Raw genomic sequence first — 230,686 nt, 5'->3', positions numbered from 1 at the left:
CCGGCGCGGACCGCGTACAGCCGGGCCCAGGGGTCGGGTTCGGTGACGGGGAGGTCGAGCAGATACGCGGACAGCTTGTTCGCGGAGCCGGGCGGGCCGCCGGGGCGGCGCCTCGACACCGGGACGAGGGCGCAGGGGTCGGCGGCCGGCAGGGCGTCGCCCCGCTCGGCCATCCAGCGGCGCAGCGCCCCGGCGACGGTGGCGAGGAGGACGTCGTTCGCGGTGCCGCCGGCGACCCTGCGGACCTCGTGGACGTCGTCGAGGTCGAGCACCGATGTGGCGAGCCTGCGGGTGCCGCTGGAGCTGGCGCTGAGCGCCGCGCTGCCTCGCGGGTCGAGCCGGCCGGCCCGGGCGAGCGAGGCGCCCACCAGGGAGGCGCCGACGCCGACGGCCCGGCCCAGCTCCTCGATGCGGCCGCGGGCCATCCCGGCGACCTGCCAGGGACCGGGCAGCCAGGAGCGGGGCGGTACGGCCGCGGGGCTCCGGCCGGCCCGGCGGCCGTGCCTGCAGGCGCGTGCGGCGAGCGGCCCGGCGATCTCGTCGAAGATCCCGGCCCCGATGGCGACGGCCCGCATGCCGTCGGCGAGGGCGTGATGCAGCTTGACCAGGACGGCGAACGGGTCTCCCGGGCCTCCGGTGAGCAGGTACATCTCCCAGGGCGGCAGCCCCCGTTCGAGCGGGCGTTCCATCAGCTCCCCGGCGAGGGTGGCCGCGGACGCCGCGAAGTCACCCGCCGGCAGCCTGATCCGGCGCAGATGACGCCGTACGTCGAAGTCCTTGTCCGCGGTCCAGGCGGCACCGCCCACGGGCAGCAGCACGTCGCGGACGCGCATGCGCAGCCGGGGAATCGCCGAGGCGCGGGCCGCCAGCAGGGCGAGGATCTCCTCGCTGCCGGACGTGCCGGTACCGGCGTCCCCGGACTCGGGCGGGGCGAAGTACGCGAGCGCGCCGAGGTGCATCGGGTGGTCGGCGGACTCGAGGTGCCAGAAGGCCAGATCCAGGGGTGCCAGCAGCTTGGTGCTCAAGGGGGTCCTCATGTCCTAGGAGGGCCGGAACACAGGAATCAGCAGTCAATCGCCTGCGGTCGGTTACGGTCAAGTACAATCACGTTACATACGGTTACCGTCAGGTAGTCTTCAGGTTGCCGACCGGTCCGGGACGGTGAACTCGCACCACACGCACTTGCCGGTGCCGCGCGACTCCACGCCCCAGACGTCCGCCAGCCGGTCCACCAGCATCAGCCCCCGGCCGGAGACCCCGGCGTCCCCGGCCTCCCGCCGCCTGGGCAGGGCGCTGGAGGAGTCCTCGACCTCGGCCCGCAGCCGTCGTTCGGTGCCCGTCAGCACGCGTACGGTCACGATCGCCCCGCCGTCGGTGTGCATCAGGGCATTGGTGATCAGCTCGTCCGCGGCCAGCTCGATCTCGTCCGACCGGTCCGCGGCGCCCCAGGCCCGCACGGCGGCCCGGATCATGTGCCGGGCGGAGCTGAGCGCCTCGGGGTCGTTCTGGGCGACGTGCTGCTGCAACCGCCCCCCGGCGTGCGGGGCGTACGCGCCGCGGCGCTGGAGCAGCAGCAGGGCGACGTCGTCGTCGCCGCCCCGCTCGCCGACCTCCTCGCAGAGCTGGTCCGCGAGCATCTGGAGGTTCTTGGAACCGCCCCGGATCATGGTGGTGAGCTGCCGCATGCCGTCGTCGAGGTCGGCACCCGGCTGCTCGACGAGCCCGTCGGTGTAGAGCAACAGGGTCTGCCCGGGGTCGAGTTCCACGGTGGCGACGGGGTACTCGAGCCGGCCGAACTCGGCGGACAGCCCGAGCGGCAGCCCGCCCTCCACCGAGATCCGGCGGGCCTCGCCGCCGGAGTCGAGGAGCAGCGGGTCGACATGGCCCGCGCGGACCATCTGCACGACTCCGGTGGTGAGGTCGGCCTCCGCGTAGATGCAGGTCGCGAAGCGGTCGGTGTCGAGCTCGTGGAGGAAGACCGAGGCGCGGGCCATCACGGTCGCGGGGGTGTGCCCTTCGGCCGCGTACGCGCGCAGCACGATCCGCAACTGGCCCATGACCGCGGCGGCGTGGGTGTCGTGGCCCTGGACGTCGCCGATGATCGCGCCGACCCGGCCGCCGGGCAGCGGGATGACGTCGTACCAGTCGCCGCCGATGTCCCGGCCGAGGCGGGCCGAGCGGTAGCGCACCGCGATCCTCGCCCCGGGGACGGAGGGGATACGGCGGGGCAGCATGGCCTGCTGGAGTCCCTCGGCCAGGTCGTGCTCCTGCTCGAAGAGCATGGCCCGCTGCAGGCTCTGCGCGATGCTGCTGCTCAGCGCCACGAGCAGATTCCGCTCCTCGGTGGTGAAGCCGGTCTTCTCCCGGTAGAGCAGACCGAGCGCGCCGATCGGCCGGGCCTGGGCGATCAGCGGCATGTAGGCCGCCGAGGTGATGCCGAGTCCGCTGATGTGCGGCCAGAGCCGGGGGTAGGAGCCGGCGAAGTCCTCCTTGGACTCGATGAACCGGGGCACCAGGGTGCGGATGACCTCGCTCATCGGGTACTGCTCGTCGACCCGGGTGAAGCGGGTGCCGGGGACGAAGGAGCCCTCCGGTCCCTCCGCGACGAGGTGGATGCGGCCTGACTCCAGCAGCCCCATCACCAGGCTGGTGGCGCCGAGGTGCTCCAGCCCGTGCGAGTCCTTGAGCACGTCGATGACGTCGCTGACGGTCCTGGCGTGGGCGAGGGCGGCCGTGGTGCTCTCCACGACGCTGGTCTGGCGGCGGCGTTCGGCGTCGAGCTCGACCCGGGCGGAGGATTCCGCGAGCTCCCGGGTGGCGTCGCGGACGATGCCGATGATGCGGTGCGCCCGGCCGCCGGCATCGCGGAGCACCGACCCCTGGGTGTGCGTCCAGCGCAGGGTCCCGTTGCGGCAGCGGATGCGGAAGTACGCGCCGTAGTGGGAGCTGCCGTTCTTCAGCGCCTGCGAGACCAGCTCGTCCAGCCTGGCCGCCTCGCCGCGCGGGAAGCGCCGGGCGAGGCTCTCGGGGCGGCCGTCGTACTGGTCGGCGGGCGTGTCGAACACGTCGAGAGCGGGCTGATCGAGGTGCATCAGCCCGCTGTCGAGGTCCCAGTCGAAGCTGCCCATACGGTTGAGGGCCAGGCTCAGATCCGGGTTGGCGGGCCAGTCGTCGGGAAGCGACAGGGCCCCCGCTGCCCGATCAGCCATGGTGACACTCTGCCATCATTTGTCCGATTTATCGAGCGAGCGGGGGCGGTCTCAGCCCTGCACGCTCCCACCGCCGCCGGCGGCGGGCAGCCCGGCACCGGTCGCGCCGCCGGTGCCGGTCCCGGCACCGCCCGGAAGCGGCGCGTCGGGAAGCGGCGCGTCCGGCAGGATGACGTCGGGCGCGCCGTCGGGGTTGCCGCCACCGGCGGTACCCGCGCCCTGGCCCGCGCCACCGCCGGAGTCCGGCGAGATCAGGATGTCGCTGTCGCTCTGGCCGGCGCCCTGGCGGTCGAACGCGCCGGGGACGCCGGCGTCCGGTCCGCCGGTGCCCTGGCCGACCCCGTCGGGCAGCGGCGCGTCCGGAAGGATGGGCGGCGGGCCGTCGGGGCCGCGGGGCGGCGCGCTCGGGGTGCCGGGGCGGACCGCCTCCGGGGACGCCGGCTGGGGGGCCGGCGCGTCGGGGCTCGGCGGCGGGGGCTCGCTCGGCGAGCCGGGCGCGGCCGGCAGCGGCACCTGGGGGGCGTCGACGACATGGAGGCCCGGGTCGTACGCGGGCGGCACCTGCGGGTTCTGGTCCGCCTCGCCGTCCGATCCGCTCCTGCGCTCCATCCAGGTACCGGCGGCCATGTCCACGAGCACCAGGTTGTCGATCACGTGCGCGGCCCTGGTGATCACGACCACGCGGTCACGGTCGTACCCCTGCCAGGGCTTGCCCTGCTCGTTCACGGGCCCGGCGGTCACCACGGGCGAGGCGAGCGGACTGCCGGAGGCGCAGCGGACCCGGGGCGAGCCGTGCTCGTCGACCAGCACGGCGGTCCCGGCCTGCAGGACCACCTGATGGCGCTGGGCGATCCCGTCGCGGTAGCCGTGGTTGGTGAGCCGTGCGTCGGCGCGCAGCATCACGGGGGTCAGGCCCCGCAGGAAGCCCGGCATGTCGTGCTGGCCGACGCCGACGCCCTCGGTGAACGCCTGCGCCTTGCCCTGGTCGGCGACCAGAAGGCGGATCTGCTGCTCCACGTCGCAGCTGGCGACGGACCGGGTGCCGCCGTACAGCCCGGGGGCGGAGCCCAGCACGGTGCGGATGGACCGCACCGAGGTGTCCTTCCCCCCGGATGCGGAAGCGGAGGCGGAGGTGGAGACACGGGGCGCCGGGAGCTGCCGGGACACGGCCGTCGCGGTGGCCGTGGAGGGGGTGAACGGATCAGGGCCCGGCTCCGCGGCCGACAGCAGGCGGACCTCCTGTGAGGGGGTCGATCCCGACTGCCCCTGATCCGTCAGACTGCCGCAGCCAGTGACCAGCAGTGCGGCCGACAGGCCGGCCGACAACGCGGCCAGCCCGGCGTGCCGGCGATACATCGGTGAGCGCACGAACATGCCCCGCCATCTCCCGCCTGTTGTGAGGGTGTACCCGGAGTGATCACTCCCTGTCTTGCCCCATGGCTCCCGATACCGCGACTTGAACGCGTTCAAGAGTCACCCTTATGCTCGACCACGGAACTGAACGCGTTCAATCCCGGGGGTGACACGATGACCGCGCTGGTCAACGTGATCGTGATGCTCGGCATGCTGGTGATCGTGCCGCTGGGGCTGCGGCTGGTGCCGGGCCCTGAGCCGGGTGCCGTCCGCCGGCTCTGGCCCCTGCTCGCCCTGCCCGGCGCCGTCAGCCTGTGGCTGCCCCGGGGCGCGCTCGCCACGGCTCTGGCCGCGGTCTACGCCCTCGCCACCGCCGCCCTCGCCCTGCACGCCCCCGCCCGGCTGCGCCGCACCCGTTCGCTGGCGCCACCGGAGATCGCCGTGCTCACGGCGCTGGTCGCGCCGGCCGTCGCCGGGGTCGCCCTGGTGGCCGAACGCTCCGGCCGTGAACTGCTGGGATTCGACCTGGAGATCCTGGCCCTGACCGTGCCGCACTTCCACTTCGCGGGCTTCGCCGCGGCGCTGGTCGCGGGCCTGGTCTGCCGTTCCGCCCGGGGCGCCACCGGACGGTTCGCGGCGCTCAGCGTGCCGGCGGGCACCCTGCTGGTACTCGCCGGCTACTTCACGGGCGACTGGGTCGAGCTGGCCGGGGCGGTGCTACTGACCGCCGGGATGTGGGCCGTCGCGCTGCTGACCTGGCGCGATGTCCGCACCGGCAGGGCCGAACGGCTGATTCGCAGGCTTCTGGGGGTCTCGGCGGCCGTTCTGGTGGCGACCATGCTCCTCGCCCTCAGCTGGGCCCTCGGCGAGGCCACCGGCCTGCCGCACCCCAGCCTCACCTGGATGGCCGCCACCCATGGCCTCGGCAACGCCCTGGGCTTCGCCCTCTGCTCGCTGGCGGCCCTGCTGCGACTGGCGGAGAAGACCACATGAGCGGGCCGCGCCGGGAGCGCCGCGCGCCGAGCCCACCCCGGCGCGGGGACCACCGCGCCGGCCCGACCAACCCACCGACCCGACCGACCGGCCCGACCGGCACAACCGACCCCGCCGACCCCGCCGACTCGACCGGCACGAGCGGCACGAGCAACCACACCAGCTCCTCCGACCCCACCGACCCCACCGACCCCACCGACCGCACCGACCGCACCGACCGCACCGACCGCACCGGGGAGAGCGACCGCATGACCTTCCCTCATGGACTCAACTACGCCGAGACCGGCGCGACCCGCCGCCTCCCCCTCCCCGGCGGCTACCACCACCTGCACATCCGCATGCGGGTGGGCAGCGGCCGCGCGGCACTCGAGACCGCGGGAGCCGCCATCACCGGCTGGCGGATGCACCGCGCGTCCGGCGCGCGGGTGACCGCCTCCACCGCACGCGCCGAACCGGGCACCTCGGTCGAGGTCTCCCTCGGCGTCGGGCCGCTGCGCTTCCGGGCCCCCTGCCGGGTGATCTGGACCGCGTACGGGCCGCACCGCGTCGGATTCGCCTACGGCACCCTGGCCGGCCACCCCGAGTGCGGTGAGGAGAGCTTCCTCGCGGAGCTGGCGGAGGACGGCACCGTGTGGTTCACGGTGACGGCCTTCAGCAGACCCGCCCGCTGGTACACCCGGCTCGCCGGGCCCCTCGTACCGGTGGCCCAGCGGATGTACGCGCGGCGGCTCGGTGCCGGGCTGCGGCGCCTGGTGGACCGGGCGGACACTGGGGGTACGGGAGGTCCGCGATGGAGTGGTTCTCGGCACCCGACTACTGGCTGAGCAGACTCGTCTTCCAGCGGGCCCTCGCCGCGCTGTACCTGGTGGCCTTCGTCGGGGCGGCCCTCCAGTTCCGCGCCCTGATCGGCGAGCGCGGCATGCTTCCGGTGCCCGAGTACCTGCGGCACGCCCCGATGCGGCGGGCACCGAGCATCTTCCAACTGCACTACTCGGACCGGTTCTTCGCCTGCTGCGCCTGGACGGGGGCGGCACTCTCGGCCGCGCTGCTCGGGGGCGCGGCCGACCGTCTGCCGCTGTGGACGGCGATGCTGTGGTGGGCCGTGCTGTGGGCGCTGTACCTGTCGATCGTCAACGTCGGGCAGACCTGGTACGCCTTCGGCTGGGAGTCGCTCCTGCTGGAGGCGGGGTTCCTGGCGGTCTTCCTCGGCAACGAGCGGACCGCGCCCCCGGTGCTGGTGCTGTGGCTGCTGCGCTGGCTGCTGTTCCGGGTGGAGTTCGGCGCCGGGCTCATCAAGATCCGGGGTGACGAGTGCTGGCGCCGGCTGACGTGCCTCTACCACCACCATGAGACCCAGCCGATGCCGGGACCGCTCAGCCGGTACTTCCACCGCCTGCCGAAACCGCTGCACCGGGTCGAGGCAGCCGCCAACCATGTGACCCAACTGCTGGTGCCGGTACTTCTGTTCACGCCCCAGCCCATCGCCTCGGCGGCGGCGGGGCTGATCGTCGCCACCCAGCTGTGGCTGGTCCTGTCCGGCAACTTCGCCTGGCTCAACTGGCTGACGATCGCGCTCGCGCTCCCGGCCGTCGACCTCTCCGCGCTCGCCGCTCCGCCCCCGCTGCCGGCCCCGCCACTCTGGTACGAGGTCCTGGTGATCGCGGTGACCGCTCTCGTCCTCGCGCTGAGCTACCACCCGGTGCGCAACATGGTCTCCCGGCGGCAGGCGATGAACCGGTCCTTCGACCCGCTCCACCTGGTCAACACCTACGGCGCGTTCGGCACGGTGGGGAGGGTCCGCTACGAGGTCGTGGTCGAGGGCACGGACGAGCGGGTGCCGCGACCGGGCACCGTGTGGCGGGAGTACGCGTTCAAGGGCAAGCCGGGGGACGTCCGCCGGGTCCCCCGGCAGTACGCCCCGTACCATCTGCGCCTGGACTGGCTGATGTGGTTCGCCGCCCTGTCCCCCGCGTACGCCCGTCCCTGGTTCGGCGGCTTCGTGCAGCGGCTGCTGGAGAACGACCGGGACACCCTGAGGCTGCTGCGGGGCAATCCGTTCCCGGACGCACCGCCGTCGTACGTCAGGGCCCGGCTGTACCACTACACGTTCACGGACCGGCGGCAGCGGCGCGCCACGGGTGCGTGGTGGCAGCGGCGCTTCGTGCGCGAGTACCTGCCGCCCACCCGGCTGAGGGCCGGGGACGTCCCCGCGGGGCAGGCCTGACGTGCCCGGCCGGCCGGGACGCAGTCACCCCCGGTCCGAGGGGACCGGGGGTGTGACAGCCGTGGGGCGCGAGATCAGTCGATGCCCTGCAGGATGTGCGGCTCGGCGAGGTCGTCCTCGTAGCCGGCCAGCCTGATCGGCGCGGATCGCGCCCAGACCTCGAGGCTTCCGAGCTCGTCCGGCCGCCCGGGTCGTTCGCCGGGTTCCGCCGAGGGCTTGGTCTTCTTCTTCGTTTCAGTCGTCACCGCGCACTCCTTAGTGTCGCGTTCACAGGGACAAAGTCGGTCCGGTCGCGGTGGCGCCGTTCTTCGGGCGGGATCGCGGCCGAGGTTGCGGACCTGTCCCGGGGCGGTCTCGGGGGGTTTCGTGGGCCCCTTGCCGACCGTCCGTGGGTTCCAGACTAACCAAATGAGCGCGGCTGCGCTCGATGGATTACGTCACATCGGGCGCTTCTTTGCCGGAAACCATCCCAAGGTGACGGCCCATCGGGTACAGGAAACCCCCGGGGAGTCTTGCTCGCCCGGGGGAATCCGCCGTTCGGGTTACCTCGCGACTCGGGTACGGGGCCCGCGCGACTCACCTGCGGGGTGCCTCGCGGCTCACGTACGAGGTGCTCGCGGTACGCCTGCGGGGTGCCCGCGGCTCATGTGCCGTTCGCCCGGCTACTCACCAGTTCGCGCGGTCGTAGTCCTTCAGGAAGCAGCCGAAGAGGTCCTCGCCGGCCTCACCGCGCACGATCGGGTCGTACACCCGGGCCGCGCCGTCGACCAGGTCGAGCGGCGCGTGGAAGCCCTCGGCCGCGAGGCGCACCTTGTCCGGGTGGGGGCGCTCGTCGGTGATCCAGCCGGTGTCGACGGCGGTCATCAGGATGCGGTCGGCCTCGAACATCTCCTGGGCGCTGGTACGCGTGAGCATGTTGAGCGCCGCCTTGGCCATGTTGGTGTGCGGATGGCCAGCGCCCTTGTAGCCGCGGCTGAAGACGCCCTCCATGGCGGAGACGTTCACGACGTACTTGCGCCTGGCCGGGGAGGCGGCCATCGCCGCACGCAGCCGGCTGATCAGGATGAACGGCGCCGTGGAGTTGCACAGCTGCACTTCGAGCAGCTCGACCGGGTCGACCTCGGAGACGGTCTGGATCCAGCTGTTGCTGTCGTGCAGATCGGGCACCAGCCCGCCGGCGTCGATCGCGGTACCGGCCTCGATCCGGGCCGGTGACGCCGACCCGGAGACGAGGGCGAGAGCGGTGACGTCCTGGGCGGTCAGGCTCTCCGACCGGGGCCCGGGCAGCGCCGCGACCCGGTCCACCCCACCGCTGCCGAACGTGCCGATCACCTCGGCGGCGGGCAGCTCGCCGGCGGGCAGCGGGGCCCCCTCGGCCGTGACGAGCTCGCGGTACGCCTGCGGGGACCGGCGGACGGTCTGCGCGGCGTTGTTGACCAGGATGTCCAGCGGCCCCTCGGCGGCGACCGAGTCGGCGAGGGCGACGACCTGCGCCGGATCGCGGAGGTCGATGCCGACGATCTTGAGGCGGTGGATCCACTCGTCGCTGTCCGGCATCGCCTTGAAGCGGCGGATCGCGTCGTTGGGGAAACGGGTGGTGACGGTCGTGTGGGCGCCGTCCCTGAGCAGCCGCAGTGCGATGTACATGCCGATCTTGGCCCGGCCGCCGGTGAGCAGCGCACGCCGGCCGGTCAGATCGGTACGGGCGTCACGGCGGGCCCGGTTCTCGGCCGCGCACTTCTGGCACAGCTGGTGGTAGAAGGCGTCGACCTCGACGTAGCGGGTCTTGCAGATGTAGCAGGACCGGGGGCGCCGGAGTATGCCCGCGATCTCCCCCGTCACCGAGGAGGAGGGCAGCAGGCCCTGGGTCTCGTCGTCGATCCGCTCCGCGGAACCGGTCGCCGTGGCCTCGGTGACGGCCTTGTCGTGGGCGGTCTTGGCGGCCCGGCGCTCCTGGCGGCGGCGCTGCTTCACGGTGCGGTAGATCCCGGCGGTGGCCCGGCGCACCGTGATGGCGTCGGGGTGGTCGACCTCCAGGCGGTCGAGCTCCTCGAGAACGCTCAGGCAGACGGCCAGTCGCTCGGGGTCGATGCCGGGGCCGAAGTCCGGGCTGTCGTCTGTCACCGTCATCGCCGCTGCCGTTCCCTGTGTTCTCGGTGTCCGCTTGGGGGATCCCAAAAGCGGAACTTTACGTCAGAGGCGGGTGTGCGGACCAAACCGCTGCCCGGAGGGTAGCGGGCGGTCACTCTCCGCGATCAGGCGCGCCCGGTCGGGCACAGGGCCGGGCGCCCGACGGCTGACGACGCCGGTGCAGTGGACGTCGAGGACGCCGGTGGCGTGCCGGGGACGGCCGAAGGCACCGCTGCCGTGCCGGGGACAGCCGAGGACACCGCCGCCGTGGACGGCTGACGTCACCGCCGCCGGGGCGCACGGTCGAAGACGCCGGTGCTACCCACCCTGCCGCCGGGGCGGACGGTCGAAGACGCAGTCCCCGCACAGCCCGCCGCCCGGGCACCGGTAGTAGAGACAGCAACTGGTGCGGCGCAGCACCGGCCCGGCCACGGTGCCGGACAGGTCCGGATGGTCCAGCAGCCCGGACGCGAGTGCGGTGGCGCGCTCCGCCGCGGCGGGCCGGTCGTGTTCCCGCGCCCAACGGTGGATCTCCCGCAGGGCGCCGGCGAGCGCGGAGCCGGCATTGCCCCACAGCAACCGGTGGGAGACGCGGGCGTCGCTCCGCAGGGCCTCGGCGAGCGGGACGAGGTGCCCGTACTGGACGGCCTCCCGGATGCCGTCGACGGTGCCGGGGAGCGTCCCGGGACGTGTCCAGCGGAGGTCGTCGGGCGAGGTGAGCTCCGGGTCCCAGTACAGCCCGTCGGCGGCCGGGTCGGGGAACGTTCCGTGGAGCGCGGCCGGGCCGAGCGCCGTGGACCAGAGGCGGGCGGCGAGACCGAGGTGGGCGATGGAGGCGGCGACCCGGCGTTCGGAGGCGCCCAGCCGCGCCGCGACCCGGTCGACGCGGGCGGTGAGCGGCGCGAGCTCGCCCGCGTAGAGCCTCGACAGCGGCAGATGACCAGGACCGGGCTCTCCGTACCGGGTCGCGAAGAAGCCGCCGATCGACTCCACCCGGGTCCGCTCCACGCGCCCCTCCCGGCTCGCTCCGTCGTCCTGCGTGCCCCGGGCCCGATGTCCGCGGGGCCCCGGCTTCGCCGCGGGTGCAGCATACGGCGGCGGCCGCGCGGCGCCGCACGAGGGGAGTCAGATGCTGACGCCGCCCGAACGGAGGTACCTGAGCGGATCGATGTCCGAACCGTACCCCGGCCCGGTGCGCACCTCGAAGTGGAGGTGCGGTCCGGTGCTGTTGCCGGTCGATCCCGAACGGGCGATCCGCTGGCCGCTGTTGACCCGCTGCCCTTCGCGCACGGTGAGCGCCGACAGGTGGGCGTACTGGCTGTACTTGCCGTCGTCGTGCCGGAGGACGATCTGGTAGCCGTACGCCCCCGCCCAGCCCGCCGAGACCACCCGGCCCGGGGCCACGGCCTTCACCGACGTGCCGGTCGGCACGGGGAAGTCCACGCCCGTGTGGTAGCCGCTGGACCAGGCCGAGCCGGCCTTGCCGTACGCGGTGCCGGTGCCGGCGGCGACCGGTGCGCTGAGACCGCCGCCGCGCTGGTCGCGGTCCGCGCGCTTCTCCTGCGAGGGTTCCGGTTGAGGCGTCGCCCGCTGCTTCTGCCGCGGCGGGGCGGCGGGCTGCGCCGCGGCCTTCGGCGGCTGCGACTTCGGCGGCTGCGTCTTCGGCGGGGACGCGGGCCGGGACTCCGGACGGCTCTTCGACGGTGCGGGGGCGGAGCCCCGCAGCACCAGCCGCTGGCCGGGGTGGATGAGATCGGGGTCGTCGCCGACGACCTTCCGGTTGGTCTCGTAGAGCGCCCGCCAGCCGCCGCCGACCCGCTCGGTCGCGGCGATCCCGGAGAGCGAGTCGCCGGGCGTCACCGTGTAGCTCTCGCGCTGTGCGGGGATCGCCGTCGGCGTCGCCTGCCCGGTGGTCGGCCGGGACGACGAGGACTGCGGGCGGACCTGCCGTTCGGGTGGGACGTCCGGTGTGCCGCCGTCGCGGGTCAGTCCCGCGCGGGAGGAGCAGACCGGCCAGGCTCCCGGCCCCTGGCCGTCCAGCACCTTCTCGGCGACGGCTATCTGCTGCTCCCGGGTGGCGAGGTCGGCGCGCGCGGCGTAGGCCGTCCCGCCGTACTCCTCCCAGGTGGACTGGCTGAACTGGAGGCCGCCGAAGTAGCCGTTGCCCGTGTTGATCCGCCAGTTGCCGGTGGACTCGCAGGCCGCGACCTTCTCCCAGACGTCCTCGGGCGCGGCGTCGGCCGTGCCCGCCGCGACCAGCGGCAGCGCCATGCCCGCGCCACCGGCGGTCACGGTGAGCGATAACCGGTTGATACGGCTCGGCTGGTACCGGCGGTGTCGTCCACGAACGGTCATGGGTCCCCCCTCGAACGCCTCAGCAGCCGCCAAAGCTATTGGCCCGCCACAAGACATGACAAGGGGGTGCGTGCGGCGCCCCGGCGCAGGGCGCACCACCGTCCCGCGGGGAACGCCGGACGATGCGCCCCCTCGCGCGACTCCCCGCCCTATGAACACCGCACACCGGTGACGCGTATTCATACTGGTCACGGGGAGGCGCACTTCCGCATGACCGCACGCAGTCGACGGACTCCAGGAGCACACGTATGAGTGGTACCGCCCAGATCGGCGTCACCGGCCTCGCGGTGATGGGCCGCAATCTCGCCCGCAACTTCGCGCGCAACGGCTACACGGTCGCCCTGCACAACCGGACCACCGCCCGCACCCGGGAACTCGTCGAGTCCTTCGGCGACGAGGGGGCCTTCGTCCCCACCGAGTCGGCGGAGGAGTTCGTCGCCGCGCTGGAGCGCCCCCGCCGCCTGGTGATCATGGTCAAGGCGGGTTCCCCGACGGACGCGGTGATCGAGGAGTTCGCCCCGCTGCTGGAACCCGGCGACCAGATCATCGACGGCGGTAACGCCCACTTCGAGGACACCCGGCGGCGTGAACGCGAACTCCGCGAGCGCGGCATCCACTTCGTGGGGGTGGGCGTGTCCGGCGGTGAGGAGGGTGCGCTGCACGGGCCGAGCATCATGCCCGGCGGTTCCACCGAGTCGTACGACACGCTGGGCCCGATGCTGGAGAAGATCGCCGCGAAGGCGGCGGACGGCACGCCCTGCACCACGCACGTCGGCCCCGACGGCGCGGGCCACTTCGTGAAGATGGTCCACAACGGCATCGAGTACGCCGACATGCAGCTGATCGCCGAGGCGTACCACCTGCTGCGCTCAGTCGCCGGATACTCGCCCGGGAAGATCGCGGAGACGTTCCGGGAGTGGAACAGGGGGCGGCTCGACTCGTATCTGATCGAGATCACCGCCGAGGTGCTGGCGCACACGGACCCGGACACCGGGAAGCCGTTCGTCGACGTGGTCGCCGACCGGGCCGAGCAGAAGGGCACCGGCCGCTGGACGGTGCAGATCGCCCTCGATCTGGGCGTGCCGGTGTCCGGCATCGCGGAGGCCGTCTTCGCCCGCTCGCTGTCCGGGCACGTCGAGCTGCGCGAGGCCTCGCACGCGCTGCCGGGCCCGGCGCCGCAGCCGCTCGGTGAGAAGGACGCCGCCCGCTTCGCCGCGCAGGTGGAACAGGCCCTCTACGCGTCGAAGATCGTGTCGTACACCCAGGGCTTCCACCAGATCCGGGCCGGCGGCGAGACCTACGGCTGGAACATCGACCTGGGCGCGGTGGCCGCGATCTGGCGGGCCGGGTGCATCATCCGCGCGGCCTTCCTGGACCGGATCAGGACGGCGTTCGACACGCGGCCCGATCTGCCGAGCCTGCTGTCCGACAAGCAGTTCGCCGAGGAGATCGGCGCGGCCCAGGACGACTGGCGCGCCGTGGTGGCCACCGCGGTACGCCAGGGCGTGCCGACGCCGGGGTTCTCGGCGGCGCTCGCGTACTACGACGCGCTGCGCGCACGCCGGCTCCCGGCGGCGCTCACCCAGGCCCAGCGGGACTTCTTCGGCGCGCACACCTATCGGCGCACGGACCGGAAGGGGTCGTTCCACACGCTCTGGGGCGGCGACCGGTCGGAGGTGGGCACGGACTGAGTCGTGGGCGCGGCGTGCCGCGGCGTGTCCGGTACGGCACGCCGCGGCACGCCGCGCCCGGCGTCGTGGCGCCGCCTCGCGCCACGCCGTGCGCACGCCGTGCCCGCGGCGCGTCCGTGGGGCGACCGTGCGGCGTCCGTGGGGCGGCGTCGACTCCTCCGGCGTCAGCTGAGTGGGCCGGGCTGGGGGTCCGGCCCGGGTACCGGATCCGGTCCCGGCGGTTTCGGAATCGGATCCGGCGCGGGACCGGGCGGCGGTTGCGGCGGGGGCACGGGTCCGGGCGGAGGCCCGGGTGCCGGTCCAGGGCCGGGCTCCGGAGGCGGCGTGGGAGCCGGCGGCACCGGGTCGGGTGGCGGCGTCGGTGGTACGGGGTCCGGGGGCACCGGCGTGGGGGGTGCGGGGTCGGGCGGCGGCTGGGTCATGGCTGGCTCCCGGGGATTCGGTCGTGCCGGGCGTCGCCGGGTCGGCCGACGGCGCGTCGGGGTTACATGCCTGCGGCTTCCCCGACATGCCCGGTCCAGTCATCGGCACGGGTGCGCCGTCGTCCCTGCCGCCACCGCCCGTGCCGCTGCCGCGAGGCCGGGGCGGGGACTGGAGAGCACGGGGACGGGGGTCGTGGCGCGGGCCGCCGCGTCCGCCATGGACGCCTGGGCCAGGACGATCACATCGGCTTCCCGAACCGCGTCGACGGCGGCGGCGACCGCGTCCAGATAGCCGTCGAGGTCGCCGGACTCGAAGCGCTCCCAAGCTCCCTCGACGAGGTGGGCGCGCACCCTTCCGGAGCCGTCCGGCTCGGCGCGGTCCGCCCCCTCCGCGCCGTCCGCCGGGCCGCGGACTCCCCGCGCCCGCCCCGCGCGCACCGTGGCTCCTCGATCCGGTTGCGGGCGCGGCCCGGCCGATCGGCCTGACTCCCGTAGCTCCGGCTCCCGGCACACTTCCAGTCGGCCTGCCACCCGGCCCGGTCCGCCTTGACCTCCCCGGCCCCGTTCGCCGCGACGGAGTTCCTCCCCGATCAGCGCGACCGTGGGCGCCACGGTACTCGCGACCGTCGCGACGACCACGATCCGCCGGTGGGCGGCCGCGGCCGCGGCCATGGGCCGGTCGACCCGCAGGACGGGCACGCCGACGTCCGCCGCACACCGCTCCGCCACCGCCCCGATGGTGGAACAGGTGCACAGGACCGCGGCCGCTCCCCCGGCGACCGCACCGGCCAGAGCCGCGCGCACGGCGTCCGCGACCGTCCGCGGACCGTATGCCCCGGCCCCGGCCAGCAGCTCCTCCTCGACGGTGTGCCGCAGCCGCAGCCCCGGGTGGTGGCGGTCCCGCAGCGCGTCGAAGACGGGCACATGGACCGGGGAGGTGTGCAGCAGCGCCAGCACGAGCCCCGCCGGCCGCTCAGTGTGGGGCCGCGGGCGCGGGCACGGCGTGCGGGCTGCTCTCCGTGTCGCTCCCGGGGACCGGCGCTGAGGGGTCCGAGCCGAGTTCGACGATGCGGTTCCGACCGTCGACGTGGACGACGCGGGGCACCAGCGCCCGCGCCTCGGCGTCGTCGACCTGCGCGTAGCTGATGAGGATGACCAGGTCGCCGGGGTGCACGAGATGGGCGGCGGCACCGTTGATGCCGATGACACCGGATCCCCGCTCCCCCTCGATGACGTACGTCTCGAGTCGGGCACCGTTGTCGATGTCGACGATGTGCACGAGCTCACCGGGAAGGAGGTCGGCCGCTTCCATCAGCTCGGCGTCGACGGTGACGGAACCGACGTAGTGCAGATCGGCCTGGGTCACGGTGGCCCGGTGGATCTTGGACTTGATCAAAGTTCGCAGCACTTTGGACTCCTAGAAGACGGCTCCCCGCCAGCTTTCTGCAGGTCAGGGGCGTCCCTCACTGTACATCGACATGTCTTCGACTCGAAGACCTCCAGGAAAATCGTGCGTTGTTGTGACCAGGTCTCCCGCCTGCGCATTTCTGCGCCAGCCAGGTGTCGCGAAGCCACCGACCAGGCGCACGCGCGAGGAACCGTTCGGGACTGATGCTGAGTGGGTGCTGACTTACCTGACGTCTCATCAGGCAAGTCGGCGGCATTGAGCCTGCTCGGGGGTAATCGGATCACGGCTCGCAGGCGAGTGCGAGAACGGGAAGGGAGAGCCGACCAGCACGCTTCCCCACCACACGATCGAACACTTCCTCGTCATTTCCCCTCTACGTCATGCCCAAGGCGCATCACCGTGTCGGAGGACAACGGTTAGGGGCGCGAATGATGTTCACATGTTTTCCGTGGCCCATCGGCCTCCAACTCGTCCATGAAGTGCCGAACTCATCGTCGTGGGGCTGGCTGCCACCGCCGTCCTGCACGGCCGCGTGCACGGTCACTGCTTCCGGCTCACGGCGACCTCAACCCGACCGCCCACCGCCTCCGCATCAACGTCAGAACGCCTGCTTGGACCTCCACCCGCGCCCCCCCTCCTAGCAAACACCGAACCCGACGACTCCAGACCGGGGACCGTGGCCTGGCGCTTCTTGCCGCCCTCGCCGACCACTGGGACTGCGTCCCCCACCCGCCGGGCGGCAAGGCTGTCCGGGCCGTGCTGACGACGCCGGTCGAAGCGTGACGCACACGGCTTGGCTCTGGGAGGGCGATTACAAGTCCTCCTTGCCCGGATGCCGGAACACCGAGCTGGTCTGGACCGGAAGGACGTTCCCGTTGGATCGGCGGGATGCGAGTCGCCGAGCACGCTCCACGGCCCGTGATTTGTCTGCGCCACCGCGACTTCCGATCGGTTGGGGAAGCACGCCGTGGTCAAGCACACGGGTTCCCCGGGGTGCGTTCGGTCAGGGTCTGCGCGCGACGCATCGGCACCCGGTGTTTCCCGGCGGCCACGCGGTGGCTCCGGCCGGTGGGGTCGACGAAGTGGACCGGGACCGGACTGGACACCACAGCCTGCTCGCCGGAGATCTCGACCTCAACCAGTCCGTACGGAGTCGGCGCCACGCCGGCCACCTCGCCCAGTGGGCCCGGCCGCGGGGCGATCCGCACCCGCTCGAACCCGGGCAGATCCGGCGAGATGCCCAGCACGTGCACGATCAGGTCGCGGGACGGAGTGCTGGACCAACCGTGCACGGGCGTGCCCCAACCCCAGCGCTCGCCGAAGGTGTCGTAGCCCTCACGCAGGAACACTGACCAGTCGCGGACCAGGTCGACGAACCGGATGCCGTGGCCCGCGCGGGCCACGGCGTCGTGCACGACGTAGCTGAAGAAGGGCTGGGCACGTACGATCTCGTGGTCGACGTCCCAGTCGATGCGCTGGATGCCGCGCCGCTGGTCCTCCTCCTTCTGGATGTCGTAGCCGCCGTCGCCGCCGATCCAGGAGCGGGTGACGACGGCAGAGCGGTCGATCATCGCCGCCGCGATCGCCCGCCACCGCTCACGCGGCGCGAGGCCCGCGACGATCGCGGCGGCGTTCGCGGCCTGCGAGGCGGCCGCCGGCGCTTTCCGTCGACGATGTGGTCGACGTACAAGCCCCGGCGCGGATCCCAGAAATCCTCGAACGAGACCGCCACACCCGCGTGCCGTTCCCGGGCCGCCGACCCGGCGTTGCCGACTCAGTCGCACAGGTCCGCGTACTCGGCGAGGCCACGGGCACACAGCGCGGACACTATGGAGGTGCGGGCGGTGGTGAAGGCGCTCGACCAGTCCACCAGATTCCACTCCGGCAGGTCGCTCAGCGTCCCGTGCTCGTCGAGGTGGAGCTCGTACCAGCGCAGCACCCGCTCCACGGTCGGCAGACATGGGGCGAGGCGGGTGCGGTCGCCGGTGTAGCGGTAGAGGTTGTGCACGCCGTGGACCCAGTGCAGGCACCAGTCGGGGATGGTGAACCCGCCGAACTGCTCAAAGTCACCGGCCACGCTCAGCGGCAGGATGCCGTCCGGACGCGGCGAGTTAGCCAGCTCGACGTAGTGCTCCGCCAGCCGCCAGTCGTCTTTCATCGCCAGATGCACCGTCTGGTGGACGACTCCATCACCGGTCCAGGCGCGCTGTTCGCGGCTCGGGCAATCGGTGTACGCGTCGGTGGAGTTGAGCTGAACGGTGCGGACACCCGCGCGGTAGATGCGGTCCAGCTCCTGGTCACCGCTGGTGAAGTGGGCCCCGCCCGACTGCGGGTACACGTGCTCGTGAACGGCCGCGTCCACCAGGGTCACCTCAGCGCCGTCGGGGGCGTGCGCCGTCAGGTGGAGGTAGCGCAGGCCGGCCGGTTCCAGGGCGGAGTAGGTCGCCCGGCCGCCCGAGCAGATGTAGCGGGCGCCGGCCTCGTAGTCGGAGGTGGTCTCTGTGACACCGATGCGTTTGGGCTCCTCGCGGTGGCCGAGCTCGAGGACGGTGCCGGGCGAGGCGTCGACGGTCAGTTCCACGAAACCCGTGGTCAGCGCGCCGAAGTCGAGAATGGCGTCGAGCCTCTGGTCGCGGTCGATCGAGGCGGACAGTGGCAGACCGGCACGGACCGACGTACCCGGGTCCTCAAGATACTGCACCACGCGGGCCGCCGGATGCGGGCTCGCCCAGTGCGGCTTCGGCCGGACTCGGGCGTCCAGGACCGCCGTCGGCCGTACGGTCGGGCCGCCGAGCACGATCGGCCGGGGGAGCAGCTTCCCCCGTACGGACTGACCGGTGGCCGACTGCGCCCGAGCCCGCCCCAGTGCCTGGCCTTCAAGATGGTTGCGGTCGGCCAACCGCTGTCGTCAAGGCCAGGGCCGGTCCAGCCGGTTGGCAACGCTCGGGCGTCCAGCACCTCGCAGGGGACGCCGAAGGAGCCCAGCATGCTCCACGCGGTGGAGCGGTGCACGCGCCACGAGACGTCGCTGGAAAGGTCGCAGGCTCCGTCCCACCGCGCATCGAGTACGAGACAGGCGTCACCGTTGATGCCGCCCTCGGGCGGCGCCAACTGCCACCACGACGTGGCCCGGCCGTAATAGGAGACCAGCACCGCGATCACGTTCGGGCCGCGGCACAGATGCCGGACCACATCGAACGCCACCCCCGGATCAACGACGCCGCTCAAGTGGACGCTGTCCCGGCTGCGCGTCGAGCCCGTTACCCAGGCCCTCGCCCAGTCCGCCGCCCTGCTGCGCACGGCCGGCCTCCACGGCCACAAGTACGCCATCGACGCCATGCTCTGCGCCACCGCCCTCGCCCAACCGGGCCGGGTCACCATCCCTGACGTCCGACGTCGAGGACATTACGATACTCACCACCGACCACCGACCACCGGCGCGTGACCGCCGAGAAGGTCTGACCACACCGGCGTGTCCCAGCCGAACTCCGGACTTCCTGACCGACGTGGCCTTGTCAATGGCCGGAACTACAGCTCGGCCCCCAAGAAGTGCCGCCGCTCGGCGCACCCATGCTTCTACAGCGCGCGCAAAGGGGCCGGAGGCGTCAACCCCGGCCCTTCCTGATCAGGCCCACTGAGACGATCTCCCGGAACTGGACGGACTGCTGCTCCTGGAGACGCCATGGAAGCGACGGACATGCCAGCCGGTTCGTCACGTGCCGTCGCGCCGACCGAGAATTCCCAGCCTTGCCATCTTGACCCGCTGGTAGCCCTTGGCGACGATCTCTTGGTGCAGGACGGCGCGATGTGCTCGCCTTCCTCCCATTTACTGCCGCAGGGATTCCAGGGAGGGATCGAGGCTGGTGGGGCTGGCCCCCGTCTGCTTCCTGCAGGTAAAGGGCGGCCTCCGGAGCCTACAACGATTCGCATCTGCGGTCAGATGTCCCAGAGTGTTTCAGGACTCACACTGGCCCATTGTTGACTCTCCCAGCACGCCATCAGGCATCGGCAAGCGCCGCGTCCGGGACACTCCACCTCCTCCCACCCTGCCGACCGGCTGAGCCCATGGACGCACATCGGGGCTGATGCGTCCCCAGGTCCTCCGGCTACAGCGAGACCGCCGCCAGCACGAGACCACGGCACACCAGCCACCGGCCGCCGACCGCCATGGGCGCCTTGCCGGCCCAGCCGGGCCGCTGGCGCAGGACCCTGGCGCGGAAGAACGGTATCTCGGCTTCGAACTCCACCTCGGCGTCGTCGAAGCCGAGGCGGTCCCCCGTCATGGAGAACCAGCTCTTGAAGACCGACTCCTTGGCGCTGAACAGCAGACGGTCCCAGTGCACCGAAGGGTACGAGTCCGCCAGCACAGCCAGCGCGGCACGCTCCGGGGCGATCGTCACTGCCTCCAACACCCCTTGTGGAAGCGGGCGGTGTGGCTCGGCATCGATGCCGAGCGACATGACATCCTCGCGGCCGGCCACCGCGGCAGCGCGATAACCATGGCAGTGGGTCAGGGATCCCACCACTCCATCAGGCCACGACGGCACACCGTGCTCGTCCGGCGGCAGGGGAACGGCCGGTCGGCCCAGCGCTGACAGTGCCGCACGGGCGCAGTGGCGTCCCGTGGCGAACTCCCGCCTCCGCGCGTCCACCGCACTTGCGATCGCAATCTCTTCCTCCGGGAACAGTGAGACGTCCGCCACATCACCGAACACCTCCGCAGTACGCACCCCCGCCGGCACCAGACCGGCGATCAGGCCCGCGACCAACCGTCCCTACTTTTCGGAGCGCTCCAAAACCTTTGCGTGACAGGTGAATTAGGATCCGACGGCAACAGTACAGCTTGACTTCCGTGTCGAAGGCAGGAGAACCAGCATGAAGCACATCGATTCCGTGGCCCCCGGCGATATCAGGTACGAGGACTTACGCCGGGGCGAGAACCTCCGCTTCGTCGGCGATCCGGAAGAGATACATCTGGTGGGATCCGCCGCTGAGATCGAGCAGGTTCTTTCGCGTGCCGTGCGGTCGGGCAAGCGGGTGGCCGTGCGCAGTGGAGGGCACTGCTACGAGGACTTCGTAGCCAATTCAGACGTCCGTGTGGTGATGGACATGTCGCGGCTGTCGGCGGTCGGATTCGATGAGGAGCGCGGCGCGTTCGCCGTCGAGGCCGGTGCCACTCTGGGCGCGGTCTACAAGACGCTGTTCCGGGTGTGGGGCGTGACGCTGCCCGGCGGGGCGTGCCCCGATGTGGGGGCGGGCGGGCACATCCTCGGTGGGGGCTACGGCCCGCTGTCCCGGATGCACGGCTCGATCGTCGACTATCTGCACGCGGTCGAGGTCGTCGTGGTCGACGCGTCGGGCGACGCGCGGACCGTGATCGCGACGCGCGAGCCGAGCGATCCGAACCATGATCTGTGGTGGGCGCACACCGGGGGCGGCGGCGGGAACTTCGGCGTGGTCGTCAGGTACTGGCTGCGGACCGCCGAGGCCGACGTACCGCCGGAGCCCGGCCGGCTGCTGCCGCGGCCGCCGGCCGAGGTGCTGCTCAACACGACGGTGTGGCCGTGGGAGGGGCTGGACGAAGCGGCCTTCGCGCGGCTCGTACGGAACCACGGCAGGTGGTTCGAGCAGAACAGCGGCCCCGACTCCCCCTGGTGCGACCTCTACAGCGTGCTGGCCCTCACCCGCAGCCAGTCCGGTGCCCTCGCGATGACCACGCAGCTCGACGCGACCGGCCCGGACGCGGAGAAGCGGCTGGAGACATATCTCGCAGCGGTCTCCGAGGGTGTGGGCGTGCAGCCGCACAGCGACACGCGGCGGCTGCCGTGGCTGCACTCGACGCGCTGGCCCGGGATCGCCGGGGACGGCGACATGACCGGACGGGCCAAGATCAAGGCGGCGTATGCGCGCCGGAGCTTCGACGACCGGCAGATCGGCACCCTGTACACGCGCCTGACCAGCACCGACTACGACAATCCGGCCGGGGTCGTCGCGCTCATCGCCTACGGCGGCAAGGTCAACGCCGTCCCGGCGGACCGGACCGCGGTGGCGCAGCGCGACTCCATCCTCAAGATCGTGTACGTCACGACCTGGGAGGACCCCGCGCAGGACCCGGTCCACGTGCGGTGGATCCGCGAGCTGTACCGGGACGTGTACGCGGACACCGGCGGCGTACCGGTACCCGGTGGCGCCGCCGACGGCGCGTACGTCAACTACCCGGACGTCGACCTCGCGGACGAGGAGTGGAACACCTCCGGGGTGCCGTGGTCCGAGCTGTACTACAAGGACGCCTACCCGCGCCTCCAGGCGGTCAAGGCGCGCTGGGATCCGCGGAACGTGTTCCGGCACGCACTCTCCGTGCGGGTTCCGCCGGCCTGAGACGGCACCGAGGGGTACGGATTCCCGCGCGGGGACCCGTACCCCTCGGCGCTTCCGCCCCTGCCCGCCCGCGAGTTCAGCGGTCACTAGGGGATCGATAGGGGTGTAGGGGCCAACGATCGTTTGATTACAGTCGGCAATTGCCTTTGCGTGTGCCGCAGGGGGCGTTTCTCATGCATTTCACTTACTGGGGGATCACGGTCGCATGTCTCAATTCCGCGACGGCTTCACCGAGGTCGGGATACCGGACGACGCAATCGCCATAGTGGGGCTCTCCTGCAGACTCCCCGAGGCCCCCGACAAGAGCGCGTTCTGGGAGCTGCTCCGCGACGCGCGGCATGCGATCGGGGAAGTGCCGCAGGACCGGTGGAACGCCGAGGAACTTCCCCCCGCCGCACGGCACGGCGCCTTTCTCGACCGGGTGGACACATTCGATCCCGCATTCTTCGGCATATCGCCGCGCGAAGCCTCGATGATGGACCCCCAGCAGCGGCTCATGCTGGAACTCTCCTGGGAGGCTTTCGAGGACGCCAGCATCCCCCTGCGGCAGGTGCGCGGCAGCCGTACCGGGGTCTTCGTCGGTGCGATCGCGAACGACTACGCGGTGCTGCTGAACCGGCAGGGGCTGTCCGCCGTCACCCAGCACTCGCTGACCGGGACCCAGCGCGCCATCATCGCGAACCGGGTGTCGTACACCCTCGGGCTGCGCGGTCCCAGTCTCACCGTGGACACCGCGCAGTCCTCCGGCCTCGTCGCCGTCCACCAGGCCTGCGAGACCCTGCGCTCGGGCGGTTGCGAACTCGCCGTGGCGGGTGGCGTGAACCTCAACATCGTGCCGGAGAGCGCCCTCGCCGCCGACCGGTTCGGCGGGCTGTCGCCGGACGGCCGCTGCTACACCTTCGACGCCCGCGCCAACGGCTATGTCCGCGGTGAGGGCGGCGGGGCCGTCCTCCTCAAGCCCCTCGCCCGGGCCCTGGCCGACGGTGACTCGGTCTACTGCGTGATCCGCGGCGGCGCGGTCAACAACGACGGCGCCACGGACGGACTCACGGTGCCGAGCACGGCCGCGCAGAGCGAGGTGCTGCGCCTGGCCTACGACCGGGCGGGCGTCGACCCGGCGGACGTCCACTACGTGGAGCTGCACGGCACGGGCACCGCCCTCGGCGACCCCATCGAGGCCTCGGCCCTGGGCGCCGTCCTGGGCACGGCCCCCGGCCGCCGACTGCCCCTCACGGTCGGCTCGGCCAAGACGAACGTGGGACACCTGGAGGGTGCCGCCGGAATGGTCGGTCTCCTCAAGACCGCCCTGTCCCTCCATAGGCGCCAGATCCCGGCCAGCCTCCACTACGAGACACCGAACCCGCGGATCCCGCTGGACGAACTCAACCTGCGCGTGCAGCAGTCGCTGACGGACTGGCCGGAGCCGGAGTCCCGGCCGGCGCTCGCGGGCGTCAGCTCCTTCGGGATGGGCGGCACCAATTGCCACCTGGTCCTGCAAGGGGTGCCGGCGGCCGAGCCCGCGACCCGTGACGGCGGCCGGGCTGAGCGTCGGGCCGGTGTGGTGCCGTGGGTCCTCTCCGGCCGGGGGGAGGACGCCCTGCGGGCGCAGGCCGAGCGGCTGCGGTCGTTCGTCGCGGACCGGCCCGAACTGGGTGTGGACGCCGTGGCGCAGTCCCTGGTGACCTCCCGCGACGCCCACGAGAACCGGGCAGTCGTCCTCGGCTCGGACCGGGAGAGCCTGCTGAACGGGCTCGCGGCACTGGCCGCGGGAGAGCCTGCGTCGCGGGTCGTACGGAGCCGGGGGTCCGTGGACCCTGCGCAGGGGCGGTTGGCGTTCCTGTTCTCGGGGCAGGGCAGTCAGCGGGCCGGGATGGGACGCGAACTGTACGAGGCCTTCCCCGTGTTCGCCGCCGCGCTGGACGAGATCTGTGCGCACTTCGACCGGGAGTTGGACCGGCCTCTGCGTGAGGTGATGTTCGTCGAGACCGGTGAGCAGGCTCTGCTGGACCACACCGCGTATACGCAACCCGCCCTGTTCGCCCTCGAAGTCGCCCTCTTCCGGCTGCTGGAGTCCTGGGGCATCCACCCCGACCTCGTCACCGGACACTCCATCGGCGAACTCGCCGCCGCCCACACCGCAGGCCTGTGGACCCTCACCGACGCCTGCACCGTCGTCGCCGCCCGCGGCCGACTCATGCAACAACTCCCCCCCGGCGGCACCATGATCGCCATCGAAGCACCCGAGACCGACGTCCTGCCCCTGCTCGCCGGACACGAAGAGCACGTGGCGATCGCCGCCGTCAACGGACCCCGCGCCACCGTCATCAGCGGCACCGAGCACATCGTCGAGGACATCGCCGCCCAGCTCTCCGCAGGCGGCCACCGCACCCGGCGTCTGAAGGTCAGCCACGCCTTCCACTCCCCCCACATGGACCCCATGCTCGACCAGTTCCGGCAGGCCCTGGACAGTGTGGAGTTCCACCCGACGCGGCTGGTGCTGCCCGCCGGACAGGCGGTGCGCGACCCCGAGTACTGGGTCCGCCACATCCGCGACGCCGTCCGCTTCGCCGACCAGATCACCTGGCTCGAACAGCACGACACCACCCGCTACCTGGAAATAGGACCCGGCGGCGTCCTCACCGCCCTCGCCCAGGACACCGTCACCCGCACCGACACCCTCCTCCTGCCCAGCCTGGTCAAGAACCTCGACGAGACCCACGCCCTCACCCGCGCCGCAGCCGAACTCCACGTCTCGGGGGCGGAGATCGCCTGGCAGGCCTTCTTCACCGGCCGGGGGAACGCGCCGCGCCGGGTCGACCTGCCGATGTACGCCTTCCAGCGCCGCCGGTACTGGCTCAAGGAGACGGTCGGCGTGTCGGCTGGGCTCCCTGGGGACGTAGCCGATGCGGAAGCGGACGAGGAGTCCGTTACGCAGGCGGCCGGTCCTGCGGCCTCCTTCGCCTGGATGTCGGAGGAGGAGACGGACCGGGAGCTGCTGGATCTCGTACGGCGGCACATCGCAGCCGTGCTCGAACACGACAGCCCCGAACAGGTCCCGGTGGACGCGCCGTTCAAGCAGCTCGGCTTCGACTCGCTGATGTCGGTGGAGTTCTGTGCCGCGCTCGGCCGCGCGGTCGGCGTACGGCTGCCGTCGTCCACGCTCTACGACCACCCCACCCCGGAGCTGCTGGCACGACACGTACGCGGCGAACTCGTGGGCACGCGGGGCGAGGAGGCGGAGGCAATGGCTGCCCCGGACTCCGGCGCCGCCTCCGACCCGATCGTCATCGTCGGCATGAGCTGCCGGCTCCCGGGCGGGATCCGGACGCCCGAGCAGCTGTGGGCGCTGCTGGCGGCGGGCGGTGACGCGGTGTCGCCGTTCCCCGCCGACCGCGGCTGGGACCTGGAGGCGCTCTACGACGCCGACCCGGAGCGCTCCGGCACGTCGCATGCGCGGGAGGGCGGGTTCCTCCATGACGCCGCCGACTTCGACCCGGCGTTCTTCGGGATCTCGCCGCGTGAGGCCCTGGCCATGGACCCGCAGCAGCGGCTGCTGCTGGAGACCTCCTGGGAGGCCCTCGAACGCGCCGGGATCAACCCGAAGTCGCTGCGTGGCAGCAAGGCCGGCGTCTTCGTCGGTGCCACGGCTCAGGACTACGGCCCCCGGCTACACGAGGCGCCCGAGGAGATCGAAGGCTATGTGCTGACCGGGACGACGCCCAGCGTGGCGTCGGGCCGCGTGGCGTACACCCTGGGTCTGGAGGGCCCGGCCGTCACCGTTGACACGGCCTGCTCGTCCTCGCTGGTCGCCCTGCACATGGCCGCCCAGTCCCTGCGCTCCGGCGAATGCTCGCTCGCCCTCGCGGGCGGGGCGACCGTCATGTCCACCCCCGGCATGTTCGTGGAGTTCAGCCGGCAGCGGGGACTCGCCCCCGACGCCCGGGTCAAGGCCTTCGCCGAGGCCGCCGACGGCACCGGCTGGGGCGAGGGCGTCGGCATGCTGCTGCTGGAGCGGCTCTCCGATGCCGAACGGCATGGACACCCGGTTCTGGGCATCGTGCGGGGCACGGCCGTCAACCAGGACGGCGCCAGCAATGGGCTGACCGCGCCGAACGGCCCCTCGCAGCAGCGGGTGATCCGGCAGGCCCTCGCCAACGCCGGTCTCACCCCTGACCAGGTCGACGCGGTCGAGGCACACGGCACGGGTACGATCCTGGGTGACCCGATCGAGGCGCAGGCGCTCCTCGCCACGTACGGCCAGGACCGCCCGACCGACCGGCCCCTGTGGCTGGGCTCGGTCAAGTCCAACATCGGGCACACGCAGGCCGCCGCCGGTGTCGCCGGTGTCATCAAGATGGTCATGGCCATGCGTCACGGCGTCCTGCCGATGACACTGCATGTCGACCAGCCGACCAGCCATGTCGACTGGGACGCCGGAGCCGTCACCCTCCTCACCGAGGAACAGCCCTGGCCCGGGACCAACCGGCCCCGCCGGGCCGGCGTCTCCTCCTTCGGCGTCAGCGGCACCAACGCGCACGCCATCATCGAAGAGCCCCCCATCGCCCTCGACCAGGGCCGGCCCGCCGACTCGGGCGTCGTGCCGTGGGTGATCTCCGCCCGGACCGCCGACGCGCTGCGCGACCATGCACGGCAGCTCCGCGAATACGTCGAGCAGCGGCCCGAGTTGGACACCGCAGCCGTCGCCGACACGCTCATCAACGGGCGCGCCCTGTTCGAGCACCGCGCGGTCGTCCTCGCCGAAGCTCCTGATGCCGTCGCCGCCGCGCTCGATGCGCTGGCCGCTGGGCAGCCTCACACCCATCTCGTTCAGGGCCAGGCCAAGGCCGTCGGCAAGACCGTGTTCGTGTTCCCGGGGCAGGGGACGCAGTGGGCCGGTATGGGTGCCGACCTCCTCGACTCCATGCCTGTGTTCGCGGAGTCCATCGCCCGCTGTGAGGAAGCGCTCGCGCCTTACGTCGACTGGTCGCTGACCGAGGTGCTGCGCTCCGGCGCCGACTTGGACCGGGTCGACGTCATCCAGCCCGTCACCTGGGCCGTCATGGTCTCCCTTGCCGCCACCTGGCAGCACCTGGGCGTCCGTCCTGACGCCGTGGTGGGCCACTCCCAGGGCGAGATCGCCGCCGCCGCTGTGGCAGGCGCCCTCACCCTGGAGGACGCGGCCAAGGTCGTCGCCGTACGCGCACGGATCATCGGTGAACACCTTGCCGGGCTGGGCGCCATGGCCTCCATCCCGCAGTCCGTCCAGGCGGTCGAGGAAATCCTGACCAGCGGTGTCAGCATCGCCGCCGTCAACGGCCCCAACACCACCGTGGTTTCAGGCGACAAGGACGCCGTGGAAACCCTGGTCGCGGACCTTCAGGGCCAGGACATCCGGGCCCGGCTCATCCCCGTCGACTACGCCTCACACTCGGCCCACGTCGAGACCATCCAGGACGAGATCGCCACCGCCCTCGCTGGAATCGAGCCCCGTCGGTCAGACGTCCCGTTCTTCTCCACCGTAGAGCGCGGCTTCCTGAACACCGAGGCGCTCGACGTCGGCTACTGGTACCGAAACCTGCGCCAGACCGTCCACTTCCACACCGCCATCCAGCAGCTCACCGAGTCCGGCCACACCACCTACATCGAGTCCAGCGCCCACCCCGTCCTCACCTACAGCATCGAAGAAGCCTCAACCGACGCCCTCACCACCGGCACCCTCCGCCGAGGCGAAGGCACCCTCACCCGCCTCCTCACCTCAGCAGCACACCTCCACACCCACGGCCGGCCCATCAACTGGCCCACCCCGCGCACCAACCGCGTCACCGACCTCCCGACCTACCCGTTCCAGCACCAGCGCTACTGGATCAACCCGACCACGACCGGTTCCCCGGACACCGCCGACACCCGCTTCTGGGAGGCGGTCGAGAACGAGGACTGGGAGTCGCTCGGCCGCACGCTCTCGGTGGAGGGCGATGCCCCGCTGAGTACGGTGCTCGCGGCGCTGGCGTCCTGGCGGAAGAGCCTGGATCGTGTGTCGGCGGTGGACAACTGGCGCTACCGGGCGGCATGGAGGCCGATCGCCGATCCGCAGGCCGGACCGGTCGGTACCTGGCTGGTCGTGGTTCCCGTCGGCCAGGAGGACGACGCGCTGGTGGGTGCTGTCACCCGCGCTGTACGGGGGCGGCAGGTCGTGCTGGACCCGTCCGAGGCGGACCGCGCGCGCTACGCCGAGCAAGCCTCCGACGCTTTGGGCTCGGGTGATGACAACGCTGCCGTGACCGGCGTGCTGTCCCTTCTCGCGCTGGGCGGCGACCACGTGGCCCCGGCGGCGCCGGCGCTCGCTCTCTTCCAGGCGCTGGGGGACGCCGGTGTGCAGGCCCCCCTCTGGTGTGTCACCCAGGGCGCGGTCAGCACGGGCAGCTCCGATCCGCTCACCCGGCCCGCCCAGGCGCAGGTCTGGGGCCTGGGCCGGGTCGCCGCGCTGGAGCACCCCGACCGCTGGGGTGGGCTCGTCGACCTGCCCGAACAGCTCGACGAGCGCGGCGCCGCACGCCTGCGTGCCGTACTGGCCGCTCCGTCCGGCGCTGAGGACCAGGTGGCCATCCGCGCGGCCGGTGTCCTCGCGCGCCGACTGACCCGGGCGGCAGCCGGCAGCGGTAGGTCCTGGCAGCCGCGCGGCACCGTCCTGATCACCGGCGGTACCGGCGCGCTCGGCGCACACGTGGCGCGCTGGGCCGCCGAGAACGGCGCCGAGCACCTCGTCCTCGCCAGCCGGCGCGGCGGCGAGGCCCCCGGGGCCACCGCCCTGCACGACGACCTCACCGCGCTGGGCGTCACCGTGACCCTCACCGCCTGCGACGTCACCGATCCGGACGCCGTACGTGCCCTCGTCTCCGCGCACCCCGGCTTGACCGCCGTGGTCCACACCGCGGGTGTTCTCGCCGACGCGGTGCTCGACCGGCTCACCACCGAGCGCCTCGACGACGTCCTGCGTCCGAAGGCCACCGCCGCCGCGCTTCTCGACCGGTGCACGCGTCACCTCGACCTCGACGCGTTCGTCCTGTTCTCGTCGGTGGTCGGCACGCTGGGCCGGGCCGGGCAGGGGAACTTCGGTGCGGCCAACGCCCACTTGGACGCGCTCGCCGAGCAGCGGCACGCGCTCGGGCTGCCCGCCACCTCCGTGGCATGGGGCCCCTGGGACGCGGACGGCATGGCGGCAGGCGAGGTCGCCGAGCAACTGCGGCGGCGCGGGCTGCCGGCCCTGGCGCCCGACCTGGCGCTCACCGCGCTGGGAGAGGCCGTCGGGCGCGGCGAGGCGACGGTGACCGTCGCCGACATCGACTGGGCGCGGTTCGTGCCGGCGTACACCGCCGCCCGTCCCAGCGCGCTGATCTCCGACCTGGCGGACGTACGGGAGCTGCGGGCCGAGTCCGGCGCCCAGCGAGTCGGCGACGACGCCACGTGGACGGCGCAGAATCTGTCGGGCCTCTCCGACGCCGAGGCCGAGCGGCTGCTGCTGGACCTGGTGCGGACGCAGGCGGCAGCCGTGCTCGGGCACGCCTCCGCGGACGCGGTGAACGCCTCGCACGCATTCAAGGACATCGGTGTCGACTCGCTGACCGCGGTCGAGCTGCGCAACCGGCTCGTCGCCGTCACCGGCCTGAAGCTGCCGCCGACGCTGGTGTTCAACCATCCGACGCCGCAGGCGCTGGCCCGCTTCCTGCACACGCAGGCGACCGGCACGCCGGAGTCCGCCTCCGTGCGCCCGGAACCGGTCCCGGTGGGTGCCGCGGCCGAGGACGACCCGATCGCGATCGTGTCCATGGCCTGCCGCTATCCCGGCGGGGTGCGCTCGCCGGAGGACCTCTGGCAGCTGCTCGCCGACGGCCGGGACGCGGTGTCCGTGTTCCCCACGGACCGCGGCTGGGACATCGACGCGCTCTACCACCCCGACCCGGAGCGTACGGGCACGTCGTACGTCCACGAGGGCGGATTCCTGTACGACGCCGCCGAGTTCGACGCCGAGTTCTTCGGGATCTCGCCGCGTGAGGCGCAGGCGATGGACCCGCAGCAGCGCCTTCTGCTGGAGACGTCCTGGGAGGTGTTCGAGCGGGCCGGGATGGATCCGCGGTCGGTGGCCGGCAGCCAGGCGGGCGTCTTCGTCGGTGTGGCGTCGCAGGACGGGTACGGGCCGCGCATGAGCGAGGCACCCGAAGGGTTCGAGGGGTACCTGCTCACCGGCACCGCGGCGAGCGTGATCTCCGGCCGGGTGGCGTACACCCTCGGTCTGGAGGGCCCGGCCGTCACGGTCGACACGGCCTGCTCGTCCTCGCTGGTCGTCCTGCACATGGCCGTCCAGGCGCTGCGCGACGGCGAGTGCACGCTCGCGCTCGCGGGCGGCGTCACCGTGATGGCCTCGCCGGGGACGTTCGTGGAGTTCAGCCGGCAGCGGGGGCTCGCTCCCGACGGCCGCAGCAAGTCGTTCTCCGCGGCGGCCGACGGCACCAGCTGGGGCGAGGGCGCCGGTGTCCTGCTCCTGGAGCGGCTGTCGGACGCCCGGCGCAACGGGCATCCGGTCCTGGGCCTGGTGCGCGGTACGGCGGTCAACCAGGACGGCGCCAGCAACGGCCTCACCGCCCCCAACGGCCCCTCGCAGGAGCGGGTCATGCGCCAGGCGCTCGGCCGGGCCCGGCTGACCGCCGCCGAGGTCGACGCCGTCGAGGCGCACGGCACCGGCACCCGGCTCGGCGACCCGATCGAGGCGCAGGCGCTGATCGCCACGTACGGCCAGGACCGGCCGGACGGACAGCCGCTGCTGCTCGGCTCCCTGAAGTCGAACATCGGGCACACGCAGGCTGCGGCGGGCGTGGGCGGGGTCATCAAGATGGTGATGGCGATGCGCCACGGTGTGCTGCCGAGGACGCTGCATGTGGACGAGCCGACGCCGCACGTCGACTGGTCCGCCGGTGCGGTGACGCTGCTGCGGGACGCGGTCGAGTGGCCGGAGACCGGACGGCCCCGCCGAGCCGGCGTGTCGTCGTTCGGTGTGAGCGGCACCAACGCCCACGCGATCATCGAGCAGTTCGAGGAGGAGCCGGCCGTCGCCGACGCGTCCGACGCCGTGTCGGGGCCGCTGCCGTGGGTCCTCTCCGGCCAGGGCACGGACGCTCTGCGGGCGCAGGCCGAGCGGCTGCGGTCGTTCGTCGCGGACCGGCCCGAACTCCCCATGGCCAACCTGGCGTTCTCGCTCGGCACCACACGGGCCGCGCTGGACGACCGGGCCGCCGTGGTCGCGGAGGACCGGTCCGACTTCCTCGACGCGCTGGGCGCGCTCGCGCGCGGCGAGGTGGACAGCCGGGTCCTGACCGGGTCCGTGGACCCTGCGCAGGGGCGGTTGGCGTTCCTGTTCTCGGGGCAGGGCAGTCAGCGGGCCGGCATGGGACGCGAACTGTACAAGACTTTCCCCGTGTTCGCCGCCGCGCTCGACGAGATCTGCGCGCACTTCGACCCACTGCTGAAGCAGCCCCTACGCGAGGTGATGTTCGCCGAGCCCGGTGAACAGACCCTGCTCGACCACACCGCCTACACCCAGCCCGCCCTGTTCGCCCTCGAAGTCGCCCTCTTCCGGCTCCTGCAGTCCTGGGACATCCACCCCGACCTCGTCACCGGACACTCCATCGGCGAACTCGCCGCCGCCCACACCGCAGGCCTGTGGACCCTCACCGACGCCTGCACCGTCGTCGCCGCCCGCGGCCGACTCATGCAACAACTCCCCCCCGGCGGCACCATGATCGCCATCGAAGCACCCGAAACCGACGTCCTGCCCCTGCTCGCCGGACACGAACACCACGCGGCGATCGCCGCCGTCAACGGACCCCGCGCCACCGTCATCAGCGGCACCGAGCACATCGTCGAGGACATCGCCGCCCAGCTCTCCGCAGGCGGCCACCGCACCCGGCGTCTGAAGGTCAGCCACGCCTTCCACTCCCCCCACATGAACCCCATGCTCGACCAGTTCCGACAGGTCCTGCACAGTGTCGAGTTCCACCCGACACGCCTGGCACTGCCCGCCGGAAACGCCGTCCACGACCCCGAGTACTGGGTCCGCCACATCCGCGACGCCGTCCGCTTCACCGACCAGATCACCTGGCTCGACCAACACGACACCACCCGCTACCTGGAAATAGGACCCGGCGGCGTCCTCACCGCCCTCGCCCAGGACACCCTCACCCGCACCGACACCCTCCTCGTCCCCACCCTGGTCAAGAACCTCGACGAGACCCACGCCCTCACCCGCGCCGCAGCCGAACTCCACGTCAACGGGACACCCGTCGACTGGCAGTCCTTCTTCACCGGCCGGGGGAACACGCCGCGCCGGGTCGACCTGCCGACGTACGCCTTCCAGCGCCGCCGGTACTGGCTCGACGCGAGGTCCGGGCGCAGGGAGCAGACCGGTGGTTTACCGGTGGACGGCTGGCGCTACCGGGTGGTGTGGCGGCCGATGCCGGATGAGTCCGACACGGCTGAACTCAGCGGCGACTGGCTGCTGTTGCTGCCTGCCGGTCACGAGAGCCGGCCTCTCGTACGTGACGCCGTCCGGGCTCTGGAGAGCGGGCACGGTACCGTACGGCAGGTCGCGCTCGACACCGCCGTGGCCGACCGGGGGCGTTTCGCCGAGCAACTGCGGGATGCGCGCGCGGAGTTCGACGCCCCGGTGACCGGCGTGCTGTCGCTACTCGCGCTCGCGGACGTCGACAGCGAGGAGGAGGCCGGTACGGTCGCCCCGACCCTGGCGCTCGTCCAGGCTCTCGGCGACGCGGGCGTCGAGGCTCCCCTCTGGTGCGCCACCCAGGGTGCGGTCACCACCGGCGGCTCCGACCCGCTCGCCCACCCCGCCCAGGCGCAGGTCTGGGGCCTGGGGCAGGTCGCGGCTCTCGAACACCCCGACCGTTGGGGCGGGCTCGTCGACCTGCCCGAACAGCTCGACGAACGCGGCGCCGCACACCTGCGTGCCGTACTGGCCGCGGCGCCCGGCGGCGAGGACCAGGTGGCCATCCGCGCGGCCGGTGTCCTCGCGCGTCGACTGACCCGGGCGGCAGGCAGCAGCGGTACGGGCTGGCAGCCGCGCGGCACGGTCCTGATCACCGGCGGCACCGGCGCGCTCGGCGCACACGTCGCGCGCTGGGCCGCCGAGAACGGCGCCGACCACCTCGTCCTCGCCAGCAGGCGGGGCGGCGAGGCCGCCCCCGGGGCCGCCGCCCTGGGCGACGAACTCGCCGCACTCGGCGTCACAGCGACCTTCGCGGCCTGTGATGTGAGCGACCCCGAGTCGGTGCGCTCCCTGGTCGCCGAGCACCCGCGCCTCACGGCGGTCGTGCACACCGCCGGCAGCCTCGACGACGGCGTACTGGACCACCTCACCGCCGACCGCCTCGACCATGTCCTGCGTCCGAAGGTCACCGCCGCGGCGCTGCTCGACCGGTACACGCGTCACCTCGACCTCGACGCGTTCGTCCTGTTCTCCTCGGCGGCCGCCACCTTCGGCAACGAGGGCCAGGCCAACTACGCTGCCGCGAACGCCCACTTGGACGCACTCGCACAGCAGCGGCAGGCGCTGGGGCTACCCGCCACCTCCGTGGCGTGGGGGGCCTGGGCGGACTCCGGTATGGCGACGGGGCACGCGGCGGCGGAGCAGTTGCACCGCAGCGGGTTCCCCCCGATGTCCCCGGACCTCGCGCTCACCGCGCTGGCCCAGGCCGTCGGCCACGGCACTCCGGCCGTGACGGTCGCCGACATCGACTGGGGCCGCTTCGTACCGGCGTACACCGCCGCCCGTCCCAGCCCGCTGATCTCCGACCTGGCTGACGTACGGGAGCTGCGGGCGACGGCCGGGCCGGCCGGGTCCGGCGGAGCGCAACGCGCCGAGGAGTCGTCGCCGGCCGGGCAGCTGGCCGCGCTGACGGTGCCGCAGCGGGAGGAGCTGGTGCTGGAACTGGTGCGCACCCAGGCGGCGTTGGTGCTCGGACACGCCGGGCCGCAGTCGGTGGCTCCGAACCGCGCGTTCAAGGAGCTCGGCTTCGACTCGCTCGGCGCGGTCCAGCTGCGCAACCGGCTCAACGCGGCCACCGGGCTGCGGCTGACCACCAGCGTGATCTTCGACTACCCGACGGCGACCGAGCTCGCCCGCCATGTGCTGGGCGAGTTCCCCGGCCTCGGAGGCGACACCGCCGCGGCCGCGCAGGTGGCCGCTCCCGGTGCGCCGGTGGCCGACGACGACCCGATCGCGATCGTGGCCATGAGCTGCCGCTTCCCGGGCGGGATCCGGACGCCCGAGCAGCTGTGGGCGCTGCTGGCGGCGGGTGGTGACGCGGTCGCGCCCTTCCCCGCCGACCGCGGCTGGGACCTGGAGGCGCTCTACGACGCCGACCCGGAGCGCTCCGGCACGTCGTATGTGCGCGAAGGGGCCTTCCTCCAGGGCGTGAGCGAGTTCGACGCGGCCTTCTTCGGCATCAACCCGCGCGAGGCCCTGGCCATGGACCCGCAGCAGCGGCTGCTCCTTGAGACCTCCTGGGAGGCCTTCGAGCGGGCCGGCATCGACCCGAAGTCCCTGCGCGGCAGCAAGGCCGGCGTCTTCGTCGGCAGCAACGGGCAGGACTACGCCACCCTGCTCCGGCAGGTGCCGGAAACCGTCGAGGGCTACCTCGGTACGGGTATCGCGGGCAGCGTCGCGTCGGGCCGCGTGGCATACACCCTGGGCCTGGAGGGCCCGGCCGTCACCGTCGACACCGCCTGCTCGTCGTCCCTGGTCGCCCTGCACATGGCCGCGCAGTCACTGCGCTCCGGCGAATGCTCGCTCGCCCTCGCGGGCGGTGTGACGGTCATGTCGACTCCCGAGGTCTTCGTGGAGTTCAGCCGTCAGCGGGGGCTCGCCCCCGACGCCCGGGTCAAGGCCTTCGCCGAGGCCGCCGACGGCACCGGCTGGGGCGAGGGCGTCGGCATGCTGCTGCTGGAGCGGCTCTCCGATGCCGAACGGCATGGACACCCGGTTCTGGGCATCGTGCGGGGCACGGCCGTCAACCAGGACGGCGCCAGCAATGGGCTGACCGCGCCGAACGGCCCCTCGCAGCAGCGGGTGATCCGGCAGGCCCTCGCCAACGCCGGTCTCACCCCTGACCAGGTCGACGCGGTCGAGGCACACGGCACGGGTACGATCCTGGGTGACCCGATCGAGGCGCAGGCGCTGATCGCCACCTACGGCCAGGACCGGCCTGCCGACCGGCCCCTGTGGCTGGGCTCGGTCAAGTCCAACATCGGGCACACGCAGGCAGCCGCCGGTGTCGCAGGTGTCATCAAGATGGTCATGGCCATGCGCCACGGCCTGCTACCTCGCACCCTCCACGTCGATGAGCCCACCACCCATGTCGACTGGGACGCCGGAGCCGTCACCCTCCTCACCGAGGAACAGGCCTGGCCCGGGACCGACCGGCCTCGCCGGGCCGGCGTCTCCTCCTTCGGCGTCAGCGGCACCAACGCGCACGCCATCATCGAAGAGTCCCCCATCGCCCTCGACCAGGGCCGGCCCGCCCACTCGGGCGACGTGCCGTGGGTGATCTCGGCGCGGACCGCAGAGGCGTTGCGCGCTCAGGCACGGCAGCTCCGCGAATACGTCGAGCAGCGGCCCGAGTTGGACACCGCGGCCGTCGCCGACACGCTCGTCAACGGCCGCGCCCTGTTCGAGCACCGCGCCGTGGTGGTCGCCGAGACCCCCGACGCTCTCACCGCCGCGCTCGACGCCCTCGCTCAGGGGGAGCCCTCACCCCACCTCGTGCAGGGCGTCGCGCCGGACGAGACCGGGAGGACCGTGTTGGTGTTCCCGGGGCAGGGGACGCAGTGGGCCGGTATGGGTGCCGAACTCCTCGACGCCGTTCCGGTGTTCGCGGAGTCCATCGCCCGCTGCGAGGAGGCACTCGCGCCTTACGTCGACTGGTCGCTGACCGAGGTACTGCGCTCCGGCGCCGACTTGGACCGGGTCGACGTCATCCAGCCCGTCACCTGGGCCGTCATGGTGTCCCTCGCCGCCGCCTGGCAGGAACTCGGTGTCCGTCCTGACGCGGTCGTCGGCCACTCCCAGGGCGAGATCGCCGCCGCCGCTGTGGCAGGCGCCCTCACCCTGGAGGACGCGGCCAAGGTCGTCGCCGTACGCGCACGGATCATCGGCGAACACCTCGCCGGCCGGGGCGCCATGGCCTCCATCCCCCAGCCTGTCCAGGCGGTCGAAGAACACCTGACCACCGGTGTGGGCATCGCCGCCGCCAACGGCCCCAACACCACCGTCGTCTCCGGCGACAAGGACGCCGTCGAAGCCCTCGTAGCCCAACTCCAGGAGCAGGACGTACGGGCCCGGCTCATCCCCGTCGACTACGCCTCACACTCCGCACACGTCGAAACCATCAAAGCCCAACTGGCCGATGCGCTCGCGGGAATCCAGCCCCACCCGGCCGACATCCCCTTCTTCTCCACCGTCGACCCCGGCTTCCTGAACACCGAGACGCTCGACGCCGGCTACTGGTACCGAAACCTCCGCCAGACCGTCCACTTCCACACCGCCATCCAGCAGCTCACCGAGTCCGGCCACACCACCTACATCGAGTCCAGCGCCCACCCCGTCCTCACCTACAGCATCGAGGAAACCGAAGGCGCCCAGACGATCACCGGCACCCTCCGCCGAGGCGAAGGCACCCTCACCCGCCTCCTCACCTCAGCAGCACACCTCCACACCCACGGCCACCCCGTCAACTGGCCCATCACCGGCGGCAACCACGCCACCGACCTCCCCACCTATCCCTTCCAGCACCAGCGTTACTGGCCCGCGTCGGCCGCCGCGCGGTCCGTCGACGCCGAATCCATCGGGCTCGGCATCGCCGGACACCCGCTGCTCGGCGCGGCGGTTGAGCTGGCGGGCACGGACACGCACCTGTTCACCGGGCTGCTGTCGTTGCAGAGCCACCCCTGGCTGGCCGACCACGCCGTGTCCGGCACCGTCCTGCTGCCCGGCACCGGCTTCCTCGAACTCGCCCTCCAGGCCGGCCACCACGTCGGCTGCGGCACCGTGGAGGAACTCACCCTGGAGGCATCCCTGGTACTGCCCGAGAAGGGTGGCGTACGGATCCAGCTCGGGCTCGGGGAGACCGACGACTCGGGTCGGCGGGAGCTGAACCTGCACTCGCGGGCGCAGGACGCCGGGGACGACGAGCCGTGGACGCTGCATGCCACCGGCACGGTGGCTCCCACCGGTGCGCAGCAGTCGCCGGAGCCCGATGCCGATCTGGCCGCCTGGCCGCCCGCCGGGGCGGAGGCGATCACGGTGGCGGACGCCTACGACCGGCTGGCCGCGCAGGGTGTCGAGTACGGCCCTGCCTTCCAGGGGCTGCGGGCCGCCTGGCGGCGCGGTGACGAGGTCTTCGCCGAGGTCGCCCTGCCGGACGAGGAGTCCCCCGAGGCTAAGGAGTACGGCCTTCACCCGGCGCTGCTCGACGCGGCGCTCCAGCCGCTGGGGCTGGGTGTGCTGCTGGCCGAGCCCGGCGAGGGACTCACCCGGCGCCCGTTCGCATGGAGTGGGGTGACCCTCCACGCCCAGGGCGCTAACGCGGTCCGGGTACGGATCGCCCTGGCCGGTGAGGACGCCGTGTCCGTCGCGGTGGCCGATTCGGTGGGCCGTCCTGTCGCCTCGGTCGACGTACTGACGCTGCGGCAGGTCGGCACCGAGCAGCTGGCTGGAGCGCGGGAGGCGCGGGGCGACTCGCTGTTCCGGGTGGAGTGGGCGCCGGTCGCGGTGTCGCGGTCCGGCGCGTCGGCCGGACGCTGGGCCGTCGTCGGCAGCGGCAGTGGTGACAGCACCATGGATGTGTACGACGACCTCGGCAGCCTCGCCGCCGCAGCCGCGCCCGTCCCCGAGCTGGTCTTCGCCCCCTTCCCGGACACCACCGACGGCACCACGGCGGACGCCGGCACCGCAGACGCCGTACGCCAGGTCACGCACCGCGCCCTGGACCTCGTACAGGCGTGGCTGGCCGACGACCGGTTCGCCGCGTCGCGGCTGGTGATCCTGGCCGGGCAGGGCCTGACCGGTGCACCGGTCTGGGGTCTGGTCAGGTCGGCGCAGGTGGAGAATCCGGGCCGGTTCGTGCTGGTGGAGACGGACGGCGGCGGCGAGCCTGACTGGGAGACGCTGGCGGCCGCTGCGGCCGGCGACGAGCCGCAGCTGCGGCTGCACGGCACCGAGGTCGGCGCACCGCGGCTGGCTCGTGCCGAGCGCCCCGAGGAGGTGGAGTCCGGGTTCGCGCCCGAGGGCACGGTCCTGCTGACCGGTGCCTCTGGTGGGCTCGCCCGGCTGCTCGCCCGGCATCTGGTGGCCGAGCGCGGGGTGCGGAACCTGCTGCTCACCAGCCGCCGCGGGGCCGCCGCCGACGGGATGCCGGAGCTGGTGGCCGAGCTGACCGGGCTCGGTGCCACGGTCGAGGTGGCCGCCTGCGACGTCGCCGACCGGGAGGCGCTGGCCGGGCTGCTGGCCTCCGTACCGCCGGAGCGTCCGCTCACCGCCGTGGTGCACACCGCGGCCGTCCTGGACGACGGGGTGGCCGAGGCGCTGACGCCGGAGCGGGTCGACCGGGTGCTGCGGCCGAAGGTCGACGGCGCGCTGAACCTCCATGCGCTGACGGAGGATCTGGACCTGTCGGCGTTCGTGCTCTTCTCCTCCCTGTCGGGCACCCTCGGCGGGGCGGGGCTGGCCAACTACTCGGCGGCCAACGCCTTCCTCGACGCCCTCGCTCGCCACCGGCACGAGCGCGGACTGCCCACCGTGTCGCTGGCCTGGGGACTGTGGGAGCAGCGCAGCGGTATGGCCGGGCGGCTGAGCGACGTGGACCTGGCCCGGATGTCCCGGGTCGGTGCGGCGCCGATGTCCGCGGACGAGGGCCTGGCCCTGTTCGACGCCGCCACCGCGCTGGGCGACGCCGTGGTCGTGCCGGCCCGGCTGGATGTGGCGGAGCTGCGCGCGCAGGCGGCGGCCGGTGTCATGGCGCCCCTGTTCCGCGGTGTCGTCCGCACCTCGGCCGTCCGGCGTACGGCGGCCGCGTCCGGGGGCCGTACCGAGGAAGCCGCGTCCGGGATCGCCGGCCGGCTGGCCGGGCTGGCCCGGGCCGATCAGGAGCGGATGCTGCTGGATCTCGTACGGGAGCAGGTCACGGCCGTGCTCGGGCATGCCTCGCCCGAGGAGGTACGGGCGAACCGGGCCTTCAAGGATCTCGGGTTCGATTCGCTGACCTCCGTCGAGCTGCGCAACCGGCTCCGGTCGGCGACCGGGCTGCGGCTGACGCCGACCCTGGTCTTCGACTATCCGAACCCGGCCGCCCTCGCACAGCGGCTGCTGGACGATCTCGTACCGCAGGCGCAGGAGGACGGACCGCCTCTCTCGGCGGAGTTGGAGCGGCTGGAGGCCGCGTTCCTCGAATCCGCCCTGGACGACCACGCGCGAGGCAAGATCGCGGCGCGGCTGCAGGCCCTGCTCTGGAAGTGGGACGACACCCGCGGCACCGCGATCGAAGCCGAAGGGCCCGCGGAGGACGGGGAGTTCGACCCCGTCAGCGACGACGAGATGTTCGACCTCATCGACAAGGAGCTGGGCCAGCTCTGATCCCGTCTCCGCTCCGCCCCTCGCCGGCGGCGCCGCCCTCTCTCTCCCCACCGTGCCACCTGACCACTGGCCCTTCCCGGCCGTTCTAGGACGTGACCTGATGTCAAAGCCCGCCCGTTCCTCCGACGCTGCCCAGAACATGACCGAGGACAAGCTCCGCGACTACCTGAAGCGGGTCGTCAACGACCTGCGCCAGACCCGCCGTCGGCTGGGCGAGGCCGAGGCCAAGGACCACGAGCCGATCGCCATCATCGGTATGAGCTGCCGTTTCCCGGGTGACGTCCGTTCCCCGGAGGACCTCTGGCAGGTCGTCGCCGAGGGCCGCGACGCGATCTCCGCGTTCCCCGACAACCGCGGCTGGGACCTGGAGGCGCTCTACGACGCCGACCCGGACCGCTCCGGCACGTCCTATGTGCGGGAGGGGGGGTTCCTGTACGACGCCGCCGACTTCGACCCGGCGTTCTTCGGCATCTCGCCGCGCGAGGCCCTCGCCATGGACCCGCAGCAGCGCCTGCTGCTTGAGACCTCCTGGGAGGCCTTCGAACGGGCCGGCATCGACCCGCAGTCCCTGCGCGGCAGCAAGGCCGGCGTCTTCGTCGGCAGCAACTACCAGGACTACGCGAACCGGTTGCCCGAGGTGCCCGCCGAGCTGGAGGGGCACCTCGGTATCGGCAACACGCCGAGCGTGGTGTCCGGCCGGGTGGCGTACACCCTCGGTCTGGAGGGCCCGGCCGTCACCGTCGACACGGCCTGCTCCTCGTCGCTGGTCGCCCTGCATCTGGCCTGCCACGCGCTGCGGCAGGGCGACTGCTCGATGGCGCTGGCCGGGGGCATCTCCGTGATGTCCTCGCCGGCCTCGTTCATCGAGTTCAGCCGGCAGCGGGGGCTGGCGCCGGACGCCCGCGTCAAGGCCTTCGCGTCGGGCGCGGACGGCACGGCGCTGTCCGAGGGCATCGGCATGCTGCTGGTGGAGCGGCTGTCGGACGCGCGCCACAACGGGCACCGGGTGCTCTCCGTGATCCGCGGCAGCGCCATCAACCAGGACGGCGCCAGCAACGGCCTCACCGCCCCCAACGGCCCCTCCCAGGAGCGGGTCATCCGCCAGGCGCTGGCCGCCGCCCGTCTGACGCCCGACCAGGTCGACGCGGTCGAGGCGCACGGCACGGGCACCAAGCTGGGCGACCCCATCGAGGCCCAGGCGCTGATCGCCACGTACGGCCAGGACCGCCCGGCCGACCGGCCGCTGTGGCTGGGCTCGGTGAAGTCCAACATCGGCCACACCCAGGCCGCCGCCGGCGCCGCCTCGATCATCAAGATGGTCATGGCCCTCGACCAGGGCCTGCTGCCCCGCACCCTGCACGTGGACGAGCCGTCCTCCCGTATCGACTGGGAGGCCGGGGCCGTCTCGCTGCTCACGGAGGACGTGCGGTGGCCGGCGCTCGACCGGCCGCGCCGTGTCGGCATCTCCTCCTTCGGCATCAGCGGCACCAACGCCCATGCCGTACTGGAGGAGGCTCCGCCCGTCGAGGCGGACGAGGAGAACGAGGACCGGGACGACGCCACACCGGCGGGCGTCGTCCCGTGGGTGATCTCCGCCCGGACCGCGGAGGCGTTGCGCGCTCAGGCACGACAGCTGCGTGAATACGTCGAGCAGCGGCCGGACCTGGACACCGCGGCGGTCGCCCACGCGCTGGCCACGACCCGCTCCGCGTTCGAGCACCGCGCGGTCGCCCTGGGCGGCAGCACCGGCGAACTCCTCAAGGCCCTCGACGCCCTCGCCCATGGCGAACCCTCGCCGCACGTCGTCCAGGGCGTCGCGCCGGACGAGACCGGGAGGACCGTGTTGGTGTTCCCGGGGCAGGGGACGCAGTGGGCCGGTATGGGTGCCGACCTCCTCGACTCCATGCCTGTGTTCGCGGAGTCCATCGCCCGCTGCGAGGAGGCACTCGCGCCTTACGTCGACTGGTCGCTGACCGAGGTACTGCGCTCCGGCACCGACTTGGACCGGGTCAACGTCATCCAGCCCGTCACCTGGGCCGTCATGGTGTCCCTCGCCGCCGCCTGGCAGGAACTCGGTGTCCGTCCTGACGCGGTCGTCGGCCACTCCCAGGGCGAGATCGCCGCCGCCGCTGTGGCAGGCGCCCTCACCCTGGAGGACGCGGCCAAGGTCGTCGCCGTACGCGCACGGATCATCGGCGAACACCTCGCCGGCCGGGGCGCCATGGCCTCCATCCCCCAGCCTGTCCAGGCGGTCGAGGAAATCCTGACCACCGGTGTGGGCATCGCCGCCGCCAACGGCCCCACCACCACCGTCATTTCGGGCGACAAGGACGCCGTCGAAGCCCTCGTAGCCCAACTCCAGGAGCAGGACGTACGGGCCCGGCTCATCCCCGTCGACTACGCCTCACACTCCGCACACGTCGAAACCATCAAAGCCCAACTGGCCGATGCGCTCGCGGGAATCCAGCCCCACCCGGCCGACATCCCCTTCTTCTCCACCGTCGACCCCGGCTTCCTGAACACCGAGACGCTCGACGCCGGCTACTGGTACCGAAACCTCCGCCAGACCGTCCACTTCCACACCGCCATCCAGCAGCTCACCGAGTCCGGCCACACCACCTACATCGAGTCCAGCGCCCACCCCGTCCTCACCTACAGCATCGAGGAAACCGAAGGCGCCCAGACGATCACCGGCACCCTCCGCCGAGGCGAAGGCACCCTCACCCGCCTCCTCACCTCAGCAGCACACCTCCACACCCACGGCCACCCCGTCAACTGGCCCATCACCGGCGGCAACCACGCCACCGACCTCCCCACCTATCCCTTCCAGCACCAGCGCTACTGGATCGACGTACCGGACACCACGGCGGCGCCCGCCCCGGTCCCGGCGACCGACATCGTCGACACGCGTTTCTGGGAGGCCGTGGAGAACGAGGACTGGGAGTCGCTCGCCGACACGCTCGCCGTTCCCGACGACGCCTCGCTCAGCACGGTGCTGCCCGCGCTCGCGTCCTGGCGGCAGGAGCGCAGGCGCGAGGCCACGGTGAACGACTGGCGGTACGGGATCAGCTGGAAGCCGGTGGCCGACGGGGGTGCCACGACCAGGCTCGGGGGGACCTGGCTCGTGGTGTTCCCGGAGGGGCGGGCCACCGACGACGTCGTCCGTACGGCGGCGGAGGGGCTCGCCCGGCACGGCGCGCAGGTCGTGCCGCTGGAGCTGAACGCCTCCGAGGCCGCCCGGGGGACGTACGTCGATCTCATCGGCGAGAAGCTGTCCGCGCAGGACTCTCCGCCGGCCGGCGTGCTCTCCTTCCTGGCGCTCGACGAGAGCCCTCACCCCATGCATCCCGCCATGACGGCCGGTGTGGCAGGGACGCTCGCTCTTGTGCAGGCGCTCGGTGACGCGCGCCTTGAGGTCCCGGTGTGGTTCGGCACGTGCGGGGCGGTGGCGGTCGGGGCGTCCGACGCCGTGACCAGTCCGGCGCAGGCGCAGGTCTGGGGTCTGGGCCGGGTCGTCGCGCTGGAGCAGCCCGAGCGCTGGGGCGGCCTCGTCGATCTGCCGCGCGAGCTGGACGACCGGGCCCGGGCGCGCCTGTGCGCGGTGCTGGCCGGGCTGGCGGGCGAGGAGCAGGTGGCGGTCCGCAGCTCGGGCGTCTTCGCCCGGCGCCTGGTGCGCAACCCGCTGGACGTGCGGACGCCCGAGCAGGCGGCGCCCGGCTGGCGCACCAGTGGCACGGCGCTGGTGACCGGCGGGACGGGAGCGCTCGGCCCGCACATCGCGCGGTGGCTCGCCTCGAACGGCGCCGAGCATGTGGTGCTGACCAGCAGGCGCGGCCCGTCCGCTCCGGGCATGGCCGAGCTGGCGACGGAACTGGCCGCCGAGGGGGTCCGCCTCACGGTGGCCGCGTGCGACGCCGCCGACCGCGAGGCCCTCGCGGGCGTGCTGGAGCAGCTGAAGGCCGACGGGGAGTCCCTGCGTACGGTCGTACACGCGGCGGCGTTCATCGAGTTGGCATCGCTGGCGGAGTCGGGGCTCGACGAGTTCGCGGACGTGCTGGCCGCGAAGGTGGCGGGCGCCGCTCACCTGGACGAGCTGCTGGGCGGCGACGACCTTGACGCGTTCGTGCTGTTCTCCTCCATCGCCGGTGTCTGGGGCAGCGGTGACCACGGTGCCTACGCCGCCGCCAACGCCTATCTGGACGCGCTCGCGGAGCAGCGCCGTGCCCGCGGTCTGAAGGCCAGTTCCATCGCATGGGGCGTGTGGAACGTCTGGGACCCGGAGCGGCTGCCGGAGGGCGTCAAGCCGGAGCAGCTGCAGGCGCGGGGACTGCCGTTCCTCGACCCGGACACGGCCTTCGCCGCGATGCGCCAGATCCTCGCGCACGACGAGACCTTCGTGGCCGTGGCCGAGGTGGACTGGGAGCGCTTCGTCCCTGTCTTCACCTCGGCGGGACCTCGCCCGCTGCTCGCGGGTGTTCCCGAGGCGCAGCGCGAGATCGAGGCGGCCACGTCGTCCCCCGGAACCGCGTCGGGCGCGGACGCGCCGAGCGCTCCGTCGTCGCCGCTGCGCGACCGGCTGGAGGGTCTCGCGGCCGAGGAGCGGGACCGGGTGCTGCTGGAGCTGGTGCGCGACCAGGCGGCCTCGGTCCTCGGTCATGCCTCCGGTGAGGCGGTCGAGCCGGGGCGGGCGTTCCGTGATCTGGGCTTCGACTCGCTGACCGCGGTTGAGCTGCGCAACCGGCTCAACACGGCCACCGGGCTGCGGCTGCCGGCGACCCTCGTCTTCGACTACCCCTCCCCCGATGTGCTCGCCGCCCATCTGCGGGACGAGTTCTTCGGAGCGCTGCCGGACACCGCGCCGGCCGGGACCGCCGCGGCGCCGCCGACCCTGCCGGCCGCCGACGACGACCCGATCGTCATCATCGGCATGGGGTGCCGCTTCCCGGGCGGCGTGCGCTCGCCCGAGGAGCTGTGGGAACTCCTGCTGCGCGGCGGCGACGTGATCTCGGGCCTGCCGACCGACCGCGGCTGGGACCTCGACGCGCTCTATGACCCGGACCCGGAGCAGCGCGGCAAGTCCTACACCCGGCACGGCGGATTCCTGTACGACGCCGCCGACTTCGACCCCGCGTTCTTCGGCATCTCGCCGCGTGAGGCCCTGGCGATGGACCCGCAGCAGCGCCTGCTGCTTGAGACCTCCTGGGAGGCCTTCGAGCGGGCCGGCATCAACCCCCAGTCCCTGCGGGGCAGTCGTACGTCCGTGTTCGCGGGCGTCAGCTACCACGACTACGGCTCGCGCCTCGGCGAGACCCCGGAGGAGATCGAGGGCTACCTCGGTACGGGCAACACGGCGAGCATCGCCTCGGGCCGCGTCTCGTACGTCCTCGGCCTGGAGGGCGCCGCGGTCACCCTGGACACGGGCTGCTCGTCGTCGCTGGTCGCCCTCCATCTCGCGGCGCAGTCGCTGCGGCAGGGCGAGTCCACGCTGGCGCTGGCCGGCGGTGTGTCCGTGATGGCGGTGCCCACCTCCTTCACCGAGTTCAGCCGGCAGCGCGGCCTGTCCGTGGACGGCCGGTGCCGGGCCTTCTCGGTCGACGCCGACGGCATGGGCATGTCCGAGGGCGTGGGCATGCTGCTTCTGGAGCGGCTGTCGGACGCACGCCGCAACGGCCATCGAGTCCTTGCCGTCGTCCGCGGTACGGCGATGAACCAGGACGGCGCCAGCAACGGCCTCACCGCCCCCAACGGCCCCTCGCAGCAGCGGGTCATCCGGCAGGCCCTCGCCAACGCGGGTCTCGCCCCCGACCAGGTCGACGCCGTCGAGGCGCACGGCACCGGCACCAAGCTGGGCGACCCCATCGAGGCCCAGGCACTGATCGCCACGTACGGCCAGGACCGCCCGGCCGACCGGCCCCTGTGGCTGGGCTCGGTGAAGTCCAACATCGGCCACACCCAGGCCGCTTCGGGTGTCGCGGGCCTCATCAAGATGGTCATGGCACTGCAACACGGCGTGCTGCCGAAGACGCTGCACGTCGGCGAGCCCACGCCGAAGGTCGACTGGTCGGCCGGAGCCGTCGACCTGCTGACCGAGGAGACGGCCTGGCCCAGCACGGGACAGCCGCGCCGGGCCGGTGTCTCGTCGTTCGGCATCAGCGGCACCAATACGCACGCTGTGCTGGAGCAGGCTCCCGATGACGAGCCGGTGTCGGTGTCGGAGTCTCCGGGCGTCGTGCCGTGGGTGATCTCGGCCCGGACCGCCGACGCGCTGCGCGCTCAGGCACGGCAGCTCCGCGAATACGTCGAGCAGCGGCCCGAGTTGGACACCGCAGCCGTCGCCGACACGCTCATCAACGGGCGCGCCCTGTTCGAGCACCGCGCGGTCGTCCTCGCCGAAGCTCCTGATGCCGTCGCCGCCGCGCTCGATGCGCTGGCCGCTGGGCAGCCTCACACCCATCTCGTTCAGGGCCAGGCCAAGGCCGTCGGCAAGACCGTGTTGGTGTTCCCGGGGCAGGGGACGCAGTGGGCCGGTATGGGTGCCGAACTCCTCGACGCCGTTCCGGTGTTCGCGGAGTCCATCGCCCGCTGCGAGGAAGCGCTCGCGCCTTACGTCGACTGGTCGCTGACCGAGGTACTGCGCTCCGGCACCGACTTGGACCGGGTCAACGTCATCCAGCCCGTCACCTGGGCCGTCATGGTGTCCCTCGCCGCGACCTGGCAGGAACTCGGTGTCCGTCCTGACGCGGTCGTCGGCCACTCCCAGGGCGAGATCGCCGCCGCCGCTGTGGCAGGCGCCCTCACCCTGGAGGACGCGGCCAAGGTCGTCGCCGTACGCGCACGGATCATCGGCGAACACCTCGCCGGCCGGGGCGCCATGGCCTCCATCCCCCAGCCTGTCCAGGCGGTCGAGGAAATCCTGACCACCGGTGTGGGCATCGCCGCCGCCAACGGCCCCACCACCACCGTCATTTCGGGCGACAAGGACGCCGTCGAAGCCCTCGTAGCCCAACTCCAGGAGCAGGACGTACGGGCCCGGCTCATCCCCGTCGACTACGCCTCACACTCCGCACACGTCGAAACCATCAAAGCCCAACTGGCCGATGCGCTCGCGGGAATCCAGCCCCACCCGGCCGACATCCCCTTCTTCTCCACCGTCGACCCCGGCTTCCTGAACACCGAGACGCTCGACGCCGGCTACTGGTACCGAAACCTCCGCCAGACCGTCCACTTCCACACCGCCATCCAGCAGCTCACCGAGTCCGGCCACACCACCTACATCGAGTCCAGCGCCCACCCCGTCCTCACCTACAGCATCGAGGAAACCGAAGGCGCCCAGACGATCACCGGCACCCTCCGCCGAGGCGAAGGCACCCTCACCCGCCTCCTCACCTCAGCAGCACACCTCCACACCCACGGCCACCCCGTCAACTGGCCCATCACCGGCGGCAACCACGCCACCGACCTCCCCACCTATCCCTTCCAGCACCAGCGCTACTGGATCGACGTACCGGACACCACGGCGGCGCCCGCCCCGGTCCCGGCGACCGACATCGTCGACACGCGTTTCTGGGAGGCCGTGGAGAACGAGGACTGGGAGTCGCTCGCCGACACGCTCGCCGTTCCCGACGACGCCTCGCTCAGCACGGTGCTGCCCGCGCTCGCGTCCTGGCGGCAGGAGCGCAGGCGCGAGGCCACGGTGAACGACTGGCGGTACGGGATCAGCTGGAAGCCGGTGGCCGACGGGGGTGCCACGACCAGGCTCGGGGGGACCTGGCTCGTGGTGTTCCCGGAGGGGCGGGCCACCGACGACGTCGTCCGTACGGCGGCGGAGGGGCTCGCCCGGCACGGCGCGCAGGTCGTGCCGCTGGAGCTGAACGCCTCCGAGGCCGCCCGGGGGACGTACGTCGATCTCATCGGCGAGAAGCTGTCCGCGCAGGACTCTCCGCCGGCCGGCGTGCTCTCCTTCCTGGCGCTCGACGAGAGCCCTCACCCCATGCATCCCGCCATGACGGCCGGTGTGGCAGGGACGCTCGCTCTTGTGCAGGCGCTCGGTGACGCGCGCCTTGAGGTCCCGGTGTGGTTCGGCACGTGCGGGGCGGTGGCGGTCGGGGCGTCCGACGCCGTGACCAGTCCGGCGCAGGCGCAGGTCTGGGGTCTGGGCCGGGTCGTCGCGCTGGAGCAGCCCGAGCGCTGGGGCGGCCTCGTCGATCTGCCGCGCGAGCTGGACGACCGGGCCCGGGCGCGCCTGTGCGCGGTGCTGGCCGGGCTGGCGGGCGAGGAGCAGGTGGCGGTCCGCAGCTCGGGCGTCTTCGCCCGGCGCCTGGTGCGCAACCCGCTGGACGTGCGGACGCCCGAGCAGGCGGCGCCCGGCTGGCGCACCAGTGGCACGGCGCTGGTGACCGGCGGGACGGGAGCGCTCGGCCCGCACATCGCGCGGTGGCTCGCCTCGAACGGCGCCGAGCATGTGGTGCTGACCAGCAGGCGCGGCCCGTCCGCTCCGGGCATGGCCGAGCTGGCGACGGAACTGGCCGCCGAGGGGGTCCGCCTCACGGTGGCCGCGTGCGACGCCGCCGACCGCGAGGCCCTCGCGGGCGTGCTGGAGCAGCTGAAGGCCGACGGGGAGTCCCTGCGTACGGTCGTACACGCGGCGGCGTTCATCGAGTTGGCATCGCTGGCGGAGTCGGGGCTCGACGAGTTCGCGGACGTGCTGGCCGCGAAGGTGGCGGGCGCCGCTCACCTGGACGAGCTGCTGGGCGGCGACGACCTTGACGCGTTCGTGCTGTTCTCCTCCATCGCCGGTGTCTGGGGCAGCGGTGACCACGGTGCCTACGCCGCCGCCAACGCCTATCTGGACGCGCTCGCGGAGCAGCGCCGTGCCCGCGGTCTGAAGGCCAGTTCCATCGCATGGGGCGTGTGGAACGTCTGGGACCCGGAGCGGCTGCCGGAGGGCGTCAAGCCGGAGCAGCTGCAGGCGCGGGGACTGCCGTTCCTCGACCCGGACACGGCCTTCGCCGCGATGCGCCAGATCCTCGCGCACGACGAGACCTTCGTGGCCGTGGCCGAGGTGGACTGGGAGCGCTTCGTCCCTGTCTTCACCTCGGCGGGACCTCGCCCGCTGCTCGCGGGTGTTCCCGAGGCGCAGCGCGAGATCGAGGCGGCCACGTCGTCCCCCGGAACCGCGTCGGGCGCGGACGCGCCGAGCGCTCCGTCGTCGCCGCTGCGCGACCGGCTGGAGGGTCTCGCGGCCGAGGAGCGGGACCGGGTGCTGCTGGAGCTGGTGCGCGACCAGGCGGCCTCGGTCCTCGGTCATGCCTCCGGTGAGGCGGTCGAGCCGGGGCGGGCGTTCCGTGATCTGGGCTTCGACTCGCTGACCGCGGTTGAGCTGCGCAACCGGCTCAACACGGCCACCGGGCTGCGGCTGCCGGCGACCCTCGTCTTCGACTACCCCTCCCCCGATGTGCTCGCCGCCCATCTGCGGGACGAGTTCTTCGGAGCGCTGCCGGACACCGCGCCGGCCGGGACCGCCGCGGCGCCGCCGACCCTGCCGGCCGCCGACGACGACCCGATCGTCATCATCGGCATGGGGTGCCGCTTCCCGGGCGGCGTGCGCTCGCCCGAGGAGCTGTGGGAACTCCTGCTGCGCGGCGGCGACGTGATCTCGGGCCTGCCGACCGACCGCGGCTGGGACCTCGACGCGCTCTATGACCCGGACCCGGAGCAGCGCGGCAAGTCCTACACCCGGCACGGCGGATTCCTGTACGACGCCGCCGACTTCGACCCCGCGTTCTTCGGCATCTCGCCGCGTGAGGCCCTGGCGATGGACCCGCAGCAGCGCCTGCTGCTTGAGACCTCCTGGGAGGCCTTCGAGCGGGCCGGCATCAACCCCCAGTCCCTGCGGGGCAGTCGTACGTCCGTGTTCGCGGGCGTCAGCTACCACGACTACGGCTCGCGCCTCGGCGAGACCCCGGAGGAGATCGAGGGCTACCTCGGTACGGGCAACACGGCGAGCATCGCCTCGGGCCGCGTCTCGTACGTCCTCGGCCTGGAGGGCGCCGCGGTCACCCTGGACACGGGCTGCTCGTCGTCGCTGGTCGCCCTCCATCTCGCGGCGCAGTCGCTGCGGCAGGGCGAGTCCACGCTGGCGCTGGCCGGCGGTGTGTCCGTGATGGCGGTGCCCACCTCCTTCACCGAGTTCAGCCGGCAGCGCGGCCTGTCCGTGGACGGCCGGTGCCGGGCCTTCTCGGTCGACGCCGACGGCATGGGCATGTCCGAGGGCGTGGGCATGCTGCTTCTGGAGCGGCTGTCGGACGCACGCCGCAACGGCCATCGAGTCCTTGCCGTCGTCCGCGGTACGGCGATGAACCAGGACGGCGCCAGCAACGGCCTCACCGCCCCCAACGGCCCCTCGCAGCAGCGGGTCATCCGGCAGGCCCTCGCCAACGCGGGTCTCGCCCCCGACCAGGTCGACGCCGTCGAGGCGCACGGCACCGGCACCAAGCTGGGCGACCCCATCGAGGCCCAGGCACTGATCGCCACGTACGGCCAGGACCGCCCGGCCGACCGGCCCCTGTGGCTGGGCTCGGTGAAGTCCAACATCGGCCACACCCAGGCCGCTTCGGGTGTCGCGGGCCTCATCAAGATGGTCATGGCACTGCAACACGGCGTGCTGCCGAAGACGCTGCACGTCGGCGAGCCCACGCCGAAGGTCGACTGGTCGGCCGGAGCCGTCGACCTGCTGACCGAGGAGACGGCCTGGCCCAGCACGGGACAGCCGCGCCGGGCCGGTGTCTCGTCGTTCGGCATCAGCGGCACCAATACGCACGCTGTGCTGGAGCAGGCTCCCGATGACGAGCCGGTGTCGGTGTCGGAGTCTCCGGGCGTCGTGCCGTGGGTGATCTCGGCCCGGACCGCCGACGCGCTGCGCGCTCAGGCACGGCAGCTCCGCGAATACGTCGAGCAGCGGCCCGAGTTGGACACCGCAGCCGTCGCCGACACGCTCATCAACGGGCGCGCCCTGTTCGAGCACCGCGCGGTCGTCCTCGCCGAAGCTCCTGATGCCGTCGCCGCCGCGCTCGATGCGCTGGCCGCTGGGCAGCCTCACACCCATCTCGTTCAGGGCCAGGCCAAGGCCGTCGGCAAGACCGTGTTGGTGTTCCCGGGGCAGGGGACGCAGTGGGCCGGTATGGGTGCCGAACTCCTCGACGCCGTTCCGGTGTTCGCGGAGTCCATCGCCCGCTGCGAGGAAGCGCTCGCGCCTTACGTCGACTGGTCGCTGACCGAGGTACTGCGCTCCGGCACCGACTTGGACCGGGTCAACGTCATCCAGCCCGTCACCTGGGCCGTCATGGTGTCCCTCGCCGCGACCTGGCAGGAACTCGGTGTCCGTCCTGACGCGGTCGTCGGCCACTCCCAGGGCGAGATCGCCGCCGCCGCTGTGGCAGGCGCCCTCACCCTGGAGGACGCGGCCAAGGTCGTCGCCGTACGCGCACGGATCATCGGCGAACACCTCGCCGGCCGGGGCGCCATGGCCTCCATCCCCCAGCCTGTCCAGGCGGTCGAGGAAATCCTGACCACCGGTGTGGGCATCGCCGCCGCCAACGGCCCCACCACCACCGCCATTTCGGGCGACAACGACGCCGTCGAAGCCCTCGTAGCCCAACTCCAGGAGCAGGACGTACGGGCCCGGCTCATCCCCGTCGACTACGCCTCACACTCCGCACACGTCGAAACCATCAAAGCCCAACTGGCCGATGCGCTCGCGGGAATCCAGCCGCGCCCGGCCGACATCCCCTTCTTCTCCACCGTCGACCCCGGCTTCCTGAACACCGAGACGCTCGACGCCGGCTACTGGTACCGAAACCTCCGCCAGACCGTCCACTTCCACACCGCCATCCAGCAGCTCACCGAGTCCGGCCACACCACCTACATCGAGTCCAGCGCCCACCCCGTCCTCACCTACAGCATCGAGGAAACCGAAGGCGCCCAGACGATCACCGGCACCCTCCGCCGAGGCGAAGGCACCCTCACCCGCCTCCTCACCTCAGCAGCACACCTCCACACCCACGGCCACCCCGTCAACTGGCCCATCGGCAAGGGCGGTCGGCACGTCGACCTGCCCACCTACCCCTTCCAGCACCAGCGCTACTGGATCAACCCCACCCCCGACAGCCGGACGAACCTCTCCGGCGCGGGCCTGGCAGCCGCCGGCCACCCGCTGCTGGGGGCTGCCGTGGAGCTGGCCGGCACGGACGCGCACCTGTTCACCGGGCGGCTGTCGTTGCAGAGCCACCCCTGGCTGGCCGACCACGCCGTGTCCGGAACCGTGCTGCTCCCCGGCACCGGGTTCCTGGAACTCGCCCTCCAGGCCGGCCACCACGTCGGCTGCGGCACCGTGGAGGAACTCACCCTCGAAGCACCCCTGATCCTTCCCGAACGGGGCGGGTTGGACGTGCAGTTGAACGTGGGCGCACCTGACGACTCGGGGCGGCGCGAGATGACTCTCCACTCACGCGCGCAGGAGGCCGGCAGCGACGAGCCGTGGACCCGGCACGCCACCGGTACCCTGACTCCCGCAGCGGAGTCCCCGAGGCCGGACGCCGACCTGACCGCATGGCCGCCCGCCGGGGCCGAGCCGGTGGAGACCGAGGGCTACTACGACAGGCTGGCCGAGCAGGGCTACGGGTACGGCCCTGCCTTCCACGGCCTGCGGGCCGCGTGGCGGCGCGGTGACGAGGTCTTCGCCGAGGTCGCCCTGCCGGAGGAGGAGTCCGCCGAGGCCACGGGGTACGGCATCCACCCGGCGCTGATGGACGCGGCCCTGCACGCGCTGGGTCTGGGCGTGCTGGCCGCGGCGGGCGAGGGCCGGGCGCGGCTGCCGTTCTCGTGGAGCGGGGTGACCCTGCACGCGGCGGGCGCCGCCGCGCTGCGGGTGCGCGTGGCTCCGCTCGGGGACGCCGAGGACACTGTGTCGGTCACCGTGGCCGACCCGGCCGGCATGCCGGTCGCCACGGCCGAGTCGCTGGTCGTACGGCCGGTGGTCACCGCGCAGTTGGAGGCGGCCGGTTCCTCCGTGAACGACAGCCTGTTCCGCATGGACTGGGTGCCGGCCTCCGCGGGGCTCTCCCCCGTCGCGGCGCGGCGCTGGGCGGTCGTCGGGCCGGACCCGCTGCGGGTGGGACGGACGCTGGAGGAGACCGGTGCGACGGTCTTCGCAGCCGACGACCTGGACTCCGTGGCCACACTGGACGTCGTCCCGGACGTGGTGGTCGTGCCGTACGCGCCTCAGCAGGACGGCACCGACAAGCTCGCCGCGCGGGTCCATGAGGTGCTGTACGGGGTGCTGGACCTGGTCAAGCGCTGGTTGGCGGAGGAGCGGTTCGCCGACTCCCGACTGGTCCTGCTCACCCGCAACGCCGTCGTCACCTCACCCGACGACACACCCGACCTCGAACACGCCGCCATCTGGGGCCTGATCCGCTCCGCCCAGTCCGAACACCCCGACCGACTCGTCCTCATCGACACCGACCACCACACCCCCGACCTACCCACCGCCCTCACCACCGGCGAACCCCAAATCGCCATCCGCGACGGCAAGTACCTCGTACCGCGCCTCGCCCGCACCACCCTCCAACCCGCCCCGGAGTCGACCCCCGCCTTCCACCCCGACAGCACCGTCCTGATCACCGGCGCCACCGGCACCCTCGCCGGACTCCTCGCCCACCACCTCGTCACCCACCACCACGTCCAAAACCTCATCCTCCTCTCCCGACGCCCCGCCCACACCCTCGCCACCACACTCGACGAACTCGGCGCCCACACCACCATCGTCACCGGCGACGTCACCGACCCCGACACCCTCACCCACACCCTCACCCACCACCCCATCACCGCCGTCATCCACACCGCCGCCACCCTCCACGACGCCACCCTCGACACCCTCACCACCCACCACCTCGACACCGTCCTCAACCCCAAACTCGACGGCGCCCTCCTCCTGCACGAACTCACCACCCAACACACCCCCCACCTCGAAGCCTTCATCCTCTTCTCCTCCGCCGCCGCCACCTTCGGCGGACCCGGACAAGCCGCCTACGCCGCCGCCAACACCTTCCTCGACACCCTCGCCCACCACCGTCACACCCACGGCCAACCCGCCCTCTCCCTCGGCTGGGGCCTGTGGGAAGACCGCTCCACCATGACCGGCAACCTCACCCACACCGACCTCCACCGCATGACCCGCCACGGAGTGTCCGGGCTCTCCGCGGCCGAGGGGCTGGCGCTGTTCGACACCGCGTGTGCGTCGGGCGAGCCGCACCTGCTGCCGATCCGGCTCGACGTCGGGGCGCTGCGGCGGCGGGCCGACGACGACAGTCTTCCGGCGCTGCTGCGGGGTCTGGCCCAGCGTCGGGTGCGTCGTCACACCGCGGAGGCCGGCATGCGACGGCCCGCGGAGTTGTCGCTCGCCGAGCGGCTCGCCCGGGTGTCCGGGGAGCAGCGGGCGCAGGCGCTGGAGGACCTGGTCGTCGCGCAGGTGGCTGCCGTGCTGGGCTACGCGTCGACGGCCGCGGTCGAACCGGACCGCGCCTTCAAGGACATCGGCTTCGACTCGCTGACGGCGGTCGAGCTGCGCAACCGGCTCAACACGGCCACCGGGCTGCGGCTGCCCGCCACGCTGGTCTTCGACCAGCCGACTCCGCAGGCGATCGCCCGCTTCGTGGAGCGGAAGCTGTTCCCGCAGGAGACCGCGCAGACCGCACCGGCGCCCGCGGCCGCGCCGGACTCCGGCCACGAGACCGGAGCCATCGACGCCATCGACGAGATGGACGTCGACCTCCTCATCAACCTTGCTTTCGACGGCGACAGCGCCGGATCCGACGCGGAGCGTGAGTGACCCCATGAGCAACCCCAACGACAAGGTCGTCGCCGCCCTGCGGGCGTCCCTGAAGGAGACCGAGCGGCTGCGGCAGCACAACCGTGAGCTCACCGAGCGCGGCCGGGAGCCGATCGCGATCGTCGCGATGAGCTGCCGCTACCCGGGCGGCGTACGCACGCCGCAGGACCTGTGGCGGCTGGTGGCCGCGGGCGAGGACGCGGTGTCCGAGTTCCCGACCGATCGCGGCTGGGAGCTGGACGGGCTCTACGACCACGGCGGATTCCTGTACGACGCCGCCGACTTCGACCCGGCGTTCTTCGGGATCTCGCCCCGTGAGGCGCTCGCCATGGACCCGCAGCAGCGCCTGCTCCTGGAGACCTCCTGGGAGGCCTTCGAGCGGGCCGGCATCAACCCCCAGTCCCTGCGGGGCAGCCGTACGGGCGTCTTCGCCGGTGTGATGTACCACGACTACGGCACGCTGGTCGACGCGTCGCCGGACGCCGTCGAGGGCTATGTCTACAACGGCAGCGCGGGCAGCGTCGCCTCCGGCCGGGTGGCCTACACGCTCGGCCTGGAGGGGCCCGCGGTGACGGTCGACACCGCCTGCTCGTCCTCGTTGATCGCGCTGCATCTGGCGGTGCAGTCGCTGCGCAACGGGGAGTGCTCGCTGGCGCTCGCCGGGGGCGTGGCGGTGATGTCGACGCCGACGCTGTTCGACGAGTTCAGCCGGGGGCAGGGGCACGGACTGGCCCCGGACGGACGCTGCAAGGCGTTCGCGGACAGCGCCGACGGGACCAGCCTGTCGGAGGGCGTGGGTCTGCTGCTGCTGGAGCGGCTGTCGGACGCGCGCCGCAACGGCCACCCGGTGCTCGCGGTGGTCCGCTCCACGGCGGCCAACCAGGACGGCGCCAGCAACGGCCTGACCGCACCCAACGGTCCCGCCCAGGAGCGGGTGATCCGCCAGGCGCTGTCCAGTGCGGGGCTGACCGGAGCGGACGTCGACGTCGTCGAGGCCCACGGCACCGGCACCAGCCTCGGCGACCCCATCGAGGCCCAGGCCCTCCTTGCCACCTACGGCCAGGACCACACCGACGAACAGCCGCTGTGGCTGGGCTCGTTGAAGTCCAACATCGGCCACACCCAGGCCGCCGCCGGCGTCGGCGGCGTCATCAAGATGGTCATGGCCATGCGCCATGGTGTGCTCCCCCGGACCCTCCATGTCGACACCCCCTCCAGCCACGTCGACTGGGACTCCGGAGCCGTCTCGCTGCTGACCGAGGAGCGGCCCTGGCCGGCCGCCGACCGGCCGCGCCGTGCGGCCGTGTCGTCCTTCGGCGTGAGCGGCACGAACACGCACGCCGTCCTGGAAGAGGCCCCGGAGAACGTGTCCACCGAGGGCGTGCCGGAGCGCGGGGCCGGGATGCCGGTCGTGCCGTGGGTGCTGTCCGCGCGGTCGGCGGACGCGTTGCGCGAACAGGCCGCACGGCTGAGGGAGTTCGTCCAGACGGATCCCGCCGATGTCGGCTTCTCGCTGGCCACGGGGCGTTCGGTCTTCGAGCACCGCGCGGTGCTGCACAACAGCGGTCCCGGCGGGCTCGACACGGCGCTGGCCGCGCTCGCCGAGGGCAGGGACGCGGCTCCGGGGCTGGTGACGGGCGCGGGTCACCGCGCGGCCCGGACGGCCTTCCTCTTCACCGGGCAGGGCAGCCAGTACCCGGGCATGGGACGTGAACTCCACGCCGCCTACCCGGTGTTCGCCGCCGCCTTCGACGAGGTCTGCGCCGCCCTGGACCCGCACCTGGACCGTCCGCTGCGTGAGGTGGTGTTCGCCGAGCCGGGCACGGCCGAGGCGGAGCTCCTGGACCGGACGCGGTACACCCAGGCAGGGCTGTTCGCCGTCGAGGTCGCGCTGTTCCGGCTGGTCGAGGCATGGGGCCTGCGTCCCGCCGCGCTGCTGGGCCACTCCGTCGGCGAGCTGGCGGCGGCCCATGTGGCGGGGGTGCTGAGCCTGCCGGACGCCTGCGCGCTGGTGGCCGCGCGCGGCCGGCTGATGCAGGAGCTGCCGACGGGCGGGGCGATGGTGTCCGTACGCGCGACCGAGGACGAGGTCATGGAGGTGCTGGCCGGACGCACGGACCGGGTGTCCGTCGCCGCCGTCAACGGGCCGCGGTCCGTCGTCGTGTCGGGCGACGAAGAGACGGTGCTCGCGGTGGCCGCCGAACTCGCCGAGCGCGGCCGACGCACCAAGCGGCTCAACGTCAGCCATGCCTTCCACTCGCCCCGCATGGACGCCATGCTCGACGACTTCCGGACCGTCGCGCGCTCGCTGCGGTACAGCGATCCGCTGATCCCGGTCGTCTCCGATGTGACCGGCCGTACGGCGACCGCGGAGGAGCTGACCGACCCGGACTACTGGGTGCGCCATGTGCGGCAGGCCGTGCGGTTCGCCGACGGCGTGCGGACGCTGGGCGAACTGGGCGTCGGCAGCTGCCTGGAACTCGGTCCCGGCGGGGTGCTCTCCGGCATGGGCCAGGACTGCCTGCCCGGCGAAGCCGTGGCGTTCGCCGCCGCGCTGCGGCGGGACCGCGCCGAGCCGGAGTCGGTGGTGGAGGCGGTGGCGACGGTGTTCGCCCGCGGCGCCCGGGTCGACTGGGCGGCGTTGTTCGCCGGCAGCGGTGCCCGGCGGGTGGATCTGCCGACCTACCCCTTCCAGCGGCAGCGCTACTGGCCGAAGGCCTCCTCCGGTGCGGCCGGGGACGTACGCTCGTTCGGCCTGGAGTCGGTGGACCATCCGCTGCTGGGTGCCGTACTGGAGAGCGCCGACGGCGACGAGCTGCTGTTCACCAGCTGGGTCTCGCTCGCCGCCCAGCCGTGGATCCGCGGTCACCGGGTCGAGGGCGCGGCCCTGCTGCCCGGCACCGCGCTGGCCGAGCTGGCCGTACGGGCCGGGGACAGGGCGGGTTGCCCGCTGCTGGAGGAACTGACTCTGGAGGCGCCGCTGGTGCTGCCCGAGGACGGTGGCCTACGACTCCGGGTACGGGTCGGTGCCGCCGACGCGTCGGGTCGGCGCACGCTGACCGTGCACGCGCGGCCCGACGGGGACACGGCGCAGGACGGCCTGCCGTGGAAGCGCCACGCGAGCGGCACCCTGAGCCCGGACCGCGCCGACGCCGGGCAGGACCTCAGCGGGGCCTGGCCGCCGGCCGGGGCCGAGCCGCTGGACATCGAGGGCCGCTACGAGCGGTTCCGGGAGAGCGGCTTCGAGTACGGCCCGGAGTTCCAGGGCCTGCGGGCGGCGTGGCGGCGCGGTGACGAGGTGTTCGCCGAGGTCACCCTGCCGGCGGACCTGGCGGAGAACGCGGCGGACTTCGAGCTGCACCCCGCCCTGTTCGACGCGGCGCTGCAGACGGTCGGCCTCGGCAGCCTGGCCGAGGACGGCGCTCCGGCACTGATGCCGTTCTCCTGGCGGGGCGTACGCCTGCACGCCACGGGCGCGACCGTACTGCGGGTTCGGCTGACCGTGACCGGTCAGGAGGAGGTACGGCTCGACGCGGCGGACGCCCTGGGCAGTCCGGTCCTGACCGTCGACTCGCTCGCGCTGCGGCCGCTGTCCGGCCGAGCGGCGGAGGCCGCAGCCGCGGCGACCCTGCGCGACGCGCTGTTCCGCGTGGAGTGGGTACCCGTCGAGGCCGCGCGGGCGGAGGGGCCGGAACCGGTCTGGCTGTCCGCCGGTGAGGGCCTCGACGGCCTGTCGGCTCCCGAGGTCGTGGTCGCTCCTTGCCCACCAGGTGAACGGGCGTCACTGCATTGGGCGTTGGACCTGGTCAGGCGCTGGTTGGCGGAGGAGCGGTTCGCCGACTCCCGACTGGTCCTGCTCACCCGCAACGCCGTCGTCACCTCACCCGACGACACACCCGACCTCGAACACGCCGCCATCTGGGGCCTGATCCGCTCCGCCCAGTCCGAACACCCCGACCGACTCGTCCTCATCGACACCGACCACCACACCCCCGACCTACCCACCGCCCTCACCACCGGCGAACCCCAAATCGCCATCCGCGACGGCAAGTACCTCGTACCGCGCCTCGCCCGCACCACCCTCCACCCCGCCCCGGAGTCGACCCCCGCCTTCCACCCCGACAGCACCGTCCTGATCACCGGCGCCACCGGCACCCTCGCCGGACTCCTCGCCCACCACCTCGTCACCCACCACCACGTCCAAAACCTCATCCTCCTCTCCCGACGCCCCGCCCACACCCTCGCCACCACACTCGACGAACTCGGCGCCCACACCACCATCGTCACCGGCGACGTCACCGACCCCGACACCCTCACCCACACCCTCACCCACCACCCCATCACCGCCGTCATCCACACCGCCGCCACCCTCCACGACGCCACCCTCGACACCCTCACCACCCACCACCTCGACACCGTCCTCAACCCCAAACTCGACGGCGCCCTCCTCCTGCACGAACTCACCACCCAACACACCCCCCACCTCGAAGCCTTCATCCTCTTCTCCTCCGCCGCCGCCACCTTCGGCGGACCCGGACAAGCCGCCTACGCCGCCGCCAACACCTTCCTCGACACCCTCGCCCACCACCGTCACACCCACGGCCAACCCGCCCTCTCCCTCGGCTGGGGCCTGTGGGAAGACCGCTCCACCATGACCGGCAACCTCACCCACACCGACCTCCACCGCATGACCCGCCACGGAGTGTCCGGGCTCTCCGCGGCCGAGGGGCTGGCGCTGTTCGACACCGCGTGTGCGTCGGGCGAGCCGCACCTGCTGCCGATCCGGCTCGACGTGGCGGCGCTGCGGCGTTCCCTCGGCGCGGAGGAGCCCGTGCCGGCGTTGCTGCGCGGGCTGGTCCGCCGCCAGGTGCGCCGCGCCGCCGCCCGGGAGGGAGCCGAACCGCAGGGCCGTTCCCTGGCCGCCCGGCTGATCGAGTTGGAGCCTGCCGAGCGGATGGCGTTCGTGCTCGGCCTGGTGCGGGAGCACACCGCAGGGATCCTGGGGTATGCCGGCGCCGGGGGTGTCGAGGCGGAACTCAGCTTCAGGGACCTGGGGTTCGACTCGCTGACGGGCATCGAGCTGCGCAACCGGCTGGCCTCGGCCACGGGGCTGCGGCTGCCCGCCACGCTGGTGTTCGACCACCCGAGCCCGGTCGAACTGGCCCGGTATCTGCTCACCGAGGCCCTCGGTGACGAGCCCGGCACCGCGGCCGGCCCGGCTCGGCGCAGCGACCAGGACCCGGACAAGGACGCGGTGGCCGTCGTGGCCATGGCCTGCCGTTATCCGGGCGGGGTGCGCACTCCGGAGGACCTGTGGCGGCTGGTGCGCTCCGGTGGCGACGCGATCTCCGGGTTCCCGGCCGGCCGCGGCTGGGACACGGAGGCGTTGTACCACCCGAACCCCGACCACCCCGGCACGACGTACGCGGTGGAAGGCGGATTCCTGTACGACGCCGCCGAGTTCGACGCGGGGTTCTTCGGGATCTCGCCCCGCGAGGCGCTCGCCATGGACCCGCAGCAGCGCCTGCTCCTTGAGACCTCCTGGGAGGCCGTGGAGCGGGCCGGCATCGACCCGCGGACCCTGCGGGGCAGCCGTACGGGCGTCTTCGCCGGCGTCATGTACCACGACTACGGCACGCAGGTCACCGAGGTGCCGGAGGGGCTGGAGGCGTTCCTCGGCAACGGCAGTTCCGGCAGCATCGCCTCGGGCCGGGTGGCGTACCACCTGGGTCTGGAGGGCCCGGCCATCACGGTCGACACGGCCTGTTCCTCCTCGCTGGTGGCCCTTCATCTGGCCGCGCAGTCGCTGCGCAACGGCGAGTGCTCGCTGGCGCTCGCGGGCGGCGTGACCGTGATGACCACGCCCGGTACGTTCATCGGGTTCAGCCGGCAGCGGGGGCTGGCCCGCGACGGGCGGTGCAAGGCGTTCGCGGACTCCGCGGACGGCACGGGCTGGGGCGAGGGCGCGGGTGTCGTGCTGCTGGAGCGGCTGTCGGACGCGCGCCGCAACGGCCACCCGGTGCTGGCGGTGGTGCGGGGCAGCGCGGTGAACCAGGACGGCGCGAGCAACGGTCTCACCGCCCCCAACGGTCCCGCGCAGCAGCGGGTGATCCGCCAGGCGCTGTCCAGTGCGGGGCTGACCGGAGCGGACGTCGACGCGGTCGAGGCCCACGGCACCGGCACCAGCCTCGGCGACCCCATCGAGGCCCAGGCGCTGCTGGCGACGTACGGGCAGGAGCACACCGACGAACAGCCGCTGTGGCTGGGCTCGTTGAAGTCCAACATCGGTCACACCCAGGCCGCCGCCGGTGTCGGCGGCGTCATCAAGATGGTCATGGCCATGCGCCACGGTCTCCTCCCCCGGACTCTCCACGTCGACACCCCCTCCACCCACGTCGACTGGGACTGCGGAGCCGTCTCGCTGCTGTCGGAGACCACCGAGTGGCCGGAGACCGGCCGTGCCCGGCGGGCGGCCGTGTCGTCGTTCGGGATCAGCGGGACCAACGCCCATGTCGTCCTGGAGCAGGCCGCGCCGGACGAGACCGGGACCGAGGAGGGCGAGCCGGGCAAGGTCGTCGCTCTGCCGTGGGTGCTGTCCGGCAGAAGTCCGCAGGCCCTTCGCGCCCAGGCCGCCCGGCTGCGGGACTTCGTACAGGAGCGGCCGGAGCTGACTGCCGCGCAGGTCGGGCTGTCGCTGGCCACGACCCGGTCCGCGTTCGCGTACCGGGGTGCGGTGCTCGGCGACGACCCGGCGGAGCGGCTCGCGGCGCTTGAGGCGCTGGCCCAGGGCGAGGGTTCGCCGTCCGTGGTGACGGGTGCCGCCGCGGGCGGTCACAAGGTCGCCTTCCTGTTCTCGGGGCAGGGCACCCAGCGACCCGGGATGTGCCGGGAGCTGTACGCCTCGTCCGAGGTGTTCGCGGCGGCGTTCGACGAGGTCTGCGCGCAGTTCGGACCGCTGCTGGAACGGCCCCTGGCCAAGGTGGTGTTCGCGGACACCGGCTCCCCGGAGGCGGAGCTGCTGGACCGCACCGAGTACGCACAGCCCGCCCTGTTCGCCGTCGAGGTGGCGCTGTTCCGGCTGCTTGAGGCGTGGGGGCTGCGACCCGAGCTGCTGGCGGGGCACTCGATCGGTGAGCTGGCGGCGGCCCATGTCGCCGGGGTCTTCGACCTGCCCGACGCGGCTCGGCTCGTGGCGGCCCGTGGCCGGCTGATGCAGTCGCTGCCCGCGAACGGGGCCATGGCCTCGCTGCAGGCGGCCGAGGGTGAGGTGCTGCCGCTGCTGTCCGGGCGGACGCACGAGGTGGAGGTGGCCGCGGTCAACGGGCCGTCGGCCGTGGTCGTGTCGGGCCGTGAGGGCGCGGTCGAGGAGATCGCCGCGCACTTCAAGGGTCTGGGCCGCAGGACCCGGCGGCTGCGGGTCAGTCACGCCTTCCACTCGCCGCTGCTTAATCCGGTGCTCGACGAGTTCGCGGCGGTCGCGCGCGAGGTGTCGTACCGGGCGCCGCGTATCCCGGTCGTCTCCGACGTCACCGGGGAGACGGCGTCGGACGGGCTGCTCCAGGATCCCGGCTACTGGGTGCGGCACGCGCGGGAGGCGGTGCGTTTCGCCGATCAGCTGACGCATCTGGAGAAGGAGGGCGTCACCGCGTACGTCGAGGTCGGCCCGGACGCGGTGCTGGCCGCGATGGCCCGGGAGTGCCTCGGCGGTCAGGCGCTGGTGGTGCCCGTCCAGCGGCGCGACCGCGCCGACGCCCGGGCGCTGGCCACGGCCGTCGCCGAACTGCACGTCCACGGTGTGTCCCCGGACTGGGCGGCGGTGTTCGCCCCGACCGGCGCCCGTACGGTGGAGCTGCCGACGTACGCCTTCCAGCGCACGGCGTACTGGCTGCCGTCGGGGCCGCAGCAGGCGCCGGCCGGCGGCAGCGACCTGGAGCGGCGGTTCTGGCGCGCTGTCGACAGCCGGGACGTCGGTGCTCTGGCCGCGCTGCTCGACGTCGACTCCGCCCGTGAGGCCGACTCCCTGAACACGGTGCTGTCGCTGCTGTCGGCGTGGGACCACAGCCGCGCCCCCGCCGCCACGCAGGCGCCGGAGGACACCCAGCCGTCCGGGGAAGACGGGGACCTGGCGCGGGCCCTGGCCGAGGCGTCCGAGGACGAGCGGCCGGCGCTGCTGCTGGAGGCGGTGCGGTCGGCCGCGTCCGCGGTGCTCGGGCACGCCGACCCGCACGCTCTGCCGACCGAACAGGACTTCCTGGACGCCGGGTTCGCCTCACTGACGGCCGTCGAGCTGAGCGCCCGGCTCACCAAGGTCACGGGCCTCGACCTGCCGCCCACGCTGATCTACGACCACCCCACGCCGGCGGAGCTCGCCGCGCACCTGCACGAGGAAACGAAGAGGACCGCGTCATGACCCCCACACGTACCGCACCCGTCGAGAGCCCCTGGATCCGCCGCTACCAGCCGGCGCCCGCCGACGGTGTCACCCTGGTGTGCTTCCCGCACGCCGGCGGCTCGGCCACGTCCTTCCACGCGCTGTCCCGGGCGCTCGCCGGGCGGCTGGACGTGGTGGCCGTGCAGTATCCTGGCCGTCAGGACCGGCACCGGGAGCCCGCCTTCGAGGATCTGGACGAACTGGCCGACGCCGCGTTCAACGCGGTCGTCGAGGCCGTCGGCACCGACCGCCCGCTCGCCCTGTTCGGGCACAGCATGGGCGCGTCCGTCGCCTTCGAGGTGGCCGCGCGGCTGGAGCAGCGGGCGGGCGTGACGCCCGTGTCCCTGTTCGTGTCGGGGCGCCGGGCCCCCTCCCGGCATCGCAGCGAGGACCTGCACCGCAAGGGCGACGACGCGCTGCTGCGGGAGATCCGCGCCCTGGACGGCACCGCGCAGGCGGCGCTGGACGACGAGGACATCGTCCGGATGTTCCTGCCGTCCCTGCGGGCCGACTACAAGGCGATCGAGCGCTACCGCAGCGCGCCGGGCGCGGCCGTCGGCTGCCCCGTCGTCGCGCTGACCGGCGACAACGACCCGAAGACCACCGTGGAGGAGGCCCGGGCCTGGCAGGAGCACACCACCGGACCGTTCGACCTGCGGGTCTTCGGCGGCGGTCACTTCTACGTCTCGGAGCAGACCGACGCGGTCGCCGAGGTGCTGGCCACGCGGCTGGGGGTCGCAGGGGTCGGCTAGGGGTTATCCGAGCCAGGAGGCGAAGTTAGCGTGACCGCGCATTCTCCGTATTCCACGGACGCGAATTCACCGTCCCCGAACACGAATCCACCGTCCTCGGACGTGCATTCACCGTTCTCCACGAACGCGAGTCCACCGTTTTCCACCGAACCGAACGCAGTGTTTTCCACAGACCATGGGGGATCCCGAACCATGACCGATCCGCAGACGTGGCGGGTTCTCGGCAACGCGGACGCGCAGGAGCTCGTGCTCGCCGTGGACTTCGACGCCACCGGCCGGGCCGAGGGCCGCTTCACCGATCTGGCCTCGGGTCTGGGTGACCTGCTGCCCTGCTCGATCTGGGAGACGATTCCCCAGGAGGCCGGGACCGGTGCCGGCGATGCCGATCCCGTCGAGCGGTGGCTGGAGGAGGTGGCGGCCGACGGCCGCCCGGTCCGCGCGGTGTTCGGCTTCTGTGTCGGCGGCGTCTACGCGGGCGCGATCGCGCAGCGCCTCGCCGCCCGGCAGGAACAGGCGCCCGCGCTGGTGCTGTTCGACCCCGAGCAGTCCGGCCCGCTGACCCTGTACTCACAGTTCCACAAGGTCCTCGACTCCATGTCCGCCCTGCTGAGTGCCGAGGAGACCGCGCAGGCGGCGGACGAGGCGCGGCGGGCGCACGAGCAGCACACGACGATGGCCGCGCTGGGCGCCGAACTCCTCGACGTGTACCGGCGTACCGCCAAGCCCGCCTTCGACCGGCTGGAGCTGGACGACAGGCGGACGGAGGAGATCACCGCGGTCTTCGCGTCGTTCGTCGGCTATCTGATCGCGGCCGCGGACATCGACCCGCTGCCCGCGTGGCGGGAGGCCGTCGTCGTCACGTCCTCGTCGCCCACGAGCGGTCTGAACGGCTCCCGGGCGGCCGGCCAGGACATCGCCGTGGGCCGGGAACTGCGCGTCGACGTCCCGCACGTCGACCTGCTGCGCGACCCGGGTGTCACCCGCACGGTGACCGAGCTGCTGGGCGCGGACAGGCCCGCCTGAGAAGTCCCGTACGCGCAAGTCCCGTACGCACAAGTCCCGTACGCACAAGTCTCGTACGCGCGATTCCCGTACGCGCGTATCCCGTACGTACGCCCCACCGCGAATTCCCGCGACCCCACGGAACGGTTGGAATGCCAGAAGCAACGGAAGTCCGGTCCCGCCCGGCCGACAGCAAGGAGCACGCCCTCTGGCTCCTGGACGAGCTCGTGCCCGTCAAGGGGGTCAACAACCTCTCCGTCGCCCTTCAGGCCGACGGGCCGCTGCTCGGCCCGGCGCTCCAGGGCACGGTCGATCTGCTGCTGCGCCGGCACGAGGCGCTGCGCACGGTGTTCCGGCAGGAGCAGGCGGGCCTCGTCAAGGAGGTGCTCGACCCCGCCGCCCTGCGGATCGAGGTCGAGCAGCTGGCGGCGGAGCCGGGTGAAGTGGCCGCTGTCGTCGGTGAGTTCATCGCGCGTCCCTTCGACATCGACGGGCGGCCGCTGGTGCGGGCCGCGCGGGTGAGGTGCGCGGACGGCGACGCGTTCTGTCTCGCCGTCCACCACCTGGTCTTCGACACGGTCTCCGGCGCGGTCCTGCTGGAGGAGTTCACCGCCGGGTACACGGCGCTCGCGGCCGGTGCCGCGCCACCCGCGGAGCTGCTGGCCGCGCAGCCGCCGTACCGGGAGCCCTCTCCCCGCGCGGCTGCCGTGGAGTACTGGCGCGGGCAGCTGGCCGGGGCCGACGCCGCGGGCCTCGCCCTGTGGTGTGGCAGCGAGGATCTTCCCGAGCCGACCCTCACCGGTGACCAGATCACGGCCGACCTGTCCCCGCGGGCGACCGAGGTGCTGCGCCGGCTGCAGCAGGAGCTGCGCGCGCCGGAGGCGGTGGTGCTGCTGGCCGCGTATGGCCTGCTGCTGGCCCGGCACGGCGCGGGTCCCGACCTGGTGGTGGGCACCCCGGTCAACGTCCGGGCGCGCGAGGCGTCCAGGGCCGTCGGCTATCACGTCAACACCCTGCCGCTGCGCATACCCGTCGACCTCGGCGGCGGCTTCCGTGACCTGGTGCGGACCGCCCGCGTCGCGTTCCTCGGGGCGGTCGCCCACGCCGATGTGCCGGTCGACATCCTGCTGCCGGAACTGCGCAGGGACGGCGGCGCCTCCTGGCGCAACACCGTCTTCCGCCATCTGTTCAACTACGTTCCGGACGACGGCCGTACGAGCTTCCCCCTCGGCGACACCACGGCCCGCAGGCTCCCGGTGGAGAACGGCTTCAGCAAGTTCGACCTGGAGTTCTTCTTCCTGTCCTCGGCGGACAAGGTGACCGTCCGGGCCGCGTACTACACGCAGGTGCTGGACCGGGCCGACGTACAGGGGCTGCTCGAACGCTTCGAGGCGCTGCTGCTCGCGGCCGCGGAAGGGCCGGACCGGCCGATGGGCGAACTGCCGCTGTCCGGGCCTTCCGACCTCGCGGTGCTGGCCGCGAGCAACGACACCGCGCGCCCGGTGGATCCGCCCAGCGTGCTCGCGGCGGTGCGGGAGCGGGTGGCGCTGACGCCGTCCGCGCCGGCCGTCGTGGGCGACGGTCGCAGCACGACGTACGCCGAGCTGTGGCGGGCCGCCGAGGACACCAGGGACGTCCTGGCCGACGCCGGGGTGAGGGCCGGTGACATCGTCGCGCTGGCCGCGCCCCGGGGTCCCGAACTCGCGGCCGCGGCCCTCGGGGTGTGGCTGGCCGGAGCGGTGTATCTGCCCGTCGATCCGGAGCACCCCGTGCAGCGCCTGGCGTACGTCCTGGAGGACTCCGGCGCGCAGGCCGTGCTCACGGCGCCGGGCGTGGAGCTGCCCGAGGGGGTCCGGGCGCGTGTGCTTGCGCTGGAACCGCTCGCGCCGGACGGCTCCGGCCCGCTGCCGGACCCCGGTGCGGGCGGCCCGGATCCGGACTCCTGCGCCTACCTGATCTACACGTCCGGATCGACGGGGAAGCCGAAGGGCACCCTGGTCGGCCACCGCAGCCTCGCCAACGTGGTCCAGCACTTCGCCGAGGAGCTGAAGGTCACGGCGGACGACGCCGTGCTGTGGCTGACGACCTTCGCCTTCGACATCTCCGCCCTGGAGCTGTTCCTGCCGCTGGTGTGCGGCGGACGGCTGGTCGTGGCCTCCGACGAGGCCCGCACCGACGGCCGCGCCCTGCTCGCCGAGGTCGTCGCGCACGACGTCGGCGTCGTGCAGGCCACCCCGACGACCTGGCGGGTCGTCGCCGACGCGGCGGACGGGCAGCTCGCCGGCCGGCGCCTGGTCTGCGGCGGGGAGCCGCTGCCACCGGCGCTGGCCCGCACGCTGGCCGCCTCGGGCGGCTCACTGCTCAATGTGTACGGCCCCTCCGAGACGACCATCTGGTCCACCTCGGGGCCGGTGCCGGACGAGGTGGTCCGCGTGGACGTGGGCCGTCCGATCGCCAACACCCAGGTGTTCGTCGTCGACCCGGACGGCCGGGAGCTGCCGGTCGGTGTGCAGGGCGAGCTGTGCATCGCCGGGTCGGGCGTCGCGCTGGGCTACCACAACCGCCCCGAACTGACGGCGGACCGCTTCCGCGACCATCCCGCGTACGGGCGCCACTACCGCACCGGCGACCTGGCCCGGCTGCGGCCCGACGGCAGCGTCGAGCTGCTGGGCCGCACCGACCGCCAGATCAAGCTGCGCGGCCACCGGATCGAACTGGGCGAGGTGGAGGCGGTGCTGCTCGACCGTCCGGACGTACGGGACGTCGCCGTCGTCGTGGTGGGGCGCGGCGGGCCGGACGCCGCCCTGGTCGCGTTCGTGGAACCGGCACACGGCGCGGAAGAAGGGGAGGGAGGGGACGGTGCGGCCGAGGTGGACACCGCCGGGCTGACGGCCCATGCCCGGTCCCTGCTGCCCTCCGCCGCCGTACCCCAGGAGATCGTCGTGCTGGAGTCACTGCCGACCACCGCCAACGAGAAGCGGGACCATCTCGCGCTGACCCGCCTCGCCGAGCAGCGCCGCTCCGAGCGCAGTGCGGCCGCGGAATCGGCGCAGGCCTCGCCCGAGGCGCAGTCGGGGACGGCCGGGCGGCTGCTCGCCCTGTGGCAGAGCACGCTCGGCCGGACCGACCTCGGCCCGCACGCCAACTTCTTCGACAGCGGCGGGCATTCGCTGCTCGGCGCGCAGCTCGTGCAGCGCATCGAGAAGACGCTGGGTGTGCCTGTGCGCCTGGCCGACCTGTTCGCCCATCCCACCCCGCTCGCCATGGCCGAGCATCTCGATCCGGACGCCGCCGCACCGTCGGCCCCGGGCAACTGAGGAAGACGGAGCCCGAGAAAGACATGGAGACCGTGAACCAGAAGCACGCCACCGCCCCGGCCGCCGCGACCGCGCCGCCATCGTGGAAGGTCCTGTGGCAGGACACGTTCGAGGGCCCGGCCGGGTCCCCGCCCCACCCCGCCCTGTGGCAGGTCGTCACCGGGCAGCCGTTCGGCGCCGGCATCGAGTTCCACACGGACGACCCCGCGAACGTCGGCCTCGACGGCGCCGGGCACCTGCGGATCACCGCCACGCACGAGGACGGGGAGTACCGGGCGGCGTGGCTGGAGACCCGGCGCGAGGACTTCGTGCCGCGGCCCGGCGGCGCGCTGCGCCTGGACGCCCGGGTGAAGACCGCAGCGGGTCCGGGCCTGGACTGCGCGCTGTGGGCCTGGGGCACGCAGTTGCGGCACCGGGGCGACGAGGACCCGGTGCAGGCGTGGTACCGGGCCGGGGAGATCGACGTCCTGGAGGCGCTCGGCTCCGAGCCGGACTCGGTGTGGGGTGCCGTCCACTCCCCCGAGTGCCACCAGATCCCGTCCCTGGGCATGGGCGCCCGTACGACCACGGAGGACGGCAGCCCGCTCAGCGCGGACTTCCACACCTACTCGGCGGTCTGGCGGCGCGGCCCCGACTCGATCACCTGGTACCTGGACGGCCGCGAGTACCTGAAGCTGACCCCGCAGGACACCACTCCGAAGGGCTGGCTGTTCGACCAGCCGGTGTACTTCTGTCTGGCGATCATTATCGGCAGCCCCGGCGGCCCGGTCCTGCCGGGCGACCCCGACCCGGCGACGCTGCCGTCGTCGCTGCTCGTCGACAGCATCACCGTCTCCGAAGAGCTCCCCGCGTGAGCGCGCCCACGGACGTGGACTTCGACAGGCTCGTCGCCGAGCTGGTCGAGCGGGTGCTGGACGACCCGACCGGCGCGCTGGGTCCCTCGGTGTACGAGACGGCCCGGCTGGTGTCGCTGGCCCCGTGGCTGGACGGGGACGCCGCCCGGGTCCGGTATCTCCTCGACGAGCAGCGGTCCGACGGCAGTTGGGGCGGCCCCGGCGGGTACGCCCTCGTGCCGACGCTGAGCGCGACGGAGGCGCTGCTGGCCGTGCTGGGCCGGGAGGGCGGCGAGTTGCCGCTGCCGCCCGCGGCGCTCGTCGAGGCCGCGCGGCGGGGGCTCGCGGCGGCGGCCGCGCTGGTGGCGTGCAGCGCCGAGGAGCCGGTGCCGTCGACGGTCGTGTTCTTCATGGTCATCCCCGCTCTGGTGGAGGGGATCAACGCCCGGCTCGCCGTCCTCGGGGGCGGACCGGTGCAGCCGCTGGCGCTGCCGCACGGGCTGACCGACGAGGCGCTGCGTGGGCTGCGCGGGGGTGCCTGGCGCAACCCGCTCGCCGGTCACTACCTGGAGATCGTGGGCCCGGCGGCCGTCGGCGCCGCCGAGATGGAGCCGGTCGACGGGGTCGTCGGCTGTTCCGCTGCCGCGACCGCCGCCTGGCTCGGCCCGCGGGAGCCGGCCGACCCCGCGCACCCCTCGGTGCGCTTCCTGCGGCAGGCCCAGGAGCGGGGATCCGGCGCGGTCGCCGCGATGACCTCGATCGTGTACTACGAGCGGGCGTGGATCGCCGGAAACCTGGCGACGGCGGGGGTGGAGCGCGAGGTGCTCGCTCCGCTGCTGAAGGAGCTGCCGGGTGACGTCGGCCGGTCCGGGGCGCCGACCGCGCCGGGGTTCGCGTACGAGGCGGAGACCAGCGCGATCGTCCTGACGGCCCTGGCCCGCCTGGGGGCGCCGCAGGAGCCGGAGTACCTGTGGCAGTACGACGCGCGCAGCCACTTCATGTCCACCATCCCGGAGCACGAGCCGTCCACGACCACCAACGCGCACATCCTGGAGGCGCTGGGCTGCCACCTGGCCGACGGTCCTGCTGAGGGGGACCGGTACCGGGACGCCGTCGCCCGGATCGCGTCGTGGCTGCGCGACCGCCAGGGGCCGGACGGCAGCTGGTCCGACAAGTGGCACGCCTCGCCCTACTTCGCGACGATGCGCTGCGCCCTGGCCCTGCACCGGTACGCCGGCCCGGCGTCGGCCGAAGCCCTCGGCAGGTCCGTCGACTGGCTCCTGCACCGGCAGCACGAGGACGGCTCCTGGGGCCGCTGGGACGGCACACCGGAGGAGACCGCCTACGCGATACGCACCCTGCTGGAACTCACCGCCGACGGCGACGCCCGCTCCGAGGAGGCGACCCAGGCCGTGCACCGAGGCTGCGCCTTCCTCCTGAAGCAGGGCCTGGACGCCGAACACCACCCCCCACTGTGGATCGGCAAGGAGCTGTACGCCCCCGGCCATCTGGTCCACGCGGCGGTGCTGGGCGCACTGATCGCGGCCAGGCGGTAACGGGCCACCGAAGCGCTGTCGGCGGCCGGCGGTCACCAGCCGCCGGCTGCGCCGGCATCGCTGGTCCCACCCGGCGGTGCCCGGCCTCTCGAAGCACTAGGCACGCCCGGCGGCTACCGGCCGCCAGAAACGCGTGGCCCCGGGCCGCGACACCGGCGCCGCGAAGCGTTGGTTGCGGCCGACGGCAAACAGCCCCCGGAGCACTGGGCACGCCCGGCGACAACCGGCCGCTCGGAACGTGACCGCGACCCGGCGGCAGCAGACCCACGGCATCTCCGGCCGCAGCCCGGTCCACACCGGCCGCGCGGAGCGCTGGTCGCGCCCAGCCGTACGCACCCGCTCCGAGCACTGCGCGTAGGCCGTCTTTATCCGGCCAGCAATAACACAACTCAGCCAGTCTATTAACCGGGTTCAGTTATGCTGGGACCCGGAATTCGCCGTTCGGCCTCGTCGGGCGGCGCGCAAGGCCGTCGCTTCGGAAAGGTCGATCGATGACGTCACACGTCCAGGACACGTACGGCACCCAGGAGGCCGTCGGACTCGACGACGAGCTGGCCCTGGAGCGTGCGTACGTCGCGGTGTGCCGCGAGGCGATGACCCGGCAGGTGGACGATGCCCAGTACCAGGTCGTCGCGGGCGAGGACGTGTCAGGTGACGGCGCGAGTGCCGAGGCGCTCGGCCGCTACCTGCGCACCCGCGCACGGCAGATGGCGGAGGAGCCCGACAGCCCGCTGTTCTTCGGCCGGCTCGACTTCGAGGACTCCGAGGAGGCGGGGGACCACCGGCGGCAGCGGTACTACATCGGCCGCAGGCGGGTCTCGGAACACCCGGCCGCACCGCCCCTGGTGATCGACTGGCGTGCGCCGGTCTCCCGCACCTACTACCAGGCGAGCGCCCTGGAGCCGCGCGGCGTCGCGGTGCGGCGGCGCTTCGGGTGGGCGCCGTGGAGCCACGGCGCTCCCGAGGACCTCACCGGATTTGAGGACGAGCACCTCGACCACGCCCGCGGCGACGACGGCGGCGACGCGGCGAGCGCGATCGTCGCCGCCGAGATCGAGCGGCCCCGCCTCGGCCCGATGCGCGACATCGTCGCCACCATCCAGCCGGAACAGGACAACCTGGTCCGCAGCGAGCTGAACGAGTCGGTCTGTGTGCAGGGCGCCCCGGGCAGCGGCAAGACCGCCGTCGGCCTGCACCGCGCCGCATATCTCCTCTACACGTTCCCCGAGCGGTTGCAGCGCAGCGGTCTGCTGATCATCGGCCCGAACCGCACCTTCCTGCGCTACATCTCCGAGGTGCTGCCGTCGCTGGGCGAGATCGACATCGCACAGCTGACGGTGGAGGACGTCGTCGCACGGCACCCAGTGCGGCGGGCGGACTCCGAGGACGTCAGCGTCCTGAAGCACAGCGACCGTATGGCCACCGTCCTTGAGCGCGCGCTGTACGCCCGGGTGAGGCACCCGGAGGAGTCCATCGCGGTCACCGACGGCTCGTACCGCTGGCGGGTGGACTCGTACGACCTGGCACGGGTCATCGACGAGGTGCGGGGCATGGGGGTGCCGTACGGGATCGGCCGCGAGCATGTGCGTTCGCGGGTGGTCACGCTGATCCAGCAGCAGGCCGAGCGGCGGGCCGGCCCGAAAAGCGTGACCTGGGCGCGCAAGATCGGCCGTTCGAAGCCGGTCGCCGCGCTGCTGGAGGCGGCGTGGCCGGTCGCGCGGCCGGAGGAGGTCGTGGCCACGCTGCTGAGCGATCCGGCGGTGATGGAGGCTGCGGCGGACGGGGTGTTCGACGCCGCCGAGCAGCGGGCCCTGCTGTGGGCGAAGCCTCCGCGGTCGGAGAAGAGCGCCACCTGGTCGGTCGAGGACATGCTGCTGCTCGACGAGGTCGCGGGGCTCATCGAACGCCCCGAGGGCTACGGCCATGTGGTCGTGGACGAGGCCCAGGACCTGTCGCCGATGCAGTGCCGGGCGATCGCCCGGCGCAGCGCGTTCGGCTCCATCACGGTGCTGGGCGACCTGGCCCAGGCGACGGCGCCGTGGTCGGCGCGGACCTGGCAGGAGCAGCTGACGCACCTGGGCAAGGCGCAGGCCACGGTCGTCCCGCTGACCACCGGCTTCCGTGTGCCCGCCGCGGTGATGGAGCTGGCCAACCGGCTGGTGGGCGCCCTGGGCGTGGACGTGCCGCCGGCCCGCTCCCTGCGCCACGACGGCGAGTTGACGGTCAGCGCCGTCGACGACCTGGCGTCCGCCACCGTGTCCGCCGTCCGCGCGGCCCTCGACCGCGAGGGGTCGGTCGCCGTCATCGCCGCCGACGACGCGGTCGCCGCCACCTCGGCGGCGCTGCGCCGGGCGGGCATCGAGACGGCGACGGCCGAGGAGGTCGGCACGGCCGCCCGGGTGACCGTGCTGCCCGCGACGGTCGTCAAGGGCCTGGAGTACGACCATGTCGTCGTGGTGGAGCCGGCCGCGATCGTCGAGTCCGAGCCGCGCGGACTGCACCGGCTGTACGTCGTGGTGACGCGTGCGGTGTCCCGTCTCGACGTCCTGCACGCCCGGCCGCTGCCGGAGCCGCTCGCCGCCTGAGGCGCGCACCGTCCGAGAACGGTCGAGACCTGTCCGAGAGGTGCGGCCCGGGGACTCCCCCGGGCCGCATTTTCTTTACGCCTCTTTGAAGAACCCGAAGGCGGAAAATTGCCCTGCCTTTCGAAGTTGGCCGAATTGCCGTTGCCGACGGTCGCACTTGCGCCAAATCCCTGTGGCGATGATCACTGAAGGCCCCGCAGACTGTCTGAAGTTGCAGGATGGCTGAAGACATACCGAAGCCTCGGCACCATAGGAGCACCTGCGGATGTCCATCGTCGGACGGGACATACAACTCACCCAATTGCATGACCTGCTGACCGCACGCGACCGCGGAGCGGGTCCGATCGCCCTGGTCAGTGGCCCTGTGGGGATCGGTAAGACCGCCCTCCTCCACGAATTCACCCAGAGCGCGGCGAAATCCGGTTCCCTCGTCCTGAGAGCGGCCTGTTCCCCGCGAGAGCGCGCCAACTCCTGGGGCGTGGTCCATCAACTCCTGTGGCGTACAGGGCGATTCAAAGGAGCTTCACAGCGTACGAGTGACACGCTCGCAGCCGTCAGCCGCAGCCTTGCGGCGGTCACCCGGGCGCCGGAAGGTGAACGCGACAAGGCCATGGACGAATTCTGCGCGGCCGTCATGGAATTGGCCGACGACCATCCCCTCGTCCTCGCCGTCGACGACATCCACGAGGCCGACCCCGAGTCGCTGGGCTGCCTCGGGCACCTCGCCCGCCGTATGGTCGCCTCCCGGGTCCTGGCGGTGTTCACCGACCGGCCGCAGGCCCTGCCCCCGTACGCCGCCGCCCGGGCCGAGTTCGCCCGGCAGCCCGGGTTCCATCAGCTGCGGGTCGGCCCGCTGACCGTCGGCGACATCCGGCTGCTGCTCACCGAGCGGCTGGGCGTGCCCGTCGACGAGGCTGGCGCCGCGGAGTTCCACGCGGCGAGCGGGGGCAGCCCGCTGCTGACGCGGGCGCTGGTCGAGGACACCTGCAACGCCCTGCAGGGCACGTACACGAGCGCGGCCGCGTTACGGCCGGTCGCCGGGGAGATGTTCGACTCCGCGGTGGTCGACTGCGTCCACCGGGTCAGCGCGCCCGCGGCCGATCTCGCCCGGCACCTGGCGGTGCTGGGGCCGGACGCGCTGTCGGTGCTGCTCGACCGCGACAGCACGAACCCGCCCACCCGGCACCTTCAGGAGCTGACCCAGGCCGGCCTGCTGGCGGGACCGGACTTCCGTCACCCGAGGATGCACACCGTGCTGGGAGGTGAGGTCTCCGCCGAGGAGCGGGCGCGGCTTCACGGGCGGGTCGCCGTACTGCTGCACGACAACGGCGCCCATCCGGCCACGGTGGCCGAACACATCGTGGCGGCGGGAGGTATCGCGGAATCCTGGGCTCCCCCACTGCTCCGGGAAGCCGCGATCGAGGCGCTCGCGCAGGACGAGTTCCCCAAGGCGATGCGGCTGTTCGATCTGGCCCACGCCATCTGCCCGGACGGGCCTCTGCGGGCGTCCATCCTGTTCCAGCACACCCTGTCCGCCTGGCAGGTCGACCCGGCCAAGGCCATGCGCCGGCTCCCGGAGCTGAAGGAGGCCCTCCAAGCCGGGCACCTCACGGCCCTGTCCGGCGCGATGTCCCTGATCAAGAATCTGGTCTGGCACGGCTACGTCGACGAGGCGGCGGAGATGCTGCAGCTGGTCGACCGGCAACTGGCCGACGAGCCGGACGAGCAGGGCCTTGCCGAGGCCCGCGCGCTGCAGCAGTGGCTGTCCGTGCTGTGCCCGCCGTTCCACCGGCGCATGTTCGGTGAGGTGACCCCCGACATCACCGAGGAGCTCACTCCTGCGGCCATCGCAGCGCAGCCGCGCCTTCAAGCAGCCGCCGCTCTGTCCGTCGTACTACGGGGCGGTGAGGCGGAGGAGGCAGTGGTCGGCGCCGCCCACGTATTGGAGATGTCCAGTCTGACGCCGACCCTGGAAACCATCCCGCTGGCGCTGATGACCCTGTTCTATGCCGACCGCACGGAACAGGTCGACGCGTGGTGCACCACGCTGCTGGACGCGGCCCGCGAGCGGAACATCGCACTGCTGTCCTCCCTACGGGCTGCGAACCTCATCCGGCAGGGCCGGCTGCTGGAGGCGGAGACCCACAGCGACCTGGCCCTGTCGCGGATGTCGTCGCAGGGCTGGGGGCTGAGCATCGCCCTACCGCTGGCGAGTTCGGTGTACGCGCTGACCGCCATGGGCCGGTATGACGAGGCGCGGGCCCGGCTCTGCCGCCCGGTGCCCAAGGCGGTCTTCCAGACCGTTTTCGGCCAGCACTACCTGTACTCCCGAGGCCAGTTCCATCTGGCTACCGGGCGTCTTCAGGCCGCCCTCGGAGATCTCCTGGCATGCGGCAAGGCCCTGGAGAGCTGGGGAGTGGGCGACACCACGCTTATCCCGTGGCGCACCGGGGTGGCTGAAGCCCGGCTGCGCCTGGGCGAGCCGGACCAGGCCGTCACTTACCTGCAGGAGGAACTGGCCCGGCACAAGAGCAGTCCCCGGGTGCACGGCAACGCCCTGCGCCTGCTGGCCTCGACGATGAAGCCCCGGCAGCGGCTGCAGGCGCTGCAGGAGGCCGTGGACGAACTCCAGGCCTCCGGCAGCGACTGGCTGCTGGCGCACGCCCTGGGTGATCTGGGCCGTGTCTACCATCTGCTCGGGCAGTCCAACCGGGCCCGGGTGATCGTCCGGCGTGCCTACCGGATGGCGAAGAAGTGCCATGCCGAGCCGCTCAGCCAGAACCTGCTGCCGGACGCGGAGCGGGCGGCCGAGGGACGGCGCTGCGCTGCCGGGCATGAGGTCTCGGAGCAGGTGCATGACGTGTTGTCCGAGGCCGAGCTGCGGGTGGCCGCCCTCGCGGCGGAGGGCCACACCAACCGGGAGATCGCCCGCCGGCTGTTCATCACGGTCAGCACGGTCGAGCAGCACATGACACGTGTCCTGCGCAAGCTCAACCTGTCCCGCCGTGACGAACTGCCGCAGGGCCTGGACACTATGGGCGGTTCAGCCGCACCGGCAGTGAGTGCAGCCCGCGGATGAGGGTGCTGGTGCGCCACCGCATGTCCTCGGGATCGACCGCGAGCCGCATGGCGGGGAAGGTGTCGAGCAGCACGCCGAACGCCACCTGCGCCTCCATCCTGGCCAGCGGCGCCCCGAGGCAGTAGTGGATGCCGTGCCCGAAGGCGACATGGCCGCCGGTGGGCCTGCGGACGTCCAGTGTGTGCGGATCCCCGAAGCGCTCGGGGTCCCGGTTGGCGGAGGCCAGTGCCAGCAGTACGAAGTCGCCAGCCGGGATCGCGGTGTCACCGATACGCAGGTCCTCGGTGGCGCAGCGGAAGGTGGCGTGTTTCAGCGGGCTCTCCAACCGCAGGAACTCCTCGACCGCGCCGGGCAGGAGGGAGCGGTCCTGGCGCAGCGCCTCCCACTGGTCCAGGTTCCGCATCAGGTGCAGCGTGCCGTTGCCGAGGGTGTTGACGGTGGTCTCGTGGCCCCCGATGAACAGCAGGAAGGCCATCGAAACCAGTTCGGTCTCGGTGAGCCGGTCGTCGACGTCACGGGCCGAGACCAGCGCGGCGAGCACATCGTCGGTGGGCGTACGGCGCTTGCGCTCGATGAGGTCGCCGAGGTACTCGATCATCGCGGTCGACGCGGCGGCGGTCGCCGCAGGCGAGTCGCCGGAGACGAGCGCCTTGGACCAGGACTTGAAGTTCTCCTGCTCCTCCAGCGGCACGCCCAGCAGCAGGCAGATCACCCGGATCGGCAGCGGGAACGCGAACGCGTCCAGCAGGTCCACCGGGTCCTCGTCCGGCAGGGCGGCGAGCAGTTCGCCGGTGATCTGCTCGATCTCCGGCCGGAGCTTTTCGATGGCGCGGCTGGTGAACGCCTTGTTCACCAGCTTGCGCAGCCGGGTGTGGTCCGGCGGGTCGGAGTGCAGCATGTGGGTGGCGAGGGCGGAGGAGAAGGCGCCACGCTTGTTGCGGTCCGGCTCGTTCTGCGCGAACAGCCGATCCGTCCGGTTGAGGTCGGTGCTCAGCCGGGGGTCCGCCAGCGCCGACCGCACCTCCTCGTAGCCGGTGATCAGCCAGACCGGTAGTCCGCCGCACACGGGGACCCCGGGAGGCATCATCACCCGGTGCGCCGAGCCTTCGGCGTTGAGCCGTGCGTACACGGAGTGCGGGTCCTGCATGAACGCGTCGTCGAGTTCCAGAGGGACTGAATCCTGAAGCATGGGCACATCCTCGAAAGTGAGGGCTCCGGGCCGTTCGCGGGTGGCGCTGAGCCTATGTACGCCTCTGGTGGCCGGGCCTGATCTGCGGCGAGATGAGGGGGTGTAGGGGCCTGATAGGGGCCGCCCGCCGGGTCCGTTCAGTGGGTTCCGGCGGGCGGCCGGAGCAGCCTCCGGGCCGGGGGAGGTCACCCGGCGACTGCTGGTCGGGCGCAGCCACCAGGCCGGGGGAGGTCGCCCGGCGGCTGCTGGTCCGGTGGGGGCGCGGTCAGTTGCTGGGCGCCAGGTCGCCTTCCGTGGCCCGCGCCTGCTCCGGGGGAGCCTGGGCGGGCTTGCGCAGGTCGATGGTGATCAGCAGGCCGGCGAGTACGGCGGCGAGGGCGGTGATGCCCGCGGCCCACAGGCTCGCGACGGCGTAGCCGTGGACGGTCGCCTCGATCACGGCCCGTTCAGCGCGGCCGCCGCCCGCGATCCGGTCGGCGGTCACGCTGGTGGCGATGGCGTTGAGCAGGGCCGTGCCGATGGAGCCGCCCAGCTGCTGAGAGGTGGAGACGAAGGCCGACACCACGCCCACCTCCTGCGGCGGCACGCGGTAGGTGGCGGCGCTGATGCACGGCGAGATCACCAGTCCGACACCGATGCCGAGCAGGATCTGGGTGGGCATCAGCGTCGAGGCGTAGGAGCTGTCGGGGGTGAGCCGGCCGAGGTTGAGCAGGCCCAGCATGGCGATGAGCAGGCCCGGCACGACCAGCAGGCGCAGCGGGACGCGGGGCACCAGCCGGGCGGCGATCTGGGTGGAGGTGAGCACCGTCGCCACGGTCGCCGGCAGGATCGCCAGGCCCGTGCGCAGCGGCGAGAAGTCCATCACCACCTGCAACTGGTAGGTGAGGATCAGGAACAGGCCGAACAGGCTGACCATGGCCAGGGCGATGGTCAGGCTCGCTCCCGCCCGGTTGCGGTCGGCGACCAGCCGCAGCGGGAGCAGCGGAGCCGGCCCCCTGGCCTGGGTGAGGCCGAACGCGGCGAGCAGGACCACGGCGGCCGCGAGGCAGCCGAGGACGCGGGGCGAGGTCCAGCTGTGGGTCGCCGCCTGGTCGAAGGCGTAGACGAGGGCGAGCATGCCGCACGCGGAGAGCACCGCGCCGGGGACGTCCACGCGCTGGCGGTTGGCGGGCATCGCCGGCAGCAGCAAGGCCCCGGCCACCACGGCCGCGCCGATCGGCACGTTGACGTAGAAGCACCAGCGCCAGTCGAGGTACTCGGTGATCACGCCGCCGCCCAGCAGGCCGATGGCGCCGCCGGCGCTGGCGACCGAGCTGAAGACACCGAACGCCTTGGCGCGTTCGCGCGGTTCGGTGAACGTGGTGGCGAGCATGGCCAGGGTCGAGGGCACGAGCAGCGCGGCGAACACGCCCTGCGCCGCGCGGGCGCCGACGAGCACCTCGGCGTTCGGCGCGGCGCCGCCGGCCACCGAGGCGACGGCGAAGCCGACGGCGCCGGCCACGAAGGCGCGCCTGCGGCCCACGAGATCGCCGACCCGTCCGCCGAGCAGCAGCAGGGCACCGAAGGCGAGGGTGTAGGCGGTGACCACCCACTGCCGGCTCGCGTCCGACATCCCGGTGTCCTGCTGGGCCCACGGGAGGGCGATGTTCACGATGGTCATGTCCAGCATGACCATCAGCTGAGCCAGGGCGATCACCCCCAGCCCCCACCACCGGTAGCGCACCGACCTCTCGGTGGAGGCCGCTGTTGCCTGTGCCATGTCCTGATGTCCTTCCCTCACCGCGGGCGGCGCTCAGTCCGGCCCGTCCGTCTTCCGCTGGCGGACACTAGAGCAGATTTCTTAACCAAGTCAATTCACAGACTAGGTCACCTGATTGCCCGGGTAAGGGGATGTGCTAGGATGGCCTGGTGAATGCGCCGATGGGCTTGCGGGAGCGCAAGAAACAGCGAACGCGAGAGACGATCTCCGACACGGCGATCACGCTCTTCCTTGAGCACGGGTTCGACCAGGTCTCGGTCGTCGACATCGCGGCCGTCGCCGAGGTCTCCAAACCCACGCTGTTCAAGTACTTCCCCACCAAGGAAGACCTGGTCGTCCACCGCTTCGCCGACCACCAGACGGTGAGCAGCACCGTCGTCGCGGAGCGGCCGCCCGGGGTGTCCGCGATCGACGCCCTGCACCAGCACTTCCTGAACGGGCTGGCGGCCCGGGACCCCATCACGGGGCTCAACGACGACGAGGACGTCCTCGCCTTCCACCACCTCGTGTACTCCACGCCGAGCCTGGTGGCACGCGTCAGCCAGTACCTGGCCCAGGCCGAGGAGGCGCTCGCCCAGGCCCTGGTCGACGCGCTGGACTCCGACCGCGAGATCACGGCCGCCCTGCTGGCCGGCCAGGTCATCGCCACCGAGCGCATCCTGGCGTCGGTGAACTGGCAGCGCATCGTCGCCGGCCGGTCCGCTGACGAGGTCTACCCCGAGGCGGTGGCCGACGCCGACCACGCCTACGCCCTGCTGCGCCAGGGCCTGGCGGGGGCAGCCGCCCAGAAGTGAAACCGCCGATGACGACGTACGCCGGATCAGCCGGCCGCGTCCGCCGGGTGATCCGGGCCATGGCCGGGCTCCTGCCTGGGCAGGTTGTTGTGCCGCTCGATGTAGTCGGCCAGCCGGTTCATGCTGTCCGTGCCGCGCTCCCGGAAGGCCCGTGCCTGGGAGGCCATGTCGGCCGGGGACTTGTTCTGGCCAAGCTTGTACACGCCGTCGATGTGCCCGATCGGGATCTCGAACCCTGGATGAGCCGCAGGTACTCGTCGAACAGCGCGCTCGCCCGGCGCGGCAGCGACCAGGGCTGCTTCGGTGCGAGCCGGCTCTCCTGGTCCTCGATCAGGTCGTCCAGCTGGCGCATGGTGCGCACCTCGTCCAGCAGCCGCGGCCGACCCGTGACGTGCACGGCCGCGTACGCCCAGGTCGGGAAGTGCGGCTGGGAGGCGTAGTGGTCGGGCGAGATGTAGGCGCTGGGGCCCAGGAACGCCACCACCACCTCGACGTGCAGGCCAGCGCCTCACAGATCGGGTTGCCCCGCGAGAGATGCCCGCGCAGCTTGCCGTAGGGCTAGCGCGCGTCTCTTTGATGGGTTGGTCAGTTGATCGGATGTGTCTGTCCGATTAGTGATCAGTGATGCGATGTGGGACCGGATCGAGCCGCTGATGCCGGCCGATCCGGTCCGCGGACGGCGGTGGGACGACCACCGCCGCACACTCGAGGCCATCGCGTGGAAGTACCGCACCAACTCGCCCTGGCGGGACCTGCCCGACGAGCTCGGCTCATTTCAGACCGCTCACAAGCGGCTGATCAGATGGGCCGTCGACGGCACCTGGGAGATGATCCTCGCCGCCGTCCTGGCGGCGGCGGACGCCGACGACGACATCGACTGGACGGTGTCGGTGGACTCCACGGTCGTCCGGGCCCACCAGCACGCCGCCGGAGCACTCAAAAGGGGGCGGCTCACTGCGGCGAGCCCGCCGATCACGCGCTCGGACGCTCCCGCAGCGGGCTGAGCACCAAGGTCCACCTGGCCGCGGACGGCCGCGGACGGCCCCTCGCCTTCACCGTCACCGCAGGCCAGGCAGGTGACGCGCCCGCCTTCGAGACGGTGATGTCCCGCATCCGCGTGCCCCGCACCGGCCCGGGCAGGCCCCGGACCCGGCCCCTGGCCGTTCTCGCCGACCGCGCGTATTCTTCCCGTGCCATCCGCGCCCACCTGCGGCGCCGGGGCATCCGTGCGGTCATCCCGCAACCGTCCGACCAAGTCGGCCACCGCCTGCGGCGAGGCCGACTCGGTGGCCGTCCGCCCGGCTTCGGCAACGAGGCATACAAGCAGCGGAACAGCGTCGAGCGGTGCATCAACCGTCTCAAGCAGTGGCGCGGCCTGGCCACACGAACCGACAAGCTCGCGATCGCCTACCAGGCCGCACTCCACCTCGCGGGCATCCTCATCTGGACCCGACGCTGACCAAAGAGACAGAACCTAGTCGATCCGGCCATTCCCGCTCCTGCGCTCACACGATCCGGTCGCGCTGGAAGGGGCGCGCTCCCCTCGTACGGACGGATGAGCGGATGTGTTCGCAAATCAGGCACACGAAAGAGCCACAGTCACACGGACCGCACGAGTCACCGACCGCGTCGTGCGCGCCAGCGCGTTCGATCACACGGCGAAGCCGCACCGGAGTGCTCCGGTGCGGCTTCGCCGTCTCACTGATCCGCGCAGAGATCCCGCCAGGACGGACCTCGAGGGGAGCCTCTCCGTATCACCCGCGTATCACACAGCCATCACCAACTGGGCAGACGTTCCCGGACCAAGTGGCTCTGCCCTGCAATTCCATGCCCGCGTTGGACCGGCATAGACGCCCCTGAAGGGTCTCTACAACCTGTGCCATGTGGTGCCGCTGCAGCCCAAACCGGAGGGCAGCCCCGACAGGCTTTGCTGCGGCCTCAGGCCGCGTCCCACAGGCCGGCGTCCAGGATGCGGGCGGCCTTGGTGATGCTCCCCGGCATCAGATGCCGGTAGGTGCGGTACGTCTCCTCGATCGACTTGTGGCCCATCCATTCCGCCACGTCGGTGATCGGTATCCCGTTCCCGAGCGCGTTCGAGGCGAAGTAGTGCCGGAAGCCGTACATGCCGACACCGTCCTTTGCAGGCAGATCCTTGAAGAGCTTCTGCACGCGGCGGCGTTCCATCGGCTCGGTGTAGTAGCCGCTCGGACCGCGCAGCAGATAGCCCTCCTTCGTGGTGCCACGCTTCTCCTCGTACCGCTCCATCGCCTCCCGCACCGAGCGCGGCAGAGGAACCTCCCGGAACTCCCCCGCCCTGCGATGCTTCAGCTTCGCCAGCCTGTGCGTGTTGGAATGGATCTGCTCATGCACCCGGTAGACGTCATCCGCCACAACGTTGTTGACGTTCACTGCCCGGGCTTCCCCGTTCCGCAAGCCGCAGCCCACCATCATGACGATCTCAAGCGCGAGATGTTCGTCAGCTGCTGCCAGTGCCTTCTTCACGTAGGCGAGGGATGGGATGACCACCTTTTCGCGGCCGTATTCCGGTTCCTGGACGCCCCTCACAGGGTCGTCCGCCATGGCACCCTTGCCATACGCGTCCCGGAGGATCGCCTTGAGGACGCGGAAGATGTTCATCTGGTTTCCGCGCCCCACCCCGTCCGTCTCCAACTCGTCCAGGAAGCGCTCGACCACAATGGGCGTAACCGAGTTCAGTTTCCGCGACCCGAGACGCGGAATGATGTGCACGTTGATGGAGCTGTCCACGTGACATCCCGTCGAGTACTCCGTCATCTTGCGCTGACGAGGACGCCATTGCTTCGCGTATTCCACGATCGTCTGCTGACCGAGTTCGCGGCGAACCTCGGCGACGGATGGTGCCGTTGTCTTCTTCTCCGCGTAAATCTGCGTGAGACGCTCGATCGCATCGTCCTGCGTGTCGTAGCCGGCTTCTTCACGTTGCTTGCCGAGAGCGTCCCGGAACCGAATCGTGTACGGGTGCGGGCAGCGGGTCGGCCTGGAACAACCGCACTCCTTGAAGAACGACCCCATCCCATGAGCGAGCTGTCGAGCCACGCATCAAGCCTTCCGAGCAGGGCTCCGGGCGGCACAGCAGGCCCCCGCCACAGGAGCAGGTCAGTAAGCCGGACACCGACCGACCCGATGCTGACCGTTTGCTGACCTGGAGGCCACGATCAGGGACCTGACCTGCGAAAATACCCAAACGCTAGATTTTGGACTTGAACAGAGTACGCAGCACTTTGGACTCCTGGAAGACGGCTCCCTGCCAGCTTTCTGCAGGTCAAGGGCGGTCTTCACTCTACACGGGCACGCCGGGGTCGATGATTGTGAGGAACATCGCTTCTCAGCGGGGATAGCGCTCCCTGCCTGGGCTTCCGCGCCGACCAGGCTGTTGTGACGCCATCGACCATGCGCCTGCCGGACAGCCGTATCAGGCTGTTCGGGAACTGATGCTGACGAGATGCTGACTTACCTGACGCCACATCAGGTGCATGCGGGTCACAGGACGACTCGCTGACCGGGAGCACGCACTGCAGCCCGAGAGCTCCGCGAGGAGCTCACACAGCCAGCGTCAGGCGCACGGCCTTCGTGTCGTACCAGTAGATTTCCGCAATCTTCACTTCGACAACCGAGAAGCCCCCGACGCTCTCTCGACCAGTGAGCCGTGTCGTTCCGTTACCCCGACGGGGCCGACCGAATGCTTAACCCTCTCCCCGGTCATCGCTATCAGCGCCAAGGGTCTCCCATGGCAAAGCAAGCTCGGCAGCGAGTTGGAAAAGGGGCAACAGCAGATCGCCCCGTCGGCACTCCCATTGTGGCCGCCGACAGGACGCGGGTGTGCTTGTCGAGTCTCGGTGGGGCCAGGCGCAACCCCGGCCCCACCCGGTTGGTCAAACCTTGGCCTCAAGTACGCCCAGCGCCGTATGGAGAACCGGCTCCACGCGCAGGCGCGTCCCGTCCCGGTCGACCACCTGGAGGGCTTCCAGGCAGACAACGGCCCGGCATGCCTCCCCGGACGAGAGACCTGCCATCTCGGCCGCGGTGACGAGGTAGGCGTCGTCATGCCAATCGGTACCGAGCTGCTCGACGACCCCGTCATAGGCGGCCTTGAGGGTGTCGTTCTCCAGCAGCCCCACGGCATCGACGAACTGTTCGGCGCCGCTGCTCTGCCCAAGCCACGACGTCAGGTCCGCCAGCACCCGGTCCTGGTCCGGTCGGCGATCACGCAGGTGCAGCGCCTTGTCCAGCAGGTACGGCCAGCCACCGGTCGCCTTCGCCAGACGCATCAGCCGTTCCTCCGTCTCGCACAGGCTGTGGCGCTGCGTCCAGTCCTTCAGGCTGCGCAGGTCATGCCGGCGCAGCACCATGATGGTGTCGTGGTCGGCGTCGGGACCGGTGAGGAGGCCGGACCAGAAGCCGAGCTGTTCCACACCCGACACGAGGACCACCGAGCGGGTCGCCTCGGCGGCGTCGGGCAGCACTGCCCTGGCCAGGTCGAAGGACTCCCGGCAGGACTTCTCGCTGCCCAGAGAGAGATCGCTGATGAGCAGTCGCCGCTCGCCAGCGCGGCCGGCGGCGAGCTCCTTGCGGAACGTCTTGGCACTTCCGATGGCGGGCACGGACCAGCCCGCCACCCTGCCCGTCACCTCACGCAGGGTCCGTTCCACATCGGCGACGCCCGTCGCCTGTGTACCGAGAACAACGCGGACTTGGTTCACGTATTCGCCCAGCAGGTAGTCGATCTGGTTGACGGTGAGCGGGGCGGACCTGCCGTCGTAGAGGTCCGGACGGCTCTCCAGGACAACGGTCTCCTCCAGCCGGGACTCCGTCTCCGCCCGCAGCAACCGCGCCTCGATCTCCTGGGCGGTACCGATCATGCGCAGCGCGTTGGGCCCTCGCAGATGCCAGCCCTGACCGTCGTTGTTCGGCGCCAGGACACCGAGGCCGACCATCTCCTGCAGATAGGCGCGAAACCCCTCGCTGTCCAGGTACTCGAAGCCGCGGGGCCACCAGCCAGCACATTCCTCCCGCAACTCCCTGTCACTGAGGCGGGTTTCCAGACCGTTGTCCCGAGCATGCTGGGCAAGCACATTGGCGATGACGTGGTAGCGGTCGTCCAGGGCAAGGGTGTCCTTGAAGGCCGCGGTGATGTCCGAACGCAGCGAGGTGTCCTGTTCTACCGCGTCGACATCGGAATCCTCGATCGTGTATGGAGGCGGCGCGAGTGGTGCTCGCGCCCGCTTGTCCTGCATGACCTGCACCATCCTGCTGCCGAAGATCTGCAGCAGGAAGGGCTGGTACGAGCAGAAGCCGAGCACGCGGTTGACGAGGTCGACGTCAGCGAACTCGAAGCCGAGCGCACGCATCGGGTGCACGATCAGGTCGGCGGCGAACTGGGGGGCGAGCGGTCCCACGACCGTCGGGGTCTGCGCCAGGTGGCTGAATGGGCCGTTCCTGGCGAGCCGGGTGAAGCGCTGCACCGAGTGCAGACCGGCGAACACGACCTTGGCCCGGCCGCGCGAGTCCTCACCCAGACCACGCAGCCGACGGGTCTCCGTGCACTCGGGAACGTCTGCCTCGAAGAAGCGGTCGCACTCGTCGAGGAGGATGAGCAGCCGCCGGTCGGGATCCTGAGCGAGCCACCGGGCGATCCCGTCGGTGACCCGCTGCCATGATTCCTGTTGTGGGCCCCGGCGTCGGGGCTCCTCCAGAACGCCCTGCCTGATCAGCTCCTGGTCGAGCGTGGGCCAGATGGCCTCGGCACCGAGTGCGGTGCCCCGGCCGATGCCGATCTTGTCCAGGTTGAGGTAGAGCTTGCGGTAGGCCCCCGGCCGCTGTTCCTCGAAGCGGTCCCCCGCGTCGGCGAGTAGGGCCGACTTGCCGAGACCCCGGCCGCCGTAGAGGATCTGAGTCCCCGCCGGGTCGTGGATGCTCTTGCGCTCGCGGTCCCGTCCGTAGAACATCTCCCGGCCGATTTGGCCCCGCTTCTCCTTGATGTATGGGTTCACCGCGGAGAACGGAAGCAGCGTCTCGGTCGTGGCGTCCACCCGCCGGTTGCCGTGCGCGATGAGGTAGGCCAGCGCGGCGTCGTCCACCACCATGATCGGCTTGGTGTCCTGGGAGGCGGCGGCCAGCTCATTGCGGGTTCTGCTGTCCAGCGTCCCGAAGTGGACGACGAGCAGACTGCTCTCGTCGGGGTCCTGCAGAGCGCGGGTGATGAGCAGTTTGGCCGCGGGCCGGCCCCAGATCAACAGGGCGCGGAGCTTGCCGCCACGGTCCTTGACCTGCGATCCGAACGCGGGCGCCCAGGCACGGCCGGTGACGTGCACGGGCGCGAGTTCGAAGAACCGGTAGTCCTTGCCACGCGGCAGATCGTCCAGAGGCCGTGCGCGCCGGGCCTCGTATCCGAGGAGAGCCAGAGCCGGATTGAGGCTCTCGCGCGGATTGATGTTGATACGGTCCTTCGTCGCGGCGAGCGTGCTCCACAACTTCAGGGCCGCGGCGGCCCGTTCGGCCTCCTCCTCCGAGAGTCCTGCATAGTCCAGAACGGCGCGGTCGCCGTATCGGCCACGGGCGCGGACGGCCGCGATCAGGTCAGCGTCGATGCCGCCCGGCAACGAGTCCGGCACGGCGGGGAAGAACGCCTCCAGGTGCGAGTCCTCGGACCTGATCTCGGGTACCGGTTCGCCGAGTTCGAGGAAGTAGACGAGTTCGGCCGCGGTAGCCAGGCTGTCGGTGTCCAGGTTGCGCAGGACTCGTTCGCGGTCCTCCGCGCTCACGTCCGTCAGCGCCGCCAGCCGGGCGCGCAGCCGGTCGGCGGCTTCCTCACGGTAACGGGGCAGCAGTTCTTCGACTCGGTCGAGGTTGCGCCGGACTGCGGCCAGCTCGCCCGGCCGGTCGTGCTCCAGGTGTGCTCGGGCGTCGGCGAGCAACTCCTGGAGGCTGACGTCCTGTTCGACGGTGAGTGCCTCGTCGGCCTGGGACCGGCGGAGCCAGGCGGCCAGTTGCCGATGTTTCTCGGCGAGCGCGGCGCGGCGCTCCTTCTGGATCGCGCTGAGGCGTGCGCGACGCTCCTCCGAGAGCGACAAGGTGTGGGCTGCAGGAAGGACGTCGAAGTCCGCGAGGTCCGTGATGGTGCGAATCACGCCGAATTCGTCACGGGCGAGCAGCCGTTCGATCGCGTCGTCCCAGGTACGGTCCACTGCCTTCAGCAAGCCGTCCAAGGTCGGCTTCTCTCCCGGCACGGCCGACTCGGCCTTGTGGAGCTCGGCGTCCAGAACCGTCTGAACGTCCGGCTCGGATCCCGTCTCGACCGGTCGACTATTCGCATCCAGCCCGTCGAAGATCTCGGCGAACAGGTCCCGCGCCACGTAGGCGGTGGCTTTCGCCAGGACGGCGGAGCTGCGTTCGGCCGCGGTGAGGTCGTCGGCGACCCGCTCGCGCAGGCCGAGGAGGGAGAGGCGCAGGGATGCAATGGACTGGAACGCCCACACATTCTCCTCGGAGCGTCCTGCTTCCAGGTCGCGCTTGACCGTACGCCACTGCCGAACGGCGTCCCGGACGCGGTCGAGGCAGTGGCGGACGTTGTTGCGGCCCGACCCCTGGATGCCACGACCGCCCGGCCCACGCAGTGCAGCGTCCATCTCGTCGATCGCCGCCTCGACCTGAGCTCGGCGGGCGAGGTTTTCCAGCAGCTCGTCGGCCAGGTGCTCGGCGTCCGGGGCCCCGGCCACGATTGCGGTCAGCACGCTGCCGAGCAGACCGGTCGGCGCCAGCCAGCGCTGCACCATGGCGCTGGCCCGTTGGAAGCGCATTCGAGGGACGGTGAGCATAGCCTGGCAGGCGTCCACGGCCGCGCGCAGCTCCCCCTCGGTGTGGGAGACATCGGCGACAACGGCATGGGGCGGCGCGATGAGCAGTGCGCCCTGCAGTGCACGTTCTGCCACCATGGTGGCCACCTCGTGCAGGGCATCGGGCAGTTGCGGGGTGAGCGCCCTCAGCTGTGCACCGACCACGGGTGCACCCGTCACTAGGGCTCCCCGGACCAGCGTGGGCAGCAGTAGCAGGGACAGCGCGTCACTGTCGCTCTCCTTACGGGCCTCCCACTCGTGCAGCGCCTCTTCGATGATCTGAGCCGCTCGGCCGGTCCTGGAGTGCAGCAGTGTCGCCGCGGCGGCCAGGCGCAGGACCGCGGCCTCGGTGTCCGGGCGGTCGGCGGCCTGCGACAGGTGAGCGGCAAGTCCGAAGCGCTTCTCGGCAATGAGACGGGCGAGGACGGGTTCGATGCTCTTCGTTTCCGTGCCGTCGGCTGTTTCCGTGGTGGTGTCGACGGCCGCGGTCGCTGCGGGGGCGGCGAAGACCCGCCGTTCCGGCGCGGGCTGCTGCTCGGCGGTGTCGGCGGACCGGGGAGGTCGCTCGGCCGGGACGCAATCGGCGGTGCTGAGGTCCTGCGTTTCGGGCACGCCGGTGTCAGCCTGCGCGGCGGTGGCCGTCTCCGGGGATATGGCCCGTTCCGGCGCCTCGGGAACCTCGGCGGATTCCTCGCCCTGCGGGGCGGCGGCCGTGTCGGGGTGAGGGGTCCTGTGCTCGCTCAGCGTGATCTGCTGGTACAGGACGGCGGCCACAGCGTACGGCGGATGTGCGACCGACAACTGCTGTTGGAGCTCGATGATCTCCTGCTGTGCGTCGGACCGGTCCTTCATGTCGGCGAGGCGCACCAGCAGCGTGAGAATGTGTGCGCACGCGTCGTCCTGTTCGTCCCACTCTTGCTTCGCGAGCAGTGCCTCCGCGCTGTGCCTGGCGTCCGCGATCACCGCGGCCACCGCACTGTCCGGAGCGCAGCCCAGGGCCGTCACCGTCTCCACCACTTGACGGGCCTCGGCGTTCCTCTCCTTCCGTTCGACGCGCGCACGAACCTCGTCGATCGACCTCAGGACATCGGTGAGGCGATCGGTGACGCCGGTGACGCCGAGTTCTGAGAGCACACCCCGCACGTGGGAGAACGCCGGGGCGACCGCGGCGAGCGGCACCAAATCGGTGTGGGTGGGCGGGCACCCGTCCAGCAGGGCGGCGCGCACGCGGTCGACGGCGCCTCGTGCCTCCTCGACGACGTGCTTGAGCTCCTCCTCGGCCGAGGCCAGATCGTCTAGGGAGCGCCCCTCACCAGGGGGCTGCTCTCCCTGCTGCGCTGAGGACTCGGCCAGTTCTGGAGCCGAGATGTGATCGGGCAGCCGGGGAGCCGATACCGCAGCGGTCGGCTGTGGTTCCTCAGCCGCCGCGTCCTCGCCAAGCGCAGTGAGGTGGTCAAACCCGGGAGTCGCGTCGATTACCTGCTGAGCAGCCTTAAGTACCGCGGCCAGTGCCGCCTCGTCCGCCTCCATACCGAACCAGTCGTGTTCCGCGGCCCATACGAGCAGTCGGGCGTCGTGCGCCGAAGCCTGGAGGTGGGAGAAGAGCGCCAGGCGGAGCAGGCATGCGCCCCAGCGGCCCACGAGACCGGGGCTCGTACCCGCGGCCCCGTGCTCAGCGACCTCGTGATCGATGTCGTTCATGATCCGGGCGGTGAGGTGGGACAGCGCATGCCTGTGGTGGGTCGGCTCCACCCGTTGCAATCGCTTGAGCACTTGCTCGCTGAGCACGCGCCCGAATCGCCGCGGTTCGACCTTGCGGAAGCCGAGACCCCTCATGATGGCCTGACGATCCTTGGGCCCGAGGGAGTTCAGCGCGAGTTCCGTCTCGCCGACTGTGAGGGCGTCGAGGGCGGCGTCCAGGATCTGGCCGAGTCCGTCGAGCGTTACGGCGAGTTCCTTGAGCAGTCCAACCGGTGTGCCGTGCGGGGAGGATGGTGGTTTGGCGACCACGGCGTAGCTGGCGGTCATTCAGTCCCGATCTCTTGTTTCCTGTGATGTGGATGCGGGGGGGGTGTGGCGTGCGGCCCGCCCATGTCGGGCCGGTCCGGCCGGGGCGGGTCAGCGCCGGCGAGAGTGTTCCGTGACGAAGGTGTAGCCGGGTGGCAGTTCCCAGCCGTCCGCCTTTCCGACGTGGCGGCAGTGCTCGCGGTAGGCAGCGCGCTGTGCATCGGTCGGATTCGAGCCCGCGGGCAGCCTCCGCAGAAAGCCGTGGACGAAGTGCTCCACGCCGTGGACCTGCGGCGGCGCGCCGGCACGCGAGCCCGGTCGTGGCACCACCACGGGGTTCGGCGCGTAACCGATCAGGGCGATGGGCGGCTCACCGTCGCGGGCAGGGTGGTGGGGCTCGCCGTCCACACCGCGGCTGCCGATGGCCGGGTACAGGTGGTGTTCGGCGAGGAGCTCGTCAACGGCCTGCTCCAGTGCGGTGACTTGCTGGGGGGCGGGAGTCGTGTCGTAGACGCCTCGAGGGAGGGCGGCCCGGTCAAGGAGAGCATGTCCGTCGGGCGTGAGGCGGCCGAAGCGTCGTACGGTACGCAGGACGAGACGCCGGGTGTCGAGGCCGGCGGACGAGTCGCCGTCCCGCTCACTACCCGGCGCTCCTTCCCGGGTGAGCACTCCCGAGTCGTAGCGATGCGCGACGAGCTGCCCGTCGATGTCGACGGCGTGTTCCAGTTCGACGGTGTGGACCCGGAAGACGGTACCGCCGCGCGGCCACTGGATGTACAGGCACAGCCCGGGGAAGAAATCGATGGGCCACTGGACGTTCCGAAGCATGCCGGTCTCATCGGTGAGATCCAGAAGCACCTCCTGGACCTCCTCGGACGCGTCGAGCTCGCCGCCGGGATGGCTGAGTTCCAGGCGTACGCGCACGGAGCCGGTATCCGTGCCGAGATATGCAAACCCGTCCCGGGCCCTGGGGCTCAACGGCAGTCGGTCCTCCATGAGGTGGGCGAGCCGCAGCGGGGTCTGCCAGCAGACCTCGCTGTCGTTGATCCTCAGGTAGTTCGGCGGACCGATCCGGTCACCGTCCGCGAGCGGGGTGTCCGCGGGTTCGGCATCGACGTATCCTTCGTCCTCCGGCTGTTCCTCTCGGGGGACGCTCTGTGCGTGCGGCACCGCGACAGGCCGAGGCGGCGCGGGTGGATGCACCGTGTCATGCCAGCCGCGTCCCGCTGGGCGTAGCGGATCACTGTCGTCCGCCTCCTCCGAGCCCGGGTGGTGGGACCGCCAGATGCCACCGTTCTGGAAGTCGTCGTCGAGGGTGATCCGTACGTCGCTCCCGGCGCGTATGCCGTTGTCCGTGTCTCCCCGGACGAAGTCCGCGACCGCCAGGTTGGCGCGGCACACCGAGACCGCGTATTCCACTCCGCTCAGCAGTGGTTCGGCACCGTCGACGCCGCGCAGCCACGCCCCGATCGCCGTGTACACGGTGCGGGAACCGTTCACGCCGTGCCGTCGGTGGGTGGCAGGGGCCGCACTGCGTTCCAGGGAGCCGGCGAGGGCTCTCAGGTCGTCGCCGCCCAGTGGCCCGTCGTGGCCCAGGGCGGCCCCGATGCGGGTACGGGTCAGTGCGTAGTGGCCCCAGCTGCGTAGACTGTCGCTGGTGCGCAAGGCGTGATCGACGGTGTCCAGCAGCCCGCTGAGGGCGCTCTTCAGCCGCTCCTCCGTGCCACCCCCGACCAGGTGGGCGACGGACGCGGGAACGAGAGGGCTCAGCAGTGCTTCGCGCTGGTGGGTCAGCAGATGCTGCACGAAGGCGGTGCAGTCGTCAAGCCCGGCGTGCGGCGCCGAGCCGTAGCGGGCGTCGACGACGACGTGGCCGTCCTTGTTGAGCCACTTCTGGCGGGACCGGAACCGCTGCAACTTCGCCTCGCTGAGCTGCAGCGCGGGGCCGAACGCCGTGAGATCAGGGACCAGCAGCTCCCGGCGCACTGGGTGCGGGGCCTCCGACAGCTCGCTCGGTCCTCGGACACCGGCCGGTACCCCGGACACCCACGCGGGTACGTCGGCACCCTCTTCGACGCCGGGGTGGCGGCCCTCCTTGTAGACGATCTCCGCGTACAGCGGGTCGGATCCTGTTTCGATGCGAACGAGTGCCCCGACGGGCAAGGCCGGTACTTCGTCGCCCAGCCTCAGGGAGGGGAACGCGTCCAGGTCGAAGGGGCCGTTGCCGTGACCTTCGCCAGTGAGCTCGTAGCCGAAATAGGCCGCATTGAAGGCGACCGCGGTGTGCACCGGACACACGCGGTCGGACACGACCGCCTCCAGGTAGCGACGCAACCGTTCCAGTTCCTCGGCGGGTGTGCTGCGATGTCCGCCGGTCATGGCGGGAGTAAGCACAGGCTCGCCGTCGAACGGCCGCCAGATGTCCGGTCCAGTGCTGATCATCGTGGTCACGCCCAGCTGTCCTTTCGTTCGGGTCCGCTTCCCGCCCGGCGGGATCTCATGTGTCGGGCTGGGCGGACAGCTCGCCAGAGGCTGTCCGGGCCCTCGACTGCGGCTCCGGCTGCGGCCAGCCGTGTGAGGCTCGCGCCCACCGCCGTATAGGACAGATCCGCACGACCGCCGAAGTGGCGGCTTTCCCGGATCGCCTTCGGCAGGGGGATCATCTTTCGATTCCTCGGGTTGTAGGAGGATTCGTCGCCGCGCAGTGCGTGCCAGAGCCGGCGCGGGTGTGCGCCCTGCGGCTGGAGCTGCAGCAGCCGGTGGACCTGGAGGTCGACGCGCTGGTCGCGCAGTGAGGTGTCGGCACCGCCTCCCTCGCGGGGGCGCGGGCTGTCGAATGCCTGGGCGACGGCAGGGCGCCGCTCCTCCACGGGCCAGCGGCCGGTGTCCCAGCAGGCCGAGCAGCGGCAGCGGGCCGTGGTGCAGCACCCCTCGGGCAGGTTGCTGACGCCGAAGTAATCGGCGAAGACCCGTTGGGCGCATACCGTGCTCGCGTCGAAGAAGTTCCGGAGCCTGGCCAGTTCCTCGGCGGCCCGGCGCCCGCGTCGGCCGAGCAGCGGGAGGAACCCGTCGGGCAGGGTGCCGGTGCGGGTGGTCAGACCGGTGACCAGGCGGCGGCTGGGTGCCGCTGAGACGTCCAGGAGCCCACGGTCGTGGAGGTCGGCGAGCAGTTCCCAGGTCGCCGACGGTCCATCGGCGACCGAGCGGTAGTCGGGGCACCGGTCGGCGAGTTCCCCGTCGAGAGCTCGGACGTCGACCTGTCGTGGGGTGTCCCAGGACAGGGCGGTGTCGATGACGGTCTGCTCCAGCCGCACGGACCCGGCCGCTTCCTCGTCGCGCTCCGCTGCAGTGGTAGGCGTCTGTCCTGCGCCGTGACCGGCCGGTCGGAGGTCGCCGGGTGTGACCGCGCAGAACGGTGGGTGGTCGCCGAGGTCCTCGACGGCGTCGAGGTCGGCGAGCGCGCTGAATGCCCGCATGATGCCGCCCTGGTAGCGCTCCTGGGTGTGCCGGTCGTCCAGCTCAGCCTCGCTCAGCGCACCGCTCGCGGCGTCCTCGGCCATAAGCAGGTCGGCCAGCCGTACCGGATCGAGCGTGCCGTCCCGCTGGGCGAGGACAAGGTTGCCCATGCGCCGGAGCAGCGACGCGGGCAGTTCCTGGCCCGTCATGAAACGGACCATGCGCAGGCCCCGGCTCGTCGCGAGGGCGAGACCGCTGTTGACGGGGCCGTCGCCGGCCGTCCCCCGGCCCGCGCCGTCCCGTCCCGCCCGACCCAACTGCTGGTAGAGCGCGGCCAGGTCGGTAGGCGGCGACACGCACATCACGGTGCGTACGTCGGGCCGGTTGACACCGAGCCCGAACGCGGAGGTGGCCACCACCACGACCGGGACGAAGCCGTCGTCGCCTCCCCGGGGCGCCTCCCGGAACTCGGTCATGACGGCCGCCTTCTCCGCCTCCGTCAGACGGCCGTGGAACCGCAGCACGCGGACGCCAGCGTCACCCACGTACTCGCGCAGGTGGGTGTAGAGGGTGTTGACCTCCTTGACGGTGAGGCAGTAGAAGATGGCGTGACCGTCGAGCGCGTCGACGACGCGCTCGACCAGCCCCGCCACACCTCCCTGTCCGAGTCGGTCGAGGGAGCGGCGGAAGACGGCGAGTTCGGGCCTGATCGGGTTCTCGCGCACCGTCAAAAGCCCACCGACGACTCCGGGATGCTCTGCTTCGGCGGTCGCCTCGGCCGAGGCGGGCTCAGGGACCTCGGCGGGCAGACCGAACAGTCCTTCGCGCAGCGCCTCGTGGACGGCCCTGTTAGCGGTGGCGGTCACCGCGGTGACCGCCACCCCGTGGTCCCGGCGCAGCTCGTCCAGGAACCTGCTGACCCGGCGCATGCTGGGCCGAAAGTCCTCCCATTGCGGGAGGGTATGTGCCTCGTCCACGGCGATCCGGGTCACCCGGCCCGCCGCCGCGGCCGCGCGGACGGTCTCCCGGAAGCGCCGCTGGCACAGGCGTTCCGGGCTGACGTAGACCAGGCGGATACCGTGGTCGGCCCGACCGAGGAGCTGGTCCGTCACTTCTGTCTTGCCAGCCCTGCTGCTGGACTCGCGCAGCGGGGAGATGAGTGCGCGGACCGCGCCACCGATGGACCGGTTCAGTTCGAGTGCCTGGTCGTGCATGAGAGCGACGAGCGGGCTGACGACCACGGTGACGCCGGGCAGGACCAGCGCAGGCAGTTGGAAGGTGAAGCTCTTGCCGAAGCCTGTGGGAAGCAGTCCGAGTACGTTGCGCCCCTCGGTCACGGCGGCGATGACGGCCTGCTGGGCCGGCTTGAGGGCCACGGGTTCGTCGACGAGCCGCAGCAATCCTCCGATGCGGGCGCAGCGGTCCTTGATCTCCTCCACGAGCAGGCCCTGTTCCCGCAGCTTTTGAGTCTCCTCGGTGGTCAGGGCCAGTTCACGGATGCGCCTGGTGTGTGGTAGGAGGGTCTGTCGTTCGAGGGCTTCGTCGGTACACAGCTCCGCAGCCCGGGTGGGGTCCAGGAGGTTGTGGGCCGCCATGAACTCCCAGATGCGACGCCATCCTTCGGCCATGGTGGCGACGTTGCCACCGCCGATGTCGCCGGTTTCCGGGTCGGGGCGCTGAAGTCCGTCATCGAGGCTGCCGAGGAAGGCACGCCGGTAGGAGCGACGCAGGCTGCTTGCTCCCGCAAGCTTGCGGTCGCTGATGACGACGACGCCACGGTGGCGGTCGGAGCGGATGAGCCGGCCCACCGCCTGACGCAGCTGAAGCGCGGCGAGCGGCAGGTAGTAGTGCTCGGTGGCGGCACCTTCCGGATCGGGGTGGCCAGCCTGCTCGGCGCGTTCGGCAACCGCCGCGCGCCGGGCCTCCACGATCGGAGCGGGGAACGGTGCGAAGGGCAGTTTGTTGATCCACACCAGACGCAGCCGCTCGGCGTCGGAGACGTCGACCCCCTGCCAGAGTCCCTTGGTGCCGACGAGAAACCCTCCGCCATCCCGTCGATCGGTGAAGGCCTGATAGGCCCGGCCGTTGCCGAGAGTGAGCGCCTCGACGACCGGGGTGTCGAGGGCGCGGGAGCGCAGCTCCTGCACGAGGTGGAAGCCGATGCCCGCGGCGGTCGAGCGAGCGGTCGTGAGGATCACGCCGCCGCCATCAAAGCCGTTGCCGTCGGCGCGTCCACGTGTCATTTCGGTGGCGAATCCGGCGACGTGGTGGGCGACGGTCCGCAGGGCGCCCTCCTCCTGCTCCGCCCAGGAGGGGAAGTCGGAGAAGCACACGACCTCGGCCTGGCTGCGCAGGGCGAACGGGGAAGGCAGGGACAGAGTCGGCAGATCGTCGGGCAACCCGAGTCGGGTCCGCATGAAATCCCATTCCCCGGCGACACGCAGGGTCGCGGAGACGTAGTAGACACGGTCGAAGGACTCCAGGTAGCGCCGCCACTCCGGGTCTGCGGGCAGATCGACGGGACTGGTGGCGACACGGAAGCGGTAGGACCGCAGTTCCGCCTTGGGTTCGTCCACTTCCTCCAGATGTATGACGCGCGAAGGCGGAGCCTCGTCCAGAGTGAGGGCGGGGTCGAGAAAGGCGCGGATGTCGGCCGTGATCCGGTCGAGGGCCGTAGTGAGTGATTCGGTGTGCTCCGCGAGCGCGGTCAGGCGCTCGCGTACCAGGGGATCGATTCCGGCAGCGTGCTGGACCACGTACCGCTCCAGCGTGATGCGACAAAACACGAGCGCCTTGGCGATGCTCTCCAGCACCACCGACAGCCGCCGGGTGTGCCGGGTGCCGGAGGTGCCGACGTAGGGGCTGGCGAGCGTGGTCGCCCGGCTGCCGATGCGTACGCCCACGCCCTTGGCCTGGGCGTCGAGGGCATGCGCCGCCAGCCGAGGAAGGCGTTCATCATCGAGCAGTCGTTCGAGGTCTGCAATCGCTGCGGCGGCCTGCTCCTTGGCGGTGCCCGGGTGCGCGTCCGCGATCCATGCCTGGTACTCCGGCAGCAAAGCTTCCAGGTCCTGGTAGTTGACGGTCACGGTCAGCGCGGACGTGGCGGCGCTCTCCAGCTCATGCGCCTCGTCGATCACGAGGAGCACCTCAGGTCCGACGGCACGCAGGTCGTCCAAGTGGGAGAGAACGAGTGCATGGTTGGCGAGGATGAGGCGGTGGCTGTCGATCGACTCCCGGACGGTGTCGGTGTGCACAGTGAGCGGATTGCCTGCGGCGGGTCCATAGTCACCGTCGCGCTGGGACAGCGACTCCAGCCAGAGCGGCAGGCCGCGCCCGATGTAGTCGATGAAGAAGGCGGGCAGGTCCACCGGGTCGACCGACCTGGCCGTCCAGGACTGGGGGGGCTCCTTCGCCGCGAGCAGGCGCAGCGCGAGGAAGACGGCGAGTTCGCGGAACCGGATCCGCTGGGAGAAGCGGGCGCGGGCGGTGCCCGCGGAGCGGCGCCGACGCGTGGCCTCGGCGAGGGTCTTCGTCAGGGCTGCGAGAGAGAGCCGGTTGGACTTGCCCTTGACCAGGTCGGCGACCCCGAGGATGCCTGGCAGGGCCCGCTCCAGGTCCTGGACGTCCTTCGCCATCTGGCTCTGCAACTGTTTGGTGTACGTGGCAATGACAGCGGTACGGCTGTCGCCACCGGCGAGCCAGTCCAGCGCGGCGGCAAGTACGGCATAGCTCTTTCCGGTGCCGGTGGGCGCTTCCAGCAGGCCGCCGACGCCGCGGTCGGTCCAGTCGTGCAGCGTCGCCGTCATCTCCTGCTGGGCGGGCCGGGGTTCAACGCGGGCGCCGTGCACGACCCGGGCGAGAGCGGTCGGCTCGACCCGTCCGTCGGCGCCCCGCAAGACGTCCGGCACGTCCACGGCGCCCTTGCCCGGTGCTCTTCCGCCAGGGGTTCGACGCGGCGTGTGCTGCCCGAACTCGGCACCCAACAGGCGGGTCACGTGTGCGTGCTCCCACACTTGCGGCTCTCGATCATTGGCATCCTCGCCCTCGGCCAGTTCCCGCAGCAGTCGCCACGCGTCGGAGTCGGGGCAGACGTCGGTGATGAGACCGCGTAATTCGGCCGTCCTGCAGGCGAACTCGGCGGCGGCCCGCTCGAGGAGGCGCACCAGCAAGAGCGCGTCACTGTCCGCAGTATGGGCACGCAGGCCCGAACGGGACACGTCGAGCTGGATCGCCAGGTCCTGAAGTCGGTGGGACGGGGCTGTCGGCCACATGGCGTGCGCGAGGTACAGGGCATCGACGGGGCGCACGGCGGAGAGCGGATCGCTGGTACCGGCCTCCTTCGCCGCTTCACAGACGACGGGAAAGTGCAGTTTAGTACCGTTATAGGCGACCACGACATCGGCGTCCGACAGGAAGTCACGCAGCTCCGTCCACGCCTGTTGCTGGGATACCCCCTGGCCAAGCACAGCGTCCCGCACGCTGCCGTCACGCAACTCCTCAGTGTCACCAGGGAACCTGAGGTACCGCCGCCAGCGGGGCGCCGCAGCGACCCATTCACGATCGGCGCCGAACCTGACCGCTGCCGCCTCGTAAACGTGCCGCTCCAAGTAGGGAGCGGTCGCCGTCGTCCGCACGACGCTTTCGACGTCGAGCGCGACGGTCCGCAGCACGGACGTCTCGTCCAACCGTGCAGCAACAGCGGACTCAGCGCCTGGCTGGCGCCGTTCGGACGCCACCTGTGCCGGGCGCACCAGTTCCTGCGGAGCAACAGGCAGGAGAAGGCCCCCCGAAGCGATCAGCAGACCTCCGCGGACCGCCTCGGCGACCAGCCTGACTAACCGCTGCTCCGGCAGTGTGCCGAACTGCCTCTTGGCCTCGACGACCAGTTCCCGCTCAGAAATTCCGGACGAGAAGGCACGGACCAGCTCTGCAACCTTCCGCGACGCCGCAGACACCGTCTGCCCTTCGGGCATGTATACCCCCTTGCACACGGCCCCGGCCAACGCTCGACCGCGCCGCTCCCTCGGCTCTCCCTCTCCTGGAGACCGGGACGTGGCCTACATCATAGTTTCATTCAGAAGGTTACGGACCTCTAGTAGAGATCTCGTGGGCGTCAGACGGACACGGACAGGCGTGACGGCGTTCTGCTTCCACGAGCCGAACTGGCACATAGGGGGCACGTGGTGAAAGATCGGCGTGCTCGCCCGTCCAGTACGCGGCCTCTTCCGCTGCCGCGGCCATCACCCCTTCGCGCATTCCCCGCCATATCACAGCCGGTTCGATCATGCGTCTGAGCAGTCGCTCGAGTTCGCGGTCGAGCCCTTGGGCGATGGGAGTGCCGTCAGGACCGAAGCAGTCCAGTTCCTCGTCGAGAATCACGGCACCGGTGTGCCGTGCCTTGGCGTGCACCTTGAGGATGCCGCTGCGGTCGTAGTGATAGTCGACGTCGAACACGTTGCTCGAAGGGTCAGCGCCCGGTTGCAGCACCGGAAGTTCGAGTCGCGCGAGGGGGAAGGTTCGTTCGTCGTCCGCCTTACGCTTCCCGTCACCCTCGACGATCTCCAGGACGACCTTGGTGCGCCGCGGACCGCGGGCATGGCACTGCGCGTACCACGTGCCGGGAGGATCGAACAGCGCGGGATCAGTGTGGCGAAGCCGCGTCGTCCCCCCGCTTCGAAGGACAGTCCGAGGTCGTGACTCGTGGCCACCGAGATGGTCGTCTCGGGGACGAGACCGTCGATCTCCGCCGCCGTGATGGCGGCTCCTCTCGCGACCGCCGTCATCGGCTTGCACAGTCGGGCGTCGACGACCGCTTTGCCGAGGACTCGCTCGACTTCCCGTCGTACCAGCGGGATCTGCGCAGTACCGCCGATCATCAGTACGGCGTCCAGGTCATCGGCGGACAGACCCACATCCTGAAGACATTCGTCCAGCGGTGCGAGCGCCCGGCGCACCAGCGGTTCGACCGCCTCCTCGAACTCCTCCCGGTGGATGACTACGGGAGTCGTGCCGCCGAGTGGCTCGAAGAGCACCTGATCCGTGCCGGGCTGTGACAGCACGATCTTCGTCAGCTCGACGTGGCGTCTCCAGCGTCGTGCCTCCAGTCGGGTCAGTCTGTCCGGGGGGCTGCCGAGCTTGGCGAGGACCTGCTTCACGAGTGCCTCGTCGAACTCAAGGCCGCCGAGCGCGGTGATGCCGCGCGACGCCATCTCGTCGAAGACGCCGTCGTAGTGCTCGAGGATGGTGACGTCGATCGTCCCACCGCCCCAGTCGAAGACGAAGGCTTCGACGGCGGCGTCATCGAGTTCGCCTTGTAGCAGTCGGGCCGTCACGTACCTCACGCGGTCGCTCTGTTCCGGCCAGGTGTGCGGTGTCACCTTCCGCCGGAGAGCACCTCGGTCGATCAGGTCGTCCACAACGGAGAGCGGCAGGCGCTCCACGAGCCGTTGCCAGGCGTCGGTCGACAGTACGGCGCGTCCCTGCGCTTCGGCAGCCTCCACATGCAGCTGCCATGCGTCGACGACATCCGGTTCCGTATCGGGCGCGGGCAGGCGGCCGGAGCGCAGTGCCTCGGCACGCAGACGCTCCTCCTCCGTGAGGACGGGTAGACCACCGGCGGCCAGTTCGACGAGGTGCCCGACAGCAGGCAGCGGCGGTGTCCTGCCCAGCAATTCGACGGCGTCGGCAGCCACCGACTTCAGCGGGTCGTCGGCACCAGATGCTCGGACCAGCATCCGGTCGAGAAGTGCCGGGTGCTCTCCCGCCTCGTCAACCACCCGTTGCAGAGCCTGCGTTATTCGGGGCGGCAGTTGAACCGGACGCCGAGCGGGTTCGTCAGCTTCGGGTACAGCGTTGAACCCGGTCTGGTCCTCGCTCTCGGCGATGCGGCGCCGAGCGCGCAGTGGGGCGAGGGCGCCGTCCTCGCGGGCCTGGCGCCGCTGCTCCCGCCTCTCCAGTTCGGCACGCCTCAGCTCCTCCAGATCTGCCGAGACAGTCGGTTCCGTCGTCATCGACGCAGTCCTCCCCCTTCCCGTGCTCGTCCGGTTCCCTCCCCGAAAACGGTCCCGTCACGGTGATCGCCCCGATCGTAAAGCAGGCAATCGCCGAGTTCGTAGCGAAACGGCAACCGTCACCGGCGGAAACAACGCTCGAGAGCATCCGGCTCCCGTCTGTGCGGAATCCCAGCGCGAAAGCTGCTCAGCCCATCTGCTTCCACTCCTGGCACCCGTTGGTCTTGAAGTACTCACCCCTGTTGAGCGTCACACGACCCGGCCCGGCCAGGTTGTTGTTGGCGATGATGGAGCCGAACTCGCCGCTGGCGTCCTTGGCTCGCTCCCAGTAGCAGCCGAACTCACTGTCCGGCCCGGCTGTCTTGTAGGTGCCGGCCTTGATGTCCTCGCCGACCAGGTACTCGCCCTCGCCGGAGAAGCTGGTTGCGGGTCCGGGTGCCTTCGTCTTCTTCGGCTTGGCGGTCACCGTCTCCGTGACGGTGGGAGCGGGCTCGGGGTCGGCCGCCTTGGCCGTCTCGGTCACGGTGACAGTCGGCCGGGGTCCGGCCTCGTCGCCTGCGGCTTCCTTGCCCGTCTCCGCCGAGCCGCTGCTGTTGCCGATGCCGGCTCCGATGAACAGGGAAACCAGGGCGACCGCTCCGTACTTCAGCCAGCGTCTGCGGCCAGGTGCGGGCTGTCCGGGAACGGTGGGTACGCCGAGGCCGAAGGGGCCGGGCGTGCCGTGGTCGGGCGGAGGAGAAGGCTGCTGGAAGGTCATGGATGTGCTCCGAATCCGGTACGCGATGCGGGTTGAGTGAAAGAGCCGACCGCCGCATGGTGGGCGGCCTTCGAGGGTGTGCGATGCCGTGGGCGTGCGCCGCCCCTCAGCGGCCGCGAATCTTCCGGCCCGCCTCGGTCGCCGGGTAGAGGATCGCCTCGGCGACCCGGCTGCCGGAGTCCTTGACGCCGCCACTGAAGTTGAGGCGTCCGGAGGTGCCGGTCTTGGCGGCGACTCCGTCCCAGTACTTCGCCTCCCGCTCCCAGCGGATGTCGTCGAGAAGACGGACCAGGTCGTCGGTGCGGAAGGCGGAGGCCGGGTCCGCCCACGGCATGGTGTGGTGGACGGCGATGCCGATACCGGCGAGGACGGCGGGCGCGGTGATGGCGCCGCGGTCCGTGAAGTCGCGGGCGTGACGGGCGATCAGCTGTCCGAGGATCGGCACGAGGGCCTCCTCCACCTGCTCGGCCCGGTATCCCGCGGGCAGTTCGTCCTCGTGCACCGACTCGGCGGACCGCTGGAGGCCGCCCCTCCCATAGAGCGTGGTGACGACGAGGGCCCGCAGCGCGGAGAGGGTGACGACCTCGCGGTCGCTCGCGGACACCTGCCGCTTGCTGACGTTCACGAGCCGCGCGAAGGGCACGTGCTGCCCGTCCGCGTCGACCCGCACCGAGTCGGCCACCAGGTGCGCGAGTCGGGTGCCGAAGTCGCGCTGGTCCATGGACATGGCGAGGTTCTTGGCCACGGCCACGCCCTGCACGTTGCGGTCGTAGAAGATCTGCCGCGCGTCGGCGGGGGCGAGGTCGATGTACAGCTCGAACGGCAGGCGCACCTGAGCGAGTTCGGGGTACGTCAGACCGTACGCCTCGGGGTCGTCGTAGAGGTCGTGCCAGGCGGTGGTCTGGGTCTCGCCGTCGATGGCGATGACCATCGTGCCCGGCGCGATGGTGAGGGTGCGCAGGCCGCTGCCGGGGACGAGTTCGTCGCTGAGCGCGGCCAGCGGTCCGGCGTGCCACAGGGTGACCGGCGGCGTGGACCAGGCGGCGCCGAGCTCGCCCTTGAGACCGGCGGCGATGTACTCGGCGTACGGGCCGACGTTCTTGCCCTTCTGTGAGGACTTCAGCGTGCGCTGCACGGTCGCCCGCAGCTCGGCGTGCCGGCGCACCAGACCGGAGGCGGCTTTCAGCTTGCGCGGGTCCTCCTCGGCGCGGGGCGAGGGCACGAGCTGGACGAGCGTCGGCACGGACATCGTGCCCACGACGGCGTCGGCGCGGAACGGCGCCACGGTGAGCTGGGTTCCTTCGACGACGGCGGTCGGCATGGTCAGGCGCATGGGAATCCCCTGAGTTCTCTGACGGGCGGCACAAGCACTTACGGAAGCGAGCGGCCTCCATCCGCAAGCATCACAAGAGAAGCATGCCCATGAAAGCATCGTCAAACACATTGACGGATTTGACGAGTGCTGTAGGTTGTTGACTGTTCACTCCAGAGAGGCTCAGGACCCCCGCCATGCCCCAGCCATTCGCGCAGGTGACCGCCGCCGAGATCTCCCGCATCGCGGGGGTCACGCGCGCCACGGTCAGCAACTGGCGTCGTCGGCACGAGGACTTCCCCGCGCCGTCCGGCGGCACGGAGAGCAGTCCGCTGTACGACCTGGAGGCCGTGCGCGCCTGGCTCGCCTCACGCGGTCACGCCTCGGCCGCGACCCCGGCGGAGGAACTCCGCACGACGCTCCGCCTGCACGCGCAGAGCGGCGGCGGTACGCCTGCGGACCTGCTGCTCCTCGTCCTCGCGACGGCGGCGCGCTCGCCGGCGGAGCTGACGGCCGCCACGCGGTTGCCGGACGCGGATCTCGCCGCCCACGCGGAGCGCGACGCGGCGTCGGCGGCCGACGCCGTACCGGCCGCGGATCCCGTCCGCTTCCAGGCGGGCGACGCGGCCGTGCTGCGCGCGCTGTACGCGTGTGTACGCGACGAGGGCGGGCAGGCCGCGCTGGCCGTGCTCGCGGAACGGGAGCTGGAGGACAGCGCCGCGTCCGGCGCGTACCAGACCCCCGCTCCGCTCGCGGACCTGCTCGCCCGCCTGATCCCCGGCGCACCGGCCCGCGTCCTCGACCCGGCCTGCGGCAGCGGCAGCCTGCTGGCGGCGGTTGCCCGCCGGGGCGCGCGCGAGCTGTACGGCCAGGACAACCTGCCCGTGCAGGCCCGGCGCAGCGCCGTGAGCCTGATGCTGACGGCCCCGGAGGCCTCGGTCACCGTGCGCGCCGCCGACAGCCTCCGCGCGGACGCCTTCCCCGACCTCGTCGTGGACGCGGTGCTGTGCAATCCGCCGTACGCCATCCGCGACTGGGGCCACGACGAGTTGGCGTACGACCCCCGCTGGGCGTACGGCGTACCGGCGCGCGCCGAGTCCGAACTGGCATGGGTGCAACACGCGCTGGCCCATCTGACACCCGGCGGCTACGCGGCCCTGCTGCTGCCGCCGGCCACGGCCGGGCGGGCGTCGGGGCGTCGCGTACGGGCGGAGCTGGTGCGCAGTGGGGCACTGCGGGCGGTGATCGCGCTGCCGGTCGGCGCGTCGGTGCCGTTGCACGTCGGTCTGCAGGTGTGGGTGCTGCAGCGGCCCGAGCCGGGGGGGCCGGAGCGCAAGTCGGTGCTGTTCGTGGACGCGGCGGCGGAGACGTCGTCGGCTACGGCGGCGGCATCGGTGGTCGGGCGTGGGGGTACGGCGGTGCCCGCCGCCCGTACGCGGGGTGCGGGCCGGTCCGCGTCCGTGGACTGGCCGGGCATGACGGCGCGAGTCCTCGGAGTGTGGCGGGCGTTCACGGAGAGCCCGGACGCGTTCGAGGGCGAACCCGGTGTCGCGCACGCGGCGGACGTGGTGGACCTGCTGGACGACGTGGTGGACCTGACCCCGGCACGACTCGTACGGGCGTCACGGGCCGAGGTCGATCCGGCGCAACTGTCGGCGGAGGTCGACGCCACTCGCCGGAGCCTGGTCGGGGCCGCGAAGTCCCTCGCCCGGACGGCCGGTCACGAGGGCTGGAGTGCGGCGGGCGCCGGCTCGGCGCGGGAGTGGCGGACGGCGACGGCTTCCGACCTCGCGCGGGGCGGGGCGCTGACGCTGCTGCGGACGGTGCCGGAGGGGGCGCGGGGGCGCGCGGAAGGCGGGACCGGAAGCGGGAGTGGGAGCGGGAGCGGTGAGCAGCCGGGGGCTGGTGCGGTGCTCACCGGCTCGGACATCGCGCGCGGATCGGCTCCCACGGGCGACCCGGCGGAGCTGCGCGGTGACACGGCACCCGTGATCGCCGCCGGGGACGTCCTCGTACGGGCGGTCGCGAGCGGGGACGGTCCTATGACGCGGGTCGCGGGCGAGGAGGACGCCGGCGCCCTGCTTGGCACCCACGTCCACCTGTTCCGGCCGGACCCGGCACGCCTGGACGCCTGGTTCCTCGCCGGGTTCCTGGGCGCGGAGAAGAACATCGCGGGCGCGTCGACGGGCAGTACGGTCCTGACGGTCAGCCCTGGCCGGCTGCGCGTGCCGCTGCTGCCGCTGGAGGAGCAGCGGCGGTACGGGGAGGCGTTCCGACATGTGCATGAGCTCCGGGCGGAGGCGCGGCGGGCGACGGGGCTGGCGGAGGAGACGGCACGGCTGCTGGCGGGCGGACTCACGGGGGGCCAGTTGCTGCCGTCCAAGGAAGTCGCGGAGGTACGCGGCGCGGGTGACGATTCGCCCCATTAGGCACGCAGGGCTTCACGCATAGACCACACTTGTCGGACCGTCCTTGTCAGCCGATGGACTCGGCTCGGCTCGGTCGGTGGGGTTGGGACATTTCGGAAGGAATCCGGGGATCCAGTTGAACAGCAGCAAGCACACGGAGTTGGCGAACCACGCGTGGTCCGTCGCCGACCTCCTGCGGGGGGACTACAAGCAGTCCGACTACGGCAAGGTCATCCTGCCGTTCACCGTGCTGCGGCGCCTGGAGTGCGTGCTGGAGCCGACGCGCGAGAAGGCCGCGGAGATCGCGGAGCAGCACAAGGACAGCGACATCGACCCGGACCGCTTCCTGCGGCGGGCGTCAGGCCACTCCTTCTACAACCGGTCGCGCCTGACCCTGAAGAAGATCGCCGCGGACCCGCAGAACGCCGCGAAGAACCTTCATGTGTACGTGGGGGCGTTCTCGGACAACGCGCGGGGCGTGCTGGAACGCTTCGAGTTCGCTCAGCAGATCAAGCGACTGGACGACGCCGACCTGCTCTACAAGGTCATCGGCAAGTTCACGGACCTGGACCTGCGTCCCGAGGTCGTGCCCAACCACAACATGGGCTACATCTTCGAGGAACTCATCCGCCGCTTCGCGGAGCAGTCGAACGAGACGGCCGGTGAGCACTTCACGCCCCGCGAGGTCATCCAGCTGATGGTGCGGCTGCTGGTCGCCCCGGACGGCGACGCGCTCCAGCTCCCCGGTACGGTGCGCACGGTCCTCGACCCGGCCTGCGGCACGGGCGGCATGCTCTCCGCGATGGACGACCTCATCACCGAGTTCAACGAGGACGCCACGGTGGAGGTGTACGGGCAGGAGCTCAACCCCGAGTCGTGGGCGATCTGCCGGTCCGACCTCATGATCAAGGGCCAGGACCCGGAGAACATCGCCTTCGGCAACTCCTTCTCCGACGACGGGCACGCCCGCAAGACCTTCGACTACATGCTGGCCAACCCGCCGTTCGGCGTGGAGTGGAAGAAGGTCAAGGAGGAGGTCGAGCACGAGCACAAGTCGCTGGGCGAGGCCGGCCGCTTCGGGGCGGGGCTGCCGCGCATCAACGACGGCTCTCTGCTGTTCCTCCAGCACATGATCGACAAGATGAAGCCGGTCGACGTGAACGGCGGAGGCGGCTCGCGCATCGCGATCGTCTTCAACGGATCGCCGCTGTTCACCGGCGCGGCCGGGTCGGGCGAGTCGGAGATCCGCCGCTGGATCCTGGAGAACGACTGGCTGGAGGGCATCGTCGCCCTGCCGGACCAGCTCTTCTACAACACCGGCATCTCGACGTACTTCTGGATCCTGACCAACCGGAAGAGCCCCGACCACAAGGGCAAGGTCGTGCTGCTGGACGCGCGGGACCAGTGGCAGAAGATGCGCAAGTCGCTCGGCGACAAGCGCAAGGAGCTGGGCAAGGACCACATCGCGACGGTGGTCAAGCTGTACGGGGAGGCGCTGGCCGCGGCGGGGGATGCGGAGCATCCGCTGCACGGCAAGGTGAAGGTCTTCTGGAACGAGGACTTCGGGTACCAGCGGATCACGGTGGAGCGTCCGCTGAAGCTGCGGTTCGAGGTGACGGAGGAGACGCTGGCGGCGCTGGAGGCGTCCAAGGTCATCCAGAAGCTTCCGCAGGCTTCGGTCATGTTCGACGCCTTCGAGTCGATGGAGGTCAGGAGCTGGGCTACGAAGCAGGAGGCCTGGCTCGCCCTCAAGGACGCGGTGGTCGCGGCCGGGTCGACGTGGCCCACGGGGGCGCCCTTCAACAAGGCGCTGCGTGACGCGATCGGCCTGCGGGACCCGGAGGGCGAGGTGCAGCTCGTCAAGGGGCAGCCGGAGCCGGACTCCGAGCTTCGGGACTACGAGAACGTGCCGTTGGGTGAGGACGTGGAGGAGTACCTGAAGCGGGAGGTTCACCCGCATGTGCCGGATGCGTGGATCGACCACAGCAAGACAAAGATCGGGTACGAGATTCCGTTTACGCGGCACTTCTATGTGTACGAGCCGCCGCGGCCGTTGGCGGAGATCGACGCGGAGTTGAAGGCGCTGGAGGCGGAGATTCAGGCGCTGTTGGGGGAGGTTACGGAATGACGGACGCCATTCGCGCCCTTCCTGAGGGATGGTCAGAGACTCGCCTCGACCGCATCGCGACTGTCAATGCCAGGATCGGCTGGAAGGCTCTGACGGCTTCGGAGTATCAACCGGATGGCTACGCCTTCTTGGCCACACCGAACATCAAGAACGCCGAGATCGACTTTGTGAGAGTAAATTACATCTCGGAGTTCCGATACAACGAGTCCCCCGAGCTGAAACTTCAGGTCGGTGACGTTCTACTAGCCAAAGACGGCAACACCCTGGGCATCGTGAATATCGTTCGCCAGCTACCGCGTGCCGCCACAGTGAACGGGTCAATCGCCGTGCTCCGAAGCTTTGACATGGAGCCGCGCTTTCTTCGCTACGTGATCCAGAGCAGCTTCATCCAGGGCCACATCAATTCCGTTAAGGACGGCATGGGCGTGCCCCATCTCTTCCAACGGGACATCAAGCGCTTCCCACTCCCTGCACCCCCACTGGAGGAGCAGTGCCGCATCGCCGACTACCTCGACACCGAGACTGCCCGCATCGACCGACTGGTCAGATCTCAACTGCATTTGATCGATCTCCTCAAGGAACGTGAGGAAGCCGCGATTGAGGAGGTTCTCTCCCATGTGGCAGAAAAATCAATCCGCCTCAAGTATCTGTTGCTCTCCCCTCCGTCCTACGGGGCGAACGAACCGGCGCAGCACGACCGCCGGGACTGGCCCCGGTACATCCGCACGACCGACATCGCGGAGGACGGCACTCTCCGCGATGAGACCTTCGCGTCGCTTCCTCCCGAGGTGGCGCAGCAGTACCTCTTGGACGACGGCGACCTCCTCCTAGTGCGCAGTGGGGCCACCGCGGGCAAAGCGTTCCTGTACGACCTCCGATTCGGGCCAGCTGCCCATGCCGGTTACCTGATTCGCGCACGCTTGAACAGCCAGCTGATACTGCCCCGTCTCATCTGGCACTTCTGCCAAACCACCGCCTACTGGCAGCAGATCAACGAAGGGGCAATCCAGGCCACTATCCAGAACGTCAACGCGGAGAAATACGGGAACCTGCTAGTCCCCCACATGGCACACGACCGTCAGCTCGACGCTCTCCGGCACATCGATGCACTCACAGAGAAATCAGGAGAGCTGAGAAGGCATGCACATCAGATGCTCGCTCTGCTGGCTGAGCGCCGCCAAGCCCTCATCACCGCCGCCGTGACAGGCCAGTTCGACGTATCCACCGCCAGCGGCCGCAACGTAACCGAAGGAGTCACGGTATGAGCCCCGTGCACGACGAGTCCTCCTTCGGGTCGGCTGTAGTCGCCGCCCTCTGCGAGCGCGGTTGGCGCGAGGCCAACCCCGAGGACTACCGACCCGACCTCGGCCTCGACACCAACGAGCTCTACACCTTCATCGGCGCGACCCAACCCGACGAGTGGAACGAACTGCTCACCGTCTACGGCGGCAACCCCAACGAGGCCCAGCGCGGTTTCGCCCAGCGTCTCGACCGGGCCATAGCCGATGACGGCCTCCTCCACGTCCTCCGCAACGGCGTCAAGGACCGAGGCGTCCGTCTCCGCGTCGCCTACTTCAAGCCCAACCTCATCTCCGCCGACTCCGTCCTCGACGGCTACCGCGCCAACCGCCTCACCGTCGTCCGCGAACTCCCCTACGCCACCAAGCAGGCCGACTGGGGCCACCGCCTCGACCTCACCCTGTTCCTCAACGGAATCCCCATCGCCGCGGCCGAGCTGAAGAACCCGCTGACCGGGCAGGGCGTCGAGCAGGCCAAGGAGCAGTACCGGACGGACCGGGACCCGACCGAGCTGATCTTCGCACGGCGCGTGATCGCGAACTTCGCCGTCGACCCGGACCTGGTCTTCGTCACCACGCAACTGCGCGGCAAGAGCACCCGGTTCCTGCCGTTCAACACGGGCTCGAACGGCCCTGGCCAGCCCGGCGGGGCTGGGAACCCAGCGCCCACGGCCCACGGCACGTACGCGACCAGCTACCTCTGGGAACAGGTCTGGCAGCGCGACAACTGGCTGGACCTCCTCCAGCGTTTCGTGCACCAGCAGAAGCACAAGACGCCCGGCGGCGGCACCACCAAGTCGACGATCTTCCCCCGCTTCCACCAGTGGGACGTGGTCCGCAAGCTCACCGCCCACGCGGCCACCCACGGTGCCGGCCAGAACTACCTGGTCATGGCCTCCGCCGGCTCGGGCAAGTCGAACACCATCGGCTGGCTGGCCCATCGCCTCAGCGACCTGCACGCCGGCACCGACCCGCGCGTCCTCGACCCCGAGGCCATCGCCCACGATCGCATCAAGCCCGGCGAACCCGTCTTCGACAAGGTCATCGTCATCACGGACCGCCGCAACCTGGACTCCCAACTCCGGGAAACGGTCGGCAGCTTCTCGCAAACGGACGGCCTGGTCGTGAAGGTCGACGAGAAGCACGGCGCGAAGAGCGAGCAGCTCGCCCGCGCCCTCTCCCGGGACACCGGGAAGATCGTCACGGTCACCCTGCACTCGTTCCCGGCCCTGCTCGACTACATCAAGCGCAACCCCACGGAGATCAAGGGCACCCGCTTCGCGATCATCGTCGACGAGGCACACTCCTCCCAGTCCGGCGACGCCGCCACCGCCGTGAAGTCCGCCCTGCGCGACCTCGGCCTGGACGCCGACTCGGACGACGAGGGCGCGACCACGGTCACCGTGGACGACAAGCTGAAGGCGAAGGCCATCGAGCGCTCCCGCGCCGCGAATCTCTCCTATTTCGCCTTCACCGCCACCCCCAAGTCCAAGACGCTCGAACTCTTCGGCACGGAAGGCGTGGAGAACGGCAAGACGGTCTACCGCCCCTTCCACACGTACTCCATGCGCCAGGCCATCGAGGAAGGCTTCATCCTCGACCCGCTGCGCAACTACGTCACGTACAACACCTACTGGAAGCTCGCGAACCTCAACAGTGACGAGAAGGAGGTCGACCCCTCCAAGGCGAACAGTCTGCTCGCCCGGTTCGCGCTCATGCACGAGCACACGGTGTCCCAGCACGCCCAGGTGATCGTCGAGCACTTCGTCCGCCACACCCGCGGCCGGCTCGGCGGACGCGCCAAGGCGATGGTGGTCACGGCCTCCCGCCACTCCGCCGTGCAGATGGCCCGTGCCATCCGGAGCTACATCGCCGACGTCGAGTACGACACCAAGTACCCGGATCTCGGCGTCCTGGTCGCGATCTCCGGCTCCCTCACCATCGACGGCGAGGAGACCACCGAGGTCAAGGAGAACGGCGGCCTCTCCGAGGGCGCGCTGCCGAAGGCGTTCGGCTACACCCGCGCCGACGACAAGGCCGCGAAGGCCGGCGGCAAGGGGCAGCAGGAGTACCGGATCCTGGTCGTCGCCGAGAAGTACCAGACCGGCTTCGACCAGCCGCTCCTCACGACGATGTACGTCAACAAGACCCTGACCGGCATCGCCGCCGTGCAGACCCTCTCCCGCCTCAACCGCACCGCCGAACGCAAGTCCCAGGCCGACCTCGCCGTCCTGGACTTCGTCAACGAGGCCGAGGACATCCAGGACGCCTTCCGCCCGTACTTCGAGGAGGCGCACACCCTGCCCTCCGACCCGAACCTCCTCTACACGGCCCAGAGTCGCGTCATGGCCGTGCCGGTCATCTCAGAGCCGGACATGGACGAGTTCGTGTCCGCGTACTTCGAGGCACAGGCGAAGGCGGGCGGCTCCCAGTCCAAGTGGGAGAAGCTGCACGCCGAGCTGTACCGGCTCCTGTCCCCCGCCGTCACCCGCTTCTCCGCCCTCTTGGAGAGCGAGGAGGAGGACGACGTCGAGACGGCCGAGGAGTTCCGGGCCAACCTCAACGACTACGTCCGCAAGTACGGCTTCCTCGCGCAGATCGTGCCGTACCAGGACGCCGAGTTGGAGCGCCTGTACCTCTACGGCCGCTACCTGCTCAACCGCCTCCCTCGCCTCGCCGACGGCGGAGTCGACATTGGCGAGGTGGATCTGAGCCACCTGCGCGTCGAGAAGACCGGCGAGCACGACGTATCCCTCAACGCCGAGGGTCCGGCCGAGCTCAAGGGCTTCGGCGACGGAGTCGGCGGCGCCAAGGACGCCGAGAGGTCACTGCTGTCCGAGCTGATCGAGAAGTTCAACGCCAAGTTCGGCACGGAGTTCACGGAGGAGGACGTCCTCCCGGCCTTCAACGCCACCAAGAAGGACCCGAAGGTCCGGGCCGCCGCCCTCGTCAACGACGAGGCGAACTTCGGCATCGTCTGGGACAAGAAGTTCGAGGAGAACATGATGGATCACGTCTCCACCATCGACACCCTCGGCAAGCGGTACTTCGGCACCGACCGGGACTTCAAGTCCAACCTCGACCGCAGCGCGCGCAGGGCCGCCTGGCGGATGATCCGCCGGGAGGAGGGGCTGGACGAGATCTGACGCACTCGGGGCCCGGTGCGCCGCGCGCGCCGGGCCCCGACAGTCTTCAGTCAGTTCAGCGCCCTGCGGCCATCCGTACGAAACCGGCCCAGGCTTCCGTCCCGAAGGACACCTTGGCTTCCGTGGGTCGCTTGGAGTCACGCACCCATACGGCCTCACTGGTCTCCGCGATCTCGATGCACTCGCCGCCCTCCGCACCGCTGTAGCTGCTCTTGCGCCACGACTCGCCCGTGTTCATAGCTCCCAGCACCTTCTCTACGAATCCCAGAGACTCTCGCGGAGTGAGAGCCTGACTTCGGATGATCCCATAACGCGCTGAGATGGACCGCACCTCGTCCCGGTCAGTGACGAGGATGCTGCGTCCCTGCACTTCTAAGTAGGCGATTTGGTCACTCTTCTTCGGCGTGATCAACGTGAAGGGTCCGTCTACACCAGCGTTGTCCTCACGGTCGTTCGGCATGACCTGGATCTCGACGTTGCGCTTGTGTCCGATGAGCAGGATGTTTTCAAGGACCCCGCGTAGCACTGGCTTACCGCCGAACGGTTTGCGGAGCACGGCCTCTTCGATGACGAAACTCACGAGCGGTGCAGGCCACCGCGTGAAGACCTCCTGGCGCAACAGCCGAGCTGCAACGCGCTGTTCAATCGTGTCCTCGTCCAGCAGCGGACGTCGCATGGCGAGCAGAGCACGTGTGTACTCCTCGGTCTGGAGGAGCCCTGGCACCGCTTGCATCGCGTAGAGGAAGAGCTCATGGGCGTCAGCTTCCAACCGCGCCGCATCCCTGAAGAACGCCGGATACTGCGCCCGCCCCACCTCCTCCTTCAGCGCCGTCAGCAACCCCCCAGCCCCCAGCACCTCATCCGCCTTGTCAATGAACCGAGGCTGCGGAATCCGCCTCCCCTGCTCAATAGACGCCACCGTGTCCGCCGAGTACCCCACCCGCTTCCCGAACTCGGCCCGTTCCAGTCCCACCCGCGTCCGCAACAGCTTCAACTGCCGTCCGAACGCGGCCACCACACCCGTCCCCGGCTCGTCCTCCGGCCGCCGCTGCTCCTGCTCCCGCGCCGACTCCTCGTCCCTCACCTCAGTCATCGCCCTACCGCCTCTCCCCCGAGTACCGACCCGTACAGCACCCGCGCCCGCCCCGTACGAAAGATCGGCGTCAGCGCGTCACCACTGGTCACGCTAGGCCACAGAACGCCACCGTGAGTGCATGACCGCAACACAATCCCCCCTCACGGTGTACCAGTTCACGATGCGCTTCAGCTCGACCCCACGCGGCGCCCGTCTGGCCCGGCGACTGTGCGGGCACCGCCTCGACACCTGGGGCATCCCCTACGGCAGCGACGTACACGACGACCTCACCCTCATCGCATCGGAGCTGTGCGCCAACGCCGTGCGTCACGGCCACGTCCCCGGCCGCGACCTCCACGTCCTCCTCACCGCCGCCCCGGCCACCGGCACCGTACGGATCGAGGTCAGCGACACCCGCGGCGAACGCCTCGCCCACCTCATCACCACCACGCCCGAGGCCCCTCAGGACGGTGACGGCGGACGCGGGCTGCTCCTCGTCGAGGCGCTGGCGGACCGCTGGGGCTGTTCACCCCGGGCCGAGGGCGGGCCCGGCAAGACCGTCTGGGCGGAGTGCACCGCCCCTTGCCTGGCCTGATCGCCTGTCTTGATCACGTAGCACACGCCCGCCCTGACTGGACTCACGAAACCCCACCCACGAGACTGATCCCCAACCACATCGAAGGCCTTTCGGACACACGACTGGGACGACGACGGGGACGGGACGGGGCCAGGTGCCGGAACAACGGCGGATCGCGGGACGCTACGAGCTGCTGGAACAGTTCAGCCACGGCGGCATGGGGGACGTGTGGCGCGGCTACGACGCCGTACTGGACCGGCCGGTCGCCGTGAAGCTCATCCGCCCCCAGGCCGTCACGTCGCCGCACCTGGCGCAGGAGCTGGAGAAGCGGTTCAAGCGCGAGGCCCGCATCACCGCGCGGATCCAGCACCCGGGCGTGCCGCAGGTGTACGACGCCGATCTAGACGAGTCGTACGAGCAGTTGTTCCTGGTGATGGAGCTGGTCGACGGCGTGCCGCTAACCGGGTACGTGCGCCCGGACGGGCCGCCCCTCCCCGTCAGCTGGGCGGCTGCCGTCGCGGCGCAGGTCGCGACCGTGCTGTCGTACGCGCACGACGTGCCCGTCGTCCACCGTGACCTGAAGCCGAGCAACATCCTCGTGGCCCGTGACGGCACGGTGAAGGTGCTGGACTTCGGCATCGCGGCGATCCTCCGGACGGATGTCACCAAGCTGACGGCGACGGGCAGTCCGATCGGGACGCACCAGTACATGGCGCCGGAACAGGTGCGCGGCGGGCGGGTCACGCCGCGCACCGACCTGTACGCGCTGGGGTGCGTGCTGCACGAACTGCTCTGCGGGCGGCCGCTGTTCGGCGGTGACAGCGAGTGGCAGTTGATGACGCAGCACGTCAACGCGGCACCGACGCCGCTGCGCCGGCTGCGCGCCGACGTACCGGCGGCGTTGGAGGAACTCGTTCTGCACCTGCTCCGCAAGGCGCCCGAGGCGCGTCCGGCGGACGTGCAGGAGGTGTACGAGCGGCTGCGGCCGTTCCTGCCCGTGCCCGGTGAGGACGCCGCGCCCGGGCAGACGGGGCCCGCGGGGGCGCCGGACCCGACCGGGATCTTTCGCCGCCCCTACGCGCCCCGCTCACGTGCCGCAGCCGCGGGCGCGGGCCGTACCGCCTCCCCCGGCGGTCCGGACGTGCCGCCCGCCGTCCCCGCGGCCGAGCGGGAGGCGCTGCGGGAGCAGATCCTCGACGTGCACGCGCACTACCGCGCCCTGATGGAGGAGGAGCGGTACGCGCAGGCCGCAGAGGTGGTGGGCGAGATGATCGAGCCGGCCGCCCGGGCCCTCGGCTCGGAGAACAAGGCGGTCCTCGGACTGCGCAGGCGCCGGGCGTTCAGCCGGCAACTGGCGGGGGACCACCGGGCCGCGCTGCCGGAGTTCGAGGCGCTCGCCGGCGCCTACGGGCGCGTGAGTGGCCCGAGCAGCGAGGACGCGTTGGACAGCCGGGCGCAGGCGGCCCGTTGCCGAGGAGAGCTCGGCCAGGTGACCGAGGCGCTCGCCGGTCTGCACGGCGTCCTCGACGTCGTCCGCTCCGTCGACGGCGACGTGAGCGAGAACGCGGTGGAGCTGCGCCGCGACATCGGCATGCTGCTGCTCGCCCAGGGGCGGGCGGCGGACGCCTTCGACGTCCTGGACCCGCTGCACGCGGACCTGTGCCTGGTGTTCGGTCCCGACGACGAGTTCACCGCCGAGGTGGCCGAGACCCTCGCCGTGATCCGTCTGGATCTTGACGGCGACGTCCCCGATCGGCCTGATCCCTCCCCCTGACCTGCTGTTCGTCCGCACCGACGCCCGACCGGACACGAGGATCCACGCATGCCGCAGCTCGCCTTCGACATCGGCTTCTTCGCCGAACTCCCCAAGCTCCAGCCGCCCGTCAGGAAGGGCGTGCTCGACGCCTGGGAGAAGTTCAACCGGCTCACTCTCGATCAGCTCTTCAAGGACCAGGGGCTGAAGCTGGAGAGTCTGACGAACGCGAAGGACAAGCAGATCCGGACCATCCGCATCGACCAGTTCTGGCGCGGTGTGGTGCTCGCACCGCCCTCCGGTGACACCTTCGTCCTGCTGCGGGTCATGCAGCACGACAAGGCCATCGAGTGGGCGAAGAAGCAGAAGTCCAGCGTCAACGCGGTGACGCGGGCCGTCGAGATCCGGGACGCGGCGACCCTGGACGAGATCACGCCCGCGTACGAGCGGGTGGCGCGGACCTCGCCGAAGCAGCGGCTGTTCGCGAAGTTCTCCGACGGGGACCTGAAGGCGCTCGGCATCGACGACGAGACGCTGCGGCAGGCCCGGTCGCTGGTCGACCAGGAGCAGCTGGACGTCTTCGCGCCGCTGCTGCCGCAGGACCAGCGCGAGGTGCTGCAGTACCTCGCCGCGGGCTGCACGGTGGAGGAGGTCTGGCAGGACATCGTGGCGCCCGCCCTCCAGGCGTCCACACAGCCGGTGGACACACAGGACTACGAGACGGCCATCCACCACAGCCGGGCGCGTATCGCACTGGTCACGGCCTCCGAGGAGCTGCGGGACATCCTGGAGAAGCCCTTCGCGGCCTGGCGTGTCTTCCTGCACCCGTCTCAGCGCAAGGTGGCCTACCGGGCGTCGTACTCGGGACCCGCGCAGGTCACGGGCGGGCCGGGCACCGGCAAGACCGTCGTCGCGCTGCACCGGGTCAAGCACCTGCTCGGCCACCTGCGCGACGGCGACCGCATCCTCCTCACCACCTACACCAACGCCCTCGTCAACGCGCTCCGTTCGGGCCTGGAGTCCCTGGTGGACGACCCGGCGCTGCGCGAACGCGTGGACATCTCGACGGTGGACGGCCTCGCCAGCCGTATCGTTGCCGAGAAGCCGGACGCGGTGGCGCTGCGGCCACTGATGTACAACCAGGAGGAGAGCCGCTGGGGCAAGGCCGCCAAGGCGACGGGCTTCACCGGCAGCGCGCAGTTCCTCGCCCAAGAGTACCGGCACGTCATTCTTGCCCAGGACATCCGGACCCTGGCCGACTATGAGGCGGCGGACCGGCGGGGCCGCGGAAGCCGGCTGACGGTGGCCGAACGGCCCCTGGTGTGGGAGACGGTCGAGCGGTTCACTGCCGACCTTGCGGCGGACGGGGCCCGCACCTGGCTGCAGACGTGCGCGGAGGCGGCGCGGCTGCTGGCCGAGAAGGGGCCGCAGTACCGGCATGTGGTGGTGGACGAGGCGCAGGACCTGCACCCGGCACAGTGGCGGCTGCTGCGGGCGGCCGTCCCCGCCCGTCCGGACGACCTGTTCATCGCGGGCGACCCGCACCAGCGCATCTACGACTCGAAGGTGTCGTTGAAGTCCCTCGGCATCAAGGTGACGGGGCGGTCGGTGAAGTTGCGCAAGAACTACCGCAGCACGCAGGAGATCCTGCGCTGGTCCACGACCCTCCTCATAGGCCGCCCGATCGCCGAGCTGGAGGACGAGAACCGCAACGACACCCTGCTCGGATACCGCTCCGCCCTGCACGGCGACGGTCCGGTGGTACGGGGTGCGGCGAGCGAGGAAGCCGAGTTGGACGCGCTCGTCGACCAGGTGCGGTCATGGCTGGGCGCGGGTGTCGACGGCGGGGAGATCGGGGTGAGCGCCCGGTTCAACAAGACGTGCGCGAAGGCGGTGGCACGCCTGAAGGACGCGGGGATTCCCGCCGTGACCCTGCGCAACGCCTCCGGCGCCTCCGCGGCGGCGGGCGGGGAGACGGCCGTAAGGGTCGGGACCATGCACTCCTTCAAGGGGCTGGAGTTTCGCTGCGTCGCGGTCGTCGGTGTCAACGACGAGGCGCTGCCGTTCGCGAAGGCGCTCACGCCGACTGACGTGGACCCCAGGCAGCACGAGACGGACCTGATGTCCGAGCGCTGCCTGCTGTTCGTGGCCTGTACGCGCGCCCGGGACAGTCTCGCCGTGTCCTGGTCGGGCGAACCGAGCAGCTTCCTGACCGAGGCGGGCGTCACCACGGTCTGATATCCCCTCAGCGCCGTACCACTACGCAACGCGCGGCAGCTCGCGAGCGCTCTCTCCGCCGCGGCAGTTCCGCGTGCTCACTCACGACAGCTCTGGAATCTCCACACACTCGCGAAGATTCGATTGACAGCGCTTTCACTCTCATGGTTGAGTTCCCATGCTTCCGGCGATGTCTGGGGGACATCACCGGAAGCACCCGTCCCGCATGCCCGGCTGGATCCGAAGTGCTATGGCGTCACCGTCCGTTCGACGACGCCTCGCCGTCCCGGGCGGTCCGCACCGTCCCACCTCAGGAAGACCATGAAGATCAAGCGCGTCCGCATCGAGAACTTCTGCTGCATCCGCAGTCTCGACGTCTCCTTCGACTCCATCACCTCACTCATCGGCCCGACGGGCGTCGGCAAGTCCACCGTGCTGCGCGCACTGGACTGGTTCTTCAACGGTGAGAAGGGCGGCATCCTCAGCGAGGAGGACGTGCACTCGGCGGCCGAGACGAAGCGCATTCGCGTGGAGGTCGAGTTCGACGGCCTCACCCCTTCCGACCGGTCCGCGCTCGGCCACTACGCACCCGACGGAAGGGAAACCCTGAGCATCTGGCGTACCTGGGAGAACGGAGAGGACCGGATCACGGGCAAGGCCCTGGCCTATCCGCCCTTCGAGCGGATCCGGGAAGGCGTCGGCAGTCGGGAGAAGACGGCCGCGTACAAAACCTTACGTGACCAGGACCCGGCGCTCGGCCTGCCCGCCGTCCGCGGCTGGGATGCCGCCGAGGCGGAGATGCGGTCCTGGGAGGCGAGGAACCGGGACCGGCTCACCGAGGCCGAGGTAGAGGGCGCGCACTTCTTCGGCTTCGCCGGCCAAGGGCTGCTCGGCAAGCTGATCGACTTCGTTTTCATCTCGGCTGATCTGCGGGCCTACGAGGAGACCGACGACAACAAGGCCTCCGTGGTGGGGCGGATCCTCGAGCACGCGGTCGACCGCTCGGAGGCGGAAGCCCAGTTCACGGCCATCGACGAGGACGCCCAAGCGGCCCGCGAGAAGGTGCACAAAGAGATCTACGAGCCGGTACTTGCGAGACTGTCCGGCGCCCTGTCCGCAGAGGTCCGCCGCTTCACCACCGGACGGGACGTCGTCGTCACCCCGACAGCCCAGGTACCCAAACGGGCCAAGACCGCGTTCGCGGTCACCATCCGTGACGGGGCGGCGCTGACGCCGGTCCGCCGTCAGGGGCATGGATTCCAGCGCGCCCTGATCATCGCGGCCCTCAGGTACCTCTCGGAGTGCCGCCGCGCTGAAGGGGGCACGCGCTCCCTGTGCCTGGCGATCGAGGAACCTGAACTGTTCCAGCACCCGGCGCAGACCAGGGTTTTCGCGCACGTGCTGCGCAGCCTGGTCTCGTCGGCCGAGGACCAGACCCAGGTGATGTACGCGACGCACAGCCCGGTGTTCATCGATCCGAGCGACTATCAGCAGGTGCGCAGGCTGTACCGGGTCAGCGGTGGCGAGCATCCGGAGGTGCGCCTGCGCGCCCTGACCGAAACGGAGCTGCGGCAGTCCCTCGACGGCCATGTACCGGAGATGTCCATCGCACGACGAGGGGCCACTCGGTACATCAAGGAGCTCGCCGAGGCGCTGTTCGCCGACGTCGCCGTCCTGGTCGAAGGCGCCACGGACGAGAGCATCCTCCTGGCTTTCGCCGAGCGTCAGGGCATCAGCCTCGGCGCCGAGGGCATCTGCGTGGTCAACGCCGAGGGCAAGGGCAACATGATCCTCTGCCATGCCATCCTCACCGGGTTCGGCGTGCGCTGCCACCTCGTCTTCGACGCAGACACCGGGCCGCGGAGGGTAGCCGACGCGGACACCGAGAAGAAGGTCGACAGCATTCGGGCATCTGTCACAAGGAACACGAGGATCTTCGGCTATCTGGGCATCACCGCCGAAGCCACCCCCGCGAGCGTGAGCGAGTCGACCCACACCGTGTTCGAGGATGACCTCGACACCTACCTCAAGGTCGACTGGCCCGCTTGGGACGCCCGCCGCCAGGAACTGATCACGGCCGACGGTTACGTGGACGGCAAGCACGGGCCGACGTACGCCGAGGCCGCACGCACCGCCGGCGGTGAACCGAAGCTGCTGCACGCGCTGCTGGAAAACGTGAGGGCCCTGGCAGGGCAGCAGACGCCCCGTTCCTAGCACATGTACACGACGATTCATGCCGTTCCCGTCGGACGCCGACCGTAGGCTGTGCGGGACAAAAGGGGGAGACGATGACTCACGACCGCAAGGAAACCGTTCCGGTGTGGACGCTGGCGACCGGGGATGTCCGGGTGCCGGCACTGACCGGAGACGGGCCGATGACGGCGGAGCGCCTGGCTGAACTGCGCAGTGTGCTGGCCGGCCTGGCCGAGGAGCCGATCGCCACACTCGAGGTTCATCCGCTGCCGGGCCGACTCGACCGCGGCCGGGGCATCCCACTCGATGCCGCGAGTCCCTTGGCGCAGCACCTGTCGCAGCTCATCACGCAATCAGCGCGTAAGTCGGCCACCTCGGCGACAGTTGCCGGCGAAGGCCTGTATCGCATGGTGATTCCGGCAAAGGTCGCCGCCCAGTTCGGTCAGGGCGTCATTCGCCCGATGGCGGCGAAGGGGGCTGCCGGTTGCTTCCGCGGCGCGCTTGTCGACTCGACGGGGAAGATCGCCGGCGCGGCGAAGTTCATGCCGGTCGGTCAAGCGGCAACGGCGGGCGCGGTCGGTGGAGCCGGTGCGACCGCCGGCGTGGCGGTCGGCGGCACTGCGATGCTCACGGTCGCCGCGCCGCTCGTCCTCATGGCCGTGGCGGTGGGGGTGAGCGCACATGCCGACGGCAAGCGTCAGCAGGCGATCGAACACATCACAGAACTGCTGGAGCAACTGCAGGAGCAGGAGCTCGAGAAGGAGCAGAGCGCACTCGACGGCTGCCGCGACGCCATCGACAAGGCCACCGCCGTTCTGCTCGACCAGGGCAAGCCCGGTGCCTCGCTGGGCCTGGACTCGGCAGTGCATGCCATCAACTCGGCACTGGGAACTGCCGATCGCCGCCTCGCCAAGTGGCAGAGCGCACTCGACAAGCTGCCGGAGGGTCAGGCCGTCGATCTCGGCACGCTGACCAAGTCGTTCCCCGGCATCGACAACCCTGGCGGCACCTTCCAAGCCCACCTCGAACTCGCCACCCTGGCCATCGCGTTGAAGCGGCGGGTCGTGATCCTGCAGGCCGTCGAACACGCCCAGACCGACCCCGGGAACCTCTTCGCGAACTTCACCCGCGCACTCAAGCGCGACCAGCAGCGACTCGAAGACCTGGAGTCGAGCATCATCGGTGTTCTGGTCCGCCTGTCGAATCTGGAACTGGCCCGGCCGCAGGGACTGCGGCCGCCCGTCTTCACCAGCGCGGAAGTCGATCGCCTGATGCGCGCGGCTCACCGGATCCACCAGCTGGGCGACGGCCTCGTGGTCGACAACCGCCCCACGGACGTGGCGATCGAGATCGCCCGTGACGAGGACGGTTCGGTGGTCGTGTTCCCCGCCCTGCCTGCATCCGCGTAGGCACGCCATACCATCGTTTCCGGCCGAGTCGGCACGGGCCGCCGAACCTCCTCCCGGGTCGTCGGCGGCCGAGGGATTCGAGATCGGCGGTGGAGCGGTGGCGGGAGGCGGCCTGGACGTCGATGAGGTCGCGGACGGTGCCGCGGTCGGCGAGGGCACGGACCTTGGTGCCGATCACGTCGTCGAGGGACAGAACGGGACCGTAGGGGGTCTGGGCAGGCTGAGCCCAGAACGCCTCCTTGAGGACATCGACCTCACACTCCTCGCCGGTGCCCGGATCGGTGACGAGAAGCCGGGCCGCTGAGCGGATCGGTCTGGACGTGCATGGTCCGCCATCCGCGCGCGCTGAGGCCGGCTGTCAGTGAGGCGACGATCTCCTGCATCGGAGCCTGGTTCTCGGTGGCGACGTCGAGGTCACGACTGAAGCGTTCGACCAGGCCGTGGGCCTGCATCGCCGGTGAGGACCAGAGGGTAGGGGGAGGCGAGGTCGAGGGTTTCGGCGAGGAGACGCTCGTGGAGCGGAGTGAGCTTCACGCGGCAGTCGTGTCGGCCGGAGCGGGGCGCAGCAGCTCCGGGAAGACGTCCTCCCAGACATCGCGGACGTAGGGACTGATCAAGCGCAGCAGCTGCTGGGACGCGGCGGCATGGCGGATACGGGGGTCCCCCGTCATACGTACGTCGGGCGGAAGACCTGCCACAGCGTCGTGCGCCATGGCGAGCAGGCTGCTCACCTGCGCGGTCTGCGCGAATCAAGCCGCCGCGGAGCCGTCGGCCGGGAGGAGGTACGGAAGGGTGTCACGGTCCCATGTCGTTGGGACGCCGAGGAGGCCCCATGGGGCACGCGAAGGTCAACCGCGCAGCCCAGGGGAGACATTGCTCATCGACGAGTTCATCCCCGCCCCTTCGAGGGGAGCGACATCACGGCAGCGGTCATCACCGAGACGCGGACCACCGACCCCGACAACAAGCAGCGACTCGACGCCGAGTGGGAACGTGAGGCCCTGGGGAACGAACGGGCCTGGATCGAGGATCCCGAGCTGCTCGCCGCCACCGAGAAGCGCTGGGCCGAGGAGGGAACCACCAGTCGCGCGGCGGCCGAAACAGACGGAGCCGCCGCTGCACCTACCGCCCGCACCCGAGCGGAAGCCCCACCATTTCGGAGCGACCACAGCAAGACTCCGTAATGACATCCATTTTCATGTATCGTCTGTGTTCACCGCCCACCACTCACCCCCGGAGGCCCTCATGGCCGTACCCAAACGCAAGATGTCGCGCAGCAACACCCGCCACCGTCGCGCGCAGTGGAAGGCCGTGACGCCGCAACTGGTGACCGTCACGGTGGACGGCGTGCCGTACCGGGTTCCCCAGCGGCTGGCCAAGGCGTACGAGCGCGGTCTGCTGCGCCCCGAAGGCTGACGCCGCATGACCCACGCCCTCCCGCCGCGCCTTCCCGTCACCGTGCTGTCCGGGTTCCTCGGTGCCGGCAAGACCACCCTGCTCAACCATGTCCTCACCAACCGCGAGGGCCTGCGCGTCGCCGTCATCGTCAACGACATGAGCGAAGTCAACATCGACGCCGCCCTCGTCCGCGGCGGTGAGGCGGCGCTGTCGCGGACCGAGGAACGCCTGGTCGAGATGACCAACGGGTGCATCTGCTGCACCCTGCGCGACGACCTGCTGGAGGAGGTGGACCGGCTGGCGCGCGAGGGGCGTTTCGACTACCTCCTCATCGAGTCCTCCGGTATCTCCGAGCCCATGCCGGTGGCCGCCACGTTCGCCTTCGCCCGCGACGACGGAGCCACCCTCGGCGACCTGGCCAGGCTGGACACGATGGTCACGGTCGTGGACGCCGTCAACTTCCTGCCCGAGCTGGACGGTGGCGACGAGCTGGCCGCACGGGGCCTGGACCAGTACGAGGACGACGAACGCACGGTCAGCGACCTGCTCATGGACCAGATCGAGTTCGCCGACGTGATCGTCCTCAACAAGCTCGACCTCGTCGACGACGCGTCCGCCGACCGGCTCCGGGCCACCCTGGCCCGCCTCAACCCGGCCGCCCGCATCGTGCCGGCCGTGCGGGGCCGCGTCCCGGTCGGCGAGGTCCTGGGCACCGGCCGCTTCGACCTGGAACGGGCCCAGCAGGCCCCGGGCTGGGTGCGGGAACTCAACGGCGACCACGTCCCCGAGACGGAGGAGTACGGCGTCTCCTCCACCGTCTTCCGCTCCGCGTCACCGTTCCATCCGGGGCGGCTGTGGACGTTCGTGACGGAGACTCTGGACAGTGGCGCCCACGGGCAGGTCCTCCGCTCCAAGGGCTTCTTCACGCTGGCCGGCCGGCCCCATGTGACGGGACTGTGGTCCCAGGCCGGATCCGTGGCACGCTTCGAGCCCTCCTCCGCGCGTGACACCGACAGCCCCCACGCCCAGGAACTCGTCTTCATCGGCGCCCGCTTGGACGCGGAGCGGCTGCGGGCGGCCCTGTCCGAGTGCCTCATGCGGGCGGGCGAAGCTCCGCCCGCGGCCGACCCCTTCCCCGCCTGGGACACCTACGGCTTCGACGAGAGTTGCGCACACGAGCACGAGCCTCTCACCACCGTGACGGGCCACTGAGACTCCGGGCCGGACGGTGGTCGCAGCCACGGCAACGTCCGGCCCGGTACACCCTTTGCGTCAGGGAGCTTGCTCGCGGAGAGGGAAGCGCCGCGCCTCGGGGCGGCGCGGGAGACACCTCTCATCCCGCCGTACGCCTGCGCGGTCGAGAACCGCAGGGAACACGCCCTGCTGCGGACGCGCGGGCCGAAGAGTTTTCCGCCTCGATCGACGAGGACTTCGCCCGCTTCGACGAGCTGCCCGGTCTCCGGGGCGCGCCGTTGCGCACCCTCCTGTTCGACGGCCGGGTGACGGACTTCCCATCCATGCACCCCGACGCAATGGTGGCCGCGACCGCCGCCCGGCGGCTCCCCCCGGCCGAGGGCTATCGGCTCGACCTCCTGCGCTTGCCCTGACGTCAGCCGTGGTTCCCCGAGGGCGGAGTCGTCGTCCGTGACTCCGCCGGGTCACGGACGACGACTACCCTCAGGCGAGCGGCACGGCTACCAGGACGACTTGGTGACTCCGGGAAGGAATCCGGCGTGCGCCTGCTCCCTCACCCGCACCCTGGACAGGCCGAACTTGCGCAGGTGGCCGCGAGGCCGCCCGTCCACGCTGTCCCGGTTGCGCACCCGGGTCGCACTCGCGTTGCGGGGCTGGCGCCGGAGTTCTTCCACGGCGGCCTGGCGTTCGGCCTCGGTGGAGGACGGGCGGCGGATGATCTCCTTCAGCTCCGTACGGCGGGCCGCGTACCGCTCGACGGTCGCCTTGCGCTTCTCGTTCTGCGCGATCTTGCTCTTCTTGGCCATCAGACCTTCACTCCCCGGGCGCGGATACGGGCCACGGCGGCCTCGATGCCGATGCTGTCGATGGTCTTGATCGCCTTCGCGCTGAGCGTCAGCCGGACGTACCGGCCCTCACTCGGCAGCCAGTAGCGCTTGCGCTGGATGTTGGGGTCGAACCGGCGTGAAGTGCGCCGGTGCGAGTGGGAGATGGTGTTGCCGAAGCCCGGCTTCGCGCCGATCAGCTGGCAGTGAGCGGACAAGGTTCTACTTCCTCTCGCCGGACGGGCACTCTTTGGTAATGGAAACCATTCCCATATAGTACCCGTCATGGCCCCCAACGAGGTGCGCCCGCTCATCAAGCTCCACTCCACCGCGGGGACCGGCTGCACCTACCGCGTCGGCGACGTCAAGATCTCGAACGTGAGCCACCCCTCCACAGGTACCGGCCGCGCCCGGGACACCGCCGGGCGAGTCGAGCGGTTCGAGCGCCGCCACGGCCGACGCGGAGCCCTCTGTGCGGCACGAAGGCGCACCGCCCGAGCGTGCAGCCCCGTCACTGGTGCACGTGCGCGCGCTGCCCTTCGCGATCGAAGACCATGATCAACTCGGCGGGGCCGTCCAGGGCCGTGATCGCGTGCGGGACCATCGTCGCGAACTCCGCCGCCTCACCCGCGTCGACGTCGATCTGCCGCTCGCCCAGCCACAGCCGCACCCGACCCTCGAGCACGAGGAACCAGTCGTGGCCCGGGTGCACTCGCTGGCCGGGAAGGGTGTCGGACGGCTCGAGGCGCATCTTCACCGCGACCGTGCGCCCGTCCGGACGGCTCAGCGGCCACGTCGTCCGCGTGCCGCTGCTGTGCGCGACCGGACGGATGACCACGTCGTCGTCGGTGGGCACCTCGAAGAGCACGTCGAGACTCATCTGGAGGGCGTTGGCCAGCGGCACGAGCACATCGAGGCTCAGCGTGCGCTTGCCCGTCTCGACACGGCTGATGGTCGACGGGCTGAGGTGGGTGCGCTCGGCCAGCTCGTCGAGGGAGTACCCCAGGGTGGTGCGCATGCTGCGCAGGCGGGCCCGCGCCAGGGCCTCGATGTCGGCGACTCCGTTCACGCCCCCATCCTGGCACACCTTGCACATTCCGCAAGCCGCTTTGCCGAGAACGCCGGGCGCCGTACCGTCGGGCCCATGAGCGACGATCCCGTACAGAGCAGGCACTCAGCCCACGCAGCCGACCCATCCCCTTCCGAGGACGGCGAGCACGTCAGCCACACCCCGCACGCCACCCTGGAGCGTCACTGCGACGTCGCCGTGATCGGCGGCTCGGCCGCAGGGCTCGCCGCCGCCCTGCAGATCTCCCGCCAACGGCGCAGCGTCGTCGTGGTCGACGACGGCACCCCGCGCAACGCCCCGGCCACGCACATGCAGGGCTACCTGGGGCACGAGGGCGCCGCGCCCGGCGAGCTGACGGAGATCGGGCGCGCCGAAGTACGCGCCTACGGCGGGGAGGTGCTCTCCGGCCGGGTCGTGGGGGTGCACCGTCGCGACGACGGCCGGTTCCGGCTCGACCTCACCGGCGGGCACACGCTGGTGGCCCGCCGCGTTCTCGCCGCGACCGGCGTGTCCGACGAGCTCCCCGCGATCGACGGAGTCGCCGAGGGGTGGGGGCGCGGCGTGGTCCACTGCCCGTTCTGCCACGGCTTCGAGGTGCGCGACCGGCGCCTGGTGCAGATCGTCACGCACCCCCTGGGTCTCCACCCGACTCCGCTGTTCCGGCACCTGACCGACCGGCTGACCGTCGTGCTGCACGATGCGACCGGACTCGACCAGGAAGCCGTCGAAGCCCTTGCCGCCTCGGGCGTCGTCGTCGAGCGCGGCAAGGTCACAAGGGTCCTCACCGGGCCGGACGGCGAGGTCTCCGGGGTCGAGCTCGGCGACGGCCGCGTGCTCGAGGCCGATGCCGTCGTGGTCGGCTCGCGGTTCCGGGCACGCGCCGACGTGCTGGCCGGGGCCGGGCTCGGCACCACCCCGCACCCGACCGGCGCCGGCGAGGTCCTGGCGGTCGACGCGCGTGGCGAGACCGCCGTACCGGGGATCTACGCGGCCGGCAACGTCACCGACCCGAGCCTGCAGGTGCTGCCGTCGGCCGCCCAGGGCAGCCAGGTCGGCGCCATGATCGCCTTCAGCCTCGCCGAGGAGGATCTGCGCGCCGCCGTCCGGCACTCGGGCGAGCAGACCGACTGGGACCACCGCTACGGGGGTCCCGACCGGGCGTGGAGCGGCAACCCCAACGGCACGCTCATCCACGAGGTCGCCGCCCTGGCCCCGGGCCGGGCACTCGACGTCGGAACCGGCGAGGGCGCCGACGCCCTCTGGCTGGCCGAGCACGGCTGGAAGGTGACCGCCACCGACATCTCGGGCAACGCGCTCGCCCGGGTGCGCGCCGAGGCCGAACGCCGCGGGTTCACCGTCGACCTCGTCCGCGGCGACGCGGGCGATCCCGCACCCTTCGGCGGCAAGACCTTCGACCTGGTGTCGCTGCAGTACGGCTCGTTCAAGCGCACGCCCGACCAGCGCGGTCTGCGCAGTCTGCTCGCCGCCGTCGCCCCGGGCGGCACGCTGCTGGCCGTGCACCACGACCTGGCCCCCCTGCGCGACCCGGTGGACGTGGCGAACCAGACCCGGATGTACGACCCGGAGGCGTTCGTCGGGGTCGACGAGATCGCCGCCGCGCTCGGCGCCGACCCCGGCACCTGGCAGGTCGAGGTCCACGAAACCCGGCCACGGCCCCCCGGCGCGGCCAGCACCCACCACGTCGACGACGTCGTTCTGCGGGCGACTCGACGAGCGGCCTGATCGCACGGCCGGATCCGCCCGGACCGCGAGGTGCGCCGAGGAGGCCGCCCGACCGATCGCCGGACTTCCGGAGCGTGGGGCCCGGGACCGCGCCGTCACCGGCACAGGACCCGGCGCTCGCCCGCTTCGCCTTCACCGGTGCGCTGGGATCCCTTTGGGCTGCGTGCCGCCGGGCTGGTCCTCGGCACCGGCGCACCTACTTCGCGGCGTCCGTCCACCCCGGGTGGACGGACGCCGCGGAGATCCGGCGATACGGGACCGGTCAGTGGCCGACGACGACGCCGGACAGTTCGTTGGTGCTCTTCGGCAGGGTCACGGAGTTGAGCTTCTTGCCCGAGTCCAGCGCGAAGGAGTGCAGTTGGCGCTTGCCGGGCTCGGTGACGTAGGCCGTGTGGTCGCGTACGAAGAGGGTGGGCCTCGGCTGCTGCCAGTCCAGTGGCTCCGTCCAGTCGCCCACTGCGTTGATCCTCTTCGTCACCTTGCCGGTCTCCGGGTCGATGACGTGGAGGACGCCGTTGGTGCCGAGGACGAGTGCTTCGCCGTGGGGGCCGCGGGCGAGCGAGCGAAAGGAGTAGCTGGTGCCGAGATCGACCAGGCGCAGCTTCGCCGTCCGGGTGTCGATCAGCGAGATGCGGGTGGGCCGCTCCAGCTCCGCCTCCGGGTCGGTCTTGTAGTCGCCCAGGAGGATCGGGGAGAGGTCGCTGCCGCGCTGGTTGCCGATGCGGCCGTAGTCGTCGGGGGCGTCGACCTTGGTGAACTTGCCGTCCTTGTAGACCAGGACGCCGTCCTCACACCCGACGGCGATCGCCTCGTCCTTCGCGGCGGCCTCTCCGTGCACGCCGGGGCAGTTCTCGGCGCGCTTGATCTCCTTGTTGTCCCGGTCCAGGACGAGGGCGCCGGTGCGCTTCTCCTCGGTGCCCAGGGTGCTGAGGAGTTCGCCGCCGGTCAGCTCGATGGCGACGCCGTGGTGGGGCTCGGCCGAGGTGTAGCCGCGGGTCCGCGGCTTCTTGCCGTCGGCGAGGTCGGCGGGGTCGAAGACGTTCACCTCTCCCGTGCCGTCGGTGAACAGCACCGTCTTGCCGCCGTGCAGCACGACGTGTCCGGGCTTGGCGCCCTTGAACTCGGCGTCCGTGAAGGTCTGCCGGGCGGCGTTGAAGACGCGGAAGCCGCTGTCGGTGGAGACGACGACATGTTCCTCGTCACCCGCGGGGTTGACGCGGTTGAAGCCGGGCAGTTCGACCGTCCTGGCCAGCTTCAGGGTTTCGCCGTCGAGGACGTACAGTCCCCCGTCGAAGGTGGCGACCAGCGGATCCTTGACCGCGACGGCCTCGCTGCCCTTCGCCTGCTTCGGCTTGGCCTCGGACGAGGCGTGGTCGGTCCCGCCGCAGGCGGTCAGCGCCAGGGACGCCGCCAGGGCGAGGGCCGTGCCCGTGAGCGTCTTGGCGCGTATCGGCTTGTTCATGGTGTGCTTCCTCTCGGGCCCTGACGGGCGCCGGGTTCGGTGGTGGGCGGGGTTGTGTGGTGGAGCGGGTTCCGTGGTGGAGCGGTCGGTCCGCCGGTCGCGGGGAGTCCCGATCAGGGGAGTCCCGATCAGTCGCGGGTGAGGCTCGCGACCATGGCGGTGGTGTTGGCGCGCATCAACTCCAGGTAGGTGCCGGCGCCTTTCCCCCTCTCGGTCAGCGACTCGGAGTACAGGGCGACGACGTCCACGTCGCCGCCCGTCTCCTGGCTGAGGACTTCGGCCAGCCGGGTGGGCTGGGAGGAGTCGGCGAAGACGGTGCGCACCCCCGCCTTCTCCATGGCCTGCGTGAGGGAGCGCAGATCGGAGGAGCTGGGCGAGGCGAGGGTCGTGCCGCTGGGGATGACCGCGCCGATGACGCGGAAGCCGAAGCGTTCGGCGAGGTATCCGAAGACGTGGTGGTTGGTCACCAGGGACCGCCTGTTGCCGGGTACGGCCGCGAAGGACTTCTCCATCCAGGCGGTGAGGTCGGCGAGTCGGCCGTCGTAGCGTTCGGCGTTGTCCCGGACGGTCTTCTCGCTCACGCCGTCGACGTGCTCGACGACGTGGTCGGCGATCAGTCCGGCGGCCTTGCGTACCCGGTCGGGGTCGGTCCAGAAGTGCGGATCCGGCTCCCCGGCCTCTTCGGACGGACCGCCTTCGTCCCCGGTGCGGAAGGTGAGCGGGTCCACCGCCTCGCCGGCCGCGAAGGTGGCCACACCGGACTCGCGGGCGGCCTCCACATGCCGCAGTACGTTCTCCTCGAGACCGAGCCCGTTGTGGACGACCAGGTCGGCGTTCTCCAACTCGGCTGCCTGCACGGCCGACAGGCCGAAGGAGTGCGGATCGGCATTGGGCTTCATCAGGACGCTGACGTCCGCCTCGCCGCCGACGATCTCGCGGGTGATGTCGCCGAGGATGTTGGTGGTCACCACGACCCGGGGCCGGCCGCCGTCGCCCGTGCAGCCGGTCGCCGTGCCGGCCACGGCGAAGAAGCTGATCAGGGACAGGAGCAGAGCACGGAGCCGTGCTGTCCGCACGCGTACGTTCATCGGCCCGTCTCCGCCATCAGGGACGGCCGGATGTCCAGTTCGAGGGTGCGGGCGACACGGAGGCCGTCGTTGTAGTCGATCTCGTACACACGCTTGCCTTGGGGGTCGTTGAGGTAGGCCCGGCTCCGGTCGACCTCGATCACGGGTGCCGTGTTCCTTCCCGCGGGGGCCTGGGGAAGCCTGTTCAGCAGGGGGGCGGTGACCGCGGTCTCCTTGCCGGTGGCGACGTCGTAGCCGTGCAGGGCTCCGTCGGCCTGCAGGACGAGCAGCGGGGCGCCTTCGCCCGCGGTGTTGGCGGCGACGACGGGGCCGGTGCCCACCCGGGTCCAGGCACGCCCGGTCACGTCCAGGACCCAGACGGCGTTCTTGCCGGCGGGTGCGGTCAGCACGGTGCCGCCCGGACGGTGCCGGAAGGCGGTGGCCCGCTCGTCCTCCGGCACGTCGTCGCCGTACGGGATCCTCACGGCGGTGTACCCGCCGTCGGTGTCGGTCACGAGCAAGGCCCCGTCGGCGCACCCGAAGACGACCCCCCGCCGGGTGACCGCATCACCCCGCGGGTCCTCGCACGTGCCGTGCGTCACGGCGACCCGCTTGCCGTCACGGTCGAGCACCACGGCCCTCGCGGGGCCGCGTCCGTCCCGCGTCAGAGCGATCAGGCGTTCGCCGTCCGGCACCACGGGCCCCGCGTAGATGCCCGGGAGGCCGACGGAGCGGCCGATCGTGCCCTGCTCCAGGTCGGCGCGGCGGTAGACGCTCGCCTGTCCGCCGGGTCCCGTCACCACGGTCGTCCCGGAGTCGCCGCGGATGTGAGTGCCGGGGCCGCCCGGCAGTTCGCCGACGTCCCGGATCGTCGCCCGGTAGTAGTGCACATGGTCTCCGTGGTCGACCGTCCACGTGCCGCCGTCGAGGACGTGGGTGCCCTGCGGGCCGTGGAAGTAGCCGAAGCGGCCGTCCGTGGTGAGGCCGGTGACGCCCGTTCTCCGTGCGGTGCCGTGCGTCTTGCCGGTGGTCAGGTCCAGGACCCGGGTCTCACCGGTGCGGGGATCGCCGAGCAGCAGCCGCGACTGCTGCTCGGCGGCCTCGGTGGCGCCTTCGACGTAGCCGTGGGGCGCGGCGGAGGCGGCGGGGCCGGGCGTGGGCCGGGTGGGGTCGCCGCTCGCGCAGCCCGCGGCCAGCAGGGCCACGGCCAGGAGCACCGACGGCGGGGACGTCGTACGTATGCGGACGCGCAAGGGAGATCTCCTCAGGCTTCGTCGGGTCGGGTGGCGGGGGTGGCGGCGGTGAGTACGGGAGCGGCGGCGGGGAGTCCCGTGCGAGGGGCGCGGCGCCGGTGGCGGGCTCCGGACGCCAGGTGGGACAGGAAGAACAGGCTGACCGCGAGGGCCGAGACGGACGCTCCGGCGGCGGTGCGCAGATGCCAGGAGAGGAGCAGGCCGCCGAAGGTGGCGACCGTGCCGAGGGCCGCGGCCAGGAGCATGACGCCGCGCACACTGCGCGCCCAGGGCAGGGCCGCCGCGGGCGGGGCGATGAGCAGGCCGAGGACCAGCAGCGTTCCCACGATGTGGAAGGAGGCGACGATGGCCAGGGCCAGCAGTCCGAGCAGCACCGCGTGCGCGAGGCGGGGGCGCAGGCCGAGTGTTTGGGCCTTGCGGGCGTCGAACGCCAGGGCCAGGAAGGCCCGGTGACCGAGCACCGCGACGGCCAGCGCGAGCAGCAGCGCCGCCCCCAGGAGGACCAGGTCGCTCTCGCGCACCGCGAGGACGTCGCCGAAGAGGAACCCGGTGAGGTCGACCGCGAACGACTGCGACCGCGACACGATGATGACGCCCAGGGACAGCATGCCGACGAAGAGCAGGCCGATGCCGGTGTCCTGGGACAGCCTCGGAGTGCGGCCCAGCGCGGTGACGCCGGCCGTCATGAGGGCCGCGCTCACCAGCGCTCCGGCCATCAGGTCGCCCCCGAGCAGCGCGGCGACCGCGACTCCCGGCAGCAGTCCGTGGGACATGGCGTCACCGAGGAAGGCCATTCCCCGGAGCACCACCCATGTGCCCGCCAGGGCGCAGATCGCCGACACGAGAATCCCGGCCCACAGGGCCCGCTGCACGAAGGTGACCTCGAAAGGCGCCGTCAACCACTCCATGCGATGACACTACAATGAAAATCATGTTCAATAACAACCCCCGCGAAACCCGGGGCACCGAGGAACGGAATCAGCGCGTCCGCTTCACCGGCCTGGACGCCGGCTACCCGGGCAGACCCGTACTGCGTCAACTCAGCGGGGACATAGCCGCCTTGGCCATGACGGCGCTCGTCGGCCCGAACGGGAGCGGGAAGTCGACCCTGCTCGGCGTCCTCGCCGGAGTGATCCAAGCGACGGCCGGCGAGCTGCGGTACTCCGAGGGCCGCCCGCCCGCGTTCGTGCCGCAGCGCGGCGCCGCCGGCGACGCCCTGCCGCTCACGGTGCGGCAGACCGTGGAGATGGGACGCTGGGGCGCGCGCGGGCTGTGGCGAAGGCCGACGCGGCAGGACCGGGCGGTGGTCGACTCCGCCATGGAGCGGCTGGCCGTCGCCGACCTCGCCGCCCGCCAGCTCGGGGAGTTGTCGGGCGGCCAGCGCCAGCGCGTCCTGATCGCCCAGGGCCTCGCCCAGCAGTCGGACCTCCTCCTGCTGGACGAACCGGCCACCGGGCTCGACCCCGAGGCCCGCGGGCGGATCGCGACCCTGCTGACGGAGCTGGTCGCCGACGGCACCACCGTCGTCCAGGCCACGCACGACCTGGAGGCCGCCCGCGCCGCGGACGCCTGCCTGCTCCTCGACGAAGGGCGGCTGGTCGGGCAGGGCACGCCCGAGCAGGTCCTCACCGCCACGGCTCTCGCCCGGGCCTGGTAGCCCTTCCGAGGGGGACCGTCCGGTCACCGAGGCGGCGGAGACACCGCGAGGGTGCGCACCCGCGTCGCCGAACCGGCGTGACGGTGCTGGGCGGTGACGATCCGCTCGTCGTGCTGCGGCACCGGGCGCCCGGTGAGACCGGCGTCGGCGCCGTCGGTCATCTCCTCGTACACACTTCTCGTGTCGGCGACGCCGGTATCCAGCGTCCGGCACGCCGGGGGGAGCCACTGAGCCACTCTCCCTGGCGATGTCGAGCAGGTCCGGTACCGCCCGGCCAGAAAGTGCGCGTCTCCAGCCGAGATTGCAGATGTCCCGGCCACCTGTGCCGGCGCCGTGGGCTTCGGGAACGGGGGCCGTGCGCGGTGCTCCTGGCGAGGGAACCCCGTCCTCCCCGGCCAGTCAGCCCAAGCGGCAAGTCGCACGGGCGGGTCCCTGGAGTGTGAGGACGGGGCGGAACGAGTTGCGACGTTCCACGGCGGGTCACCTCGGTCACATGTCACGATGTGGGGAGATTCCGACCAGGAGTGAGCGGGGGCCGCTGAGACAGACTGTTGTGTGAGGACCGCCGAACGTGCGTACCCGTCAACACCTTCGCCCCATCAGGCCGTAAGTCTGTCCAACCCCGTCACGCCGTGCCGCCACGGCAGTTCCACGACCAATCCCCGCCGCACCACCACCCTGTGCCGTGTGCCGTGTGCCGTGTGCCGTGTGCCACGGCGAGCCTGGTCCCCAGTCCGTTCACACACCGACGTCGGGTCCGCGCGGCCGTGCCGACTCGACGACCGAGGAGCCGGTTGATGCAGCAACAGTCCCGCGAGAAGGTCTACCGCGACGCGACGTACATATCGACGACGACAGTGCGACACGGCGGTACCACCGTGGCGTTCGCCATGGACTCCGAGCGCAGGATCCACTACAGCGTGCTGGACCTGGAGCAGGCGCAGGACTTACGCGGTGCGCTCGATGTGAACTACTGGAACGCCGATTCCGCGCTGCTGTCCTTCCCCCGGGAGATCGTGGACATCGGCGTGGCCGTTCCCGTGGCCCGGACGATGCCCACGGTCAAGGCGGGCGGCCGAGTCGAGTCCCGGCCCGGGGAACTGCTCCCCGGCGAAAGCGACACCTTCCTGTCGACCACCGCGCGCCTGACGGCGGCCTCGCCGATCCAGGCCGTCTCCGACGGACGTCACATCTTCGTCTTCCGCCGCTCCGTCACCGCCCTCGACCACGACGCGGTGTTCCAGGGGGTCGGGACGTCCCTGTCCGCCGATCCGGTGCTCACCGCGGGCGACCGGGTTCCGGCCGTGGACGCGTCCTTGCTGTGCGATCGCTACGTCCTCGTCGGATCCGTCCTCAAACCGGTCGTCGAAGTGCGCTACCGGCGCTCGCGCAGCAAGTTCGTGCCGGCGTCGGAGGGGACCGACACCCTGGGCACCCGGGACATGGACGGAGTTCCGTTCTACGAGCCCACCTCCAAACTCTCCTTCGTTCCCCGGATCGACCACGGCGGCTTCGCCGTCCTGCTGCTCCCTACCGAGGTCGACGGCCGGTCGCGCTGGCAGCTGTTCGTGAACGACGCGGCCGAGCGACGCATCGAGTCCGTCAACTGCGCACAGGGCGACGACGGGCTGTTCGACATCGCCGGCACCCAGCTCTACACCAGCCCGGACCCGCGGTTCTCCGCGTCGGTGCTGGAGCGCGAGCCGGGCATCGACCCGCACACCGGGCTGCCCCTCGTACCGGTCCCCGCGAGCACCGACCGGGCGGCGACCGCCCTGCGCTTCGACCCCGCGCTGCCGGGAGCCGTGACACTGCGGACCGAGGGCTTGCCGCCCGCATCCGGTGGATTCACCTTCGAGGCGTGGATCAGGCCGGTGGCACCGGGCGGGACGATCGTGGCCACGCGGGACGAGTCGCGCCCGGACGGTTTCCGCCTCGGTGTCGACGCATCGGGGAGCCTGATCCTCGGTCAGGGCGCGCAGGACCGGCACCTGACCGGGTCGGTGCCCGTCCCCTTCGGGGTCTACTCCCATGTGGCCGCCGTCTTCGACGGGCTCACGGTGACCCTGTTCGTCGACGGGGTGCCGTCCGGCACCGGGACCATCCCCGTCGCCCCGGCCCCCGGCAGCGCGGACCTCCTCGGTATGCGCGGCAGCACCGGCGACCCCGTCGCTCCGTTCACCGGAGACATCGACGAGGTGCGCGTCTGGAACCGGGTCCGCACCGAGACGGAGCTCGCCGACCGCGGGCGGCGCCTGGCCGGTATCGAAGCGGGACTCATCAGCTATCTGCGCTTCGACGAGGGAACCGGCGACCGCGTCGCCGACCTGTGCCGTGGACGTTCGGCGGCCTCGGTATCGGGTGCGGTGTGGGTTCCGTCGGACGCACCCGTCGGGGACGGCCCCGGGCTCTCCCGCGACGTGTTCGCGCTGAAGGACCGCAACGTCGTGGGCGGCCTGGCCGCCACCCTGTACTTCCAGCAGGAGCCCCGTCCCACCGGCTACAGCGACTCGGCGCTGGAGAAGCGGCAGGCACGGGTGCTGCTGGCCGGCGCGACCTCCGGGCCCGCGCCCGAGGGAGGGTCGGACGCGCGCGCCTACGTGTGCACGGTCGACTTCGCGCTCTCGCGCGGCGGCCGGCTGGCGGCGGTCCCCCGGGAGATCGCCCTCGAGGCGATCGGGCTGCCCGACCCCGCCAGGGACCTGGACGCGCTCACCGCCGCCCAGGCCCGGGTCGCCGCCGCCCAGGCGGCGCTCGGCGCGGACCAGGCGCTGGCGGACATGCTGTGGCCCACCCTGGAGTACATCGCGGACATCCGCCGGTTCTCCTTCCGCGACCAGCAGCGTGCCCAACTGGAGCGCACCGTACCGGCCATGGTGATGGCCCAGCAGCGGCTGGGCTCGGGCCGGGCCCAGGTGGACGCCGCCAAGGCGGCGCTGGCGACGCTGACCGGCGGGCTGCTCGGCGGCCCGGAGACGGTACTGGAGATGCCCCGGATCGCCGTCGACCGGTCGGGGCTGAGCGCGTACGGGGCACTGCTGACCTTCGCCTGGACCACCGACGCCCCCTCCCTGCTGGAGAGCGCCACCGGCGACGTGGTGATGTACTTCCGCGGCGGCGACGGGCAGTTCTTCGCGGCCTACTACCCCACCACGGTCTCCCGCGCGGCCAGAAGGCTCCCCGCGGGGACGGGTGAGGTGACGCTGACCGCACGGGACACCGCCACCCGCCTCGCCGACCTCCGGATCACCGTCGGCGACGGGTCCTCCGCCGGCCTGTGCCGGGTCGCTCTCACCCAGGGGCCGGTGACCGAGACCTTCGAGGAAGTGCCACGCGAAGCGGTCTCCTTCGCCCGCGTCCTCAACGGCACCCGCGCCCCGGGCACACTGCTGGGGCGGGCCGTGTCCGTCTCCGGCACCACCCTGACGCTGGACACCCCCCTGGCCAGGGCGCTGGAAGCGGGAGGCACGGTCTGGGTCGGCGGCACCGAACGCACCCTCGCCGGCCCGGTGGCGACCGGGGCGACCCAGGTCAGGCTGACCGCCCACGCATCGATCGTCAGCGTGGGACAGGAGCTGCGGACGACGCTGTACGACTACGCCCACGCCCGTTCCAGCACGCCCGGGGCCGTCCTCTGGCACGGCTCCCAGCTCGTCAGCGCCACGGCCCTCGGCGCCGGTCCACAGGTGGCCAACGGCACCGCCCTCGACCTCGCCGAGCCGCTGCTGCCGCGATGGCGCGGCAACACGCCGGGGCGTGCGCTGTCCTTCGACGGCCACAGCCGGCACCTGACCCTGCCCTCGTCCGCCTGGCCCGACATCACCCCGTCGGGCGACCTGACCGTGGAAGCCTGGGTCAACCCGGCCACGCTCACCGGCAACGGGGCCCGCATCTGGCACGCCTCGATCCCGGGCTTCCGCTACGCGCTCGCTCTGGAGGGGAGGGCCGCGATCAGCGCGTTGCTCCTGGACGGCGCCTCGTGGGTGGACTGCGGAACCGAACTGACGCTCGCCGACCGGGACTTCACCATCGAGGTCTGGGCCAACGCCGCCGGAAACAGCCGCCTCAGCCCGCTGTTCAGCAGCGGCTCGACCGTGGACGCCGACCCGGTCTTCCTGGCGTTCACGCCGGACAACAGACTGGCCTTCTCGACGGCGGGCAGACAGCTGACGACCGACCCCTTCCCCGAGGGCGGCTGGCACTGCTGGTCGGCGGTGTTCGAGGCCGCCACCGGGCGGCGCACCCTCTACCGCGACGGAATACAGATCGCCCAGGACATCGCCCCCGGCCGGCCGGGGGGCGGCGGCCGCACGACCCTCGGCTGCTTCGGCTTCGCCGGTGCCGGGCAGGAGCGCCCGGCGACCGCCATGGTGGACGAGTACCGGGTCTGGGGCAGGGCACGCACCCAGGCGGAGGTCGCCGGATCCGCCCACCGCCGCCTCACCGGCCACGAGCCGGGCCTGCTGGGCTACTGGACCTTCGGCGACGCCTCCACCGCGGACCGCTCGGGCAACGGCCACCACGGCACCGTCCGCGGAAGGCTCATCCCCTGCCCCTCGGCTCCACGCGGCTACAGCCTGGCCGCCGTCGTCGGATCCCAGGCCTTCCGCAGCGAGGGAGTCTTTCCCGCCGCCGACTGGGGGCACGTCGCCATGACGTTCCGCCAGGACTGGGCCCTGGCCATGGACGGCACCGGTCATCTGGACGCGGCCGGGCCCGAGGGGCTGGACCTCGTGGACGACCTGACCATCGAGGCGTACGTGAAGCTCGACGCCCTGGGCTCCATGCAGGGCCTCGTCGGCAAGGGGCCGGTCCTGGGCGGGGGCTCCGGGGCCGTGCCCTACGCCCTGTACGTCGACCCCGACGGACAGCTCGTGTTCACCTTCGAGGCGGGCGGCGGGGGCACCGGCTCGCAGCAGATCTGGCGTTCGGGAGAGGCGAACAAGCTCGTCCCCGGGGTGTTCACCAAGGTGGCGGTCACCCGGCGCGGCGGAGAGGACAAGGACGGCGCGGTCGGCATCCGCCTCTACATCGACGGCAGGCTGGTCAGGACCGACCGCTACACCGGCGCCCGGCCCGTGGGCAACGACGCGAACTGCGAGATCGGCCGCTACCGTGTGGGCTCCTCCTCGTACGGGCTGCGCGGGACGGTGTCCGAGGCGAGGATCTGGAAGGTGGCGCGCAAGCCCGAGGAGATCGGCGTCCCCGTCACCACCAAGGCCGAGGGCCTGGTGGCGTGGTGGAACGTCCCCGAGAGCCACGGGGCGATCACGGCCGACGCGTGCGACGCCTTCCCGGCCCGGATCCACGGCGCGGTCCGGGTGCGGACCCCCGACCCCCACGGCAACCGTTTCACCTTCTACCACAACGGTGTGCCCACCGCCGCCGACCGGGTCTCCATGGACAACGTGCTCGGGGACATGGGCCCCGAGCAGGTGACCGTGGCGGCCCGCAGGACCGGCTCGGGGGCGCTGTCGGAGGTTCTCACCGGCACCCTCGACGAGATACGGGTCTGGCGCACCTGCCGTACACAGGAGCAGATCCTGGACAACCTGTTCACCAGGGTCCGCGGCGAGCGCCAGGATCTGATGGCCTACTACCCCTTCGACCCCGAGTCCACGGTGGCCGGCGCGAAGGTCGCCGATGCCGGGCTGCGCGGCTGCGACCTGGAGCCGTCCGTCCCGGCCCCGGAGGTCGTCGTGTCCACCGCGCCGCTCTCGGACGACACGGCCGAGGTGCGCTCGGCACTGGCCGGGGCGAGCACGGCCTTCCACCGCCGGGTGAGCGCGACGCCTTCCGCCTCGGAGTACGCGGACCTGCAGACCGACGCCCACGGAAAGGCGATCGGCGTCATGAAGCGCGCCTACAGCTCCGTACGCGCGGGCGCGTGGGTGCTCGGCACCGGGTTCAAGGTGGGCGACCTGACCACCTCCTGGGTGGGCCAGGCGCAGTTCAACCCCCAGCTCGTCGGCTATCTGGAAGGGGCCCCGCCGGTTCCTTCCGAGAACATGATCGAGGGCACGGCCGAGGACTACAGCGGCACGTCGTCGGTGAGTTTCGTGCAGGCCGACACCGTCACCAACACCATGTCCTCCGACCACAAGACGAGTGTGGACAGCTCGGCGAAGATCACCTTCGATGTGTCGCAGAACGATGACACCTTCATCGTCGCCGCCCCCCTGGGTGCGGGGACCGCCAAGCCGCTCAGCTCTCTGAAGATCCACGCGGGCGGAAGCGCGGAGATGAAGTTCTCCAACAGCTGGAGCAACGACACCACGGTCAGCCAGGGTGCCACCACCACGCGGACCAGCAGCGTCAAGCTGGCCGGACGCTGGGAGAGCCCGGAAGCGAAGGAGCAGGCCAATCCCACGGCCGGCCGGCGCTGGCTGCCGGCCAACACCGGGTTCGCGATCGTCCAGTCCGACACCGCGGACCAGTTCGCCCTGAGGCTGGCCCACAACGGCGCCCTGGTCGCCTACCGCATGATCCCCAACCCGGACATTCCGCGCGACTGGAACATCATCGCCTTCCCGATCAACCCGCTGTACACCAAGCAGGGAACGCTCGACGGAGTGATCGGATTCCGCACCCGGGGCGCGGCGGGCGGCCTGGAACCCTGCCCCGACCCTTCCTTCCCCCACGCCGGGGACGGCGGGCAGTACAGCTACTACCGCCCGCGCGAGGCCTACGCCCTCAAGCGCCGTATCCAGCGCGAGGAACAGCAGCTCCAGGCGTTCTACGAGTCCGCGTCGACCGACACCCACGCCCCGGACCCGGTGGCCGCGGCCGCCGACCGGGTGCTCAAGGGGATGATCGGGGGCACCGGTACGAGCACGGGGCTCACGTCGGGCGGCGGCGATCCGGTGGCGGGCCGGGCCGCCCACCGCTCAGCGGCCCGCCGCAACATCGTCAACACCTATGTGTGGACCGCCGCCGGGGGCCTGTTCTCCGAGACCACGTCCACCACCGACCAGGTCACCAGCACGACGGCCGGGGAGTACACCGTCAGCGGGAGCGCGACCTATCAGAGCGGCTTCGAGGCCGAGATCGGGCCCGTCGGCGGGAAGTTCGCCTTCGAGGCCACCATGGGCGGTGGGTACACCGTCACCCGGCGCAAGACCAGGGACGCCTCACGGTCCTTCAGTCTGGAGGTGGCCACCGAACCGGGAAGCGTCCTGCACCGAAGCGACGGCTCGGGTCCCGTACTCGTACCGGGCCGTGTCGACGCCTACCGCTTCATGTCCTTCTACCTGGACACCTCCACCGACAACTTCGAGGACTTCTACGGAAAGGTCGTCGACCCGGAATGGCTCGAGCGCGGGACCGATGCCGGCGCCCGGGAACTTGCCCGGGCCCGGCAGAGCGACCGCAAGCCTCCGTGCTGGCGGGTGCTGCACCGGGTGACCTTCGTCAGCCGGGTCCAGGACACGGGGGCGCGGACCCCCTCCCTCGCTCAGGCCATGGGATCGCTGGGCCTCTCCAGCGACTACGCGCTGATGCGGCAGCTGTCGCCGTACCTCGTCGGCGCCACCGCCGACGCCGCCGAACTGGCCGCGGCGACCACCAAGGTCCTCACCGCCCACTTCACGGCGCTCGTCCCGTACACGGACGTGATCGCCGCCAAGGTGGCGGCGTTCCACGGTCTCGCCGCGGACCACCTCGACCGCCTGCCCCTCGCCGGGGACTCGCTGCCCACGCCGGCCAGTTCACTGACCGTCGACCGGCCGTCGGCGGAACACGGTGCGCATGCCGTCCTCGGTTTCGGCACGCCTCCGGGCACCGCGAGCCCGACCAACTGGATCGGCCTCTACCCGGTCGGCGTCGCACCCTCCCAACAGGAGTCCCTGCTGTGGGAGTACGCCCCCGGAGCGGGCGGCAGCGTGACCTTCGCCACCGGGAAACTCCCGGGGCCGGGAGAGTACGCGGCCTGGTACCTGCACAACGACGGGTACGCACTGCTGGCCGGTCCGGTCGCCCTGACCGTCCGCTGAACCGGTAGCGGTTCTCCGGGGGCACCCGGCCGGGCGGACCTCGCTCCGCCCGGCCGGGGCCCTCGGGCGCTCGGCATGGCTGCGACGGCGGAACGAGGAAGCCGGTGAGATTCCGGCAAGGGATTCCGGCACTCCGGCTGACACTCGTCCACGGGCCCGGCCCCCGGCGGGACCCGGGCGAGGACCGCGGAATGCGCGATCGCGGGCGCGGGCCGGGGTGCGGGCGTGGGACGGGCGGCCGGCGGACCGGGACCCGGGCCGGGCCGGGCCGGGCCGGGAGGGTGCCCCTCCCCCGGGCGGCACCGTCCGTGCTCTCCTCGTCATTCCCATCGTCGTCCCCCTCGTCGTTCCCCTCGTCGACCCCCGGAACGACGAGATGGACGTCACCCCCGGGCGCTGTACGTCGGCGAGCGCCGAACCGTCCGGCCTCGAACACGCAGCGGCGGGGCAGGCAATGGGATCGGTGCAGACCGGCCTCGCCCCGCGGTCACGGCTCTCGTGTGCCGGGGACGCCGGGGGGTGCCGGCGTCCCCGGGTCGCCGATGTCGTCCGCGCGGCGTGCACGCCGCCCGGTCCGGCCGGCCCGCCCGGCGGTCCGCGTCGTGCCGGCGCCGCGCCCGGCCCGCCCGGCGCGGTCGCCCCGCGAGGCGCCCCAGACCAGCGTGCCGGTCAGCAGCAGCAGGGCGAGCGGGTAGAGCAGCGGGCGCGCGGGGAGGACGGCGGGCAGCAGGGCGGCGGCGGTGCCCGTCCCGAGGACGAGGAGAAAGGCGGGTGCGCAGCAGGCGAAGCCGAGCAGGAACGCCGGAAGCACCCCCACCAGCCGGGCGTAGCGGGTACGTCGGCACGCCGCGGACCGGCGGGCGGTGTGCGCGGCGACGGCGATGTTGCATCCGACCAGCGCTGCCACGGTCGCGCCGAGCAGCAGGTTGACCGGGCTGACGAAGACCGCGAGATGGCTGGAGGGGTGCCAGGCGAGGACCGGCTCGAACAGGTACGGCGCCCGCACCCGCAACAGCTGCTCCGGGGCGGCCCGCAGGACCGGGGCGCCGGTGAACCGGCCCGAGCCGGACACCGCGAGGTCCCCGGTGGAGAGGAGGTAGACCAGCAGGGTGAGGGCGGCGCCGATCAGCGCGGCTCTGCGGTGGCGGCGGACGGCGAGGGCGGCGCGCACTCGCCGGGGCGTGGCGGCCATCGCGCCGGCGGCGCCGTCCCACGCGTCGCCCGCCGTGGCGAGGACCGCGGCGAGCAGGGCGGGCACCCTGCTCATGTCCGCACCTGGGTGCCGGGGTGGAAGGCGTACCAGGCGAACCACATGGCGTCGAGGTGGTCGGCCGGCACCCACCGGCCGTCGCCCGCCCGCTGCAGGACCCTGGCGGTGCCGAGGCGGTCGTCCCAGCGTGCCTCCACCTGTGTGCCGCCGAGGTCCGTGCGCACGACGCGGTTCTCCCGGACGAGGTCCTTGTCGATGGCCAGGTGCCGGCCGGCGACCCGTACGCCGACGACCACGTGCTTGTCGCCGAAGCGGTCGCTGCTGTGCGCGACGGGGAAGAGCGGGCCGCCCTCGGCGTAGTAGCCGCTGCGGTCCGGGTAGGAGCCGTACGGGTCGCTGCCGTAGCCGCGCAGCGCACCGGTGTCGGTGGACAGCACCCGGGTGTCGGGGTGCGCGGTGCGCCACTGCTTCCACGTGGTCCATACCAGGGGGACGGTGGCCAGTTCCGTGCCCTCCAGCGGTCCGCTGACCGCGGTGCCGATCAGTTGGGGCCACTGCGAGCCGGTCTGCCGGTCGTACATCAGCAGGTTGGAGTTGACGAGCTTGCCCGTGGTGCCGAACGTCAGGTCCTGGACGCCGGGCGGGGCCCGGAAGCCGACGGCCGTGCCCGTCAGCGGGCAGTAGGTGACGGCGAGGGGCTCGCCCGCCACCGTGTCGTTGACGATCTCGTGCCATACCAGGACCAGCTGGGGGTACGCCCGTACCTCGCCGCGGTGTTCCAGCCCGAAGACCACGTCGTCGTCGTCGAGGAAGCGGGCCTCGCCCGCCGTGACGAAACGGGGCTCGTCCACGGCGGGGATGCCGTCCTTGCCCGGCCCGCCGGACACCGCGGCCTCGGCGAGCGCCCGCAGGGACGGGTCCTTGGCCGGCTGCACCGCGGTCACCGGCTCGGGCCGGTCGGCCAGGGTCTGCCAGCCGATCACGCCGCCGCCGACGAGCAGCACCGTGGCCGCGCCGATCGCTCCGGCGCCCTTGAGCACCTGCCGGCGAGGCGGGCGGGGGGACTGCCGAACGTTCACCGGGCACCTCCCGATCCCCCGGGACGCGGGCCCGCCGGACGGCGAGGTCCGCTTCGTCCTTCGATCATGCCGGGAGCCGGGGTGCCGGTTCGGTGAGCCCGCTTACAGTTCTCGCCGCTCCGGGAGCCCACGGGTCGGACCGTGGTGCCCGGGATCATGCCTGGGACCGTGCCCGGGTCGCGCTCGGATCGCGCTCGGGGCCGGGTACGCGGACCGGGGTCACGGCCGGCGACGAGCCGATCGCGCCGTCGGTGGCGATCACCACCTCGGCGCCGGACGGCACTCGGTGCCGTCCGGCGGAACGGCGGCACCTGACCACACCCGGTCACGCGACCGCGGCACGTCATGTGACCGCAGCACGTCATGTGACCGCACGACTTCACGCGACCGGACGGGGCCCGCGGCCGGACGCCTCCACCTCGCCAGGTGCAGCCGCGTACCGCACGGCCCGGCGCGGGTTCCCCGTCCGGAGTCCGTCCGCGCCGCCCGTACACGAGGGCGGGACGGCGGTCGAGATCCACTCGAGAAGCGGTCGAGGGCGCCCGGCCGCTGTCCGGAACTCGTTGCCGTGGGGCACGGCGGACGAGCATGCTCGAAAGCGCGTCCGCCAGGGCAGCCGGAAGCCGTCGCTCCTCTCAACTTCCCCTGAAAACACGTGATTCGGGTGAGGCGGAGGGCGATACTAAAATTTATGTATCCGGTGGTACGGTGTGGCTTCCGACGGACGGAGTGTGTGCTGCATGGACGAACAGGACGAGGTGCTCGACAGCCCGACCGGATGGGTCGCCACGCATGTGCGCCGCTACGTGGCCAGCGAGGGCGCGAGGGGGCACATCTGGTACGGGAAGCCGACGCTGCTGCTGACCACCCGGGGACGCAGCTCCGGGGCGCTGCGGCGTACCGGGCTGATCTACGGGGAGGACGAGGGGAACTACGTCGTCGTCGGATCCAACGGCGGGTCCGACCGGCATCCCCACTGGTACCTCAACCTGCTGGCGGAGCCGCGGGTGCGGGTGCAGGTGGCCGCGGAGACGTTCGACGCGGTCGCCAGGGAGGCGGAAGAGGGGGAACGGGCGCGCCTCTGGGAGGCGATGACCGCGATCTTCCCGCAGTACAAGAGCTACCAGAAGAAGACCGACCGGAAGATCCCCGTCGTCGTGCTGGAGCCACAGGGGCCCGCACGGGGATGACGGGTGTCCGGCGCCTCCGGTGAGGAGGCGGCGACGGCGATGCCCGGGGGGTGCGCGTCGGTCGGGGGCCCGGTCCGCCCGGGTCCCGCTGCGCGGACGGCAGGGGGCCGTGCCGTGAGGGGGGACGCGTCATCGTGCCGTTCCACCCGCTCGTTGCTCATCGAAGGGTTGGGGTGTGTGTCATGGGCCGAATCAGTCGTCGCGGATTCCTGAGAACAACGGGGGCCGGTGCCGCCGCGGTCGCCACCACGGGAGCCGTCGCGGTACCGGCCGAGGCCGCGCGGGCCGGGGGCCGCGTGTGCGTACCGGAGTCGCCGGTGACCACGGTCGGCGCCGCCGACCCCCGGTACGACGAACTGGTCAGCAGGGGGTTCAACGCCCGCTTCGTCGGATCGCCGGACGTCGTGCACGTGGTCCACACGCCCCGGCAGATCGAGGAGGCCGTGACGGACGCCGTCGCGGCCGGGAAGCGGATCGCGGTCCGCAGCGGCGGGCACTGCTTCGAGAACTTCGCCGACCACCGGGACGTCCGGGTGCTCCTGGACACCTCGCCCATGCGCTCGGTCTACTTCGACAAGAAGCACCGGGCCTTCGCCGTCGAGCCCGCCGCCACGCTGGGCGAGGTCTACCGCACGCTCTTCTACGACCACGGCGTGACGCTGCCCGCGGGGGTCTGCCCCCAGGTCGGCGCCGGCGGGCATGTCGCGGGCGGCGGATACGGGCCGCTGACCCGTCGTGACGGCACGGTCGTCGACCATCTCCACGGTGTCGAGGTCGTGGTGGTGGACGCCTCCGGCAGGGCCCGCACGGTCACCGCCACGCGCGAGCGGGACGATCCCCACCGCGAGCTCTGGTGGGCCCACACCGGGGGCGGGGGCGGCAACTTCGGCGTCGTCACCCGCTATCTGTTCCGTACGCCCGGGGCCACGGGCAAGGACCCCTCGGCGCTGCTGCCCAAGCCCCCCACCCGGCTCCGTTCCACCTTCGTGACCTGGCCGTGGGCCGACCTCGACCTGGCGCGGTTCACCCGGCTCGTCACCAACTACAGCCGGTGGTACGAGGAGAACCACGCCGACCCCCGGTACGGCAGCCTCTACAGCACCCTGCACCTCAACACCCACGCGGTGGGCTCCATTTCGCTGGAGGCCCGCTTCGACGGCGGCCGCGCCGACGCCGCCGGGCTGATCGAGCGCTACGTCAGCGCCGTCAACGCGGGGACCGGCCTCGAACCGGCCGTCGAGCACCAGGAGGACCTCTGGCTGCAGGCCACCCTGGGCGCACGCTTCGACACCGGCGGGTACGACCGGCACAAGTCCAAGAGCGCCTACCTCAGGCGGAGCTGGACACCCGAGCGCATCGCGACCGTCCACCGGCACCTGACGGACCCGTCGTTCGAGGGCTGGGGCGCCGTGGACCTCTACTCGTACGGCGGGACGGTCAACACCGTGGCGCCCGGCGCCACCGCCTCGCCCCAGCGTGACTCGATCCTCAAGGCGTGGTTCTCCGCCACCTGGATGGATCCGCAGCTCGACGAGGTGCACCTGCGCTGGATCCGCGAGCTGTACCGGGACGTCTTCCGGGACACCGGAGGCGTTCCCGTGCCGAACGACGAGCACGACGGTTGCTACATCAACTACCCCGACACCGACCTGGCCGACCCGCGCTGGAACACCTCCGGGGTGCCCTGGCACACCCTCTACTACAAGGACGCATACCGCCGCCTCCAGCGGGTCAAGGCGACGTGGGACCCACGCGACGTCTTCCGCCACCCGCTCTCCGTGCGGCTCCCCTGAACCCCGGCTGAAAGGACACCGTCACCGTGCGACCCGGCCGTGCCGTCGGTACACACATCACCCTGGGAGGCGACCTCACCGTCGGCCGGCTCGGCTTCGGGGCGCTCCGCCTCACCGGGCCGCACCACTGGGGTCCACCCGCCCGGCCGGACAAGGCCGCAGAGGTGGCACGGTGCGCGGTGGAGCTCGGCGTCTCGTTCATCGACACCGCCGACGTCTACGGGCTCGGCGCCAACGAGGAGCTGCTCGCCACGGCGCTGCACCCCTACCCGCCGGGCCTGGTCGTCTCCACCAAGGCGGGTGAGGTCCGGCCGAGCCCGCAGCAGTGGCGTGTGCTCGGCCGGCCCGACTATCTGCGGCAGCAGGCCGAACTCAGCCTGCGCCGGCTGCGCCTGGAGCGCATCGAGCTGTTCCAGCTGCACCGGGTCGATCCCCAGGTCCCGCTGGAGGAGCAGGTCGGAGCGCTGAAACAGCTCCAGGACGAGGGCAAGATCCGGCACATCGGGCTCTCCGAGGTCACGGTGGAGCAGATCGAGCAGGCCCGGTCGGTCGCCCGGATCGTGAGCGTACAGAACAAGTACAGCCTCTACGACCGGCGTTACGAGAAGGAGCTGGTCCACTGCGAGCAGGAGGGCATCGCCTTCATCGCCTGGAAACCGCTCGCCGGTGCGGCCCGGCCGGCCCGGGACGGTGCCCTCGCCCGGGTGGCCTCGCAGACGGGGGCGACGACGACCCAGGTGGCGCTCGCCTGGCTGCTGCACCGCTCGCCGGTCGTGCTGCCGATCCCGGGCACGGCCTCCCTGGCCCATCTGCGGGCGAACATGGCGGCGGCGGACCTCGTGCTCGACGCCGGGCAGCTGACCCTGCTCGGGGAGGGGTGACCGCCCGGGAGCGTCCGGGCCGGGGGCGGCCGCCCCCGGCCGGGCCGCGCACGACTGCGGTCAGGGGCTCATCTCGCTCGCCACGGCCATGACGTACTCGCCGTACCCGGAGCGCGACAGCTTCGCCCCCAGCCGGTGGCAGGCGTCCGCGTCGATGAAGCCCATGCGCAGGGCGACCTCCTCCAGGCAGGCGATCCGCACGCCCTGCCGGTCCTCCAGGGTCTGCACGTACTGGCCGGCCTGGAGCAGCGACTGCGGGGTTCCGGCGTCGAGCCAGGCGAAGCCGCGGCCGAACGTGACGAGTTTGGCCCGGTCCTGCTCCAGGTAGACCCGGTTGACATCGGTGATTTCCAGTTCACCGCGGGCTGACGGGCGTATTCCGCGAGCGATCTCCACGACGTCGTTGTCGTAGAGATAGAGACCGGTGATGGCGAGATTGGAGCGCGGCTTCTCGGGCTTCTCCGCCAGGGAGAGGAGCCGTCCGGTTTCGTCGACCTCGCCCACGCCGTAACGCTCGGGATCGGTGACCGGATATCCGAAGAGGACGCATCCTTCGATGTCCCGGGAGTGTGCGTCCAGCAGGTCGTAGAAGCCGTTTCCATGGAAGATGTTGTCACCGAGGACGAGGGCGACCGAGTCGTCGCCGATGTGCTCGGCTCCCGTGAGGAAGGCCTGTGCCAGTCCGTTGGGCACGGGCTGTTCGGCGTACGTCAGGGAGATCCCCAGGTGGCTCCCGTCGCCCAGCAGCCTGCGCAGCTGGGGGATGTCGTCGGGCAGGGCGATGATGAGGATGTCCCGAACGTCGGCCAGCATCAGCGCCGAGAGAGGGTAGTAGATCAGCGGCTTGTCGTTGACGGGAAGCAACTGCTTCGAAACAGCCAGGGTGATCGGGTGTAAACGACTTCCATAGCCGCCCGCCAGGACAATTCCTTTCACTGGCTCCTCCTTTGTGTGGGCATTCGTTGCGACGGTAGGCCGCAGGCCCCCCGGCGGACAACAATCACCGTGCCGATATCGACCGTGCTGCGAGGTGAGAGGCCCATGACCACGTTCTGAGCGAGTCCGCTCGATCGGTTCTCGAGTCTGATACTTCCGAATCTGCATAGGGTGCACTTCGTGGCCGCCGCCGACCGCGGTGATGCAGCATCAGCCAACTGGCCGCCGCAGCCGGCCGCCACCGAGGGAGCGAGAGGTACCGGTCGCAACGGGAGGAAGAACTGCCATGGTGGCGCTGACAAGTGAAAGGCTCTTCGACATCCTGCGGGAGTGCGCGGGGGAAGAGGAGGCCGTAACCAACAAGGAAAACGCGGTTGACATGAAATTCACGGACCTCGGGTACGATTCGCTGGCCCTGCTGGAGACAGCGGCCCGGGTCTCGCGCGAGTACGACGTGGATATTCCCGAGGAGGACCTCTCCGAGGTCACGACCCCGGCCGGCTTCCTGACGGTTGTCAATACACTGCTGAAAGTGGCTTGAAACGTTCGGTGATGCTCGCCCGTCGGGCTCGGATTTTCGACGCGCAAGTGGTTCAGTGGTTCCCACCACAACATACCCGGCACCGACACTGGTTTCCGTTCCGGCGAACCGCCGGTTTCTCCGTGGGGAACCCGTGAACCGCCAGAGGCGTTGATGCCCGGTAGTCCAGTAGCCTTCTGCGATCTATGGGGGAACATCGTGAAGCTGGGTGTCTTAGGCCCGCTTTCCGTGCAGGTCGAGAGTGCCTTGTACACTCCGAGCGCACCGAAGATGAGAAGCGTTCTGGCCACACTGCTGGTGCACGCCGACCAGGTGGTACCCGTGTCGTCACTGATACGCGAGCTGTGGGACGAGGAGCCTCCCGTCAGCTGCCTGACCACGCTGCAGACATACATCCTCAACCTCCGCAAGCTCCTGGCGTCCGCGACGGGCATGTCCGGCCGTCAGGTCGCCTCCGAGCTCCTGGTGACCCGGTCCGGGGGCTACCTGTTCCGGACCGCCCACGGGGACCTGGACGTCCACCGCTTCCACGAGCTCGTCGCGGACGGGCGCCGCGCCCTGTCGTCGGGGGACGACCAGGCCGCGCTGTGCACCCTCTCCAGCGCGCTGCAGCTGTGGCGCGGACCCGCGCTGGTGGACGTCGTCGCCGGCCGGATCCTCGAGGGCAGGCGCCAGCAGTTCGAGGAGTCCCGGCTGGTCGTACTGGAGTACCTCGTCGACACCCAGCTCCGGCTGGGCATGTACCGCGAGGTCCTCACCGAGCTCGCGGCCCTGACCGCCGACAACCCGTACCACGAGGGGCTGCACGCCCAGTACATGCGGGCGCTGTACCTCAACGGCCGCCGGGCGCAGGCCCTGGAGCTCTTCCAGCGCCTGCGGGTCAACCTGGTGAACCATCTCGGCCTCGAACCCGGCCCGATGGCCCAGGAACTGCACCGCTCCATCCTCAACGCGGAGTCCATCGACGCACAGGGCAACCTCCGCAGGCCGACCGGTGACATCGTTCGCATGTCGTCCTCGGGCGCCGTGCGCGTCTACTGACACCACAGGGAGCCTTGTCCCGTCGGCGGGACAAGGCTCCGGGTGTTCCGCACCGGCCGCCCCCGGCCGCCACCGGCCGCCCCCGGCCGCCCCCGGCGGCCCCCGGCGGCCCCCGGCAGCTCAGTCCGCGACGGACGCCCTGACGAAGCGGACCGGGGTGGGCAGACGGAGCGGGCCGTCACCGCGCAGCCGGTCCAGCTCGGTGACCAGGCGGTGGCGCAGCTGCCGGCTCTCGTACTCCGGCAGGTGCTGCCACAGCAGCCGCATGCCCTGGGTGTGGGACCAGTCGACCCAGGTGACGCCGTCCGGTGCGCGCAGGTCGATGTGCTCGTCGGCGACCTCCACGTCGTCGAAGCCGGCGCGGAGCATGGTGCGGGTCAGGTCGTCGGGGTCCTGCAGCCAGCTGTTGAACCGCCGCTTCAGCGCGTCGGGGCGCCAGTCGGCCGGCAGGTTGCGCAGCAGCCGTTCCGGGATCAGTTCCGTGAACACCGGCGGCAGGAAGGGGAACGTGTCCTCCGTGAACACCGGGCTGGTGAAGGCGATCCTGCCGCCCCGCCGCAGCAGCGCCGCGTACCTCGGCAGAGCGGCCGGCGCGTCCGGCAGGAAGATCAGGCTGTAGCCGCCGGTCACCACGTCGAACGAGGCGGGCGGAAGGTCGGGGTGCTCCCCGTCCATCACCCGTACCTCGACGTGCCGGGTGCCGAGCGCGGCGGCCTGCCGGCGGGCCTCCTCCACCATGGCCGGCGCGATGTCGATGCCGAGCGCATGGCCGGACGGCCCCACCCGTTCCGCCGCCGCGAACAGGGAGGCGCCCCGGCCGCACCCCACGTCGAGAACGCGCTGCCCGGGCTGCGGATCGGCGCGTTCCACCAGCCGCCGCCCCATCGGTGTGAAGAACTCGACGCCCAACTGGTCGTACTTCGCCGCGGCGTTGTTGAACGCCTCGGTGACCGTCGATTTGTACTTCGTCGTGTCCATGGGTCCTCCGGGTCAGGAAAGCCGACCCGACCACCCTGGCCGGTCACTCTGAAATGTGGGTCGGAATGCGCTCGGTGAACGCTCGAAACCGGCTTGTCGACCGGTCGAACCGGTGCGGGAAAGGATTGTTGCGAAGGGCCGCGGAAGTCAGGATGAACCCGTTGACGGACGACAAGGAGAGTATGCCGTGAGCGATCACATCGATGTTGTTCGCCGTATGGTGAACAGCTACAACACCGGGAAAACGGACGACGTGGCCGAGTTCATTCACGAGGAGTACCTCAATCCCGGCGCACTGGAGCACATGCCGGAACTGCGCGGCCCGGAGGCCTTCGCACTCGCAGTGAAGTGGCTGAAGCTCACCTTCTCCGAGGAGGCGTGCCTGGAGGAGATCTCCTACGAGGAGAACGGCAGCTGGGTGCGGGCGAAACTCGCCCTGTACGGACGTCAGGTGGGCGAGCTCGTGGGAATGCCCGCCACCGGGCGCCGCTTCTCCGGCGAGCAGATCCACCTCATCCGGATCGTCGACGGGAAGATCCGCGACCACCGCGATTGGCCCGACTACCTCGGCACCTACCGCCAGCTCGGCGAGCCCTGGCCCAAGGAGGAGGGCTGGCGGCCCTGAGCCGGCGGCCGGCACACCCACGCCCAAGGGAAGGAACACGGTGAGCCCTTCGCCACCCGCGGAACCCCTGGAACCCACGGACCAGGACCTCGACGTACTCCTGAAGAACCTCGGCAATCTGGTCACGCCGATGGCCCTCCGGGTCGCCGCGACGCTGCGCCTGGTCGACCACCTCCTGGCCGGCACCGGCACCGTCACCGGCCTCGCCGCCCGCACGGGCACCCATCCCCAGGCGCTCGCCCGCCTGGTGCGCCATCTGACCGCCGTCGGCGTCCTGGAGGGCGGGGAGCGGGACCGGCCGCTGCGCCCCACCCGGCTCGGCCTGCTCCTCGCCGACGGCCACCCGGCGCAGCAGCGGGCCTGGCTGGACCTGAACGGGGCCGTCTCCCGCGCCGACCTGGCCTTCACCGGCCTGCTCGACGTGGTCCGCACCGGCCGTCCCGCGTACTCCGGGAGGTACGGGCGGCTCTTCTGGGAGGACCTGTCGGCGGACCGGGACCTGGCGGACTCCTTCGACGCGCTCATGTCCTGCGACGAGGATCTCGCCTACAAGGCCCCCGCCGACGCGTACGACTGGTCGGCGGTACGGCACGTCCTGGACGTGGGCGGCGGCAGCGGCGGCCTGCTCGAGGCGATCGCCCTGCGGGCACCGCACGTCCGGGGCACCCTGGTCGAGCTGGCCGGCCCCGCCGGGCAGGCCCGGGCCAGGTTCGCCGACGCCGGTCTCGCCGACCGGCTCACGGTGTCGGAGGGCGACTTCCGCGACCCGCTGCCGGTCACCGCCGACCTCGTGCTGCTCTCCTTCGTCCTGCTGAACTGGTCCGACGAGGACGCGCCGGTGATCCTGCGCCGGTGCGTCCAGGCACTGGAGCCGGGGGGCAGGGTCCTCGTCCTCGACCGTGCCGACGTCGAGGGGGACGGTGCCGACCGCTTCTTCAGCACCCTGCTCGACCTGCGGATGCTGACGTTCATGGGCGGGCGGGTGCGCACCCGGGACGAGGTCGTCGCCCTGGCGGCGTCGGCCGGGCTGGTCCTGGACTCGGAACGCACCAGCGGCTCCGCCACCCTGCCGTTCGACTTCTCGATCCTGGAGTTCACCGCCGCCCCCGAGGGGGACGCCCACGCCCTCCCAGCACAGGAGTAGACACATGTCCGAACGCATCGTGCCCAGTGGGGACGTCGAGTTGTGGAGCGACGACTTCGGCGACCCGGCGCACCCGGCGCTGCTGCTCGTCATGGGCGGCAACCTGTCCGCCCTGGGCTGGCCCGACGAGTTCGCCCGGCGGCTCGCCGACGGCGGTCTGCACGTCATCCGCTACGACCACCGCGACACCGGCCGCTCCACCACCCGCGACTTCGCCGAGCACCCCTACGGCTTCGGCGAACTGGCCGCCGACGCGGTCGCCGTCCTCGACGGCTGGGGCGTGGACCGGGCCCATGTCGTCGGCCTGTCGATGGGGGCCACCATCGTCCAGGTCATCGCACTCGACCACCACGAGCGGCTGAGCAGCCTGACCATGATGCTGGGCGGCGGGCTCGACATCGACTTCGACGGCAACATCGAGCGCGCGATGCGCGGCGAACCCACGCCGGACGGCCTGCCGGGGCCGCAGCAGCCGTTCCTGGACGCGCTCGCGCTGATGAACCGGCCCGCCGAGGGGCGCGCCGCCGAGGTGGCCAAGCGGGTCGGCAAGTGGCGCATCCTGTCCGGCACCGGTGTGCCGTTCGACGAGTCGGAGTACGCGCGGTGGGAGGAGCGCGCCATCGACCACGCGGGAGGGGTGCTCACCGAGCCGTACGCGCACTACTCGCTGACCCTGCCGCCACCCGCCCGGGCCGCCGAACTGCGCGGCGTCACCGTGCCGACCCTGGTCATCCAGGCCGAGCACGACCCGGTGGCGCCCGCGCCGCACGGGAAGCACCTCGCCGGGCTCTTCCCCGCCGCGCGCCTGGTGGAGATCGAGGGCATGGGGCACGCCCTGCCCTCCTCGGTCCACGGCCCGCTGGCCGAGGCCGTCCTCGCCCACACCCGGCCGGCGTCATGACCGTGGCGGACGGGCAGCGGGCGGGCGAGACGATGTACGGGACCGACCTCGCTCGCGTGTACGACCTCGTGCACCGGGGGCGCGGCAAGGACTACCGCGCCGAGACCGAGGCGGTCGCCGCCGCCGCCCGGCGGCACAGGCCCGGTGCCGCCCGGCTGCTCGACATCGCCTGCGGCACCGGAGGGCATCTGCGGCACTTCGCCGACCTCTTCGGGCATGTCGAGGGACTGGAGCTGTCCGCGCCGATGGCCGAGGCGGCGCGCCGCGCGCTGCCCGGGGTGAGCGTGCACCCGGGCGACATGCGCGACTTCCGCCTCGGCACCACCTTCGACGTGGTCACCTGCATGTTCGGATCCATCGGCTACACGGCGTCGGTCGCCGAACTCCGGCGGGCGCTGGCCGTGTTCGCGCGGCACCTGGAACCCGGGGGCGTGGCGGTCGTCGACCCGTGGTGGTTCCCCGAGACGTTCGCCGACGGCCATGTCTCGGCCGACGTGGTGACCGTCGAGGGCGTCACCGTGTCCCGCCTCTCGCACTCGGCCCGCCGCGGCCGTGCCTCGCACATGGACGTGCACTTCGTGGTCGCCGAACCCGGCGCGGGGGCACGGCACTTCGTCGACACCCACATCATCTCCCTGTTCAGCCGGTCCGAGTACGAGGAGGCGTTCCGGGAGGCCGGATTCACGGTCGAGTACCTTCCCGAGGCGCCGTCGGGCCGCGGCCTGTTCGTCGGCGTCCGGGCGGGGGACGGCCACGGGAAACCCGCAAGCGACGACGAGAGGGGGACGGCATGAACGACCACGAGGTCGACGTCCTGGTGGTGGGTGCGGGCCTCGGCGGCCTGTCGACGGCGATGTTCCTCGCCCGGCAGGGGGTACGTGTGCTCGTGGTGGAGCGCAGGCCGGGTCTCTCGCCCTATCCGCGGGCTGCCGGGCAGAACCCCCGGACCATGGAACTGCTGCGCATCGGCGGCGTCGCCGACGAGGTGAACAGGGCCAACGACATCCGGGGCGCCCAGGGCGACTTCGTCATCCGGCTCGCCCAGAGCGTACGGGGCGAGGTCCTGCGGACCGTGTCGGAGAGCTTCGACGACATGGTGGCCGCGACCGGGCCGTGCACTCCGGCGGGCTGGGCGATGCTGTCCCAGGACAAGCTGGAGCCGATCCTGCTCGCGCAGGCGCAGCGGCACGGCGGCGCCATCCGCTTCGGCACCCGGCTGGTGTCGTTCCGGCAGGACGAGCACGGCGTCACCGCCCGGCTGCACGGACCCGACGGCGAGTACGACCTGCGGGCCGGGTATCTCGTCGGCGCCGACGGCAACCGCAGCCTGGTGCGGGAGTCGCTGGGGATCGGGCGGTACGGGCACGGCACGCTGACCCACATGGTCGGGGTGATCTTCGACGCGGACCTCTCCGGCGTCATGGAGCCGGGCACCACGGGCTGGTACTACCTGCACCACCCGAGGTTCACGGGGACGTTCGGCCCGACGGACCGCCCCGACCGGCACACCCTGTTCGTCGAGTACGACCCCGACGAGGGCGAGCGCCCCGAGGACTTCACGCCCGAACGCTGTGTCGAGCTCATCGGACTCGCCCTGGACGCTCCCGAGGTGCGGCCCCGGCTCGTCGACATCCAGGGCTGGGAGATGGCGGCCCGGATCGCCGAACGCTGGCGCGAGGGACGGGTGTTCCTCGCCGGTGACGCCGCGAAGGTCACCCCGCCGACCGGCGGCATGAGCGGCAACGCGGCCGTCGCCGACGGGTTCGACCTGGCCTGGAAGCTCGCGGCGGTGCTGCACGGACAGGCCGGCCCGGGGCTCCTCGGCACATACGAGGAGGAGCGCAGGATCGCGGCGGAGCTGGTCGTCGCCGAGGCGCTGGCGATCTACGCGCAGCGGATGGCGCCGCACATGGCGGACGTGTGGGACAAGTCGGTGGGGTATCCGGAGACGCTGCTCGGCTTCCGCTACCGCTCCTCGGCGGTCCTGGCCACGGACGACGACCCGGCCCGGGTGGAGAACCCGCTGACCCCCAGCGGCCGCCCCGGCTTCCGCGGGCCGCACGTCCCGGTGGTCCGGCACGGCGAGCGGATGTCCACGGTCGACCTGTTCGGCGACGGCTGGACCCTGCTGGCGGGCGAGCTGGGCGCGGACTGGATCGCGGCCGCGGAGACGGTCTCCGCGGAACTGGGCGTCCCCGTCAGGGCGTACCGGATCGGTGCGGGCCTGACGGATCCGGAGGCGGCGGTCGCGGACCGGTACGGCATCGGCAAGGCGGGCGCGAGCCTGGTCCGGCCGGACGGGATCGTCGCCTGGCGCACGGACGAGGCGGCGGCGGAGCCCGCGGGGACGCTCGGCCGGGTGCTGCGCCGGGTGCTCTCCCGCTGAGGCCCGCGCGCGCACGCCGCAAACCTGCCCCCGCCCCGCCGGACGCTCCGGCGGGGCGGGGGCGTGCGTCGGCCCGGGGCCTGGGAGGCGTCAGCTCAGGCCGGTGTCCGCCGCAAGAGCCTCGTGCGGACGGCACTTCGGATCGCCGACGAGCCGCGCCGCGCGGCGGACCCGGTCGACCAGGAAGGCCTGGCGGCTGATCGCGGACATGCCCGCGAGGGGCCCGCCGCGGGTGAGGGCCGCACGGACGAAGGCGTCCATGGCGTTGAAGACCTGGTTGTGCGCGGGGAGCGAGCGTTCCGTGACCACGTCCTGCTGCTCGATCCTGACCACCGGCTTCAGCTCCTCCGGCGGGGTGAAGGCACGCCGGACACTCACCCGGCCCCGGTTGCCCCAGAGCGCGTAGGTCGACCGGTAGGAGTGCTCGAAGCCGAAGTCCAGCTGCGCCGTCACCCCCCGGTCGTCGCTCAGCAGCACACTGCCCGCCACGTCGACGCCGGTCGCCTCGTCCACGCGCAGACACGCCCCGAGCACATCGAGTTCCCCGGTGAGGTACAGCTGGGCCGCACGCAGCGGATACACCCCGACATCGAGCAACGCTCCCCCGCCCAGGGCCGGCTGGTACCGGAACGAGTCGGGCGCCAGCGGCGGGACGGCGAACGACCCGGAGAAGGAACGCAGTTCTCCCACGGCCTCGTCGAGCATCGCACGTACCGCGGCGTGCTGGGGATGATGAAGGAACATGAAGTTCTCGGCGAGCACGAGCCCGAGTTCCGACGCGGTCGACATCAACTCGAGCGTCTTCTCGTACACGTCGGACATCGGCTTCTCGACCAGTACGTGCTTTCCCGACCGCAAAGCCCGTAGCGCCCATTCGTGATGCATACCGGGCGGCAGTGGAATATAGACGGCGTCGATGTCGTCACGCTCGACGAGTTCCGCGTAATCACCCACACCACGGCAGCCGAAGACGGCTCCCACGCGCTCGGCCCTCGCCTTGTCCCGGCTGGCCACTGCGACGAGGTCGACGCGGTCATGCGCGGCGAGAACGGGCATGATCCGGCGTACCGCGATGTTCGCCGTGCCGATCACGCCCATTCGGAGCGCCCGTTGCTGACGGTGCTCTGGCATAGGGGTCCTCATCACCTTGCGGGAGTCCAGTGGGTTTCCCACGGTACCGCCGGGGGATCAAGCGCGGCTTGAGGAACGGTGGATGCGGACAACGGCAGTTCGAGTGTTCTTCTAATACGGCCCCGTACCTTGCTGAGGGAATCGGATGACGGAGGTGGCGGGGTGACGGCGGCGACGAATGCCCTCTGGCGCGAACTGCAACTCGTCCATGCGGCACAGTGGCTCTACGCGGTCAACGGTGAGCCGTTCGTGCCGGGCGCAGGAGACCCGTACGCGCGGCTGGTACGGGGATTCGAGGTCGGCGAAGGCGGCGCGGGCACGGCCCTCGCGTCCGTCGGGGAACGAGGACCGGTGTGGCGCAGCCGGCTCGGCCCCTGGGTCGTCACCGGCCCCACGGCCCTGCGGGAGCTGTCCGTCAGCCCGGACCTGGCGGTGTCCGCCGCCGTGCCGCAGCCGGAGCAGTGGCTGCCCGGCCCGGCGCGCGGGCGCGGTACGGCCCTCGCCCGGGACCTGGCGCGGCGCGCCGGGACGAGGACCGTACGGAGACGGGCCGCACTGCTGCGGGAACGGGCCGGGCAGGCAGCGGCCGGGCTCGCTCCGGGCCCGGCCGATCTGGTGGCGGACTTCGCGGAGCCGCTGACCGCGGCGGTGTACGCGACACTGCTGGACGTCCCCCGGGAGCGGCTGCCCGAGTTCACCGGCGCCGTCGCCGACGCCGCCCCGGCCGTGGACGCGCTGCTCTGCCCGCAGACGCAGATCGCGGCGGAACGCCTGGGGACCGGCGTACGAGGACTGCGGGAGCTGTTCGGGGGCCGGGACCGGGCCGAGGCGGACCTGGTGCTCGCCGTGGCGGGGGCCCGGGCGGCGGCGGACCTGCTCGGCGACGCGCTGCGGACGCTCCTCGGCCGGCCCGGGGAGTGGGCGCGGCTGCGCTCGGAGCCCGGGCACGCGGCCCGGGTGGTCGGGGAGTGTCTGCGGAGCAGGCCGCTGTGGCGCGCGCACCCCTTGGTGGCACTGGGCCCGGCCGAGGTGGCCGGGACCCGCATCGCCGCCGGGGACTCCGTCACCGCCGTGACCACCGGAACCGGCGGCGGCCCGGATCCGCTGCCCGTGACCGTGTGCGCCGCCCTGCTCCCGGCCGCGGCCGCGCAGACCGAACACGCACTGGCGGCGCTGGCCGCGCGGTTCCCGGTGCTGCGGCCGGACGGCGAGCCGGTGCGGGCGCGCCGGGCGCCCGTGACCCGGCGCCTGGTCAGGCTGCCGACCCGACTCGGCGTGGAGGAGACGCGATGAAGGTTCTGTTCACCTCACTGGCCCACCACACCCACTACTACCCGCTCGTACCGCTGGCGTGGGCGCTGCGCACCGCGGGCCACGAGGTCCGGATCGCCAGCCAGCCCGAGCTGACCGACGTGATCACGGGCACCGGGCTGACCGCCGTGCCCGTCGAGTGGTCGCTCGGCGCCCTCGAGGACCTCGGGCTGCTGGGGACGCTCCACGACGAGGCCTCGGCCCATGTGCAGGGCTTCGACTACGCGGCCCGGGGTGACCACCCCTGGACCTACGAGCAGTTGCTGGCACTGGAGAACATCATGGTGCCCACGCTCTACGGCGCGCTCAACAACGACACCATGGTCGACGCCCTCGTGGACTTCGCCCGCTCCTGGCAGCCGGACCTCGTCGTCTGGGAGACCTTCACCCTGGCCGGGGCCATCACGGCCCGGGTGACGGGCGCGGCCCACTGCCGGCTGGTCTCCGGGCCCGACGTCAGCGTGCGGGCCCGCAAGGAGTTCCTGCGGCTCGCCGCCGAGCAGGAACCCGAGCACCGCGAGGACCCCACCGCCGAGTGGCTGGAGCGCACGCTGCGGCGGCTGGGCTGCGACGCGGGGTTCGGCGAGGACCTGGTCACCGGCCAGTGGACGGTCAACACCACTCCGCCCAGCACCCGGCTCGATCTGGACCTGCCGACCGTGCAGGTGCGGCATGTGGCGTACAACGGTCCCGCGGTGGTGCCGGAGTGGCTGAGGTCGGACCCCGGGCGCAGCCGCGTCTGCGTCACGCTCGGCTCCTCGGCGTCGGACGTGGGCGTCGACATGGCCGAACTGCTGGCCCATCTCGCGGAGCTGGACGCGGAGATCGTCGCCACCGTCGACGAGGCCACCCGCGAGGCGGCCGCCGACCTGCCGGACAACGTGCGCATGGTCGACTTCGTCCCGCTCAACGACCTGCTGCCCACCTGTGACGCGGTGGTGCACCACGGGGGTGTCGGCACCAAGGCGACGGCAGAGCTGCACGCCGTACCCCAGCTGATCCTGGCGTTCGGCTGGGACACCGCGGTCATGGGCCGCGGGCTGGAGGACATCGGCGCCGGACTCTGTGTGCCGAGTGACGGCCTCCTGCCGGACGTGCTGCGCAAGCAGGTCCAGCGTCTGATCACCGAACCGTCGTTCGCCCGCGGCGCCCGGCGGCTGCAGGAGGAACTGCTCGCCGTGCCCAGCCCCAACGAGGTCGTCCCGGTGCTGGAGCGGCTCGTCGCCGAGCACCGCGGCGGCCCCGGAGCCCGCCGGGCGGCGCACGGCACCAACGGCTCAGTCCACGACCGAGGATGAGAGGTCAGAGGTGACGGACACCAAGGCGCTGGTGCTGGAGCTGGCGCGCAAGTACCACAAGGAACGGGAGACGCGCGCGTTCGAACCGGGCGTCACGCCGATCCTTTCCTCGGGCGCGGTCCTCGACGAGGAGGACCGGCACGCCCTGGTCGAGGCGGCGCTGGAGATGCGGATCGCCGCCGGCGTGCGCACCCGGAAGTTCGAGAGCGAGTTCGCCCGCTACTTCCGGCTGCGCAAGGCGCACATGGTGAACTCGGGTTCGTCCGCCAACCTGCTGGCGGTCAGCGCACTGACCTCGCCGAAGCTCAAGGACCTGCGGCTGCGCCCCGGCGACGAGGCCATCACGGTGGGCGCCGGCTTCCCGACCACGATCAACCCGCTCGTCCAGAACGGTCTGACGCCGGTCTTCGTGGACGTGGAACTGGGCACCTACAACGCCTCCCTGGCGCAGATCGAGGCGGCGATCTCCCCGCGCACCAGGCTGATCATGATCGCGCACGCCCTCGGCAACCCGTTCCCCGTCGCCGAGGTCGCCGAACTGGCCCGCCGGCACGACCTGTTCTTCGTCGAGGACAACTGCGACGCGGTCGGCTCCACCTACCGGGGCAGACTCACCGGCACCTTCGGCGACCTGTCGACGGTGAGCTTCTACCCCGCCCACCACATCACCGCGGGCGAGGGCGGCTGCGTCCTCACGGCCAGTCTGGAACTGGCCCGCATCGTCGAGTCGATGCGGGACTGGGGCCGGGACTGCTGGTGCGAACCGGGCACCGACAACACCTGTCTGAAGCGGTTCGACTACCAGCTCGGCACCCTGCCCGCCGGCTACGACCACAAGTACATCTTCTCCCACGTCGGCTACAACCTGAAGGCCACCGACCTGCAGGGCGCCCTGGCGCTCAGCCAGTTGCGCAGGGTCGACGACTTCGGCGCGGCCCGGCGGCGCAACTGGCAGCGGCTGCACGACGGCCTCGCCGGTGTGCCGGGACTGCTGCCGCCGCGGGCCACCCCGGGCAGCGACCCCAGCTGGTTCGGCTTCGCCCTGACCGTGCTGCCCGGGGCGGGCTTCACCCGCAGGGAGCTCGTCGACTTCCTGGAGGGCCGCAGGATCGGCACCCGCCGGCTCTTCGGCGGGAACATCACCCGCCACCCCGCGTACGAGGACGTGCGCTACCGGGTCGTGGACGAGCTGGCCAACTGCGACATCGTCACGGAGGACACCTTCTGGATCGGTGTCTATCCGGGACTCACCACCGAGATGCTCGACTACGTCGTCGAGTCCATCACCGAGTTCTGTACGCGAAGGGGCTGATCAGACCATGTCCGCACAACCCAGCCGGGTCGCCGTCGTCACGGGTGCCACCAGCGGGATCGGCCTCTCCGTCGCCCGGTCGCTGGCCGCCGCCGGGCACCGCGTGTTCCTCTGCGCCCGGGACGCCGACCGGGTGGCGCTCACGGCCAAGGAACTGCGCGCGGAGGGCCACGACGTGGACGGCGGCTCCTGCGACGTACGCGACGTGGCGCAGATCGAGGCGCTGGTGTCCGCCGCGGTGGAGCGCTACGGGCCCGTCGAGGTCCTCGTCAACAACGCCGGCCGCAGCGGCGGCGGCCCGACCCACACCCTCCCCGACGAGCTGTGGGACGACGTGATGGCCACCAACCTCGACGGCGTCTTCCGGGTCACCCGCGCCGCCCTCACCACCGGCCGCATGCGGGAGGGGAGCTGGGGCCGGATCGTGAACATCGCCTCCACCGGCGGCAAGCAGGGAGTGGTGCTGGGCGCCCCCTACTCGGCGTCCAAGCACGGGGTCGTCGGCTTCACCAAGGCCCTGGGCCTGGAACTGGCCAAGACCGGTATCACCGTCAACGCCGTGTGCCCCGGCTATGTGGAGACACCCATGGCGGTGCGGGTGCGGCAGGGCTACGCCGCCGCCTGGGAGACCACGGAGGAGGAGGTACTCGACCGGTTCCACGCCAAGATCCCGCTCGGCCGCTACACCACGCCCGACGAGGTGGCGGGGATGGTCGGCTATCTGCTGACCGACGCGGCCGCATCCGTCACCGCGCAGGCGATCAACATCTGCGGCGGGCTGGGAAACTACTGAGGAGAGCCATGTCGGACGAGACCGTGCACGACACCGTCCACGAGATCGAGGTGCGAGCGCCCGCCGAGGCGGTGTTCGCCCTCGTCGCCGACGCCGCCCGCTGGCCGGTGCACTTCCCGCCGAGCGTCCATGTCGAGCGCCTGGAGGGCGATGACCGGCAGGAGCGGCTGAGGATCTGGGCGACCGCCAACGGGGAGGTCAAGAGCTGGACCTCGCGGCGTGAACTGGACCGCGCCGCACTGCGGGTGACCTATCGTCAGGAGGAGTCCCGGGCGCCGGTGCGGAGCATGAGCGGCGAGTGGCTGCTGGAGCCGCTCGGCGAGGAGCGGACCCTGGTGCGGTTCACCCACTCCTTCACCGCCGTCGACGACGCCCCGGAGCACGTCGAGTGGATCCGCCGGGCGATCGACACCAACACCGGGTCCGAGCTGGAGGCGCTGCGCCGGGGCGCCGAGGAGGCGGACGCCGGCCTCACCTTCAGCTTCGACGACAGCGTGCGCGTCGACGGATCGGCCAAGGACGCCTACGAGTTCATCCGTGCGGCCGACCGGTGGACCGAGCGGCTGCCGCACGTCGCCCGGGTCGTCCTCACCGAGGACACCCCGAACGAGCAGATCCTGGAGATGGACACGCTCACCGCGGACGGCGGGACCCACACCACGCGTTCGGTGCGGGTCTGCTTCCCGGCGGAACGGATCGTCTACAAGCAGATCCGGACACCGGCGCTGATGGCCGCGCACACCGGCGAGTGGATCTTCGAGGAGGACGCCCGGGGCTGCACCGTCACCTCGCGGCACACCGTGCGCATCGAGCCGGACGCGGTGACGAGCGTCCTCGGCCCGGAGGCCGACGTGGCCGCCGCCCGCACCATGATCCGGGAGGCACTCGGCCGCAACAGCACGGCGACGCTGCGGTGCGCGGCGGAGCACGCGCGGCGGCTGAGCGGCGCCGAGCCGGTCCCCGCGGAGACGTATGTCGCCGTGCAGCAGTTCTACGCGCGGCAGATGCGGCTGCTGGACGAGCGGCGGGCCGGTCAGTGGGCGGAGACGTTCGCCGAGGACGGCGTCTTCGTGCAGAACACCGCCCCCGAGCCGCTTCGCGGCCGGGAGGCCGTCGCGGAGGCCGTGCGCCGGAACCTCGCGCGGACGGCGGACGCACCGGAGCAGCGGCGGCATGTGTTCTCCATGCTCACCGTGGTGCCCGGCCCGGACGGCTCCCTGAGCACCCGGTGCTACGCGCAGGTCCTGGTGACCCCGGCCGGGGGGCCGACCAGGCTGCATCTGAGCGCGGTGTGCGAGGACGAACTGGTGCCGCACGGCGACGGCTGGCTGGTCGGCCACCGCAGGGTCGAGCACGACGGCGTCTGACCTGCCGGGCGCCCACGGCCACGGGCCGCACCGCCGACCGGTGCGGCCCGTGGTCCGCCGCTTCCCTCCGCGGTCGCCCGCGGCCCCGCTGCCGCCCCCGTGATCCGCCGCCTCCCCCGCGGTCGCCCGCGGCCCCGCTGCCGCCCCCGCTCCGGTGGGGGTTCCACGGTCCGCTGAGGGACCGTCAGGTGAGACCGTCACCCAAGGGGATCGTCAGGTGAGCCGTCACGTAAGGGGACCGTCAGGTGAGGGAGAGCCCGCCGTCGACCGGGACGACCGCGCCCGTCAGGTAGCCGCCTCCTGGTTCGGCCAGCGCCGTGACCCACCAGGCCACGTCCTCGGGTGTGGCGACCCGCCCGAGGGGGATGCGCTCGGCGATCTGGGCGAGGAAGCCCTTGTACTCCTCGGCGGACATGCCGGCACGCTCGCCGATGCCGGTGTCGGTCACGCCCGGAGCCACCGAGACCACCCGGATACCGCGCGGCGCGAGCTCCACGGCCCAGGTGCGGGTGAAGTGGTTCAGCGCCGCCTTCGTGGCCCAGTAGACCGAGTTGTCCGGGAAACCCTGGATGCCCAGCGACCCGGCGGAGCTGACGTTGACGATGGTGCCGCCGGTCGCCTCCAGCGCGGCCAGCGCGGCCTGCGCCACGAAGGCCGGGCCGATCAGGTTGACGGCGATCTGGTGCTCGGTCACGGCCCGGTCGAGTGCGGCGAGCGGCGCGAACGTGCCGGCCCCGGCGTTGTTGACCAGCACGTCGACCCGGCCGAAGGCCTCCAGCGCGGCCTCCACGACCGCCTCGCCGGCCCCCGGCTCGGTGATGTCGGCGACCAGGGTGCGCACGCCGTCGTGGCCTTCGGCCGTCTCGTCGAGGAGGCCGGCGGTCCGGCCCACGACGAGCACACGGTCTCCCCGCGCGGCGAAGCGGCGGGCCGTCGCGCGGCCGATTCCGGAACCTCCACCGGTGATGATCACAGTCCTAGGAGTCATGCCGGGACGCTACTGACGGCCGCTCGAAGCGGGGTCGAGGTCAGCCGCCCGGCCGGTCGTCGCGGGTGATGCGGCGCTCCGCCACGAGCAGTTGACCGCCCTGCCGGACCAGCCGGTCACGCATCACACAGGACAGGTGCACCCGCGGCGCGCCGCCCCGGGGGACCGCGAGGATCTGCACGCAGGAGACGGTCTCGATCCCGTCGGCGGTGTTCAGGGCGGTCGTCATGGCGACCCAGTGGCGGTGCACCTCCCCCGCCGCCGTGCGCCCGTCGGCCGCCGCCCGCGCACCGGCGGCGATGCCGTCCCGGCCCCGGACGGGCTCCGTCATCGACGGGGCGGCGAAGGTCGCGTCGGGCGTGAACGTTCCTGCCCACGCCTCGGCCTCGCCGCCGTCGAGCAACTGCATATGGCGGGCGTAGAACTGCTGGACGTCCGTGCTGTTCATCAACGGCCTCCCGGTGACGGTCCTGCGCCCGACCCTGACGCATCCGCGTCGAATCCCGCTCGAGGCGGCCGCGCCGTCGTCGAGCGGGATTCCAACGCCTTCCGAGCGGCCGAGGCCAGGCTGGCCCTGTCGTCCAGGAGGTGGCCGTGCGCATCATTGACCTGTCCTCGCCGGTGGACTCCGGCTCGTTCGAACCGGACCCGGTGGTCCACAAGGTGATGTCCCCCCGTGAGGGCGCGCTGCACATGTGCGACGAGATGCGGCGCCACTTCGGCATCGAGTTCGACCCCGACGACCTGCCCGACGGGGAGTTCCTCTCGCTGGACCGGCTGAGTCTGACCACCCACACCGGCACGCACGTCGACGCGCCCTCGCACTACGGCTCCCGGGCGACGTACGGCACCGGCGTGCCCCGGCACATCGACGCCATGCCGCTGGAGTGGTTCCTCGCCCCCGGGGTGGTCCTGGACGTCCGGGGCCGTGAGGCGGGCACGGTCGACGCGGCCGACCTGCGCAAGGAGCTCGACCGGATCGGGTACGCGCTCGCCCCGTCCGACATCGTGATCCTGCACACCGGCGCCGCCGCGTGGTCGGGCACCAACCGGTACTTCACCGACTTCGTCGGCCTCGACGCGAGCGGCATCGCCTTCCTGCTCGACGCGGGCGTCCGCGTGGTGGGCACCGACGCGTTCAGCCTGGACGCGCCGTTCGGCACGATCATCGCCGAGTACCGGCGCACCGGGGACCCCGCCGTGCTCTGGCCGGCCCATGTCGCCGGGCGCCACACGGAGTACTGCCAGATCGAGCGGCTCTCGGGACTGGAGGACCTGCCCGCCCCGTACGGCTTCCAGGTCGCGTGCTTCCCGGTGAAGGTCGCGCGCGCCGGGGCCGGCTGGGCGCGGGCGGTCGCCCTCGTCGACGGCTGAGGGCCGCCGCTCCGCCCGCAGGCGCACAGGACAGCAGCCGACCCGAGGAGAAAGCATGTACAGCACGGACCTCGCCGAGGTGTACGAGACGGTGTACCGCAGCCGGGGCAAGGACTGGGCGGCGGAGGCCGAGGACATCGCGGCCCTGGCCCGCCGGCACGCCCCGGACGCGGACGCGCTGCTCGATGTGGCGTGCGGCACCGCCGCCCATCTCGGCCCCTTCAGCAAGCTCTTCGGCACCGCGGAGGGCCTGGAGATCGCGGCGCCGATGCGGGACCTGGCGCTCGAGCGGTGGCCCGGCCTGACCATCCACGAGGGCGACATGCGCGACTTCGACCTCGGCCGCCGGTACTCCGTCGTCACCTGCATGTTCTGCGCCATCGGCTACCTGGGCAGCGTCGAGGAGATGCGCTCGGCCGTGGCCTCGATGGCCCGCCACCTCGACCCGGGAGGCGTACTGGTCGTCGAACCCTGGTGGTTCCCCGAGCAGTTCACGGAGGGGTTCGTCGCCGGGGACCTGGCCCGGGAGGGCGACCGGACCGTCGCCCGTGTCTCCCACTCCACCCTGCAGGGCCGGGCGACGCGGATGGAGGTCCGCTTCCTCGTCGGGGAGCCGTCGGGCATCCGGACCTTCACCGAGATCGACGTCCTGACCCTGTTCACGCGTGAGGAGTACGAGCAGGCGTTCCGGGACGCCGGATGCTCCGTCAGCTACCGGCCGGGCCCACCGACGGGCCGCGGCCTCTTCGTCGGAACCAAGGAGCGGGAGGTGTCCGGGCGATGACCACATACGTCTGGGACTATCTGCGGGAGTACGCCGAGGAGCGCGAGGAGCTCCTCGACGCGGTCGACACGGTGTTCCAGTCCGGCCGGCTCGTCCTCGGCGAGAGCGTCTCCCGCTTCGAGCAGGAGTTCGCCGCCTACCACGGGCTGCCGCACTGCGTGGGCGTGGACAACGGCACCAACGCGATCGTCCTCGGCCTGCAGGCGCTCGGAGTGAAGCCGGGCGACGAGGTGATCACGGTGGCCAACACGGCGGCCCCCACCGTCCTGGCCATCGACGCCGTAGGAGCCCGTCCGGTCTTCGTGGACGTGCGCGAAGAGGACTACCTGATGCGCACCGACCTGCTCGCCGACGCGCTCACCGAGCGCACCGCGGCCATCGTGCCGGTGCACCTGTACGGGCAGTGCGTCGACATGGCCGCCGTGACCGCCTTCGCCGGGCGCCACGGGCTGAGGGTCCTGGAGGACTGCGCCCAGGCCCACGGCGCCCGGCACCACGGGCGGCTCGCCGGGACCATGGGCGACGCCGCGGCCTTCTCCTTCTACCCGACGAAGGTGCTCGGGGCGTACGGCGACGGCGGGGCCGTCGTCACCCACGACGCCGGCACGGAGACCAGACTGCGCCGGCTGCGCTACTACGGCATGGAGGACCGGTACTACGTTGTCGAAACCCCGGGACACAACAGCCGCCTCGACGAGGTCCAGGCCGAGATCCTCCGCCGCAAGCTACGGCGCCTCGACACCTACGTCGAGGGCCGGCGGCGCGTGGCGCGACGCTATGCGGAGGGGCTGGGGGACACCGGCCTCGTCCTTCCCTCGAACGCGGTGGGCAATGATCACGTCCACTACGTCCACGTGGTGCGCCACCCGGAGCGGGACCGCATCATCGAGCGGCTCAAGGCGTACGACATCGAGCTGAACGTCAGCTACCCCTGGCCGGTGCACACGATGAGCGGCTTCGCGCACCTCGGCCACCGCGAGGGGGATCTGCCGGTGACCGAGCGGCTGGCGAAGGAGATCTTCTCCCTGCCGATGTACCCCTCGCTGCCGCAGCACGTCCAGGAGAAGGTGATCGAGGCGCTCCGCGAGGTGATCGCCGGTCTTTGAATCCTCCCCTCCTTGAAGGGAGGGGATTCCTGGCTCAGGCCGCCTCTGGGAGCAGCGCTCACGGAGGTCTTACGCCCTCGGCACCAGCCGGGTTGAGACCAGCCCGGACCAGCATCACGCGCGCGGAGTTCTTGTCCCGAGGGGACACGGCTCCGCACGCGGTGCAGGTGTAGGTACGTTCCGAAAGAGGAAGTGCATGCTTGGCTCTCGTCATGCAGTGCGCGCAGTCCATGGTGGTGTGCGCGGGATGCACGAGGCGGATGTCCCGTGCGTGCTTGCGGCCCATCTCGATCAGGGCCGTCTTCGTGGCGCCGATCGCCGCGTCAGCGGCCTTGCGGGCCATGGTGGTGCGGCTGAGGAACTTCGGCCGGAAGTCCTCGACGGCGATCGAGTCGTGGTCGCGGACCACGGACTTGGCCCACTTGCGGGCGGTGTCCTGACGTTGCCGGGCGACCTTCTTGTTCAGCTTCGCGGTCTGCTTCCGGGCTTGCCGGTAGCCCTTGGAGGCGGCTTGTCCACGCGCGGGCTTACGGCGGGCCATCATCCGCTGGTAGCGGGCGAGGCGCTGCGCAGCGTTCTTTCCGTGCTCGGCGTGGGGGAGGTCATGGGCGTCGGACGTGGTGGTGGCCGTCTCCTTGACGCCCCAGTCCACACCGAGCACGGCGCCCGTTGCCGGGAGCGGCTGTGCTGTGGTGGCGACGACGAACGACGCGTACCAGTGCCCCAGGGAGTCCTGGTAGATCCGCACCGAGGTGGGTGCGGCGGGGAGTTCGCGGGACCAGAGGACCGTCAGGGCGATCCCGCCCGCGACGTGCAGGCGGCCGTCCTTCAACCGGAACCCGCGCCTCGTGTAGTTCAGGGTCGGCAGCGCGTCACGCTTCCGCTTGATGCGGGGCATCCCGGCGCGCTGCCGGAGCGGCAGCCTCGCCTTGATGTCCTTGAGTGCCTTGGCGCGGGACTTGCGAAGTCGCGGATGGTCTGCTGCTGCGGCACCGACGCGCCCTCACGCAGCCACGACATGGCGTCGCGGGCCTCGGTCAGCATCTTGTCGAGCCGGGCCGGGCCGCACGTCGTCTTCTCGGCCGCCCCCTGGTTCGCGGCGTGGACCTTGCGGGACATGGCCACGCACTCGTTCCACACCCACACCGGCAGCGCGCCCACTCGGTTTCAAGGCCGGTGCGGGCGGTCGACGACACGCGAAGCCGGTAGGTGTACCGGGCATGCCCGGCGCCCTCCGATATCTGCGGTGTCGTCATGCCACCATTCTACCACTACGATCGAGGGCATGGATCAAGAAGTGCGCATCACGCTCAGGCTGCCCGCCGACCTGCACGAGTGGCTGGTCTCTCAGGCCTAGTCCGCCCGCAGGTCCCTCAACTCCGAGATCCTGCACCGGCTTGAGGCCGGGCGCGGCAGCGACTCGACAGACGACCAATCACCCTGACGGCCATTGCTCTTCCCCCGCCCTGCTCCGCAGGTGTCCGACTCCTCCCCGGCCTGAAAGGCCGGGACATCCTCGGAGGTTCCAGGTGACGCCGGGTACGGGCAGCGCCGTGTCCCGGAGAGGTGCGAGCGCCTCTCCGGGACACGGCGTTCCGGCGCCTCCCGTCAGGCCGCGTGGAACAGGCTGTGCAGGCAGGCGATCAGGCTGCGCGCCTGGACGTTGACGTAGTGGCTGTGCCGCAGGAGCTCCGACAGCTGGTGCAGCGTCATCCAGCGGTGGTGGGGGTGGTCGCGGGGCACGTCCCGGTCGGTCTCCACGATCAGGTAGCGGTTGAGCGCGTGGTAGAAGCGGCCGCCCTCCTCGGAGAGCACCGTGTCGAACCGGACGTGTGCGGCGGGGGCCCGCAGCACCTCCTCCAGGAAGGGCGGCGGGGTGCCGCCGGGCAGCCGCGCATGGCTCTCCTCGACGCACTGCACGGTGGGGCCCAGCTCCACCACGTCCGCGAAGCCGGGCTCGACGCGGGCGTGCGCGAGGACGTGCAGCACTCCGTCGAACCGCCGGACCAGGAAGGCGATGACGCCGGTGCCCACCGGTTCGATCATCGGCTGGCTCCACCGGTGGACCTCGCGGCCGCCGGCGTCCACGCGTACCCCGATGACGTCGAAGAAGGCGCCCGTGTCGTGGCGTATGCGGTCCTCGGTGCGGCTCCAGTCCCGCAGTTCGCCGAGCCGGACCCGGCGGACCGAGATGTCGCTGCCCGTGCGCCGGTCGGTGATCCAGCCGAGGATCTCCGACGCGGTGTGCACGGCGCGCGCGCCGGGGTCGGCCGAGCGCAGCAGAGCGGACCGGAAGTCGTCGCCGTCCGGCTCGCCGACGCCCGGGCCGGTGAACGGCAGGCACGACAGCACGGTCCGGGCGTCCATGTTGACCGTGTCCTTGCGCCCCAGCAGCTCGTGGACCTGGCCCAGTGTCATCCAGCGGTACCCGTCGCGGGCCTCCACGGGCTCCGGCAGCTCGACCACCATGTTGCGGTTGCGCTTGCGGTAGAACCACGACCCCTGCTCGGACTGCCGTACGTCGGCGATCACCCCCGGCCGGCTGTGGACGTCCAGGAAGTGCTCCAGGTAGGGCACCGGGCGCCCCTGGTGCACGCGTGTGTAGTTGCTGCGGGTGGCCTGGACGGTCGGGGAGAGCTGGAGTCCCTCGGCGTTGCCCGGCTCGACCTTCGCCTGCATCAGGAAGTGCGGCACTCCGCCGATCGGGGCGGTGAGGATGCCGAGGATGCCGACCTCGGGCTGGTTGATGATCGGCTGGGTCCACCGCGGCACCGGTGCGCCGGGGTGGTCGACCTCCAGTCCGTGCACGGTGAAGAACCGGCCCGTCCGATGGCGCAGGTCGCCGGTGTCCGGGTCGGTCTCCCAGCCCTCCAGGTCGTGCAGGGGAACGCGCTCGACACGGGTGTAGGCCCGCCGGCCGAAGTCGGCGAACCAGTCCGTGAAGCCGGGCAGTCCGTCCGGCGGGCCGCCGCGCAGCCGCGCGGACGCGTCGATCCTCAACTCGAGGGGCTCGACGGGCTCGCCGGGCTCCGCGGAGCGGGCGGCCGGTGCGTGGGAGTCGATCATGAGACCTCCAGGGATGTGGTGCCGGCCGCCGTTTCCCACATCGCCCGTACGGAGGCGCTGAGCGGGACCGTGGGACGCCAGCCGAGCACCCGGGCGGCGAACCGGATGTCCGCACAGGTCCAGCCGCCGCCCTTGCTGGCGACCTCGGCGGAGTTGAGCCGGACCGACGTGCCGTCCACGCCGGCCGCGTGGAGCAGGGCTTCGACCAGGGCGCGCATGGGCACCGCCTCGCCGCGCCCGATGTTCACGACCAGGCCGGTGACGGGGGCGTGCACGGCGGCGACGGCCGCGCGGGCCAGGTCCCGTACGTCGACGAAGTCCCGCCGAGCGTCGGCGACGTCGAGGGTGAGCCCGTCGCCGGGACGGAGGGCGCGCAGCCGGGCCACCACGGCGCCGAGGAAGCTGGCCGCCGTGGTGTGCGGCCCGCAGACGTTGACCGCCCGCAGCACGACCCCGTCCACCCGGCCGGCCCGGGTCTGGGCGAGCAGGTGCTCGGAGCCGGTGCGCTTGGTCAGTCCGTACGCGGTCAGCGGGCCGGGGGCGCGGTGCTCGTCGATGAGGACGCCGTCGGGTACGGGCCCGTACTCGTGGATCGACCCCATCTGCACGATGCGCACCCGGCGGGAGGTCGCGGCGCATCCGTCGGCCAGGCGCTCCACGAGGTCGATGTGGGCGTGCCGCATCTCCTCCGCGGTGGTGCCCCAGCCTCCGCTGGCGTTGATCACCGTGCCGACGCCGTGCCGGTCGAGGAGACCGGCGAGCCGTTCCGGTGCGGTGGCGGCGACGTCCAGGGCAGCGAAGGTGTGGGTGCGGGTGTGCGGGGCCGGGTTGCGGGCCACGCCGAGTACCCGGTGCCCGGTCCGGAGCAGTTCGTCGCAGACACTGCGTCCGACGCAGCCGGTCGCCCCCAGCACGGCCACGGTGCCGGGGGCGGTTCCGTCCTGGGTGGTGGACACCGCCGGGCTCAGCTCGGGGCGCCGATGCCGGAGGGCCGCCACAGGCTCTCCTCGGCCGCGGCGGACTCGGCGTATCCGGGCAGCAGCCCCTGCGCCCGCGCCGCGGCGAAGGACGGCGCCGCCCGGTCCCGGTCCGACTGGACCAGGTCCGGCCCGGCCGGGATCCGGAGGTCCAGGTCCTCGTCGAAGACGTCGACGGCCAGTTCGTGCTCGGCCACGTACGGTCCCGTGAGCAGGTACGACATGACGGTGTCGTCCTCGAGCGCGACGAAGGCGTGGCCGACGCCGACCGGGAAGTACGAGGAGCGGAAGTGCACCTGGTCCATCTCGACGGCGTCCCACTGCCGGAAGGTCGGCGAGCCGACCCGCAGGTCGACCACGATGTCGAGGGCCCGGCCGCGCGCGCAGTACACGTACTTCGCGGTCCCGGGCGGCGTCACGGTGAAGTGGATGCCCCGGACCGTGCCGCGCCGGGAGATGCTGTGGTTGGTCTGCGCCACCGGGAAGTGCGGCCGCCCCAGCGCCTGTTGGAAGGCCTCCAGCTGGAAGGGCGAGACGAACAGGCCCCGGTGGTCGCGGAACTGACGGGGGGTGAACTCGTAGGCCCCCTCGACCTTGAGCTGACGGAACTGCATCGCTTGGTTCACCGTCCGGGAGGTAGTGGAGTACGGCGGGACTGTGGGACCGGGCGCGGGCGCGCCGGTCACCGGCGTCGGTACTCGGCGGCCAGCCGCTCCAGGGTGGGTACCACCTGCGCGGGCGCGGGAGCGGCGAGTGCCTCACGCCTGAGGACCTCGGCGTTGTGCTTGAAGACCGGTTCCTCGAGCAGGCGGACGAGCAGCTCGCGCAGTCCCTTGGCGCTGAGCTTGCCGGGCACGTAGAGCCCGGCCTGGCGCTCCTCGAGGTAGCGGGACTTGTTGATGGTGTCCCAGACGCCGTCGACGACGATGAGCTGGGGCACGCCGTGGATCATCGCCGTGCCGAAGCTGCCCGATCCGCCGTGGTGGATCACCGCGTCGCAGGTGGGCAGCAGCGCGTCGAGCGGGACGAAGTCGACGGCCCGCACGTTGTCCGGCAGGGTGTCGAAGTCCGTCAGCTGGTTCTCGTTGAGGGTGGCGACGACCTCGACGTCGTCGAGTCCCGCGACGGCCTCCAGCAGGTCGCCGATGGAGGCCCGGTCGGCGCCGAGCACCTCGCGGTGCGCCACACCGAGGGTGATGCACACCCGGCGGCCCCGCTTCGGCGGCTCCTGGAGCCACCGCGGCACCGTGGACTGGCCGTTGTACGGGACGTACCGCATCGGCACGTAGTGCAGGTCCGCGGGGAGCCGCATCGACGCGGGCAGCGGGCAGACGGTGAAGTCGCCCGTCACGGCGGTCTCGTCGAACGAGGCGCCGTGCCGCTCCAGGCTCCAGGTGAGCCACTCGCGCAGCGGGTCGTCCCGCAGCTCCGGCGGGCGCGAGGCCAGCTGCTCCAGGAAGGTCTGGCGCATCCTGCCCGCCAGGTCGAGGCCGAAGAGCAGCCGGCCGTGCGGTGTGCCCGTGGCCCTGGCGGCGATCGCGCCGGCGAAGGTCAGGGTGTCCCACAGGACCAGGTCGGGCTGCCAGGAGCGGCAGTGCTCCACCAGCTCGTCGACCATCTGGTCCGAGCAGCAGTTCTGGAAGACGACCGAGGTCATGGCCGTGAACACACCGAGTGTGTAGTCCCAGGTGAGCCGCTCGGGGCGGGTCTCGCTCATGTCGAGACCGACCTGCGCCTGGCTTTCCAGCTGGTCGACGTCCTGGCCGATGTTCTCCTGCGTCTCCTGCATCTGCTCGTCGAGGTGCAGTTCCTCCCCGACCCCGACGGCGGTCAGGCCGGTGCGGGTGATCTCGTCGGCGAGATCGGGGTGGCTGGCGATCCTGACGTCGTGGCCCGCCGCCCTGAGGGCCCAGGCGAGGTTCACCTGGGCGTGCATGTGCGACTTGGCGGCGAAGGTGGTGAAGAGTACCCGCATCCCAACCCCTGTTCCGGCGAGAACGACCCGTTTGCGATGGGCCTCCACCCTCGGGCCGCGACCTCGTACGGGAGTCGAGAGTCGTTGCAGCGGCGCTCGACGCCGGGCCACCGCACCCGGTCCGTGCCTCCCGCGCCTGCAAGGAACAGCAGGTCGTGTACTACCGTGGGATCAGCCGGCGGGTTCCGGTCGAGGCGCGGAGCAGCGGGTGCCCTTCGCGCCGTGGGGCAGGTCCGGCAGGTCCATCAGGTTTCGGCACGGTTCAGCAGTGATCAGCAGGGAGACGATGTCCGCCACGAGACTGCTCGTCCTGGGAGTCGTGCGGATGCACGGCCGGGCGCACGGCTATATGGTCCGCTCCGAGCTGCTGTCCTGGGGTGCCGACGAATGGGCGCACATCAAGTTCGGCTCGATCTACCACGCGCTGCGGCAGCTGGCCAAGGACGGGCTGCTGAAGTCGACCGACATCCCCGACTGGCCCGGCCGCGTCGACTACGAGCTGACGCCTCCGGGCGAGGAGGAGTTCTACCGGCTGCTGCGTGACGCGCTGCGCCAGGGGAACAACCGGCCGGACATGCTGGGCGCGGCGCTCGTGCTGCTGCCCGCGCTCAGCCGCGAGGAGGCGATCGCGCTGCTGCGCGAGCGCATCGCGTCGCTCTCGGCCGAGCAGGGGGAGCTGGTCGCCAGGGTGGACGAGACGGCCGGGGAGCGGCCGCAGCGGGCCCACATCCGGGAGCTCCTCGGCCTCTGGGAACACAGCGCGGCGAGCCAGGCCCACTGGACCGAGGCGCTGATCGGGCGCCTGGAGGCGGGCGCGTACGTCATGGCGGGGGACGAGAAGGACGCCTGAGGGCCGCGCGCCCGGGGCCGACCGGCGACGAAGGGCGGCCGGCGGGGTCGTCCACGGCGGAAGCCGGCCGGGTTCGGGGCGCGGCCGGCCGGGTCGTCCCCCGCGCAAGCCGGCCGGGGCCGGAGGGCGCCCGAGGGGGTCATCCGCCCGGCTGCCGCCGCGGGGCGGGGCGCGCCCGGCGGGGTGCCCTTCCGGCCGTTGACCGGAGCCGAGGTGGATACCGGCGCGCACCGCGTGATACTCAAGTTTGCATACCCATCAAGTCCGTCCCCCGAGAGGACGACCGCTGTGCCGATCATGCTGACCTCGGAAGACGTGGACGACGCCTTCGACGACGAGGCCTTCATGGAGGAGCGGTTCTCCGACGTCCAGCGGCTGCTCCTCGGTGACGGGCCGGCCCCCGGCCCCGAGACCCTGGTCCTGCTCCCCGCCACCCGCTGCCGGCTGACCGTGGGACCCCACACCTCCGGCCCCTTCGGCAGCTGCTTCGCCGTCCGCCTCGACCCCGGCAGCGACCTGCCCGCGGCGCGCGTGGAGCTGCTGCTCGCCGACGACGGAGCCCTCCTCGGCCTGGTCGACGCCGGCACCCTGGACGGCTGGCGCAGCGCCATCCCCTCCGGACTCGCCGCACGGTACCTCGCCCCGCCGGCCCCCTCCCGGCTCGGCCTCTTCGGCACCGGGGAGCCGGCCTGGTCGTGTCTGCTCGTCCTGCACCACGCGCTGCCGTCGCTCTCCGAAGTTCGTGTCGTCGGCCGGGAGCCGGACCGGGCCCGGGACTTCGCGGCGGCCGCCGCCCTGCGCACCGGTCTGCGGGTGCGCATGTCCGAGGACGCCCACGCCACCGCGGCGTGCGCCGACGTCGTCGCCGCCACCGGCGGCCACCCGCCCGTCCGGCCGGAGTGGCTCGCGGCCGGGGCGCTCCTGATCGACCAGGACGCCCCGGCTGCCGCGGTCCCCGCGGCCCGCTCCGTCGCCGGGGTGCTCCTGCTCGACCAGAGCGCCCCGGCCGCCCCCCGCGCGGCGGACCGCGCCGTCCGGCACGTCAGCCTCGCCGCTCCCGTCGGCCGCCCGGACGCCCGGCCGGAGTCCCTGCCGCTCGCCGAGATCGTGGCGGGCCGGGCCCTGCCCCGGCGCAGCGGCTCCGACATCGTCCACTACCAGGGCGGTGAGCTGGCAGGCTGGGGCGCCATCGCCGCCGCCGCCGGACTCGGGCACGCCTGGCGGCGGGACGTCGGCATCCCGGTGCGGCTGGGCCGCGACAGCCCCTGACCGGGGGCGGGATCCAGCCGTCTTCTAGGCCGTCGCGAGGCACGCGCCGGAGGGTTTCAGTCTGACCTCGGCGTACGCGTCGCCGGACGCCCGGACGATGAGGAGCACCGATCCCATGTCAGCTGCGCAGCCCGGTCCCGCCTCCGGCGGCCCGGCCACCTTCGTCAACAGCTTCACCCTCCGCACCAGCCCGGAGGAGTTCGAGGACGTCTTCGCCCGCACGGCCCGTTTCATGGAGCACCAGCCCGGCTTCCTCGGCTACACCCTCGTACGCCATCTGGAACAGCCGCACAGCTATGTCAACATCGCCCGCTGGACCGACGTCGCCGCCTTCCGGGCCGCCGTCGGGCAGGCCGCCTTCCGGCCGCACGCCGAGGCGCTGCGGGCGATCAGCACCAGCAGCTCCGAGCTCTACCTCGAGCGGCGCAGCGCCGACGGGGAGGCACGGTGACCCGGCGGGTGGCGATCACCGGTATCGGTGTGGTGGCCCCCGGCGGCATCGGCACCAAGCAGTTCTGGCAGACCATCACCGGCGGCCGCACCGCCACCCGGACCATCACCCTCTTCGACCCGGCCCCCTTCCGCTCCAGGATCGCGGCCGAGTGCGACTTCGACGCCGCGGAGCAGGGCCTGAGCGCCGAGGACGCCGAGCGGCTCGACCGGGCCGCGCAGTTCGCCCTGGTCGCGCTGCGCGAGGCCGTCACCGACAGCGGCCTGGAACCCGGCCCCGACACCGCGCACCGCACCGGCGTCAGCCTGGGCAGCGCGGTCGGCTGCACCCAGAAGCTGGAAGCGGAGTACGTGGCCCTGAGCGGCGGCGGACGGGAGTGGCTGGTCGACCACACCGCCGCCAGCGCGCATCTGTACGACCACTTCGTGCCGAGCTCCATGGCCGCCGAGCTCGCCTGGGAGGCCGGCGCCGAGGGCCCCTGCACCGTCGTGTCGGCCGGCTGCACCTCCGGCCTCGACTCGGTCGGGCACGCCGCCGCCCTCATCCGCGAGGGCAGCGCCGACGTGATGATCGCCGGGGCCACCGACGCCCCCATCTCCCCGATCACCGTGGCCTGCTTCGACGCCATCCGGGCCACCTCGCCCCGCAACGACGACCCGGCGACCGCGCTGCGCCCCTTCGACCGCACCCGCAACGGCTTCGTCCTCGGCGAGGGTGCCGCGGTCCTGGTCCTCGAGGAACTCACCGCGGCCCTGCGCCGGGGCGCCCACGTGTACGCCGAGATCGCCGGCTACGCCTCCCGCGGCAACGCGTACCACATGACCGGACTGCGCACGGACGGACGGGAGCTGGCCGCGGCCGTCGGCGCCGCCCTCGACGAGGCCCGGCTCGGGCCCGCCGACCTGGGCTACGTCAACGCCCACGGCACCGCCACCAAGCAGAACGACGTGCACGAGACCGCGGCCCTCAAGCGGAGCCTCGGAGCGCACGCCCGCGAGATCCCGGTGAGCTCCATCAAGTCGATGATCGGGCACTCGCTGGGCGCCATCGGCTCCATCGAGGTCGCCGCCACCGCGCTCGCCCTGGAGAACTGCGTCGTCCCGCCGACCGCCAACCTCACCGAGCCCGACCCGGAACTCGACCTGGACTACGTCCCGCTGCACGCCCGGGAGCGGCCCATGTCGGCCGCGCTCACCGTGGGCAGCGGCTTCGGCGGCTTCCAGAGCGCGATGGTGCTGCGCCGGCCCGAGGGGCGGGCCGCATGACCCCCGTCGTGGTCACCGGCATCGGTGTCGTCGCGCCCACCGGCATCGGACTCGACGCCTACTGGGCGGCGACGCTGCGCGGCGAGGACGCCATCCGGCGCGTCCGCGCCTTCGACCCGAGCCGCTATCCGACCCGACTCGCCGGCGAGGTGACCGGGTTCGAGGCGGCCGGCCATCTGCCCGGCCGGCTGATCCCGCAGACCGACCGCATGACCCAGTTCGCCCTGGCCGCGGCCGACTGGGCGGTCGCCGACGCCGGGATCGACCTCGACTCGGTGCCGTCGCTGCGGCGGGGCGTCGTCACGGCCGGGTCCTCCGGCGGCTTCGGCTTCGGTCAGCGCGAGCTCCAGCACCTGTGGGGCGAGTCCCCCAAGAAGGTCAGCGCCTACATGTCCTTCGCCTGGTTCTACGCCGTCAACACCGGCCAGATCTCCATTCGGCACGGCATGAACGGGCCGACCGGCGTCCTCGTCGGCGAGCAGGCCGGCGGCCTGGACGCCCTCGCCCAGGCCCGGCGCCAGATCCGCGCGGGCGCGCAGCTGATGCTCTCCGGCGGCATGGACTGCTCGCTGTGCCCGTACGGCATGGCCGCCCAGCTGGCCGGCGGCCGGCTCACCACCGGGGCGTACCGGCCCTTCGACGACCGGGCCTCCGGCCATCTGCCCGGCGAGGGCGGCGCGCTGCTGACCCTGGAGAGCGCCGAGGGGGCCCGCGCGCGGGGGCGCCGGCACTACGGCGAGATCGCGGGGTTCGGCGCCACCTTCGACCCGCGCCCCGGATCCGGGCGGCCCCCGGCCCTGCGCCGGGCCGTCGAGCAGGCGCTCGCCGACGCCGGGGCGGCCCCGGAGGAGATCGCGGTCGTGTTCGCCGACGGTGCGGGGGTGCCCGACCTCGACGCGGCCGAAGCCGACGCGCTGACCGGGGTCTTCGGCGTGCGGGGAGTCCCGGTCGCCGTGCCCAAGACGGCGACCGGCCGGCTCTACTCCGGCGCCGGCCCGCTCGACGTGGTCACGGCCCTGCTGTCGCTGCGCGAGGGTCTCGCCCCGCCTGCGGTCAACGTCTCCCGGGTGCCGGAGCGGTACGGTCTGGACCTCGTCGTCGGCCGGCCCCGGCCGCTGTCCGGCACGGCGGCACTGGTCCTGGCCCGCGGCCACCACGGCTTCAACAGCGCGATGGTGGTGCGGGCCCCCGGGCCCGCCGGCGCCGTCGGGGTCCCGGCCGGGGGGAGGGCGGCGGCGTGAACGGCGGCGAGCTGTACATCGGGGCGACCGGGACGTGGCTGCCTCCCGTCGAGCGGGTCGCGGACGCCGTCGCGGACGGCCGCTGCGACGCCGCCGTGGCCCGTGCCACCCGGATGGAGTCGGTGAGGGTCTCCGCCGGGGACCCGGCGCCGGAGATGGCGGCCCGGGCGGCCCGGACCGCGCTGGAGCGGGCCGGCGCCGGACCGGGCGACATCGACCTGGTGCTGCACGCCAGCTTCTACTACCAGGGCTTCGACCTGTGGGCCCCGGCCTCCTACGTCCAGCGGACCGCCGTCGGGAACCAGTGCCCCGCGCTGGAGGTCCGGCAGGTGTCCAACGGCGGCATGGCGGCACTCGACCTGGCCTGGGCCTACCTGGCCGCCGACCCGGCCCGGGCGGCGGCCCTGGTGACCACCGGCGACCGGTTCTGCCCGCCGGGGTTCGACCGGTGGCGCAGCGACCCGGGAACCGTCTACGGCGACGGGGGCACCGCCCTCGTGGTGTCGCGGCGCTCCGGTTTCGCCCGGGTCCGCAGCATCGCGTCCGTCTCCGCGCCCGACCTGGAGGGCATGCACCGCGGCGACGACCCGTTCGGGCCCGCCCCGTTCAGCCACCGGGACGCCGTCGATCTCGAGGCGCACAAGCGGGACTTCCTCGCCGGCCACGGCGTGGCCCCGACCGTCGCCCGGGTCGCCGCGGCCCAGGAGGCCGTCGTCAAACAGGCGCTCGCCGACGCCGGGCTCGGCCTCGCGGACATCGGCCGGTTCGTGCTGCCGCACCTCGGCCACCGCAGGCTCCATGTCGCCTACTTCGCCAGGTTCGGCATCGACCCCGCGCGCAGCACCTGGTCCTGGAGCCGGACGGTCGGGCACCTGGGCGCCGGAGACCCCTTCGCCGGACTGGACCACCTGGTGTCCGGCGGGGAGCTGGGACCCGGCGACACATGCCTGCTGTTCGGTGTCGGCGCCGGCTTCAGCTGGTCCTGCGCGGTGGTGGAGATCCTGAACACGCCTTCCTGGGGGAACCGATGAACGGGGCAGGTCCGGCGGCGGCCGGGAGGAACACCGGCGCGGCCCGCCCGGTCGCCCTGCTGCTCCCCGGCCAGGGATCGCAGCACCAGCGCATGGCCGCGGGGCTGCTGGACACCGAGCCGGTCTTCGCCGGGGCGATGGACGAGGCCCTGACCGCCCTGGGGGATCCGGGCGGCCCGGCCGGGCACGCCACCGGCCTGCGCGAGGACTGGCTCGGGACGCCCGGCACCGCGGTGATCGACCACGTCACGCGCTCCCAGCCGCTGCTGTTCGCGGTGGACTACGCCCTCGCGCGGCTCGTGCTCAGCTGGGGAGTGCGCCCCGTCGCCCTGCTGGGGCACAGCATCGGCGAGGTGGCGGCCGCGGTCCTCTCCGGCGTGTTCACGCTGCGGGACGCCGCCGCCATGGTGCACGACCGCGTCACCCGGCTGGCTCAGGCGCCGCCCGGCGGGATGGTCGCCGTCGCCGCCTCCCGGGACGAGGTGGCGCCCTTCCTCACCGACGGCGTGGCCGTCGGCGCGGTCAACGCCCTGCGCCAGACGGTCCTCGCCGGACTCGACGCCCCGCTGCGCGCGGTCACCACGGCACTCGCGGACGCCGGGTTCGTGCTCCAGCACGTGCCGGCCTCCACGGCGTTCCACAGTCCGGCGCTGGCCGCGGCCATGGGCGGGGCGGACGAGCGGATCGCCGCCCTCCCGGTGGGCGAGCCCCGCATCCCCGTCGTGTCCGGGTACACGGCCCGGACGCTGACGCCCGCCGAGGCGAAGGACCCGGCCTTCTGGTCCCGCCAGCCGGTGGCGCCGGTCCTCTTCTGGCCCGCCCTGGAGGCGCTCCTCGCCGAGGGCGAACTCGTACTCGTCGAGGCCGGCCCGGGCCAGGGACTGTCCCAACTGGCCCGCCGGCACCCGGCCGTGCGGTCCGGCAGGTCGGCCGTCGTCCCCCTGCTGCCGGCCCGTCCGGGAACCGGGGAGCAGGACGTCACCGCCGTACGGGCAGCAGCCGAGACCCTGCGGGGGCTCGGCGCCGTGCCCGGCACGAGGGCCGTGTAGCGCGTGTCGAGTGCCCTTGTAGGCGGGCGGCCTAGCGTCGCCGGTGGGCCTCGTTCCCTCTCCGTCCGCCCCGGCCGCGGACACCCACTCCCCCATCACCTGTCAGGACTCTTCTCCCCAGGACGGTGTCATGCTGACTGAGCAGACCAACAGCGAGTTGGGTCGGCATCTGCTGACCATCCGAGGCGTCCAGTTCATCTTCGGCGCCCAGGGCGACCCCTTCGCCATGATCCTGCGCGCCGGTGACGGCGACCCGCTCGGCCACGGCGCGCGCGCCCGCGAGCAGGGCCTGCACGAGAGCAGCGCCGGGGCCTGGGTCACCGCGGACCGCGAGGTCGGCGCCCGGATACTCGGCGACGTGCGGTTCTCCCCCCGCCACGCCGGGGAGGGACCGCAGTCCCACCCGGGTGTCGACGTCTGGGACAACCCTCTGCTGTGCCATGTCGTCCCCCTCGACGACGTCCACCTCAACCGGGACCCGGCCGCGTACCGCGCGCTGGGCGAGGCCGCGGCGCCCCTGCTCTCGGCCGGGGCTCTCGACGCGCGGCTGCCGGAGATCGAGGCGGCCTACCGGGAGGCGGCGGCCCCGGCCGGCGAACGGTTCGACCTGTACCGGGACTTCGCCGTCCCCGCCGCCCTGCGCGTGGTGGCCGACCTGCTCGGGCTGCCGGACGGGACCAGGGAACGCCTGCCCGGACTGCACGCGGGCCTGGCCGCCGCCCTGGACGCCGGGCACTGCCCGCAGCAACTGGGCACCGTGCGGGCGCTGTTCACGGCCGTGGCGGAGCTGTCCGCCGAACTGGACGCACTGGTCGGCGAAGGCCGCGCCACCGGCCTCGCCGCGCTCACCGGTGTCCCGCCCGGGGACGCGGCCGCGATCGGGGCCCTCGCCGTCGTGGTGGGCGTAGAGGTCACCGCGACCGCGGTGTGCAACGCGGTGCAGGTGCTGCTGGGGCAGCCCGGAGTGTGGGAGCGGATCGGGCAGGAGCCCGCCCGGGCCGGGGCCGCGGTCCGCGAGGCCCTGCGGCTGGCTCCGCCGCTGCGGTTCGAGAGCCGTATCGCGCGCGAGCAGGTCGAGCTCGACGGCACGACGATCGAGGAGGGCCGGCGTGTGGTGGTGCTGGTCGACGCGGCCAACCGCGACCCGGGGGCCTTCGCCGGCCCGGACGTCTTCGACGCCGGCCGCGCCGACGCCGACCGGTCGCTCACCCTCCTGGGCGGTCCCGCGGCCCCGGTCACCGAGGCGCTGGTGCGCGTCCAGGCGGAAGCGGCGGTCCGCGTGCTGGCCTCGCTCCGCCCAGGTCTGCGCACCGAGGCCGATGTGCTGCGCCGCATGCGCTCGGCGGTGCTGGGCGGCATCCTCCGCTTCCCGGTCGCATGACCGGGCCGGCCACCATCGGGAAGGGAGCACCGCGGTGCGTGTACTGCTGACGGCCTTCGCACAGGACGCCCATCTCAACGGCCTCGTGCCGCTCGCCTGGGCGCTGCGGACCGCCGGGCACGAGGTCCGGGTGGCCAGCCAGCCGGACGCGGTGACGAGCATCACCCGGGCCGGTCTGACGGCGGTGCCGGTGGGCGGGAACCACCGGATGGACGCCGTCATCCCCACCGTCGGTCCCGGGATGCTGATGCACCACATGGACCGCGACTACCTGGAGAACCGTCCGGAGCGGCTGAGCCTGGACTACCTGCGGGCGTCGAACGCGATCCTCACCGCGACCTTCTACGGGCAGATCAACAACGACTCGATGATCGACGCGCTCGTCGACTACGCCCGCTTCTGGCAGCCGGATCTGGTGCTCTGGGAGCCCTTCACCTTCGCCGGCGCCGTCGCCGCCAAGGCGACCGGGGCCGCCCACGCCCGGCTCCTGGCGTTCCCCGACCTGTTCGCGCACACCCATCTGACGTTGCGCCGGCGGCAGGCGGAACTGCCCGGGGAACTGCGCGACGACCCGCTGGAGGAGTGGCTGGCGTACACGCTCGACCGGCACGGGGCCGCCTTCGACCCGGACGTGGTCACCGGGCAGTGGTCGGTCGACCAGATGCCGCCCGGGGTGCGGATGGAGCTGGGTCTGCCGAGGGTGCCCACGCGCTATGTGCCGTACAACGGGCCAGGCCCGGCCGTCGTGCCCGACTGGCTGCGCCGGCCGCCGGAGCGGCGCCGGGTCTGCCTCACCCTCGGACTCACCATCCGCGACACGGAGTTCCCCAACGCCGTGGACGTGAACGACGTCTTCGCCTCGCTGGCGGACCTGGACGTCGAGGTGGTGGCGACGCTGAGCGAGAAGGAACTGGCCCAGGTGTCGCGGGTGCCGGACAACGCGCGGGTCGTCGACCACGTGGCGCTGCTGGCCCTGCTGCCCACCTGCTCGGCGATCGTGCACCACGGCGGCGCGGGCACCTGGGCGACCGCCGCCGCCTACGGCGTGCCGCAGGTGGCGCTGGGCTGGATGTGGGACGCGATCTACCGGGCCCGACGGCTGGAGGAGCTGGGTGCGGGCCTGCACCTGCATTCCGAGGGACTGACCGTCGGCGTCCTGCGCGACAAGCTGGTGCGGATCCTCGACGACCCCTCGTTCGCGGAGGGGGCGCGGCGGCTGCGCCTGGCCATGCTGTCGTCGCCGAGCCCCAACGAGGTCGTGCCCACCCTGGAGAAGCTGACGGCACGTCACCGCTCGGTGGCGGCGGCCCGCTGACGCGACGAGGACGGGAGAAGCGTGAACATCCTGGTGACCGGTGCGGCCGGCTTCATCGGCTCGCACTTCGTCAGAACGCTGCTGAGCGGCGGGTACCCCGGGCACGAGGACGACCGGGTGACCGTCGTGGACAAGCTCACCTACGCCGGGACGCGGAACAACCTGCCCCGGCACCACCCCCGGCTGACGTTCGTGCACGGCGACATCTGCGACACCACGCTGCTGGAGAAGGTGTTCCCGGGCCAAGAGGCGGTGGTGCACTTCGCGGCGGAGTCGCACGTGGACCGGTCGGTGGCGGGTGCCGAGGCCTTCGTCCGCACGAACGTGCTGGGCACGCAGGCCCTGCTCGAGGCGGCGCTGCGGCACGGGACCGGCGTCTTCGTCCAGGTCTCCACCGACGAGACGTACGGCTCGATCGCCGAGGGGCGCTGGACGGAGGACGAGCCGCTGCTGCCCAACTCGCCGTACGCGGCGTCGAAGGCGGCGGCCGACCTCATCGCCCGGTCGTACTGGCGCACCCACGGCCTGGACGTCCGCGTCACCCGGTGCGCCAACAACTACGGGCCCGGCCAGCATCCCGAGAAGCTGGTCCCGCTGTTCGTCACCCGGCTCCTGGACGGGCGGCCGGTCCCGCTGTACGGGGACGGCTCGAACCTGCGGGAGTGGCTGCACGTGGACGACCACTGCCGGGCGGTGCGGCTGGTGCTGGACGGGGGCCGGCCGGGAGAGGTCTACAACGTCGGCGGCGGCACCCATATGACCAACAGGGAGATGACCGGCCGCCTCCTCGACCTGTGCGGAGCCGGCTGGGACCTCGTGCGGCGGGTGGAGGACCGCAAGGGGCACGACTTCCGGTACGCCGTGGACGACTCGAAGATCCGCCGCGAGCTGGGGTACGCGCCACGCCGTTCACTGGAGGACGGGCTGCGCGAGACGGTCGAGTGGTACGCCGCGCACCGCGGTCACTGGGACGCCCGGGAGGAGGACTCCGAAGCGGGTTACTAAAACTTGAATATCGAGGCCGCCCTCCTCTATGCTCGCCGGGTACCCAAATTTGAGCACCCGAAAGAAGGGGCGGGCATGGGCGGCGCCGACCTGGCGATCCAGACCGAAGCTCTGAAGAAGAAGTACGGCGACAAGGAGGCCCTCGCGGGACTCGACCTGGAGGTACCCCGAGGCGTCGTCTACGGGCTCCTCGGCCCGAACGGCGCCGGGAAGACCACCGCGGTCCGCATCCTCTCCACCCTGCTGAAGTACGACGAGGGATCCGCGCGGGTCGCCGGCCACGACGTCGCCACCCAGTCGGCCCGGGTCCGCTACAGCATCGGGCTCCTCGGCCAGCACGCCGCGGTGGACGAGGACCTGAGTGGCCGCCAGAACCTGGTGATGTTCGGGCGGTTGTACCACATCGGCAAACACAACGCCCGGAGCCGGGCGGACGAGCTGCTGGAGCGCTTCGGCCTCACCGAGGCCGCCGGAAAGCCGGCCAAGCAGTACTCCGGCGGTATGCGGCGGCGGCTCGACCTGGCCGCCAGCCTCATCCTGGCGCCCTCCGTGCTGTTCCTCGACGAGCCCACCACCGGACTCGACCCGCGGGGCCGCAACGACGTCTGGGAGTCCGTCCGCGGCCTGGTCTCCGAAGGACGAACCGTCCTGCTGACGACCCAGTACCTGGAGGAGGCCGACCAGCTGGCCGACCGGATCGCCCTGATCGACAACGGCAGGGTCGTCGAGTCCGGTACCCCGGACCAGCTCAAGAACAAGATCGGCGGCGACCGGATCGACGTCGTGCTCCGCCGTTCCCACGACCTCGAGCGCGGCTCCCGCCTGGTCGGCGCGCTCCTGCGCTCCGAGCCCGAGACGGACACCGACAACCGGCGCATCAGCATCGTCGTCGACAACCGGGTCGCCGCCCTCACCGCCGTCGCCCGCGAACTCGACGACGCCGGGATCGAGGCGGAGGACATCGCCCTGCGCAGGCCCACGCTGGACGAGGTCTTCCTCAACCTGACCGGCAACGGATCGGCCACGTCCGCCGAGCGGACCGTCAAGGAGGTCGCCCGGTAATGACCGCGATCATCGTTCCCGAACTGCCGAAGAACCCGGTGGCCAAACTGGGCTGGATCCTCGCGGACTCCTGGACGCTCACCCTCCGGGGACTGTCCCACTGGGCCCGCAACCCCACCCAGATCCTGGCCGGCCTCGCCTTCCCGATCCTCATGGTCCTGCTGTTCGGCGGGATCTTCGGCAGCGGCATGCAGGTCGAGGGCGGCGGGGACTACATGGAGTTCCTGATGCCCGGCATGTTCGTCATGTCGATGGCCTTCGGCATCGGCGAGACCATGGCCGGCGTCACCGCCGACGCCTCGAAGGGCGTCACCGACCGGTTCCGCTCCATGCCCATGTCCGCGGCCTCCGTGGTCATCGGGCAGAGCATCGTCAACATGCTCTACAGCACGGTCGTCCTGATGATCCTGATGGGCTGCGGGGTCATCGCCGGATGGAGCTGGCACGACGGGTTCGGGCAGGCGCTGGGCGCCTTCGCGCTCCTGCTGCTGCTCCGCTTCGCACTGCTGTGGGTCGGCATCTACCTCGGCCTGATCATCAGCACCCCCGAGGCCGCCTCCGCCGTCTACACCCTGCTCTTCCCGCTCGGCATCGTCGCCAACACCTTCGCCTCCCCGGAGATGATGCCGGGCTGGCTGGCGGCCATCGCCGAGTGGAACCCGCTGTCGTCGACCGCCCACGCGACCCGTGAGCTGTTCGGCAACCCCGGCGTAGGCGGCACCTCCTGGATCGCCGAACACGCGATGCTCATGTCCTTCGTGTGGCCGATCGCGATCTTCGCGGTGTTCTTCCCGCTGGCCGTCCGCAAGTACCGGGCCCTGAGCCGGTAGGGACGCCCCGTACCGGGGTGTGAGCCGGCCCATCCCCCGCGCCGGCTCACACCCCCTCGGTCCGTCCGGCTCCGGTCGGGCGGGATCCCGCTCCGTCCGGCTCCCGTCCGGCGGATCCCGGTCCGTCCGCCCCCGCCGGGCGGTCCCCTGCCCGTCCGTCTCCCGGCGGGCGGCCCGTCGAGCGAAGCACGAGGACCCCGCGATGCGATGCCGACCGCGCCCGGAGCGGACGAACCTACCGTGCACGCCATGACCGTCTTCGACATCGCCATCGCGGAACTGAACGGCACGCCCGATCTGCTGTCCCGGCACCGCGGCCGGACCCTGCTCGTCGTCAACGTCGCCTCCCGGTGCGCCCTGGCGGACCAGTACGAGGGACTGGAGACGCTCGCCCGCCGCCACCGGGAGGACGGGCTCAGCGTCGTCGGCGTGCCCTGCAACCAGTTCGGCGAGCAGGAGCCGGGCACCCCCGGGGAGATCGCCGGATTCTGCGCCGCACGGCGGATCTCGTTCCCGCTCACCGAGAAGACCGACGTCAACGGAGCGGGCCGCCACCCCCTCTACACCGCCCTGACACCCTTCGCCGACGCGGAGGGCCACTCCGGGGACGTGCGCTGGAACTTCGAGAAGTTCCTCGTCTCGTCCACCGGCGCATGCGTGGGGCGCTTCGGCCCCACGGTCGACCCGCAGGACCCCGAACTGCTGCGCGCCGTCCGCGCGCGGCTGCCGTGAGCTCGACGCGTCACACCGCCTCGACGACTCACCGAACGCAGAGAGGACGCTTTGTGAACCAGACGCCGGTCACCGCAACCGACGAGGGCATTCAGGTCGTCGGTGCCCGCGAGAACAACCTCAGGAACGTCTCCCTCGTCATCCCCAAGAACCGGATCTCGGTCTTCGTCGGCGTCTCCGGATCCGGAAAGTCCTCACTGGTCTTCGACACCGTCGCCGTGGAGGCCCAACGGCAGCTGAACGCCACCTTCCCCTGGAACATCCGGCACGACCTGCCCAAGTTCGAACGGCCGCACGTGGACGCGGTCACCCGGCTGACCACCCCGGTCGTGGTCGACCAGCGGCCGCTCGGCGGCAACGCCCGCTCCACCGTCGGCACGGTCACCGACGTCTACACCGTGATGCGCGTGCTCTTCGCCAACCACGGCAACGACGGCCTCGGCCAGACCTGGCTCTACTCCTTCAACGACCCCAAGGGCATGTGCCCCGAGTGCGAGGGCCTCGGCCGGGCCCGCCGCCCCAGCCCCGAGCTGATGACCGACCACGGGAAGTCGATCGCCGAGGGCGCCATCCTCCTCCCCGGATACACCGTCGGCAGCGCGAACTGGCAGTTCTACGCCAACTACGAGGGCCTGGACGCCGGCAAGAAGCTCGCCGACTACACCGACGAGGAGATGCGCACCCTGCTGCACGGCAGCGGCGGCACGGTCGAGGTGACCTACCCCAACGGCAACGTGCTGTCGCTGCGCTACGAGGGCCTGGTCGACAGCTTCGTACGCCGCCACCTCAAGAAGGACACCGGTGGCATGAGCAAGGCCGCCCGGGACAAGGCGGCCGAGTTCTTCACCGAGGGCGTCTGCCCCACCTGCGAGGGGGCGAGGCTCAACCAGAAGGCACTCGCCACCCGCATCGACGGCCACAACATCTCCGACTGGAGCCGGATGCAGGTCAGCGACCTGATCGAGGTCGTCGCCGCGCTCCGGGAACGGCTCGACACACCGCTCGTCCACACCATCGTCGAGACGCTGGAGCAGATCCAGGCCATCGGCCTCGGCTACCTCACCCTGGACCGGTCCACGTCCTCGCTCTCCGGTGGCGAGGGCCAGCGGCTCAAGCTCGTCAACCACCTCGGCAGCGAACTGACCGGGCTGACCTACATCTTCGACGAGCCCAGCGTCGGCCTGCACCCCCGCGACGTCAGCCGGCTCAACGACCTGCTGCGCGCGCTGCGCGACAAGGGCAACACCGTCCTCGTCGTGGAGCACGACCCGGACGTCATGGCGGTCGCCGACCATGTCGTCGAGATCGGACCGCGGGCCGGCGTCCACGGCGGCACCATCGTCTTCGAAGGCACCTGTGCGGAGCTGCGCGCCGCCGACACCCTGACCGGGCAGGGGCTGCGGCGCACCGGAGGGATCAAGCAGAACCCCCGCCCCTGGGGCCGGACCCTGCCGATCGTGAACGCGACGGCGAACAACCTCAGGAACGTGTCCACCGAGATCCCGTCCGGAGTCCTCACCGCCGTCACCGGCGTGGCGGGTGCGGGCAAGAGCTCCCTCATCGCCCACGCCTTCCGGGCGCAGTACCCGGGGGCCGTGTTCGTCGACCAGTCGCCCATCCCCCGGTCCTCGCGGTCCACCCCGGCGAGCTACCTCAAGCTGATGGACCCGATCCGCAAACTCTTCGCCAAGGCCAGCGGCGAGGACGCGGGTCTCTTCAGCTTCAACTCCAAGGGAGCCTGCGAGGAGTGCGAGGGCCGCGGCCTGCTCATCACCGAGGTCGCCTACATGGACCCGGTGACCACGCACTGCGAGCTCTGCGAGGGGCGCCGCTTCAAGGAGTCGGTGCTCCGGCACCGGGTGCGCGGCAGGAACATCGCCGACGTCCTGGAGATGTCCGCCGAGGACGCGGCGGAGTTCTTCCCGTCGGGCCCGCTGCGCGCCAAGGCCCGCGCGCTGATGGAGACCGGCATCGGCTACCTCGGGCTCGGCCAGTCGCTGGCCACCCTGTCCGGCGGCGAGCGGCAGCGGCTCAAGCTCGCCGACCGGCTCTCCGGCTCGGGCACCGTCTACATCCTCGACGAACCGACCACCGGCCTGCACCTGTCCGACATCGACAACCTCGTCGGACTGCTGAACGGGATCGTCGACCGGGGCAACACCGTCATCGTCATCGAGCACGACCTGGCGGTGATCTCCCAGGCCGACTGGGTCGTGGACCTCGGGCCCGAGGGCGGCAACAACGGCGGTGAGATCGTCTTCACGGGCACCCCGGCGGAACTGGCGAAGGCCGCCCACTCCCACACCGGACGGCACCTCAGCCTCTACCTGCAGCAGTAGGCGGCCCGAGCATCCGCGAGCGGCAGCAGGCAGCCCGGGCCCCGCTCCGCGGCAGTCGGCAGGCGCGGACCCTTGCGGACGGAACCTGACCGCAAGGGTCCGTAGCGTGGCCGTCGTCAGGCAGCAGGAGCCCCGATGCGGGCCCACCCGGTGAAAGGCGGCGGTCATGGTCACTCACGTTCCCGCGGAGGAGCCCGGCGACGAGCGCGGAGCGCTGCTCTCCTTCCTCGCCGAGCAGCGCGGCGGCATCCGCCGGGCGGTGCTCGGGCTGTCCGAGGAACAGGCGGGCTCCCGCCCCAGCGCCAGCGAGCTGTCCCTCGCCGGGCTGGTGAAGCACGTCGCCGAGGTCGAGCAGATGTGGGTCTCCCTGGCCAAGGGCGAGCCGCCGGCCGTCGTACGGGACGAGAGCGACTGGCACGAGTGCTTCCGCCTGGTCCAGGGCGAGACCCTCGCGTCGCAGCTGGCGTACTGGGACGGGGTCGCCGCCCGGACGGAGGAGTTCGTCCGCTCGGTGCCCAGCCTCGACGACACCTTCGCCCTGCCGGACCAGCCCTGGTTCCCGCCGGACGGCCGGGTCTCCGTGCGCTGGCTGTGCCTCCACCTGATCCGCGAGACGGCCCGGCACGCCGGCCACGCCGACATCGTCCGCGAGTCACTGGACGGCGCGACGGCCTTCGAACTGGTCGCGAAGGAGCAGGGCAGCTCCTGGGGCTGACCGGGCCGGCTCTACGCTGGCCCCATGTCAGCGATCCGTCTTCTGGTGCTCGGCGCGGTCCGCCGGCACGGGCGGGCCCACGGCTACCAGGTGCGCAACGACCTGGAGTACTGGGGCGCGCACGAGTGGTCCAACGCCAAGCCCGGCTCGATCTACCACGCCCTGAAGCAGATGGCGAAGCAGGGACTGCTGCGCGCGCACGAGATCGCCCCCTCCACGGCGGGCGGGCCGCCGCGTACCGAGTACGAGGTCACCGAGCGGGGCACCGAGGAGTACTTCTCCCTGCTCCGGCAGTCCCTCACCGCCTACGACCAGAGGCCCGACGTGCTCACCACCGGGCTCGGCTTCATGGTGGACCTCGACCGCGAGGAGGCCCTGGGCCTCCTCGCGGAGCGGGTGCGTGCCATCGAGGCGTGGCGCGCGACCGTGGTGAAGGACTACGTCCCCGCGGAGGGCCCGGAGCAGCTCGGCCACATCGGCGAGATCATGAGATTCTGGCTGCACTCCGCCGACTCCGGCGCCCAGTGGACCCGCGACCTCATCGAACGCATCCGCAACGGCGCCTACACCTTCACCGGCGAGGGCGACCCGTTCGTCGGCGTGCTGCCGGAGGAGACGCGTCACTGACCCGGCCGGTCGCGGTGGAGCGCGGTCCGCCGCGAGGGCGGCCACGCCGGCCGGCGGGGGATGCGGTGACCGGCGGGGGTGCCGTGACCGGCGGGGAGTGCGCCCGGTGTGTTCGGTCCCCCGCCCGGCGGGTACGGGGGAAGCAGGAGAACGAATCGGGTCCGCCGCCACGAGGGCCGCCCGGCGTCGCCGCGACGCCCGGCCCGGCACGATCCGGCCCGGCACCGGGCCCGGCACGACCGCTGGAGGCCTCATGCCGCACCGGACCGGAACGGAGCCCGTCACCGCACGGAGCGCGCTGACCCTGCGCCTGGTGCTCTCACTCGTCGCCCTGCCCGTCTTCGCCGCGGGCACCGGGCTCTTCGCGGCCTGGGCCGATGCGTCGGGCCCCCTGGACTCCCCGAGTCCGTCGGTGCTCGTCGCGCTGGCCGTGGTGTGCGGCGTCCTGGCAGTGGTCGCCGCGGCCGACCTGCTGGTGATCGGACGGCGGTTCTCGCACGAGAGGCACGGCGGGCCGCACGCCCGGTGATCCTCCCGGCACCGCCGCCGTTTGCGCTCCCGAATGACGGCTACGGGCTGGATATGACACCCATGTCAGACACATCAGGCACGTCAGCCACGTCAGCCACGTCAGCCACCTCAAGCGCTTCGGGCACGTCGGGGCCGGACCCGGCCCGGGGCCCGGGGCGCGGGGCCGGACCCGGTGCGGACCGGCACCACGAGGGGCCGGAGGAGGCCGTGCGGTACCGGGCGCCGGACGAGCCCACCGAGCTGCCGCGGACGTCCTGGGCGGCCGTACTGCGGGGAACGGTCAGGGAGTTCCGCGAGGACCAACTGGGCGACCGGGCCGCGGCACTGACCTACTACGGGATCCTCTCGCTGTTCCCGGCGCTGCTCCTGCTGGTGGCGCTGCTCGGCGCCGCGGGCGAGCGGCTGACCACCGGGGTCCTGGGTATGGTCAGACGGCTTGCCCCGGGCCCGGCGCGGGAGATCCTCACCGGCGCGGTGGAGCAGTTGCAGGGGCACACGGGGCTCGGATCGGCGCTGGCCGTGATCGGTCTGGCCCTCGCGCTGTGGGCGGCCTCCGGCTACGTCGCCGCGTTCATCCGCGCGTCCAACACGGTGTACGACATGCCGGAAGGCCGGCCGCTGTGGAAGATCGCCCCGCTGCGGCTCGCCCTCACCGTCGTCCTGCTGGTGCTCGCCGTGCTCTCCGCCGCGATCGTCGTGCTCACCGGCGGTCTCGCCCGCAGGACGGGCGAGGCTCTCGGCATCGAGCAGACCATCGTCACGGTGTGGTCGATCGCCAAGTGGCCCGTGCTCGTCTTCCTGGTCACGCTGATGATCGCGCTGCTCTACTGGGCGGCACCCAACGCCCGCGGCCGCGGCTTCAGCTGGGTCACCCCGGGCAGCGCCCTCGCCGTTCTCATCTGGGTTGCGGCGTCGGGCGGGTTCGCCCTCTACGCCTCCCGTTTCGGCTCCTACCAGAGGATCTACGGAGCCCTCGCCGGAGTCATCATCTTCCTGGTGTGGCTGTGGATCACCAACCTCGCCGTCCTGCTGGGGCTGGAGTTCGACGCCGAACTCGCACGCCAGCGGGCGATCGCCGGCGGTCACCCGAAGGACGCGGAACCGTACGTCGAGCCGCGGGACACCTCGGCGTGGAGCGAGGAGGACCATTGCCGGACGGAGGCCGAGGGCCCGTGCGCGGAGGCCGGGCGGCCCGGCGAAGCGGCCGGAGGCGGCCCGCCGGATGGCGTCGCGGCCGGAGGCGGCTCCCGTGTGGGCCCGTCGGGTGTGGGTAACCGCCCCGGAGCACCCAGGACCCGGACGAAGGCAGGTGGCACCGTGGCGGTACCGACGGCGGGGACGGACGCCAAGTCCCGGATCGGCGCGACGGCCTCGGCGGTCGCCGCGCAGGCCAGGGAGAAGGCACTGCGGGCGACCGGACGGGCGCGAGCGAGGTCGGCCGCCGCGCGGACCGCGCCGCGAAACGGGGCACGGGAGGCGGCCCGGGAGGTGGCACGGAAGCCGGATGCGGGGCCGGCAGGCAGGGCCCGCAGCGTCGCGTCCGGCGTACTGCGGCGGCCCGGCGCGGCGGTGGCAGCGGGCGCCGCCGGGCTGGTGGTGCTCGTCGGGGCACGGCGGCGGATGAACCGCCGGTGACCGCGGTACGCCGCCAGCGCACGTCCTGCCCGTACCTCCCGCCCTCGTCTTCCCTCCCTCCCCTTCCTCCCCTCCCTCGTCTCCCTCGTCTCCCCGGCCGCGCCCAGCCGGGCCGACCGCGCCGTGCCGGGCCGGGAGTTCGCTTCGCGTACGGGCGCCGAACCCGTCGGCACCCGCTCCCGCAACGCGCCCAGAGGCCCACCGCCGGACGCCTCGCCGGACGCGCGCGAGCGGGCGGGCGAGCAGTCGAGCGAGCGAGCGGGGAGAGCAGTCGAGGGGCCGGGGCATCCGCGTGACGGGGTGTCCGGTGAGGCCGGCGTCCGCTGCGCGTGCGATACATTTTGCCGCGCCTCGACCACGATCATCCCTGACGACGGAGACCTCTTCCCCATGACGGACATAGTCAACGGACTCGGCCGGACCACTGCTTACGGCGCCCTCGGCATCGTGCTGCTGATCCTCGGAATCGTCCTGGTGGACGTGCTGACGCCGGGCAGGCTCGGCCGCCTGATCTGGGAGCAGCGCAACCGCAACGCGGCGGTGCTGCTGAGTTCGGCACTGCTGGGGATCGGCGGAATCGTCTTCACCTCGATCTGGACGACGTATGACGACTTCGTCAAGGGACTGGCGTCCACGGCCGCGTTCGGGATGCTGGGGCTGGTGCTGATGGCCGTGGCGTTCCTGGTGGTGGACCTGGTGACGCCCGGCAGGCTGGGCGCGACGCTGGTCGAGCCGGAGCCGCATCCGGCTGTCTGGGTCACGGCGTCCTGCAATCTCGCGGTCGCCGCGATCGTCTCGGCGTCGATCGCCTGATGGGACTTGCCGGGTACGGCGAGCCGCCGCGGGCCCCTCGCCGGGCCCGCGGGCGTCCACATCGCCGTCGCGGTCCACGACCTCGCGGGGCGTAGCCGTCCGCTCACAACGGGCCGCGTTCGCGCCCGCCTTCGCCCGCCGGGCTGCATCGCACGGGATACCGCGTGATGCTGGTAGTCAGTCCCCCAGCTACGGGATGAGCCCGGAGGCAGATCATGAAGCAGGACAACACCGGAGAGCAGCAGCCCGAGAGCAGGCAGCGGCCGGCTCAGTTCTTCACCGGTTCGGAACGGCCTTTCGACCCCGAGGACCTGGTGATGGCGTCCGGCCGCGAGTGCACGCCCGAGAACGTGGCCCGCGCCCGCAAGGAGATCGCGGAGAAGGGCGCCGCCGCGCTGGAGCGTTACCTGCCCTGACGGCGGGTCGCGTTCCCCCGCCGTTCGCCACCGCGGGCGCGACCGCGCCCGCAAGCACGACCGCCGCCGCCGCGGCCACCCACGGTCGGCGAACACTCACCGCGCGTAGGCGGATCCCGGTCCCCCAGACGCCGACGGCACCGGGTTACCTGCGGTGCGCCGAACATCAGACGCGTCAAAAAGGTACATTTGGGTACCAGGCCGGCGGAGCCCGACCGGCGGTCCCGTCACCGCCGGTGGCGTCGGCCCCCTCCCGTCGGAGGACGCCCATGTCCAGCTTCCCCACCCGCGGATCCGGCGTCGGTGCCACACGGCCGAACCGCCCGGCGACGCTCGACGATCTGCCGGAGATCCCGGATTTCCGGACCGTCAGCGCGCTCGACGCGCGCGCCCTCTCGCTCGCCCTGTTCCGGCGGCTCCGTACGTTGGAGGAGGGTTCGGCGGAGTACTCGTACGTCCGCAACACGCTGGTGGAACTCAACCTCAGCCTGGTGAAGTACGCCGCCGCCCGGTTCCGGGGCCGCAGCGAGCCCATGGAGGACATCGTCCAGGTCGGCACGGTCGGCCTGATCAAGGCGATCAACCGCTTCGACGTCGAGCGCGAGGTCGAGTTCACCTCCTTCGCCCTGCCCACGGTGGTCGGCGAGATCAAGCGGTTCTTCCGCGACACCAGCTGGGCGGTGCGCGTACCGCGGCGGCTCCAGGAGCTCCGGCTGGACCTCGCCAAGGCGTACGACGTCCTGGAGCAGGACCTGGGCCGCGCGCCCACTCCGGCGGAACTGGCGGCCCACCTCCAACTCACCGAGGAGGAGGTCCTGGAGGGCCAGCAGGCCGCCAACGGCTACGTCGCCCGCTCGATCGAGCCGCTCGAGGACGACGAGAGCAAGAGCCCCCTCGCCCGCCGTCTGGGCGACGAGGATCCGGCCCTGGACGTCGTCGAGTGCCTGGAGTGCCTCAAACCGCTGATCGCCCGGCTGCCGGAACGCGAACGCACCATCCTGTCGCTGCGGTTCGGCGACGACCTGACCCAGTCCGAGATCGGCGAGAGGCTCGGCATCTCGCAGATGCACGTCTCCCGGCTGCTGGCCCACGTCCTCGCCGATCTGCGCGCGGCGCTGCTCGCGGACGACGGCCGGCCGGAGCCCTGAGCCGGCGCCCGCCCGGGCCGAGGAGAATGCCACCGGCCGCGCCGCCCCTGCCGGATGCACGCGCGGCCCCGGAGGAAAGGACGGCGCCGTGGGCGCAGGCATCTGGAGTTTCCCGGAGGGTTCGGGACACGCACCCGGCGCGCGGCTCGCCGGGTACCGCGTCGAGGCAACCGACGGATCCATCGGCAAGATCGACGAGCACTCCGGGGACGTGGGCCGCGCGTACCTCGTCGTGGACACCGGGCCGTGGGTCTTCGGCCACCGACGGCTGGTCCCGGCGGGGCTGGTCTCCCGCATCGACCACGAGCGCAGGGCGGTTCACCTGGACTGCGCCAAGGAGCGGATCAGGCAGGCACCGGACTTCGAGCAGGGGCGGTACGACGACGACGCGGCCACCGTCCGGCTCATCGAGCAGCACTACGCGAACCGGCACCTGTGACGCCCCGGCTCAGGCCCCGTTGTTCGGTGGGGCCGCGCTGATGCCGGCGAGGACGGATCCCGGCTCCCGCGCCCTCGCGAGGTCTCCCAGACTGACGACCCCGACCGGACGGCCGTCCTCCACCACCGCGAGCCTGCGCACCCCGTGGTCCCTCATGGCCCTCATCGCCTGTGCGGCGTCCACTTCCGGGCCGACCGTGAGGACGTCGGGCGTGCACACGGAGCGGACCGGCATGTAGTGCGGGTTGTGCCCCATGGCCACCGACCGCACCGTGATGTCCCGGTCCGTCAGCACACCCAGCAGCCGGTCGCTGTCCGCGACGAGGACGTCCCCCACATCCATGTCACGCATCAGCCGGGCTGCCTCGACGAGCGACGCCTCGGGCGGGAGTGTCAGCACTCCGGTCGTCATCACGTCCTTCACCAGCTGTGTCATGACTCGGCTCCCTTCCCTCACACACCGCACCTGCCCGGGTTCCTCCCGGTTATCCCGGAACGGGCCCCGCGGCCGGTCCCGGAACGGGCCCCGCGGCCGGTCCCGGAACGGGCCCCGCGGCCGCGGGGGCGACCGCCCCGCGGCGGACGCCCCCGCGTACGGGCGCAGGCCCTCCTAGAGCGCTCCGGGCGCGGGCCGGGCACGGGCCGGGTGCGCTCCTGACACAGGCGGGATGCAAGCCGGGTGCAGACCGGGTGCAGGCCGGACGGGGCTCCGGGCACGGGCCGGGCGCGGTGGGACGCACCTTCGTCACACCGGGTGACGGAAGAGGATGCGGGTGCGGCTCTGCCGTGTTTGCCTGGCAGATGGCCCCTGGCCCGGCCCCGTCAGGCGTCCGGGCCCGGAAGGAGGAGCCATGGCTACAGCACGCGAACCGGTCAGAACGTCCGAGGAGCTCCGGTTCATGGCCGACGAGCTCACCCGCGGCGCCGAGCGCTGCAGGGATCCCGAACACCGCGCCCGGCTGCACCGCAGGGCGGAAGAACTGCGCCGCCAGAGCGACGCCGAGGGCGCCGGGGCGCCCGCGCGTCCGCGGCAGGAGACGCACCGCCCCCGGGGCCCGCAGGACCGGCGGGCGGACCGGCCTCGTGGTACCTGACCGCCGGGGCGACGGCCGCCGGGCCCGTCTCCGGGCCCGGCGGCCGTCCGGTGCCGGGCCGCCGGGTGCCCGGCGGCCCGGCGCCCGGGTCGCCGCGCACGGGTAGAACCCGGTTCGCCACGCTGGAGACGCCATGACCAAGCCCGAGCAGGGGCCGGTCGAGCCGGAGCCGGACCGGCTGGCCGACGCGGTCACACAGCTGACCGCCGAACTCGCCGCGCTGCGCCGCGACGCCGCCCGCCGCCATCTGCTCGACCTGGCCGGTGGCGTACTCGTCGCACAGCACTCCCTCACCCCGGGTGAGGCCGCGGACCACCTGGCCCGGCTGGCCGAGACGACGGGCGTCAGCACGGAGGACCTCGCCGCCGACATCGTCAACGGCGCCACCGGCACGCCGGGTACCGCCGCAGGCCCGGCGCCCGGGACAGACACCGGCCCGCGGACCGTCGACGGCGTTGCGCGGCCCGAGTACGACGAGGCCGGGACCGCCGACCGCAGAGCGCGGCTGGTCGAGGCCGGCGCCGAGGCCGCGGCGCAGACGGGCGGCACGGTCGACGAGATCGCCGCGACCCTCCTGAAGGGCGGGATGCGGCCGCTGGGAGCCAGGGCGCTGTGGCTGTTCCGCCGTACCGAGACGGACTGCCTGCAGCTGGCCGGCCAGGCCGGGGCGAACCCGCTGGAGGCGTCCCACTGGCGCTGGGTGCCGCCGACCGGGGGCAGCACTCTGCACCGGGTGCTCGGCGAGGGAACGCCCCTGTGGCTGCCCGACGGCACGGTCTCGGCCGAGGCACTGCCGGGCCCGGCACCCGACTCCGCGCGGGCCGTCCTGCCGCTGCGCCAGCGCGGTGTGGTGACGGGGCTCGCCCTCGTCGACTGGCCGGGCCCCGCCGCCCTGGACGAGCCCGTCCGGCGGGCGCTGACCGGTCTGGCCGCACCGGCGGCGAGAATCCTGGACGCGGGCCCTCCGGGCACCGCCGAGCCCGGGGCGCTCACCCCGCTGCTCGATCTGCTGACGCATCCGGCCATGGCCCTGCGCGCCGATCCGGAGAGCGGGACGCTGCACGTCGAGCACCTCAACCGGCCCGCGCTGGACTCGGTCCGCCATGTGCACGGTCCCGCCGGCCGGCAGCTCGCCCAGGTGTTCCCCGCCATGCACGCCGACCTCGCGCGGCTCGCGGCGGCCGCGCGGGAGTCGGCGGCGCCGCAGCGGGCGGCCCGGGTGCCCGTGCGGCACCGGGCCGGCGACCCCGACCCGCTGCACGACGTGCGGGTGCTCCCGGTCGGCCCCGATCGCACGCTGGTGCTCTGGCACGGCGCCACCGATCCCGGGCTGTCCCTCAGCCGGGTGCTCGGCCGGCTGGAGAACCTGGCCGCCTTCGAGGACGACCTGATCACCGGGGAGTCCCGGTGGAGCGAGCAGGCCTACCGCGTCTTCGGGCTGGAGCCGGGCACCTCCCCGGTGCCGCTGCGGCGGCTGGCCCCGCAGCTGCACCGGGAGGACACCGGCAAGCTCGACGAGCTGCTGACGGAGCTGACACAGCGCCGGGAGGGCGGCCACATCGTGGTGCGGGCGGTCCGGGAGGACGGCGGGCTGCGACATCTGCGGATCGCCGCGGAGCCGCTGCTGACCGGCGGTGTGCTCACCGGCATCACCGGGGTGTACCAGGACGTCTCGGCGCAGCACCACACGGAGATCGCGCTGAGCGCCACCTTCGACCGGCTGACCGCCGCGCAGACCCAGGCCGCGCTGCGGCAGCAGCTCGTCCTCCAGCTCCAGCAGGCGATCGTCCCGGAGGTGCCGGAACTGCAGCGGCTGCCCGGTCTGCAGGTCGCGGCCCGCTACCGGCCGGCCGCCGAGGAGTACCGGGTGGGCGGCGACTGGTACGACGTCCTCCCGCTGCCCGACGGCCGGGTGCTCGTGGTGACCGGGGACATCGCGGGGCACGGCATCGACTCGGTCACGGGCATGGTGGCGCTGCGCAACGCCCTGCGCGGACTGGCGTTCACCGGCCACACCCCGGGCCGTCTGATGGCCTGGCTCAACGAGGTCACCCTGCACACGCACGGGCGTCCGACCGCCACCGCGGTCTGCGGCCTGTACGACCCGTCGGACCACACGCTGCGCTGGGCCAGCGCCGGCCACCTGCCGCCCGTGCTGCTGCGTGAGGGTGCCGCCGAACTGCTCGAGCCGCCGCGGAGCATCCTGCTGGGCGCGGTCCCGGACGTCGCGTACGAGGAGACGGTGACGCGGCTGGAGCCCGGGGACACGCTGATGCTCTACACGGACGGGCTGGTGGAGAGCCGGCGCACCGGTATCGACCAGGGACTGGACAGGCTGCGGCGGGCGGTGGAGCGGCTCGAACCCGCCGACCTGGACGAGCAGGCGGACGCGCTGCTGGCCGCGGTGACCGGTGACACCGACGACGACACGAGCCTGGTGGTCGTCCGGGTGTCCTGACGGCGACCGGCCGTCAGTCGCGGTCCCCCTCCCCGGCCCCTTCAGTCGCGGTCGAGCCAGTGGTGTACGCGCTCGACCAGGTCGTGGGCGTCGACGGGTTTGGTGAGGTAGTCGTTCGCCCCGGACTCCAGGCTGCGGGCCCGGTCCCCCGGCATCGCCTTGGCGGTGACGGTGATGATCGGCACGTCGGAGAAGCCGGGCGTCCCGCGGATCGCGGCGGTGGCGGTGTGGCCGTCCATGCCGGACATCATCACGTCCATCACGATGAGGTCCACCTCCCGGTGCGCGGTGAGCAGTTCGATCCCGGAACGCCCGTCGGCCGCCGTGAGCACATGCGCCCCCTCCGCCTCCAGGATCTCGGTGATCGCGTACACATTGCGCACGTCGTCGTCGACGATCAGGACCACGCGCCCCGCGAGCGACCCACCGCCGGCGGCCGGGGCCTCTCCGCCCCGCTCGAGCGGCCCCTCGCGGGCTCCGGAGGCCGGGCCGCGCGGCAGGGTGCCGCCGACGGGCACGTAGAAGGTGAACTCGCTGCCCTCACCGAGCCGGCTCTCGGCGACGATCACCCCGCCGAGGAGCTGGGCGACCTCCCGGCTGATGGAGAGTCCCAGCCCGGTGCCGCCGTAGCGGCGGCCGGTCGCCAGGGCGCCCTGCTGGAACGCTCCGAAGATGGTGTCCAGGTGTTCCGGTGCGATTCCGACGCCGGTGTCCCGCACCCGGAAGGCGACCACCGGCACACCTCGCAGCCGGTCGGGAAGTTCGTCGTCGGCCGCCGTCTGGACCCGGAGTTCGACTCCGCCGCGCTCGGTGAACTTCAGCGCGTTGGACAGCAGGTTGCGCAGCACCTGCCGCAGCCGCGGCTCGTCCGTGGTGATCTCCGCGGGCACCCCGGGCGCGGTGACGACCCGGAACCCGAGTTCACGCTCGGTCGCCAGGGGCCGGAAGGTCATCTCGACGTACTCCAGCAGCCGCCCCAGCGCGAACGGCTCCCGGTGGATGTCCATCTTCCCCGCCTCGACCTTCGACAGGTCGAGGATGTCGTTGATCAGCTGCAGCAGGTCCGAGCCCGCGGAGTGGATGACCTCCGCGTAGTCGACCTGCTTCTCCGTCAGGTTCCCCTCGGGGTTCTGCGCGAGCAACTGGGCAAGGATCAGCAGGCTGTTGAGCGGGGTGCGCAGCTCGTGGCTCATGTTGGCGAGGAACTCGGACTTGTACATCGACGTACGGGAGAGCTGCTTGGCCCGCTCCTCGAGCTCCTGCCGGGCCTGCTCGATCTCCAGGTTCTTGCGCTCGATGTCGCGGTTGCGGTCGGCCAGCAGGGCGGCCTTCTCGGCGAGTTCCGCGTTGGAGCTCTGCAGCTCCTCCTGACGGACCTGCAGTTCCTGCGAACGGGCGCGCAGTTCGGCGGTCAGCAACTGGGACTGCTCCAGCAGCTCGTCGGTGCGGGCATGGGCGATCAGGGAGCTCACGACGACGCCGACCGACTCGACGAACTGGTCGAGGAAGTCGCGGTGGAGACCGGAGAAGGGCCGCACAGAGGCGAGTTCCACGGCACCGAGCACCTGGTCCTCGACGAGGATCGGCAGCACGATCAGCGCCGCCGGCGGTGCTGCGCCGAGTCCGGAGGAGATCGTGACATAGCCGGGCGGCAGGTCGTCCACGGCCACCGTGCGGCGGCTGAGAGCGGCCTGCCCGACCAGGGACTCCCCGAGCCGGAAGCGTACCGGCGGCTCGGACGCCGCCGCGGTCGGTGCGCCGTAGGAGGCGATCCTCACGAGCTCCGTTCCGGCCTCCCCCACCACCTCGCCCACCCCCTCACCCCGGCCGTCGCCGTCACCGTCGCCCGGCCCCTCACCCGCGGGTGCCGCCAGGAAGAACGCCCCGTACTGTGCCGAGACCAGCGGTGGCAGCTCCTCCATGATCACGTGGGCGACCTGGACGGGGTCGCGGCTGCCCTGCGTCAGTCCGGCGAGCCGGGCCAGATTGGTCTTGAGCCAGTCCTGCTCCTCGTTGGCGCGGGTGGTGGCGCGCAGCGACTCCACCATCGCGTTGATGTTGTCCTTGAGGTCTCCGACCTCGCCCGGCGCCTCCACCGTGATCGAGCGGGTCAGATCCCCCTCGGCGACGGCGCTGGTGACACCCGCGATGGCGCGGACCTGGCGGGTGAGGTTCCCGGCCAGTTCGTTGACGTTCTCGGTGAGCCGCTTCCAGGTGCCGGAGACGCCCTCGACCTCGGCCTGGCCGCCCAGCCGTCCCTCGCTGCCGACCTCCCGGGCGACCCGGGTGACCTCGGCGGCGAACGACGACAGCTGGTCGACCATGGTGTTGATGGTCGTCTTCAGCTCCAGGATCTCCCCCCGCGCGTCCACGTCGATCCGGCGGGTGAGGTCGCCCCGGGCGACCGCGGTGGTGACCTGCGCGATGTTCCGTACCTGGTTGGTCAGGTTGGTAGCCATGGAGTTGACGTTGTCGGTGAGGTCCTTCCAGGTGCCGGACACCCCGCGGACGGTGGCCTGACCGCCCAGATCGCCCTCGGTGCCCACTTCGCGGGCCACCCGGGTGACCTCCTCGGCGAACGACGACAGCCGCTCGACCATCGTGTTGATGGTCTCCTTCAGCTCCAGGATCTCCCCCCGCGCGTCGACCCGGATCTTCTGCGTCAGGTCGCCCCGGGCGACCGCGGAGGCGACCTGGGCGATCGACCGCACCTGCGAGGTGAGGTTGTCGGCCATGGTGTTCACACCCGTGGTCAGCTCCTGCCAGACCCCTCCCACGCCCTCCACCCGGGCGTGCCCGCCGAGCCGCCCCTCGCCGCCCACCTCACTGGCGACCCGGGTGACCTCGGAGGCGACCAGCGCCAGCTGGTCGGCCATGCCGTTGTAGACGGCGGCGATCTCCCCCATGATCCCGCCGGCCTCCTCGGGGAGCCGGGAGGAGAAGTCGCCGTCGCGCACCGCGGCGAGCCCGGCCAGGATCGTCCTGAGCCCTTCCTCGCTCAGCTCCGCCGGTGGCCGGGCCCCCTCCGGGTGCTCGCGCCCCGTATGGGTCCGAGTGCGTCCGGGTTCATCCATGGCCGACCTCGTGTGCCGAATCGTCCTGCGTCCCGTGGCAGGGGCCCGGCCCGGCGGCAGCCCGCCGGTCCCGGCTCGTCCTGCGTCCCGCTGCCGGGGCCCGGCCCCGCGGCAGCCCGCCGGTCCCGGCCCCACTAACGACTCTCGCACGGGGAGACCGGCTCGGCGCCCCGTGCCCGTTCACGGCGGACGGGGTGCCGCGACCTCCGCCCACACCGTCTTCCCCGAGGCGCTTCGCACCGAGCCCCACGCACGGGCGAGCCGGCCCAGCACCACCAGACCGTGCCCGCCGGGCACCGCGGGGTCGGGGTGCGGGCGCGGCCGGGGTGCTACCGGGCTGGCGTCGCTGACCTCGATGCGGAGGCGCTCGGGCGTGCAGTCGAGAACCAGCTCCAGCGGCCCTCCGGCGTGCAGACAGGCGTTGGTGACCAGTTCGGAGACCACCATCAGGACGTCCTCGGCGACCGCCCGCCGTTCCTCGTCCCAGTCCGGTTCGGTGTCGGTGCTCGTGTCCCAGGCGTACGGGTCGTCCGACGGAGGACGGGCGAGACCTCCCGGGGGCAGCCACTGCCAGTCGGTGAGGGCCGTCGCGCTGAAGTCCCGGCAGCGGCCGACCACACCCCTCGTCCCCGAGATGCCGAGGCGACGGGTCCGGTCCTGCCGGGGAAGTGCCGCGCTCACGGTCACTCCCGCCGTGGGCCGGCGAACGCCTCGCCGAGGCTGGCGTACCGGGGGAAGACCGCCCCCGCACCCGTGATGGCGAGCATCCGGGCCACCTGCGGCCGCAGCGCGGCGAGCTCCACCCGGGCCTCGCCGCCCTGGGCGGCGAGCCGTGCCCGCAGCAGCACGTTCAGCCCCGTGGAGTCGCAGAACCGCAGCTCGGCGCAGTCGACCACGATCCGCCGCGCCCCGCCGCCGATCGCGTCCTCCAGGGCCGAGCGCAGCGGTTCCGCCGTGTCGTGGTCGAGCTCACCGACGAGTTCGACGACCACGGTGCCCGGTTCGGGACCCGGCCGTACCGTTACCGTGAACCGGCCGTCGCCGCCACCGGGCCGACCGTCCTGTCCTGCCACCATGCGACGCTCTCCGTCCCTGCCGGTTCTCCGTTCCTGGCGGTTCTCCGTCACTGCCGGCGCTCCGGGTCCGTCCCCGCCGGCGACAACCCCGACTATCGCACCGCCTCCTCGGCCTCGCTCCCGCCCGGCGGGCTCGCGTCCGGCGGCTCGCGACGGCTCGGCCGCCCGGGCCCTCCTCGGCGCGCCCCGGTACGCCGGGCCTCATGCGGCGCCTACCCGGCGAATGGATGGCTAGGCTGAAATACCGGTCGATTCTTCTTACAAGCGGCGAAAGCTGGCGCATGCGATGAACGTGACCTCGGACTTCGAGCTGCTGGGCGTGACGATCCAGGTGGAGGGACGCCCCGACATGCCCGTACGTCTCGCGCCCGCACAGGACGGGGGCGCCGGGCCGCCGCCCGCACCGCTGGTGCTGCGGGAGGGCTCGGAGTTCCGGGTACGGCTGGAGTTCGCCGTGGGCACCGGCCGGGACCTGGAAGGGCTGCGGTTCATCGACGAGCGGACGCGTCAGGGCGTGACGGTCGGCCATCAGGAGATCCTGCTCGGCGACTACCGGCGCGGGGGCCCCTACGAGATCGTGCTGCCACCGGAGCGGCTGCCCATCGGCCACATGGCCCGGGACGTCTACCAGGTCACCGGCACCTTCGCGGACAAGGACGGCCGGATCCTCGGCTGCGAGTCCCACAGCTTCGAGATCACCAAGGACTGGCCCCGGTGAGCCGCGTGGCCAGGCGGCCCGGCCCCGCACGCCGCTCCCGTTCCCGGGCCGCGGTACGACCGTCCCTGTGTGCCGTCCCTGTGTGCCGTCCCGGTGCGCGGGGGCGGCTCGGGCCATGGCACGGCCGCCCCTCCCCCCCATGACGAACCCTCCGGCACGGCGGACGTCCCGTACCACGGACCCTCCGGCCCGGCGGACGTCCCGTACCACGGACCCTCCGGCTCGGGGACGCCTCGACTCGCCGGACCGGGCGGCGGTCACGCCATGCCGCCGCAGGCCGTGCGTTCGGCGCCCGGACGGCTCACGATGGCCTTGAGGCGAACGGAGGCTTAGCGATGAGCAGCTCTTCGATACGGATCACGGCCGCCCTCTCCACCGAGCACCGCGGCCGGCTGATGGAGATGGCCAGGGACGTCAAGTTCCCCGAAGGAGCCCGCGTCTTCGAGGAGGGCCGCCTCGCCGACCGGTTCTGGATCATCCGGTCCGGCACCGTCACGCTGGACATCCGGGTTCCCGGCCGCCGTCCCGCCGTGATCGAGAACCTCGGCTTCGGCGAGCTCGTGGGCTGGTCCTGGCTCTTCCCGCCGTACGTCTGGCAGTTGGGCGCCGAGGCCATGACCCCGGTGCGCGCCCAGGAGTTCGACGCGGTGCCCGTCCGCAGTCTGATGGAGGCCGACCCCGCGTTCGGCTCGGCGATAGGCCAGTGGGTCGGGCGGGTTCTGGCCCATCGGCTGCACTCGGCCCGGGTGCGGCTGCTCGACCTGTACGCCCCGTACGGCAGTGGTCTCTCGGAGTGAACTGATCTGCGTATCCTGGCTCCGGGCACGGGTCCGCCGGTCGCCCGCGGGCGGGCCGCCCGGCCCCCGGTGTACGCCGTCCTGCCGGGAACCGGCCCGGCACCCGCCGTCGTTGCACCGTCGTACCGCCGTCGTACCGCCGTCGTACCGCCGTCGTACCGAGGAGCTGGGAAGTGCACCGTGAGCTATGAGGTCCGTGGTGGTCCGCAGGCACCGGCGGAGGTCCCCGCCGGGAGCGGCGCCCGGGGCGGCCCCCGGCTCGTGGCCGTCAGCGACCTGCATGTCCGCTACGCCGAGAACCGCGAGATCGTCGAAGCGCTGCACCCGGAGTCGGACGGGGACTGGCTGCTGGTCGCCGGGGACGTCGGCGAGTACGTCGCCGATGTGCGCTGGGCGCTGGAGCTGCTGGCCGGACGGTTCGCCAAGGTGATCTGGGCGCCGGGCAACCACGAACTGTGGACGCCCCCCGACGATCCGGTGCGGTTGCGCGGCGAGCGGCGCTACGAGCATCTGGTGCAGCTCTGCCGGGAGCTGGGCGTCGTCACTCCCGAGGACCCGTTCCCGGTCTGGGACGGCCCCGGCGGGCCGGTGGCGATCGCCCCGCTCTTCGTGCTGTACGACTACTCCTTCCGGCCCGACGGAGCGCGCTCCAAGGAGGAGGCCCTGACGATCGCGGAGCAGGCCGGTGTGGTGTGCACGGACGAGTTCATGCTGCACCCCGATCCCCATGCGTCACGGGACGCCTGGTGCCGTGCCCGGCTGGAGATCACGGAGGCCAGGCTGGCCGAGCTTCCGCCGGAGCTGCCGACCGTGCTGGTCAACCACTTTCCGCTGGTCCGCGAGCCCACCAGGGTCCTGTGGCACCCGGAGTTCGCCCTGTGGTGCGGGACGGAGGCGACGGCCGACTGGCCGCGCCGGTTCCGCGCGTCCGCCGTCGTCTACGGCCATCTGCACATCCCCCGGCTGATCTGGTGGGAGGGCGTGCCGCACCAGGAGGTGTCCCTCGGCTATCCGCGGGAGTGGCGCGGGCGCCAGGGCACGCCCGGCCGTCCCGTGGAGGTCTTCCCGCTGGTACCGGACGGAGCGCGCTCGTGATCGGCAAGCTGCTTCCCCCGCCGATCGCGGTCCGTGAGGCGTTCGGGGACCCGAAGGTGCCGGAGATGTATCCCGAGGAGCGGGCAGCCGTGGCGAACGCCGTGCCCGAAAGGCAGCGGGAGTTCGGCACGGTACGGGCGTGCGCCCGCGAGGCGCTCGGCGAACTCGGCTTCGCGCCCGGACCGATCCTGCCCGGGGCCGCGAGGGCCCCGCAGTGGCCGGACGGCGCGGTCGGCGCGATGACGCACTGCCGGGGCTACCGGGCGGCCGCGGTGGCACGCGCCGCCGACGTGCTGACCATCGGCCTGGACGCCGAGCCCCATCTGCCCCTGCCCGACCGGGGAGTCCGCGACCTGGTGACCCTGCCCGAGGAGCGCGTGGAGCTGGACCGGCTCGCCTCGGTGCGCCCGGACGTCTGCTGGGACCGGCTGCTGTTCAGCGCCAAGGAGAGTGTCTACAAGGCCTGGTACCCGCTGGCCCGGCGATGGCTGGACTTCGAGGAGGCGGTCCTCACGATCGACCCCGACGACGCCACGTTCCACGCCCGGCTGCTCGTGGACGGACCGGTCGTCGACGGGCAGCCGCTGAAGGGGTTCGACGGGCGCTGGCTGGTCGAATCCGGGCTGGTGGTCACGGCGATCGCGATGGTGCGCTGATACGGGGCGGGGCCCGGCCGTACCCGGGGCGGCCTGCGGACCGGCCGCCGTTGCGTGGACCGGCCGGTGATCGACGGGCCCGGGGCAGCGGCACGCGGGGAGGCGGTCGTCGGCCCCCGGAGACGATCGAGGGCCCTGCCTCACCGCGGTGAGGCAGGGCCCGGATCCGGGCTCGAAGGCCCGCAAAACCGTCGGGACGACAGGATTTGAACCTGCGACCCCTTGACCCCCAGTCAAGTGCGCTACCAAGCTGCGCCACGTCCCGGTGCGCGATCCCTCCGGGGCCTGCCCCGGCCGAGCGCGCAAGAGAACATTACCTCAATCCGCGCCCTGCTCGGAGACACGGCCCTCACCGTGTGCCGTGGGTCCGCGGTCGGGCCCGATCGTGCGTGAGGAGTGACAATCGGGGCGTGAGCAGGACGTCGAGGGATCGCGATGACGAGGGGCGGGCGCGCAGCGCGCGTCCGCGGGACGGGCTGGGCCGGCCGCTGCCGTACGGCGCGGAAGGCGTGGAGCGGCAGCCGGAAGGGGTGGTCCGCTCCCCGGAGGAGACGCTGGCCGAGGCGCAGCGGCTGCTGGACGCGGGGATGCCGTTCCACGCCCATGAGGTGCTGGAGGACGCCTGGAAGTCCGGGCCCGGCGAGGAGCGCGGGCTGTGGCGGGGGCTGGCGCAGCTGGCGGTGGGGTTGACGCATGCCGCACGCGGCAATCCCACGGGGGGCGCCGCGCTGCTGGCCCGCGGCGCCGAGTCCCTCGCGCCGTACGGGGCCGGTGGGCCGCACGGGGCCGGTGGGCCGTACGGGATCGACGTCGCCGGGCTGACCCGCTGGGCGGAGGCGCTGCGGGACGGCCTGCGGAGGGACGGGAGGCCGGTCTCCGCGGCCGCGCGGGCGCCCCGGCTGCGGGCGCGCTGAGCCCGTCGCTCCGCGCACCGGGCCGCCGCCGTTGCGGGGGACCGGCCGCCGGACGGCGTGGTGCGGCGCAGCCGGCCGTCCCCCGGCCGGGTGTGAGGACGATCCGTGGCACCCGGGCCGGGTGCCACGGATCCCGCCCCGCCGGGGTCCGGTTCCGCCGTACGCTCAGCGGCCCCCCGGCGCGAGGAGACGCCGCCACGACGAGGGCGCCCGGCTCATCCCATGGAGAGCAGGGGCCCGGTGAGGGTCAGTCCGAGGTCGTGCCCCGCGTGGGCGAAGAAGGCCGTCATCACCAGCGCGGCGCCGCCGAGGGCGGTGTCCTTCAGGAACGAGATCTGTTCCGTCTGGCGCGTCTGGGGGTCGGTCTCCTTCCAGAAGGCGTGCATGATCAGCGCCGTGGGGAAGAGGAAGGCCGCGATCAGCAGGGCGCCGAGGTCCGCCCAGACGCCGAGCAGGACGCTCAGGCCGCCGAGGAGCATGAGCAGCCCGCTCAGCAGGGTCGCGGCCTCCGCGGCGGGCACGCCCTTGGACGCGGCGTAGGCGCCCAACTGCTTGTGCTGGGTGAGGTGTCCCACCGCGGAGTACAGGAACAAGAGCGCGAACAGGATGCGCCCGATCAGTACGAGGACATCCACGCCGACCTCCCTGAGTTGTGGGCGAGGGTTCCCGCCTCCATTGTCCTCCGCGCTGCCCTCCGGGCCCGGTGAACGCTCGAGTTGCAGCGTCGTCGCAGGTCAGCGGGTGAGGGGAGCGGCCCGGTCCGGCTCACGGGGGGTCGTGCAGGGGGCGACAAGGGTTTTCCCCGTATCGGGTTCACCTCGGCGTTCCCTACTGTCTGCCGCACCGGCGGATCCCGGCCACCTACCTGAATGTCAGGTGCATGTTAACTCTGGGTGACGTCCGGTGGCGGCTCTCGACCAGGGGCCGTCATGCAGGAGGCGGCGCACGGGCGAACCCGGCCCGGGGCTCCACGGATCGCACCCCCACAGCGGACCGCGGACGCCATGCGCCGCCCCTCTGCTTCCGCACCGTCAGTTGAAAGGGATCATCTTGAACGGTTCCGGACGGAGACTCATATCCGTCGTGGCCGCGAGCGCCGCGATACTGGGTGCCGCCGCCACTTCCTCCGTGGCGTTCGCCGCCGCCCCGGGGGAGCCCTCGCCGAAGCCCGCCCCGGCTTCGCAGTCGATGACCGGGCTGCCCGCCTCCCCCGTGGAGAAGGTCATCGTCACCTACAAGTCCCAGGCCCCGGAGGCGGGTTCGAACACCGCCGCGGCCGGGGACGCCAAGACCAAGGCCGCCCAGACCGGGGAGAACCTGCGCTTCGAGCGCCGCCTCGCCGGCGGTGCCGCGCTGGTCGACCTGGGCGGGGAGGCCTCGAAGAAGGACCTCGCCGAGGTCATGGACGCCTTCCGCGCCGACCCCTCGGTCGCCTCGGTGGAACCGGACATCCGCGCGTACGCGATGGCGGTCACCCCGAACGACACCGACTACACCAAGCAGTGGGACCTGTTCGAGGCCACCGGCGGCATGAACGTGCCCGGCGCCTGGGACAAGACCACGGGCAGCGGTGTCACCGTCGCCGTCATCGACACCGGCCACGCCGCCCACTCGGACCTGGACGCCAACGTCGTCTCCGGCTACGACTTCATCTCCAGCTCCGCGGACGCCCGGGACGGCAACGGCCGCGACTCCAACGCCAGGGACGAGGGCGACTGGAACGCCACCGACAACGAGTGCGGTCTCGGCTCCAAGGCGAGCAACTCCTCGTGGCACGGCACGCACGTCGCGGGCACCATCGCCGCCACCACGCACAACGGCAAGGGCGTCGCGGGCATCGCGTACAGCGCGAAGATCCAGCCCGTGCGGGTGCTCGGCAAGTGCGGCGGCTCGTCCTCGGACATCGCCGACGCCATCACCTGGGCCTCCGGCGGCAGCGTGCCGGGCGTCCCGGCCAACCCGACCCCGGCGAAGGTGCTCAACCTCAGCCTCGGCGGCGCCAGCTCCACCTGCCCCAGCGTCTACCAGAACGCCATCAACGGCGCCGTTTCCCGCGGCTCCACGGTGGTCGTGGCGGCCGGCAACAGCAACGCCAACGCGTCCGGGTTCACCCCGGCCAACTGCGCCAACATCATCAACGTCGCCTCCACGAGCCGTGAGGGCAACCGCTCCTTCTACTCCAACTTCGGCTCGATCGTCGACGTCGCCGCGCCCGGCGGCGAGACCCGCCGCGCCACCGACACCCCCGGCACGGTGACCACCCCCGAGAACGGCATCCTCTCCACGCTGAACTCGGGCACCACCACCCAGTCGGCCGAGAACTACAAGCCCTACCAGGGCACTTCGATGGCCGCACCGCACATCGCCGGTCTCGCCGCCCTGCTGGAGTCGGTCAAGCCGTCGCTGACCCCGGCCGACATCGAGTCGGCGATCAAGGCGAACGCCCGTCCGCTCCCCGGCACCTGCACCGGCGGCTGCGGCGCCGGCATCGCCGACGCGACGAAGACGGTCGACGCGGTCACCGCGCCGGCGGGCACCACGTTCACCAACGGAACGAACGTCACGATCTCGGACAACTCCACGGTGTCGTCCTCGATCACGGTCACCGGCCGCACCGGCAACGCCCCCGCCGCCCTCAAGGTGGACGTGGACATCAAGCACACCTGGCGCGGGGACCTGGTCATCGACCTGGTCGCCCCGGACGGGACCGTGCGCAACCTGAAGACCTCGTCCGGCTCGGACAGCGCCGACGACGTCCTCGCGACGTACATCGTCGACGCCTCCAGCGAGGTCGCCAACGGGACCTGGAGGCTTCAGGTCCGCGACGTGGCAGCGGGTGACACCGGCTACATCGACAGCTGGAGTCTCACCTTCTGAGACAGCGGTACGACCGGTATCCATGCAGGTCAGGGGCGCGTTCGTGGGCACATTCCACGGGCGCGCCCCGCCGTCGGCCCGGGAGGGGCCTGTCCGCATCCCGGACACCAGGCCTGGACGGGGGCGAGGGGATTCGTATTCTCTGCTCGAACGGGCAGGGGGCCCGCGCGCCGGAGGGTGGTGGGGGTACGTGAGCATCGGTGCGTACCCGCCCCTGCGCGCCGGCGTGGGGGGACCCCGCGTACCGGTCGGCCGGGCCGAGCTCCTCGACCGCCTCGACCGGGTCCTGCACACCGGCGGGCGCGCCCTCCTCACCGGCCCCGCGGGGGTCGGCAAGTCCGAGGTGGCGCTCGCCATCGCGGCGCGCGCCGAGGCACGCGGCGAACACGTGCTGTGGCTCGCCACGCTCCCCACCGACCGCGGGACCCCGGGTGCGGCCGCCGCCACGCTGGTGGCCTCCGTCGCCACGTCGGTGACCGGCGACGGACCGCGCACCGGCCCCGGCGGCGCGGCGGCCACGGGACAGGACGTCCTGCGGGGGCTGCCCGGCCCGCAGCGCGCCGCCGTGGCGATGCTGTGCCGGGAGGCGCCCGTGCCCGAGGGGGGCTGGGACCGCATCGCCCTGCGACTGGCCCTCGCCGGCATCCTCCGTACGCTCGCCGCCCGCTGCCCGGTCCTGCTCGTCGTCGACGGAGTGCAGCGGATGGATCCGGAGAGCGCGGACCTGCTGCGCTTCGCCCTCCATCTGACCCCGTCCGCGCTGCGGGTGGTCGCCGTGGAGACCCCCGCCGCGGAGGCGTACGGCCCCGGTTCCCCGGGCGAAGGCCCCGAACCGCTGTGGGTCCCCTCCGAGGCGGATGTGCTGAACGTGCCGCCGCTGCACGCCGACGAGATCGCCGAACTCCTCATCCACCACCGCCTCCCGTCCCGGATGGCCGGCCGCATCCACCGGGCCAGCGGCGGCAACCCGCGACTCGCGCTCGCCATCGGCCGCTCCCTCGCCGACGCGCGGACTCCGGTGCACCACGCCGAAGCGCTGTCGCTGTCGGGCCGGGCCCGCGACCTCGCGCGGCAGCTCCTCGGCGTGGCCTCCCCCGCGGTGCGCGGCACGCTGCTGCTCGCCGCGCTCGCGCTGCGGCCGTCGGCGTCGCTGATCCGCCGGGCGGGCCGCCCCACCGCGGAGACCGACCTGGCCACGGCCGAGCGGGCCGGGCTGGTCACCCTCACCGAGGACGGGTCCGTGGCCTTCACGGCCGGCGTGCTGCCCTCGACGCTCGTCCACGACGCCTGCTGGACCGAGCGCAGCCAGGGGCACGCCGCCCTCGCCCGGGTCGTGGACGACCCGGTGGAGGAGGTCCGGCACCGGGCTCTCGCCACGGACGTGCCCGACGAGCTGCTGGCGGCCGAGGTGGCCGCGGCGGCCGAATCCGCGCGGCGCCGGGGCAACAGCGCCCTGGCGGCCGAACTCGCCCTCCTCGCCGCGGAGTCCACGCCCGGCCGGGAGGGACGGCAGCGGATCGCCCGGCTCGTGGACGCGGCGGAGGAGGCCGCCCGCGCCGCACGGGCCGACCTGGCGGTGCGGGCCGCCACCGATCTCCTCTCCCGGGACGCCGCCCCCGCCGACCGGGTCCGCGCCCGGCTCGCGGTGCTGGACACCGCGGGGCAGGGGCTCACCAACCTCGACGAGATCTATGTGCACGCGATGGAGGACTCCGAGGGCGACACCGCGCTGCGCGCCGCCGTGCAGCTCCGGCTGGCGGTGAAGTACGTGCTCGCCGACGGCGATCCGGTGCGCTCGCGGGCGGCCGCCGTCGACTCGGCCGAACTGGCCTGCTCCGTGGGCGACGCGAAGACGGCGGCCAGGGCGCTCACCGTCCGGGCGCGCATGGAGCGCTTCCTGGGCTCGCCGGACGCCGAGCGGGTGCTCGCCGAGGCACACGCCCTGGAGATGGTCGAGCGGCCGCTGGGGGTCCGCAACGCCGCCCGGATACTGACGATCCGCCACGCCCTGTTCGACGACCGGCTCGGCGACGCCCGGGACCAGCTGAACGCGCTGCTGCCGCTGGTCGAGCGTCGCGGCACGGTCGAGGACGCCATCGAGCTGTTCAACACGTCGGCCGAGGTCGAGGCGCGCCGGGGACAGTGCGCGGTGGCACTGTCCCACGCCGGACGGTCGCTGGCCCTGACCCTGGAGGCGGGCCTCTCCCCGGGGCCCGCGTGGTACTCGCTGGCCCTCGCCGAGACGGCGGGCGGCAGCTTCGCCCGCGCCGCCGGCTACGCCCGCCGCAGCGCCCAGGCGTCCGAGGAGGAGGGCGACCACGTCTTCCTGTCCCGCAGCCTCTACGCGCTCGGCCGCGTCCAGCTCGTCACCGGCGACGTGGCCAACGCCCTGGAGACCCTGCGCCGGGTCCAGGCCGGGGAGCGGGCCCAGTCCGCCGTGGACCCGTCCATGCTGCGCTGGCACGAGGAGCTGGCCGAGGCGCTGATCGCCAACGACGCCCCCGAGGAGGCCGCCGATGTGCTCGCCGGCGTCCGCCCGGTCGCGGAACGTCTGGGCCGTACGACGGTGCTGCTCGGCTGCGACCGGGTGTACGCGCTCTACCTGGCGGCGGGCGGGAAGTCCGACGAGGCGGCCGTACTGCTGGCGGACACCGCCGACCGGTTCGGCGGCGCGGGGCTGCCGCTGGAGCGCGGGCGGGCGCTGATCGCACTCGCCCGGGTGGAGCGCCGCCGTCGCAGGCGTTCGGCCGCCCAGCAGGCGCTGCAGGCCGCGGCGACGGTCTTCGAGCGGTCGGGCGCGGCGCCCTGGCTGGCGCTGGCGTCGGAGACCCCGTCGGGGACGGCCGAGCCCGCGCCCTCCCGCGACGGCGCGCTGTCGTCGCTGACGGAGGCGGAGCTGCATCTGGCGCTGCTGGTGGGGCAGGGAGCCAGCAACCAGGAGGCGGCGGCCCGGCTCTATCTCAGTGTGAAGACGGTCGAGGCCCGGCTGACCCGCATCTACCAGAAGCTGGACGTGCGTTCGCGGGCGCAGCTGGCCGGTGCGCTGAGCGCCTGGCCGGGGCTGAGGCCGCCGCCGGTCCTCGCGGACGGCCCGCCCGTCGGCTGAGCACGGGGCGCCGGGAGCCGTCCCCGGCGGGCGGCTTCTGCCGGCCCGCACGGCCGGGCCCGTCGCCCTCTCGGCGGGGTCGCCCCGGCCCGCGCGGTGGGACCCGCCCGTCCCGGCCCGCGCGGTGGGACCCGGCCGGCCCGGCGAACCCGAACCGCCGACGCCGTCGGGCGTGGCGGCCGCGCCGGGGACCCGAGACCCCGGACGGGCGGGGCGGCGGTTTGGTGCCGGGCCTTCACCGTGCCGCGCGGGACTCCGTACCGCCGCCCGCGACGGTCCAGAGCAGCACCATGGTCACCGCGCAGAGGGCCGCGGCGACACCGACGCTGATCTGGCAGCCCTGGATGAAGTCCCGCGTCGCGGCCTTTACGATGGCGTGCTGCTGCTCGGGCGAGGCCCCGGGCAGCGGTCTCCCGGGGCCGATCTCGGCCGCGTAGGCGTAGGGGTTGGCCTCCTGGACGATCCGGTCGGCGATCGCCCGGCGGGCCGTCGCGTCCGGGACCGCCTGGCGCAGGTCGGCGCCGAGCGTCCTGCCCAGCCAGACGGCGAGGATGCTGCCGAGGACGGCGAAGCCGAAGGTGGAGCCGATGGCCCGCTGGGCGCTCATGATGCCGGAGGCCATCCCGGCCCGGTCCACCGGCACCGCGTTCATGGCCAGGGCGGTGACCGGGGTGACGAGGAGTGCCACTCCGGCGCCGCAGAGGAAGAGTCCCGCCGCGACCACGGCCACGGAGACCGGCATCCCCAGGGCGATCACGGTCAGCCCGGCGACCAGCAGCGGCTGGCCGCTCCTGGCGACGGGCAGTGGCCCGAACCGCGCGGCCAGCCGGCCGGCGATCGGGGAGAGCAGCATGATGTTGAAGGCGAACGGGAGGATCAGCAGCCCGGCCGACGCCGGCGAGTACGCCTCGACGTTCTGGAAGTACTGCGTGACCACCAGCAGCATTCCGTACGCGCTGAAGAACGCCGAGAAGATCGTGGCGATGCCCACGGCGTACGCGCGGTTGCGGAAGAGACGGACGTCCATCATCGGGTGCGGGTTCCGGTACTCGTAGCGGGCGAAGACGACGAGGCCCACCCCGCCGACGGCCAGCAGGGTCAGGATCCCGGACGACGTCCAGCCGGCCTTCTGCCCCTGGATCAGCCCGTAGGCCAGGGATCCGACGGCGACGACGAACAACGCCTGGCCTGGCCAGTCGAAGCCCCGAGCGGTCTCCTGCCGCGACTCGGCGACATGACGGAGGGTCAGCACCAGGACCAGCGCACCGACGGGCACATTGACCATGAACACGGCCCGCCAGCTGATGCTCTCGGTCAGCACACCCCCGACCGTGGGACCCAGGGCGGTCGCCACACTCGCCACACCGGTCCACAGTCCGATGGCCTTCGCCCGCTCGTCGTCGTCGGGGAACGCGGCGCTCACCAGCGCCAGCGACGTCACGGTCACCGTCGCCGCCCCGATGCCCTGCACGGCGCGGGCGACCGCCATGGGGAGGAGCCCGGGCGCCAGGCCCGCGGCGGCGGAGGCGAGGGTGAACACCGACACGCCCGCGACGTACAGGCGCCTGCGCCCGAACCGGTCGGCCGCGGTCGCCCCGGCCATGATGAACACCGCCATGCCGATGGAGTACGCGGCGACCACCCACTGCAGCCCCGACTCGCCGACGCCGAAGTCCCGCTGGATGTCCGGCAGGGCCACGTTGGCGATCAGGGCGTCGAGGAAGACCATGAAGAGACCGAGCCCGGTCGCCACGATGGTCAGCACCTGCGTTCTCGTCCAGGCGGTTCCGGTTCGCTGCTTCGTGTGACGCATCGTCACACGCTAAGGGGTGGCGGGTAGTCCCCGGTGGATCCGCGCCATCGGTGCGACATACAGCGCAACATCCGATAGGGCCGACAGATCGGGTACATCCGATACATCTGATATATCCAGTACCTCCGGGATCGTCATGGTTCATTGACTATGCTCGCTACGCACCTGCGGCCCACACCGCCGCAACGCCATGCGGTGGCGCATCGCGGACATGCTCAAACCGCCCGCCGGTAACCGGCGGGCGGACGGACACCGGGAGGGCGTCCGCCGGGCGGCCGGCGGACGCAGGACATCAGGAGCACGCCTTGCACCTCGGCCGACCTCACCGGAGACCTGACGGGGACAGCCCCGGGCCCCGCTCCGGCGCCCACGGTGCCGCGCAGCCGCGTCTCGGCCTGACGCTCGTCGCCGCCTCGCTGTGCATCTTCGTCGTGCAGCTCGACTTCCTGGCACTCAACCTGGCCCTGCCCCGCATGGCCTCGGAGCTCGGCACGACGACCACCGACCTCCAGTGGGTGATCAGCGGCTACATGCTGGCGCTGGCCGCCACCCTGATCCCGGGCGGACGGCTCGGGGACATCCTCGGCCGCAAGCGGATGCTGGTCGGCGGCCTGGTCGTGTTCGGCGTCTGCTCGCTCGCCGCCGGGCTCTCCTCCGAGGCGGGCGTGGTCATCGTCATGCGGATCGCCCAGGGGGTCGGCGCGGGCGTGCTGTTCCCGCTCGCCATCGCGGTGATCACGGATGCCTATCCCCCGGACCGCACGATGCGGGCCATCGGGAACGCCTACGGCATGGGCGCCCTGGCGCTGGCCCTCGGGCCCGTGTTCGGCGGCGGTGTCACCGAGTTGCTGAGCTGGCGCGTGGTGCTGCTGGTCAACGTCCCGACGTGCGCGGCGGCCATCGTGATGGTGGTGGCGGGCGTACGCGAGTCGCACGACACCACCGTGCCCCGCTCGATCGACCTCCCGGGCGTACTCTCGGTGGCGCTCGGCATCGCCCTGGTCACATACGCGGTCGACCGCTCGACCGACTGGCCCCCCGCGTGGACCGCCGGTCTCGCGGCGGCAGGGGCGCTGCTGCTGGTCGCGTTCGTGCTGCGCGAGCGGGTGGCACGCTGGCCGCTGGTCGCCCTCGACCTGTTCCGCAACAAGCCCTACGTACTGATCACCCTGATGGCCACGGTCGCGAACATCGCCTTCGTCGTCGCCATGTACGGCATCACGATCTACCTCCAGCAGGTCGAGGGGTACTCCCCGCTCGGGGCCGGACTGGTCTTCCTCGCCGCGTCCGTCTCCGCGGGGGTCGCCGCGCCGCTCTCGGGGCGGCTCGGCGAGCGCTTCGACGTTCCCCGCACGATGGCCGCGGCGACCGTGGTCGGAGGCGCCGGTCTGTTCGTCGCGTCCTACGGCGGCGGGCTGTGGACCTATGTACCCGGCCTGGCGCTGACCGGGTTCGGGTACGGCCTGGGATGGGCGATGGGCAGCGCAGGCACCCAGGTCGTGGTACCGGCCGAGCGGGCCGGTCAGGCCTCGGGGGTCACGCTGGCCATCGTGATCGGGGTCGCGGGCGTCTGCGTGGCCGCGGGTGCGACCCTGATCGAGGTACGGGCGGCAGGCGAGGGACTGGGCGCGTCCATCGAGGGGGTGCTGCGCTGGATCGCGGTGGGCAGCGCCGTCGCCGCCGCGGTACTCGGTGTGATCGCCTGGCGGCTGATGCCCCGCACCACCGCACGCTCCGGCTGACCGGCCGGCGCGGACGCGGCGGGTACCGGCGCCCCCACCTTCCGGGCGCGGTCCGCCGTTTCAGCAGCGGCTGTCCCAGTGCTGCAGGGCCTTCAGGGCGGCGGTCCGGGTGGCGGGCGCGGCGCGGGTGCCGGGGGTGCCGAGGGTGCCGGGGGTGCCGAGGGTGGGGACGAGCAGGTAGTCGGCGACGGGTGTGAGAAGCAGGGTGCCCGGAGTGAGGGTGAGGAGGCGGGCCTCGTCCCAGGAGTGGCGGATGGCGGTGCGGCGCAGGAGGACGCCGCGGCGGGTGGGGAGGTGCGGGGCGGCGGCTTGTGTGCGGCGGCGGCGTTCGGGGGCGAGTTCGGGCGCGAGGGCCGTACGGACGGCGGCGAGGGGGCCGAGCGGCAGGTGGTCGGCGGCGGCGTCGAGGAGGGTGGCGGCCTCGGGGGCCAGGCGGTAGGCGGCGAGGACGGCGGCGGTCTCGGTGGGCTCGAAGGGCCGGCGGGTGAGGCCCGCGATGTCGAGGAGAGTGACCGGCCCGGGAGGCAGGGCGGGCCGGTGGAGGCGGGACTCGGCGAGGGCGATGAGGCACTCGACGTGCTCGTCGGCCACCAGGTACGGCCTGACGGGCACGGCCGACCCGTCGCCGGGCAGGGCGGCGGTGGTGAGGTGGACGCGGTACCAGGGGTCGACCAGCGGATCCTCGGCCGGCCAGTGGACCGTGACGGTGGTGTGGCGGGGGCGGTCCCCGAGCAGCGCCACGTCGATCTGCTCCACCGGGTGGTCGGTGACCAGGCGGATGACGGCCTGCCAGAGGGCGGCCTCGTCGGGGGCGACGAGATCGAGGGTGCCCAGCGGCCGGAGGAGACCGTCGGGATAGTAGCCGGCGAGCGGGAGCCCGCGGATGGCGCGGACGCCGGTGGCACGGGCGAGTCCCGCGGCCAGCCGGGCGTAGTGGGCGGCGCGGTCGCGGGCACGGCGGAGTTCGGCACGGGCGGGCTCGCCCATCCGGACGCCGTCGCGGACCAGGGCGGAGAGCACCAGATGGGGCAGGTGGTGGCAGGCCCGGGCGCGGCGGAGCAGTTCGGCCGGCCCGTCGGCCGGGTCGGCGTCCAGCAACCGGTACAGCAGCGAGGTATTCACGGACGTCCGCCTCCGAAGGTATGGTCAGGGCCCGGCGCCACCGGCGGCCGAGGGGGCGGGCGGGCGTTGCCGGACCGTCTCCGGCAGTCCCGCGGCTCGGCGATTCTGTCCGGCGGGGTTCAACACCTGGTCACCACAGGTTCAACAGGCTCTCGACACCTGATGTGGCGCTGTGCTTAATAGGTGACACGAAATCCGACATGTGCGCCGAGCGGGGCGGGCACTGTTTTCTGGGGCGGCTGGGGGGCAGCTTTGGGCGATCTCCGTTTCTCGTTACTCGGTCTGATGCGGGCTCATCGGGGCGCGACCGCGCTCAAGGTGGGGAGCCCGCAGCAACAGGCGATGCTGGCCGTCCTCCTGCTTCGGCCGGGGTACTCGGCGAGCGCCGGCGATCTGATCGCGGCACTGTGGGGCGAGGAGCCGCCGAACGCGGCGATGACCACGGTGCGCACCTACGCGTGGCGATGGCGCAAGATGCTGGACGCGGGGGGACAGGAGGATGAGGGGGCCCGAGCGGGGGCAGCGCGGCCCGGGCCGAACGTGCTGGTGTCGATGGGCGACGGCTACCGGCTGGCGCTGCCGAAGCTCGCCGTGGACGCGGCCGAGGCGGAGGCGCTGGCCGCCGAGGCGGAGCGCACCGCCCGCAACGACCCGCTGCGCGCCCGCGACCTGCTCAACCAGGCGCTGGAGCTGTGGCAGGGCGAGCCGCTGACCGGCATCCCCGGACCGTTCGCCGAGCGGCACCGGCAGCGGCTGGAGGAACTGCGGCTGACCCTGCTGGAGGAACGCATCGGGCTGGACCTGACGCTCGGCCGCCACTCGCGCTGCATCCCCGAGCTGACCGCGCTCACCACCGAGCACCCGCTGCACGAACGGGCGTACGGGCTGCTGATGCGGGCGCTGTACCAGGCCGGGCGGCAGGCGGACGCGCTGGCGGTGTTCCGCGGGGTCCGGAAGTTGTTCCTCGCGGAGCTGGGCGTCGCGCCGGGAGCGGAACTGGAGCAGCTGCACACCAGGATCCTGGAGGGAGATCCGGCGCTGGCCGCCCCGGCACCGGGCCCGGCGGCGGTGACACGGGCCGGACCGGAACCGGGAGCCCCCGAAGTGCCGGAGGGCGAGACGGAGGCGGCCCGGGGCCGCGGCGCCGTCGACGGCTCCGGCAACGCGGCCGGTCCACGGGCGGCCGAGCCGGGCCGGCGCGGGGAGGGCGACGGGCGCGGGTCCGCCGCCGGACCGTCGGCCGCGCCGCCGCGGCCGGCTCAGCTGCCGCCGGACGCCACCGACTTCACCGGGCGCAGGGCACCGGTCAGAGTGCTGGACGAGGCGCTCGGCGCGCCCCCGGCGCAAGGCCTGGTGATCGCCACCGTGACCGGTATGGGCGGGGTCGGCAAGACGGCGCTCGCGCTGCACGTGGCGCACCGCGTCCGGGAGACCTATCCGGACGGCCAGCTGTATGTGGACCTGCGCGGCTCCGACCCCGTACCGGCCGATCCGGAGGCGGTGCTCAGCGGGTTCCTGGTGGCGCTCGGGGTGCCCGGCGACGGGGTGCCGGACGGGCTGGACGCGCGGTCTGCGCTGTTCCGGTCCGTGGTGGACGGGCGGCGGCTGCTGATGGTGCTCGACAACGCCAGGGACGCGGCGCAGATCCGGCCGCTGCTTCCGGGGTCCGCCGGCTGCGCGGTCCTCACCACCGGGCGCACGCGGCCGGCCGGGCTGCCGGCCGGCGTCCAGGTCGACCTGGACGTGTTCGAGCCCGCGGAGGCACTGGACCTGCTCGGCCGCACCATCGGTGCGGAGCGGCTGGCCGCGGAGCGGAAGGCGGCACGGGAACTGGTGGTGGCCTGCGGGTTCCTGCCGCTGGCGGTCCGGATCGTGGCCGCCCGGCTCGCGGCCCGGCCGGGCTGGACGGTGCTGACGCTCAGCCGCAGGCTCCAGGTGGAGCGCCGGCGGATCGACGAGCTGCGGATCGGCGACCTCGCGGTGGCCGCCGCCTTCGAACTGAGCTACCGCCAGCTGACCGCCGACCAGGCCCGGGCGTTCCGGCTGGTCGCCTCGGTGGACGGGCCCGACATCGGGCTGCCCGCCGCCGCGGCACTGCTCGACCTCGACGAGTACGACGCGGAGGACCTGCTGGAGGCCCTGGTGGACGTGGCGATGGTGGAGTCGCCGTTCCCGGGGCGGTACCGGTACCACGACCTGCTGCGGGCGTTCGCCCGGCGGCGTCCGGTGGAAGGGGGACGCTCCGCTCCGCCGGGCCGGGTGTCGGCGGAGGGCGGGGAGGCGGTGGCGGCCCGGGACCGGTTACTGGACCATCTGCTGGCCACGGCCTGCTCCGCCTTCCAGCACGCGGTGCCGGGCGATCCGGCGGCGGGCGCCCTGGGGCCGGCCCGTGCCCCCGGCGCGGCCCTGGCCGGGTGGGACGCCGCCCGGGAGTGGACGGACTCGGAGTGCGCGGGTGCGGTGGCACTGGCGGCCCAGGTCGCCGCGGAGGCGGGAGCGGGCACGGCGGGAGGCGCGGTACCTCCGGACGGCACGCAGGGGCCGGCGCTGCGCGCCGCGATCGATCTGCTGATCGCGCTCACCCCGTTCGCGCTCTCCCCGCCGAGCCGACAACTCGCCACCACCGCCGACGCGCTGGCGGAGGCGGCGACGCGTCACGGCGACGTCCGGGCCGCCGGACGGGCGCACTTCCTGCGCGGGAACGTCGCGCTGGCCGCTACCCGGCTGGACGCGGCCGAGGCGGCGGCCCGCCGGGCCGTGGACGCGGCGCGCACCGCCGGCGACACGGTGATCCTCCGCCAGGCGCTCAACGACCTCGGGTTGATCTGCCAGTTCCTCAGCCGGTTCGACGAGGCGGTGGACCACTACGACGAGGCGCTGCTGCTCGCCCATGAACTGGGGCACCGCTCCGGCGCCCTGGTGACGACCGTGAACGCCGCGCTGGCGCGCGTGCGCAGCGGACGGGCGGAGGAGGCGGCGGAGATCTGCCACAAGGTCCTCGCCGAACTGCGGACCCGGCAGGACGACCCCGGGCGGGCGTACGCCCTGTACGTACTGGGCCTGGCGCTGCACGGGCTGGGGCGGCACGAGGAGGCGGTGACCTGGTTCGGGGAGTGCCTGGCGGTGGCGGCGGGGGCCGGGCTGCGCACCCGGGCCGCGCACGCGCGCTACCGGCTGGCGGACAGTCTGCGCTCGCTCGGCCGTGCCGACGAGGCGCTCGGCCACGCCGGGCAGGCGCTGGTGCTCTGCGAGGAGCTGGGGGCGGAGCGGGACCAGGCCCAGGCGCTGGTGGTGCTGGGCCGCTCGCTGGCGGACCTCGGGCGGTGGGCCGAGGCGGGGGCGCGGCTGCGGCAGGCATACGAGATCTTCCGCCGCCTGGGGCTTCCGGAGGCCGTCGAGGTGGCCGGGCTGCTGGAGGAGCCGACCTTCGCGCTGGTCGACCCCTGAAGGATCGAGCGCGGGGCGGCGGCAGCGGAGAAACGGTTCTCCTCGGGTGCCGCCCGCGGGCGCGGCTCAGGAGCCGGTGCTGTTCCAGTCCGTGTGGGCGGCGCCGTCGGTCGGGGTGGTGCTGACGACCCCGCCCTGGCCGGCGTCCGTGGTGCCGTCGGCCACCGCCGTGCCCGCCGCTCCGAGGACGAACAGCGCGCCCAGGCCGAGGCCCGCGGCGGCCAGGCGGATCCGAGTGGCACCAAGGGTGTTCGAACGCTTCGCCATGACTGCTCCCTAGGACGTCTTCCCTGGTGGGAAGGAGGTTCTGCGGAACTTCCCGGAGGTCTCCGGGCTGATGGGACCAGCATGGCAAGGCACGTTCAACGGCCGATCGACGTACGAGCACCGTACGTCGATCGCCGTCGTCGACGGGACGTCGATCGCCGTCGTCGACGGGACGTCGATCGCCCTCCCCGACGGGGTGGCGCGGTGGAGGGGAGGCCCGGGAACGGTGTGCACCGGGCCGCGGGCGCGGGCCGGCCCAGCGGCCCGGGACGGGTCAGGACGGCGCGGGGCGGGTCAGGACGGCGCGGGGCGCTCGGGGAAGCTGCGCAACCCCCGTAGCGGGCCGGCCAGCAGGATCGCACCCGCCGAGAGCAGCACGCTCGCCATGATCCAGATGGTGGTGCGGGCGCCGAGCACCTCGCCCAGCCAGCCGCCGAGCAGGGCACCCACCGGGATGGCGCTGAAGTTGACGGTCGAGGCGCTGGCCCGGATCCGGCCGATCATCGCAGGCGGGCAGTAGGCCTGGTAGAAGCTGCCGGCGATGACGTTCCCGGCGATCACCCCGCAGACGGCGACCGACCAGGCCACCGCGCTCACCGCCAGCGGCAGCCGCTCCCCCGCCAGCGGCAGCAGGAGGATGAACGGCGCCCCCACCAGCTCGCAGAGCAGCAGCCCGCGCGCCGTCCCGAAGCGGCGGGCGATCCGTCCCGCCAGCGCCGCCCCGGCGAGGCCGCCGACGGAGACCAGCGCGAACACCGCCCCGACGCCACCGGGCGTCACCCCCACGTTGCGGATCAGGAAGATGGTCTGCACCGCCTGGATGCCGTTGAGGCCGAGGTTGCCGACGGCCGCGAAGCTCGCCAGTGTGCGCAGGTACGGGTCGCGCACCAGGAACCGGACCCCCTCGCCGATCTCCCGCAGGATGCCGCGCCGTTCGGAGACCGGCGGCGGCTTCTCCTCGGCCCGGATGGTGCCCACGCAGACCGCCGAGACCAGATAGGTGACGGCGTCGGCGAGCAGGCCGCTGACCGCGCCGAACGCCTGCGCGAGCAGTCCGGCCAGCCCGGGGCCGGCGATCTCCGCCGCCGAGTCCCCGGCGCGCAGCTTGACGTTGGCCTCCAGCAGGTCCGGCTTCGCGACGAGCGAGGGCAGCACGGCGCCGTACGCGGTGGACAGGAACACCTTGACCGCACCGGCCAGCAGGGCCACCACCACCAGTTGGGCCATGGTCAGCAGGCCGAGCCAGCCGGCCACCGGCACACTGCCGAACAGCAGCAGCAGGAGGATGTCGCAGACCAGCATCACCTTCAGCCGGGGCCAGCGGTCCACCCAGGCGCCCGCCAGCAGGCCGAGGAACAACCACGGCACCCAGGCGGAGGCGGCCAGCAGGCCGACCATGAACGGCGAGGCCTCCAGGGTGACGACCGCCACCAGGGCGAGCGCGACGTTGCCGACGGCGGTGCCCAGGCCGCTGGTGGTCTCACCGATCCAGAGCTTGCGGAAGTCGCCCTGTGCCCAGAGGCCCCAGCGGCTCCTCCGCGGCGCGTCCCCCGCCGGGGGCGGCGAGGGCGCCGGGGACGGAGGCGGCGGCGGCCCGACGGGGGCTGTGGTCATGGCGGTTCACTCTCCAAGCTTTTCGGACAGTACGGCGGCGATCCGTGCGATGGGCTCCGGCTGCGTCATCGCGCCGTGCGTGCAGGCGATGCGGTGCTCCTCGACGCGGCCGTCGACGTACGGGCTCCAGGCCGCCCCGTAGGGCCAGTCGGCGGGCTTGTCGAGGGTGGCGCCGAAGAAGACGGCGTCGCCCCGGTAGCGGTCCGGTAGGTGTTCGGCCATCAGCTTGCGGTGCAGTTCGAAGACGTCGGGCAGGACGGCTGCGGCCTCCCCGAGAAGTGCGGTGAGGTCGGCCTGGCCGATTCCCGCGGCCGGATCGTGGCCGAGTGACGCGAGCAGTTCGGCCAGGGTGTCCACCGGGTCGTCGACGGACCGGGTGCCGCCGGCGGCGTACCGGGCGGGGTCGGCGGGGAGGCCGTCGAGGAGGGCGAGCAGCGCGACCTCCTGGCCGGCCGCCTGGAGGGCGACGGCCATCGCCTGGGCGACCACTCCGCCGAAGGACCAGCCCAGCAGGTGGTACGGCCCCTCCGGCTGGACGGCGCGGATCTGCCGCACGTAGTCCTCGGCGATCCCGGTGACCGAGGACGGGGCGCCCCCGCGCAGGCCACGCGCCTGGAGCCCGTGGACCGGGCGGTCCGGGTCGAGATGGCGCAGCAGCCCGGAGTACACCCAGCTGACGCCCGCGGCGGGGTGGACGCAGAACAGCGGGGCCTTGGTGCCGCGGGCGCGCAGTGGCAGAAGGACCTCGAGGGAGCCGCGGGCGCCGGGATCGTCCGCTCCGTCCCGATCGAGGTGCCGGGTGAGACGGCCGCCCAGGGCTGCCACGGTGGGGGCCTCGAAGAGCGCCCGTATGCCGAGGTCGGCGCCGAAGACGGCGCGGATCCGGGCGAGCAGCCGCATCGCGAGGAGGGAGTGGCCGCCGAGCTCGAAGAAGCCGTCGTCGATGGAGACCGGGTCCGGGCGGCCGAGGACCTCGGCGAAGAGCCCGCAGAGCAGTTCCTCGTGCGGCGTGCGCGGTCCGCGGCCGGTGGGCCGGGTGAGGAGGTCGGGGGCGGGCAGGGCCCGCCGGTCGACCTTGCCGCCCGCGGTCAGCGGCAGCGCGTCGAGGGTGACGACGGCGGCCGGGAGCATATGGCCGGGCAGCGACTCGGCGGCGAAGGCGTGCAGTTCGGCCAGGTCGAGCGGGCCGGCCGGGACGATGTGGGCGACCAGCCGGGGACCTGCGGGGCCGTCCTCGTAGGCCGTCACGGTGGCGGCGAGGACCCGGGGATGGCGTGTCAGTACGTGCTCGATCTCGCCGGGTTCGATGCGGAAGCCGCGGATCTTGACCTGGTCGTCGGTGCGGCCCAGGTACTCGATCAGGCCGTCTCGGGTGCGCCGGACCAGGTCGCCGGTGCGGTACATCCGGGCGCCCGGCTCGGGCGCGAAGGGGTCCGCGACGAAACGCTCGGCGGTCAGCGCCGAGCGCCCCAGATAGCCGCGGGCCAGGCTGTCCCCCGCCAGGTAGAGCTCGCCGGGGACGCCGGCCGGCACGGGGTTCAGATGCTCGTCCAGCGCATAGGCGCGGGTGCCGGGGACGGCGCGGCCGAGGGCCGGGCGCTCCGAGCCGGAGTAGGGCTGGAGCAGGGTGTCGACGGTGCACTCGGTGGGCCCGTAGAGGTTGTGGCCGGTGGTGGCCGGGGCCTCGCGCAGACGGGTCCACAAGGACTGGCCGACCGCCTCACCGCCGAGCAGCACCACGCCGGGGGTACCCGACGACCCGAGGGCGTCCAGCAGGCCCTCGGCGATGAGCTGTTCGGCGTAGGACGGGGTGACCTCCACGACGTCGATGGACTCGGTACGGATGTGCCGCACCAGCGCGGCGGCGTCACGGCGGACCTCGTCGCCGATCAGGTGCAGCTCATGGCCCGCGATCAGCCAGAGCAGGCCGTCCCAGGAGGCGTCGAAGCAGAGCGAGGCGGTGAGCGCGACCCGGCGGCGGCCGTACCGGCGCTCGGTCGCGCCGATCGGGCCGGTGGCGGAGCGGTGCGAGGCGAGCAGCCCGGCGATCGAACCGTGGCTCACCACTACGCCCTTGGGGCGGCCGGTGGAGCCGGAGGTGTAGATCACATAGGCGGCGTGGGAGGCGGCCGCGCGGGCCGGCGGGTTGCCGCCGCCGAGGTCGCTAGCGGGCGGGTGGGGCCGGTGTGCCTCGCCGGACCGGGCCGGCTCCTCCCGAAGGGCGATCGGGTCCATCCCGACGGGCCGACTCGTCCCGTCCGCCGGGGTCACGGTCAGGACGGGCAGGCCGGTGAGCAGGTCGGGCAGTGGCCAGTGCTCGCCGGTCACCACGAGCGCGGGCGCGGCGTCGTCCAGCATGGCGGCGGTCCGGGCGGCCGGGTACCCGGCGTCCAGCGGAAGCGAGGTGGCGCCGGCCTTCAGTACGGCGAGCAGGGCGATCACGGTCTCCGCGGAGCGCGGCAGCGCCAGGGCGACCACGGTCTCCGGGCCGGCTCCCGCGGCGGCCAGGCGGTGGGCGAGCCGGTTCGCGCGGGCGTTCAGCTCGGCCCAGCTGAGCCGGGTGTCCCCGGCGACCAGGGCGGTCGCGTCCGGGGTGCGGGCCACCTGGGCCTCGAAGGCGGCGGGCAGCAGCGGAACGTCCTCCGGCAACTCGACTCCGCCGGACTGGAGTTCGGCGCGCTCGGCGGAGGAGAGCAGGTCCACCCGGCCGATCCGCCGCTGGGGACGGGCGGCCACCGCCGTCAGCAGGCGGCCGTAGCGGACGGCGATCGACTCGACGGTCTCGCGGTCGAACAGGTCGGTGGCGAAGTCGATCGCGCACTCGAGACCGGCGGGCGCGCCGTCGGCGTCGAAGGACTCGCCCATGGCGATGGAGAGGTCGAACTTGGCGCCGTACCCGCCGACCGGTTCGACGGTGGCCGACAGTCCGGCGCGGTCGAGCGGCGTCTCCCCGGGGGTGCCGGACGTGGCGGCCCGGCCTCCGCCCTGGAGCAGCAGCATGACCTGGAAGAGCGGGTGGCGGGCCGTGGAGCGGACCGGGTTGAGCTCCTCGACCAGCCGTTCGAAGGGAAGGTCCTGGTGGGCGTGGGCGTCGAATTGGGTCTCGCGTACGCGCTCCAGGAGGTCGGCGAAGGTGGGGTGGCCCGAGGTGTCGGTGCGCAGCACCAGGGTGTTGACGAAGAAGCCGACCAGGTCGTCCAGTGCCTCGTCCGAACGGCCGGCGACCACCGAGCCGATGGGCACGTCGGTACCGGCCCCGAGCCGGGTCAGCAGCGCCGCCAACCCGGCCTGCAGCGTCATGAACATCGTCACCCGGTGCTCACGCGACAACTCGGCCAGCGCCCGGTGCAGTTCGGGCCCGAACGGGAGGACGACACGGTCGCCGTGGTGGCCGCTGTCCGCCCGCCGGGGCCGGTCGACGGGGAGCGTCAGCTCTTCGGGCAGACCCGCCAGGGCCTCCCGCCAGTAGGCGAGTTGGCGAGAGGCGAGGCTGTCGGGGTCGTTCTCGTCGCCGAGCAGTTCGCGCTGCCAGAGCGCGTAGTCCGCGTACTGCACCGGCAGCGGCCGCCAGTCGGGCAGCGAACCGTCGCGGCGGGCGGCGTAGGCGGCGGCCAGGTCGCGCAGCAGCGGGTCCATGGACCAGCCGTCGCCCGCGATGTGATGCAGGACGAGGAGGAGCAGGTGCTCGTCGGGGCCGAGTGGGAACAGGTGGGCACGGAACGGGAGGTCCCGGGCGAGGTCGAAGGGGATCGCGGCGCACTCGGTCAGGGCGTCCGCCGGTTCGGCGGGCGGCACGGTGTGCCGGTCGAAGGGGATCCGGACCTCGGCGGGCGGGAGGATCACCTGGTGGGGTTCGCCGTCGTGCTCGGTGATCAGCGTACGCAGGATCTCGTGCCGGGTGGCCAGGTCACCGAGGGCGAGTTCCAGCGCGGCCGGGTCCAGCGGGCCACTCAGCCGCAGCGCCAACGGCATGTTGTAGAGGGCACTGGGACCCTCCATCCGGTCGATCAGCCACAGCCGCCGCTGCGCGAAGGACAGCGGAAGCCGCTCCGGACGCTCCCCCGCCACCGGCGCGGGCCTCGCCCCGCCACCGTCCAGCCGCCGGACCAGCCCGGCCACCGTCGGCGCCTCGAACACATCGCGCACCCCGATCTCCGCCCCGAACACCGAACGCACCCGGCTCACCAGCTTCGTGGCCAGCAACGAATGCCCACCCAGGGCGAAGAAGTCCTCATCGACCGAGACCGGCACACCCCCCACCACCCCCAGAACCTCACCGAACACACCGCAGAGGATCTCCTCACGCGCCGAACGCGCCGCCCGCCCCCCGGCGAACACCCGGAAGTCAGGCTCGGGCAGGGCACGCCGGTCGACCTTGCCGCTGCCGGTCAGCGGCAGCGCGTCGAGGGTGACGACGGCCGACGGGACCATGTGGGAGGGCAGCACCTCCGCAGCGAACCTGCGCAGTTCGACGTCGAGTTCGTGGCCGGGCTCGGTGACCGCGCAGTGGGCGACCAGGCGGCGGTCGCCGTCCGCGCTCTCGTGCGGGGTGACCACTGCCTGGCGGACGGCCGCGTGCCGGGTCAGCACCTGCTCGATCTCGCCGGGTTCGATGCGGAAGCCGCGGATCTTGACCTGGTCGTCGGTGCGGCCCAGGTACTCGATCAGGCCGTCTCGGGTGCGCCGGACCAGGTCGCCGGTGCGGTACATCCGGGCGCCCGGCTCGGGCGCGAAGGGGTCCGCGACGAAACGCTCGGCGGTCAGCGCCGAGCGCCCCAGATAGCCGCGGGCCAGGCTGTCCCCCGCCAGGTAGAGCTCGCCGGGGACGCCGGCCGGCACGGGGTTCAGATGCTCGTCCAGCGCATAGGCGCGGGTGCCGGGGACGGCGCGGCCGAGGGCCGGGCGCTCCGAGCCGGAGTAGGGCTGGAGCAGGGTGTCGACGGTGCACTCGGTGGGCCCGTAGAGGTTGTGGCCGGTAGTGGCCGGGGCCTCGCGCAGACGGGTCCACAGGGACTGGCCGACCGCCTCACCGCCGAGCAGCACCACACGGGGGGCGGGTTCGTCCAGCAGGCCCTCGGCGATGAGCTGTTCGGCGTAGGACGGGGTGAACTGGAGGGCCTCGATCCCGGCCGTGCGGATGTGCCGGACCAGCGCGGCGGGGTCGCGGCGCAGGTCCTCGCCGATCAGGTGTAGCTCATGGCCCGCGACCATCCACAGCAGGCCGTTCCAGGAGGCGTCGAAGCACAGCGAGGCGGTCAGCGCGGCGCGCAGCCGGCCGTACGTCCGCTCGGGCTCGCCGAATGTCTCGCCCCGGTGGACGGCCAGCAGGCCGGCGATCGAACCGTGGCTCACCACGACGCCCTTGGGGCGGCCGGTGGAGCCGGAGGTGTAGATCACATAGGCGGCGCTCGACGGCTCGACCCGGACGGACGGGGCATCGGCGGGCTGCCCGGCCCAGTTGCCCTCGGCGACATCCAGGACCACGGGACCGGTCGATGCCGTGGATCCGCCGCCACCGGCGGATGCGGAGAGACCGGCGGACGCCGTCGACCCGGTGGGTCCCGTCGACGCCGCGGACTCTGATGGCCCGGTGAGGCCGGTGGAATCGGCGGGCCCGGTGGGTCCCGTGAGGTCGTCGATCACCTCCGGCAGCGGCCAGCCGGCACCCGTGAGCACCGCCGCCGGACGCGCATCGGCCAGCATCCGGGCGATCCGCTCCCGGGGATACTCGGCATCCAGCGGCAGAAACGCCGCACCCGCCTTCAGCACCGCGAGCTGACACACCACCGTCTCCACCGAACGCGGCACAGCCAGCGCCACCACATCCTCGGCACCCACACCACAACCCACCAACCCATGCGCCAGACGATTCGCCCGAACCTCCAACTCCGCATAGCTCAACCGGGTCTCCCCGAACACCAGCGCCGTCTCCTCCGGCGTCGCCGCCACCTGCGCCGCGAACGCCACCGGGACGAGCGGCGTTTCGGCGGGCAGCGGCCGGTGGCCGTCGAGGAGTTCGGCGCGCTCGCCCTCGGCCAGCAGGTCGGCGCGGCCGATCCGCTGGTCGGGGCGGGCGGTCACCGCCGTCAGCAGGCGGCCGAAGCGGGCGGCGATCGACTCGACGGTCTCGCGGTCGAACAGGTCGGTGGCGAAGTCGATCGCGCAGTCCATCCCGGCGGGCGATCCGTCCGGGCCGAAGAACTCCTCCAGCGTCACATTGAGGTCGAACTTGGCGACCCCGGTGTCCGCAGGCAGCGCCTCGGCACGCAGCCCGGCCGGCTCGAGCCCGGCCCCGGCGTTGGACTGAAGGACCATCGCCACCTGGAAGAGCGGGTGGCGGGCCGTGGAGCGGACGGGGTTGAGCTCCTCGACCAACCGCTCGAAGGGCAGGTCCTGGTGGGCGTAGGCGCCGAGGCCGGTCTCCCGGACCCGGTCCAGGAGGTCGGCGAAGGTGGGGTCGCCCGAGGTGTCGGTGCGCAGCACCAGGGTGTTGACGAAGAAGCCGACCAGATCGTCCAGTGCCTCGTCCGAACGGCCGGCGACCACCGAGCCGATGGGCACGTCGGTACCGGCCCCGAGCCGGGTCAGCAGCGCCGCCAGCCCGGCCTGCAACGTCATGAACATCGTCACCCGGTGCTCACGCGACAACTCGGCCAGCGCCCGGTGCAGTCCGGCGCCGATCGGCAGGGCGACCCGGTCGCCCCGGTGGTCGGCGCGCGCTCCGCGCGGCCGGTCGACGGGGAGCGTCAGCTCCTCCGGCATGCCGTCCAGAGTGTCGAGCCAGTAGGCGAGCTGGCGGGAGACGAGGCTGTCGGGGTCGTTCTCGTCGCCGAGCAGTTCGCGCTGCCAGAGCGCGTAGTCGGCGTACTGGAGGGGCAGCGCGTCGAAGGCGGGGGCCGAGCCGCCGCGGCGGGCGGTGTAGGCGGCGGTCAGGTCGCGCAGCAGCGGGTCCATGGACCAGCCGTCGCCGACGATGTGGTGCAGCGCGACGACCAGCACGTGCTCTTCGGGGGCGACCCGGAGCAGGGTGACCCGCACGGGCGGTTCGGCGGCCAGGTCGAAGGGGCGCCGGGCGGCCCGTTCGATCTCGGCGTCCACGGACTCCGGCGCGCATGCGAGCAGTTCGACCGGCATGGTGTCCGCGGGCGCGAGGATCACCTGGTGGGGTTCGCCGTCGTGCTCGGTGATCAGCGTACGCAGGATCTCGTGCCGGGTGGCCAGGTCACCGAGGGCGAGTTCCAGCGCGGCCGGGTCCAGCGGGCCACTCAGCCGCAGCGCCAACGGCATGTTGTAGAGGGCACTGGGACCCTCCATCCGGTCGATCAGCCACAGCCGCCGCTGCGCGAAGGACAGCGGAAGCCGCTCCGGACGCTCCCCCGCCACCGGCGCGGGCCTCGCCCCGCCACCGTCCAGCCGCCGGACCAGCCCGGCCACCGTCGGCGCCTCGAACACATCGCGCACCCCGATCTCCGCCCCGAACACCGAACGCACCCGGCTCACCAGCTTCGTGGCCAGCAACGAATGCCCACCCAGGGCGAAGAAGTCGTCATCGACCGAGACCGGCACACCCCCCACCACCCCCAGAACCTCACCGAACACACCGCAGAGGATCTCCTCACGCGCCGAACGCGCCGCCCGCCCCCCGGCGAACACCCGGAAGTCAGGCTCGGGCAGTGCGGACTTGTCGAGCTTCCCGTTGACGTTGAGCGGCAGCGCGTCGAGCGTCACCACGGCCGACGGGACCATGTGGTCCGGCAGGACGGTGGCCGCGTGGGCACGCAGCGCGGCCGGGTCGAGGGCGGTGCGCGTCACGACGTAGGCGGCCAGCCGGGTGGCGGCCGCGCCGTCGGTGCCGTGCCGGAACGGCAGCACGGCGGCCTGGAGCACCTCGGGGTGGGCGGTCAGGGCGGCCTCGATCTCGCCGGGTTCGATCCGGAAGCCGCGGATCTTGACCTGGTCGTCGGTGCGGCCCAGGTACTCGATTCTCCCGTCCGGGCGGCGCCGGACCAGGTCGCCTGTGCGGTACATCCGCCCTCCCGGCCCGCCACCGGGCAGCGGGGACCCGGCCGCCGCGAACGGGTCGGCGACGAAGCGCTCGGCGGTCAGCGCCGAGCGGCCCAGATAGCCGCGGGCCAGTCCGGCGCCGGCCAGGTAGAGCTCGCCGGGGACGCC

The 230,686-nt window shown here is 72.1% G+C and carries 137 protein-coding genes, 1 tRNA gene and 6 pseudogenes (2 of these 144 only partly in view); 84 read left to right on the top strand and 60 right to left on the bottom strand.

Annotation, left to right across the window (positions count from 1 at the left end; all coding sequences use genetic code 11):
- The 3 genes from DDW44_RS28305 to DDW44_RS28295 form a co-directional block, all read right to left on the bottom strand.
- Nucleotides 1-1,025: the 5' portion of a wax ester/triacylglycerol synthase family O-acyltransferase gene (locus DDW44_RS28305; protein ID WP_108908248.1), read on the bottom strand. It extends 373 nt beyond the left edge of the window; only the first 1,025 of its 1,398 coding nucleotides appear in the window; its start codon is at nucleotides 1,023-1,025; the stop codon falls past the left edge of the window.
- A 111-nt stretch (nucleotides 1,026-1,136) separates the two neighbouring features.
- Nucleotides 1,137-3,209 (bottom strand): SpoIIE family protein phosphatase, encoded by a 2,073-nt coding sequence (locus tag DDW44_RS28300; protein ID WP_017947285.1) that lies wholly within the window; start codon nucleotides 3,207-3,209, stop codon nucleotides 1,137-1,139.
- Nucleotides 3,210-3,260: 51 nt separating this feature from the next.
- On the bottom strand, nucleotides 3,261-4,583 hold the full coding sequence (locus tag DDW44_RS28295) for a DUF6777 domain-containing protein (protein ID WP_108908247.1): 1,323 nt from the start codon (nucleotides 4,581-4,583) through the stop codon (nucleotides 3,261-3,263).
- 153 nt (nucleotides 4,584-4,736) lie between these two features.
- Between DDW44_RS28295 and DDW44_RS28290 the strand changes: the two genes are divergently transcribed.
- The 3 genes from DDW44_RS28290 (at nucleotide 4,737) to DDW44_RS28280 (ending at nucleotide 7,779) form a co-directional block, all read left to right on the top strand.
- Nucleotides 4,737-5,555, top strand: a complete 819-nt coding sequence (locus tag DDW44_RS28290; RefSeq protein ID WP_108908246.1) for a YndJ family protein — start codon at nucleotides 4,737-4,739, stop codon at nucleotides 5,553-5,555.
- Nucleotides 5,556-5,803: 248 nt separating this feature from the next.
- Nucleotides 5,804-6,379 carry a DUF1990 family protein gene (locus DDW44_RS28285; protein ID WP_051093178.1) on the top strand — a complete coding sequence of 192 codons (576 nt, stop codon included), beginning with the start codon at nucleotides 5,804-5,806 and terminating at the stop codon, nucleotides 6,377-6,379.
- Entirely contained in the window at nucleotides 6,346-7,779 is a 1,434-nt protein-coding gene (locus tag DDW44_RS28280; protein WP_108908245.1) for a lipase maturation factor family protein, read from the top strand. Before DDW44_RS28285 ends, DDW44_RS28280 begins: the two co-directional genes overlap by 34 nt.
- Before the next feature lie 74 nt (nucleotides 7,780-7,853).
- Here the strand turns inward: DDW44_RS28280 and DDW44_RS32255 are convergent, their stop codons facing one another.
- The 4 genes from DDW44_RS32255 to DDW44_RS28265 form a co-directional block, all read right to left on the bottom strand.
- On the bottom strand, nucleotides 7,854-8,024 hold the full coding sequence (locus DDW44_RS32255; protein WP_017947290.1) for a hypothetical protein: 171 nt from the start codon (nucleotides 8,022-8,024) through the stop codon (nucleotides 7,854-7,856).
- A 421-nt stretch (nucleotides 8,025-8,445) separates the two neighbouring features.
- Nucleotides 8,446-9,909, bottom strand: a complete 1,464-nt coding sequence (locus tag DDW44_RS28275; RefSeq protein ID WP_108908244.1) for an SDR family NAD(P)-dependent oxidoreductase — start codon at nucleotides 9,907-9,909, stop codon at nucleotides 8,446-8,448.
- Between the two features lie 318 nt (nucleotides 9,910-10,227).
- Nucleotides 10,228-10,917, bottom strand: a complete 690-nt coding sequence (locus DDW44_RS28270) for a (2Fe-2S)-binding protein (RefSeq protein WP_108908243.1) — start codon at nucleotides 10,915-10,917, stop codon at nucleotides 10,228-10,230.
- 117 nt (nucleotides 10,918-11,034) lie between these two features.
- A complete protein-coding gene (locus DDW44_RS28265) occupies nucleotides 11,035-12,264 on the bottom strand; it encodes a transglycosylase family protein (RefSeq protein WP_108908242.1) in 1,230 nt (409 codons plus the stop codon).
- 248 nt (nucleotides 12,265-12,512) lie between these two features.
- On the opposite strand from DDW44_RS28265, the gene gndA reads away from it, so the two are divergent.
- Complete coding sequence (gndA, locus tag DDW44_RS28260) at nucleotides 12,513-13,955, top strand: NADP-dependent phosphogluconate dehydrogenase (RefSeq protein WP_108908241.1); 1,443 nt, start codon at nucleotides 12,513-12,515, stop codon at nucleotides 13,953-13,955.
- A 521-nt stretch (nucleotides 13,956-14,476) separates the two neighbouring features.
- Here the strand turns inward: gndA and DDW44_RS28250 are convergent.
- From DDW44_RS28250 to DDW44_RS33620, 5 genes are all read right to left on the bottom strand, one after another.
- A complete protein-coding gene (locus tag DDW44_RS28250) occupies nucleotides 14,477-15,334 on the bottom strand; it encodes a hypothetical protein (protein ID WP_108908240.1) in 858 nt (285 codons plus the stop codon).
- A 16-nt stretch (nucleotides 15,335-15,350) separates the two neighbouring features.
- A complete protein-coding gene (gene panD / locus DDW44_RS28245) occupies nucleotides 15,351-15,785 on the bottom strand; it encodes an aspartate 1-decarboxylase (RefSeq protein WP_108908239.1) in 435 nt (144 codons plus the stop codon).
- Nucleotides 15,786-16,756: 971 nt separating this feature from the next.
- Complete coding sequence (locus DDW44_RS28240) at nucleotides 16,757-17,356, bottom strand: alpha-L-rhamnosidase C-terminal domain-containing protein (RefSeq protein WP_108908238.1); 600 nt, start codon at nucleotides 17,354-17,356, stop codon at nucleotides 16,757-16,759.
- A gap of 203 nt (nucleotides 17,357-17,559) precedes the next feature.
- Nucleotides 17,560-18,489: a family 78 glycoside hydrolase catalytic domain gene (locus DDW44_RS28235; protein WP_167455543.1), complete on the bottom strand. Its 930-nt coding sequence runs from the start codon at nucleotides 18,487-18,489 to the stop codon at nucleotides 17,560-17,562.
- Entirely contained in the window at nucleotides 18,378-18,938 is a 561-nt protein-coding gene (locus tag DDW44_RS33620; RefSeq protein ID WP_425275669.1) for a hypothetical protein, read from the bottom strand. The genes DDW44_RS28235 and DDW44_RS33620 overlap by 112 nt, the downstream gene beginning before the upstream one ends.
- Between DDW44_RS33620 and DDW44_RS33615 the strand changes: the two are divergent.
- A pseudogene (locus DDW44_RS33615) lies at nucleotides 18,846-19,213 on the top strand (hypothetical protein); the annotation flags it as partial. The gene DDW44_RS33620 and the pseudogene DDW44_RS33615 overlap by 93 nt on opposite strands.
- A gap of 678 nt (nucleotides 19,214-19,891) precedes the next feature.
- Here DDW44_RS33615 and DDW44_RS28225 read toward each other — a convergent pair.
- On the bottom strand, nucleotides 19,892-20,554 hold the full coding sequence (locus DDW44_RS28225) for a 4'-phosphopantetheinyl transferase family protein (protein WP_244224135.1): 663 nt from the start codon (nucleotides 20,552-20,554) through the stop codon (nucleotides 19,892-19,894).
- Between the two features lie 106 nt (nucleotides 20,555-20,660).
- Here DDW44_RS28225 and DDW44_RS28220 point away from each other — a divergent pair, with 106 nt between their 5' ends.
- From DDW44_RS28220 to DDW44_RS28130, 11 genes are all read left to right on the top strand, one after another.
- Nucleotides 20,661-22,163, top strand: a complete 1,503-nt coding sequence (locus DDW44_RS28220) for an FAD-binding oxidoreductase (RefSeq protein ID WP_108908236.1) — start codon at nucleotides 20,661-20,663, stop codon at nucleotides 22,161-22,163.
- Nucleotides 22,164-22,368: 205 nt separating this feature from the next.
- On the top strand, nucleotides 22,369-39,855 hold the full coding sequence (locus DDW44_RS28215; protein ID WP_108908235.1) for a type I polyketide synthase: 17,487 nt from the start codon (nucleotides 22,369-22,371) through the stop codon (nucleotides 39,853-39,855).
- Between the two features lie 139 nt (nucleotides 39,856-39,994).
- The gene (locus DDW44_RS33075) at nucleotides 39,995-54,742 is read left to right on the top strand and encodes a type I polyketide synthase (protein ID WP_425275706.1); all 14,748 of its coding nucleotides are present in this window, start codon (nucleotides 39,995-39,997) and stop codon (nucleotides 54,740-54,742) included.
- Nucleotides 54,743-54,746: 4 nt separating this feature from the next.
- Entirely contained in the window at nucleotides 54,747-63,152 is an 8,406-nt protein-coding gene (locus tag DDW44_RS33070) for a type I polyketide synthase (protein ID WP_108908233.1), read from the top strand.
- On the top strand, nucleotides 63,149-63,925 hold the full coding sequence (locus DDW44_RS28160) for a thioesterase II family protein (protein ID WP_108908232.1): 777 nt from the start codon (nucleotides 63,149-63,151) through the stop codon (nucleotides 63,923-63,925). The genes DDW44_RS33070 and DDW44_RS28160 overlap by 4 nt, the downstream gene beginning before the upstream one ends.
- A gap of 192 nt (nucleotides 63,926-64,117) precedes the next feature.
- A complete protein-coding gene (locus tag DDW44_RS28155; protein ID WP_108908231.1) occupies nucleotides 64,118-64,948 on the top strand; it encodes a hypothetical protein in 831 nt (276 codons plus the stop codon).
- 131 nt (nucleotides 64,949-65,079) lie between these two features.
- Nucleotides 65,080-68,244 carry a non-ribosomal peptide synthetase gene (locus DDW44_RS28150; RefSeq protein ID WP_108908230.1) on the top strand — a complete coding sequence of 1,055 codons (3,165 nt, stop codon included), beginning with the start codon at nucleotides 65,080-65,082 and terminating at the stop codon, nucleotides 68,242-68,244.
- Nucleotides 68,245-68,267: 23 nt separating this feature from the next.
- Nucleotides 68,268-69,098: a glycoside hydrolase family 16 protein gene (locus DDW44_RS28145; protein WP_108908229.1), complete on the top strand. Its 831-nt coding sequence runs from the start codon at nucleotides 68,268-68,270 to the stop codon at nucleotides 69,096-69,098.
- Nucleotides 69,095-70,633 (top strand): prenyltransferase/squalene oxidase repeat-containing protein, encoded by a 1,539-nt coding sequence (locus tag DDW44_RS28140; RefSeq protein ID WP_167455542.1) that lies wholly within the window; start codon nucleotides 69,095-69,097, stop codon nucleotides 70,631-70,633. The genes DDW44_RS28145 and DDW44_RS28140 overlap by 4 nt, the downstream gene beginning before the upstream one ends.
- Nucleotides 70,634-71,124: 491 nt before the next feature.
- A complete protein-coding gene (locus DDW44_RS28135) occupies nucleotides 71,125-73,218 on the top strand; it encodes a HelD family protein (RefSeq protein WP_386458609.1) in 2,094 nt (697 codons plus the stop codon).
- A 265-nt stretch (nucleotides 73,219-73,483) separates the two neighbouring features.
- A complete protein-coding gene (locus tag DDW44_RS28130; RefSeq protein WP_108908227.1) occupies nucleotides 73,484-76,297 on the top strand; it encodes a helix-turn-helix transcriptional regulator in 2,814 nt (937 codons plus the stop codon).
- Here the strand turns inward: DDW44_RS28130 and DDW44_RS28125 are convergent.
- Together DDW44_RS28125 and DDW44_RS28120 are read right to left on the bottom strand one after the other, a co-directional pair.
- Nucleotides 76,251-77,486: a cytochrome P450 family protein gene (locus DDW44_RS28125; RefSeq protein ID WP_108908226.1), complete on the bottom strand. Its 1,236-nt coding sequence runs from the start codon at nucleotides 77,484-77,486 to the stop codon at nucleotides 76,251-76,253. The genes DDW44_RS28130 and DDW44_RS28125 overlap by 47 nt on opposite strands.
- Before the next feature lie 265 nt (nucleotides 77,487-77,751).
- On the bottom strand, nucleotides 77,752-79,245 hold the full coding sequence (locus DDW44_RS28120) for an MFS transporter (RefSeq protein WP_108908225.1): 1,494 nt from the start codon (nucleotides 79,243-79,245) through the stop codon (nucleotides 77,752-77,754).
- A gap of 149 nt (nucleotides 79,246-79,394) precedes the next feature.
- Here DDW44_RS28120 and DDW44_RS28115 point away from each other — a divergent pair, with 149 nt between their 5' ends.
- On the top strand, nucleotides 79,395-80,039 hold the full coding sequence (locus DDW44_RS28115; RefSeq protein WP_108908224.1) for a TetR family transcriptional regulator: 645 nt from the start codon (nucleotides 79,395-79,397) through the stop codon (nucleotides 80,037-80,039).
- A 26-nt stretch (nucleotides 80,040-80,065) separates the two neighbouring features.
- On the opposite strand, the gene DDW44_RS32215 is transcribed toward DDW44_RS28115, so the two are convergent.
- Together DDW44_RS32215 and DDW44_RS33610 are read right to left on the bottom strand one after the other, a co-directional pair.
- Complete coding sequence (locus tag DDW44_RS32215; protein ID WP_167455458.1) at nucleotides 80,066-80,242, bottom strand: hypothetical protein; 177 nt, start codon at nucleotides 80,240-80,242, stop codon at nucleotides 80,066-80,068.
- Nucleotides 80,158-80,520 carry an FMN-binding negative transcriptional regulator gene (locus DDW44_RS33610; RefSeq protein ID WP_167455541.1) on the bottom strand — a complete coding sequence of 121 codons (363 nt, stop codon included), beginning with the start codon at nucleotides 80,518-80,520 and terminating at the stop codon, nucleotides 80,158-80,160. The genes DDW44_RS32215 and DDW44_RS33610 overlap by 85 nt, the downstream gene beginning before the upstream one ends.
- A 148-nt stretch (nucleotides 80,521-80,668) precedes the next feature.
- On the opposite strand from DDW44_RS33610, the gene DDW44_RS28105 reads away from it, so the two are divergent.
- Nucleotides 80,669-81,498 (top strand): IS5 family transposase gene (locus DDW44_RS28105; protein WP_108908222.1). Its coding sequence is split into 2 segments (ribosomal slippage): nucleotides 80,669-80,986 and nucleotides 80,989-81,498, totalling 828 coding nucleotides; the frame shifts between segments, so codons are not numbered across the junction.
- A 479-nt stretch (nucleotides 81,499-81,977) separates the two neighbouring features.
- Here the strand turns inward: DDW44_RS28105 and DDW44_RS28100 are convergent.
- The 8 genes from DDW44_RS28100 to DDW44_RS28065 form a co-directional block, all read right to left on the bottom strand.
- Nucleotides 81,978-83,090: a site-specific integrase gene (locus DDW44_RS28100; RefSeq protein ID WP_108908221.1), complete on the bottom strand. Its 1,113-nt coding sequence runs from the start codon at nucleotides 83,088-83,090 to the stop codon at nucleotides 81,978-81,980.
- A gap of 860 nt (nucleotides 83,091-83,950) precedes the next feature.
- Nucleotides 83,951-89,938 carry a hypothetical protein gene (locus DDW44_RS28095; RefSeq protein ID WP_108908220.1) on the bottom strand — a complete coding sequence of 1,996 codons (5,988 nt, stop codon included), beginning with the start codon at nucleotides 89,936-89,938 and terminating at the stop codon, nucleotides 83,951-83,953.
- A 90-nt stretch (nucleotides 89,939-90,028) separates the two neighbouring features.
- Nucleotides 90,029-92,359 (bottom strand): hypothetical protein, encoded by a 2,331-nt coding sequence (locus DDW44_RS28090; RefSeq protein ID WP_244224244.1) that lies wholly within the window; start codon nucleotides 92,357-92,359, stop codon nucleotides 90,029-90,031.
- Between the two features lie 5 nt (nucleotides 92,360-92,364).
- Entirely contained in the window at nucleotides 92,365-98,346 is a 5,982-nt protein-coding gene (locus DDW44_RS28085; protein ID WP_146207064.1) for a DEAD/DEAH box helicase, read from the bottom strand.
- Nucleotides 98,347-98,455: 109 nt separating this feature from the next.
- Complete coding sequence (locus DDW44_RS31835; RefSeq protein ID WP_146207063.1) at nucleotides 98,456-98,827, bottom strand: hypothetical protein; 372 nt, start codon at nucleotides 98,825-98,827, stop codon at nucleotides 98,456-98,458.
- On the bottom strand, nucleotides 98,749-100,383 hold the full coding sequence (locus DDW44_RS28075) for an Hsp70 family protein (RefSeq protein WP_108908217.1): 1,635 nt from the start codon (nucleotides 100,381-100,383) through the stop codon (nucleotides 98,749-98,751). Before DDW44_RS28075 ends, DDW44_RS31835 begins: the two co-directional genes overlap by 79 nt.
- A 187-nt stretch (nucleotides 100,384-100,570) precedes the next feature.
- Nucleotides 100,571-101,140 carry an Rv1352/Rv1906c domain-containing protein gene (locus tag DDW44_RS28070; RefSeq protein WP_244224131.1) on the bottom strand — a complete coding sequence of 190 codons (570 nt, stop codon included), beginning with the start codon at nucleotides 101,138-101,140 and terminating at the stop codon, nucleotides 100,571-100,573.
- 106 nt (nucleotides 101,141-101,246) lie between these two features.
- Nucleotides 101,247-102,473, bottom strand: a complete 1,227-nt coding sequence (locus DDW44_RS28065; RefSeq protein WP_108908216.1) for a DNA sulfur modification protein DndB — start codon at nucleotides 102,471-102,473, stop codon at nucleotides 101,247-101,249.
- A gap of 176 nt (nucleotides 102,474-102,649) precedes the next feature.
- Here DDW44_RS28065 and DDW44_RS28060 point away from each other — a divergent pair, with 176 nt between their 5' ends.
- The 4 genes from DDW44_RS28060 to DDW44_RS28045 all read left to right on the top strand — a co-directional run bounded on the left by DDW44_RS28060 (nucleotide 102,650) and on the right by DDW44_RS28045 (nucleotide 111,432).
- Nucleotides 102,650-104,881 (top strand): N-6 DNA methylase, encoded by a 2,232-nt coding sequence (locus DDW44_RS28060; protein WP_208648018.1) that lies wholly within the window; start codon nucleotides 102,650-102,652, stop codon nucleotides 104,879-104,881.
- 115 nt (nucleotides 104,882-104,996) lie between these two features.
- A complete protein-coding gene (locus DDW44_RS28055) occupies nucleotides 104,997-106,988 on the top strand; it encodes a type I restriction-modification system subunit M (RefSeq protein WP_108908215.1) in 1,992 nt (663 codons plus the stop codon).
- Nucleotides 106,985-108,253, top strand: coding sequence for a restriction endonuclease subunit S (locus DDW44_RS28050; RefSeq protein WP_108908214.1), 1,269 nt, complete (start codon nucleotides 106,985-106,987; stop codon nucleotides 108,251-108,253). Before DDW44_RS28055 ends, DDW44_RS28050 begins: the two co-directional genes overlap by 4 nt.
- Nucleotides 108,250-111,432 (top strand): type I restriction endonuclease subunit R, encoded by a 3,183-nt coding sequence (locus DDW44_RS28045; protein ID WP_108908213.1) that lies wholly within the window; start codon nucleotides 108,250-108,252, stop codon nucleotides 111,430-111,432. The genes DDW44_RS28050 and DDW44_RS28045 overlap by 4 nt, the downstream gene beginning before the upstream one ends.
- A 55-nt stretch (nucleotides 111,433-111,487) precedes the next feature.
- Here the strand turns inward: DDW44_RS28045 and DDW44_RS33060 are convergent, their stop codons facing one another.
- Nucleotides 111,488-111,670 (bottom strand): DUF397 domain-containing protein, encoded by a 183-nt coding sequence (locus tag DDW44_RS33060; RefSeq protein ID WP_244224243.1) that lies wholly within the window; start codon nucleotides 111,668-111,670, stop codon nucleotides 111,488-111,490.
- A pseudogene (locus DDW44_RS28040) lies at nucleotides 111,668-112,525 on the bottom strand (helix-turn-helix domain-containing protein); the annotation flags it as partial. The gene DDW44_RS33060 and the pseudogene DDW44_RS28040, both read right to left, overlap by 3 nt.
- Nucleotides 112,526-112,646: 121 nt before the next feature.
- On the opposite strand from DDW44_RS28040, the gene DDW44_RS28035 reads away from it, so the two are divergent.
- The 5 genes from DDW44_RS28035 to DDW44_RS33055 all read left to right on the top strand — a co-directional run bounded on the left by DDW44_RS28035 (nucleotide 112,647) and on the right by DDW44_RS33055 (nucleotide 120,656).
- Nucleotides 112,647-113,102 (top strand): ATP-binding protein, encoded by a 456-nt coding sequence (locus DDW44_RS28035; protein WP_244224130.1) that lies wholly within the window; start codon nucleotides 112,647-112,649, stop codon nucleotides 113,100-113,102.
- 199 nt (nucleotides 113,103-113,301) lie between these two features.
- Nucleotides 113,302-114,858: a serine/threonine-protein kinase gene (locus DDW44_RS28030; RefSeq protein WP_425275705.1), complete on the top strand. Its 1,557-nt coding sequence runs from the start codon at nucleotides 113,302-113,304 to the stop codon at nucleotides 114,856-114,858.
- 48 nt (nucleotides 114,859-114,906) lie between these two features.
- Nucleotides 114,907-117,075: an ATP-dependent helicase gene (locus DDW44_RS28025; RefSeq protein ID WP_108908211.1), complete on the top strand. Its 2,169-nt coding sequence runs from the start codon at nucleotides 114,907-114,909 to the stop codon at nucleotides 117,073-117,075.
- Between the two features lie 300 nt (nucleotides 117,076-117,375).
- A complete protein-coding gene (locus tag DDW44_RS28020) occupies nucleotides 117,376-119,268 on the top strand; it encodes an ATP-dependent nuclease (protein ID WP_108908210.1) in 1,893 nt (630 codons plus the stop codon).
- A gap of 74 nt (nucleotides 119,269-119,342) precedes the next feature.
- Nucleotides 119,343-120,656, top strand: coding sequence for a hypothetical protein (locus DDW44_RS33055; RefSeq protein WP_244224129.1), 1,314 nt, complete (start codon nucleotides 119,343-119,345; stop codon nucleotides 120,654-120,656).
- Between the two features lie 43 nt (nucleotides 120,657-120,699).
- On the opposite strand, the pseudogene DDW44_RS28015 reads toward DDW44_RS33055, so the two are convergent.
- Together DDW44_RS28015 and DDW44_RS31830 are read right to left on the bottom strand one after the other, a co-directional pair.
- A pseudogene (locus tag DDW44_RS28015) lies at nucleotides 120,700-121,190 on the bottom strand (nucleotidyl transferase AbiEii/AbiGii toxin family protein); the annotation flags it as partial.
- The gene (locus DDW44_RS31830) at nucleotides 121,187-121,369 is read right to left on the bottom strand and encodes a hypothetical protein (RefSeq protein WP_146207062.1); all 183 of its coding nucleotides are present in this window, start codon (nucleotides 121,367-121,369) and stop codon (nucleotides 121,187-121,189) included. The pseudogene DDW44_RS28015 and the gene DDW44_RS31830, both read right to left, overlap by 4 nt.
- A 532-nt stretch (nucleotides 121,370-121,901) precedes the next feature.
- On the opposite strand from DDW44_RS31830, the gene rpmF reads away from it, so the two are divergent.
- Both rpmF and DDW44_RS28005 read left to right on the top strand, forming a co-directional pair.
- Nucleotides 121,902-122,072, top strand: a complete 171-nt coding sequence (gene rpmF / locus DDW44_RS28010) for a 50S ribosomal protein L32 (protein WP_027733907.1) — start codon at nucleotides 121,902-121,904, stop codon at nucleotides 122,070-122,072.
- A gap of 6 nt (nucleotides 122,073-122,078) precedes the next feature.
- Nucleotides 122,079-123,266, top strand: coding sequence for a GTP-binding protein (locus DDW44_RS28005; RefSeq protein ID WP_108908209.1), 1,188 nt, complete (start codon nucleotides 122,079-122,081; stop codon nucleotides 123,264-123,266).
- Nucleotides 123,267-123,748: 482 nt separating this feature from the next.
- On the opposite strand, the gene rpsN is transcribed toward DDW44_RS28005, so the two are convergent.
- The gene (gene rpsN / locus DDW44_RS28000) at nucleotides 123,749-124,054 is read right to left on the bottom strand and encodes a 30S ribosomal protein S14 (protein ID WP_108908208.1); all 306 of its coding nucleotides are present in this window, start codon (nucleotides 124,052-124,054) and stop codon (nucleotides 123,749-123,751) included.
- The gene (gene rpmB / locus DDW44_RS27995) at nucleotides 124,054-124,290 is read right to left on the bottom strand and encodes a 50S ribosomal protein L28 (protein WP_108908207.1); all 237 of its coding nucleotides are present in this window, start codon (nucleotides 124,288-124,290) and stop codon (nucleotides 124,054-124,056) included. Before rpmB ends, rpsN begins: the two co-directional genes overlap by 1 nt.
- Before the next feature lie 121 nt (nucleotides 124,291-124,411).
- Here rpmB and DDW44_RS27990 point away from each other — a divergent pair.
- A pseudogene (locus DDW44_RS27990) lies at nucleotides 124,412-124,630 on the top strand (hypothetical protein); the annotation flags it as partial.
- On the opposite strand, the gene DDW44_RS27985 reads toward DDW44_RS27990, so the two are convergent.
- On the bottom strand, nucleotides 124,584-125,141 hold the full coding sequence (locus DDW44_RS27985) for a helix-turn-helix domain-containing protein (RefSeq protein WP_108908205.1): 558 nt from the start codon (nucleotides 125,139-125,141) through the stop codon (nucleotides 124,584-124,586). The pseudogene DDW44_RS27990 and the gene DDW44_RS27985 sit on opposite strands and share 47 nt — an antisense overlap.
- 75 nt (nucleotides 125,142-125,216) lie before the next feature.
- On the opposite strand from DDW44_RS27985, the gene DDW44_RS27980 reads away from it, so the two are divergent.
- On the top strand, nucleotides 125,217-126,884 hold the full coding sequence (locus DDW44_RS27980; protein WP_108908204.1) for an FAD-dependent oxidoreductase: 1,668 nt from the start codon (nucleotides 125,217-125,219) through the stop codon (nucleotides 126,882-126,884).
- A gap of 262 nt (nucleotides 126,885-127,146) precedes the next feature.
- On the opposite strand, the gene aztD is transcribed toward DDW44_RS27980, so the two are convergent.
- The 4 genes from aztD to aztB form a co-directional block, all read right to left on the bottom strand.
- The gene (gene aztD, locus DDW44_RS27975) at nucleotides 127,147-128,346 is read right to left on the bottom strand and encodes a zinc metallochaperone AztD (RefSeq protein ID WP_108908203.1); all 1,200 of its coding nucleotides are present in this window, start codon (nucleotides 128,344-128,346) and stop codon (nucleotides 127,147-127,149) included.
- Nucleotides 128,347-128,474: 128 nt separating this feature from the next.
- Nucleotides 128,475-129,434 carry a zinc ABC transporter substrate-binding protein AztC gene (gene aztC / locus DDW44_RS27970; protein WP_108908202.1) on the bottom strand — a complete coding sequence of 320 codons (960 nt, stop codon included), beginning with the start codon at nucleotides 129,432-129,434 and terminating at the stop codon, nucleotides 128,475-128,477.
- Complete coding sequence (locus DDW44_RS27965; RefSeq protein ID WP_108908201.1) at nucleotides 129,431-130,666, bottom strand: hypothetical protein; 1,236 nt, start codon at nucleotides 130,664-130,666, stop codon at nucleotides 129,431-129,433. The genes aztC and DDW44_RS27965 overlap by 4 nt, the downstream gene beginning before the upstream one ends.
- Before the next feature lie 11 nt (nucleotides 130,667-130,677).
- The gene (gene aztB / locus DDW44_RS27960) at nucleotides 130,678-131,574 is read right to left on the bottom strand and encodes a zinc ABC transporter permease AztB (RefSeq protein WP_108908200.1); all 897 of its coding nucleotides are present in this window, start codon (nucleotides 131,572-131,574) and stop codon (nucleotides 130,678-130,680) included.
- 14 nt (nucleotides 131,575-131,588) lie between these two features.
- Between aztB and aztA the strand changes: the two genes are divergently transcribed.
- Nucleotides 131,589-132,323: a zinc ABC transporter ATP-binding protein AztA gene (gene aztA, locus DDW44_RS27955; protein ID WP_208648017.1), complete on the top strand. Its 735-nt coding sequence runs from the start codon at nucleotides 131,589-131,591 to the stop codon at nucleotides 132,321-132,323.
- A 23-nt stretch (nucleotides 132,324-132,346) separates the two neighbouring features.
- On the opposite strand, the gene DDW44_RS32210 is transcribed toward aztA, so the two are convergent.
- Nucleotides 132,347-132,484, bottom strand: coding sequence for a hypothetical protein (locus DDW44_RS32210; protein WP_167455539.1), 138 nt, complete (start codon nucleotides 132,482-132,484; stop codon nucleotides 132,347-132,349).
- 636 nt (nucleotides 132,485-133,120) lie between these two features.
- Here DDW44_RS32210 and DDW44_RS27950 point away from each other — a divergent pair.
- Nucleotides 133,121-140,314 (top strand): LamG domain-containing protein, encoded by a 7,194-nt coding sequence (locus tag DDW44_RS27950; RefSeq protein WP_108908198.1) that lies wholly within the window; start codon nucleotides 133,121-133,123, stop codon nucleotides 140,312-140,314.
- A 487-nt stretch (nucleotides 140,315-140,801) separates the two neighbouring features.
- Here DDW44_RS27950 and DDW44_RS27945 read toward each other — a convergent pair whose 3' ends face one another.
- Together DDW44_RS27945 and DDW44_RS27940 are read right to left on the bottom strand one after the other, a co-directional pair.
- Entirely contained in the window at nucleotides 140,802-141,581 is a 780-nt protein-coding gene (locus tag DDW44_RS27945; protein ID WP_108908197.1) for a hypothetical protein, read from the bottom strand.
- A complete protein-coding gene (locus DDW44_RS27940) occupies nucleotides 141,578-142,603 on the bottom strand; it encodes a DUF3179 domain-containing protein (protein ID WP_240800794.1) in 1,026 nt (341 codons plus the stop codon). Before DDW44_RS27940 ends, DDW44_RS27945 begins: the two co-directional genes overlap by 4 nt.
- Nucleotides 142,604-143,343: 740 nt before the next feature.
- On the opposite strand from DDW44_RS27940, the gene DDW44_RS27935 reads away from it, so the two are divergent.
- The 3 genes from DDW44_RS27935 (at nucleotide 143,344) to DDW44_RS27925 (ending at nucleotide 146,467) form a co-directional block, all read left to right on the top strand.
- Nucleotides 143,344-143,793, top strand: a complete 450-nt coding sequence (locus DDW44_RS27935; RefSeq protein ID WP_108908196.1) for a nitroreductase family deazaflavin-dependent oxidoreductase — start codon at nucleotides 143,344-143,346, stop codon at nucleotides 143,791-143,793.
- Nucleotides 143,794-143,975: 182 nt separating this feature from the next.
- Nucleotides 143,976-145,586 carry an FAD-binding oxidoreductase gene (locus DDW44_RS27930; protein ID WP_108908195.1) on the top strand — a complete coding sequence of 537 codons (1,611 nt, stop codon included), beginning with the start codon at nucleotides 143,976-143,978 and terminating at the stop codon, nucleotides 145,584-145,586.
- A gap of 26 nt (nucleotides 145,587-145,612) precedes the next feature.
- The gene (locus tag DDW44_RS27925; RefSeq protein ID WP_017947351.1) at nucleotides 145,613-146,467 is read left to right on the top strand and encodes an aldo/keto reductase; all 855 of its coding nucleotides are present in this window, start codon (nucleotides 145,613-145,615) and stop codon (nucleotides 146,465-146,467) included.
- Nucleotides 146,468-146,527: 60 nt separating this feature from the next.
- Here DDW44_RS27925 and rfbA read toward each other — a convergent pair whose 3' ends face one another.
- Complete coding sequence (gene rfbA / locus DDW44_RS27920) at nucleotides 146,528-147,403, bottom strand: glucose-1-phosphate thymidylyltransferase RfbA (protein WP_108908194.1); 876 nt, start codon at nucleotides 147,401-147,403, stop codon at nucleotides 146,528-146,530.
- Nucleotides 147,404-147,689: 286 nt separating this feature from the next.
- Here rfbA and DDW44_RS27915 point away from each other — a divergent pair, with 286 nt between their 5' ends.
- Nucleotides 147,690-147,944 (top strand): acyl carrier protein, encoded by a 255-nt coding sequence (locus DDW44_RS27915; protein WP_017947353.1) that lies wholly within the window; start codon nucleotides 147,690-147,692, stop codon nucleotides 147,942-147,944.
- Between the two features lie 270 nt (nucleotides 147,945-148,214).
- Entirely contained in the window at nucleotides 148,215-148,985 is a 771-nt protein-coding gene (locus DDW44_RS27910) for an AfsR/SARP family transcriptional regulator (RefSeq protein WP_018891721.1), read from the top strand.
- 120 nt (nucleotides 148,986-149,105) lie between these two features.
- On the opposite strand, the gene DDW44_RS27905 is transcribed toward DDW44_RS27910, so the two are convergent.
- Complete coding sequence (locus tag DDW44_RS27905) at nucleotides 149,106-149,963, bottom strand: class I SAM-dependent methyltransferase (protein WP_108908193.1); 858 nt, start codon at nucleotides 149,961-149,963, stop codon at nucleotides 149,106-149,108.
- Between the two features lie 187 nt (nucleotides 149,964-150,150).
- Here DDW44_RS27905 and DDW44_RS27900 point away from each other — a divergent pair, with 187 nt between their 5' ends.
- Genes DDW44_RS27900 through rdmE form a run of 5 tightly spaced genes read left to right on the top strand, consistent with a single transcriptional unit; the run spans nucleotide 150,151 to nucleotide 155,019 of the window.
- Nucleotides 150,151-150,588 carry an ester cyclase gene (locus DDW44_RS27900; protein ID WP_026281940.1) on the top strand — a complete coding sequence of 146 codons (438 nt, stop codon included), beginning with the start codon at nucleotides 150,151-150,153 and terminating at the stop codon, nucleotides 150,586-150,588.
- Between the two features lie 40 nt (nucleotides 150,589-150,628).
- Nucleotides 150,629-151,732, top strand: coding sequence for a methyltransferase (locus tag DDW44_RS27895; protein ID WP_108908192.1), 1,104 nt, complete (start codon nucleotides 150,629-150,631; stop codon nucleotides 151,730-151,732).
- 4 nt (nucleotides 151,733-151,736) lie between these two features.
- Nucleotides 151,737-152,633, top strand: coding sequence for an anthracycline biosynthesis tailoring methylesterase RdmC (rdmC, locus tag DDW44_RS27890; RefSeq protein WP_108908191.1), 897 nt, complete (start codon nucleotides 151,737-151,739; stop codon nucleotides 152,631-152,633).
- The gene (locus DDW44_RS27885; protein WP_108908190.1) at nucleotides 152,630-153,427 is read left to right on the top strand and encodes a class I SAM-dependent methyltransferase; all 798 of its coding nucleotides are present in this window, start codon (nucleotides 152,630-152,632) and stop codon (nucleotides 153,425-153,427) included. The genes rdmC and DDW44_RS27885 overlap by 4 nt, the downstream gene beginning before the upstream one ends.
- Nucleotides 153,424-155,019, top strand: coding sequence for an aklavinone 12-hydroxylase RdmE (gene rdmE, locus DDW44_RS27880; protein ID WP_108908189.1), 1,596 nt, complete (start codon nucleotides 153,424-153,426; stop codon nucleotides 155,017-155,019). Before DDW44_RS27885 ends, rdmE begins: the two co-directional genes overlap by 4 nt.
- Nucleotides 155,020-155,109: 90 nt before the next feature.
- Here rdmE and DDW44_RS27875 read toward each other — a convergent pair whose 3' ends face one another.
- Nucleotides 155,110-156,117 (bottom strand): Gfo/Idh/MocA family protein, encoded by a 1,008-nt coding sequence (locus tag DDW44_RS27875; protein WP_108908188.1) that lies wholly within the window; start codon nucleotides 156,115-156,117, stop codon nucleotides 155,110-155,112.
- A 195-nt stretch (nucleotides 156,118-156,312) separates the two neighbouring features.
- On the opposite strand from DDW44_RS27875, the gene DDW44_RS27870 reads away from it, so the two are divergent.
- From DDW44_RS27870 to DDW44_RS27850, 5 genes are read left to right on the top strand one after another with little or no spacing between them, the layout of a single operon-like run.
- Entirely contained in the window at nucleotides 156,313-157,443 is a 1,131-nt protein-coding gene (locus DDW44_RS27870; protein ID WP_108908187.1) for a cytochrome P450 family protein, read from the top strand.
- The gene (locus DDW44_RS27865) at nucleotides 157,440-158,759 is read left to right on the top strand and encodes an activator-dependent family glycosyltransferase (RefSeq protein WP_108908186.1); all 1,320 of its coding nucleotides are present in this window, start codon (nucleotides 157,440-157,442) and stop codon (nucleotides 158,757-158,759) included. Before DDW44_RS27870 ends, DDW44_RS27865 begins: the two co-directional genes overlap by 4 nt.
- 10 nt (nucleotides 158,760-158,769) lie before the next feature.
- Nucleotides 158,770-160,071: a lipopolysaccharide biosynthesis protein RfbH gene (rfbH, locus tag DDW44_RS27860; protein WP_017947364.1), complete on the top strand. Its 1,302-nt coding sequence runs from the start codon at nucleotides 158,770-158,772 to the stop codon at nucleotides 160,069-160,071.
- 7 nt (nucleotides 160,072-160,078) lie between these two features.
- Entirely contained in the window at nucleotides 160,079-160,864 is a 786-nt protein-coding gene (gene fabG, locus DDW44_RS27855) for a 3-oxoacyl-ACP reductase FabG (protein ID WP_017947365.1), read from the top strand.
- 8 nt (nucleotides 160,865-160,872) lie between these two features.
- Nucleotides 160,873-162,231, top strand: a complete 1,359-nt coding sequence (locus DDW44_RS27850; RefSeq protein ID WP_108908185.1) for a nuclear transport factor 2 family protein — start codon at nucleotides 160,873-160,875, stop codon at nucleotides 162,229-162,231.
- 241 nt (nucleotides 162,232-162,472) lie between these two features.
- Here the strand turns inward: DDW44_RS27850 and DDW44_RS27845 are convergent, their stop codons facing one another.
- Nucleotides 162,473-163,204 carry an SDR family NAD(P)-dependent oxidoreductase gene (locus DDW44_RS27845; RefSeq protein WP_018891734.1) on the bottom strand — a complete coding sequence of 244 codons (732 nt, stop codon included), beginning with the start codon at nucleotides 163,202-163,204 and terminating at the stop codon, nucleotides 162,473-162,475.
- Between the two features lie 55 nt (nucleotides 163,205-163,259).
- On the bottom strand, nucleotides 163,260-163,667 hold the full coding sequence (locus tag DDW44_RS27840) for a nuclear transport factor 2 family protein (protein WP_108908184.1): 408 nt from the start codon (nucleotides 163,665-163,667) through the stop codon (nucleotides 163,260-163,262).
- 146 nt (nucleotides 163,668-163,813) lie between these two features.
- Here DDW44_RS27840 and DDW44_RS27835 point away from each other — a divergent pair, with 146 nt between their 5' ends.
- The 3 genes from DDW44_RS27835 to DDW44_RS27825 are packed head-to-tail and all read left to right on the top strand — an operon-like array spanning nucleotide 163,814 to nucleotide 166,483.
- Nucleotides 163,814-164,593, top strand: coding sequence for a cyclase family protein (locus DDW44_RS27835; RefSeq protein WP_108908183.1), 780 nt, complete (start codon nucleotides 163,814-163,816; stop codon nucleotides 164,591-164,593).
- Nucleotides 164,594-164,648: 55 nt separating this feature from the next.
- Nucleotides 164,649-165,377 (top strand): class I SAM-dependent DNA methyltransferase, encoded by a 729-nt coding sequence (locus DDW44_RS27830; protein ID WP_108908182.1) that lies wholly within the window; start codon nucleotides 164,649-164,651, stop codon nucleotides 165,375-165,377.
- Nucleotides 165,374-166,483: a DegT/DnrJ/EryC1/StrS family aminotransferase gene (locus DDW44_RS27825; protein WP_017947371.1), complete on the top strand. Its 1,110-nt coding sequence runs from the start codon at nucleotides 165,374-165,376 to the stop codon at nucleotides 166,481-166,483. Before DDW44_RS27830 ends, DDW44_RS27825 begins: the two co-directional genes overlap by 4 nt.
- A 58-nt stretch (nucleotides 166,484-166,541) precedes the next feature.
- On the opposite strand, the pseudogene DDW44_RS27820 reads toward DDW44_RS27825, so the two are convergent.
- From DDW44_RS27820 to DDW44_RS27800, 5 genes and pseudogenes are all read right to left on the bottom strand, one after another.
- Nucleotides 166,542-167,739, bottom strand: a pseudogene (locus tag DDW44_RS27820) (RNA-guided endonuclease InsQ/TnpB family protein).
- Nucleotides 167,740-168,091: 352 nt separating this feature from the next.
- Nucleotides 168,092-169,549: an NDP-hexose 2,3-dehydratase family protein gene (locus DDW44_RS27815; RefSeq protein WP_108908181.1), complete on the bottom strand. Its 1,458-nt coding sequence runs from the start codon at nucleotides 169,547-169,549 to the stop codon at nucleotides 168,092-168,094.
- The gene (locus tag DDW44_RS27810; RefSeq protein WP_108908180.1) at nucleotides 169,546-170,547 is read right to left on the bottom strand and encodes an NAD-dependent epimerase/dehydratase family protein; all 1,002 of its coding nucleotides are present in this window, start codon (nucleotides 170,545-170,547) and stop codon (nucleotides 169,546-169,548) included. The genes DDW44_RS27815 and DDW44_RS27810 overlap by 4 nt, the downstream gene beginning before the upstream one ends.
- Complete coding sequence (locus DDW44_RS27805) at nucleotides 170,514-171,140, bottom strand: dTDP-4-dehydrorhamnose 3,5-epimerase family protein (RefSeq protein WP_018891741.1); 627 nt, start codon at nucleotides 171,138-171,140, stop codon at nucleotides 170,514-170,516. The genes DDW44_RS27810 and DDW44_RS27805 overlap by 34 nt, the downstream gene beginning before the upstream one ends.
- Before the next feature lie 68 nt (nucleotides 171,141-171,208).
- On the bottom strand, nucleotides 171,209-172,501 hold the full coding sequence (locus tag DDW44_RS27800) for an activator-dependent family glycosyltransferase (protein ID WP_108908179.1): 1,293 nt from the start codon (nucleotides 172,499-172,501) through the stop codon (nucleotides 171,209-171,211).
- Nucleotides 172,502-172,787: 286 nt separating this feature from the next.
- Here DDW44_RS27800 and DDW44_RS27795 point away from each other — a divergent pair, with 286 nt between their 5' ends.
- The 22 genes and pseudogenes from DDW44_RS27795 to DDW44_RS27690 all read left to right on the top strand — a co-directional run bounded on the left by DDW44_RS27795 (nucleotide 172,788) and on the right by DDW44_RS27690 (nucleotide 194,645).
- Nucleotides 172,788-173,351: a PadR family transcriptional regulator gene (locus tag DDW44_RS27795; protein ID WP_018891744.1), complete on the top strand. Its 564-nt coding sequence runs from the start codon at nucleotides 172,788-172,790 to the stop codon at nucleotides 173,349-173,351.
- 297 nt (nucleotides 173,352-173,648) lie between these two features.
- Nucleotides 173,649-174,620, top strand: a complete 972-nt coding sequence (locus DDW44_RS27790; RefSeq protein ID WP_240800792.1) for a hypothetical protein — start codon at nucleotides 173,649-173,651, stop codon at nucleotides 174,618-174,620.
- A gap of 115 nt (nucleotides 174,621-174,735) precedes the next feature.
- Entirely contained in the window at nucleotides 174,736-175,071 is a 336-nt protein-coding gene (locus DDW44_RS27785) for an antibiotic biosynthesis monooxygenase family protein (protein WP_017947380.1), read from the top strand.
- Nucleotides 175,068-176,336 carry a beta-ketoacyl-[acyl-carrier-protein] synthase family protein gene (locus DDW44_RS27780; protein ID WP_017947381.1) on the top strand — a complete coding sequence of 423 codons (1,269 nt, stop codon included), beginning with the start codon at nucleotides 175,068-175,070 and terminating at the stop codon, nucleotides 176,334-176,336. Before DDW44_RS27785 ends, DDW44_RS27780 begins: the two co-directional genes overlap by 4 nt.
- Nucleotides 176,333-177,577, top strand: a complete 1,245-nt coding sequence (locus tag DDW44_RS27775; RefSeq protein ID WP_108908177.1) for a ketosynthase chain-length factor — start codon at nucleotides 176,333-176,335, stop codon at nucleotides 177,575-177,577. The genes DDW44_RS27780 and DDW44_RS27775 overlap by 4 nt, the downstream gene beginning before the upstream one ends.
- Nucleotides 177,574-178,608 (top strand): ketoacyl-ACP synthase III family protein, encoded by a 1,035-nt coding sequence (locus tag DDW44_RS27770; RefSeq protein WP_108908176.1) that lies wholly within the window; start codon nucleotides 177,574-177,576, stop codon nucleotides 178,606-178,608. The genes DDW44_RS27775 and DDW44_RS27770 overlap by 4 nt, the downstream gene beginning before the upstream one ends.
- Complete coding sequence (locus DDW44_RS27765; RefSeq protein ID WP_108908175.1) at nucleotides 178,605-179,657, top strand: acyltransferase domain-containing protein; 1,053 nt, start codon at nucleotides 178,605-178,607, stop codon at nucleotides 179,655-179,657. Before DDW44_RS27770 ends, DDW44_RS27765 begins: the two co-directional genes overlap by 4 nt.
- Before the next feature lie 130 nt (nucleotides 179,658-179,787).
- Nucleotides 179,788-181,038: a cytochrome P450 family protein gene (locus DDW44_RS27760; protein WP_108908174.1), complete on the top strand. Its 1,251-nt coding sequence runs from the start codon at nucleotides 179,788-179,790 to the stop codon at nucleotides 181,036-181,038.
- Between the two features lie 34 nt (nucleotides 181,039-181,072).
- Nucleotides 181,073-182,353 (top strand): activator-dependent family glycosyltransferase, encoded by a 1,281-nt coding sequence (locus DDW44_RS27755; RefSeq protein WP_017947386.1) that lies wholly within the window; start codon nucleotides 181,073-181,075, stop codon nucleotides 182,351-182,353.
- A gap of 21 nt (nucleotides 182,354-182,374) precedes the next feature.
- A complete protein-coding gene (gene rfbB / locus DDW44_RS27750; protein WP_108908173.1) occupies nucleotides 182,375-183,358 on the top strand; it encodes a dTDP-glucose 4,6-dehydratase in 984 nt (327 codons plus the stop codon).
- Nucleotides 183,359-183,433: 75 nt separating this feature from the next.
- The gene (locus tag DDW44_RS27745; RefSeq protein ID WP_108908172.1) at nucleotides 183,434-184,420 is read left to right on the top strand and encodes an ATP-binding cassette domain-containing protein; all 987 of its coding nucleotides are present in this window, start codon (nucleotides 183,434-183,436) and stop codon (nucleotides 184,418-184,420) included.
- Complete coding sequence (locus DDW44_RS27740) at nucleotides 184,420-185,250, top strand: ABC transporter permease (RefSeq protein ID WP_018891753.1); 831 nt, start codon at nucleotides 184,420-184,422, stop codon at nucleotides 185,248-185,250. The genes DDW44_RS27745 and DDW44_RS27740 overlap by 1 nt, the downstream gene beginning before the upstream one ends.
- A gap of 207 nt (nucleotides 185,251-185,457) precedes the next feature.
- On the top strand, nucleotides 185,458-185,982 hold the full coding sequence (locus tag DDW44_RS27735) for a glutathione peroxidase (RefSeq protein ID WP_108908171.1): 525 nt from the start codon (nucleotides 185,458-185,460) through the stop codon (nucleotides 185,980-185,982).
- 53 nt (nucleotides 185,983-186,035) lie between these two features.
- Nucleotides 186,036-188,321: an ATP-binding cassette domain-containing protein gene (locus DDW44_RS27730; protein WP_017947391.1), complete on the top strand. Its 2,286-nt coding sequence runs from the start codon at nucleotides 186,036-186,038 to the stop codon at nucleotides 188,319-188,321.
- 166 nt (nucleotides 188,322-188,487) lie between these two features.
- The gene (locus DDW44_RS27725; protein ID WP_108908170.1) at nucleotides 188,488-189,036 is read left to right on the top strand and encodes a DinB family protein; all 549 of its coding nucleotides are present in this window, start codon (nucleotides 188,488-188,490) and stop codon (nucleotides 189,034-189,036) included.
- A gap of 24 nt (nucleotides 189,037-189,060) precedes the next feature.
- On the top strand, nucleotides 189,061-189,663 hold the full coding sequence (locus DDW44_RS27720) for a PadR family transcriptional regulator (protein ID WP_108908169.1): 603 nt from the start codon (nucleotides 189,061-189,063) through the stop codon (nucleotides 189,661-189,663).
- Between the two features lie 253 nt (nucleotides 189,664-189,916).
- The gene (locus DDW44_RS27715) at nucleotides 189,917-190,192 is read left to right on the top strand and encodes a DUF6343 family protein (protein WP_018891758.1); all 276 of its coding nucleotides are present in this window, start codon (nucleotides 189,917-189,919) and stop codon (nucleotides 190,190-190,192) included.
- A gap of 62 nt (nucleotides 190,193-190,254) precedes the next feature.
- Nucleotides 190,255-191,355 (top strand): annotated as a pseudogene (locus tag DDW44_RS27710) (YihY/virulence factor BrkB family protein); the annotation flags it as partial.
- Between the two features lie 864 nt (nucleotides 191,356-192,219).
- Nucleotides 192,220-192,642, top strand: a complete 423-nt coding sequence (locus DDW44_RS27705; RefSeq protein ID WP_108908167.1) for a DUF350 domain-containing protein — start codon at nucleotides 192,220-192,222, stop codon at nucleotides 192,640-192,642.
- A 215-nt stretch (nucleotides 192,643-192,857) separates the two neighbouring features.
- Nucleotides 192,858-193,058, top strand: a complete 201-nt coding sequence (locus DDW44_RS27700; RefSeq protein WP_018891760.1) for a hypothetical protein — start codon at nucleotides 192,858-192,860, stop codon at nucleotides 193,056-193,058.
- 269 nt (nucleotides 193,059-193,327) lie between these two features.
- Nucleotides 193,328-194,206 carry a SigB/SigF/SigG family RNA polymerase sigma factor gene (locus DDW44_RS27695; RefSeq protein WP_108908166.1) on the top strand — a complete coding sequence of 293 codons (879 nt, stop codon included), beginning with the start codon at nucleotides 193,328-193,330 and terminating at the stop codon, nucleotides 194,204-194,206.
- An 88-nt stretch (nucleotides 194,207-194,294) separates the two neighbouring features.
- Entirely contained in the window at nucleotides 194,295-194,645 is a 351-nt protein-coding gene (locus DDW44_RS27690) for a hypothetical protein (protein WP_018891762.1), read from the top strand.
- 9 nt (nucleotides 194,646-194,654) lie between these two features.
- Here DDW44_RS27690 and DDW44_RS27685 read toward each other — a convergent pair whose 3' ends face one another.
- Nucleotides 194,655-195,080, bottom strand: coding sequence for a CBS domain-containing protein (locus DDW44_RS27685; RefSeq protein ID WP_017947400.1), 426 nt, complete (start codon nucleotides 195,078-195,080; stop codon nucleotides 194,655-194,657).
- Between the two features lie 415 nt (nucleotides 195,081-195,495).
- Between DDW44_RS27685 and DDW44_RS27680 the strand changes: the two genes are divergently transcribed.
- Together DDW44_RS27680 and DDW44_RS27675 are read left to right on the top strand one after the other, a co-directional pair.
- Nucleotides 195,496-195,738: a DUF6381 family protein gene (locus DDW44_RS27680; protein ID WP_017947401.1), complete on the top strand. Its 243-nt coding sequence runs from the start codon at nucleotides 195,496-195,498 to the stop codon at nucleotides 195,736-195,738.
- Between the two features lie 133 nt (nucleotides 195,739-195,871).
- The gene (locus DDW44_RS27675; protein WP_108908165.1) at nucleotides 195,872-198,196 is read left to right on the top strand and encodes a SpoIIE family protein phosphatase; all 2,325 of its coding nucleotides are present in this window, start codon (nucleotides 195,872-195,874) and stop codon (nucleotides 198,194-198,196) included.
- 41 nt (nucleotides 198,197-198,237) lie between these two features.
- Here DDW44_RS27675 and DDW44_RS27670 read toward each other — a convergent pair whose 3' ends face one another.
- The 3 genes from DDW44_RS27670 to DDW44_RS27660 form a co-directional block, all read right to left on the bottom strand.
- Nucleotides 198,238-201,270: a HAMP domain-containing protein gene (locus DDW44_RS27670; protein ID WP_108908164.1), complete on the bottom strand. Its 3,033-nt coding sequence runs from the start codon at nucleotides 201,268-201,270 to the stop codon at nucleotides 198,238-198,240.
- A gap of 180 nt (nucleotides 201,271-201,450) precedes the next feature.
- Complete coding sequence (locus DDW44_RS27665) at nucleotides 201,451-201,888, bottom strand: ATP-binding protein (RefSeq protein ID WP_017947404.1); 438 nt, start codon at nucleotides 201,886-201,888, stop codon at nucleotides 201,451-201,453.
- 65 nt (nucleotides 201,889-201,953) lie between these two features.
- Nucleotides 201,954-202,346: an STAS domain-containing protein gene (locus DDW44_RS27660; protein ID WP_108908163.1), complete on the bottom strand. Its 393-nt coding sequence runs from the start codon at nucleotides 202,344-202,346 to the stop codon at nucleotides 201,954-201,956.
- 286 nt (nucleotides 202,347-202,632) lie between these two features.
- Between DDW44_RS27660 and DDW44_RS27655 the strand changes: the two genes are divergently transcribed.
- The 4 genes from DDW44_RS27655 to DDW44_RS27640 all read left to right on the top strand — a co-directional run bounded on the left by DDW44_RS27655 (nucleotide 202,633) and on the right by DDW44_RS27640 (nucleotide 205,612).
- Nucleotides 202,633-203,064: a rho GDP-dissociation inhibitor gene (locus DDW44_RS27655; protein WP_018891767.1), complete on the top strand. Its 432-nt coding sequence runs from the start codon at nucleotides 202,633-202,635 to the stop codon at nucleotides 203,062-203,064.
- Between the two features lie 335 nt (nucleotides 203,065-203,399).
- On the top strand, nucleotides 203,400-203,861 hold the full coding sequence (locus DDW44_RS27650; protein ID WP_018891768.1) for a cyclic nucleotide-binding domain-containing protein: 462 nt from the start codon (nucleotides 203,400-203,402) through the stop codon (nucleotides 203,859-203,861).
- Between the two features lie 180 nt (nucleotides 203,862-204,041).
- Entirely contained in the window at nucleotides 204,042-204,956 is a 915-nt protein-coding gene (locus DDW44_RS27645; RefSeq protein WP_017947408.1) for a metallophosphoesterase family protein, read from the top strand.
- Nucleotides 204,953-205,612, top strand: a complete 660-nt coding sequence (locus DDW44_RS27640; RefSeq protein ID WP_017947409.1) for a 4'-phosphopantetheinyl transferase family protein — start codon at nucleotides 204,953-204,955, stop codon at nucleotides 205,610-205,612. The genes DDW44_RS27645 and DDW44_RS27640 overlap by 4 nt, the downstream gene beginning before the upstream one ends.
- Before the next feature lie 191 nt (nucleotides 205,613-205,803).
- On the opposite strand, the gene DDW44_RS27635 is transcribed toward DDW44_RS27640, so the two are convergent.
- Nucleotides 205,804-205,877 (bottom strand) — tRNA-Pro (locus DDW44_RS27635).
- A 145-nt stretch (nucleotides 205,878-206,022) separates the two neighbouring features.
- Here DDW44_RS27635 and DDW44_RS27630 point away from each other — a divergent pair.
- Nucleotides 206,023-206,526 (top strand): DUF309 domain-containing protein, encoded by a 504-nt coding sequence (locus tag DDW44_RS27630; protein WP_027733871.1) that lies wholly within the window; start codon nucleotides 206,023-206,025, stop codon nucleotides 206,524-206,526.
- A gap of 215 nt (nucleotides 206,527-206,741) precedes the next feature.
- On the opposite strand, the gene DDW44_RS27625 is transcribed toward DDW44_RS27630, so the two are convergent.
- Complete coding sequence (locus DDW44_RS27625) at nucleotides 206,742-207,161, bottom strand: DoxX family membrane protein (RefSeq protein WP_018891771.1); 420 nt, start codon at nucleotides 207,159-207,161, stop codon at nucleotides 206,742-206,744.
- A 553-nt stretch (nucleotides 207,162-207,714) separates the two neighbouring features.
- Here DDW44_RS27625 and DDW44_RS27615 point away from each other — a divergent pair.
- Together DDW44_RS27615 and DDW44_RS27610 are read left to right on the top strand one after the other, a co-directional pair.
- Complete coding sequence (locus DDW44_RS27615) at nucleotides 207,715-209,403, top strand: S8 family peptidase (protein WP_108908162.1); 1,689 nt, start codon at nucleotides 207,715-207,717, stop codon at nucleotides 209,401-209,403.
- Between the two features lie 190 nt (nucleotides 209,404-209,593).
- Complete coding sequence (locus tag DDW44_RS27610) at nucleotides 209,594-212,509, top strand: helix-turn-helix transcriptional regulator (protein ID WP_108908161.1); 2,916 nt, start codon at nucleotides 209,594-209,596, stop codon at nucleotides 212,507-212,509.
- Nucleotides 212,510-212,744: 235 nt separating this feature from the next.
- On the opposite strand, the gene DDW44_RS27605 is transcribed toward DDW44_RS27610, so the two are convergent.
- Complete coding sequence (locus DDW44_RS27605) at nucleotides 212,745-214,322, bottom strand: DHA2 family efflux MFS transporter permease subunit (RefSeq protein WP_206307394.1); 1,578 nt, start codon at nucleotides 214,320-214,322, stop codon at nucleotides 212,745-212,747.
- 305 nt (nucleotides 214,323-214,627) lie between these two features.
- Between DDW44_RS27605 and DDW44_RS27600 the strand changes: the two genes are divergently transcribed.
- Nucleotides 214,628-216,064 carry an MFS transporter gene (locus DDW44_RS27600; protein ID WP_108908159.1) on the top strand — a complete coding sequence of 479 codons (1,437 nt, stop codon included), beginning with the start codon at nucleotides 214,628-214,630 and terminating at the stop codon, nucleotides 216,062-216,064.
- A 60-nt stretch (nucleotides 216,065-216,124) separates the two neighbouring features.
- Here the strand turns inward: DDW44_RS27600 and DDW44_RS33280 are convergent, their stop codons facing one another.
- On the bottom strand, nucleotides 216,125-217,186 hold the full coding sequence (locus tag DDW44_RS33280) for a hypothetical protein (protein ID WP_108908158.1): 1,062 nt from the start codon (nucleotides 217,184-217,186) through the stop codon (nucleotides 216,125-216,127).
- A gap of 285 nt (nucleotides 217,187-217,471) precedes the next feature.
- On the opposite strand from DDW44_RS33280, the gene DDW44_RS33275 reads away from it, so the two are divergent.
- On the top strand, nucleotides 217,472-220,633 hold the full coding sequence (locus tag DDW44_RS33275; RefSeq protein ID WP_108908157.1) for an AfsR/SARP family transcriptional regulator: 3,162 nt from the start codon (nucleotides 217,472-217,474) through the stop codon (nucleotides 220,631-220,633).
- Between the two features lie 66 nt (nucleotides 220,634-220,699).
- Here the strand turns inward: DDW44_RS33275 and DDW44_RS27585 are convergent, their stop codons facing one another.
- From DDW44_RS27585 to DDW44_RS27575, 3 genes are all read right to left on the bottom strand, one after another.
- Nucleotides 220,700-220,900: a hypothetical protein gene (locus DDW44_RS27585; protein WP_017947419.1), complete on the bottom strand. Its 201-nt coding sequence runs from the start codon at nucleotides 220,898-220,900 to the stop codon at nucleotides 220,700-220,702.
- A 294-nt stretch (nucleotides 220,901-221,194) separates the two neighbouring features.
- Nucleotides 221,195-222,514, bottom strand: coding sequence for an MFS transporter (locus DDW44_RS27580; protein WP_017947420.1), 1,320 nt, complete (start codon nucleotides 222,512-222,514; stop codon nucleotides 221,195-221,197).
- A gap of 6 nt (nucleotides 222,515-222,520) precedes the next feature.
- Nucleotides 222,521-230,686: the 3' portion of an amino acid adenylation domain-containing protein gene (locus DDW44_RS27575; RefSeq protein ID WP_167455537.1), read on the bottom strand. The gene runs 5,709 nt beyond the window's last position; the window shows 8,166 of its 13,875 coding nt (coding positions 5,710-13,875); its start codon lies off the right edge, out of view — the gene reads right to left on this strand; its stop codon occupies nucleotides 222,521-222,523.

Origin of the sequence: Streptomyces tirandamycinicus (genome assembly GCF_003097515.1) — a bacterium.
GTDB classification, from domain to species: Bacteria; Actinomycetota; Actinomycetes; order Streptomycetales; family Streptomycetaceae; genus Streptomyces; species Streptomyces tirandamycinicus.
Note: the sequence above shows the minus strand (reverse complement) of the source record. Positions and strands in the feature narration are given on the sequence as shown.

Coding starts and splice junctions, on each gene's coding strand:
- DDW44_RS28300 (WP_017947285.1), bottom strand. CDS start 3,209: ATGGCTGATCGGGCAGCGGGGGCCCTGTCGCTTCCCGACGACTGGCCC.
- DDW44_RS28295 (WP_108908247.1), bottom strand. CDS start 4,583: ATGTTCGTGCGCTCACCGATGTATCGCCGGCACGCCGGGCTGGCCGCG.
- DDW44_RS28290 (WP_108908246.1), top strand. CDS start 4,737: ATGACCGCGCTGGTCAACGTGATCGTGATGCTCGGCATGCTGGTGATC.
- DDW44_RS28285 (WP_051093178.1), top strand. CDS start 5,804: ATGACCTTCCCTCATGGACTCAACTACGCCGAGACCGGCGCGACCCGC.
- DDW44_RS28280 (WP_108908245.1), top strand. CDS start 6,346: ATGGAGTGGTTCTCGGCACCCGACTACTGGCTGAGCAGACTCGTCTTC.
- DDW44_RS28275 (WP_108908244.1), bottom strand. CDS start 9,909: ATGACGGTGACAGACGACAGCCCGGACTTCGGCCCCGGCATCGACCCC.
- DDW44_RS28265 (WP_108908242.1), bottom strand. CDS start 12,264: ATGACCGTTCGTGGACGACACCGCCGGTACCAGCCGAGCCGTATCAAC.
- gndA (WP_108908241.1), top strand. CDS start 12,513: ATGAGTGGTACCGCCCAGATCGGCGTCACCGGCCTCGCGGTGATGGGC.
- DDW44_RS28240 (WP_108908238.1), bottom strand. CDS start 17,356: ATGATCGACCGCTCTGCCGTCGTCACCCGCTCCTGGATCGGCGGCGAC.
- DDW44_RS28220 (WP_108908236.1), top strand. CDS start 20,661: ATGAAGCACATCGATTCCGTGGCCCCCGGCGATATCAGGTACGAGGAC.
- DDW44_RS28215 (WP_108908235.1), top strand. CDS start 22,369: ATGTCTCAATTCCGCGACGGCTTCACCGAGGTCGGGATACCGGACGAC.
- DDW44_RS33075 (WP_425275706.1), top strand. CDS start 39,995: ATGACCGAGGACAAGCTCCGCGACTACCTGAAGCGGGTCGTCAACGAC.
- DDW44_RS33070 (WP_108908233.1), top strand. CDS start 54,747: ATGAGCAACCCCAACGACAAGGTCGTCGCCGCCCTGCGGGCGTCCCTG.
- DDW44_RS28160 (WP_108908232.1), top strand. CDS start 63,149: ATGACCCCCACACGTACCGCACCCGTCGAGAGCCCCTGGATCCGCCGC.
- DDW44_RS28155 (WP_108908231.1), top strand. CDS start 64,118: ATGACCGATCCGCAGACGTGGCGGGTTCTCGGCAACGCGGACGCGCAG.
- DDW44_RS28150 (WP_108908230.1), top strand. CDS start 65,080: ATGCCAGAAGCAACGGAAGTCCGGTCCCGCCCGGCCGACAGCAAGGAG.
- DDW44_RS28145 (WP_108908229.1), top strand. CDS start 68,268: ATGGAGACCGTGAACCAGAAGCACGCCACCGCCCCGGCCGCCGCGACC.
- DDW44_RS28135 (WP_386458609.1), top strand. CDS start 71,125: ATGACGTCACACGTCCAGGACACGTACGGCACCCAGGAGGCCGTCGGA.
- DDW44_RS28130 (WP_108908227.1), top strand. CDS start 73,484: ATGTCCATCGTCGGACGGGACATACAACTCACCCAATTGCATGACCTG.
- DDW44_RS28125 (WP_108908226.1), bottom strand. CDS start 77,486: ATGCTTCAGGATTCAGTCCCTCTGGAACTCGACGACGCGTTCATGCAG.
- DDW44_RS28120 (WP_108908225.1), bottom strand. CDS start 79,245: ATGGCACAGGCAACAGCGGCCTCCACCGAGAGGTCGGTGCGCTACCGG.
- DDW44_RS28100 (WP_108908221.1), bottom strand. CDS start 83,090: ATGGGGTCGTTCTTCAAGGAGTGCGGTTGTTCCAGGCCGACCCGCTGC.
- DDW44_RS28095 (WP_108908220.1), bottom strand. CDS start 89,938: ATGACCGCCAGCTACGCCGTGGTCGCCAAACCACCATCCTCCCCGCAC.
- DDW44_RS28090 (WP_244224244.1), bottom strand. CDS start 92,359: ATGATCAGCACTGGACCGGACATCTGGCGGCCGTTCGACGGCGAGCCT.
- DDW44_RS28085 (WP_146207064.1), bottom strand. CDS start 98,346: ATGCCCGAAGGGCAGACGGTGTCTGCGGCGTCGCGGAAGGTTGCAGAG.
- DDW44_RS28075 (WP_108908217.1), bottom strand. CDS start 100,383: ATGACGACGGAACCGACTGTCTCGGCAGATCTGGAGGAGCTGAGGCGT.
- DDW44_RS28070 (WP_244224131.1), bottom strand. CDS start 101,140: ATGACCTTCCAGCAGCCTTCTCCTCCGCCCGACCACGGCACGCCCGGC.
- DDW44_RS28065 (WP_108908216.1), bottom strand. CDS start 102,473: ATGCGCCTGACCATGCCGACCGCCGTCGTCGAAGGAACCCAGCTCACC.
- DDW44_RS28060 (WP_208648018.1), top strand. CDS start 102,650: ATGCCCCAGCCATTCGCGCAGGTGACCGCCGCCGAGATCTCCCGCATC.
- DDW44_RS28050 (WP_108908214.1), top strand. CDS start 106,985: ATGACGGACGCCATTCGCGCCCTTCCTGAGGGATGGTCAGAGACTCGC.
- DDW44_RS28045 (WP_108908213.1), top strand. CDS start 108,250: ATGAGCCCCGTGCACGACGAGTCCTCCTTCGGGTCGGCTGTAGTCGCC.
- DDW44_RS33060 (WP_244224243.1), bottom strand. CDS start 111,670: ATGAACACGGGCGAGTCGTGGCGCAAGAGCAGCTACAGCGGTGCGGAG.
- DDW44_RS28035 (WP_244224130.1), top strand. CDS start 112,647: ATGACCGCAACACAATCCCCCCTCACGGTGTACCAGTTCACGATGCGC.
- DDW44_RS28030 (WP_425275705.1), top strand. CDS start 113,302: ATGGGGGACGTGTGGCGCGGCTACGACGCCGTACTGGACCGGCCGGTC.
- DDW44_RS28025 (WP_108908211.1), top strand. CDS start 114,907: ATGCCGCAGCTCGCCTTCGACATCGGCTTCTTCGCCGAACTCCCCAAG.
- DDW44_RS28020 (WP_108908210.1), top strand. CDS start 117,376: ATGAAGATCAAGCGCGTCCGCATCGAGAACTTCTGCTGCATCCGCAGT.
- DDW44_RS33055 (WP_244224129.1), top strand. CDS start 119,343: ATGACTCACGACCGCAAGGAAACCGTTCCGGTGTGGACGCTGGCGACC.
- DDW44_RS31830 (WP_146207062.1), bottom strand. CDS start 121,369: ATGGCGCACGACGCTGTGGCAGGTCTTCCGCCCGACGTACGTATGACG.
- rpmF (WP_027733907.1), top strand. CDS start 121,902: ATGGCCGTACCCAAACGCAAGATGTCGCGCAGCAACACCCGCCACCGT.
- DDW44_RS28005 (WP_108908209.1), top strand. CDS start 122,079: ATGACCCACGCCCTCCCGCCGCGCCTTCCCGTCACCGTGCTGTCCGGG.
- rpsN (WP_108908208.1), bottom strand. CDS start 124,054: ATGGCCAAGAAGAGCAAGATCGCGCAGAACGAGAAGCGCAAGGCGACC.
- DDW44_RS27980 (WP_108908204.1), top strand. CDS start 125,217: ATGAGCGACGATCCCGTACAGAGCAGGCACTCAGCCCACGCAGCCGAC.
- aztD (WP_108908203.1), bottom strand. CDS start 128,346: ATGAACAAGCCGATACGCGCCAAGACGCTCACGGGCACGGCCCTCGCC.
- aztC (WP_108908202.1), bottom strand. CDS start 129,434: ATGAACGTACGCGTGCGGACAGCACGGCTCCGTGCTCTGCTCCTGTCC.
- aztB (WP_108908200.1), bottom strand. CDS start 131,574: ATGGAGTGGTTGACGGCGCCTTTCGAGGTCACCTTCGTGCAGCGGGCC.
- aztA (WP_208648017.1), top strand. CDS start 131,589: ATGAAAATCATGTTCAATAACAACCCCCGCGAAACCCGGGGCACCGAG.
- DDW44_RS32210 (WP_167455539.1), bottom strand. CDS start 132,484: ATGACCGACGGCGCCGACGCCGGTCTCACCGGGCGCCCGGTGCCGCAG.
- DDW44_RS27950 (WP_108908198.1), top strand. CDS start 133,121: ATGCAGCAACAGTCCCGCGAGAAGGTCTACCGCGACGCGACGTACATA.
- DDW44_RS27945 (WP_108908197.1), bottom strand. CDS start 141,581: ATGAGCAGGGTGCCCGCCCTGCTCGCCGCGGTCCTCGCCACGGCGGGC.
- DDW44_RS27935 (WP_108908196.1), top strand. CDS start 143,344: ATGGACGAACAGGACGAGGTGCTCGACAGCCCGACCGGATGGGTCGCC.
- DDW44_RS27930 (WP_108908195.1), top strand. CDS start 143,976: ATGGGCCGAATCAGTCGTCGCGGATTCCTGAGAACAACGGGGGCCGGT.
- DDW44_RS27915 (WP_017947353.1), top strand. CDS start 147,690: ATGGTGGCGCTGACAAGTGAAAGGCTCTTCGACATCCTGCGGGAGTGC.
- DDW44_RS27910 (WP_018891721.1), top strand. CDS start 148,215: ATGAGAAGCGTTCTGGCCACACTGCTGGTGCACGCCGACCAGGTGGTA.
- DDW44_RS27905 (WP_108908193.1), bottom strand. CDS start 149,963: ATGGACACGACGAAGTACAAATCGACGGTCACCGAGGCGTTCAACAAC.
- rdmC (WP_108908191.1), top strand. CDS start 151,737: ATGTCCGAACGCATCGTGCCCAGTGGGGACGTCGAGTTGTGGAGCGAC.
- DDW44_RS27885 (WP_108908190.1), top strand. CDS start 152,630: ATGACCGTGGCGGACGGGCAGCGGGCGGGCGAGACGATGTACGGGACC.
- rdmE (WP_108908189.1), top strand. CDS start 153,424: ATGAACGACCACGAGGTCGACGTCCTGGTGGTGGGTGCGGGCCTCGGC.
- DDW44_RS27875 (WP_108908188.1), bottom strand. CDS start 156,117: ATGGGCGTGATCGGCACGGCGAACATCGCGGTACGCCGGATCATGCCC.
- DDW44_RS27865 (WP_108908186.1), top strand. CDS start 157,440: ATGAAGGTTCTGTTCACCTCACTGGCCCACCACACCCACTACTACCCG.
- fabG (WP_017947365.1), top strand. CDS start 160,079: ATGTCCGCACAACCCAGCCGGGTCGCCGTCGTCACGGGTGCCACCAGC.
- DDW44_RS27850 (WP_108908185.1), top strand. CDS start 160,873: ATGTCGGACGAGACCGTGCACGACACCGTCCACGAGATCGAGGTGCGA.
- DDW44_RS27840 (WP_108908184.1), bottom strand. CDS start 163,667: ATGAACAGCACGGACGTCCAGCAGTTCTACGCCCGCCATATGCAGTTG.
- DDW44_RS27830 (WP_108908182.1), top strand. CDS start 164,649: ATGTACAGCACGGACCTCGCCGAGGTGTACGAGACGGTGTACCGCAGC.
- DDW44_RS27825 (WP_017947371.1), top strand. CDS start 165,374: ATGACCACATACGTCTGGGACTATCTGCGGGAGTACGCCGAGGAGCGC.
- DDW44_RS27815 (WP_108908181.1), bottom strand. CDS start 169,549: ATGATCGACTCCCACGCACCGGCCGCCCGCTCCGCGGAGCCCGGCGAG.
- DDW44_RS27805 (WP_018891741.1), bottom strand. CDS start 171,140: ATGCAGTTCCGTCAGCTCAAGGTCGAGGGGGCCTACGAGTTCACCCCC.
- DDW44_RS27800 (WP_108908179.1), bottom strand. CDS start 172,501: ATGCGGGTACTCTTCACCACCTTCGCCGCCAAGTCGCACATGCACGCC.
- DDW44_RS27795 (WP_018891744.1), top strand. CDS start 172,788: ATGTCCGCCACGAGACTGCTCGTCCTGGGAGTCGTGCGGATGCACGGC.
- DDW44_RS27790 (WP_240800792.1), top strand. CDS start 173,649: ATGCTGACCTCGGAAGACGTGGACGACGCCTTCGACGACGAGGCCTTC.
- DDW44_RS27785 (WP_017947380.1), top strand. CDS start 174,736: ATGTCAGCTGCGCAGCCCGGTCCCGCCTCCGGCGGCCCGGCCACCTTC.
- DDW44_RS27775 (WP_108908177.1), top strand. CDS start 176,333: ATGACCCCCGTCGTGGTCACCGGCATCGGTGTCGTCGCGCCCACCGGC.
- DDW44_RS27765 (WP_108908175.1), top strand. CDS start 178,605: ATGAACGGGGCAGGTCCGGCGGCGGCCGGGAGGAACACCGGCGCGGCC.
- DDW44_RS27760 (WP_108908174.1), top strand. CDS start 179,788: ATGCTGACTGAGCAGACCAACAGCGAGTTGGGTCGGCATCTGCTGACC.
- DDW44_RS27745 (WP_108908172.1), top strand. CDS start 183,434: ATGGGCGGCGCCGACCTGGCGATCCAGACCGAAGCTCTGAAGAAGAAG.
- DDW44_RS27740 (WP_018891753.1), top strand. CDS start 184,420: ATGACCGCGATCATCGTTCCCGAACTGCCGAAGAACCCGGTGGCCAAA.
- DDW44_RS27735 (WP_108908171.1), top strand. CDS start 185,458: ATGCCGACCGCGCCCGGAGCGGACGAACCTACCGTGCACGCCATGACC.
- DDW44_RS27725 (WP_108908170.1), top strand. CDS start 188,488: ATGGTCACTCACGTTCCCGCGGAGGAGCCCGGCGACGAGCGCGGAGCG.
- DDW44_RS27720 (WP_108908169.1), top strand. CDS start 189,061: ATGTCAGCGATCCGTCTTCTGGTGCTCGGCGCGGTCCGCCGGCACGGG.
- DDW44_RS27715 (WP_018891758.1), top strand. CDS start 189,917: ATGCCGCACCGGACCGGAACGGAGCCCGTCACCGCACGGAGCGCGCTG.
- DDW44_RS27705 (WP_108908167.1), top strand. CDS start 192,220: ATGACGGACATAGTCAACGGACTCGGCCGGACCACTGCTTACGGCGCC.
- DDW44_RS27700 (WP_018891760.1), top strand. CDS start 192,858: ATGAAGCAGGACAACACCGGAGAGCAGCAGCCCGAGAGCAGGCAGCGG.
- DDW44_RS27695 (WP_108908166.1), top strand. CDS start 193,328: ATGTCCAGCTTCCCCACCCGCGGATCCGGCGTCGGTGCCACACGGCCG.
- DDW44_RS27685 (WP_017947400.1), bottom strand. CDS start 195,080: ATGACACAGCTGGTGAAGGACGTGATGACGACCGGAGTGCTGACACTC.
- DDW44_RS27680 (WP_017947401.1), top strand. CDS start 195,496: ATGGCTACAGCACGCGAACCGGTCAGAACGTCCGAGGAGCTCCGGTTC.
- DDW44_RS27675 (WP_108908165.1), top strand. CDS start 195,872: ATGACCAAGCCCGAGCAGGGGCCGGTCGAGCCGGAGCCGGACCGGCTG.
- DDW44_RS27670 (WP_108908164.1), bottom strand. CDS start 201,270: ATGGATGAACCCGGACGCACTCGGACCCATACGGGGCGCGAGCACCCG.
- DDW44_RS27660 (WP_108908163.1), bottom strand. CDS start 202,346: ATGGTGGCAGGACAGGACGGTCGGCCCGGTGGCGGCGACGGCCGGTTC.
- DDW44_RS27655 (WP_018891767.1), top strand. CDS start 202,633: ATGAACGTGACCTCGGACTTCGAGCTGCTGGGCGTGACGATCCAGGTG.
- DDW44_RS27650 (WP_018891768.1), top strand. CDS start 203,400: ATGAGCAGCTCTTCGATACGGATCACGGCCGCCCTCTCCACCGAGCAC.
- DDW44_RS27615 (WP_108908162.1), top strand. CDS start 207,715: ATGACCGGGCTGCCCGCCTCCCCCGTGGAGAAGGTCATCGTCACCTAC.
- DDW44_RS27605 (WP_206307394.1), bottom strand. CDS start 214,322: ATGCGTCACACGAAGCAGCGAACCGGAACCGCCTGGACGAGAACGCAG.
- DDW44_RS33275 (WP_108908157.1), top strand. CDS start 217,472: ATGCGGGCTCATCGGGGCGCGACCGCGCTCAAGGTGGGGAGCCCGCAG.
- DDW44_RS27585 (WP_017947419.1), bottom strand. CDS start 220,900: ATGGCGAAGCGTTCGAACACCCTTGGTGCCACTCGGATCCGCCTGGCC.
- DDW44_RS27580 (WP_017947420.1), bottom strand. CDS start 222,514: ATGACCACAGCCCCCGTCGGGCCGCCGCCGCCTCCGTCCCCGGCGCCC.